Here is a 230,686-nt window from a genome sequence, read left to right on the forward strand (position 1 = left end):
AAACATTTCGGGGAGTACGAGCTATTTCCCAGTTTGATTAGCCTTTCACCCCTACCCACAGATCATCCGGAAACTTTTCAACGTTTATCGGTTCGGTCCTCCAGTACCTGTTACGGCACCTTCAACCTGTCCATGGGTAGATCACAAGGTTTCGCGTCTACCCCCTCTGACTGCACGCCCTATTCAGACTCGCTTTCGCTTCGGCTGCGTGACTTAATCACTTAACCTTGCCAGAGAGGAGTAACTCGTAGGCTCATTATGCAAAAGGCACGCCGTCACGGAACAAGTCCGCTCCGACCGCTTGTAAGTACACGGTTTCAGGTTCTATTTCACTCCCCTGTTCGGGGTTCTTTTCACCTTTCCCTCACGGTACTGGTTCACTATCGGTCTCTCAGGAGTATTTAGCCTTACCGGATGGTGCCGGCAAATTCCCACAAGGCGTCTCCGACCTCGCGGTACTCAGGATACCACTATCCTATTATTACTTACTCTTACGCAGCTCTCATGCTCTATGGCCGGGTTTCCCACCCCGTTCAGATTCATTTTAATATTCATGTTGTGGTCCTATAACCCCCATTATGCCGTAACATAATAGGTTTGGGCTTCTTCCCTTTCGCTCGCCACTACTCAGGAAATCACTGTTGTTTTCTCTTCCTCTGCTTACTTAGATGTTTCAGTTCAGCAGGTTTGCGCATTTATGCAACTATTCTTCAAATAGTTAGGTTTCCCCATTCGGAAATCTGCGGATCAATTCATATTTGCTAATCCCCGCAGCTTATCGCAGCTTATCACGTCCTTCATCGCCTCTGAGAGCCAAGGCATCCCCCGTGTACCCTTTCTTACTTTCTTCTACGATACCGCCTTTTGCTCGGTATGTATGCTTTTTGATTGGATTGCCGTTCTCCAGTATTTTCCAGTTAATATCCAGTACTTAGACTTGCGTTTCCATACTTTTTATTTCACTGTTCCGTACTTTCAAAGCCAACAACCGTCTCTACTGTTGTTTTCTCTTTTATTACTTCTTCCAATATGTCAAAGAACGTTTACCCCGGTCCCCGCATTGCGCGGTCGCCTTTACCAATATCTCACCTTTGTTAAGGTATGAGTGGGAATGTGGAGAATAACGGATTCGAACCGTTGACCCCCTGCGTGCAAGGCAGGTGCTCTAGCCAGCTGAGCTAATCCCCCTAAAGTCAAGTTTTCTTTTTGTTCATTCGTTCACTCGTCATTTGTTCATTGGTATCCTTTTGCAAAGACTAATGAACTACTGAACTGATGAACCATTGAACCAAAAGTGTAGTCCGGAGCAGATTTGAACTGCTGACCCCTACATTATCAGTGTAGTGCTCTAACCAAACTGAGCTACCGGACTCTATTTGTTGTCAGTTGTGAGTTGTCAGTGGTCAGTTTGGGTTAGCCGCTTTTGCTAACTAACTTTTCACTTGCTTCCTTCAACTTTCAACTGCCAGCATTGTCCTGTGCCTTTCGGTTACAGCCACTGTGGCTTGTCTTTTGGGTGTTTTTTTATAAAAAGAAATAGACATGTGCGTAGCGGCATATGCGCCGCTCTTAAAGAGTGAGTATTGATACCTGCTCCAGAAAGGAGGTATTCCAGCCGCACCTTCCGGTACGGCTACCTTGTTACGACTTAGCCCCAGTTACCGGTTTTACCCTAGACGGCTCCTTGCGGTTACCGGCTTCAGGTACCCCCAGCTTCCATGGCTTGACGGGCGGTGTGTACAAGGCCCGGGAACGTATTCACCGCGTCATTGCTGATACGCGATTACTAGCGAATCCAACTTCACGGGGTCGAGTTGCAGACCCCGATCCGAACTGTGATCAGCTTTGTGAGATTGGCATCCTGTTGCCAGGTAGCTGCCCTCTGTACTGACCATTGTAGCACGTGTGTAGCCCCGGACGTAAGGGCCATGATGACTTGACGTCGTCCCCTCCTTCCTCTCTACTTGCGTAGGCAGTCTGTTTAGAGTCCCCACCTTAACGTGCTGGCAACTAAACATAGGGGTTGCGCTCGTTGCGGGACTTAACCCAACACCTCACGGCACGAGCTGACGACAGCCATGCAGCACCTAGTTTCGTGTCCCGAAGGACTGATCCGTCTCTGAATCATTCACTAACTTTCAAGCCCGGGTAAGGTTCCTCGCGTATCATCGAATTAAACCACATGCTCCTCCGCTTGTGCGGGCCCCCGTCAATTCCTTTGAGTTTCACCCTTGCGGGCGTACTCCCCAGGTGGAACACTTAACGCTTTCGCTTAGACGCTAACTGTATATCGCTAACATCGAGTGTTCATCGTTTAGGGCGTGGACTACCAGGGTATCTAATCCTGTTTGATCCCCACGCTTTCGTGCCTCAGCGTCAATTAAACCATAGTAAGCTGCCTTCGCAATTGGTGTTCTGTGACATATCTATGCATTTCACCGCTACTTGTCACATTCCGCCTACCTCTAGTCCATTCAAGCCCATCAGTATCAAAGGCACTGCGATAGTTAAGCTACCGTCTTTCACCCCTGACTTAATAGGCCGCCTACGCACCCTTTAAACCCAATAAATCCGGATAACGCTTGGATCCTCCGTATTACCGCGGCTGCTGGCACGGAGTTAGCCGATCCTTATTCTCAGAGTACATTCAGCTCCGGTCACGACCGGAGGTTTATTCCCCTGCAAAAGCAGTTTACAACCCGTAGGGCCGTCTTCCTGCACGCGGCATGGCTGGTTCAGGCTTCCGCCCATTGACCAATATTCCTTACTGCTGCCTCCCGTAGGAGTCTGGTCCGTGTCTCAGTACCAGTGTGGGGGGTCATCCTCTCAGATCCCCTAGACATCGTCGCCTTGGTGGGCCGTTACCCCGCCAACTAGCTAATGTCCCGCATGCCCATCTTATCCCTATAAATATTTGATTATTAAATAATGCTATTCAATAATGTTATGCGGTGTTAATCTCTCTTTCGAGAGGCTATCCCCCTGGATAAGGTAGGTTACATACGTGTTACGCACCCGTGCGCCACTCTCATTAGGAGCAAGCTCCCAAATCCCGTCCGACTTGCATGTATTAGGCCTGCCGCTAGCGTTCATCCTGAGCCAGGATCAAACTCTCCATTGTAAATGTTAAGTTTTTAATCACTGACTCTACTTTATTTCTATTGTAGAATCTGTATTTGTATATCTTTATACAGTTATCTACTCCTCTTTATTGTTCGTTACATAACTTCGATATTGCTATCTCCGCTACGCATCATGTTACTCCTTTTAAAGAACTTTTCGATCCACCTTCACGGCTTCTCTATATATCTATCTAAGTATTGCACTTAGTAAATCTTCTTGTTTGTGAATCACAAAATCGCTCTGTGATTGTTGAGATTCGCATCTCTTTTTGTTAAGCTTTTCAGCTCCTTTCCCTCTTCTCTCTCACCCACTTCAAGCTTTGTGCCCTCCGCTTTTCCCCAGCTTTCTATCTTTCGATTTTCTCAGCTTTTTCGATCCCTCGTTTTGGGACTGCAAAGGTAACAACCTTTTTCTTTATTTCCAAAAAATATTTGAAATAAATTTGAGAGATTTTTTGTGGTTTTTTAAACAATTTTACCGGCTTTCGCTTTATCTATTGTACACCTAAAAACCTTTAAAGAACATCCGTTATTTCGTTAACGGGCTGCAAAGGTAGAAACCTTTTCTTCTTTTCCAAAAATTATTTTTTATTTTTTTGGAGGCTTTTATTTTCGAACAATCATTCCGGCTTTCGCCTTCAAATTATCCTACTCTCAATCTTTTTAAAGAACTTCCGCTCCTTCGTTTGCGGGGTGCAAAGGTAGCCACAATTGTTAATTATGCAAACCCTGCTCACGAATAATTTTGAAGTTCTGTTTAACCTGCTGCAAATCAGCAACAATAATTTTCGGTTAAAATTTAACGTGGTGTAAAAACTACACGCAAAGCATATTTTAGGATGATGTATATATCCGATCTGTTACCCGGATTTAAATAGCGTTTCTATACTACTATATATAGTATATGCATCATCGGTAAACCAAACCTACCTATACTATATAGTATACTACAATTCCAAATCGCGCGTAAGCGTTAAAAGATGTTAAAAATAAACCCACCGCAAGGTTTATAAAAAGAACCGTTTTAACTTGCACCGAAATAAATAATTGACTGATTTATAATATTGCTATATCTTTGCAAAATGTTTAAAAAACAAATCCCCCTTATAGGGGCCTTATTAATTGTACTAATTATTGCGCTGGCTGGTTGTAAAAGCCAATATGAGAAGCTGAGAGCCAGTAACGACCTTGCTAAAAAATACCGCGAAGGCAAAAGGTATTACAACAAAAAGGACTATGGCCGCGCGCTCGAACTGTTTGAAGACCTCACGCAACACTACCGCGGGCAGGCAGAAGCCGAAGAATTGTTTTACTACTACGCCTATACTAATTACAAGTTAAAGGACTATACATCGGCTCGCTACCACTTTAAAGTGTTTGCCGATACCTATCCTAACAGTACCCGCACCGAAGAGTGCCGTTTTATGTCGGCTTATTGCTACTACCTGGATTCGCCAAATTTTTCGCTCGACCAGGAGAATACGCAAAAGGCGATCGACGCGTTACAGTTGTTTATCAACCTGTACCCTAAAAGCGACCGTACTGCCGAAGCAAGTAAGCTGATACAAAACTTAAGGGATAAACTGGAGCAAAAATCATATGCCAACGCTAAGTTGTATTTAACCATCAGTGATTATCAATCGGCAGTTATTGCTTTTAATAACTCACTGCGCGATTTCCCCGACACTAAATATGCCGAAGAAATGGAGTTTTTAACCATTAAGGCACAATACATGTACGCTAAAAACAGTTTTGAGATCAGGCAGATCGAGCGCTATAATGTAGCCTTGGGTTTTTACCAATCGTTTATTGAGCATTACCCTACAAGCAAATACCGCAAAGATGCCGACCAGTTGAAAGCAAATTGCGAGCAGGGCCTTCAACAAACTAAACGTATATTAGCCGAAGCTGAAACAAACGAAAAGCTTTACAAAAAACTGGAAGAAGAAAAAAAATCACTTCCGCAATTTCAAAAAGATTCAATAGCATTAAAAAAAGCAAAAACGCAGTAATATGAACAATACAAAACCAGCTGTTGCAGGCAGCACCATAACCCGCGATTTGCGCGAGTTAGATATACAAACCGACAACATTTATGAGTCGATTGTGATCATGTCGAAAAGAGCTAACCAGATATCAAATAACGTAAAGGAAGAATTGCACCAAAAGCTTTCTGAATTTGCGTCGTCAAATGATAACCTCGAAGAGGTATTTGAAAACCGTGAGCAGATCGAAATTTCAAAACACTATGAGCGTATGCCTAAAGCATCGCTGGTAGCCGTTCAGGAGTTTTTAGAAAACAAGGTTTACTACCGCAATCCGGCCAAAGAACAATAAGATTTTGAAAGCTCCCAAAACGGGAGCTTTTTTTATGCGCACTTGATACTATAAAAGCATATTTTTGCTTCATGCTCAACGGAAAGAAAATCATTGTAGGTGTTTGTGGAAGTATTGCCGCTTACAAAGCCGCCTTTTTGGTACGCCTGCTTGTTAAAGCCGGCGCCGATGTACAGGTGGTGATGACTGCCGATGCGACCGGTTTTATTACCCCGTTGACACTGTCTACCCTATCCAAAAAACCTGTTTTGGTTGATTATTTTAAACCCAAGACCGGCGAATGGAACAACCATGTTGAACTTGGCCTTTGGGCCGATATGCTGATCATTGCGCCTGCTACGGCCAACACCATAGCTAAAATGGCCAACGGCCTTTGCGATAACCTGCTTACCGCCGTTTACCTGTCGGCCAAATGCGCGGTATACTTTGCCCCGGCAATGGATCTGGATATGTGGAAACACCAGGCTACCGCACACAACATCGATAAACTAAAAGCTTACGGCAATATCTTTATCCCACCCGGCTATGGCGAGTTAGCCAGCGGATTGGTTGGCGAGGGCCGTATGGCTGAGCCGGAAGAGATCATCACTTTTATAAGCGACGATCTTAAAAAAAAACTTCCTTTAGCTAATCAAAAGGTACTGGTTACCGCCGGGCCAACTTACGAAGCGATCGACCCGGTTCGTTTCCTGGGCAACCACTCTTCGGGTAAAATGGGTTTCGCTATTGCGGATGTTATGGCAACGCTTGGCGCGGATGTTACCCTGGTGTCGGGGCCATCAACACAGCAAATCAAAAGCAGATCGATCAAACGCATCAACGTAACATCAGCGGCGCAAATGCTGGATGTTTGCCGGCAGCAGTTTACCCAATCGCGTGTATGCGTAATGAGTGCGGCTGTAGCCGATTATACCCCTGTAACCGTAGCCGAACAAAAGATCAAAAAACAAAACGAAGGTTTTACCATTGAACTGAAAAAGACCATCGATATCCTGAAAACCCTGGGCCAAAGCAAACAACCCGGGCAGATACTGGTTGGCTTTGCACTTGAAACCAACGACGAGGAACAGAACGCGATTGAAAAGCTGCACAAAAAGAATCTCGATTTTATTGTGCTCAACTCACTAAACGATGCCGGAGCCGGTTTTAAAACCGACACCAATAAAATAACCATTATCGATCGCGACCTGCACAAAATTGTTTACGACCTGAAGACCAAAGACGAAGCGGCAGCAGACATCTGCAATAAAATAATTGAACTGATACACGCATGAAGAACGTTGCAATTACTTTCCTGATCATCCTTTTTGGCATTGGTAAACTCAATGCGCAAGATCTGAACGCACGTGTACAGGTGCTGACCCCCAAACTGCAAACCAGCAACAAGCGCATATTTACCGTTTTAGAAACCGCCATGAAGGATTTTCTGAACGCCCATAAATGGAGTGCCGACCAGATACTGCCCAATGAGCGCATCGACTGTAATTTTATTTTAAATGTAACCAGCTGGGATGGCAGCAGCGCTTTTAGCGGCGAACTACAGGTACAATCAACACGGCCTGTCTACGGTTCAACATATACCAGCACCTTGCTAAGCAATAATGATAAGGAGTTTGACTTTACCTACACCGAAGGTCAGCAAATGGATTTTAACGATCAGACCTTTCAAAGTAACTTAACTTCGGTACTGGCTTTTTATGCTTATGTGATCATTGGCCTCGATTACGATTCGTTTTCAAGATTTGGTGGCACGCCTTATTTAAATAAAGCCAAAACCATTGTCAATGTAGCGCAAACCTCATCATACAAAGGCTGGAACGCCTTTGAAAGCAACTTTAACCGCTACTGGCTGGCCGAAAACCTGAACAATAAACGTTACGAGGTGATCCGTGAGTTTCTATATGACTACTCCCGTAACGGCCTTGATCAAATGGCTAACAACCCCACTACCGGACTTAAAATTATTACCGGTTTGCTACCTGCCCTATCGCAGATAGACAGGCAAAGCGTGGGATCAATGCTGCCCCAATTATTCTTTACGGCTAAGTCCGACGAATTTGTTTCAATTTTAAGTGCCGATAGTCCGCAGGAAAAAGTAGCCGCCTACAACATCCTGATGGGCGCCGATCCGTCGAACGGAAATAAATACCAGGCGCTGCAGAAAAACTAACCCTCCAATGTGTAAATAAAGAGAGGTCCGTACTTGGGCCCCTCCATATTCCAGCTTTTAAAAATTTTTCCTGCAATTTGTCCAATAATTAAATCCCGGGTCGTCATCAGTTTTTAAACACTTTAAAACCAATTGACGATGAAAGAGTATTTATTGTTGTTACGTGGTGGCAGGCCAATGACAAGTAAAACAGACGAAGAGAACAAAGCCGAAATGCAGGCATGGGGTGCTTACATGGGTGAACTATCGCAAACCGGACAACTTGCGGGTGGCTTACCCCTGGTAGGCGGTGGAAAAACGGTATCAGCAGCAGGAACTACCGGCGAAGCTGTAACTTCAGCTAAAGAGGGAATTGTAGGTGGCTATCTTATTGTTAGGGCCGATAGTTTGGATACCGCTGCTGCTATCGCAAAAAGATGCCCGCATATTGTCAACGAAGGTAATGTTGAGGTGCGCGAGATAGCACCTATGCCCGCTATGTAAATTATTTCTGATATCTTCCGTTGTCCTCCATGTTTTTGACTGGGGGGCTTTTTTCTTTACGCAGCTTTACCGGCAAAAACCCCTTTTGTCATCACAATATAATTATTGATTTTATTTGGAATGATCATTCCAAATATGATATACCTTTGTGGAACAATCATTCCAAATATAAAAAATAAAAAAATAAGAACATGAAAAAATTAGCAAACAAAGTAGCAGTTATTACAGGTGCTTCAAAAGGCATTGGTGCAGGTATCGCAAAAAGCCTGGCAGCCGCGGGCGCTTCGGTAGTAGTAAATTATGCATCGGCCAAAGCCGGAGCCGATAAAGTGGTAGCGGATATTGTAGCCAACGGCGGTAAAGCCATTGCAGTGCAGGGTGATGTATCTAAAACAGCCGATATTACCCGTCTGTTCGACGAAACCAACAAAGTTTTCGGTGCGGTTGATATCCTGGTAAACAATGCAGGTATCTATAAGTTCGGCGCTATCGAGCAAATTAATGAAGATGATTTTCACAGCCAGTTCAATACCAATGTATTGGGAACGCTGTTGACCACACAAGGCGCGTTAAAAAACTTTAACCCAAATGGCGGCAGTATCATCAATATCGGTTCGGTGGTGAGCAGTATCACACCAGTAGGCAGCGCTATTTACACTGCAACCAAAGGTGCCGTTGATTCTATTACCCACGTGTTATCAAAAGAACTGGGACCGAAAAATATCCGCGTTAACTCGATCAACCCGGGTATGATCGAGACCGAAGGCGCGCATACTGCAGGTTTTATCGGTAGTGAATTTGCCGCCGAAGCTGCCCGTACAGCACCACTTGGCCGTATCGGTCAGCCGGAAGATATTGCACCCTTAGCTGTGTTCCTGGCTTCTGAGGAATCATATTGGTTAACCGGCGAAACATTGCTTGCAGGTGGAGGCATACGATAAACCCGTTTCGGTTTATTAAATTTAATTAATAAATTGAATAGCTTTGCCTTTTAATCAGGCAAAGCTATTTGCAGTTATGGCAAGAACAAAAGATTTTGATGAGAACGAAGTGCTGAACAAAGCAGTTGACCTTTTTTGGCTAAAGGGATATAATGCTACGTCTATGCAAGATCTTGTCGACGGTCTTGGCATAAGCCGTTCAAGCCTGTACGATACCTATGGTGATAAGCATGCGCTGTTCATCAAAGCCCTCGAAAGTTATCAGTGTACCGCTTCTGGTCAGATCTGCCGGATCGCAAACAGCTCGCTTCCTGCCAAAGAAACCATCAAACAATTGCTTCAGTTTGTTGCGAATGGCTTATTAAATGATAAGACCCAGAAAGGGTGCTTTATGGTGAATGCTGAGGTAGAAGTGGCTCCGCATGATGAGCAGGTGAGCAAAATGATCTGTCAGAACGATCAGCAGGTTGAAGAAGCTTTTTATAAAGTGATTAAAAAAGGGCAGGAAAACGGCGAGATCACCAACCTACAGGATGCCCGAGCTTTGGCCCGCTTTACCTTCAACACCGTAAAAGGAATGCGCGTTACTGCCAAATCAACCACTGATAAAGCTGTTTTTGATGATATTATCAAAATGGCAGTTTCTGTGTTGGGATAATTACAGATACAATGCATATTTATGCTATATAGGTTTTCATCGCTGTAACAATGGCCTCATAGTTTCCATCTACGTAACGGGTTTCTAAAGCATTGTAGTTTGTCCTGCCATCGTTTGCAAGAGCCCCTTTTGCTACCCATTCGGTTTCTTCAGTGATAGGTGTGGCAAAGGGTAGTTTAGGTTCGTTTGTGACATAGTGCTGAAAAATATCTAATATCCCTTTTTCTAACACAAAGCCGGCCGCCAGTCCGTTGTGAGCCATAGTTAATACTGCACGAACCAGGTGGCGCTGATCGCCTTTACCAACCTTAAGAAACATCTCTGCAGGATTAAGGCCTGTACGCGTGTGCATTGTCTTAGCCGTCTGCAATATTTTTGCACCATATACCGGTGGTACATTAGGTATTGATTCTATACCCTTTTGTATAAAACTAAGATACTGACCTAATGAGAGCCGCTCATCAACATTTTCGGATGCCATATCGGTGGTAACTTCTTCAAGCTGATCATTAGATACGACTCCTGTGCCGAGTGATAGCGCTTTTGCCGTTTGCTGGGCTTTTTTTGGAAAAAAATTAAGATTATCAATTTCATTTATTTTCCTTTTCCCTAATTCAGTGTTTACGTCGGGCTTTTCTAATGTTGTTTTATCAAGATGCCCAAGTGTTTTTTTCTTTTTTAATTCAAGCATCGCCAGCAGGTGAGCATTTTCAACGGTGAGGTGATGCCCGGCTTCGCGCCGTGTGGTTACGGCCCGGGCTCCTGTGCCCCTCTTTTTATATATGGAGTAACTATGATGTAAAAAAGAGTGTCTGTCCCCGGCAACGTCCTCTACATTCATTTTTACCTTATCAGCATCCGAATCAATATTCGAATGTAGCGTACCAGGTGTTGTTAAATCAATCGTATCTTCATTAACAATGTCCTTAACTTTAGTTCTATTTATGAGCTTACCGTCCCAGGTATGATTAGCTCTTAAAGCGGTTGCAATTTCATCTGTTATTGGTGTTACAGTTGTTCCAACCTTTTTAACGAGGACATCATCTTTAAGCCCTATAAGTGGTGTATCTCCACCACCAAGGTTGGTGTACACCGAAAGTGATATATTAGGAACAAGTTCCTCGTCCCAAACCTTTTTTGCTATTACCCGCTGCACAATACCCGCATCTTGCAACTGTGCAATGAGCTTGCCTTGTAACGGTTCTTCATCCGCAGTATTTTTTTGAAGAACTGCCTGCTGTAAAACAGGCACTGCCGGCATCGCGACACCTTTTCGTTGGGCAGTTGCATTATCGGTAACGGCAGGTTCGCTGCTTTTTCTCTTTACGCCGGTATACATGGTATAAGGTGGTCCAATTGTCAGTTAAATATAACAGTTACAGTTTGTATTTACTATTTAACCAAGCTTTTGTCATGAAATTAAACCGATCTTATGACCATTCCCGGTTTTTTATAGTCTTTAAGCAGCCTACAATAACACTTTAAGGCATTGTCAATTAAATCATGCTAAAATTGTACAATAAAAAGATAAATCACGTCATCGTTGCGGCATCCTGTTAACTGATATTTGTTTAAACAAATGGCTCACCAAGCCACACCGATTGAACAAACCAACGATCATAAGCCGCTGCTTCTAAAAGAGTTTTTTACAACAGGCCTTTACCAGTGATCGCTCATGTCTTTACAACACCAAAGGTTACCGCCGTAGTCCGCGTAATCTTTGACTGTTTCAGGTATCAACCGGTTTGGCTATGGCGCTTAATTTAAGGTTAAACCAATTACTAAATTTTTGTTTATGAACCAAATTCTACAAAGAAAAACGGTCTTGCGCTTGTCCAGGGCCTGTTTGTTGTTAATTTCATTTCTACTCGCATTTTCCGCAGTAGTTAATGCGCAACAGTCGCCGGTAAAGGGTGTTGTGATCGACACTAAAGGCGACCCGGTTCCGGGCGCTACCATTAAAGTTAAAAACACAACCACAGCGGCGGTTGCCAATGTTAATGGTGAGTTTTCGATAGCATTAGCGCCCGGAGAAAACGTGCTGGTCATCAGCTTTGTTGGTTACAAAACACAAGAACTGCCGGTAAAAGGCGGTACCAACGTCAAAATCACTCTTGAAGAAGTAAACTCGGAGCTTAATGAAGTGGTGGTTGTAGGTTTCGGTACTCAGAAAAAACGGGATCTTACCGGCGCTATATCGGTGGTGAAATCTGAGGAGATTGTAGCGAGGCCAGGCCCCGACCCGATAGAATCGTTACAGGGAAGGGTAGCTGGTTTGGATATTACCCGTTCGTCGGGTCAGGCAGGATCAGGCGTTAATATACAATTGCGCGGTAACAGGTCATTGGGTGCCAGCAACGGCAATCCACTCTTCATTATCGATGGTTTGCCCGGCGATTATTCAACCCTGAATGCTAATGATATCGAATCGATCGAAGTATTGAAGGATGCATCGTCTACTGCTGTTTACGGTTCTAATGGCGCCAACGGCGTAATTATTATCACCACCAAACAGGGCAAAACCGGCAAAACAAATATCGATTTCAACTCGTATTATGGTTATAACGGCTGGTCGGTTGTGCCAAAAATGCTTACCGGCGATGCATATCTGAAGGCTAAACGCGATGCTTACAGTTACGTGTGGGATGCTACCAACCTGAAGTGGACAACTACCGGCGCGATATGGCAATCACCAGCCGATGATCCGACCATTTTTGGTTCAGCGCGCTGGGCGTTGTATCAGCAAGGACAGTTTGTTGACTGGCCAAGCGTATTTATGCGGAAAAACCCGGCTACGCAAAACTATAGCCTGGGAGTTTCAGGCGGTACCGACAAAACCAAAGCTTATGTTTCTTTTAACTACCAGAACGAAAACGGCCAGTACACCGGTGATGATTACAAAAACTACTCTACAAACATCCGCGTTGATCACAAGGTAACAAACTGGTTATCAGTCGGCGCCAACCTAAAGGCATCTTATGTAGTGAGAAACCGGGCTACTGATAAACTGGAAAACGCGCTGACCACAGACCCGCTTGTGCAACCTTATAATCCAGATGGCTCTTTAAACACCGTATTGGGCAATAACGTATATAACTTATTGCTGAACTATCAGCCGGGTGTTTACGCCAATACTGATAACAATACGAGAGTGTTTTTAAACCCGTATGTTGAGATCAGACCGATAAAAGGTTTGAGCATTTTATCGCGCGCCGGTGCTCAGATGGATTATTCAAACAATTACCGGTTTGATGGCATCGGGTCGGTAGCTTATGTATATTCAAATGCAAACGTTGCTAAAGCAGCTATCACCCAAAACCGCTACCAGGGTATTCAGTGGGAAAACATTCTGACCTACAACTTTAAAGTAAGGCAGGATCACGAGCTTACCTTCACCGGCGCCAGCACTTATTACTATAATCAAAACACAAACACGCAACAAACCCAGAGCGGCATAACATCAAATAGTTTTGAATGGTATAATATGCAAAGCTCCGACCCCAACACCAGGGCGTCATCGTCTTACACAATGTCAAAAAGCTGGGGTTTGGTTGCCCGTTTAAATTACTCTTACAGAAGCAAATATCTTTTCTCAGCCAGTGTTCGCCACGATGGTGCTTCACAGTTGTATTACACCAACCGCTGGGATACTTTCCCTGGCCTGTCGGCGGGTTGGAGAATATCTCAGGAAAACTTCATGGCCGGAACAAAATCATGGCTTGATGATCTGAAACTTCGTGCAAGCTGGGGTGCCACAGGTGCTTCAAGTATCCCTGCTTACAGTTCTGTTTCTAACCTGCAGTCGCTTAACGAATCATTAGGCGGTACAACACAGGCGATTTACCGTAACACGCAATATCTAACCAACCCTGACCTGCGTTGGGAAAGGTCGACCACCACTGATATTGGTTTAGACGCGTCTGTTTTTAATAGCCGCATTAACATAACGTTGGATTATTATAACACCGGTACCCCAAATGTTATCTACGCCGTTTTGCTGCCAAGTATTTACGGCACCTATACACCGGGCACCAATTATTTAACCAATCTTAATATCGCATCAACCAATAACAAGGGGGTTGAGTTAACGCTGAACACACGTAATATCGTTAAAAAAGACTTTGAGTGGTCGTCGGCAATATCTTACTCTTATAACAGGGAAACGGTTCTGAAGATCACTAATGGCACAAACAACGTAGCCAACACAAGGAGCGGTCAATCAAACGTAAATGATGGCAACTATACATTGATGCTTGGTCAGCCGATCAACTCTTTCCGTGATTACAAACTGGACGGTGTTTGGCAAATTGGCCAGGAGCAAGACGCACTGGCATTTAACAAGCGTCCCGGCGATCTGATGGTTAACGTGCCTGGTTTAGTTCATGTTGGGCCCGGCGTATATTCCAAAACAGATGCCAACGGTTTGATTACTTACTATTATGGCAATCTTACGCTGGCCAAACAATACAACCCTGCTTTAACAGCAGCAACAAACTATTATAACTATAGCGCTAATGATTATCAGCCTGTTGGCCACAACAGCCCAAATTGGTCGTTTGGTTTCCAGAATAATTTCAAATACAAAAACTTCGACCTGGGTATTTATACCTACGTGCGTTGGGGACAAACCATCAGCTACAATATGATGGGCTGGTACCAGCCAAACGGTTTTGCAACCAATGCGAGCCCTTCAAGAACGTTCCCTGCTAACTTTGACTACTGGACTCCAACAAACCCCGCAAATGTTTTCCCGGTGATGAACTACCAATCTTCCAGTTCAACCATGATCGGTTTCTCTGGCCTAAACTATGTTGACGGCTCGTTTATAAAAATTAAAAATATCTCGCTGGGTTATACGCTGCCAACAAACATTGCTAAACGGATAGCTTTACAGAAACTGCGTATTTATGCTACTATGACAAACCCGTTGATCATTACTAAAAGCCCATTATTGAAAGATTACGATCCTGAGATGAACGGTAGTTTAGCCTATCCGTTAACTAAACAAGTGGTGGTGGGCATTAATGTAACACTGTAAATCAATTAAAAATCCGACGATGAAAAATCAATTTATAAAACGAACTTTATTTAAGACAGGCCTGTGTGCGTTGATGTTATCATTAAGCGTATCGTCTTGCAAAAAGCTGGATGAGTTTAATCCGGCCGCCGTATCACCCGAAACTACATTAAATAACTTTGCAGGCTGGAAAGCATTTCAAAGTAACTGCTATACCGGCCTTTGGGGCTCATTGATAGGTTTGCAATATGGTTTAGTATCAGAAGTTGGTACCGACCTGTGGACATTCTCCTACAATAACCATAACCAATACAAGGATATTATGGCCTATGAGGGTTTCACTACCAGCTCGGGTATTATCAAAAACGTTTGGGATTTTGCCTGGGGTTCGGTTAACGACTGTAATGAAACTATCCAGCTCGCACCCACGCTAACAGACGCCGCAGCTAACGCTGCCGATATCAAAGTACTGGTAGCCGAGGCTAAATGCTTAAGGGCTTATTATTACTCGGTAATAGTTGCACAGTTTGGCAGCGTACCATTAATTGTAACCAACGATCCGGTAAAAACCCTGGCTCCGGTGCGTACACCTGTTGCGCAAATTTATGCGCAGATCATAGCCGACCTGACAGCCGCCGCCGCCGACTTGCCGATAGTGCCTTATCAAAACAATGGTGCACGTGTAACTAAAAAAGCAGCACTTGGCTTGCTTGCCCGTGCCTATGCACAAGGCGCAGGTGAAGGCTTAAGCGAAAACGGAAAATCGTACTGGCAGCGTGCCAAAGAAGTTGCCGATGACCTTATTAACAACAAGGCCGCATATAACGCCAATATGTATGCCGATTTTGCCCAGGTTTTTGCCGCAGCTAATAACCGCAACAATACCGAGGCTTTGTTTACTGCTTATGGGCTCAATCCTTACGATCCATCGTACGATGTTTTTACAGGTAACTCTAAACCCAATATCTACCTGCATTATTATCCAAAACTGGATGACGCTTTTGGCACCGCCGACCTGTTTAAAAGAAGTGTAAACTCAAACACATCAAACGGTTATTACGGGCGTTTAAACCAGCAATTTGTGGCCCCTACAAAATATTTGATCAATTGCTTTAACGCCACTTATGATAAACGCTGGGAAAATACCTTTGTAACTGCCTTTGCAAACTACTCGGGTGTACAGGCCATTAACAGCCTTGGCAGCGGCGCACCGGCACCGGCAAGCGTTACTTACGCAGCTGCAAGCGTTACTCTTACCGCTGCAATGTGTACCAAATATGGTATTGATGCTTCGCACGTTGGCCAGATTATTTATCCGTATGCCGATGTAAATGCCAAAAATGCTTCGGCAAATGCTACCTGGCAGTATATCCCTTCAATCTGGCCCAAAGGCGACCATTCGGGTAATGCTGCAAATTTGCAATCTATTCCTAATGCTAACGTACACCCCTATCCATTAGCTGCAGACGACGACAGGTTTTTTGTTTATTTAAGCAAAACCCCACTTACTGCTGCCGATAAAGCAACCCGCAGATATGCTACTATTAATATCGATGATATGTTCGATCCGGCTGACGCGACAGGCAGTACTTATAAAGCGGTTACGGCATCCAACGGGTTACCAAACGGCGGAGCGTTGGCCAACTTGTTCCCTGCCATGATGAAGTTTAACCATAACTTTGATGGCGGATGGTTGGGCGGCAACTTTCAACAAAAACTGGGTAATATCATGATCATGCGCATGGCCGAAGTTTACCTAATCGATGCTGAAGCTACCTTGCGTTCTGGCGGCAGCGGTGCCACAGCAGCTCAATATTTAAATGTATTAAGGCAGCGTGCATGCCGTAACGCGGCCGACTTTAATACTACTACCGGCATGATGCTGACCACAGCTACCATGAACGATGTTTTTGATGAGTATGCCCGTGAACTGTGTGGCGAGTATAGCCGCTGGGCGCTTTTAAAACGCGAAAAAGCATTTGAGACCCGGTTATCGTTATATAATGCTACAGCTGCGGCAAACTTTAATCCGGCTATCCACTATAACCGCCCTATTCCTTTCAGCTTCCTGAGTCAAATTACCAATGGAAGCGATTTTGGTACAAACGGATATTAATTCCGGTTACTATCAACTACAGGGTTGATTGGTTTTACCCCTGTATTTGGTTCATATTTAGCACACCGCCTTGCTGTAAGCAGGGCGGTTTTTTTATGAGATCTTTTTCTCTGCGCCTGGATTGCCTGACATTATCAAAAAATTAAATGCTTAAGGTATCATTACAACACTTAAACAAAAGCCTGATACTTTCGTAACAGGCCTTTGTTTTTCGATCATTTATTTTGCAGAACCACTCTAACTAGTCCGCCGTTCCCTGAACGTTGCACATTACATATTGGCGTACTTTGCGCCGGCCCCAGGGGGAGCGAGGGACAAGGCGCATTGGGTGTGGCCGTACATGTGGTGCAGTTAACCGGGTATACGCCGGGCAAGCCCGCATTTTCCTTTAAACCTTTATTGTATATCGTATCAATAGCTGTGTTATTGGGGCCATATACCCAGCCGCCATTCGCTTGCATAATCATTTTGATAAAGCTGTTAACGCCGTTCACGCAACTGATATCGATAGTCTCATAGCAGCCTTTAGTGGGGTTCAGGGTAAATTCGGCAATACTTGTTCCGTATTGTCCGCGGTTAAAATCGGCACCTTTTACAGGACATTGAGGTTCGATATAAAAACAAATATTACCGCTGAAACATTTGCCTTTCGGATCAAAAACCTGACTGGATTTTGGGCCCAGTTTAAATTTACCCATAAGCGGCTGTACTTTTGTTAAGAAACTGAAATCTGCCACACCTGCCGGTGCAGCACAACAGTTGTTCTTGCTATTTTGAGCTGCAAATGTCACATACACATCCACCCAGGTATTTTTGTCATTCGCCACTACAAGTTTGGTATATGTATGTTTAGCTGTTTGCCCAAAAGCTGCTGTTATTGGTAGCAGGATTAAAAGGAATACGAATATTTTGATTTTCATGATGTTGTTTTTATGTAGTATGGTTTAGTGTTAAAAGTTGCCTTAATTCTCTGTTATATTTATAAATGGATCCCAGCTGTAGTATCCAACCACGCTGCCGCTAATGCAATCAATTACCTGGAACGACCACGAATATTGAACCGTACCCACTTCTAAAACCGAGCTTGTCCAGGCAGAGCACATATAGGCGGCTGCGGATGGCTGGTTATCGGCACTATTGTAATACATAATAGCCGGCTGTGTTACTAAAACGGGCTCGGTAATTGTACCGGTACCCGTACCCGCACTTGCAAAATTGTAGAGTATACAGCTATAAGAATGAGCGGTTTGATCGGTAAGTAACCCTGTTGACGGATCAGCGATCGTCCATCGCAGGCTATCACCGGTCACTGCGTTTACTGTAAGTTCTGATTTTCCCTGATCGGTAGAGGCATATTGCCCATCGCAGATCATAAAGATAAAAGTGTCCGAATCGTTGTAAGATCCAAGGGATGTTGGAGCTTGTAATGTTCCTGGGTTTAAGCCCTTTTGCATTAACCCATTTGTGTCAATTACGCATAGTATATCAATTGTTGCCATGATGTTATTTGTTTCCTACTCTATAGGCTTTTCGGATTTCCGCCTCCGTTTTATCCTGTACGGGCAGGTCGTTTTTTTGGGTGGGTTCTGCTCCACTTTACCAAAAGCTTTTTGATGATGTAAAGGTGGCGCGTATTTAAATAGCAGGTAAGAGGATAAATAACTGATATGTTAAACCCATATTTATAACCTTTTATGCTAAAAAGCATAGGTATAAATACCCGTTTGTGGCACCACAACCGGGCGATGACATTAAGTGATTTGTTTTTTGATTTATCTTAGAATAAAAAATATATTTATTTCAATTTAAACCCTTATCCCCATGAAAAAAACAATTTTATTTATCTTATTAATCAGCTTTATCTTTGTTGTATCGTCTTGCAAAAACACGGTATCGCAGGAAAATGAGAAACAAAAACCTCATCCCGATACCGCGCAAATTATTAAGCTCGACCACTTGGTCCCTTACCCGAAAGCACATTCAGATTCGATAATTTTTAGCGCTGTTTGTCAGAAAGTATTTGGTCAGGTTCCGTTCCGGTACGCAAGAATGCGTACCGAGGACCTGCTTGAATGTATGGGTGTTAGCAATCAGGCCAATATTGATTCTATTGCGAAAAAAAATCTCGGCGTTATACTATTTATGGGATGGGACGGTAAGACTTTGCCCGCCGATTCGGTTCACTATCATCTATACCTTCAGCCGGTACAATTTAATAGTAGTCGGACCCTGATTTTAGAGCGTTTATATTTTAATGCAAAAGGAAAAATAGTTCATCAAAACCATAAAGGTTACCTTGGGGCAGAACATGATGACCCAACGGGTGAATTGAACGTGGCAGATCTTAACAACCCCTGCCCTCCTTTATGTAACCCATAACACCTTCATTTGATTTTAACTATTAGGATATGAATACCACGTTCACCATCATATTTTTTGCTGTAAATATTCCGCCCTGCGTAGCTGCTTTAATAGCTGCTCTCAACTATAAAAAGATAGACCGTAAACTAACTTCACTCAAGTTATATATCTTTTTCGCAGCATTGATGCAGCTTATACAGCTTGTATTGTGGTTTAAAAATATCCATAACTTGTTTTTGTTACATTTTTTTGTGCCGGTAGAATTTATTCTGCTGGCACATTTCTATCAATCGATACTTCAAAATTTAATAAACCGGAGGATAATACTAACAACCACCATACTTTTTGTGATCTTTTCGATCGTCAATACTTTATTCTTCCAAAAAATTTCAACTTTTAATTCCAACGCGCTGGTTACCGAAGATGTTATCATCACAACCATGTCTATTGCTACGTTTATTATATTGTTAAACCGGCGGTCGGGGTTAAATAAACCACCAATAGGCCAGGCTTTAAGTTGGATCAATTCGGGCATATTTATCAATTTCTCAACCACGCTGGTGTTGTTCTATTTTTCAAATTACTTAATAGCACATTTAAGCAATAATGTGTTTTCTTATATCGCGTGGCTGTTTAATGATGCTGCTACCGTTACCATGCATTGCTGCTTTATTGTCGGAATACTGAAAAACATCAAATTAAATGAACAGCGTTGATGCCATTATCCCATTCACCATTATCTTATTTATCATCGCTTTGGGTGTGATATTTTTATATGTAAACTTTCAAAAAAACCTGATCGAGGTTGAGTTGGAAAAGGCCGAATTAAAATCGATACAGCAGGACGAATTGTTACGCAACAGTATTATGATCCAGGAAGAGGAACGGAAACGGATAGCAGGTGATCTGCACGACGAAATAGGCGCTGTAATATCAATTATTAAAATGAACCTGATGCTGATGCGGCAAAAGCAAGGGGCTGTGCAAACCAATAGCGCAACTGCTGAAGGCATTCAAAATCTGATCAATTTATCCGAAACTGCAATTTCAAGTGTCAGAAACATTAGTCACCAGCTTATGCCGCCACAACTGGAAGCATTTGGATTGATCAAAACAGTCGAATCTGTTATCGATCATATCAATCAATCGGGCGAGATCACAGTTAATTTTATAGTTAAGTGTGAGTGGCCCGTAATTGAGTGGCCGGTTGCACTGGGTATTTACAGGATATTGATGGAATTAATTAACAACACAATTAAACATGCAAAAGCGGGTAATATTTTTTTGGAGTTTGATTATTTAAGCGGTGATCTGATCATTAACTTTGAGGATGACGGGCTTGGTTTTCCTGAAGCTATACCAAATCAAAGCGGATTAGGGCTTACCAGTATGGAAGCAAGAGCCAGAGCACTGAACGGCCGGTTTGAATATGGCAACGGAGATGAGCGGGGTACTAAGGCCACAATTACGATACCTATAACTAACCATATCACCTAAACGCATCAGCAATGCAAAACACAATTAAAATAGGTATAGTTGAGGACCAGTTACTGTTTAGAGAAGGTATCAAAGCTATACTGAACAGCTGGGATAATTTTGAAGTGATCTTTGAAAGCGGTGATGGATATTCGGTTATTGAGAAGCTGCAAAACGCTACCGTTGTGCCCGATGTGATGTTGATCGATCTGTCATTACCGGCGCACGATAAAAAGGAATATAGCGGTTTACACCTTACCCTGGCATTAGCCGAAAAATTTCCCGAAATCAAGGTATTGATCCTTTCTGTACATGATGATGAAAATTTCATGGCCGAATTGATTAAAAACGGTGCTCATGGCTATCTGGTTAAAGATTGTGACCCTTTGGAGGTTCAGCAGGCTATTATTACAGTGTTTGAAAAAGGCAGTTACATTAACAGCAGGACATTAAAGGCTATCCAGGGCAGCATGACCAAAACAACAAAGCCAACAAAAAGCCTGCTAACTAACATTTCCCCACGAGAAGAAGAAGTACTTAAATTAACGTGTCAGCAATTTACTGCCGATGAAATTGCCGAAAAACTCTTCATCAGTGTAAAAACTGTTAATGGTCACCGAAATAATTTATTGGCAAAAACCGGATCGCGTAATGTTACCGGCCTGGTCACCTTTGCCATCAGGAACAATATTGTGCAACTGTAAAACCTGTGTTTAAACTTTAGCAGGTAATTCATAACCAAAACAGGAACCGAATCTACCAAAAACAAAAAAGCGGCAAACTGCCGAACTTTCAATTGATTTACGGCAAATCAAAATTACTCTGGTCCTGGATGAGTCATAAAGCGATAGCTTAATCCTTTGTTTTTAATTTACATCAGGCAAATAGTGATTAGTTAAATGCAGGTTCTCATTGCATCCTTGTCCATAAAGGGTGTTCTCGCTGTTCAAACGTCCGAATTAATCCTCCCTGCTATACTATCGCTCTTGTCCGGGTGCTTGATGGAAGCCGTTTAAATTAAATAATTGTTACCTATGCATTAAGATTGAGGAATTGTATTTAGCTTTATGATTAGAATGTTTAATATTGAGAGCTAAATTATTAGGCACCCCATCTCCATGTATTCTCAAACCCCGGCAGCACTACAGGAAGAAAAAGAATTGGTTGTTCTTCTAAACGCAGGTGACACCCGGGCATTCGAAAAATTATATCGGTTGTATAGCGTACGGATATTAAAAAAATTGATCCGCCTGGTGAAGCAGGAAGAAATTGCCGCCGAACTTTTACAGGATATATTTTTAAAACTTTGGGAAAAACGTGAAAGCATTGACCCTGATCAATCCCTACGATCTTACCTGTTTCGGATCGCCGAAAATAAGATCACTGATCTGTTCAGGCGTGCTGCATATGATAAAAAGTTATTGTCGCATCTGGTCAACGTTTCTACCGAGCTGTGTCATGATACAGAAGAAACTATCGATCTAAAGGACGGGCAGTCACTTTTGCAACAAGCTATCAGCACATTGCCGCCTCAGCGCCAAAAAATTTTCATCCTTTGTAAGATTGAGGGTAAAAGTTACGAAGAGACAGCAGCCTTGTTAGGAATATCATCCGGGACAGTAAACGACCATATGGTAAAGGCCGGCCGCACTGTACGAAAGTATTTTAATTCTGCCGACCTGGCGTTGCTCCTTTTTGTGATAGCCACCTTACCCGCCCGTTAAGGCGCTAAAAAAAATATTTTTCATCCGGGCATATGTCGCGCTCGCTTCATTCGTAATAGCGTTAAAAGTATCCATTTGGAAAATTTGCAACTCAAAGAAATCTTTAACCGTTACCTGGCCAATCGTTGCAGCGAAGCTGAGGTGATGGCCCTTATAGCGTATTTTAATACCGATAATGAAATATACTTACGCGAACTTATTATCCACGAACTGGAAAGCCCGGAGCATGAGCCGAACGATGAGTATTTAAATGTGTTAGCGGAAACTGTTTTGGAGAGAATAAGGTATCAAATAAGCAATAACGCCGCAATTGTAGAAACAGCCGATATAAGTATCCCAGAACGGCAGCAAAGAAGAATTTGGCCTCGTATCGCCGTTGCGGCCTCGCTACTGTTCGCTTTAAGCACGATCGCTTACTATGCTCTACAACATAAAACAACCGTACAATCTCATTTTGTTGCCAGGCACCTGCCGCCACATGATATCGCTCCGGGCGGCAATAAAGCGGTACTAACTCTTTCGAGCGGCAAACAAATCAACCTAAGCAATGCTCAGAACGGGCAACTGGCCAAAGAAGCTAACGTAGTGATCAGCAAAACTGCCGATGGTAAACTTGTTTACAAAACTGCCCGGCAAAATAACCCGGTTACAGAAAATGCATACAATACTTTGAAAACTCCGCGCGGAGGCAAATACGATCTTACGCTGGCCGACGGGACACGTGTATGGCTGAACGCAGCTTCATCCATTACCTATCCTTCTGTTTTTAATGGCCGTGAACGTGAAGTAACCATTACGGGCGAAGCTTACTTTGAGGTGGCTCATAATGTTGCCAAACCATTTCGCGTACGTGTAGCCGGCCAAATTATTGAAGACCTTGGCACCCACTTTAACATTAACGCTTACGCAGATGAACCGGTTATAAAAGCAACCCTGCTCGAAGGCAGTATCCGTGTATCCAATGCCACGGGCAACATAACCTTGCAGCCGGGCCAGCAAGCAGTGGTACAGTCAAATCAAACTATCGTTCTTGATCCGGATGCCGATACCGAAGAGGCTATTGCCTGGCACCAGGGATTGTTTAAATTCCAGGATGCCAGCATACAAACAGTGATGAGGCAATTATCACGCTGGTATGATGTAGATGTCAGTTATGAAGGCAACATACCGCAACGCCAGTTCTCCGGAAAGATATACCGCAACACCAGCGCCTTAAAAGTATCCGACATATTAAGCTATAAACAGATCCATTTCAGGCTGGAGGGCCGGAAGATAATTGTAATGCCATAACTAATTAATTAAAAAAGAGCAATATGAAAAGAGATTTACGACAACGGCGCTAAGGCGCAACAGGGTGGCCAAAAAAAACCGCAGAAGCGAGTCGAAGCACTTCTACGGCTATAGTTGGGTTAACCCTTATCCGGTAGCAACCGGAACAAAATAATTGGCGAACTATTTCAAGTCATTAACCCAAACTCCTCAAAAGTAATGAAAATTTATGTTTTTACTAAAGCCATGCCCAAGGTATGGCTGCCTCCCAAATTATTGTTGGTGATGAAACTAACAACCCTGTTGATAATCGTCGCGTTGGTACAGGTAAGTGCCAAAACCTTCAGTCAGCGCATTACGCTGGATGAAAATAACGTGCCGTTAAAAAGAGTTCTGCGATCAATAGAGCAACAATCCGGCTATGTGTTTTTTTACGATTCGAAGGATGTGAAACAAAAGGTAAATATCCACATCAGCAACGCGCCAATAGAAGTTGCCCTGGCCGAATGTTTTAAAAACCTGCCTTTAAGTTATAAAATTGCTGATAAGACCATTCTGTTACAGCAAAAAACTACTCCGGAAATAGCTGCTGCGCCGGTGCCCGCCACAATCACAGTAAAAGGTAAGGTTACCGATAATAAAGGTGCGCCATTGATTGGCGCTACCATTCGCGCAAAAAAGGCAAATAGGGCGGTAGCTGCCGATGTAAACGGTATGTTTGAAATAAAAGATATTGCTGCCGATGAAATATTGGTATTCACTTACACTGGCTACATTTCGAGAGAACTACCAGCTAACGACCCATCAATAGCGAATGTAATATTGGAGGATGATATCCAGCAAATGAATGAGGTTATTGTTGTAGGCTACGGTACACAGAAAAAAGTGAATCTTACCGGAGCAGTTTCACAAATATCGGGCGCGGATATCGGTCTGCATCCTACTCCCAATATGGCTAACTCTTTGCAAGGGTTATTGCCGGGCTTAAACATACAGGCCAATACGGGTAACCCGGGCGATAAACCCGACATCAATATCCGCGGCTTTAACTCTATTAACGGCGGCGCTCCACTGATTTTAATCGATGGTATACAAGGTGATATCGATCGCGTAAACCCTCTTGATGTAGAAACCGTGACTGTTTTAAAGGACGCGGCATCGGCGGCAATCTACGGTGCCCGTGGCTCGTTTGGTGTGATCCTGATTACCACAAAAAAAGGAAAAGCCGGCAATACCGAGGTAAATTACACCAACAATATTGGCTTTACCACGCCTATTGTGCGAACCGATTACATAACCGACCCGTACGAATACGGGAAAATAGTAGATGCTTTTCTATCCGGCTATAACGGAACAAATTATACCAACTTTACAGATGCCGACTATGCCAAAGAACGGCAAGTTGCAGATGGCACTTTAGCACCTTTTAACGAGAAACAGGCCGACGGTACGTACAAGTTTTTTGGCAAAACAAACTGGTACGATCTGCTTTTCAGAAAATGGCAGCCATCGCAAATGCACAACCTTTCTATTTCGGGTGGTAACGATAAGCTGCAGGGCTACCTTTCGGGGCGGTCGTATAAAGTAGGCACCATACAAAGCAATGTAGATGCCAGCCTGGTTAAATACAACATTAAAGGCAATTTGAATTTCAGGGCTAACAAATGGCTCGATCTTTCGGATAATATCCAGGTAAGTACCGCCGACCAAACAGAATATGGTGGTTCAAAAGCTGGTTACGTACCCTCTACCGGGATTTATAACGGCAACACTTATTACTTTTTATTCCCTTTTATGCCAAGCAGTATCGACGGTGTGCCTTATGATTATAACGGCTATGGCGAAATAGCGGCGTTAGGCGACAAAAGCAGCTATCAAAAAACCTATTCGGAGCAGTTTGTAAACACGCTGAGCGCGAGGCTTACCCCGGTTAAAGACCTTGTTTTAAATATCGATTATAGTAACACCGTTAACCATATTGCTGTTACAACACGCGAGAATCCGATCACCTATTTAACTACGCAAAAAGCTAACCTGCAAACAGTGGGTATCAACAGCCTCACCGAAACACGTAATCAAAACTATTATAATGCACTTAATGTGTATGGTACCTATTCTAAAAGTTTGTTTAACGATCAGCATCATTTTAAACTGTTGTTAGGCTACAACCAGGAAGATTTCAGCGCTGATAATATAACGGCGCAGCAGGGTAACCTGTTGGTGAGCAACCTGTCGAGCCTTAACCTGGGTACTAATCTGCTGCAAGCCACCGGCTCAGGGAGCCTTTGGGCCATACGGGGATATTTTAGCCGGTTTAATTACGATTACAAAAACAAGTACCTGTTGGAAGTGAACGGACGGTATGACGGTTCGTCACGCTTCCCGGTAACCAGCCGCTACGGCTTTTTTCCTTCGGTTTCCGCCGGGTGGTATATCAGCCGCGAAAACTTTTTCAAACCTTTAGAAAAGACCATCAGCTCACTCAAATTGAGAAGCTCGTACGGGCAACTGGGTAACCAGAACATCGACTTATATACGTTCTCCCAGATCCTGTCAACCGGGCAAACCGGCTGGCTGGTAAATGGCAGCCGGCTTAATTATGTAGGCGCACCCTCTCCGTTGCCGAGCGTAGTTACCTGGGAAAATTCAAAGACCATCGATTTTGGCGCCGACCTGGGCCTGTTTAACGACCATTTCAATGTATCGTTTGATTGGTACGAAAAAAACATATCAGGCATGTATGTACCCGGCCAGCCATTGCCCGCGGTTTTCGGCGCTTCGGAGCCAAAGGAAAATATTGCCAGCCTGCGTGATCGCGGCTTTGAATTACAGATAGGCTACAACTCAAGTTTTGACGTTGGAGGCTCACCGTTACGCCTCAAAACCACATTGAGCCTTTATAATTTTGTAGGCGTAATTACCAAATACCCTAATCCCAGTGGGTTAATGAGTTCTTTTTATGAGGGCCAGAAACTGGGCGAAATATACGGTTACCATATTGACGGCCAGTTCCAGTCGGACGCGGAAGCTGCGGCATACCAGGCTAAGTTTGTTAACCCGGCAACATCTTTAGGCCAGGTATACAACTATGAAATTAACATCGTACAAAATGCGCAGTGGAAAGGTTTACATGCGGGCGATATTAAATATGTAGATGTTAATGGCGACGGGGCTATCAACAAAGGTAGTAATACCCTGGCCAACCATGGCGATTTGGTTGATATCGGCAACGTAATGCCTAAATTTCCTTTTGGATTTAGCATTGGTGCCGACTGGAAAAATTTTGATTTGATGGTTGCCACTACCGGTGTAATGCACCAGGATTGGTACCCCACCGGTGATATTTACTGGGGGCCATATGAAAGGCCTTATCTTTCTTTTATCCGGAAGGACCTGATCACGAACGCGTGGACACCACAAACACCCGATAATACATACCCGCAGGCCGTACGCGGCTATGCATCCCTGGGAGCTTTACGTTCGTTAGGCGAGATCAACGATTATTATCTTACTAATGTTGGTTATTTAAGGGTAAAAAACTTAACTCTCGGCTATACACTGCCGGTAAGACTTACCAAAAGAGCCAGTATTCAAAAACTTCGCTTATACTTTAGCGGTGAGAACTTGTTTACCTGGAGCTTTGGTCATTTGACAAAATATATCGATCCGGAAACAGCGGGTTCGGGTATTGATTACTCTACCCCAGCCAACGTAACTACGGGTTCGGGGTCGATAGCCCGGGCCGGCGAATCCTATCCGCTGGGTAAGGTATATTCCTTTGGTTTAAGTGTTACCCTATAAACTTGAAAAAAATGAAGAACATATATATAGCGTTAATAGGTTTACTAACCCTAAGCGCAATAGGATGTAAAAAGAACTATCTTGATGTAATCCCCCCTGATAAAATAGACGCACAGGTATTTTTTAATAACGCGACAGACCTGCAAGTGTATACCAATGATTTTTATGACCTGATACCGGTTAATTCGGCAAACATTTATACCGTTTACACGGATGATGCATCGTCCGACAATATTTTGCCGTTATTGGCTACAGACCGGGTTAAGGGCGCTCGCGTAACGCCTGTTGCCCGCGGTACCGGCGGCTGGTCATTTTCCAGCCTGCGTTCTATCAATTACTTTTTGGCCAATTACGGCAAATGCCCCGATGTAGCTGCGAAGCAAAAATATGGCGGTATAGCACGCTATTTCAGAGCGTACTTCTATTACGATAAGGTAAAAACTTTTGGCGATGTGCCGTTATACACACATGTATTAACCGCCGACGACCCCGACCTTTACCGCGCCCGGGACCCACGTACTGTAGTAATGGATACTGTACTGGCGGATATTAACTTTGCTATTGCCAATATCCCTAAAACGGTTCAAATAAATACGATTACCGGCTATACCGCGCTGGCGTTAAAAGCCCGTATTTGTTTATACGAGGGCACGTGGCGCAAATACCACGGCCTTAGCAACTACCAAACCATGTTGAACGAGGCAGCTTCGGCGGCTGATGCTTTAATGAGTTCGGGGGCTTATAAATTGTTTACCACCGGAGGACCTACCACAGCCTATCGCGAACTTTTTGCACGGATCGACCAGGAGCCGACAGAAACTATTTTGGCGCGCGATTTTAACAAAACCTTCCAGGTTAACGGAATCAATTATTTTATGACATCGGCCACAGGCGGTGCCTATGGTATCCCTAAAGATATGATCAACAGTTACCTGATGAAAGACGGTACCCGTTTCACTGATATCCCCAATTATCAAACCAAGCAGTTTTATGATGAAATGCAAAACCGCGATCCGCGCTTAACGCAAACAACTGCCGGGCCCGATTTTGCCGCCTATGGCGAAACAGCCCGCGAGCCTGTTAACTTAAGCATTACGACCACAGGATACCGGGTAATTAAAGCCCTTTCTACCAGAGATCAATGGGTTTCTAACGGAGGATATTCTGATCTGATCTTGTTTAGGTACGCCGAAACGCTTTTAGCATATGCAGAGGCGAAAGCAGAATTGGGTACATTAACCCAGGCCGATCTTGATCGATCGGTTAATTTATTACGCGCCAGGGCAGGTATGCCTAATATGAACATGGCTGCCGCAAATGCCAACCCCGATCCGTATTTAATTGCGCAATACCCTAACGTTGAGAGTGGCGTTAACAGGGGTATTATATTGGAGATCCGTCGTGAAAGGCGCATTGAATTGTTTAATGAGGGCTTTCGCTGGGATGACCTGATGCGCTGGAAAGAAGGAAAAAAGCTGGAGCAACCGATGTTGGGTATCTATTTTCCAAGCCTTGGCTCGTTTGATTTTAACAATGATGGTAAAACCGATGTGTATTTGCACAACGGAAATGCATCCGGCGCACCGGCTGGTACCTCAAGCATCATCAATGTTACCCAAAAGGCGCTTACCAATGGTACATCAGGCAATTTTTATCCTTTAAAAGGTATCACCATAACTTTTGACGAAAACAAGGACTACCTGTACCCTTTACCATCCGAAGACATCACACTAAACCCACAATTGAAACAAAATCCGGGCTGGAAATAAACAACCTGTTGCCATCATGAGCAAACCCGGTATGCTTCATACCCGGTTTGCTCTCTTGTTTGTGATGGCGGGCCAATTTCAATCAAAAAAAATGAGTAAAATATTATCATCACTGATGGGGGCTTCGGCTGCCCTGTTGCTGGCATTTGCTGTTCCCGCAAGGGGCCAATATACACGTGGTACCGACGCTATGCTGGCATCGCGGAATTTCCCGCTTCTAACCGGGTTGAAGGCAGATAGTCGGATGACTCATCGTTTTCAAAAAGACGCCGTGTTACTAAAATTGCAGACTATCCGTTTTAAGCGGCTAAAGCAGGCACTGGCGACATGCCCAACTGTGGGATGTTATACCGATTCGCTAAAGTGGCAGCCTGCGGAAGTTGCAGCGGTTGGCGATGAATTAGTCAAGCTTTACCCTGTTGATAAAACACTGCGGTCGGAAATTTCCAGACTCAAAACAAAGGGTGCTTATGAAACTGTAATTAAGGCTGATACCGCATTACTTAGAAAAGCCTGGAACGATGATGCCGGAGGGATCAATCGTATTCTTGATGTCTATTTCTCAGGGGCAAAGCCTACGTACTCTAAAATAGATTCTATAAGTTTTCAGCCTGGCGACCCTCGGTTTTATAAGCAGGTTAAGGATTTGCTTAAAGGGTTGATAAACGATAAAAAGCACAGGGGTGATTTGTTTTTCGACCTTCCTCTGCATGCCGCTATCGGCGCGCTAAAAATGAACGGGCGCGACGAAGCCGCACGCTACCTGCCATTAAGTGGCGGGCTGAACAAAGGACCTTACTTAAAGATAAAGCGCACCAAATGGACCGCGTACCCCTACAGCGCCATTTTGATTCCGGGTTTGGGGCCGGAAACAGCCGGTGTACCATTGGACCCTGGCGGGGCAAGGCGTTGCGATGACGGTGCCAAACGATTCAGGAAAGGTCTTGCGCCATTCATGATCGTATCAGGCGGCCATGTCCATCCTTTCAAAACCACCTTTAACGAGGCGGTTGAGATGAAAAGGTATTTGGTAACACAGCTGGGTATACCCGCCGGAGCAGTGCTGATAGAACCCCACGCCAGGCACACCACAACCAATTTACGTAATGCCAACCGGATGATCTACCGTTTTAGCATGCCCGTCAATAAACCAATCCTGATCGTAACAGACAGCAGTCAAACCAACTACATGTGTAAAGGCATGGAAAAAGTTGCGCTACGCGACTTAGGATACGTTCCCTACCGTGATCTGAAAAAACTGAACGACAAGGAGACAGCCTACTATCCAAATTGGGCCTCGCTACAGGTAAACTCCAAAGACCCACTCGACCCCTAATCATAAATCTACAGAATATGAAAGCACTTCTTCGGATCACCATCGTTGCCATTGCCCTATTTCAATATGGAGCCTATGCGCAATCTTCAAAGCCAGTTTATACCAAGGCAACTGATCTAACTATCGCCGGTGATATAATGCCTACTAAAAATAGCTATCACCGGGTAGATACCGCCAGTTACCCCGCGATACCCGCAGTGGTAAAACGATTGCTCACGCACTCGGCCGGTAAGGTGGTTTGTTTTACCACCAACAGTAAGCAGCTATGGGCAAAATGGTGTGTAACCAACAGCAAACCTTATCCCAACCTCACCGCTATCGCCAATAAAGGGCTTGACCTTTACATCAAAAAGGATGGTAAATGGCAGTTTGCCGGCGTTGGTCGTCCTGATGGGCTGTGCAACGAAGGTGTTTTGGTAAGCAATATGGCTGAGGGTGAAAAAGAATGCCTGTTATATCTGCCGATTTACGACGAGGTGAGTAATGTGGAGATAGGTATTGATGCAAACGCCAGTATCAGAGCAATGCCGTCGCCATTTCAAAAGCGGATCCTGATATATGGATCAAGCATTGTGCAGGGCGCATCGGCAAGCCGGCCCGGAATGGCCTACCCGGCCAGGTTATCGCGGCTGACCGGTTTGAATTTTATGAACCTGGGGTTAAGCGGCAGCGCCAAAATGGAACCCGCGGTTATAGCCATGATCAACGATATCCAGGCTGATGCGTACGTGTTGGATTGCATCCCAAACTCATCTGATGCAGTAGTGAAAGAACGGGCGCTAAATATGATCGTTGCAATACAAGCTGCGCATCCCGGTAAACCGGTCATCATGATCAACAGCATTACCCGCGAAGCCGGGTTTATTGACGCTAAAGTGGGCAATATGGTCAACGCCCAAAATGCAGCTATAGATAGTATTGCACATGGGCTGCTCAAAAAAGGCACTAAAGACTTTTATTTTATTGACACTAAAGGATTTTTGGGCGACGACCACGAGGGCAGCACAGATGGTATCCACCCGAATGACCTGGGCAGCTTCCGTTTCGTGGAAAAGCTGCAGCCGATACTTGAAAACATCCTGAAAAAATACTTTAAATAACCCTGTCTCCAGGAGGCATGGGGGAGAACTATAATTAGACGCAACAGATCAAATTGTAAATTAAAGAAAGGAGGTATACCCAGCATTTACGATCAGCCGAACAGCAGCCATATGTTTAAACAGCAGCTGTAGGTGCCTTATGTTATCTGTCATTTTTAACAAAAAACTAATTAAAGACTGTATGAAAAATTTTATGCTTTTAGGCCTGGCACTGGGTTTGTTCCTGTGCTCGTGCAAAAAAAATTTAGTTAATGATACTGCTTCATCAGAAACCGGCACCGTTGCCGGCAACATGAAATTAAAAGACATGGGTATTGTAGCCAGCAACGATTCGGCATTTGCCGTATCAACATACGCCGGAAGCGGTACAGCGGGAAGTACGAATGGCACATCGGGTAACCCCTTAACTGCGCAATTTGATGCGCCCGAGGGAATAGTTTTTGACTCCAACGGCAATATGTTTATTGCCGATTACCACAACGAAGTGATCCGCAAAATAACTCCGGGTGGTGTTGTTTCGGTTTTTGCAGGTGCGGTTGGTGTTACCGGCGCCGCTAACGGATCCGCTACCGTTGCCCGGTTTAGCGCGCCATTAAGGCTGGCTATTGATGGCTCTGATAACCTGTACGTTGCTGACCGCGACAATGCGCGGATACGTAAGGTTACTCCTGCAGGTGTGGTTTCAACCATAGCCGGAAGCACGGCCGGGAGCGGCACCACGCAGTTTGACTGGCCCATAGATGTTGCCGTTAGCAGCGATGGTACTAAAATATATGTTGCTGATTCGCATAACAACCGAATTCAAAAGATCATTTTGAGTGGGGGCACTTACACCACCTCCTTACTTGCAGGGCAAACTACATTAGGATATGTCAACGGTACGGGCAGCGCCGCTAAATTTAGCTCTCCTTCGGGCGTAGCCCTCGATAATTCGGGTAACATTATCGTAGCCGATCGTAATAACCATTGTATCCGTAAGGTTACCTCAGCAGGTGTAGTTACATTGCTGGCGGGTGTACCCGGCACTAATTACGACGTTGATGCCCCGGCCCTGCAGGCTACTTTGGGCCAGCCCTTCGGCGTTACCGTAGCCAATGATGGCTGCATTTATATTGCCGATATCGGCTACCACAATATCCGCAGGCTAAGCACTTCAGGATTTTTGGCGACAGTGGCCGGCGATGACAACAGCGGCTTTGCGGATGGCAGCTTCTCCACGCTTTTTAATACGCCTACATCCATCGCCATTGATAATTCAGGCAATTTTTATATAACCGACGCCAACAATAACCGGATACGTAAGTTAACCCCCGAAACGCGGGCAGTACAATATACCGAAGGCTGGGTGGTAACTACCCCTTATACCGGCATCACACGCTATCGTTATACCGGCAACCGGTTTTGGCTGCCATCGCAGTCAACAAATATCGAGCAGAATGTTAATGTGCTGGATATCGACCTTTCGGTAAACCATTTTGATTTTGCACAGGTAGACAGCGCGCACAAAACAACGATCAGCAATATTATCGGGCATCCTACCAGTGTACTGGCGGCGCTGAGCGGCACCTTTGCAACGACATTGGTCTACGCACCGGGTCCGCAACGGCACGAAGCTGCGTGGCTGCGCAATAACGATGTTACCTATTGGTCGTCGGCTATTGATCCGGCAAGCAACTACTGGCATTATCACGACGGTATGTTCTACATTAATTCTGACGGTACAACCGGTATGGAGTTGAGCAATCTTTCGCAAATTCCATTCAGCCCGACGCTGCATAAATACATGATGTCTGGCGGGCCGATGCTGATTAATAACAGCGTGCCTATCGAAATTACCAACCCGGTTGTCTGGGGATCGGGTACACCAAATAATTTGCGGGTGATCATCGCTGCGCGTAGTATAGTAGCATTGCCGATCATCAACAACCACGTGTTGCTGATTTGTATCGACGGTGTTGAAAGGGATGAAAACAACAACCTGATCGGGAGTGGCAGTTGTTATGTTCCGGCATCAACCTTTTATGGCATGACCACCAAAGATGCGACACAATTTATCCAGCAATATTTCCACGCTAAATATGCGTTGAACATGGATGGCGGCGGTTCGGCAAGCATGTATTTGATGGGGGCAGGCGACAACGGCGGCATATCAGGCGGCATCGGGGTTATTAACTTCCCGGATTGGGATTCAACCTGCCCGTCGGATAAAACGGCTTATGGCCAGCAACGAAACTTTATGCGGGATGCGATCACTGTTCTTGCTAATTAGGCAACAGTACTTATGTATATTAGTAGAGGAATCTCTTCGGGGATTCCTCTCTTTACTTTTAACAGCAGTCTAAAATGGATTGTTTAATTTTAATACTACGATGGCAATGGTAAAAAGAGGGTTAGTTATACTGATATTGATGCTGTGGCAAAGCGCTATAGCGCAAATACCCGGTAAAGTAAAAGGTACAGAAAAGGTGTTGCTACCCAATGGCTGGTCGCTAAGCCCGGTCGGCAGGTCTGTACCTTTGGGAGATCTGCCGTTAAATGTACAGGTATCGCATAATAAAAAAACCATTGCGGTAACTAATAATGGCCAGGGTACACAAACCATTCAACTAATAGACACCAGGACGGAAAAAGTAACCGACGAAAAAGTAATCGGCAAAGCCTGGTATGGCCTTCAATTTAATGAAGATGACGACAAGCTATATGCATCGGGTGGCAACGATAATTTTATTTTGATCTACCCGGTTGCTAATCAAAAGCTGCTTCAACCCGACACGATATTTTTAGGCAAACCCTGGCCGGTAAAGATCGGCCCAACCGGCATAGCTGTGGATGATAAACGCGGGTTGTTATACACGGTTACAAAAGAAAATAACAGTTTGTATATCGTAGATCTGCAGACAAAGAAGATCGCGAAACAAGTCGCGTTAACGTCTGAAGCATATGCCTGTGTACTATCGCCTGACGGCATAAGTTTATATATATCGCTTTGGGGGGCTAACAAACTGGCCGTAGTTAATACCCAAACGCAACAAATTACCGCTACTATCGAAACCCAATATGCTCCAAACGAGCTGCTGTTAAACAAAAAAGGAAGTTTATTATATGTAGCTAACGGTGGCGATAATTCTGTATCGGTTATTGATACACGAACCCAAAGGCTTATCGAAATCATTTCGGCGGCTGTACACCCTACCCACCTAACCGGATCAACAACCAACGGCCTGGCATTGTCTGACGATGAAAAGACGCTGTATATCGCTAATGCGGATAACAATTGCCTGGCAGTTTTCAACGTCGCCAAAGCAGGTGAAAGTAAGAGCGAGGGCTTTATTCCCACTGGCTGGTACCCAACCAGTGTTAAATACTGCAATAAACGAATTTGGGTGGCTAACGGTAAAGGTTTTACCAGCATGGCAAATCCTAAAGGCCCGCAACCTTTAGATGAAAGTGATGACAGCGGCCTGCATCAGGGGTCTACGCCAAAAAATGAGGTACAATATATTGCAAGTTTATTTAAAGGGACATTATCAATAATAGATAAACCGGCAGAGGCGGTACAGAGGCAGTTTACGCAGATGGTGTATGATAACACCCCTTTTAATAAAGTGCAAAAGGCCCCTGAACCGGGCAACCCCATACCATTTAAAGCAGGTGAGGTAAGCCCCATCAAATATGTATTTTATATCATCAAAGAGAACCGTACTTACGATCAAATATTAGGGGACGTAAAAAAAGGAAACGGTGACCCTAAACTATGTTTGTTCCCCGAAAAGGTAACACCGAATATCCATGCTTTAGCCAACGAGTTTGTGTTGCTTGATAATTTTTATGTGGATGCGGAAGTGAGTGCCGATGGCCACAACTGGAGCATGGGTGCCTATGCCAACGACTATACCGAAAAAACCTGGCCAAGCAGCTATAGCAAGCGCGGCGGTGGCCCCGACTATGCCGGTGGCCGGAAGATCACCTGGGCAAGGGACGGCTTTATATGGGATTATTGCAAAAGGGCCGGCATAAGTTACCGGAGTTACGGCGAATTTACAGATGGTAAAAAAGCGACGCTGCCATCCTTAAATGAGCATTTTTGCAAGGATTTCCCTTCCTTTAATTTTGAGATAAAAGACACTACCCGATGTAATTTATGGATCAAAGATTTTGATGCGCTATTAGCAAAAAATGAGGTGCCGCATTTTAACACCATCAAGTTCCCGAACGATCATACCAGCGGACAACGGAAAGGTAAGATAACACCAACCGCCGCTATAGCCGATAATGACATGGCCGTGGGGATGTTTGTAGAGCATCTTTCGCATAGTAAGATATGGAAAGAATCCGTTGTCATTATATTGGAAGACGACGCGCAAAACGGCCCGGATCATGTCGACGCGCACCGTTCGCCAATTTTAGTGATCAGCCCTTATGTTAAAAGAGGGCAGGTAAACAGCACCATGTACTCTACAAGCGGGGCTTTACGTACCATCGAATTGATACTGGGCTTGCCGCCGATGAGCCAGTACGACGCGGCTGCCGTGCCTTTTTACAATTGCTTTACCAATACGCCCGACTTAACACCATATACGCATAAAGCCAATCGGGTAAACTTAGATAGTAGGAACGTAGCGGTTAACAATAGTTCGAAAATGTCCGAATCCTTTAATTTCGCTAAAGAGGATGAAGCACCTGATCTGGAACTGAACCAGATTGTATGGAAATCGGTAAAAGGTGAAGACTCCGTAATGCCGGCACCACGAAGAAGTGCTTTCGTTATTGCCGAAAAGAAAAAGAAGGATGACGACTAACCGTACGCAGTTGGAACAGGCAATAAATACCTAAACGGGTCGAACTAAAATGCCCCCATTATGCTTAAACGAAATGGGAGTTAGATAAAAATAAAAATCCTCGTTTCTAAATTAGAAACGAGGATTTTTGGATTCGTACCCAGCGCCGGAGTCGAACCGGCACGGTTTCCCACAGGTGTTTGAGACCAGCGCGTCTACCAATTCCGCCAGCTGGGCATGCTTAACAACTATTGTTGTTTGTTAGCGGGCTGCAAATGTATTTAAACTATCTTTAATTCGCAACAGGTATTTTTGCCGAAAGTAAATATCTTTAATGGCCAGCAGTTCTTTTTGCTTTGTAGCGATATCATCACCCTGATAAGCGGCAACATGTTTGGCCAGCTCATCGTTCAGGTCATTTTCAAAATCGGTTATCTGTACTTTGATGGCAGCCAACTGCTCGTCATCTTCTGCTTCCATCAAAGTTTCATTAATATCCATCATTTCCATTAAAAAGGCGGGGGCAAGCTCGTACTTATCGCCTTCCTGCAAAAGGTTATGCTGCTTTAAAATATATTCCGTGCGTTTTGCAGGGTCGCTCAACACCTGGAATGCTTTATTGTTCAGCGTTGATAGCTCCAGTATCTCCTGCTGTTTAGCGTCATCTTCGTTGGCGTAAAAATCTGGGTGATACTTTTTACTTAATTCGTAAAATTTCTTTTTTAAGGCCACAGCGTCAACCACGAACGATTCGGGCATCTCATAAAACTCAAAATAGTTCATGCTACAAAGTTAATGTTATTAAACAACAAAGCCCCTTTCCGGTGTTGGAAAGAGACTTTGCTTATATCGCGATAATGCAATCTTATTTGTGCATTGTTGCCCTAAAAATATCGGTACCATAAATAAACACCATCAGCGTAATTAAAATTACAAAGCCCACCAATTGTGCACGTTCCATAAATTTATCGCTCAGGGGCCTGCCTTTGATCATCTCAATAATCAGGAACATGGCATGGCCACCATCCAATACCGGGATCGGCAATAAGTTCATCAAGGCTAATGCCATTGATAAAAGCCCCACCAGGCTCCAAAAACGTGTCCAATCAATAACGCCGCCAAACATTTTTGCAATACCAACCGGGCCCGCAAACGCTTTGGTAGCTTTTACCTCGCCTTTAAATACTTTACTTAAACCTTTGGCATTATCAGCAAAAGTACCCCACGCTTTATTGGCCCCAACGGGCAACGAACCAAAAAAGGTAAATGTTACTTTGGTTTCGGGTAATTCTTTTGTTTTATTACCATTGAAACCAATGGTACCATCCGCACCAACCAAAGCACTCAGGTGCTGCAGCGAGTCGCGTCTTTTTATGGTCAGGTCTACATTCTTTTTAGGATTAGCCCTTATTTCGTCTACCACCTGGTCGTAAAATGCAGTAGGTTTATTATTTACAGCCACAATACTGTCGCCAACCTTCAAACCCGCTTTTTGGGCATTGCTGTTAACCAATATCGAGTCAACTTTGAATTTGGTTCGCGGCAAAACAAATTCTCCAATACCATCATCCGATACGTTATTTAAAATATCGGCAGGTACCAGGATCTGTTTGGTTTCGCCATCGCGCAGCACAGTAAGTGTTGAGTTACCCATTAACACTTTTGAGCTTAACAGGTCATCAAACTTTATTAACGGCTTACCGTTAACCGCAGTTATTTTATCGCCGCCTTTAAGGCCGATATGCTTGCCTATTTTGCCGGGTGCAATACCGTATTTAAGGCTATCGTTAGGGATATAGCTTTCGCCATATTTAACGGTAAGCATCCAGAAAATAAAAATACCTAATACAACGTTCACAAAAATACCGCCCATCATTACAATTAAGCGTTGCCAGGCTGGTTTTGATCTAAATTCATCAGGCTTGGGCGGTAAAGCCATTTGCTCAGTATCCATCGACTCATCGATCATACCGGCAATTTTTACATAGCCGCCTAAAGGCAGCCAGCCAATACCGTATTCAACTCCTTTATAGTTAAATTTAACGAGGCTTACACCCCAGGCATCAAAAAACAGGTAGAACTTTTCAACCTTTATTCCAAACGCACGGGCAGCCAAAAAGTGCCCCAACTCATGCAGTATCACCAAAATTGAAAGGCCCAGCAACACCTGGACTACCATTATCACTATCGTCATCTATTCTGTTATCAAATTGTTATTGCCGCCAGCGGCATTTGTTTTATTAAATTTTGCGCTAATATGCGGGTTTCTTTATCAGTATTCAAATAATCATCTAATTGTGGCTTCTTTATGAAACTCATTTTTTGCATACAGGTTTCAATTATCGTGGTCATGGTTAAAAAGCTTAGTCTGTCGGCTAAAAAACCGGCCACAGCAACCTCGTTAGCCGCGTTAATGATGCAAGGCATATTACCGCCCTGGTTAAGCGCCTCGTATGCCAGTGCTAAATTACGGAATGTATCCAGATCGGGTTTTTCAAAACTGAGGTTTGGATACTCCATAAAATCAAAACGCTTAAATGTATTTTTTATGCGCTGCGGATAAGCGAGTGCATATTGGATCGGTAAACGCATATCGGGCAAACCCATTTGCGCCTTGATCGAACCATCTTCAAACTGCACCATCGAGTGGATGATAGATTGCGGGTGTACCACCACGTCAACCTGTGCAACATTTACATCAAATAACCATTTGGCCTCAATTACCTCCAAGCCCTTGTTCATTAACGAGGCTGAGTCGATGGTGATCTTAGCACCCATTACCCAGTTAGGGTGATTTAATGCCTGTGCGCGGGTAACATCTGCTAAAAACTGCAGGTCCTTTCCGCGGAACGGGCCACCCGATGCTGTCAGGATCAGTTTTTCGATGGGATTATTTTCTTCGCCGGCAAGGCACTGAAATATAGCCGAATGCTCAGAGTCGACCGGTAAAATATTGACGTTATGCTGTTTAGCCAGATCGGTAACCAATTCGCCCGCCACTACTAATGTTTCTTTATTAGCCAACGCAATGGTTTTACCTGCTTCGATAGCGGCAATAGTGGGCTCCAAACCCGCAAAGCCCACCAATGCAGTTAACACGGTATCAATTTCGGGATGGGTAACTACTTCGGCAATGGCACCATGACCACTTAGCACCTTAATGGGCAAGTGTGCAAGAGCGGTTTTTACTATAGGATATTTGTCGGTATCGGTAATAATAACATAAGCAGGCAGGTATTGAACAGCCTGTTCGATAAGTAATGTTGAACTACTTTGCGCGGTTAATACATAAGCCCTGAAAAGCTCTGGATTTTTACCTATAACCTGTAAGGCTTGCGTGCCAATACTGCCTGTTGAACCCAGTATGGCTATATTTTTTACTTTGTTATTTTCCTGATGCATCGATTACACGGCGCCGTGGGCGCTTATAAAATTACAATTACAAAAGTATCACTATTAGTTAATATATCAGGTATTTAACTTGATAAATTAGCCTGAAAAAAAGTAATGATCCGGTATTATGATTACCGTCTGGTCGGGATGTTACACCCGGATAAAATTAAAATCTTCGTAATAATTCGGTTACTAAAGCGTAAGGGCGGTCACCTTTGGGGGATGCGCCGCATTAATACTAAAACCATTAAATCTTAAATATCATGAAAACGAAAATTATTTGTTTGGGGACTTGCTTTGCCCTTTTTTTAGCAGCATGCGGTGGTAAAAAAAACTATGAGATAGCTCGTTCTACAGCCGATTCAGCAAGCACTTTAAGTAAAACAGATACCTCGGTAAACACTCCGAAATTGGTTAAAACTGCCAGCATGCATTTTAAGGTAAAAAACGTGCAGCACACCTGCGAGGATGTATCAGTTTTGGCAACAAGTTATAACGGGTTGGTAATGCATCATGCCATGCAATCATCGGTTGTACGCAGTTATAATACTGCTTTAAGCACCGATTCGGTAATGCATGTTTCATCATATACTACTACCGCTGACATGGTAGTTCGTGTCCCGTCAGAAAAAATGGAAGAGTTTATGAACCAGGTGGGTAAAATGGCCGTTTATACTGATACACGCAATATGGATATCCAGGATCTGACATTCGATTATCTATCATCGAATATGAAGGTACAGAGCCGCAGTGAGATCATAGCTCAACAAAAAACAAACAATATTAAGATCAAAAATGCCGAGAGTGTAATGGCGCTAAAGGATGACCTGATAGACCAGCGTATTAGTAATAAGCGCATTGATTATGCAGTGAAATACAGCACTATCGGCTTGAGTTTTTATCAAACCAATACTATTGCCAAAGAAATTGTGATCAATGACGACCCATCAAATTTTCGGGTCCCGTTTTTTGCTCAACTCAAAAACTCAATGGCTGCCGGATGGTCGGGCTTTAATGATGTGATTATCTTTCTGGCTAATTTATGGGTACTGTTTTTGCTTGGCGCGATTGTATGGTATGGATATGTTTTATACAAAAAGAAACAGATGCCTAAAGCAGTTTAAGCGATATAAGCCGTCAGTTCATCGGCAATTTTGCGGTCATTTGCCAAACGGGGGACTTTATTTTGTCCCCCTAATTTACCTTTTGAGCGCATATAGTTGATGAAGGAATCTTTCTGTAAACTTCGCAATTGTAATGGCTGTAATATGTTGCCTTGTATCAGATCGAAGTAATAGATGTTCTTTTTTTGCAATGCTTCGTCAACCTTTAGGCTAAAGGCGGCTATATCCTGGGGTTCGCGGCCAAACTCAACAAACCACTCGTGGTAAGGTAACTGGCCTTGCGGCGGATTGACCTGTGGTGCCACTGTAAATTCTACGATATCGATACCTTCGGCTTTAGCCACGCTTAATAAGGCATGCTCTACTTCTTCACCGATAACATGCTCGCCAAAGGCGCTGATGTAATGTTTAATGCGTCCGCTTACGATAATTTTATACGGATCTTTCGATACAAATTTCACGGTATCGCCAATGCTGTAACCCCACAGCCCGGCGTTGGTATTCAATATCAAGGCATAATTTTTATCCAGTTCCACTTCGCCCAGGCTTAAGCGGGTTGGGTTGGCGTCAAAGTATTCATCAACAGGGATAAACTCGTAAAATATACCCGAATCTGCTAACAGCAATAAACCCTTATCTTTCTGCGAATCCTGGAAAGCAATAAACCCTTCTGATGCCGGGTAAGTTTCAATGGTATCGATAGCAAAGCCGATGCTCTCTTCAATACGAGCGCGGTAAGGTTCGTAATTTACACCGCCATATACAAACAGCTTAAAATTGGGGAAGATATCTTTGATCTTTTTGCCGCCTGCTTTTTCGGATAAACGGTCGAAATACATCTGGCACCAGGGCGGTATACCCGATATCAGCCGCATATCCTCGTTCAGTGTTTCATCAACAATGGCGTCAACCTTTTCTTCCCAGTCTTCAATACAGTTGATTTCATAACTTGGTTTACGATTTTTTTGCAGGTATTGCGGTACATGGTGCGCCACTATCCCCGAAAGGCGACCGGTTGCTATACCATGCTTTTCGGCCAGTACGGGGCTGCCCTGTAAAAATATCATACTGCCGTCAACAAAGTCAGCTTTACCGGTTTCGTGGATGTAGCTCAATAAAGCGTTACGTGCTGCTTTGATATGCTCAGGCATACTCTCTTTACTGATGGGAATATATTTTACGCCCGATGTAGTGCCCGATGTTTTAGACAAATATTGGGGTTTGCCGGGCCAAAGCACATTGGCCTCGCCATTGGTTACCCTATCTATATATGGCCGCAGGTCTTCATAATCACGAATGGGTACCTGCTTTTTAAAATCTTCGTAGTTCTTTATCCCGTTAAAATGGTGATCTGCACCAAAAGCGGTATTGGTTGCCTGAGCTATTAGTTTGGTAAGTGTTTTTTGCTGTAACGCTACCGCATTTTTACGCAGTTTGTTTATCCGGATATTAACAATAGCGGCAAAAGGTTTGCTTAATGCGGCCTTTAGTCCCATAGGTTAAACGGTTTCGGTAACATCGTCGTCAATATCCTGATGGCTGTAAATCAGCTTACGATAGGTTACGATGAGTATAATGTTTACAAAAGGGTATGCGAACAATATAAAAACGGATACCAGCGGCACGTATTGCGAGATCTTGATCGGGATGGCGATCAATAAAACAATGATACCCAAAATTGCCAATACCCTGAGCATATAATCTTTGGTTAAGGCAAAACTTTGTTTTAATGATTCGATGGGACCAGAATCATCGTCAACAACAAAAGTGTTGAAGAACATAAATCTCAATATCAGATATAGCCCGATAATAACGCCCACTACATTAGCTGCGGTAAGCGCAATAACGTTATCCAACAGGTTATCCAGAACTAATATTTTGTAGGTTACCACACAAAAACCAATAATGAATGCAACGGCCAGGTAGCTCAATATCATTTTAATACGGGGCACCACCTGCGAAAATTCAAACTCGTAGTATTCACTGTCTATCAGTGTAAATATCAGTTTGTATAACCCCAATGTGGAGTAGGCCTGTATGAATAACAGGATGAAAGAAGCCAGCATTTCGGTATAAAAATCGCCGGCCGGAATCAATATACCGATCACTATCCCCATGATAAAAATAAGCAGGAACGCGATGATAGAATATACGATAATGGTTATGAAATTCTTTTTAAAAATATTCCACGCAGCTGTGATGGTTTCCGCAATAGAAAATGGATGGTACATGAGCCTACGATTTTTTAATGATTACCCGCTTCCACAAATCTTCCATAAAACCAAGCCCGTAAGCGGTTAATTGAATAAAGGCAGCAATAATACTCAAAAATGCAACTTTTACTGATTTATTCTTCATCCACGAATGAAAAAATATTAACAAAAAGTACAGTACAAAAAAAACGTTTAAAAAGTTAATAAAAGGGCATTTAACGATGTTTAAAAGGATTGTAGCTACTAATCCCAATGTAAACACAGCCGGAAAAAAGTGCACCAGCTTTAATTCGCCCGGAAAAAACTTGTAAATATTGATGCGCGCCCGCCCAAAAAAGTGCAATTGCTTAAAAAAACTTACAAAATTAGTGCGGCGCTTGTGATAAACTATCGCCTTGGGTATGAGCCCGATTTTAAAGCCCATTTTGTGGATGCGGATGCTGAACTCAATGTCTTCGCCTGAACGGGTGATGATGTAACCACCGGTTTTTTCCCATACCTCGCGCGATATGCCCATGTTAAAGCTGCGCGGGTGAAACTGTCCTATACCCTTTTTATTACCACGTATCCCACCCGTGGTAAAAGGCGAGGTCATGCTGTAACTAATGGCGCGCTGTATCGGAGTAAAGGAGGCATGTGCACCATCAGGGCCGCCGTATGCATCCAGGTCGTGCTGGTATAAATAGTTTTTAACCGTATCCAGGTAATTTTCGGGGATGAGGCAATCACTATCAAAAACAATAAAATAATCGCCTTTAGCCTTTGCAAAACCGTAATTACGGGCAAAGCCCTGTCCTTCATTAGGCTTTACAAAATACCTGATGTCGAGTTGATTGGCAAAGCCAGCTACCACACTCTTCGCATCATTTACCGATCCATCCTCAATAACCAAAACCTCAAACTGCGTATAGGTTTGTGCGGTTAAGGTTTGCAGCAGTTCTTTAATTTCCTGCGGGCGATTATATAAGGGTATAATGATGGAGAAAAACATGTTTTATTTAGATATGAGTATTGAGATGTTAGATCTGAGTGTATTATGATCGATAGGTTATTGTCTCAAATCTCACGTCTCAGATCTTATTATATCACCTCATCGATCTGGTACCGATTGCGGTCGCTGCCGTTGCGTGATACCAGTTCGGATACAAAGCCGGTTAAAAACAGCTGGAAACCTACTATTATCGCGACCAACGCAATGTAAAACAATGGGTTTTGTGTAGCATCGCGGTATTGCAGATGTGTATGGTTAACTTCATTTTGATGAATGAGATATTGTTTTTCACAAACTATCCATATAGCGATTACAAACCCGGCCAAAAAACTCAAAACACCCATCGCACCAAAAAAGTGCATAGGGCGTTTGCCAAACTTGCCAACAAAAAATATGGAAAGTAAATCCAAAAAGCCATTCACAAAACGGCTCATGCCAAATTTGGTTTTACCGTATTTACGTGCACGGTGCTCAACAACCTGTTCACCAATTTTGGTAAAGCCCGACCATTTGGCCAGCACCGGTATATAACGGTGCATTTCGCCGTATACCTCGATGTTTTTTACCACAGCTTTACGGTAAGCTTTCAACCCGCAGTTAAAATCGTGCAGGTTGTGTATGCCGCTCATGCTGCGTGTTGCTGCATTAAACAATTTGGTCGGGATGGTTTTAGTCAGCGGATCATGACGTTTGGCCTTCCAGCCAGATACCAGGTCATACTTCTCTTGCGTTATGCGCCGGTAAAGTTCCGGTATCTCGTCCGGACTATCCTGCAGGTCGGCATCCATCGTGATCACCACGTTACCTTCGGCTTTGGCAAAACCCGTATTCAACGCTGCCGATTTACCATAATTCCGGCGAAAGCGTATACCTTTTATATAGGTATTGTTTTCGCTTAGTTTATGGATCATCTCCCACGAGCCGTCATTGCTCCCGTCGTCAACTAAAATAATTTCGTAACTAAAGCGGTTTTCGGTCATTACCGTGCTGATCCAGGAGGTCAGTTCGGGCAACGATTCCACTTCGTTATATAAGGGAACTACAACAGATATATCCATTAAAAAGTTAAAAATTAAAAGTCAAAAACGCAACACCTAACATAAAAGTATAAACTTGACCTATTTTATAAGCCACCAATTACTAATGGTTCACCATTCACTGTTACTTGCTTAGTTCTGCAAAATATTTGTGAAATAAAGGTATGGTTTCAATCCCTTTATAGTAATTAAAAATGTCGTATTTCTCGTTTGGTGAGTGCAGTGCATCACTATCCAGACCAAAACCCATCAGTACAGTTTTAATACCCAATACTTCTTCAAATAAAGCCACAATAGGTATACTTCCTCCTCCCCTTGTGGGGATAGGTTTTTTACCGAATGAAGTTTCGATAGCTTTTTGTGCCGCGCGGAACGCTACACTATCGGTAGGTGTTACCACAGGCTCGCCACCATGGTGTGGCGTTACTTTTACCTTTACATAAGGCGGAGCTATCTTTAAAAAGTGCGCGGTAAATAAATCGCGTATCTTATCAGAGTGCTGGTTAGGTACCAAACGCATCGAAATTTTTGCATTAGCTTTTGACGGCAATACAGTTTTAGCGCCTTCACCGATATAACCGCCCCAAATGCCGTTCACTTCCAAAGTCGGGCGGGTACCGGTACGCTCGAAAGTGGTGTAGCCTTTTTCGCCCCAAAGTTCATTTACGTCAAGGTCGGCTTTGTATTCTGCTTCATCATATGGTGCCGCGTTCAAATCTTTACGCTCCTCTTCAGTCAGGTCAATCACGTCATCGTAAAAACCTGGTATAGCAATTTTATTATTTTCGTCATGCAGCGATGCGATCATTTTAGCCAGTATGGTTGCCGGGTTTGCCACGGCGCCACCGTAAACACCCGAATGCAGATCGCGGTTCGGACCAACAACTTCAACCTCAAGATATGATAAACCACGCAAACCTGTTTCCAGGGATGGGTGCTCCATACTGATCATCGAGGTATCTGAAATTAAAACCACATCGGCCTTTAAACGATCTTTATTGGCTTTTACAAAAACACCCAGATTATCCGATCCCACTTCCTCTTCACCCTCGATCATAAATTTAATATTGCAAGGCAAGGTACCGGTCTGCATCATTAGCTCAAATGCCTTAACATGCATATAAAACTGACCTTTATCATCGCAGGCGCCACGGGCATAAATTTTGCCGTCGCGCACGGTTGGCTCAAACGGAGGTGTTTTCCAAAGTTCCAGCGGATCTGGTGGCTGCACATCGTAATGTCCATAGGTTAAAACTGTAGGCAAGGCGGGGTCGATAATTTTTTCACCGTATACTATAGGATAACCTGCCGTTTGGCAAACCTCCACGTTATCAGCACCGGCATCTTTTAGCTTTTGCGCTACATAGTCGGCAGTTTTAAGTACATGCTCTTTATATTTAGGATCGGCGCTTACCGATGGGAAACGCAATAATTCAAAAAGCTCATTCAGCAGTCTGTCTTTATTAGCTTCTACATAATTTTTTATCGCCTGCATAATTTAAATTTTACCGCAAATATAGAATTTAAACTTTTATTGAATCGTGTGTATCCGATCAGGATATACCCAACACCTTATATATAATTGATAACCGCAAAAATCCCCGGATGTAGAATATACGCTACGTAATTTTTTCGCCATATTTTGCAATTGTGCTGCATGTGATACTTTTTTCACAAACGTGCAATTTATTTATCCAGCACATTAAAGGCGGTTATTGTAAAAAAACAGTTATTTTTTGTATTATTGAAATTGTCAAAATTGATTCATCAGCAAACAAATGGCTGTAAAATAATTTTATGGTTGTATATTTGCATAGTTAGCTACAGATTAGGCTATTAAATGTTAAAACTCAAAATGGGTCATTGTAAAAAAACTTTACTTTTCCTCCTTTTCCTGTGTTTAATATCCCGTACCTGGGCCCAGGCTCCGAGCTGTAGCGTTGCATCAAAATTTTACAGTAAGGATAGCATTATTGTTACCACTTTTGGTGCCAGCACTGTTGCCGGTATAAACGGCTTTTCGTTCCAGCCATATCTGCAACAAAATTTTCAATACTGTTATACCGGTAAATATATATCAATTACCAATTGGGGCGTTTCGGGCGAAACTACCACCCAGGGCCTGGCACGCTTTGATTTGGCAATAGCCGGCCGAACCGGGTTTGTTTGTATTTTAATGGGATTGAATGACGCTTTACTAATTGCCAATACGCCAGGATTGACCACATCAAAAATTAACGCTGCGTTAAAAACCACACAGCAAAACATGCAAGCTATGATTGAGAAATGCCTGAAGAATAATTTGATCCCTATAATAGGTACGTTGCAATTTGTTAATGATAAAGGTAACCCAACGTTAAAAACTACCAACAGCTACGTTACACGCATAAATGCCGGCTATAAAAGCCTGGTTAAGCAAAATCATATTTATCTGGCCGATATTAATGCGGCTATGGGGCGCAATTTTCAGCTTTATCAGGCAGATGGCCTGCATCCAAATGCGCAGGGCGATAAGTTGATTGGTTATGTATGGTTTGACGCTATTAACGCAGCTATCGAGAGTAAGTTGTTACTAGTGGGGCTTAGTCAAAACTTTCCAAACCCGGCCGCAAATACTGCCACAATTGGTTTTAGTTTATCCGAGTCGGGCAAAGTTAATATGCAGCTTTACAGTATGACTGGCGCAGTAGTAAAAAATATTCTGGCCAATGAGTTTTACAACTCAGGCTACCACGAGGTAACAGTAACTTTGAGCGGCTTATCGCCCGGTGTGTATGTGTATGTTATGCAGGTTGCCGGTAGGCAATTGAGTAAGAAGATGATCGTGGCTAAATAATACCACGGAGAAGATTATCCGCAGTATCTGCCGGAGAAAAGCAATCAAACCAATCTCCGGGTATTTTTCAAAAAATATATTTAGTCAGCAGTTGCAATAGCGTCGTTAGCAACATTGTGCCCAGTTGTTGCGGTTTTCCCGATTTTAACTATCTCAGATTTAGCGTTGTTTTCTTTGTTTAAAACGGTGGCAGAAAACACGATTCCTGTTGATAATAAAGCTACTGCAAGTATGATGATCTTTTTCATGGTTGTATGTTCTAATATAAGTTAATTGATAAATGGGGATTTTTATTGATTAATATATTATCTGACAATTAATTGCCGCCTGCGGGAGTTGGGGCTGGAGTTGTAGTTCCGTCACCGCCGGCTGAATCGCCACTGCCTACGTCTGATTTGTCAGCAGCAACTGCCTGTGTTTTTACCGAAGCAGGTTTTACGCTGTTATCTTTTGTGCATGATGATACTAAACCGGTAGTTAATATTGCAAGGGCTATGATGATGATCTTTTTCATTGGGATTGGGTTCTGATAGTTTTATAGAGTAGTTGTTTGTTATTATAATTATTTGTTATGGTAATATTAGTTGCCACCTGTTGGAGCTGGAGTTGTAGTTCCGTCACCGCCGGCTGAATCGCCACTACCTACGTCTGATTTGTCAGCAGCAACTGCCTGTGTCTTTACCGAAGCAGGTTTTACGCTGTTATCTTTTGTGCATGATGATACTAAACCGGTAGTTAATATTGCAAGGGCTATGATGATGATCTTTTTCATTTTAATTGGGTTCTGATAGTTTTATAGAGTAGTTGTTTGTTATTATAATTATTTGTTATAGTAATATTAGTTGCCACCTGTTGTGCTTCCGTCGCCTGAGTCTGTTGAACCACCGCCGGCCGAATCGCCGCTGCCTACGTCTGATTTATCTGAAGCAACTGCTTGTGTTTTAACTGAAGCAGGTTTTACGCTGTTATCTTTTGTGCATGATGATACTAAACCGGTAGTAAATATTGCAACGGCTATGATGATGATCTTTTTCATTTGGGATTGAGTTTAAAGAGTTTTATAGGATTTATGTTGTAATAAGGATCAATTAGTCGCCGCTGCCTACGTCAGATTTATCGGCAGTAGTAGTTTGTGTTTTTACTGAAGCCGGTTTTACACTGTTATCTTTTGTGCATGATGACACTAAGCCGGTAGTTAATATTGCGAAAGCTATGATGATGATCTTTTTCATTTTCTTAAAGTTTTATAGTGTTTAGGTTGATGTAATACTTGTTATGTTTAGTCGCCGCTACCTACATCTGATTTATCAGCAGTAGTAGTTTGTGTTTTAACCGAGGCTGGTTTTACAGTGTTATCTTTTGTGCATGATGACACTAAGCCGGTAGTTAATATTGCAAATGCAACGATGATGATCTTTTTCATTTGGGATTGGGTTTAAAGAGTTTTTATAGGATTTTATGTTGATGTAATACTTGTTATGTTTAGTCGCCGCTGCCTACGTCAGATTTATCAGCAGTGGTAGCTTGTGTTTTAACCGAAGCAGGTTTTACGCTGTTATCTTTTGTGCACGATGATATTAAGCCGGTAGTTAATATTGCAAAAGCAACGATGATAATTTTTTTCATTTTTCTTATGTTTTTTGTTTTTCTACGTTAAGAATTTATCTTTTGTTATATTATTTTAATAAAAAGTTAATCACACTCATCCAAATCGTTAATCGCAACCAATTAATTGCCATTTAGTTTAATTATTTTAAATATTACCTCTATGGCAAGAAATTATATAAATTCCCACTCAAAAAAATGCAGTAAAACAAATTCATAAATACTTAATTAAAAGATAGTTATGAAGATTACCTGTATCTTTTGTTGAGGCAAAACTAAAAATAATTTTCTATCTACCAAAATTTATTTCATAATTTTGCATTTTTTTTCCAAAAATGTCGTTTTCATACTTTACGAAACATTTCTGTTTGCTGTTCCGTATACAACCAATTATTTTTTATTTTGGTTCACCGTTTGAATATACTATTTTTATTTAATGAAAATCAAATTTATTTTCCTGTATCCAATATTGTTTTTTGTACTAAATGTGTCTTTAAACGCAAATGGGGCAGCTTTGGATAGTACGGATGTGATTGCATTAAACAAAAAAGCATATAACAATCGTTTAACAGATCCATCTGAACTAATTAAACAGGCTAATAAAGCATTGGCGCTCGGCACCCAATTAAAATATTATAACGGCATGGCCGAAGCCAACCGGGTATTAGGTATTGGTTATTATTATCAAAATAAGCAGGTTGAGGCCCTTAAATATTATTTAACAGCGCAAAAGTTATACCAAGATGCCAGTAACCAAGACGGTGTTGCCAAAGTTATTAATAATATTGGAAATTTATATCGTGAAAGTGATTATGACGAGGCCATAAAGAACTATGAGACAGCCTTAACCATTGCGAAAAATGTTAAGGATGAGGATTTGATAGCAACTATTTATTTAAATTTTGGCAGTATATATTATCGGAAGAAAAATTTAAATAAAGCCCTGGAATATTATGACATGAGCAACGTGCTGTTTACTAAATTGAATAACCAGGTTAATTTGATACAGTGTCTGCAAAATAAAGGCGTAATCTATTACAATCAGAACAAATTGGATACTGCACTGGTGTTGCTTTTGGATGCCAATGCCCAAGCCAAGGCAAAGGATCTTAACACAGCGGTAGGGAGTATAAATTTAACACTCACTTCAATATTTATCGCTAAAAACCAGTTTGACAAGGCTGAGCACTATTTAGAAGAAGGATTGAACTATGCCAGCCTGGTTAACAGCGGCAAGCTTAAATACGATTATAAACTAACCCGTTTCCAGCTTGAATCAAAGCGTAAAAACTACAAGGTAGCACTATCTGTGTTATATGATATATACAGGACCGACAGTGTAAATAATCATACCGATGTGGCAACGAGCCTTAAACTGCTCAAAGAACAAACCAAACAGGAAGAAAATGCTCACAATAACGAAATGATGCTGGCGCAACGTTCGCGCGACAGGATATTGTTTTGGTCGACGGTTTTGGTTGCCGGCCTGTTGGTGGTTTTGGTTATATTGCTGATCAATAATGTAAACCGTAAAGCTAAAACTAACCAGGACCTAACCAGACTTAACGAGAAAATAACTGAGCAAAAAGAAAACCTGAACCAGATAAATCATCACCTGGAAGAAATTATTGACGACAGGACAAAAGACCTGCAAATAAAAAATAAAAAACTCGCCGATTACTCACTGCATTTATCACACCAGATACGCGGCCCTATTGCTACCTTAAAAGGTTTACTGAACCTGGAAAAAGATAATTTGATAGAGCAGGATGAATGCATCAAACTGATGAATAAATGCGTATCGGAAATTGACGACAATATTATTGATATGAGCGGCATGCTTCATGAAACCAACAAAAAGGTTTAAGGAGCAAATGGTCGCATATAAACCTCATTTACAGCTACAAAAAGCCATAATATTTACTTCCTGGAAAAAAACTATCTAAAAAGGTATTGCTTTTTACAACCATAAAGGTAAAGTTGCGTATAAAGTATTGCCAACAAATACAGGCAATTTAATTGTATCATAATTGATTAAAAAACTTTACACACCACAATGGAGGTATTAGCAAAAAACATTCGCTCGTTAAGGCAGCAGTACGGTTGGAGCCAGGGCGATATTGCCGCTAAATTAGGTATATCTATCCCCGCGTTCTCTAAAATAGAAACCGGTGTCACCGATGTTAATTTATCGCGATTGGAACAAATAGCAGCCGTTTTTTCGGTGCCATTAACCAACTTATTAGCTACTGAAGATGTGCAGGCAAATGTTGATCAGCAAATCGAAGTTGAGGCTGTTATGCAAAAGGTACTGGAGCGCGAAAGCCAGATAAGCGCGTTGCAGAAAAAGGTGATCGTGCTATACGAAGAGCTCCGCAAAAAACAGAACGGGAACTTAAGCTAATTAATGTATTTGCCAGTCGACAGGTTTTTTACCCTGCTTTATAAGATAGTCGTTGGCTTTTGAAAACGGCCTTGAGCCAAAAAAACCGCCCCTGCTCACTGCCAGGGGCGATGGGTGAGTTGACCTGATCACCAGGTGCTTAGTCTCATCGATCAATATACTTTTTGATTGTGCATAATTACCCCATAGGATAAATACCACACCTGTTTTTTCATCAGATATTTTTTTGATCACCGTATCGGTAAACTGCTCCCAACCCTTTTTTTGATGTGAACCGGCGTTGGCCGCCTGCACAGTTAATGTGGCGTTTAACAAGAGCACTCCCTGTTTTGCCCATTCGGTTAGGTTACCGTGATTGGGTATTACAAAGCCTGATATATCTGTTTGCAGCTCTTTGTAGATGTTGCGTAATGATGGCGGTACATCAACGCCCTTTTGCACCGAAAATGATAAACCATGTGCCTGGTGCGGGCCGTGATAGGGATCCTGTCCTAATATCACCACTTTTACCTCGTCAAATGGCGTAGTATTAAATGCATTAAAAATTTCACTGCCTTTTGGGTAAACCACATTGCCGGCAGCCTTTTCGGCCCTTAAAAAATCTTTTAGTTTAAGCATGTACGGCTGATCAAACTCGCCCTTTAAAACATGCAGCCATGAGGCCTCCAGATCAATTGACATAAATATAAAAAGATGTTGGTTAACAGTACAAATAAACAGATATTTGCGGTGTTAAATAACAAAAAATTATGTCAAATATTCTTCGGTTAATTATAGCTTGTGTTGTTTTAGGTGCAGGGGTTACTTTATGCGGTTTTGGTTTTTGGGGATGGGGTATACTGGTTTTTTTGATCGGTGGTTTGATCTTAGGCACTTACTTCCTGAACGAAAAAATGATCATCGCGCAGTACTACCTGCGTAAAGAAAACACCGACAAAGCTGAGCAGTGGCTGATGAAAATAACCGATTATGAAAAGGAGCTCAACAAATCGCAATATGGTTATTATAACCTGCTGGTAGGTTTAAACGAATCGCGTAAAGCGCCTTTAAAATCAGAGAAATACTTTAAAAAAGCCCTTTCGCTGGGCATGAAGATGTCGCACAATATAGCTTTGGCTAAATTAAGCCTTGCCGGTATAGCTATGGCCAAACGTAACAAACGCGAAGCCACACAATATTTACAGGAGGCTGCCAAGGCTGATACCAATAAGATGCTTGCCGAACAGATTAAAATGATGAAAGGCCAGATGGCCCAGATGGATAAGCAACAGGTTATACGCGGCGGTTTTCGCCAGCAGTTTTAAGCAGTAACCCGTAATAGTTATTTTTCGTCAAGATGGCTGTAATAGTCGGCTATAGCCGGAACACTTTCACTTAAAAAGCTTTTATCCGGGATAGCATGATCTTCTGAGGGATTTGATATCTCGACTATGGTTAACAAGTTGCGGATGAACGACAGGTCAAATTTACTACGGCTAAATTTGATGAGATAATCGTTCTCGGTTATTTCTATGCTGGTGTTGATCATGAGGATTGCATTTTTATAGCCCTATAAAATTATACAATCAAAAAGCAGCAAAGGTTTGCATAGTTTTAAACTTTTGTTAAGTTTTTGTAAACCAATAGATAACAAATCAAAAACATTACCTGAGTAAGGTAACCGACCCGCTCTGGGTATTTTTTCTGCCATCAATACTGGTGTAAGTAATTACCCAATAATATGTGCCTGTACTTACGCTGCTTCCTTTATACCGTCCGTCCCAGCCGGGGTAAATGCTGGATGAAGTAAAAACAACCGCTCCGAAACGATCATATATGGTTATGAAATAATTGGTGGCATTGCCATCGTCTGTTGGTTTAAAAACATCATTCACGCCATCGTTATTAGGTGTAAATGTGTTGGGGAAAATTACAGGTTTACAAAGATCATGACCTACAGCAACGGAAAGCGTATCCAAAAAACACCCCTGCCTGCTAAAAACAGAGAAGTTATATTTACCTGCAACAAGGCCCGTAAACACATGCCCGGAGGCGAAGGTTTTACTACCAGAGGATAATTTTACTTTATATGTGGTATCTGTTACACCATTTATGGTGAGCGCTACCTGGCCCGGCAGATCACAAAGCTGGTTTTTGACATGGTACGTGACTGCTGGCCTGTTTATGATGCTATAATCAGGTACAACAAAAGTCGTGTCTTTTGTAAAACCAAAATTTGAAGTAATATTTAATGCATGAGTACCTGGCGAAAGGTTACTAAAGATACCTGTGGTATTGGTTATAGTTTGATCTACCGAATAGGTATAAGTATCGGGATGAGAGGTGCAATAAACCTGCGCGTTGCCTTTCCACAGTTGGCTGCATTCCTGTTTAATAGCTATCGAATCAATTTTAATAACCGGACAGGCATCCAGTTTTAAACCAACATATAGTGTATCAACAATACAGCCGTTTTGATCGAGCGCGGTAAAATGGTATCCGCCTACAGGTAGGCCGGTAAATACATGGCTGATCGGAAACTGGGCCGATACGGTACGGATAGTGGTTACCATATTGTTATTTGAGCTAAATTTTATCACACTGGGATTACCGCACACCGGGTTTGTTTTAGTAACCTGTACAACGGGCTTAGTCAGGCTATAATCGGGCACTATAGCCGTGGTATCTTTGGTGGCCCCGTTTGATGAAGCGATCTTTATAGCATATCTTCCCGGGGCAAGCCTGGTAAACAGCCCCGTAGTGTTACTTGTATTGTTTAAAGTATAAGTTAGAGTCGACCTATCCGTATCGGGCACACAGGTAATCTGGATCTTTCCCTGGTTATACGTGTCACATTGTTGCGTAACGGCAATTTGATCAACAGTAATGGTTTTGACCGTACCCGCTTCGGCAATACTTGCAGCATCATAAACAATATAAGGCAAGGTGCAGGTTATGCCAACAATAGCCTGGTTAGGCATATCCAGCTCTATCAGGTTTGTACTGTTTGTTAAAGTGCCGAATGCGTAAACCTTATAAACATTGTTTACGTTAACGGTTACCAGGCCGTATAGCGACCCGTAAGTTGCGTTAGGAATTGGCAGGTACACCGTACTTGCTGCGGGATTATTCATATCAACCTTAATGATGGCATTACCCGAAGCCATGTACAATTGGTTATTGTAAAAAGTAAGGTCGCCGCCGGATGAGTAAGGCAGCGTACCTAAAAATACCGGTACGGGATTAGCCGGATTAACTTTATAAAGACCAGTACCGCCGGCTACATAATAAACCACACCGTTATTATCAACCGTAAGGGCATTATTGGCAGCGCGCAAATTAGCCACAACACTACAATTTGAAATAATGCCGTTAGTTATATTACCCTTATACAATACACCAAAACCATCGCTGTAGTAAAAATTGTTACCCTGCATAGCGATTGACAAATAAACACCCGTACAGGCATTTACGTTTTGGCTTGAGCATACACCATTGGTAATGGTAACCGACTGTATGTTATAATTTGAATTACATACATAAAATTGCTGTGCACTCACCTTAAGGGAGATCAAGAACAGGGCGATTACTAAACCAATATATTTCATTTGATAGTACTACGTACCAAAGGTGGAAAATGTAACACTGCTACTTACAATTTTGAGTTAAATATAGTATAAGTATATATAAATCAAGTATGTAAAAAATGGGTTTTACACTAAAGCTGCTTGCGGTACACTACAAATTGCTGTTTATCGGCAACCTGATCATAAAGTTGCATTGCTGTAGTATTGGTTTCGTGCATTAACCAGTATACACGCTGGCTGCCGGCAATTTTAGCCTGATTGTATACTTCATTGATCAGCGCCCGAGCTACTCCTTTTCCTCGGGCTGCTTCATCGGTAAACAGATCCTGCAGGTAGCAGGTTGGCCCTATGCTAATACAACTGCGATGAAAGATATAATGCGTGAGGCCCAGCAGTTTCCCTTCGCTTTCGGCTACCAGCGCGTGCATGGGTTCGTACGCATCAAAAAAGCGCGACCACGTCATTTGAGTAATTTCGGGTGCAAGCGCGGTTTCTCCAAAACGGCCGTAAAACTTATTGTACCCTTCCCATAAGGGAAGCCATTGGTCATAATCCGCCCTGGTTGCCGGCCTTACGGTGAAGTTTATTGACATTTATTTAGGGTTTAGGTTTTACCTATGCAAACCATGCCATCACCTCGTCCTTTGTAGGCATGGCAATATCCAGCTTTAACTTTTTGCGCATCCCGCCAAGGTCGTTAAATACTTTATTAGGATTACCTGCTTTCAATTCTTCAACGGTATTAAAACCCATTTTATTTAGTACAGGCACCCACTCAGCAGGTACGCCAATGTTCTCAAAATCTTCAACAGTAGCTACTTTTGCTTTCTTTTCAGGACGCATTTGCGGGAAGAAAAGTACTTCCTGAATGGTGGTTTGGCCGGTCATCAGCATCACCAAACGGTCGATACCGATACCCAGGCCCGATGTTGGCGGCATACCGTATTCCAGCGCGCGTAAAAAGTCTTCGTCCATCACCATGGCTTCTTCATCGCCACGGCCGGCCAATAACAACTGATCTTCAAAACGCTCACGCTGATCGATCGGGTCATTCAGCTCGGTATAAGCATTCGCAATTTCTTTACCCATTACAAACAGCTCAAAACGCTCAACCAGCCCTTCTTTGCTGCGGTGCTTTTTGGCAAGCGGTGTCATCTCGATAGGGTAATCGGTAATATAGGTCGGCTGGATAAGGTTGGCTTCAACTTTGGCGCCGAAGATCTCGTCAACCAGTTTGCCTTTACCCATGGTAGCATCAACCTCAATACCCAGGCTTTTGCAGGTATCGCGCAAAGCTGCCTCATCCATAGCCGATACATCTATACCGGTATATTTCAGGATGCTATCGTGCATGCTCAGTTTTTCGTATGGCCCGGCAAAATTGATCTCGTGCTCACCAAATTTTACCGTCGGAGTGCCATGTACGGCCAAAGCTACTTTTTCCAGGCAGTCTTCAACCATTTTCATCATCCATACATAATCTTTGTAGGCGACATAGATCTCAACCGAAGTAAACTCGGGGTTATGGGTACGGTCCATGCCCTCGTTACGGAACATTTTACCAAACTCATAAACACCATCAAACCCGGCTACGATCAATCGTTTTAAATATAATTCATTGGCTATGCGTAAAAACAAAGGCATATCCAATGTATTGTGATGCGTTTTAAACGGACGGGCCGCCGCGCCGCCGTGCACACTTTGCAGTATAGGTGTTTCCACTTCCATCCATCCCTGGCCATCAAAAAAGTTTTGCATGGTGCGGATCACTTTCGAGCGGTTGATGAAGATCTGTTTGTATTCGGGGTTAACCGTGAGGTCGACATAGCGCTGGCGGTAACGCATTTCAGGATCGGTAAAACCATCGTGAATATTACCATCTTCGTCGCGTTTTACAACCGGTAAGGGCTTTAACGACTTTGACAGGATGATCAATTCTTTAACGTGAATAGATATCTCGCCGGTTTTGGTAATAAACACATAACCTTTAGCGCCAATAAAGTCGCCGATATCCAACAGTTTTTTAAATACGGTATTGTATAGTGTTTTATCCTCGCCGGGGCAAATCTCATCACGGTTAAGGTACAACTGGATACGACCGGTAGAATCCTGCAATTCAACGAACGACGCACTGCCCATAATACGGCGGCTCATGATACGGCCGGCAACAACAACATCCTGGAAAGCGGTGCTGCCTTCGGTGTACTTGTCGGTAATATCCTTGGCGTGGGCATTCACGGGGAATGCTTCGGCAGGGTAAGGGTTGATACCTAAGTCGCGTAAATCTTGTAACGACTTACGTCGTAATATCTCCTGTTCGGATAAACCAATGCTCATATTGAAACTACTTATTAAAAAAGAATGCAAAAATAAGATTTTAGCGGCAGAGTTGCGAGTGTTAAATGAAGAGTTTTAGGATGCCTGCTGTGCCAGTTTCGCTGCTTTTCTTTTTCGCCTCATTACCCTTTCGCGCTTAATGTAATAGGCAATGGTAAATATCAGGGTGATCAATACCGATGTAATGGCGATAAAAGCGAGGCCCCAATATAAAACCAGTGCCTGGGGGGCCTTTTTATCATCAAAATTAAGGGCGGCCGGGTTATCCAGATATTGCGCCCAATACGTAATACCCGCCCCTGCAATCAACGCCAGTATACCCGTTAAAGCAACCGGAATTATGATTTTATGCCGTGCCCTGTAAAAGCTTAGTACCAGTTGTAATACCGGCACAACCAGTATCAGTATAAAAGCCACGTTGCCCATAGTTTTGCTGATGTTTTACATTTATACCGCCGGGCACAAAAGGTAACCCTTGCCGAATTTGTGAATGATGTTACAAGCTAATATAGGCTATTTATAATCAAACTACTTTGCATTTTTTGTTTATTTTAATATTTTAGTATGCTGTGTGATAGCATGTTAAACAACTATTAACAAACAGCAAAACAATCAAACCTTAACCTTATCATGAAAAAAATCCTTAAAGTTTTACTGTTCCTGGCTTTGGCAGTTGTGGTGATGATCACCGCTGCAATTACCTATGTAAAAACCACAAAGCCCAATGTGGGCGCACCACCGGCTTTAAAGGTGCCGTTAACCGCTGCCAATATTGAGCGCGGTAAGTACCTGGTTACCGCTGTAGCGGGATGTATGGATTGCCATTCGCCGCGCGACTTTAGCAAACTCACTATCCCTATCTACACCGATAGCATAGGCGCGGGCGGTTTAAAGTTTGGCCACGAGTTTGGCCTGCCCGGCAGTTTTTACGCGCCTAACATTACGCCCTTCGCGTTGAGCAAATATACCGACGGCGAGCTGTTTAAGGTGATAACCACCGGCGAAACCCGGAACGGCAAACCCCTCTTCCCTATTATGCCCTACCTTACTTTTGGTAAAATGGATAAGGATGACATTTACGCTATTATTGCTTATATACGAACCATCCAGCCGGTTGCCAAAGACAATATTCCCGAAGCCACGCGCGATTTCCCGGTAAGTATCCTGATCAATACCATGCCGCAAAAGGCAGCTTTTACCAAAAAACCCGATCCGGCGGATAGTGTTGCTTACGGCAAATACCTGGTAGCCTTTGCGGGTTGCGCCGATTGCCATACCCCTACCGATGATAAAGGCGCTCCCCTGCCGGGTAAGGATCTTGCCGGCGGCAACTCTTTTTATATGCCTACTGGCGGCGTAGTGCACCCGGCCAATATTACGCCCGATAAAACAACCGGTATTGGCAGTTGGACAAAAGCACAATTCTTTACAGCTATCAAAAAGTACGAAGGTAAAACCCTGGCGACCGTGAATAAAGGTGATTTTAACACCATTATGCCTTACGCCACTTTTTCAAAAATGACCGACAGCGATCTTTCGGCAGTTTACGCATACCTGCGTACCATAAAACCTGTAAACAACCCTGTGGTTAAGTTCGACCCGGCAGCTAAATTACAGTAGCCCTAATCTTTATAAACTAAAAACAGCCGTTATTCTGTGTAGAATAATGGCTGTTTTTGTTAGATATAACACTGTATTTTATCCGTGCCTGCCGTGGCCGCCGCCATGGCCGCCACCACCCATTGGATGACCACCGCCACCTCCGCCGTGAGGCTGACCAAAGCCGCCACGTGGCTGGCCATAACCCGGTGCAACATTACGCTGTTGCTCCGATGCATGTACAGGGCGCTGCATTGGTTGCGGCTGATGTTGTTGCGGCCGATGCATTTGTGGTTGTGCCGGTGTATGCGGTTGCCCAAAGCCACCATGCTGTTGCTGTTGCGGATGATTTTGCTGAGCCGGTACCGCATGCTGCGGCGCATTATGGTTACCAAAACCGGTAGCCTGATGTGGCGCACCGCCGTTAGGTGTACGGTTCTGACGGTCAAATGAACGGTTACTTACCGCTGTAGTGTGCGGCACACCATGATTAGCCGATGCAAATTGGCCCCTGTTATGGCTGGCCGCAGTTTGGTGAGATACCTGCTGACTTGTTGGGTTAATGTGCCGTTCGTTCATGGCTACCCTTTCTTGCGGGCGCGGCCTTGCGTTTATGCCACCCGGGCCATTAAAGCTCGTGCGGTTGGTTGATACATTACGGATAACTTCGCGGTTTACATAGGTATTGTGTATTACGGTGCGGTTTACATTAACCACCGCAGTATTGTACCTAAAATGCCCGCCATACCAGCCGCCGCCAACAAAGCCAACGCCTATATAGCCAAAACCATAGTTAATACCGCCATAATAACCTACGTGCGGGCCCCAGTAACCGGGATGGAAACGATAAAATCCGCCATCATATCCCCAATAGCCAGGCGTCCATAAATAATTGGGCTGGGGTGGTGCTACCCACGCTCCGGGTACCCAGTAATAGCCGTCAACATCGTTATAGGCCCAGTAACCGGGCGTCCACAAATAACCATCTACAGGGCATGGCGGTTGTACATATACCGGCAGCGGCGGCGGGCCAATACGCACCGATAAGCCTACGCTAACCTGTGCAAATGCACCTGCCGTAGTAAACAACAGCACCAAGGCGAATATTGATACCTTAAGGAGATTTTTCATTTTTTACGTGTGTTTATTATAAAAGATATGACAAACCAACACAAAAAAAGTTTAAAGTGGTAGTTATTGGGCGCTATAGTTATTAAGGTTATTGAATTATCAGGTTATGGTTCCATCCTCGGCCTCAATAACCTAATAACAAATAACTCAATAACTACCCCTCATCTCGATTCCCACTTGAAGTTTTTGATACCTATGGCTGCAAATATCACGGCATAGCCAATTGATGCCAGCAGCGCTACGTTATGATCATGCCCCCATTTGGCGGGCTCCATACTGGCTTGCAGCATAATTTTCACACAACCGTATGGCGACCAGTGCGAAAAGTTTGACAGGTAAACACCAAATTGCCCCATATGCCCCAGCTGGGCTATATCGCCAAACATCCCGGTCATGATAAACAAAAAGTAAACCAGGCGGGTAGTTGCATTTACCGTTTCAGGATTTTTAATTAAACCCACAATTAACTGGCCCAGGCCCAGGTAAACTGCACCGCCAATAAAGGCTACCAGGCAGGTTAACAAATAGCCTCCGGCAGTAAGCGTGATCTCGTCAACTTTAAAGCCAACTAAAAAAACCACCACTGTGAGCAGCATGATCATAAAAAGCTGTATCGTGATCCGGCTCATCATAATGGTCCATGTGGGTAGCGGGGCTACCCTTAAACGCTGAAAAATGCCCTTGTCACGGTCGCGCGCTATCGAAATAGAATACCCCATTAAGCCAATAGCCATCAGGCCGATGGTTACTGCCGAAGACAATACGAACGGCCCGCCCATTAGTTTTACCAGGCCTTTCCATGATATCAGTATAATATTGGGCACCAGTAATGCCAGCACTACCGAGCGGCGGTTACGTACCAGCGTAGTAAAATCCGCGCGAAGCAGCGATGCCAGCGCAGTTGATGTTTTAGGTATAGTTGTTTCCATGTTTGTTTTGTTTAAGCGCGTACGGCGCGACCGGTTAATGCGATAAATACATCCTCTAAAGTTACCTTTCCGCGGCGCGATACAGCGATCACTTCCGGGTCGTTCTTATGTTTGTCGATCATGTTTTGTGGCGTATCAATAGCGATGATCTGCCCGTGGTCAACAATGGCGATACGATCGCAAACCGATTCGGCTTCTTCCATGCTGTGGGTGGTTAATAACACGGCGTGGCCCTTGGTGCGGATGGCCTCAATACGCTCCCATAACTGGCGGCGTGCCTGTGGGTCGAGGCCGGTGGTAGGCTCATCCAGCAATACCAAACGCGGGTTATGGATGGTAGCGATAACAAGCGAAACCCGTTGCTGCTGCCCGCCTGATAACTGGCTGAATTTTTTTGACGATGAATCTTCCAGACCGATCTCTTTCAATATCTCATGGATCTGCTCTTTACTCATATCCACACCATAAATACCGGCAAACAGGCGCAGTATTTCCACCACGTTCAGTTCGGGCTGAAAGCTGGTTGATTGCAGTTGTACCCCCATGGCCGCTTTGGCTTGCAAGGGCCTTTCGCGAACGTTTTGCCCGTCCACAATAATACTGCCTGTTTTAAATTTAATGAGGCCCTCTATCGAACTCAGGGTACTGGTTTTACCCGCCCCGTTCGGACCAAGCAACCCAAAAATTTCGCCCTGTAATACATCAAAGCTTACATTTTTTACCGCCTTTACGTTTCCGTACTCTACACTAAGCCCATCTACTTTTAAGATATACTTTTCCTGTGTTTCAGCCATGGTTTATCATTGTTTTTCGGTTTAGATACGGCGACCCCGCTTTTATTACAAGGTATTAAAAAATATGCAAATGATGTTTGCAAGGTTTAAAAGTTGGAACGTTATATCATTTACTTCGCTGCAATTTTACAGGATGGGTATTTATCGGTATTTCCCATCACATCTTCTCCACGCGTCATTGCGAGGGACGAAGCAATCCCCAACTTACAGAGGCGCTATGCAGGTACTGATGATAGGAAACAAGGGGGGAAATTGTAAGAAATTTTTCCATGTTTCAATCACTTATCTTAATTCCTGATTCTTAATTCTTAACTCTATCTAACTCACCATCAGCTACAATATAGTTAAAAAATGTTAATTTTACAAATCTATTTGCTTTTACGAAACTCTTCGTATATATTTGAATTACGAAAATATTCGTATTGCAATTATGGAAATTAAACCAACCGAAAGCGAGTTAGAAATTTTACAGATCCTTTGGCAAAAAGGCAGCTGCACCGTGCGCGATGTGCATGAAGAGCTGGCTGTAAATAAAGATGCCGGGTACACCACTACCTTAAAGCTGATGCAGATCATGGCCGAAAAAGGTTTGGTTGAGCGCGATACTACTAACCGCACACATATCTACAAAGCAGCGGTTAGCCAGGATGAGGCCCAAAAACATTACCTCGATAAAATGATCAATAATGTTTTCAATGGTTCGGCGGCTAACCTGGTAATGCAGGCGCTGGGTAACCACAGATCATCCAGATCAGAAATTGAGGCTATTAAACAATATCTCGACCAGTTAAACAATCCCTTAAAATAAAAGGCTATGGAAACAGTATTTAACCAAATGACCCAGGTACTTGGCACTACGCTGCTCCACTCGTTATGGCAGGCTTTAGTAATGTACGCATTGCTGCGGATATTTCTGGCATGTTTCCCCTCGGCATCATCGGCTAACAAATACAATGCGGGTTTGCTTTCGCTGGCAGGTTCGGTAATATGGCCGGCCGTTACGTTTGTTAATGAAATGGGCAGGCATAATTTCTCGCAACCAATTGCCGATGTTTCCTCTAATATATTACCTTTTATACCGGCACACCACACCTCTATAACTCAGGTTGCCGAAGATGCTGCTAAAGCCATCAATATCGATCTGTACCTGCCCTACCTCGTTACTTTCTGGCTTATTGGTATCGCACTAAATTCGGCACGGCTGTTATGGGGCTGGCGGAGCATCTACCAGGTAAAACACAACACCAGCAACGCTAACGTATTAGCCGGCAGCGTTGAAAAGCTGCGCCGCCTGCTCAAGATCAGAAAGAACGTTGAAGCTTTTGTAAGCGCACATGTTGATGTGCCCTGCATTATCGGGTACTTTAAACCGGTAATTATTTTACCCGCAGCAGTGATTACCCAGTTTTCGGCCGAGCAGATACAATCTATCCTGATACACGAAATGGCGCACATCCGCCGTAACGATTATTTTGTAAACATGCTGCAGCAAATTATTGGCATTGTTTTCTTCTTTAACCCATTCACCCTGCTTATTAACCGTATTATTTACAGCGAACGTGAGCATTGCTGCGATGATTTGGTACTGCACATAACAGGCCAGCCATTGGTATATGCCCAAACCCTGTTACAACTCGAAGAAAGCCGCGAACAAAACTGGCAATTGGCCATAGCCGTCACCGGCAAAAAATATCATTTATTAACCCGTATTAAACGCATTATGGAAACAAAAAAACAAACCGGCAGCTTCCGCCATATCCTGGTTGCGGTATCGTTGCTTACTATGAGTATGGGCACCATAGCCTGGCTTAACCCCGAGATCAAAGATGGCAAACTCAGCATTATCCCCGTCACTATCCCGTCGTTATTAAATAACGATGCCGATACAGTTAAAAAGCATACCCCTGCTAAAAAAAGCACATCGGCCAATAAAAGCACCGGCGCGGGTAAATCAACTTCAAAAGGCAGTTCAACCAGTAACAACAATTTTAGTTATTCGTACAATTACCGCTCAGGCGATCCTAAGCTGGATAAGCTGATGGCCGAAGTTGAGAAACGTAGTGAAGCCATAGGCAAGATTTACGAAAGCGAGGATTATAAAAAGCTCGAAAAGGAAATGGAAAAACACTCGGCTTATATCGATTCGTTTTACAACCGGCCTGAGTTTAAACGCGTGCAGGATTCGCTGGACAGTCAAAGCAAGATCTTCGACAGGATGAACGAAACTCCTGAGATGAAGGATCTGGAGAAACGGATGGAGGCCATGGGTAAAGACATGGATAAATACTACAAATCCGACCAGTATAAAAAGCTGGAGAAAGCCCTGGAGTTACAAAGCAAACTACTATCCGAGCATACCGCCAATAAAGCCGACTATGACAAACAGCGCGAAACTTACAACCAAATAGCCGAGCAAATGAAGGCTTACAATAACAGTCCCGAGATCAAAAAGCAGCAGGACGATATCCGCGCGATGAGTAAAAAAATGCACGACTTTTATACCAGCGATGACTACAAAGCCCAACGCGAAGAAATAAACCGGTTGAGTACCGAGATACGCAAAATGTCGCAATCGCAGATAGTAAAAGAGCAAAATGCCGAGATACGTAAGCTGAGCGAGCAAATGAGAGTCTACCAGAAAAGTCCTGAATTTTTAAAACAAAAGGCCGAATTGAAACAGGCGCAAGATGCTTTAAAAGCTTACCGCAATACCCCCGAGTTTAAAAAACACCAGGAAAAAATACAGGCCGAAGTGGATAAACTAATGAAAGACATGAAATACACCAAGGCAGATACTACATCTTCGGGTAAATAAGGTCAGTTAATTAAGCGCGAATTTGTAATTTAGTATCCTCAATAACGGGGATACTTTTTTTATGCTCAAAAAGCTCAGTATTAGTAATTATGCTTTAATTGATAACCTGGAAATTAGCTTTGCAGGTGGCTTAAATATCTTAACCGGCGAAACCGGTGCAGGCAAATCCATTATTTTAGGTGCGCTTTCGCTGATATTAGGGCAGCGCGCCGAAAGCAAATATTTTTTTAACCAGCAAAAAAAATGCGTTATCGAGGGCGCCTTTGCGATAGGCGAATTTCATATCAAAGCATTTTTTGAAGAAAACGACCTCGACCACGAAGACGAAACGGTGCTGCGCCGCGAGATCTCGGCCGATGGTAAATCGCGCGCTTTTGTAAACGATACGCCGGTTAATTTGACCGTACTGAAACAACTGGGCGAAATGCTGATCGATATCCATTCGCAGCATGCCACACTCGAAATTAACGACCCGATATTCCAACTGTTGGTTGTCGACTCGGTAGCGAAGCATAACCCGCTGCTTGATGAATATCGCACCAAATACAAAGCGCATAAAAAAAACCTAAGCCACCTGCAGCAATTGATCAGCGAAAGCGACAAAGCCAAAGCCGAATTGGATTATCAGCAATTTCAGTACGATGAGCTGGAAAAGGCTAACCTGCTTTCAGCTGAGCAGCCCGAACTGGAACTGGAACTGGCCACCCTGAACAACGCCGAAGAGATCAAACGCAACCTGCTGGGCGCTTACCATTTAATGAACGAGGGCGAAATATCGGCGCTTATCCAGTTAAAAGAAGCCGGGCACCAGCTGTCATCGCTCGAAAAGTTCAATCCTTTTATTACCGAATTGCATCAGCGGCTTAACAGTACCATTATTGAGTTGAAAGATATTGCTGCCGAGATAGACGACCTGGAGCAACGCACCAATATTGATGAGGAACGCGCCCTGGAGATCAATAACCGGTTGAACCTGATCTATAGCCTGCAAAAAAAGCATCGCGTAAGCAGCAACGACGAATTACTGGAGATACAACGGCAGCTATCTGCTCAAATACAACAGGCCCTTTTTGGGGACGAAGAAATAGCGGCTCTGCAAAAACAGATCGCAACCGGTAAAGAAGAATTAAATCAGCTGGCAGCAAAAATTTCTAAAGAGCGTATTGCGGCCATTCCATCCATCGAAAAACAAGTGCAGGCTACCCTCGCCGGCATGGGAATGGAGCATGCCGTTTTAAAGATTGAGAATAATGTTGCCGATGATTTCGACCAGAACGGCATCGATCATATCCGTTTCCTGTTCTCGGCAAACAAGGGGCATACCCTGGCCGAGATGAGCAAAGTGGCTTCGGGCGGTGAGCTTTCGCGCTTGATGCTGTCTATCAAATCGCTCATTGCAAGCTATACGGCACTGCCAACCATTATTTTTGATGAGATCGACACCGGCGTTTCGGGCGAGGTAGCCCATAAAGTTGGCCAGGTAATGGAGCAGCTATCACAAAACTTACAGGTAATTACCATTACCCACCTGCCGCAAATTGCCAGCAAGGGCCAAAGCCATTACTTTGTTTATAAAGATAACCAGGGCGATACCACCTATACCCGCATTAAACAACTCGACCAAAGCGAACGCATTTTAGAAATTGCCAAAATGCTCAGCGGCGATAACCCGGGTGAAAGCGCGCTGCAGAATGCACGGGAGTTGTTAGCCGTATAAAACTACGCGTCATTGCGAACGATAGTGAAGCAATCTCTACATAGGACAGTCGATGCATTAAATCGGACCTGTAAAACGTAGAGATTGCTTCGTTCCTCGCAATGACGCGTTGGATAAAGGCAACATCTTCATTATGCACATCAAACTACTCCCCCATCTGCCCGTTGATCTCTTCCAGTTTTTTAATAACCGCGCCCCAGCCCTTACGTTGTTTATTGATCATCTTAGGGTGTATGTATACCCAGTTAAAGATCATCCAGCCTAAAGTAAGTCCGTAGGTTGTAACGCGGAAAACAACACCACCCCTGCCAGCGTATTCAATTAAGTATAAGCACAGGCCTGCCGTTAACAGGGTAAAGTAAATGGTGGTCATGGTGGTGTTTAAACGCTCCTGCTTTTGTTTGATCTGCAACAGGTGGTTGAGATAATCGGATGTGTTTTCATCCACGTTACTTTTATACAACAGGTTAATGTAGCCCAGGGTATTGACCATGTAAAACAGGATCGCCCCGATAATGAGCCCAAGCCCGATCTTGGTAGTCAGCATTTCAGGTTTAAAATGAATCCCTACCCAGCTTATTAAAATAATGGTTGCTACAAGCATCACATTGGTGAGCAGTAAATGGATGCGGGTTGCACGTTGCAACGTGGCTCCTCTTTTAAATATTTCTGATGCATCCGGAACGGGGCCTTTGCTCCCGTTATCCCACAATGCCTTAAAATCGATGTTATTGCTCATATCGCTTAAATTTTTGAGTCAGCTTTTCTTTAATCCTGAATATTTTTACCCGCACGTTCGATTCGGACAAGCCCGTGATCTTGGCTATCTCAGCCTGTTTGATATCTTCCAGCTCAAGCGAAATAACAATACGGTCGGTTTCGGGCAGTTCGGCAATGCATTGGTATAAAAATTTGGTTTGCGCTTTAATATCCGGTCGTATTTGATCTTCAATTTCGGCTGGCATCTCGCTTTTTGGCATGCGGTTATCGCGCTCAATTTGCCGCAGGCAGTTGTTTGCAGCGATCCGGTATATCCAGGTACCTATCGCCGCTTCGTTTCTGAAAGTGGGCAGTTTCTTCCAGATGGTCACAAAGGTATCCTGCGCAATATCAGTGGCCCAGGCATGGTCGTTAACATAACCCATACAAATGCGGAATACCTTGTTCCAGTAGTCGCGGTAAATATCTTCGAATACCATATTACGCTCTTGTTGTACAGGTTGCTCCAAATCGGTTAACACTAATGTCGTTAAAATAATGTTCATCCCTTTTTAGGTTTGATTTCGGTTGTTAGATACGGGGTATTTTAAAATGCTACATGGCGTACAAATTATTTACCCCTAAGGGGAGCAATAAGAGTAAAATGAAATCACTCAAGGTTTAAAAAATATAGCGTAACAAATTCGAAATTGAAAATTCGAAATTCGAAATTATCCCCATACTTACTAATTTGCACATAGTATATAATCCCGATAATTAATTTTATTTTTACGCCCGCTAATCAAACTTATAAAAATGGCATACAACTTATTAAAAGGTAAAAAAGGGATCATCTTTGGCGCATTGGACGAAAACTCCATCGCCTGGAAAACCGCACTGGCATGTCATGCCGAAGGTGCCGAACTGGTATTGACCAATGCACCCATTGCTTTACGCATGGGCACTATTAATAAACTGGCCGAAATTACCGGCGCTCCGGTTATCCCTGCCGATGTAACCAGCAACGAAGATGTTGAGAACCTGTTCACCAAAAGCATGGAGCACTTTGGCGGCGGTGTCGATTTTATTTTACACTCCATAGGCATGAGCATCAATGTGCGTAAAGGCATCCACTATACCGAAAGCAATTACGATTTTACCCATAAGGGATTAGATATATCGGCCCTGAGCCTGCACCGCGTTCTCGCGACAGCGATGAAACTGGATGCCATTAACGAGTGGGGCAGCGTTGTGGCGTTAAGCTACATAGCAGCACAGCGTATATTCCCTGATTATAACGACATGGCCGATAACAAGGCTTACCTGGAAAGCATTGCCCGTAACTTTGGGTACCAATATGGCATAAAAAAACACGTACGTGTAAACACCGTATCGCAATCGCCAACCCGCACTACTGCCGGCAGCGGCGTTAAAGGTTTCGACGGCTTTATCAGCTATGCCGAAAAAATGAGCCCGCTGGGTAATGCCGATGCCGATCAATGCGCTAACTACTGCGTAACCCTGTTCAGCGACTTAACTAAAATGGTAACTATGCAGAACCTGTTCCATGATGGTGGCTTCTCGTTCACCGGAGTTAGCCAGGCTGTGATTGAGCAGATGGAGAAGTAAAATTGATTACGAATTTGCACTAATGAATGCAAATTACACACGAAAAACAAAAGCCTTGCGGAGTACCGCAAGGCTTTTGTTTTTATAAAACTTTGTTAAAATCATCTACAATGTAACGATCCGGCTTTTTCGAATCGTAAATGATAGATACCTTATCCCCTACTTTAAAAACCTTAGGTTTAAAACTAACATGATATTGTTTTGTCAGATGCTCCCAGTGATGTGTGGTATAGCGTATAACAGGATAATAAGTTATGGTATCAACAAAGTTATTCCTCACATCACCTTTAGTAACATTTTCAACCAATTCAACTATCACAGCCTCTGCTTTTATCCCTCGCATTTTAACCCATCGTTTTTGTAGTAATATTTTAGTAACCGCGAAAACTACAAATAAAGTGACGCCTGCAATTTTGGCTAGGTTGAGAAGCAGTTCCGGATCCATATCAAGGCAATTTACAAAATAAAAACCGATACCAGATTGCAGGCACAAAATCTCGCAAATGTTGTATATTAGTTAAAAACCTCAGTTATGACCAAACATTACCCCAAGCTTTTATTGCTGGTATTGATCGCAGCATTTTGCGCCTGCAAACAGTCGTCAAATCAAAGCAACACTGCTTTGACAGATTATTTTAAGGATACCAGCGCCATACCCCGCACCGGCGGCATACAGGTTATCCCGATCAACACGCCAAAGGGTAAATTCAACATCTGGACCAAAAAGATTGGCAATAACCCTAAAATAAAACTGCTGCTGCTAAACGGCGGCCCGGGTGCAACGCACGAGTACTTCGAGTGCATGGAAAGCTTTCTGCCTGCCGAAGGTATAGAGTTGATCTATTACGACCAGTTAGGTTGTGGCAATTCGGATAATCCCAAGGATACTACCATGTGGAGCTTGCCTCGATTTGTAGAAGAAGTTGAACAGGTACGCCAGGCACTCAAACTGGATAGCACTAATTTCTATCTGCTGGGCCATTCCTGGGGTGGCATACTGGCAATGGAGTACGCGCTGAAATATCAGAAAAATTTAAAAGGACTCATTATATCGAACATGATGTCGAGCTGCCCGGATTATGGTAAATACGGCGAAGAGGTACTGGCCAAGCAATTTGATCCGAAAGTTTTAGCTCGCATTCGCGAAATAGAAGCGAAAAAGGATTTCGATAATCCTGAATATATGCAGCTACTGATGCCGAATTTTTATGCTAAACACATCTGCCGTTTCCCGGTAGATCAATGGCCCGAGCCGGTGAACCGCTCGCTGGGTAAGTTAAACCATTCGTTATACGTAACCATGCAGGGCCCAAGCGAGTTCGGCATCGGCGGCAACCTCACCAATTGGGACCGTAAAGCGCAACTAAAAAATATTACTGTACCAGCGCTAAGCATCGGCGCCCAATACGATACCATGGACCCTAAACACATGCAATGGATGGCCACCCAGTTTAAAAACGGCAGCTACCTGTATTGCCCCAACGGCAGCCACATGGCCATGTATGATGACCAGTTGACGTATATGAACGGCCTTATTAAGTTTATTAAAGCTGTTGATGCAGGCCAGAAGAGTGTGAAGTTGTGAGTCAATAAGTATTTACTTAATGATATACGAACTTGTATCAGCGGGATCGTACAAAACACGTACCTTATCGCCAACATGGTACCGCGATGGGTTATGACCTGTATCGTATTTTTTTATGATCTCGTCTTTCTCAGCCAGATACTTAACTACTGGTGTGTAAGTAATCCGCGGAAAGTTACTAACACTGTTATTATTTGAGGAGACATCCGTAATAATCTCTACCACCACTCCCTCCGTTTCGATGCCTACCTGGCGCAGGTGTTTACGTTTTAAATAACGCCTGATGATGATGATGGCAATGAGAATAAGAAAAGCAGATAACAAAACAATTTGCAGATGTTGCATATCTGTTACATTGGTAGGTAGTTGAGCAATCACGGTTGATTTTTTATATGACAGCAATTTACAAATTGCACGCAGTTAAACAAAAAGCCTCCCTGTAAAATTTTCGGGAGGCTTTCTATTCGTGTAAATTCGCATCATTCGCGAAATTAGTGCATTATTACTTTCCGTCCGCTCAGGGTCTCTCGGAGAGGACCCTGAGATGCAAACGCGAGTTACGTTCAAAACGCAGGGTCCCTTACCAGGAGACCCTGCGACGACCGAAAACTAAGATATCAGATCAACTACCTTCAAATAAAAAAAGCCCTGCGAAATCCGCAGGGCTCTCAAATATTCAAAAAGCTTTTAGCTTTATCCTTTCAGCTCAACAGCTTACTTTTTAGCGTATTTAAAGTTCTTACCTATAAATTTCGCGTTAGCGCCCAATTCTTCTTCAATACGCAACAACTGGTTGTATTTAGCGATCCTGTCCGAACGTGAGGCCGAACCGGTTTTGATCTGGCCGCAATTTAAGGCAACAGCTAAGTCGGCAATGGTCGCATCTTCAGTCTCGCCCGAGCGGTGGCTCATTACCGAAGTATAGCCATTGGTTTGCGCCAAAGTTACCGCGTCGATCGTTTCGGTTAAGCTACCGATCTGGTTTACTTTAACCAGGATAGAGTTGGCAGTATCTTCGTCGATGCCTTTTTGTAAACGTTTTACGTTGGTTACAAATAAGTCATCACCAACCAATTGCACCTTATCACCAATTTTCTCAGTTAATAATTTCCAGCCTGCCCAATCATCTTCAGCCATACCGTCCTCGATCGAGATCACCGGGTATTTGGCAACCAGCGAAGCCAGGTAATCAGCCTGCTCAGCGCTGCTGCGGATAGCGCCTTTATCGCCTTCAAATTTGGTATAGTCGTATTTGCCATCTTTGTAAAACTCAGATGCGGCGCAATCAAATGCGATGTAAATATCAACGCCAGGTTTGTAACCGGCTTTTTCGATTGCTTTTAAAATAGTTTCAACACCATCTTCGGTGCCTTCAAAGGTAGGCGCAAAACCACCTTCGTCGCCAACAGCGGTTGATAAACCACGGTCGTGTAAGATCTTTTTCAGGTTGTGGAACACTTCGGTACCCCACCGCAGCGCTTCACTGAACGATGGCGCGCCAACCGGCATGATCATAAACTCCTGGAACGCGATAGGCGCATCAGAGTGCGAACCACCGTTCACGATGTTCATCATCGGGATAGGTAAAGTGTTGGCATTAACACCGCCAATGTAACGGTATAAAGGCTGGCGGCTTTCCTGAGCAGCAGCTTTCGCAACAGCCAGTGACACGCCTAAAATGGCGTTAGCACCCAGTTTGCCTTTATTTTCTGATCCGTCAAGCTCTATCATCAGTTTATCGATGGCATTTTGCTCAAACACATCCAGGCCTTTCAGTTCTTTAGCAATTACATCGTTTACGTTAGCAACGGCCTTTAAAACACCTTTACCCATGTAAACAGCTTTGTCGTTATCACGCAGCTCAACCGCCTCGTGCACACCTGTTGACGCACCCGATGGTACAGCAGCACGGCCTAAGGCGCCGTTTTCGGTTAAAACTTCAACTTCAATGGTCGGGTTGCCTCTCGAGTCCAGTATCTGGCGGGCGTGAACGTCAATTATAATGCTCATGGATGTGGTTATTGATGATTTAGTTATTGTGTTATTAAGTTATTTTAGGTCAATCCCAGACAAGGCTCGACTAAAACACGGCTAAATTAGCAAAATTTAGCAACCAATCCACTAAAAACCTAAATGATAACAATTTTTTTGTGTACAAATTACACTAAGAGAGTTTTGAGTAAATATTTAATGTTGGGTCCTTATTTCGGATTTCGAATTTTCGATTTCGGATTTTATTCCTTGCATGGTCTCGCCCTACTCTAACTGGCATTTTCCACGCTTAATTGCGCTAAATCAAAAAAAGTAAATTCGAAATTGAACATTCGAAATTCGACATTAAATAAATCCGAAATCCTTTTACTCCCACTTAAACGTTTTCACCGCCACAGCATATATCGCCACGAACCAAATACCCAATATGAGTAATTGATGGGTAACATCGCCAAGTCCGGCACCTTCAAAGGCCACCTCGCGCATGGCATCGTTTAAATAAGTTAAAGGCAGTATTTTACTGACATTTTGTAACCAACCCGGGAAAGCCGTAATTGAAAAAAAGGTACCCGACAATAAAAATTGCGGCATGGTAATAATATTGGATATCGGCGGTATGCTGCTTTCGTTTTTAGCGACGCCCGATATCACAAAACCAAAACCCATAAATATGATCAACCCAATGGCGGCCAGAACCAGCATATTGAGTACCGTAACCACACCATGTATCAGCGTAAAGCCAAAGGCATAGTGCCCTACCAATATAATAAACACGGCGCCCAGTAACGAAAATACTAACCGCGCCAGCATCTCACCTAAAACAATGCTGTACCTTTTAACCGGGGTGGCAAAAAAGCGTTTAATAACCAAGGTTAACCGCAAGCTTAAAAACACGAAAGCTGTACCAAACACGCCGCTGCTCAGCAACGAAAAGCCCAGCATACCCGGCAGTAAAAAGTCGATGTATTTGTATTTGCGGCCGGTAATGGTGGTTTCGCTTACCGAAACCACTTGCGGCGCTTTATTACCATAACTATTGATCTGGTATAAAACGTTATTTAAGATCGATTTAAAAATGCCGCCTTTTTGTGCCGAAGAGTTGGAGTATTTCACATCAACAGTGAAAGGTGATTGCGGCTGGCCAGGTATGATCCGCTCATTACTATTGACCTTCACATCAATGATCGCAGCAATATCGCCCCGCGAAAGGCTGGTATTCATCTGTGCAGTTGTTTCATTGGTGATCAGGTTTACCATACCCGATTTTTTTAACGCCTTAAATACGATACTTGTTGTATCGCTGCCTTTAACCACGGCTACATCAACAGAGCCGCCGCCACCGCCAAGGTTGGCAAAAACAACAATAAATATGAGCGGGAAGGCCAGGCTGAATACCACCGCCGAAGGGCTGCGTAATATAGCACGGAAACTCGCCTTGGCAATAGCCATGGTGACATTAAAATTACTATAGGGTTGTTGTTGGTTCATTCGTTTTTTATGTAGTCCGGAAGTCGGTAAGACCGAAAGTCCGGAATTGTTCTCTTGTTTGTTTAGTTTTATCTGCTTTAGTTCTTTTTCTTACGGTCTTGCGGACTTTCCTACTTCGGACTTAAGACTCCGCCCTCAGGTCTTTTCCTGTTTTAGCAATAAACACATCTTCAAGATTGGCCAGTTTAACTTCTTTTTTACGCTCAAAACCCGAAGCTACCAATTCGTCAATAAAAGCATCAGGAGTGTTGAGGCCAATGATGTTTCCGCCGTCTACAAAAGCCACGCGGTCGCAAAGCACTTCGGCTTCGTCCATATAGTGAGTGGTAATTACTACGGTAGTACCATTATCGCGTATCTCGCGTATCAAATCCCATAAATTACGGCGCGCCTGCGGGTCAAGGCCGGTTGTGGGCTCATCCAAAAAAACAATCCGCGGATTGTTGATCAGTGTGGTAGTTATCGAAAAGCGTTGCTTTTGCCCACCCGATAGGTCTTTGTATTTGGCTTTGGCCTTATCATTCAAACCCACTTTTTTAAGCATATCGGCAGCGCTCACTTTTATTCCGTAAAGGCCGCTAAACAGTTCGATCAGTTCGGTAAGATTTAAATTAGGATAATATCCCGCAGCCTGCAATTGTACTCCGATGCGCTTTTTTACACTATCGGCATCGGTATCGATATTAAAACCATCCACCGTTACCTCGCCCGATGTTTTGTCGCGCAGGGTTTCAATAATTTCGAGCGTGGTGGTTTTGCCTGCGCCGTTGGGCCCGAGCAGACCAAAGATCTCGCCTTCGTAAACTTCGAAGCTAATGCCGTTAACGGCTGTAAAATCATCGTACTTTTTAACCAGGTTTTTTACCGTGATAATGGGTTTGTTTGCCATGTTGTAAACATCGTATACTTTGCGCAAATATCCATCAATTTTTCGGTGAACGGCAGCTTTTTTTAGGTAAAAGGTTTGCGATTAAAGGCGAAAGGTAAAAGACTAAAGGTAATAGTTTATCTTTTTACAATTTGACAAACAAATGCTCTTACCTTTCAGCTTTCCGCCTTTTACCTTTCGCCTAACTTAAAACAATTTATCGTTTTCAGCATTATACTATTATGAACAAAGCTATCGGAGTTGCATTGATCGTTCTTGGAACCATGATGCTGATATGGACCGGTTTTACCTACACCAAAAAAGAAAAGGTAATTGATGCCGGCCCGATACAGGTATCGGCCGACAGGCAAAAAACAGTAGCCTGGCCGCCGTATGTTGGCGGATTGCTGCTTGCAGGCGGTATTATTATTGTTGTGGCATCGCGCAAGCAAAGCTGATAGAATATATATATATAGCAATAATTAGTATATTTACTCCATTGTATTTAAAACAATATATACTCCCCTACTTAATGGTGTAATCTATTATGTTCTCTATTTCGCATAATAAAGAGCATTTAGGCGCTTAAGCCTGGTCAAAATCTTTTACCCTGTTTTCTGTATTAATATGAATAAAATTATCGGTGCGGTACTGATCACTGCCGGAATAATACTTATGCTGTGGATGGGTTTTACCTACCACCAAAAAGATCAAGCAACAAAAGCAATACAGGCATTTGAAGATGCCGATAAAACCCCTAATTGGCCGTTATATACCGGGGGCTTCTTTTTAGCCGGGGGCATCACTATTATGGTGATGTCGAAAAAGGAAGATAAACTCTGGTAAGCAGTATCTGCTATTAACGCTCAGCTACTCAGGCAACAATTTCAATTCATCAGGGCTAATACTTAACTAACCGGTTTTGAGTAGCCCACAGGTCCGTTTGCTCCGGTGGTGGTATTTTGCACCACTGCAGGTTAAAATTATTTATTTAAGCTGTACAAGTATAAATCATTATCTTTAACCTGTTAACCTAATTAACAACGATTAAACCCGGATATCACTGAATGGAAATGCTTCCGCATGCGCTTAACTGGTTTGAAATACCGGTTACCGATTTTGACCGCGCCAAAAAATTTTACAGCGCAATTTACGACTATGAAATGCCTGAGCAACAATTTGGCCCAAACCGTATGGGCTTTTTGTTATTTGACCGCGACAAGGCCGGCATTGGCGGCGCTATTGTGAAAGGCGAAAACTACATCCCCTCGGCCAGCGGAGCCCGTATTTACCTTGCCGGCGGTAATGATCTGAGTACTGTGCTGGACCGTGTTGAAAACAACGGCGGCAAAATTGTGTTCCCTAAAATATTAATAGGCCCGGGTTTGGGTTATATGGCGTATATAAACGATACCGAAGGCAACATGCTGGGTTTGTTTTCGCCGCATTAATTATTTCTGTAACCTTATTTAAAATATCGCGTCTAGTAATTAAAACGCAAACAACATGAAAAACCAATTCACTAAATTTTTGGCTGTTATACTCGTGGTAACTGCCAGTGTACAGGTGGCTTTTAGTAAGGCTTTCGCCGATCAAACCCGTCCCGTTTCGGGCTTCACCGCTATCGCTTCTTCGGGCTCGTTCCATGTATATGTAAAAATTGACGGTACCGAAAGCTTAAAGATCAGCGCTGATGATGCCATTATCGACAAAATTGAAACTGTAGTTGAAGGCACTACCTTAAAGATCCGCTTTAAAAAGGAATCTGGCTGGAACGATCACGGTAATAAAAAGGCCGACATTTATGTTTCGGCAAAATCATTGTCATCACTGGTAAACAGCGGATCGGGCACTATCCAGGTAGAAAACGCGATCAACGCTTCAAACTTTAAAGTAGTATTAAGCGGCTCGGGCAGCATTACAACCGGCGCCGTAAAAGCAACAAAGATCGACGGCGTGATCAGCGGTTCGGGTAATATCAACCTTAATGGTGGAAGTGCCGCAGACGCCAGCATCTCTATTAGTGGTTCGGGCAGTTTTGATGCCAAAAGCTTAAAAACAGAGTCGACCAAGGTAAGCATTTCGGGTTCAGGCAATGTTATGATCAACGCCGAAAAAGAATTATCGGCCAGCCTGATGGGCTCGGGTTCGGTAAGGTATACCGGCAATGCTTCGGTGCACACTTCAAAAATGGGCTCAGGCTCGGTTAGTAAAGAAAGCTATTAAATAAGATACAAGAGTCAAGAATCAGGAATCAAGACTGTAGCCCTTAAACAAGATAAAATTACGATCTTGTTTAAGGGTTTTATTATTTACAACATTTGCGAACAGGCGAAACAAAAAGTCATATTCTTGACTCTTGCTTCTTAATTCTTGACTCTTATCTATTGTAATAACAATTTCAGGCTAAAGCCAAAGTTAGCGAACGATGTTTCAAACGCCTGTGAAGTATAAGGCTTGGTGATGGTTGAATCGTAAAACAAGCGCATGGTAAACCGTTTGCTCAACGCGTAATCAACCGAGGGCCTTACGGCGATATTGTTTGAACCCGACGATACCTCTGCTCCCGTTACATCGGCGCGATAGATGAGCGTTTTGGTATCGTTGATGGAGAAATCGAGCTTAAAGTTCATATCGTTATTCAACTGCAAATTTTGGAACATCCCAAACGGGAACCTGAAATGCGTGGTATGGTAACCAAAGCCAAACACCAGGTTACTTTCGTTTTGCAACCCTAACTGGCTGTTTGATAAGCTAAGGCTGATGCTGCGGCTTTGCCTGTACTCGATATTGGCCGACATGGTATTATGGAAACGCATATCCACCCCAATCAACGGCACAAACTGCTCAAATATGGCTATCTGCGAAAACTGGTAGAACGGTAAAAAGTCTTTATTTACATCGCGCGAGTTAACTGCGCCGTTTACCTCGCTGTATTGCTGCAGCGTATTAAAGCCGTTAACGTTATAGCTCGAGCGATAGCCGTGCCTTAATTCAAAGGCATCAAAAATATCGGCCAGGAACGGCAAATGACTCAGGCCACGGTAGCTGATATCCCAGTTAGGAATAGGAATATTAGGGAAACCGCTTAACGATGAACTGCCCGGGTTTTTACCGGTATAAGCCGATAAAAATGAAGCTACCAATACATCCTGCGAATTAGGCCCGTAGCCATCGGCATAACCGTTTGTTATGGCACCTGTTGAGTTAGGGTTGCCCTTACCCAACCGCTGCGATATTGTAGGACGGTTATCTAAAAACTTTTGGAAGGTAGCCGAAATATTGTTGATACCTGTCGGTTTTTGAAACGCCGTAGCCAGCGTAAGGTACGATATGGTATAATCGCCGGTGGTTAACGGACTTAAGTTTTCAAAACTATTACTGCTACTTAAATATTTAAAGTTTGTTTGGTAATTCATATTGCGGGTTTTAGTAGCCAGCAACGTGATCTGCAGATCGCGGAAAGGTTCAACCGTGGCTTTAAAATCCATGTGCTCCGTTAACGAGGTGATGTACAATTGATTTTGCAGCGTATCCCTGGTTATCCACCCGCCTTCTAAAGCTTTCGCGCGTATATCAGCCTGGCTGCCTAATAAAAAGCCTATGCCCGGCGCATTGTAATTAGGATCGGCACCGAAAAAATTGGTCGTAGGCAGGTAGCCGGGTAAAAATGTACTTTCGGTACGGGTATAGGTACCGTTAACATTTTTAACGCTGGTTAACAAGCCCAGTAAAAAGTCGCCCGCTCCGCCGCCGCTGTTAGGGTCGTTGGCTTTACGTAAAAACTTAAACTTATTATACAGCGAAACCATGTTCAAACTTGGGTTAAGTTGTATGGTACGGGAGTTTTGTATACTGTTACCTATGTTAAATGCCGGGTCGGTCAAGGCAAACTCTGGTGCGGTTTTCCATTCAAAACGGGCGCTGTAACGCGATGTAAGCGCTACCCAATCCATGCCGGGGATCTTATTCAACGGCACGTTATAGGTTAAATTTAAATTATGCCCGTAATCAACAGTGCGGCCCAAGGATTTCAGATTGCTCCACAGCGTGTCCTTTTTCAAGCCATTGATACGTCCGGCCGGCTCGTCAACCACCGAAAGGTTGCTCGCGTCAATATCCAGTGTAAGAGATTTGGATAAATTCCAGCTGATACCGTAAACCCGGGTAATTAAAAAGTTTTTATTGTATGATGTAAGCGGGTTGCTGCCATCGGGGTTTAACGGGATAGAGTTATTGGGATCATTATTCCGTAACGTATTTTCTGAATAAAACCTGTTTAAATTAATACTGAAGTTGATACGCGATGGCAGCAGGCTGTAGTTAAAATCGCGAAACAGCGCCAGCATATTACTCTTAATAATTTTTTGGAACGGCGAATAATACTTAGGCTGGTTGCTGTAGTTATAAGCCAGGGTAAAATTATAGGTTTTTTGCAAAGCGTCGGCCACGGTATAGTCGTGATGATCAACTTCGGTATAGGCGTAACTGGCACTCAGATTCTCCACATCCCAAACATGGGGTTTTGCCGCCGGATCTGTTTTTGATTTGTGTACATTGGTGAGGTTGATGCTCTTGCGGGTAGTTAAGTCTACCGCTTTTGATTGTAGTGTAGCAACCGAATCGCGGGCGGTTTTGGTAGTGGCGCCGGCAAGTTCATCCGTTAGTTTCAGGTCGGGCGCCGATGGGTCGTAAACCGGTGTGCTCGATTGCGATGACACATCAATATATAGCGGGATATGTAAACCTGTTTTAGCCGGGAAGAACTTACCCAACTCCATATTGGTGGCAATATCATAATTGTGACTTTCTGTTAAACTTTGGTTGCTCACTGTTTGATCAAGCGAACCAAACCCCGCGGTAGTTTTACTGCCCGATACCGTTACATCGGCAAAGTCGGCAAGCTTGGCGTTAAACCTTGCCGTAGCTGCCCATCCGCCGCTTTGGTCAAAATCGGTTAAGCGTAATTCATCAAACCAAACTATCGCGCCTTTATCGGTAGCAGCGGTAGTTATCGGGTTACGTATACCCAGCATAATATCAGCTAACTGGCTAATATCCGGCTGGCCCTTAATGGTTACCCCATTATAGGTAAACGGCATAGTTATTGGCCATGGCTTGCCGTTATACAAAGCGTTATTGCGCCTTATTTTGGCATCGGTAAACCGCGACAGATCAATATCCAGGTTATTTTGGCTGGGCCATATCCCTGCCGCATCGGTGGTGCCGGCTGTGGTTACCTTTAGCGGGATAACATACTCGTAATAGTTATCTACATAATCAACACCCAGCCTGATGAAGGCGCTCACATCGTTATCTTTTAATATCTGGCCGGGCAATGCTTCGGCATGGATAAACATCTGAATGTGTTTGTATTTGCGCAAATCATTATTAAAGATCTTAAAAGCCGCGCGCGAATAGCCGCTGCGCAGGGTATTTACCGTTACCGATAACGACTGCTCGTTCAACTGCGTATTGGTGGCCAGGTTATTATAATCTTTTTGCCTTTGTATGCCCGGCGGCAGTACATAAGGTATTGGGGTACGGTTACCGTTTTGCTCAATATTTACAGTTGCAACGTTAACTGTAGAATTATCCAGCGGCGGGTTAGGTATCGATGGATCGGCGATGACGTTTAGCGGGTTATTTTCGGCATTAAATACACGCCAGTCGCCACGCACCAGTTGTATGGTAGCAAAACGCAGCACGGTGGTATCGGCAAAATTGGTTAAAAACATGCGCATAAAGCCGATGGATTTAAAATCCTGTATGTTACCGGTTTTTGACTGATAACCGTTAATAGGGATGCGGAACTGGTACCAGTTCACATTTTGCGTGGTTCCGTTAGCCAGCTTAACCGAAGCGGTGAGTTTATCCGAAATAAAGTTTTGCCCAACAACCATGTCGGCCTGGCGGATAGATACTTTGTATTGAAAATACTCATCGGCAACGCTCATGGTATTATCATGGCTCAGGTCTTCACCATCGGGTGTTGAGGTTGACGCTGAGGTTTGGATACCTAATTCCGCTTGTGATTGTTCTGATGTTTTTGAGTTGCCGTCGGTACCGTTATACCGGCTGTAACGCTCCAATATACCTGCCTTAACCGCATCTAAAGCAGGTGTGCGGTAATATTGAAAATCATCACCCGATGGATCAGCAGCAAAAACATTACCAGCCTGTGGGCTTAAAGTAGCTTTTACCTGGGCTATAATGGCTGCGTACTGCACACGTTCGTCGGCATCGTTAAGGCCGTCCAAACCAATGTCCTGTAACTCGCGTGCGGTTGGATCATTATCAAACGATGCAACTACCGGCTGCAGTTTGGGTACACGCCCCCATACCGTATTGTCAACTTTAGTCAGATCGCCGTCAACAGGCAAGCCATTTTCCAGGCTCTTGCGTCCGTCCTTCAATATATCTTCGGATATACTGCCCAGGTTAAAATACAGATCGCCGCCGGCAGTGGGGGTGTTATTGTAGATAAACGGATCCATTACCCAAAACTCAATGTATTGCACATTGAGCGCTTCAAAGTTGTTGGTGTTCAAGCTTCTGAATATCCCGCCCCAGCGGCTGCGCGGATTTTGCAAAGTGCCATTGGTATTAAGCCCCGTAGTAGTAAAGTTGTACGGCCCACGCACATTTGGATAAAAAGCCAGATCGAGCGTTGGTAAAGGCAGCGGCGAACCGGTTATTGATTGCTTATACGGAAAAACCTCCTGCTCAAATACCTGCCTTACATAATGGTTAGATAGCTCGGTTGATGCATTGTTTAGCGGCGGTGGACTGCCGTTATAAAATATCGGGTCGATATTGTAAAAGGCCAGCCTTGCCCGGTTATAGCCATAACTCAGATCGTTATTTAGTTGCGACTCGGGGAACAATTGCGGCGTGCCCGAAATTTGCCAGGTAGTGGCGCTTTTAACATCGATAATAGAACTGGTGTTCTCAAAATCGTCAAGATATGATGTACCGTTGGCGCCTGCAAAGTTGAGGGCGCTTGGGTGGCCGGGCACCAGTTTGGCAAACTCGGCATTAAACGTTACCGACGATGGCGCTTTAGTGGTAATGAACGGGATCTTATCTACCAGCCTGGTCAACATCCGCGAATTGGCGTGGTAGTTAATATCAAACCCATAAATTGTATTGGATACCGGCTCATCGCCAAGGCTGATGTTTTGAGTGAGCGGCTGCTCGGATAGGTGCATAATGGTTGCACCCAGTTGCAGCTGATCGCTTACCCGGTAATCAAACCTTGAACCCATCAGTGATTTTTGCTGTACGCCAAATAAAGCGTTGTTCTCCACATTAATGGTAATGGGTTGCCCCGATGCCAGCAAGGCGGAGTTTAAGATGCGGATACGGCCCGCATTGTAATCGACAGTAAAATCCACACCTTCAACCAGTTTAAGGTTACCCGATGTAGCGATAACCGAACCTGCCGGGATGTTTACCGCATTAAGCTGATACTCTGACCCCGACTGCGAAGTATAGGTACCTTTGATGACAAAACGGTTAAATTGCGGAAAGTACTGCTGCGCCGATGTTTTGATAGAATCGTACAAAGGCTGATAAACGTAGGTTTTAGCTATGGTAGCCTGTTCGGCCGGTGTAAACCTGGCATTCAGGTCGGAGCCGAAAGGTTCAAGCACCGGGAACATGATACGCCCGTTTTGCGAATCGATAGTGATACCTTCCAAAAAGTCGAAATAACCATCGGGCTGTTTCTGATTTTGCTGATTAAGGTTATCCAAACCCGTAACCTGCAGCCATAACTTGCCTTTAATGTTCTGCCCTTCATCCATTAAAGGCTTCTCAATACCGGTGGCATTATCAAGGCGGGTAATACTGAGGTTAAAGTTATTCGGACTGATACCGAATGCACCCAGGGTATAGATGTTTTTCATCATCAGCTTCCATGTAGGCAGGCGGGGCTTCAGTATCTCATTCTTTAACAATTTGGTGTATAAAACCTTGGCGTTTGCCGGGTCGACAGGTATATCCGATGCAAACTCACCAACCTGGTATTGTACACCGTTATAGTTATATTGGTAAGCAACAGACAGTACTTCGTTATTGTTTAACGGGTAGTTTAACGAGATATAGCCCAGCTGCGGGTGCAGGGTATACTCTTTGTTTGTGAGTTTACGCGCGTAAGTTAGCTTGGCGTAGTTATCTGTGGCGCCAGTGCCCTGGAAATACGCTGCAACGGCGGTCGAATTGGTTTGCCTCGCTGCCGCCGGCAGGTTTGCCAGCAAGTTGTTTGATTGTTGCGTAAACGTACCCGGCGCACCGTTAAAGCCTGCAGGCAAACCCGAAAAACCGGCACCACCTTGTATCAGGGTGGTGTTGTAGGGCTTATTTTCGCCCAGATCCATCAAAGCCAGGATATCGCGCGAATCGGTAGTGCTATTACTGGTATTGGTTACCCACACCTCAATTTTGGTGATATTGATATTGGAACTGATGATGGGAATATTAGCCAGCGCCTTGTTGTAGTTATCGCGAAAGTACTGCGATAAAAAATAGTGTTTATTAGCCTCATAATCCGACGCCTGTAATTTGAACGGCCCCGTTTGCGATTGGTTGGTAATGGTGATCTGCTGCGATTGCGAACGTTGTTGCGACAGGATGCTCGTCCACTCCAGTTTACCGAATTTGAGTTTGGTTTTTACCCCAAATAAAGCCTGGCTTCCGCGGATGAGCGTGGTGTTTAAAGGCATACTCACCGTACCGGCCTCTATCTTCTGGATGATCTCGTCGGGTTTACCCGTATAATCCAATTTTACCTGGTTCTCAAACTGAAACTGCGCATCAGTATTGTAATTGGTATTGATCTTTAGCTTATCGCCGATGTTACCTGTTAAGTTCATCTGGATATGCTGATCGAAATTAAAGTTATACTGCGTACGCTGCGTGGTGTTGAACAGCGGGTTTTGATTTTTATTGATCTGCCCTGCAAAAACCATTTCGGCCGAGCCCTGCGGGCGGATATCGATCACATCGCTGCCAAAGATCCTTTCGAAGGTGCGGCTTTTTACCTTGATCTGCGGGATAAAACCCGGTTGTTGCGAAGCATAGGCATAATTATCAGCCAGTTTTTTCCAGTAGGCGGTTTGATCTTCGCGCTGCTTTAGTTCCAGGTATTGCGAAAAGGTGAGATATTGTACCGGGCGATATAACAGATCACCAACCTTTTCGGTGATGACGTAACGGTTGGTGGCAACATCGTATTCGATCGTCCGCACCAGGTTTGGCGGGTCAGGCTGAAATAAACCTTCGCGCGCCTTATTGTTATTCGAACGTTTAAGATCGACCGGGTATTTTACCGTTGAGGTATCTTTATGCAAAACGGAGCCCGCTTGCGCAAAAAGCTTTGCGCCACTGCACACCATTGCAATAAGTACTATGCTGAAAGCGACCTTTGGGGTAAAGATATTGATCAACTGCTTTGGTAAATATTATTCCGTAATTATAAGCTTTTAAGCGCAACTTTTATTAGTTGCTCAACAGTTAAACTATCATTTGACGACTTTATTGCCTGATCAATAACCTTCTCTGCATTATTTTTAACAAAGCCCAGCATAACCAATGCGGCCAGTGCTTCGTCTTTAACGGTGTGGATAACCGGCATAGCAGTTAAGGTATCAGGGCCATCTTTTTTAAGCTTATCCTGCAACTCTAAAACCATACGTTGGGCCGATTTGGGGCCGATCCCTTTGATACGTTGTATCAGCGGAACATCGCCTTTGATAATGGCTGTTTGAATTTCGGATGGAGTGATGGAAGACAAGATCATGCGGCCAGTATTCGGACCGATACCCGATACAGAAACCAGGTGCAAAAATAGCCTGCGCTCACCCTCATCAATAAATCCATATAACGTATGCGCATCCTCTTTTACGTGCATCCACGTATAAAGTTTACAATTTTCTTTATCGCCAATACCCGAGTAGGTATTTAATGATATATTGATATGATAGCCAACACCACCGGCATCAATCACCACATAAGTTGGGCATTTAAATACCAGTTTACCATTAATATACGCGTACATATTTGTTATTGAGCTACTTAGATGTTATGATAGTTATTACTAACGCACCTGTAAATTACACAGAATAACTTAATAACCCGATAACCAAAATGTTAAATTTTAATGGCTTGTTTTTAGATGAAAATGTCCTCCGTTAATCAGGATTACAGATCCCGACCAACGTGGCAAATGGTCTTATATCTTGACTATTTACCATTGATTTGTTTTTCAATTGAGTAAATGAGCTCGCTACCGCTCGGTTCTTGCGTCTATTTTACAGCTATCGCTTCCTTTTCCTGAGCGTCGACCACCGCGATGGTAACCATGTTCACAATTTCGCGCACCGAACTGCCCAATTGCAGGATATGCACCGATTTCTTCATCCCTAAAAGTATCGGGCCAACCGCCTCTGCTCCACCCAGTTCCTGTAACAGCTTGTAAGCAATATTACCCGACTCTAACGTTGGGAAGATCAGCGTATTGGCCGGCTCGCCTGCTAAGGTTGAGAACGGGTAGTTGTCCTGCAACAGGTCAGGATTAATGGCAAAGTTGGCCTGCATATCACCATCCACCACAATATCAGGGCATTGACTATGTAAGATGCTCACTGTTTCGCGGGTCATTTCTGGTATCGCGCCCTCATTCGAGCCAAAGTTTGAATAGGATAATATCGCTATACGTGGTTTGATGTTAAACTTACGTACCGATTTATCCATCAATACGGTAATATCAACCAGATCCTGTGCGGTTGGGTTTACATTAACCGTGGTATCGCCAAAAAACACCGGGCCTTTTTTGGTGATCATCATATACATACCGGCAACCTTTTTAACTCCCGGCTCCGTGCCTATAACCTGCAGGGCTGGCTTTACGGTCGACACATAGTTTTTGGTTAAACCCGATATTAAGGCGTCGGCATCGCCAAACTGCACCATACAGGCGCCGTAATAGTTACGGTCGCGCATCAGTTTTTTAGCCTCGAACAGGGTTATCCCCTTACGCTGACGTTTGTTATATAAATGGTCGGCGTATTTGCAGGCGCGTTCGCCGGTATCCTGGCGCGGGTCGATGATCGTTACATCGCCTAATTGCAGGTCGTTTTCGAGCATGATCTGTTTGATCCTGTCTACGTTCCCCAGCAATATCGGGATAGCGATCCCTTCATCGATCACGATCTGTGCCGATTTCAGTATCTTATAATTATCCGCCTCAGCAAAAACCACACGCTTCATGTTCGATTTTGCCTTATTGGCAATGTTTCTCAATATCTTGTTATCCGTACCTAAACGGGCTTTTAGCTCATCCGCGTAAGCATCCCAATCGGTGATTTGCTTGCGGGCCACGCCGCTTTCCATAGCCGCTTTGGCTACCGCCGATGACACTTCGGTTATCAGCCTGTTGTCCATCGGTTTAGGGATGATATAATCCTTATCAAAGTGCAGGTTTTTGGCGTTATAGGCCAGGTTAACCTCTTCGGGTACCGTTTTTTTGGCAATGCTGGCTATAGCATGTACCGCCGCCAGTTTCATCGCTTCGTTAATGGTTGTTGCCCTTACATCAAGCGCCCCGCGGAAGATATACGGGAAACCTAAAACGTTATTCACCTGGTTTGGGTAATCGCTGCGGCCCGTTGCCATAATAATGTCCTTACGTGCTTCAACCGCTACATCGTAAGCTACTTCGGGGTTAGGGTTCGCCATGGCAAAAACTATCGGGTTTTTCGCCATCGTTTTGAGCATTTGCGGGGTAACCACATTACCTGCCGAAAGGCCGATAAACACATCGGCATCTTTCATGGCATCGGCCAGGTTATGTACATCGGTACGTTTGGTGGCAAACATCATCCTGATCTCGTCAAGGTCGGTACGCTCCGGATTAATCACACCGTTGATGTCCAGCATCACGATATTTTCGAGTTTAACACCCAGGCTCAGGTACATCTTGGTACATGATACCGCTGCGGCACCCGCACCGTTAACCACCATTTTGATCTTGTCGAGTTTCTTTTTCTGCAGCTCACAGGCGTTGATCAACGCTGCCGATGAAATGATGGCCGTGCCGTGCTGATCATCGTGCATTACGGGGATATTCATCTCGGCTTTTAACCTGCGCTCAATTTCAAAGCAGGTTGGCGCGCTGATATCTTCCAGGTTGATCCCACCAAAAGTTGGCTCAAGAGCCTTTACGATATTCACAAACTCGTCTACATTGGTCGTATTAACCTCCAAATCGAAAACATCGATATCGGCATATATTTTAAAGAGCAAGCCCTTACCTTCCATTACCGGTTTACTGGCTTCGGGGCCAATGTTGCCCAAACCTAAAACAGCGGTTCCGTTACTGATAACGCCCACTAAATTACCTTTAGCGGTGTATTTATAAACATCATCCACATTGGCGGCAATGCGCAAACATGGCTCGGCAACGCCGGGCGAATAGGCTAACGAAAGGTCGCGTTGAGTATTGGTTGGCTTGGTTGGTATTACCTGTATTTTACCCGGGCGCCCTTTCGAATGGTATTCGAGCGCATCGAGTTTACGATTGGTCTTGTTCATTTTTTTTCAGAGCTCAGTTAAAGCGTACAAAAGTACAATTCTTTTTGAGCCGAAGTATAAAATAAGTTACCCGCCCGCCGGGCATTATCATTTTCGCAATCAAAAATCAAAGCAGGGGGGAAATTGTCGGTATTTTTCGATAAGTCTTCGGCACTCAATTATCAAATTCGCAATAACCTATAGCAACGATGCTAACACATCCTTAACCACAATCACTTAAAGATAATCATTTTCTTTCAGTTTTAAAAAGAAAATCCGCCATAATTGTTATACTTACCCTACAATTACAGCCGATGAAAAACCAGTTATTTGCCATCCTATTAACCTTATTTACCACGCTTTGCTACGCCCAAAACCCCAATATCACCAAACTCGAAAACAATAATTACAAGGTTCGCATTCTGCCCGCAAATTTTCGTTACGAAAGAATGAGCCAATCAGGCGATCTGCCTGATAACGCGCGATATTGGGCGGCCTGCCTGAGCATGATCATCAACTATAACGGCTTAAGCGTTTCGCAGGCAGATGCGGCTACTTTAGGTACCGGGGTTTTAAACGCAGCTACGCCAAACAGTTGGGGCAGGGCTGCACATATTTTTTGCGATGAACTTACCCTCGATGAGGACGCCCTTTTTGATCAGTTATCAGCAAACCGCCCGCTGATCGTAACGCTGCGGTCGGCCGATGGCGAGGGCAGAGCCAATATTATTGCCGCCATGACCTACACTATAAAATTCAATAGCCAGGGGGAGCAAACCGGCATCACGCCTACTACGGTAACCTTAGTCGACCCCGGTACTTCATCACAATCGCAAAGAGTAGTCAACTGGACTGATTTCATTATCAGTGTCAATACCCTTTACAGCGTAAAAATTTCTTTTAAGTAAACCCTACATATAGTACTGATTGAGCTAAGTTACGCTACACATAAACCTGGACCAGTAATCAGTACAATTAAGATGCATTGTTAATGCCGGCTGTTTGCTGATGGTAAATTGCTTCTAACGCCTCTGTGTGCTTAATCAATAGATCCAATTGTTCTTCGTCATAAGTCGAAAGCAGCGCCTGCACCTCCATCGCCAGGGCTGTATAATGGATTTTGGCGTTGGTATGTTTTTCGGGAAGAAAACTAACGATCACCTTCCTGCGGTCAACCGGGTCATGGCTCCTTTTTACAAACCCGGCTTTTTCAAGCCGGTCAATCACATTGGTTATTGCCCCGGTGGTCAGTCCTGTAGCTTTTGCCAGGTTGCCCGCGGTGGAAGGGCCCATTTCCTGCAAAAAATCGATGCATTCGGCGTCGGTTACGTTCAAACCTATGCTTTTGGCTACAAGGTGTTGAAATAATAAGGTGGTACGGGTATACTTTCGTATAGCCCACATCAGTTGGTAAATAGATTCGGGGTGGTCAGTTGACGGCATGTATTTTTTTAGACTTTTTATGCAAAATAATCAGCAGGGATACAACCAATACAATGAGCACCATCTGCCCATAATGATCCTGCTTGTTGGCTAATGTTTGGTTGTATCCAAATACCAGTTCGGCGCAAAGCAAACCGGTAACAACCGCAAATCTATCAATATTGTTCCTGATCGCCATCAGCTTCCATTTATTAATGAGGGTAAAATAAATAATAACGATAACAAGGCCCGCCGGAACGGAGATCCATAAACTAACCTTATCTTTCACAAATACTGATGCTATTCCTAAAAACCACAACACCCCTGCGGCAAATGTGATAAAAGCGATCAGCCAGAATGAATATACAGGCTTGACTACGTTATTTTTTTCTGCATCAACCTGCTTTTGTGGTAATTTTAAAGCCAGAGTAATAAGTAATATCACAATGACTAAGCAAATCACAACCAGGTTTAACGCCGCCTGGAAAACAAGCAGTTTTACAAATAAAGCATGAAAGGCAACACAGATCAATAGGTAAATACATCCAACAACCCAAAGTACCGGCAAACTAACCCAGGGCTTGTCGCGATCTGCGGAATAGATCTCTTCGCAAAGCAATATCGCGCCGGTCATACCCCAAAAACAATGGAAGCCGGTTAAATACTCGGCCCACACCCAGTTAACGCCCCATGCACTTCCATAAGAAATATTCAGATTAAGAAAGTGCGGGTTAAATATGGACTGCAGCGCAAGGCCTTCTTCTATAATACCGTATGCCAGGCCCAATAAAATGATCGTTGTCCATCCCAATCCCATCCTGCGGGTGATCTCTCGCACCAAAATAACCCCTGACCCATAAAAAAGAAATTGCGGCAGCAATTGTCCGATCCGGCTTAACGGTGTCGATCCAATTAATAACTCTGCCATCACAGTTGCGGCAACAACCAGCGTAAATAACTTTAGCCAGCTTGTTTTAATTTTTTCTTCAAACATATGCTTAGGTTTCATTTATCTTAATAATAAAGTATCTTAATAATCAAGATAAATCAAAGTTATGCATATTTTTTACATTCCAAACTTGTTTCAGCTTTTTTATACGTGGGAATGGGAATGTTTACAGGCAACAAAACGGAATGGTTTCGCTGTACTGGTCTAAGTTAGGCTGCGTTAAACTTAAATCAGTATCGGACTTGCGCTATGATTAGTAGAAAAATAAGAAAATCCGAAATCGAAATTCCGAAATCCGAAATCACTTATCCCTTCGTGATCTTCAGCGTCATCCCTGGTTGCAAATGTTCGCCTTTCAGGTTGTTGATGGATTTGATCTTTTCGATGGTGAGGCCGTCAAACTTTTCGGCTATGGCCGATAATGTATCGCCCTGGCGCACTTTATAAGTAATAAAGTTGCGGCCCGTTTTTTTCGAGACGATCGAAGCGGCTCTTTCTTCCGAAGCCGGCGGAGCGGTTAAACGCAGTTCGGTGCCGGTAGCTACTTTGCTTTGGCTCAAATGGTTCCAGGCTTTTAGCTCACTTACTTCCATGCCAAATTTATCGGCTATCGAGGCCAGGGTTTCGCCTCTTTTTACCCGGTGCGAAGTTGGTATCTCCGGTGTCGATTCCTGTAATTTCCTTTTGGCAGGTGTTTCGTTAATGCTGGCGCGTACCGGCTGAAACTGATCGGAAGTAATGTTCGGATCGTTCAGTGCATCATATAATAAAGCAAAACTGGCTTTATTGATCTGCGGGATAACCAAACGTTTTGGCGCAGCATCCGTTCCGTTAACGATCTGCATTTTGTATTGCGGGTTCAGCGCGGTTATCTGCCTGGTGTCCATATTCAGCACCTTCGAAATATTGGCCAGCGATACAAATTTGTTCACCAGCACAGTATCGGTTTTAACAGGCATATCGCAGGTGCGTGGCATAATACCATGCCTGTTGTAATTGTTCATTACATAAGCTATCGCAATGTAAGCAGGTACATAGTTACGTGTTTCGGCAGGTAGGTATGGGCGTATCGACCAAAAATCACTTGCGCCGGCTTTTTCAATAGCACGGGTAATAGCACCCTTACCGCAATTGTACGACGCTATGGCTACCAGCCAGTCGCCAAAATCAAGGTAGGCATCTTTAATATAGGCGGCAGCAGCATAGCTGGCCTGTATCGGGTCGCGGCGCTCATCAACATAGTTGTCAATGGCAAGGCCGTATAACTTTCCGGTGGCAAACATAAACTGCCACGGACCGGTTGCGCCTACGCGCGATACGGCATAAGGATCGAGCGCTGATTCAACTACCGATAAATATTTGATCTCTTCGGGGATACCCGCGTCGCGAAAAGCTTTTTCGTATATCGGGAAATAGTATTTTGCCAGACCCAATACACGGCTCATTTCGTCCTTACGGGATGTGTAGATATCGATATAACTTTGTACGTATGCGTTGTAATCAAGCGGAATTTCTTTTTGAATAGAATCCAGGCGATGCTTAAACGTAACACTCTGAAATGATGAACCAATAGTTACCACAGGTAAAATAGTGGTGTCGCGATGGTTGCTGATCAGTGCCGATGAATCGGCTTTGTGTTTTAGTGAGGTGGTATTTAAAAGGTCGGCTTTTGCAACGTGGATGATCACCAGGCAGATGATAAAAGTCGATAATTTCTTCATGCTTTAATTTTTCGAGTTTTTACGGCCAAAGCCACACTTTAGTTACCAAATACTAAGATACTAATTTTTAGCAAGTTCCAACACATATTTGGAAAAACTGAATAAACCACTTTCGTTAAACGATTTGGTTATTAACTGTAAAGCTAACGGCAAACCTTTGCTGTTATTGCCTAAGGGTATCGAAATTGCCGGTATACCTGCTAAAGATGCTTGTACCGTAAAAATGTCTTCAAGATACATTACTATCGGGTCTTTTATAATTTCGGCAATGCCAAAGGCGGGTGTAGGCACTGTTGGGGCCAGTATAAAATCGTATTCCTTTAAAATTTCGAGGGTTTTCTCCTGTATCAGGCGCCTTGTTTTTTGTGCTTTGGCGTAGTAGGCATCATAATATCCCGAGCTTAAAATAAATGTGCCCAGCATAATACGGCGCTTTACTTCTTTACCAAAACCTTCAGAGCGCGATTTTTTGTAGGTCGACTCCAGCGTAGTGGCATTGTGGCTGCGGTAGCCGTAGTGCACACCGTCATACCGGGCCAGGTTTGATGAGGCTTCGGCCATGGTTAAAATGTAATAGGTTGGTACTACATAATCCATGTATTTAAACGAAACCGGTTCAACTATGTGCCCGTCGGCCTGCAGTTTTTCAATGTATTGCGATAACAAGGTTTTGATCTCGGGATCCACCCCGGGACTTGTAAGCGCTTCGCTGATATAGGCAATTTTCTTTTTGCCGGTATCGCTTAATTGTTGCGTATAAGCCGGAACAGGCACGTTTGCCGATGTGGCATCATAATCATCGGCACCGGCCATTATTTCCATCAGCAGGGCCGCGTCGTCAATAGATTGTGTCATCGGGCCAACCTGGTCAAACGACGAGGCATAGGCGATAATGCCATAGCGCGATACCCGGCCATAAGTAGGTTTTAAACCAACGATACCGCAAAACGCAGCAGGCTGCCTAACCGAACCACCGGTATCTGTACCGATAGCCGCATGGCACATACCGGCCTGCACCGCAACGGCTGCACCACCCGATGAACCTCCGGGAACTTTGGTGTGATCGGCAAAGTTTTTAACCGGGCCAAAGTACGAGGTTTCGTTCGAGCCGCCCATGGCAAACTCGTCGCAATTGGTGCGGCCTATAATAATGGCGTCTTCGGCCAGCAGGCGTTCAATAATGGTAGCCGAATAAACAGATCTAAACCCATCCAGTATTTTAGATGAAGCGGTAACCTGGTGATCCTTGTAACAGATATTATCTTTTATGGCCAGCACAATGCCGGCTAACCGGCCAGCTGTACCTTGTTTGATCTTTTCGTCTATAGCATGCGCGTAAACCAACGCCTCGTCATCGTAAACTTCGTTAAAAGCATTTAAATGCTCGTTTAACTTAATGTTGTGCAAGTATCCTTCAACCAGGGCAGCAACAGTAATTTTACCTTGTTGCAGATCTGATTGTATGGCCGACAAAGTGGGATATGATATTGTCATGCAGCGAAAATAAAAAAACTTATGGTAGTACAACTATAAAAACGCCCGCAAGATAGGTTTTATACTACAAAAGCAATAGGATAAGTAGATGCGTGTGAAAAACATGCCCCTATGCTGCCTGCTGCCGCAAGCGCCCCGCTTGCCAGGTACCCAATGAGTTACCGCCCTTACATTTTCAACTTAACAGCAGGGTTAAATCTGACTGCTCTTATAATCTGCAGACAAACGGTAATGCCAACTATCACAATTGAAACGACCAGCGCTATGATAAAAGGCACAAAAGAAATATTGACCCGGTAAGCAAAAGTTTCGAGCCATTGCGTGGCGACTACAAAGGCAACCGGCCAGGCTACTACATTGGCAATTAAAACGATATAAAAAAATGGTTTGCCCAATGTTACCATCAACTGCTGGCCCTGTGCCCCAAACACTTTCCTGATCGCAATTTCCTTCATACGCAACCGGATAGCTTGCGCAGCCGAGGCAAAAAAACCAAGCGATGCAATAAATAGGGCTAATGCCGAAAAGCAGGTCAGCACGGCTTGCAATTGCTCCTGTTTTATAAAAAGCTGGCCGTACAGTTCGTCCAGAAAATGATAATTAAAATTATCTCCGTCAAGCTTATTAATATCGCGCCAATCATGATTTAAGGCAGTCAGCATGGCGGGTATGGCGTTACTCTCGGCGCTAATCATAATTTGTGTTTTGGTTAAACCATCGCCATCGTTCATTAAATAAATTGCGGGCTGGATGTTCGCTTCAAATCCGTTTGCTTTTACATCTTTAACTACACCAATTATCCGGTAATTACCACCGCGCCCTTTTACTGTTGTACCAATAGGATCTTTTAAGTTCATCGCTTTTGCAGCTGTTTCGTTAATTACGGCATTTGCAGAATCGGCTGCGAACTTTGGAGAAAAAAAGCGGCCTTCTTTTAACCCAACATTTAAAGTTTCAAAATATGCATAACCTACAGCAATCGTCTGCATGGTATATGCCTTACTTTCAACAGTATATTCGAAAGATGCGGGGATAATACCCCCTGGTACGTTAGAAGCCACAGTAACATTCTTTACACCGGGTATCGCTTTTATACGGTTACTCACCGATTCGAATTTCTTCGGACTATTATAAATACCGAGATTATCAATGTACACTACCTGTTTGGCGGTAAAGCCGGGATTATCCGATTTCATGAAACTTACTTGCTGGTTAATCACCACAAGTGTTATTACAAAAGCAATCGCGAAAGCAAATTGCAGTATGGTTATCGAATTCCGTATCCATGCAAAGGTGTCCCGGTTAGCAAACTGGTTGCCCCTTAATACTTCAACCGGTTTAAACCCGGCCATAACCAACGCAGGGTAAATGCCGGCCAGTAGCGTGAGGGATATTAAAGTAACAAATAGCTGGGCAATTATTTTTAGGTTTACGCCCGAAATTAACAGGTTAACACCTAATAGCTGGTTAAAATAAGGCAAACCTGTAACCACAATTACAGAAGCGACAAGCAATGCACACAGGCATTGAAAAAATATCTCTGTTAAAAATTGAAGTGTGATCTGTTTTTTAACGATGCCGTTAACCTTTTTAACCCCTACCTCTTTCGATCGTTTGTTAGCCTGCGAAATATAAAGGTTGGTAAAATTCACGCCGGTTACAACCAGAATAATAAGGGCCAGTATGACCAATCCGTTTACAATCTGATTATTTACCGAAGAACCATAATGCGGTTTTAAATGCAGGTTGGCCAATGGATCTAAATAAATAGCCGGTTTGGTCTGACTTAACGCTTCTTTTGCTACCCGACTGGTATCAGCCAATGCAGCTTCCTTGTATATTTGGTCTATCTTTTTTGAAAGCAAATTAATATCGGCGTTGGGCTTTACCAGCAAATAGGTCTGGTAGATCTGGTTGGCATAACTCTGGTCTTTTCCCTGGGTAATGTCGCCGCTAAATCCAATACAGTCAAAACTTAAATTGGTGTTACCAGGTGAATCTTCAGTCACACCTGCAATAGTTATGGGCATTCCCGAGCGCGACAGCATGTTCACTGTTTTATTATGAACAGCGCTATCGCCGGGAAAAAGTGCATTGGCAGTTCGTTTTGAAAACAAAACAGTAGGCGTGGCGCTGTTTGGATTAAGGTTAAACCCTTTAGCTTTGATGCCTAATATCTTCGCAATAGCATAATCGGCGCCAACCCATTTCTTTACCAAAAACCTTCCCGATGGTGTATAGAACGGCAGCTGAAATAAAGCAGTATTCATTCGCCCGGCTTCTTCAACTTCGGGGCACCGGCTTTTTATTGTCGCTGCCAGCTTACCTGGCGTATAGGCCGACGGGCCGTTAGGCATTTCCCTTTCCACCAAAAAAACACGATCAATGTTTTTGTTCCAACGGTCGTAGCTTGTCTCATTATCAACATACAGGGTAACAAAAATAAATGCCGCCAAACCCAGGGCCAGCCCGGCAATATTTAAAAAGTTATACCACTTACCTTTCAGAAAGGTGCGAAATGCGATTTTTAAGTCAAGATTATTCATTGGCCGTTATTAAACTAAATACAGGGATGATGATAACAAATATCAGCGTTCACTATCACATTTTGAGCCAACCAGTTAAACTATTAATCTTCAATAACTTATTGCCGCAGCACATGTAACGATAACGAACATTAATGTTCGTTATCGTTACAGTTTAGGTACGATGAAAATATTGAATATGTTTTGGGGCCGTTTATTTAGGCGCCAGCCACGAAGTCGGGTTCTGATAATTTTCACCTTTTAAAACCTCAAACACCACCTCATAATCACCCGTGGTCGGTTCGGTAGCAGGTGCGCCAACAGCTTGCTTGTAGCTTACTTTTTGCCCCTTACTTACCGATGCGGTGCGCAGGTTGGAGTATACGGTAAAATAACCGCCGTGCCTTACCACTACGGTATAAGTACCGGCCACATCGGCAACCATTACTACGTCGCCATCAAATACGGCGCGTACCGTGGCATCTTTTGATGTTTTAATGTTAATACCGTTGTTCTCATCTTTAATACCGTCGGTATAAAAAGCACCAAAATTTTGCGTGATCACCCCGGCAGCAACCGGCCACGGCAAACGGCCTTTATTACCCAAAAAGTCGTTTGATGCTTTGGCTGCTTCGGGCGTTGCTTCTAACGATTCGGAGGTTGTTTTAACAGGACGTTTAGGTGTAACCACAACCGGTGCAGGCCTGTTTTCGGCGCGGGCTTTGTCGGCAGCGGCTTTTTGAGCTGCAGCTTGTTGCGCGGCAAGTTTGCGTCTTTCATCTTCAGCTTCGCGGCGGATGGTCAGGATCAACTGCCTGTCGAGCGCTCTGGCAATGCGTTGCTTTTCGGCTATTTGCTGTTTGAGTTGCTTCTGGTTTTTCGATAGGTCAGTCAGCACCTGGTCCTGGTCTTTCTTCTCTTTGCCTAAAGTAGCTTTTTGTTTTTCCTGGTCAACCAGCAAAGTGCTCTTTTCTTTTTTGTTCTTATCCAGTTCAACTATTTTATTGTTGAGGTTTTTTTGCGTGCCGGTAATATAATGCGCCTGCCGCTCGCGGTAAGCGCCAATTTGCTGCATATATTTAAGGCGCTTGTAGGCCTGGTTAAAATCTTTGGCAACAAAAACAAACATCAGCTTATTGTAGGCGCTTTTATTGCGAAACGCAAACAGTACCATAGCCGCATATTCTTTTTTTAGCTGATTGAGCTGATTTTGTAAGCTATGTACCGTATTGGTATTGTCGGATATCTGGTTATCCAGCAACCGGATCTGCGAGTTCATGTTTTTGATCTCTTCTTCGCGTAAAGCAATTTTAGCTTTAATGAGATTAAGCTCTCTTAAGGTAGATTTTTTATTATTTGAAGTTTCCTGCAAGTCGTGGTTCAGTTTTTCGAGCTGCTGGTTTAACTGTTCACGCTGCCTTTTCAGGTCATCGCTACTTTGGGCAAACGTTTTTACCGTTCCGAGTAAAATGAATAAAATTACAAACGCTTTAAAAAACTTCATCAAACAAATATATTAGTTTACCACCGAATATCGCGCCGGAACTGAAAAAGGAAATTCGGGATTGTTATTAAAATCGGCTTTAGTATACGTTAAACCAATATTTATTTTTGATCTTACGGATGTGGCGTTGATGTTGATCTGCGCCGGCAGCACTTTATCGGCAGTTTGCAAGGCGCCGCTATAATCAACCTGCAGATCGCGGGCCACAATACCGCGGCTGTACATACTGGTTTGCGCCAGGCGCATATCGGTGCCTATTAACAATTTGTAAATCATATCCTGCATGGCCCCGTTAATGGTTATGGTGCCATTATCATTGTGCACATCACTGGTATCGGTAACTAAGCCAGGCCAGGCATTGCCCACTATCAAAGCCTCCAGCGCCTGGTAATTAACCTGGCTGCCCGCGTACTGATTGATATAATTGAATGGCTTTTTAGTGTAAGTTGCATCCAGCCGGTTAATGATCTTGATACTGTCCGGAGTGATCAACGCACGGGCACCTTCCAAACCCAAAAGCGCGGTAACCGATATCCAAATCTCCTGCCCTTTTTTGATCCGGATATTCAGGGTAACATCATTACTGCTACCGTCAATGTTCATTTTGGCTTTGGCTTTCGCCGAAAAGGTCATAAAATCTATTTGCTTCGCGCTGATGGCATTTAACTGATCGGGAGTAAGGTGGATCGGGGCGGGTTTAACGCCAGTACCGGCAACTACCGCAGTATCGGCCTTTTTTACCGTGGTATCCGGTTGATGTACGGTAACCAGCTGTTTTTTTGCCGTACAGCCAACCATTGTCAGTAAAGCTACCAGGGGGAGTATCTTACTCGATATATTTCTTTTCATTAATCTTGCGGTCTAACGCGGGGCTTTGTGCGCCCAGTTGTTTTGCTTTTTTCCAGTTTTGTACAGCGCCGTCGGTATCGTTTAAATAGAACAGGATATCGCCGTAATGTTCTATCTGCGTAGCATCCTTGCCTTTATCGCTGGCAATGGCTTTCTCTATCCATTCTTTTGCTTCGGTATATTTTTTTTGTTTAAACAGCACCCAGGCATAAGTATCCTGAAAAGATGAGCTGCCAGGCTGCAGTTCGTTGGCATGTTTAGCCATCTGTGCTGCTTTGTCTAACTGTTCGCCACGGAGGCTGAGATAATAGGCAAAGTTATTTAAGGTGTACATGTTATCCGGATTGTATTCTATCGATTTAGAGTAGGCCTCATCCGATTTTTTATACTCCTTCATGCTGTGGTAGCAATCGCCCATTACCGAGTAGGTTTGCGAAAGCAGGCCGTTGTCCTGTGTTTCGAGCGAGGGTACATTGCTGGCATAGCTCAATGCTTTGTTGTAATCCTTTTTTTGCGCCCAGGCCACCCCTACCAGGTAATTCATCCAGGCCTGATTCGGAAATATCGACAGCGATTCCTCACCATCTTTAATGGCCGCGTCAATATCATTATTGGTCAGGTCAACGCGTATTAGTTGTTCCCAAACACCATACACCTGGTTATTTAAGCTGATCGATTTTTTGTATGCCTCCTGCGCCTCTTTGTAACTATCGTTTTGCTGCAGCATATCGCCGTAGGCAGCATAAGCTTTAGAATTGTTGGGGTAAGTAACCGTTAATATCTTACTCAGTTCGAGCGCGCTGGCCTTGGCATTAGGATCAGGGAATTTTGGCAGGTACCCCGAAATGATATGCAGTTTTTGATCGATATCGCCATCCGGTAATGCAAAAGCCCTTTTGATCTGATCGTAACTGGTTTTGTAATCTTTTTTATCGCTGTAAATATCGGCCAAAGCTAAATGCACCAACTCGTTATTGGGGTTGATCTTTTCGGCGCGAAGCAAAACGCTCTGGGCCTTATCATTCATGTTATTGGAGTTGTACAGCTCGGCAAGCAACAGGTAATACCGCATCTGTTCAGGATGCACCTTGATCATTTCCTCCAGTTCGCCGGTAGCCTGGTCAATTTTCCCCTGCTTTAAGTAGATCTTCTGGCGGTTAATGATCAGCCCGTCGTTTAACCCGGTTAATTCTTCCAGCCGTTTGTACACATCGAGTGCCTGGTCGTATTTTTTTTCGGTATACAACGTATTGGCTTTATCAAACAAATATTGCGGGTTGTTCGGGTCGATGCGCACCAGCTCATCAAAAACGTTTTCCAGTTTGGGTATGTCGTTTATCTTCTCGTAACTTTCGGCAAGCGCCATCCAGTAGTACTGATTATCGGGCTGCAAGGCGGTAGCTTTTTCAAACAGGCCCCGCGCGGTTGTTTCGTCCTTTTGTAAGCGTTTGATACGGCCCAACTCATACAGCGAGGCATCATTCAGCGGGTCCACCTGTAAAACATGGGTAAACAGTTCGGCAGCTTCGGGATAGCGTTCGCTGGTTTTTTCGCACAAGGCGGCAAAAAACATCTGGCGCACCATATTACTGTCGGCACCGGTAAGTGGTTTGTTGATTGCCCTGGCAGGTTTTTTATCCTGCGCAAAGCTACCCACTACCGTAAGCTGAAACAATAAGATCAATATGGCACTGCCCTTTTTCATCCTAAAAAATTAAACCCCTGTATGGCCATAACCACCGTGCCCGCGCAATGTTTCACTCAAATCATCAACCTGATCCCAAACCACGGTTTCGTGTTTGGCTACTATCATTTGCGCAATACGTTCGCCATGGTTGATCACAAAGGGCTCGGTTGATAAATTAACCAGCAGCACTTTAATCTCGCCACGGTAATCGGCGTCAATGGTGCCCGGCGAATTAACGATACCTATCCCAAACTTAAATGCCAGTCCGCTGCGCGGCCTTATTTGTGCCTCATATCCTACGGGCAGTTCAATATGCAAGCCGGTTGGTACCAGTTTACGTTCCATCGGGTTTAAGGTTACGGCAGTTTCCAGGTCGGCACGCAGGTCCATACCTGCGGCATGGGCGGTTTCGTAGGCCGGTAAAGCGTTTTTTGATTTGTTGATTACGCGTATGTTCATTTTCTTTTTAATATCTGCATGAGCTCTTTACGCTCGGCCGCAAAAGTAATTAACGCAAAAATCAGCAAAAGCGCATTGCCAACAAAAATATTACGTTTAAATACATAAAACGACAGAACGACAGTTACAATTGAGGCGATAATATACGCCAAATTCTTTTTCAAATTATAGGGTATGGGGTAGTTTTTTTGTCCCCAAATGTACGAAAGTACCATCATCACCGAATAGGAGGCAAACGATGCCCATGCCGATGCCATGTAACTAAATTTGGGAATAAACACGATGTTTAACACAATGGTAAGGATAGCACCTATACCCGAGATGTATAAACCATAACGGGTTTGATCGGATAATTTATACCATATGGATAAGTTCATGTAGATACCTAAACTTACATAACCGAAAAGCAGCGGAGGAACAGCGGGCAAACCAACCCAATAACTTGCGCCTATAAAATACTTTAGCACCTGGATGTTTGCTGTTATGGCCAAAAAACCCAGGCTTACGGCAATAACAAAGTAATTCATGATACGGGCGTAGGTATTACCCGAGTTTTTATTTTTAGCGTGACTGAAAAAGAACGGCTCGGCACCAAGCCTGAACGCCTGTACAAACAAATTTAAAAAGATGGATATTTTAGCACAGGCCGCATAAATGCCCAACTGCTCGCTGCTCACGTTTTTAGGCAGCAACTTTGCCAGCAGCATTTTATCTAAATTTTCGTTAATGATGAACGAAAAATTAGCCACTAAAATGGGAAGGCTGTAAATGATCATACTGCGCCCCATGGTCGCATCAAGCTCAAAACGCAGTTTAAATACTTCGGGAAGCAGCAGCACAAACGTGAGTGCACTCGCCGCAAGGTTAGACAGAAATATGTACCCAAGCCATCCTTTTTTAAACCAGGATGCCATCCAAACGGCACCGGGGTATTGATGGCTTATCATATAAGGAATGACGTACATAAATATCAGGTTGAGGCTGATAAAAATTCCTACATTGGCCAATTTAATAAAGCCATAGCGTCCCGGCCTGCCCGCAGCCCGTACTTTTGCGAACGGTACTACGCACCAGGCATCTATCACTAAAAAGCAGGCGAAATAAATAACGTATAAGCGGTAATCGTGAAAAGGTGTAGTATTTTCAATTGCCACCCAACCGGCTATTGTATTTAAACACGGAATAACGACCAGCAAAAACAGAACCGAGATAAATATTATCGTAGTGAAAGCGTTATTGTAAACCTGGGGCTTTTTATCTTCATGCTTGTTGAGGTACCTGAAAAAAGTAGTTTCCATGCCAAAAGCCAGCAAAGCCTGCAGCATAGAAGCGTACGAGAACATATTTGAAAAAATACCATAAATGCTTTTGCTGTATGTGCGGGTATAAGCGGAGGTAAGAAAGAAATTCAGCATCCGCGATGCGATGGTACTTAACCCGTATATGGCAGTTTGCCCGGCAAATTTTTTAGCTGTTGACAATGGTTATCCCTGGAGTAAATTAATAATTGAACTATTGTTATACGCTGCGCTTAACAATCTCAAAATTACGATAGTTTTTCAGTTCGGCTTCATTGGTTTCAACCGAATTTACCACGGCGCCGGTAGGGCCCTCGTTGCACCAGTCTAAAAACAGCTGCATGTTCCAGTCGTCGGCCTCTGCTTCAATATATACGCTACCATCGGGCTGGTTATTGATGATGCCGCGTACGCCTAACTGATCGGCAACGGCTTTGGTGGTATAGCGGAATGATACGCCCTGAACCTTGCCGTGTATGGTGATATTCAAATGCTTTTTTTGCATGCGGCAAATATACGTAAGCTGTAAACAGAAAAAATAAACCGATGGAGAAAGATATTTCCCCATCGGTGTTAAAGATAGCAGATAATTAAAATAAACCCCGCAGGCTTGCCAGGCAAGGCAAACTTTGTTATAATCAAATATTGGCTCTTATAATGACACCTCTGCGGAAATCCAGCTGGTACTAAACCCTCAATTTCATTACCTTAGAGCCGATGATATTTGATTTCAGGTTAAAGGTGTTTTATACGGTTGCTCAAAGGCTAAGCTTTACCAAAGCCGCTGCCGAACTGTTTATTACCCAGCCTGCAGTAACCAAACACATCAAAGAGCTGGAGCATCAGCTAAATGCACAACTCTTCAGGCGCGACGGGAATAGCATTAGCCTAACTTCTGCCGGGAAGATATTGGTTATATACGCCGAAAAAATATTTCAAAACTATACCGAACTGGAAACAGAGCTGGCGCAGTTAAATACATTGGAAGCCGGCACCGTTCATATTGGCGCAAGTACCACAGTTGCACAAACCATATTGCCTAAAATATTGGCTTTATTTAAAAAGACCTACCCTGCCGTAAATTTTACCTTTACCCAGGGCAATACCGACGTTATTACACAGATGGTGTTGAACGAAAAAGTCGACATTGCTATTGTTGAAGGGGCCGGTCATTATCCCCAGATCGCATACGCCCCATTTATTAAAGATGAAATTGTATTGGTTACCAAAGCCAATAATCAGTTATCCAAAAAAACAGAAATAACGCCCAGGCAGTTGTTAAACATCCCACTGATATTACGTGAAGCCGGCTCAGGCACATTGGATATCATTTTCAACGCATTAAATGGTGCAGGCATCAACCCTAAAGATCTGCACGTAGAGATAAGGCTCGAAAGCAGCATCGCCATAAAACAATATCTTTTGTATTCAGAAACCGCTACTTTTCTTTCTATTCAATCGGTTATAAGCGAGCTGAAATATAATGAACTAAGCATCATTGATATTAAGGGGCTCGAAATATTCCGTACATTTCAGTTTATCCAGCTACACGGAAAAAACTCAAAACTAATTGATCTTTTTAAAAGATTTTGCCTTTCAAGCCATAACTTAAAGTAATCACTCATTACTATTCATCATTTGTTATAAGTTATAACAAGCTTCACTTTTGTTATTATTTCATTTCAAAAAATTATGGAACTAATAACTACTGATATTTGCATTATAGGCGCCGGCCCGGTTGGATTATTCGCAGTTTTTGAAGCGGGTCTGCTAAAAATGCGCTGCCATTTGGTTGATGTACTACCTCAGGTTGGCGGGCAGCTTTCTGAAATTTATCCGCAAAAACCAATTTATGATATCCCCGGTTTTCCAACCATTAACGCGCAGGCTTTGGTTGACGGTTTAATGGAACAAATAGCGCCTTTTAAACCTACGTTCTCATTAGGCGAACGCGTTAACGAATTGCAGCAACTGCCTAACGGATCATTCATTACCCAAACAAGCGATGGCACCGAGATACATAGCAAAGTAGTTGTAATAGCCGGTGGCCTTGGCTGTTTTGAACCGCGCAAGCCGGCTATTGACAGGCTGGAAGATTTTGAAGGTAAGGGTGTTGCTTATATGATAAAAAATCCGGAAGCCTACCGCGGGCGCAAAGTTGTACTGGCCGGCGGTGGGGACTCTGCTTTAGACTGGACCATTTTTTTGGCAGATGTTGCAGATGAAGTTACTTTAATACATCGCGGCGATACCTTCCGCGGCGCACCTGATTCTGCCGAAAAGGTATTTGAGCTGGCTAACGAAGGCCGCATTAACCTGATCCTACAGGCGCATATCAGAGGTATAAATGGTACAGGGCACTTGCAGGAGGTAGAGATTGTTGATATCAATAATAAAATATCAGTAATTGAAGCGGATCATTTAATTCCGCTGTTTGGCCTTAGTCCAAAATTGGGGCCTATTGCCGACTGGGGCTTAAATGTAGACAAATCGGCCATTATGGTTGATACATTTGATTACAGCACCAATGTAAAAGGCGTATACGCCATTGGCGATATCAATATTTATCCGGGTAAATTAAAGCTGATACTCTGCGGTTTTCACGAGGCCGCGCTGATGGCCCAAAGTGCTTTTAAACAGGTTTATCCTGATCAAAAATTAAGTTTTAAATATACCACTGTTTACGGCGTAACTGCCTTTTAACGATGATACACCTGACCATTGAAGACAGGGACGGCCAGCGCCGCCCCATTGAAGTGCCCGAAGAAATAAGCCTTAGCCTGATGGAGGTTTTAAAAGCCACCGACCATCATATACTTGCAACCTGCGGCGGCATGGCCCTTTGTGCCACCTGCCATGTACAGGTACTTGAAGGGCCCGAAAAATATTTCCGCCCGACAGATATAGAGCTTGATCTATTAGATACCCTGCCCGATGCAGGGCATGATAGCCGCCTGGCGTGCCAGTTGAGAATTAGCGAGGATATGGAAGGTATGGTTTTTAAGTTAAGAGGGGAAGAATAAGTTTCCGGCTATTGAACTTGTATCTATCCATTTGAATAAGATACAAAGCCCTGGTTCTGCTTAGAACCGGGCTTTGCTACAGTGTGCCCAACTGTGCGTTTTTCGAATCATTCTGTGGCTGATCTGCTACGAGTGGCGTGTAAAATAGCGCTCAAACAGCTTCTGCTAACAGCGTTGTTTTGGAGTGGAGTTCATATGTATCAGGCGATGATTTCGAAAGTGTAGTCACAATTTGCTTATGGTTTTCTCTCAATTGATAAAGCATCATTCCATACATCAACGCTAAGGAGAGATGGCTTCGTTTGTTTTTATATGTCCACAGCAAAAGATCCCGGTAATACTTACCGTCTTTATCAAACACAGCCAGTTTTATAATAGCTTTTATAATATGATATAATTGCGAAAGGCTATATTTTTCTTTCGTTTTAACACCCCCATTTTTAGGAAATTCATGCATCGTTAGAAATGTTTTAACCCTTTTATAAGAATGTTCAGGAGGATAAATACTGGAAACCACCTCTAAAAATCCATTTTTTAAACGTTCTGCCCCCATCATAGGAATAATGTTTGTTTCTCCTTCAGAAAAGGTAAAATGCCGCGAAAGCCTGTTTTCGCGTTTCATCCTATCAAACAGCGCTGTACCCGGCGGAGCCTTTAATACATTCACAATCGGAATAGGGATCCCGCTTTCCTGTATAAAATCAACTATATTTTTAAAGCTATTATCCTTATCAGTATCAAAGCCAACTATAAACCCGCCCATAATGGTAAAACCTTCCTGATGCAGCTTATGGATGTTACCTAATATGTCCCGCTTCAGGTTTTGATTTTTAAGTGAAGCTTTTAAGCTATCTGCTTCCGGGGTTTCAATTCCGATAAATACGTTTCTGAACTTCGCCTCAAGCAACAGCCGCATCATTTCATCGTCATCTGCCAGGTTGATAGTTAGCTGTGTTATAAAATATAAACCCGGGTTGGTTTTGTATTGCCAATCGATCAATGCCGGAAGCAACTCAGATTTTAGTATCTTTTTATTTCCGATAAGGTTATCGTCGGCAAACAGCACGTTCTGGGTTTCGCCTGCTTTATTGATCAACTCCAACTCCGCAATAACTTGCTCTGCAGACTTGGTACGGGGCTTACGCCCGTATAGGGTTGTCACATCACAAAAATCGCATAGGTAAGGACAGCCGCGTGAAAACTGTATAATAGCATACAGGTAATCTTTCATATTGATCAGTTCCATTTGCGGAAGCGGAGTTTGACTTACATCGGCAAACTCAGATGTTTTATAGATCGGCTTAGCCTGACCAAATTCCAGATCAGCAAGAAATAGCGGGAGCGTAATTTCAGCCTCATTCAAAACAAAATGAGCAATGCCCTCAAAGCGCTCATGCTCGTGTGTAAAAAGCGGGCCGCCTGCAACTATAGTGGCATTTTTTCTTTTGCATTGTTCGATAATTTTCCGCACCGACTCTTCCTGTACATTCATAGCTGAAAGGAAAATCATATCAGCCCATTCAATATCCGAATCAGATAATGGTTTTACATTTAAATCAACAAGTTTTCGTTCCCAGTTTTGCGGCAACATGGCAGCTACGGTTAATAACCCCAACGGAGGAAAAGCCGCCTTTTTACCTACTAAAGCAGCGAGATGCCTGAAAGCATAAAACGAATCATACATTTCAGGGTATACCAATAGAATTTTCATTGGATCCAGGTGTCTTAAAATTGATCTTCACGTACTAAATAAGAATTCCCTGCCTCAGGCCGGAAATTTAATTTTCTAAGATATTGTTTTTCGGTAATAATTCATAGTTATACGCAGGGACAATTATGCCTATAGATCACATTTACAGAACCATAGCCTATCATATATTAGATAGTCATCTTTTTTCTGAATAAGCGATAGGAGCTGGCAGGTATTGATCAAATTGATTATTTTTGAATAATGCCGTCAATACTTGTATGAAGTGCTTAGCCATTAAGATCTTGTTATTAGTTTGCCTGCAACATATGGCAATGGCTGCTGATACTGTAAAGATTAAACCTGTATCGGCACAGCAACTTAACCAATGGCGCATTGAAGCGCGAAAAGCTTTGTTCATTCCTTCGCCCGCGCCTGCTGCTAAACCGCATGTTTTTGATAGTTTTTCGGTGATGCCGGGTGTTAGGGTACAGCATGTTACCTATGGTACGCTGTACAACATGCGGGTGCCGGCCATAGTTTACGCGCCGCAAAACCCCAAAGGCAAAGTGCCGGCAGTTATTGTGGTAGCAGGCCATGGCGGCGATAAAGCCACCTGGTATGAGATTTATGCCGGCTTGTTATATGCTAAGGCCGGTGCGGTGGTAATTACCTACGACCCGATAGGCGAAAACGAACGCAGCAGCCTACATCAATCTAACGCGCGCGAACACGACATTGCGTTACCCGGCGCACAGTCGCCCGCACGCATGGGCGGACTGATGGTTGGCGATGTAATGCAGGCGGTAAGTTATGCGCTCGGCCGGCCGGATGTCGACCCGAAGCGTATTGCCGTGCTCGGCTATTCGATGGGTAGTTTTCACGCCGCTTTGGCCGCCGCGCTCGACCCTCGCATCCACGCGCTGGTGCTTTCAGGCGGCGGTGATCTGGATGGCAACGGCGGCGCCTGGGATTTGAGCACCAAGGTGATGTGCCAGGGCGGGCCATACCGGGCGCTAAGTTTTTTGCCCGACAAAGCCGCCATCCTTTACGCCCTGCATCAGCACAGCGGAACAACATTAATTTTAAATGGATCGGAAGATGGTTTGATCACCAAACCGCATCACCTTGATACTTTTTTTATTGATCTGCGTAAGCGTGTCAGCGCTTTGACCGGCCCCGGCGCGCCTTTGTTGGATCATCGTTTTTACGCGGGCATAGCGCATCGGCCCAGTTGGCTAAATACCGATGCTTTTAGCTGGCTGCATGCCCAATTCCATTTTGCCAACGGGGATGCACTGCTTGCTATGGGCACTACGCACATCGCAGAGTGGGCCGCAGCAACCGGGGCACATATCAATAAGGGCTACGAGGTTGAAGAACGCGAAGGAGGTATCCGTGCAGTTGGTGCAGGATTTCCGGCCCTTTCGCCCAGCCAGCTACAAACGGTATCTACAGCCCAATGGCAGGCTCACCGGGATAATTACATCTGGTCGTCATCGGCGAAAAAAATATTACAGGCGCAGGGTTTACCGGCAACACTTCTCCCACAGCCTAATAATGTGAAGCATTAATCGTGGTTTGGAGGCGCAGGCAGTCGTTTCAAGGTGGTATGTGTAGACCGGGCGCCTACATGCAGGCTTATTGAATCGCCATCGGCATAGTACCGCCCTTTGTTTTTGATCTTCATGGTGTTGATGTTAGCGGTAAAGGATATGCTGTCGCCTTTCACCACGCCATCCGAAATATCGAAGCTGCCTATCGATGAGGTTACAGTGCCCGTAAGTGTTGTGCCCGAGGTTTTAAAAGTATAGTTTATCGGAAATTCGTTACCGTCGGGCCCTTTCAGCATGGCGGTCCACTTGCCGTCAATACCGGCAAAATATGCAAATGCTCCACCGGATGCAGCAAGCAAAATAACTGATGTGAGTATCTTTATTTTCATGATAAACGGATTAAATTAATCTTCTAACTTTAGTTTCATTGGTAATGGTAAACCCGTCCAGATCGGTAAGCAGGTTTAACCCTGGGGTTTTACCGGCTTCTATCGAACCTTTATCTTCATCGATCCCTAAAAACTTAGCGCCGTTTAGGGTGCCCCATTGCAAAAGCTGTTGCAGTGTAATCTCAGGGAAGTTTTTTTGCAGCACATGCATTTCGCTCAGCAGGCACAATTTTTGGTTCGATGCCAGGCTGTCTGTTCCCAGGGTAATGTTAAAACCTTTATCCAAAAAAAGGTCAACCTTGGGTAAACGGCCCTCGATATACAAATTAGCATTAGGGCAAAAGCACCAGTTAATTTTACGATCGAAACGTTTAACAAAGTAAATATCTTTTAAATTGGTAAAGGTATTATGCACCAGCAGTATGTTTTGCTTATTGGTAAGCTGTGGTACCGTGGTTTGTATAGAGTTACGCGCTTGCGGTTTAAAAAAGCTGATATCGATATTAAAAAACTTGTACAGATCCAGAAAACCGCCCATTTTATAGCGGTAAAGCTTATTTTCTTCTTCGGTTTCCTGGTTGTGGATGCTGATCAGGTTGGGTTGTTTATCGCAAAGGCGGTAAATCAGTTTAAACAACTCCTTACTTACCGAATACGGCGCGTGCGGTGTAACTGATGATGACAGTTGTTTATATTGTTCGCGCAGCGATACCGCGCTATCAAATATCTCTTGTGCCTTATCCGGCCTAAAGCCAAATACTTCGATAAAGCTGTGATAGTATATTTTACTTTTTCGCTTTACCGGTATGGCGGCCGCAGTATTGGCAATATCGCCAACGGCTACAATACCGTTATTGTACATCTCTTCGTCGGCGGCTGTAGCAGCGGCTAAAACGGTATTTTCATCAGCATTACGGTGGGTCTGCACATCTTTAATAAAACTGATCAAACCACCCTGGGGAGCTATCTTGTTTTTAAGGTGCGACAATTCAACGTGACAATGGGTGTTTACAAAACCCGGACAAATAATACCTTTTAAATTTTCAACATCTTTATCGGCCTGGCTAAGCCCGTCATCAAGGGCTAATATTTTACCAGTATCATCAACTGTTACAATTCCATTTTTTATCGGTTCAGCATTAACAGGAAAAACGTAATCGGCTCTAAATTTTCTCATTAAATTGTAATTGATGCTTTTACCAAAACATCAACTTTTACCTAAAGTTTTTTAACTCAAAGTAATTTTTGATGTAATTTCAATAAAAACAAGCATTAGTAAAAGGTACATTTTTTTATTTAAGTAACTTTGCATCAATAATGCAAAGCAACAAAATTGATATCCGCAGTTTAAACCCCGAGGCGCTAAAAAAACACTTCGAAGAATTAGGGGAAAAAAGCTTCAGGGCAGCTCAGGTTTATGAGTGGCTTTGGAAGAAATCATGTTCGTCTTTTGGCGAAATGAGCAATCTTTCAAAAGAACTTCGTCAAAAACTGGAAGAGCTGTTTGTAATCAACAATGTTAAAATAAATACTTCGCAATATAGTGCTGATAAAACTATAAAAAATTCTTTTATTTTACACGATAATCATTTAATTGAGGGTGTTTTAATACCCGCCGACGACCGGATGACGGCCTGTGTATCGTCTCAGGTGGGTTGCAGCCTCACCTGTAAATTTTGTGCTACAGGATATATGGAGCGCAAACGCAACCTTAATCCCGATGAAATTTACGACCAGGTAGTGCTCATTGATCGCCAGGCGCGCGAAAATTACAATCACCAGCTCACCAATATTGTATACATGGGCATGGGCGAGCCCTTGCTTAATTATGCCAATGTTTTAAAATCGATAGAGCGAATTACTGCCGAAGATGGTTTGAACATGGCCGCCAAACGCATCACGGTATCAACCGCGGGCATAGCTAAAATGATCAAAAAACTGGGCGAAGACGGCGTTAAGTTTAACCTGGCCCTATCCCTGCATGCCGCAAACGACAAAAAGCGTAACGAGATTATGCCCATTAACGAGCAAAACACGTTGAAGGCTTTAGCCGAAGCATTAAAATATTACTACGCCAAAACTAAAAACCCGGTTACTTACGAATACATTGTTTTTAACGATTTTAATGATGAAATACAAGATGCCATGGAACTGGCTAAATTTTGCAAACATGTGCCTTGTAAAGTAAATATTATCGAATATAATCCCATCTCGTTCGCGGCCTATACCAATGCCGATGTAGATAAAATTGAGGCTTTTGCCGATTACCTGCGCAAACAGGATATTATTACCAACGTTCGCCGCAGCCGCGGTAAAGATATTGATGCCGCTTGTGGGCAATTGGCGATAAAGGAGAAAGCGTAAAATTTAGTAGTGCGTATTGCGACCTTCTTTGTTAGTTCGCTATCTCATTACGCAATACGCATATCGCAATACTATAATTAAAATTCCTCTACCGTTTTCTTCCCGGTCAACTGATCGATCATGTTCAGCACCAGGTAGTTCCAGTTCTGGAAACCTTTGTTCATGATAGGCGCACCGGTATCCGGGTCGTAATACTCGTGTAAGGCGCCTTCTTTTTTAAAGTCATCGCCAAATAACCTGATGGTTTTGTAAGCTAATTCTGTAGCTTCTTTTTGATATCCGTATTTAAGCAAACCGCGATAAGTTATGTAATTGGAGATACCCCATATCGGCCCCAGCCAGTTGGATGGATTGCTGCTGGCTTTAAGGCTGTACATTTTTTCGAGTTTAGATAAAGTGCGGATGCCGTATTTAGCATTAAATGTGCGCGTATCTAAATAATTTTCGGCAACCATCCTTTTAGCCTGTTCGGGTGTAGCAATACCTGCCCACATGGTCATAAAGCCCGACCATACGCCAAACCGCTGGATCAAACCGGCGTAAGTACGCGGCATGCCTTTATGCAATACAAAAGGTTTCCCGAAAACTATCGACGGCTCATTGGTAATTGGGCGCAGGTTTAAATCAACAGAATAATAAAACCCATCTTTTTCATCCCAGCAGTTTTTTTGAACGGCGATTTTCAGCGCTTCGGCATCTTCTTCATACTGTGCGCTTGCTTCTTTCATCTTTAGGCGGTCGCTTAAATAAGCCATCGCTTTCAGTTCCTTATACATCAGGCAATTTAAATAAATGGATGCCGAACTGCGTTTAGGGCGAAAAAAGGTAGACGGATCGTTATCAACGCCAATTGCCAGGTCATCCTGCCAAAAAAACAAGCCGGTTTCGGCACTGCGGTGATGCGTTTGGTAGTTTTTGATGAATGCCTGCATCAGGCCAAATTTTTCGCGAAGCCATTCGGCATTACCACCATCCATTTTGGTTAAAAACGCGGCGTGCTGGGCAATAACCGGTTTGTGCATATTGGTGCTGTAAATATCGGCCGGTTTTATTTTAGCCGGGTCGGATTCTTTGTCTACCACCATCGGCATATATCCGTCGGCGCCGGTGTAGGCCAGGTAATTTAACACACAGCCTTGCTCGTAAGGTAGGGCTACATGTTTATCAGCTTCAGTTCCCTGGTCTTGCAGTATTTGTGCAAGTGCGATATTGCTCAGCCACGAGTCCCAATCCCACAAAACAGTAGCATATGATTTGCTGCCGGGTGTGATATACGGATAAAGCAAAGCGCCTGTAGGCTGCTTCAGCATTTGCTTATAATCCTGAAAAACATACTTTTTGATCACGGCAATGTCGCTGGCAATACTATCGGGCAGCTGGGCAAATAATGGCCTAACGGAAAATATCAGGGCAAAAAACAACAGGCTTTTTTTCATAACAGGTTACAATCGGTTGGGTGATATCAAATGTAATCATAACGTTTTAATCGGCGTTATGCATTACCGGTGCTAAATATTTTAAATACCCCCGCAGGTTTTTTATCCGCCTGACATCTAATGTTATAAATATCCCTTCACCAAAATAATTTTAACATGAAAAATAAACTAATGGGAGTTATGGCAAGTGCCATAGTTTTGGCAATCCTAACCGCGGCCTGCAAAAAAGCGTCAAACACTAACGATAGCACAACTACCACCGCAACAGTTATAGGCGCGGGTGTGCCCGATGTTTATAAAAAGATATATGGCGCCACCAGCATCACCATCGAAGGCAGCTATGTTGTGATCAAAGCCACCAGCCTGCCCGACCATAAATCGCCATACTATCAAAACACACAATGGTCGGCCAAATACGAGGCTTATAACGGCACCAATAGCCAGTGGAACCAAAACCCCAATACCATTGCCGAAAGTGATTGTACTTATAAAATACCGCTTAACCCGGCTGTGGCAAATACACACGCCACAACTCCTCTGGGGCCAATGGGTGTAGCCATAAATGGTGTACCTATTTTTAACCAGTACGCCGCAGGCGGGGCTGCTTTAACCGGCGAGATCAACAGTTTTGACCAATATGATGGGCATCCGCAGCAACAGGGGCAGTATCATTACCATGCCGAACCTTACTATTTAACTACCAATAAAGGTAAAGATGCACTGGTTGGCTTTTTACTGGACGGATTCCCGGTTTACGGCCCGACCGAGAACGGCAAAACCATCAGCAACAGCGACCTTGATACTTACCACGGGCATTTTGCTGTAACTGCCGATTACCCTAACGGGATTTATCATTACCACACCACCGCAGCAGCACCTTACATTAACGGAAGCGGATTTTATGGCACAGCCGGTACAGTATCTAACTAAGTTTTGCGGTATGGCATTATTGCTGTTATGTGGTTGCACGCAACAACGCGGTACATTAAAAGTAACCATGAGCGATACCGGTTTTAGCAGGCATGGCGACCTGTTACTTTACCATCACCAATTATTCAGTGGGGTAAGTTTCAGCCTGTACCCTTCCGGAGATACTGCCCGCAGGGTTGAATATGTTAACGGCAAACAGGATGGTTGGTTACGCTGGTGGTACCCCAACAAACAGTTGGACCAGTGCCGTTTATTTGTTGATGGTAAAAAGCAGGGCATTCATCGTGGCTGGTGGCCAAACGGACAGACCAAATTTGAGTATCATTTTACTGATGATGAGCATAACGGCGAGTTAAAGGAATGGGGAGCCAACGGTAAAATGTTCAGGTTTTTTCATTATAAAATGGGGCACGAAGAAGGCAGCGAAAAAATGTGGTGGGAAGATGGCAGGGTACGCGCCAATTACGTGATCATTAACGGTGAAAAGTTTGGCTTGTTTGGCCAAAAGTTATGTGTGAATGTGTTAAAGAAAGACCAGGATGAAAAAAGATAGAAAAAACAATGGCCAGTGCGATTCCCCTCTTGAGAGAGGTGCAGGGGTGTGTTCTGTGCGCTTGAATAACACACCCCTGCCTACGCACATCCCATACGCGCCCCCTCTCAAGAGGGGAACTGGTACATTGATAATTATATCATTATTCCTTTTTATTATATCCGGCTGCAGCCAAAACAACAAAGATCAGTTACAAGAGCTCCCCTACTTCAACACGCCCGATTTTACCCCTACCTGGCCCGATAAAAATACAGATGCCTATCAAAAACTGCATACCATACCTGCTTTTAACTTTACCGATCAGTTTGGAAAAACGATCAATAACCAAACGGTAAAAGGCAAAATTTACGTGGCCGATTTCTTTTTTACGCGCTGCGGAAGCATATGCCCCAAAATGACGGATAACATGGGTGTGGTGGCTAAAACTTTTATGCATAATGATACGGTGATGATCCTCTCGCACTCGGTAACGCCCGGGCTGGATAATGTGCAGGTTTTAAAAACCTATGCCGGACATAAAAACATTACCAACCCCAACTGGCATTTACTTACGGGCGATAAGGATCAGATCTACAACATTGCGCGCCGCGGGTATTTTGCCGATGATGCCGTGGGTTATAATAAAGATGTATCGCAGTTTTTGCATACCGAAAACTTTATTCTGGTTGATAAGCATGGCCGCATACGCGGGGTGTACAACGGCACCATCATGTTCGAGGTGGAGAACCTGATCAGGCATATTAAAATTTTGGAGCGCGAAAGCTGATAGTTGAGTTTGAATCGCTACATTCAAACTATGAAATTGCGGGCCACTTATATTACCGATTTTATTGCGCTTGTTTTTCCGCAATTGTGCCAGGCCTGCGGCAAAACTTTGATCACTAACGAAAAGCTGATCTGTACCGAATGCCAGTATGATCTGCCTTATACCAACTTCCATCAACAGCCCGATAATGTAGTAGCCCGACAGTTTTGGGGGCGGATAGAGTTAAAGGCCGCCTATGTATTGCTCTATTTTTCAAAAGGCGGCAAGGTGCAAAATATGATGCACCAGTTAAAGTATCGCAATACGCCGAAAATAGGCAACAAACTGGGCGAAATTGCCGGTAAACAATTATTAACAAGTGAGGCTTACCGCGATATCGACCTGATCATCCCGGTTCCGCTGCATCCCCGAAAGCTAAAACAACGGGGTTATAACCAAAGCCAGCAATTTGCCGAGGGCCTGGCCGAAAAGTTCGATAGACCTGTGGATACGGTTAACCTCATCAGGCTAAAGCATACCGATACTCAAACTAAGAAGTCGCGCTTTTCGCGATACGAGAATATGAAGGATGTATTTGGCGTGCGCGATGCTGAACAATTGGCCGGCAAGCATATTTTATTGGTCGATGATATTATCACCACCGGCTCAACACTCGAAGCCTGCGGGTTGGAACTATTAAAAATACCCGGAGTGAAAATAAGCGTGGCAGCAATAGCTTACGCAGAGTAAATTTGCTTTACCGTTTATTGATTCCGATATTAGCTGTACCATGTCAAATATCATCCAAAATAATTTAGCACAAATAAAGCAACTCATGTTGAGTTATGGTGTTCAAAGTGCTTATGCTTTTGGTAGTGCTGTTAAAAACACCATGCATCCGGATAGCGATATTGATTTTGTAATCAGTTTTCCTAATGATATGGACTACAGTACTTACGGCGACAATTATTTTGAGCTTTTGTATGCATTACAAGACCTTCTAAAAACAGATGTCGATCTTGTTGCCGAAGAAACAATTACAAATCCCTATTTACGCCAAAGCATTGATAATAATAGGATTCAAGTGTTATGAGTATTGAGGAGAAAAAATTACTCACTGATATTCTGGATTCTATTGCCTCTATCGATGAACATTTGGAAGGCCGACGGATATTCGAAGAATATAAATCCAATAAAACTAAACGCAGAGCGGTTGAAAGGGAATTGGAAATTATTGGTGAAGCTGTGAGCAAATTATTAAAGATATCACCGCTCACCCAAATATCTTATGCCAGGCAGATAGTTGATCTGCGTAACAAAGTGATACATGCTTACGATAATGTGAACAACACGGTAATATGGAATGTTATTATGAACCATATACCTGTTCTGCAAAATGAAGCTGAAACTTTGATAAATAATAACGAAGAATAATAACTATTCCTTCGAAAACTTGCTGATCTTATCGTACAGGTCTTTGGGGTTAAACGGTTTCAGGATGTAATCGTTCATACCGGCTTCGCCAATCATGCCCATCTGGTTGTTGAGCATGGAGGCCGTAAGGGCAATAATAGGTAATTGCTGGCTGTAGGTATCGGCTTTGGCGCGCAGTACTTTTGTGGCCTCCAGTCCGCCCATTTCGGGCATGTGGATATCCATCAAAACAACATCATAATTGCCTTTGCTTTCAATTTTATTGAGCGCCTGTATACCGTTTTCGGCAAAGTCGGCAGCAATACCCCATTTTTTTAATACTTTATCAATTAACAGGCGATTGATCTGGTTATCGTCAACCACCAGTATATTTAATTTCAACCCAATTTCCACAGTTTCTGTTTTTGTTTTTAATGTATCGTTGCTCTTGTTAAAAGTGATGGTAAACCAAAACTTAGAGCCCTGCCCGTAAGTGCTTTCTACATTGATCCGCGAATCGTGCAGTTCAACCAAACGTTTGGTAATGGCCAGGCCCAGCCCGGTGCCGCCGTATAAGCGGGTAATATTGGCATCGGCCTGTTTAAACGATTCGAATATGGTGTTAATTTTGTCGGCAGCAATACCGATACCGGTGTCCGAAACCTCAAAGCGGATACGCACTTCGTTGCTGGTTTGCTCGATAATTTTCAGATCGATAGTAACGCCGCCTTTATCGGTAAACTTAACTGAGTTACCTACCAGGTTCAACAATATCTGGCAAAGCCGGGTTTTATCGCCAATGATATTTTGAGGCAGGTTATTGTCAACCGAAGCCTTGAGGTATATATTTTTACCCTTGGTTTTAAACTGCATGGAGTTAACCACGCTTTCAACCAGTTCGCGCAGATCGACAGGGATCTTTTCGAGTTCGATATTGCCGGTTTCGATCTTGGTAAAATCGAGCACATCGTTGATCAGCGTCATTAAATTATCAGCCGAAAACTTCAATATCTTCAGGTTCTCCTTTTGTGAGTCGTTAGGGTTATCATCCATCAGCAGATCAGAGATACCGATAACCGCGTTTAACGGCGTACGTATCTCATGACTCATTACCGAGATAAACATATCCTTGGCCCGGTTAAGCTGTACAGCTTCTTCTTTGGCGGAGATCAATTCGTGCTCAGCTTTCTTTTTAGCTGTGATATCGATGATCACCTCAACATATTTATCAATGTTGCCCAACTGATCGAGAATGATGGAGTTGATCACCGATATCCAGATAGGTTGTCCATCTTTACGATACATCAGCAGGTCAACCTCGAACGATTGTTTATTTTTTGACAGCTCGCGCGCCTTGTGAATAATGGATACATCCGTTAACTCACCTTTGATCACATCGCCGAGCGCGTTATCCTTTACATCATCCAACTGGTAGCCGGTGATCTTTTCAAAAGCATCATTAACCCAAACCACATTGTTATCGGCATCGCTTATCACTACGCCATTGCTTACCTTGCTTGCCACTAACGATAGTTGCTCCAGCTCGGCAACAACCTTTTTCTGGAAGGTAATATCACGACCGCTGGCATACCAGTTATTGCCTTTGGCAATAACCGACCAGCTTAGCCACTTGATCTCGCCGGTACGGGTAACAATACGTGTTTCCAGGTCGTACGATTTTTTTTTGTTGCGCAGGCCGTCCTCAACTATGGTAAGCAGCGACTCTCTGTCGCCTTTCGGGAAAAAATACCATATAGGATGACCAATGGCTTCCTGCGGCGTATAACCCAGGATACGGGTTACCGAGTTATTGATCAGTTCGATACGGGTACTTCTATCCATTACACAATGGACCTCGGGCGAGTTGTTAAACAAATTAAAAAACTCGTTGTGTAATTTAATGCTTTCTTCGAGCTCCTTTTTCTGCTTGCGCAGGGTAAGGTGCGAAACCACTTCGCGGGCTAACGTTGCTAAAGCATCCTTTTGCTCGGCGGTCAAATTGCGGGGCACCGTATCAACTACGCAAATGGTGCCCAGTTTGTAACCATCATTGTCGATAATAGGGGTACTGGCATAAAAGCGAACCCCGCCATCAACAACGGCAGGGTGATCTGCAAATAATTCGTTTTGCGTGGCATCGGGCACTTCCATCAATTCGTTGCCCATAATGGTGTACCGGCAAAAGCTTTCTGATCGGGCTATCTCATTGTTCGGTAAACCGATATTAGCTTTGTACCATTGCCTGTCGGCATCGATAAAAGTGATCAGCGAGATGGGCGTTTGACAAATGTATGCTACCAAACGGTTAATGGCATCGTAATCCTTTTCGGGTAAAGTATCCAGTATATCATAAGAATTGAGCGCATTAATGCGCTCAGTCTCATCAACCGGAACCGGATTACGGGTTAATACCATTTACTTTGATCAACAATTATTTATACAGGGGGAACTTTTCAACTAACTCGTTCACCTTATTACGTATCTTCTTCAAATTATGTTCACTTTCAGGATCTTTAATTACAGAATCGATCAGTTCTACAATTTTTTCCATCTGTTTTTCTTTTAAACCACGTGTGGTAATTGCAGCAGTACCCACCCGGATACCCGATGTTACGAACGGCGACTTATCATCATAAGGCACCATGTTTTTGTTTACGGTGATATCGGCTTTAACCAAAGCATTTTCGGCATCTTTACCGGTAATACCTTTGTTGCGTAAATCTAATAAAATCAGGTGATTATCTGTACCTCCCGAAACTATATTATAACCCAGGTCAATAAAAGCTTTGGCCATAGCTTCGGCATTCTTTTTAACCTGTACAATGTATTTCATATAATCTTCGCTCAGCGCTTCGCCAAAGGCAACAGCTTTTGCAGCGATAATATGCTCTAACGGGCCGCCTTGTGTGCCAGGGAACACGGCCGAATCAAGCAATGCCGACATCATGCGCACTTCGCCTTTAGGTGTTTTGAGGCCCCATGGGTTTTCAAAATCTTTACCTAAAAGTATCATGCCGCCACGCGGGCCGCGCAGGGTTTTATGTGTGGTAGTAGTTACAATGTGGCAATGCGGCAGCGGATCGGTTAACAAACCGCGGGCAATTAAACCTGCCGGGTGCGAAATATCAGCCAGTACCAAAGCGCCAACTTCGTCGGCCACTTTACGGATAAACTCGTAATCCCAATCGCGCGAGTAAGCCGAAGCACCGCAAATGATCATTTTAGGTTTTTCCTTTAAGGCCACTTTACGCAGCTGATCGTAATCGATCAAGCCGGTTTCTTTTTTTACACCGTAAAAATGAGGAACATATAATTTACCCGAAAAATTTACCGGCGAGCCGTGGGTTAAGTGACCGCCATGCGACAGATCAAAACCTAAAATTTTATCGCCGGGCTGTAAGCAGGCCAGCATAACGGCAGCATTAGCCTGTGCGCCCGAGTGCGGCTGCACGTTTGCCCATTCGGCGTTGAAAAGTTGTTTTGCACGCTCAATAGCAATGGTTTCGATCTCATCAACTATCTGGCAACCGCCGTAATAGCGTTTTCCGGGCAGGCCTTCGGCATATTTATTGGTTGCTACAGAGCCTGCGGCTTCCATTACCTGTTTGCTGACAAAATTTTCAGAAGCTATCAGCTCCAATCCTTCTTCCTGGCGCTGTAGTTCTTCGTCCAGTAAATTAAAAATTAGTTTATCTCGTTTCATTGTGCTGTTTAAAGGGCGCTAAGTTAGGAAAATAGATTTGAGATGTGAGATTTGAGACGTGAGATTTAGGCAGTTATGCCACATAAAAACAAATAACGACGGCCATTACGATGAAAGTTGCTAAAAAAATCCATATTAGTGTTACGGTCATGGCGAAAACTAAACAGACATTTGGAAAAATTGAAGATCTGAAACAAAAGTTTCGGCATTTGGAGACCGAAGTTATTGCGCGAAGGTTGACAAGTTTCAGTAGATCGAACGATATTTCTGTTGCCTATAAGGAAATTCTCAAGGAAAGGGGCATTAATGATTACCTCTCTATCCTATAAACTCATTCGCCATTACGCTTATTCGAAAAGCAGTTACTGCTCCCCTCTCGCTGCTATCCAAAAGTTATTGAAACCGACCCCTACCTGTATGGAAATAAGTTCCTGCTGCAGCATTTCGAGCAGTGCCAAAAAATTGTAAACAAAATGCACTTTGTTGGTGCTGTTTTTTTTGATCTCGCTAAAATCAAGGCGTTTGTTGATCTCGATCAGCTTCGCTATGGCTTCCTTTTGCTTTTCGATGGTGTAAGGGTATTGTACCACCGTATGCTTTACCACCTTACTGGCTGTTTTGTAACGCGCCATTACCCTACTGTAAACCAGCATCAGTTTATACAGGTTAAAGCTCTCGAGCTCTTCGCCCGGTGTGGCCAGCCCGGCAACGGCTTCCATATCCATGTGGATATTGCCCCGCTTTTCGCGTTTAAAACGTTCGTCTTCCAGCGGTTTGAGTTCTTCGCAGATGAGCTTGTATCTTTTGTATTCGATGAGTTTGCGGATCAGATCGGCCTTCAAATCCACTTCGTTGCCATCTTCATCAACCTCGTATCGCGGCAGCAGCATTTTTGCCTTAATGCGCATCAGGGTAGCGGCCACATAAATAAACTCGCTGGCCAGTTCCATATTAAGCTGCTGCATGTGGTGCAGATAGTCCAGAAAGTCGTCGGTTATTTTAGCGATCGAAATTTCGTGTATATCCAGCTCATCCCGCTCAATAAAGAACAGTAACAGATCGAACGGACCTTCAAACTGCGGAAGTTTGATCTCGAAATTCTCTTCAGTCATAGCTTAACGGACCAAAAATAATGATGTTATTTCGAATGTCGAATGTTCAATTTCGAATTTTGCTATGTGAATTCCTTTAGTCAGATGCGCTAAAGTAATGTCACTAAGTTACCAGTTACTTAATACCTATTTTAATACTTGTTATTATCAATATATTCATTTAGTTTTATACCCACCCATTATAAGCAAAAATCCGCTTTACATTTAATTAACTACAACAATATCAGCACACTTACCCATCCCCAAGATAAGGCTGTGTGATTGCGCGTATATTTTTTAATTAAATATTTTTTTTACATCCATACTATTAAAGCATTAAGGCGTAAACCGAAAAGCCTGAACAGAGTAGGTAATCAAAATCTAAACTTAAATCCGATTATTATGGCAAGTCCGATCAAAAATGTCGCTGCTGGCGACGAGCAACACCTGTTATTTTTATTTGTGCCTCTTAAAAAAGGAAAATCAGCCACAGCGGCAAAAGAAATTGAGCATTTACAAGGTACAATTAAAGCGCATGCCGCATCGGTTGACCCACGGGCGGCTACCGGCGTTCACTTTTTTATGATCTATCACCAGGCCGACGGGCAGGCAACTCCAGGCATCCCGGTACCGGGCTTCCAGTCGTTTCCCGGTAAGGACGTATTGGTGGTCATGTCGCTTTATGATAATGATTTTGCGCCGTACATCAGCGCGTTTTTTACGCTGCCACCAGTTGTGGCGGGTTTAACTGCCCTTTTACAAAATATGGACGAAAGCGGTATACCCGGCCTTGACCCTAAAGATCCAAGCACGGCGGCAAATATTCTTAAAAACGGTGGAGTTGTGAAAAATCCGAGCGCGTTTTATTGCCTGCTGATGCGTTATAATTTTGCCGACCCAACCTTAGCGGCAGGCGCGGCACCAGGCAAATACACTTTAGGCGCAACTTTCCCGGGGCTAACCGTAGGTAAAATTTTGAACAGCTATCCCGATGCAAAAGAACTTTGGCCTTTTCCGCCAGTGGCCATTAATTTCCAGAAATCGGTTGCACCAAAATGCGGGAAATAGGCGGCGGTATACTTTAGTTTAATTTTTAACTTATTTATTTCCAGGATCTATGAGTACAAACGAATTCATCCACATGGATGATGTACAGGGGCTGATCGTTCGCGGCTATAATTACGATTTCGTGAGGTACATTATTTTAAGCATTACCAACAATCCCGAAGCCATAAAAAAAGCACAGGATTTTTGTGCCGATATGATACCTGGCAGCAAAGCACCCGGTTTAAAAATTACCGATGCAACGCCCTGGGTTAACGGCAAACCACCGTATTGCCTTAACATTGGTTTTACTATTGCCGGATTAGAACTATTGATTGGCAATGATAACTGTACAACGCTTAATAATACAAGCAACCAGGTTTTTAGCTCTTTTAGCGGAGGTGCTGTAAGTGATGCCGAATTTGTAGGTGATACCGGTACCAGCGATCCGCAATACTGGTGGACACGCTCCGGAGGGTGGTTGCCGGGCCCAGCCCCTGCGGCCGATGGCAGCGACCTGCACATACAACTCACGTTGTATACCCGCAACCCCAAAGACAGGGGGGATTATTATGACCAATTGGTAGCGATGATACCCAAAACCAAAGGCGGGAGCTTATGTGCCAAACCAGTGTTCTTTAAAGATTCGGACCCGATAGTTGTTGACGGCGACCCAACTTATATTCATTTTGGTTATAAGGATAGCCTGTCGCAGCCGCGCATTGACCATTCGCCATGGAATATACTGGAGGTAATTGACAACGTGGATGATGACCGGCCAAAGGTACCGGCCGATAGGTTCATTATCAGCACTAATGCTTCGGATTACCAGGCGCACCCTTTTTTAAAGAATGGCACATTTGGCGCATTCAGGTTATTATACCAGGACGTGGCCTCGTTTGAGGAATTTATCACGTCGGACCCCGACGTTGCGCCCGAGCTGATGGCCGCGAAGATGTGCGGGCGCTGGCGCGACGGCACGCCGCTGGTTGTATCGCCGGATAAAATGGACCCGAACCTGAAAGGATTTGATTATACCAATTTTGATTATCATGCGCGAAGCAAGCATCAAATAGGCGATATGATCAATGATGACGATGGGTTAAGATGCCCGTATGCGGCACATATCCGCAGGGCAAACCCGCGCGATGATATAGCGGTAGCAGGCAATATGAATTTGAATACCGGCGTGCCGTTATATGCTGTAAAGCATCGCATATTGCGCAGGGCGTCCCCTTATGGCCCGCCGTACAAACCTACGGAGCCAAAAACCCCGCAAATACAAAGAGGATTGGTGGGTTTGTTTATCGGCGCTGTAATGGATTTCCAGTTCAGGTTTATTATGCATAGCTGGCTCGAAGCGGGTTCGTTCCGCAATCCGGATAATTCGCCCAACAGCAGTGGCGTCGATCCGCTTTTTGGCCCGCGTACGGATGATACCTATCCACCCGACCTGCAATTCGCATTTGCCGAGCCTAATACATCGCAGGTAGCACAAGCACCGGTTGAATATCACACAGTACCGCAAAACATGCAGCGTTATGTGCGTACCGATGGCAGTTTGTATGTGTTTATGCCGGGTATAACGGGATTGAAGTGGATATCGGAAGGAAAATTGCCGCCGGTTACTGCACAATAGTTAACAATTATACAATCAATATGCCGGCTTTTTACAGCCGGCATATTTTGTTTAATGTTGTTTTGGTGGGAAAAATTGCGTATATTGTATAAAGCGCGAAGCTAAAACAATTACGAATTTGATAATGAAAGCTTGAAAAGTAATTGAAAATACCGATAAATACCCACCTGTTTATGACGAATACGTTAGGGTGCGTTATGAAAATGATAATTTTTAATGAAACGGAAATTTCGCGGCAGGCATAGAAACGGATACCGGACCTGTGGCTAATGCCAGTACCGTATGAGTGGATAGCCCGGGCTGTAGGCAACACACTAAAAAGGAATCAAGAGATAAAACAAAACAAGTTGAGAATACCCATAAATACCCATGTGTTTGAGTTGTTGTTGGTGATAACACCAACAGCGGCGGGGTGACAGCACCAACAACGGCCGGGGCCGAACCGCTGATTTAATGTTGGACATGATCACGCTGATGATCAAAAATCCGAAATTGAACATCCGAAATCCGAAATAAAAACATCTTTATTTCGGGTTAAATAACTTACTTTGTACCTTTACAATAGTGGACAATTTTTAAATGAAAGTACAGGCGGGAGAACTATTACAAAAAATCAACTATCCTTCTGATTTAAAACAACTTAGAGAGGAAGACCTTAAACAGCTGAGCCAGGAACTACGTCAGTATATTATTGATATCGTTTCGGTTAACGGCGGGCACTTTGGCGCCAGTTTAGGTGTGGTTGAATTGACCGTTGCCCTGCACTACGTTTTAAATACCCCTTACGATCAACTGGTTTGGGATGTTGGCCACCAGGCTTACGGCCACAAAATACTCACCGGCCGCCGCGATGTTTTTGATACCAACCGCCTGTTTGGCGGTATCAGCGGTTTCCCGAAACGGAGCGAAAGCGAATACGATACCTTTGGTGTTGGCCACTCTTCAACCTCTATATCAGCAGCGCTGGGCATGGCTGTGGCATCGCACTATAAAGGCGAAACCGACAGGCAGCACGTAGCCGTTATAGGCGATGGATCGATGACCGCGGGTTTGGCTTTTGAGGCTCTGAACCATGCCGGGATAGAGAACAGTAACCTGCTGGTTATTCTGAACGACAACAATATGGCTATTGACCCTAATGTTGGCGCGTTGAAAGAATATCTTACAGATATATCCACTTCAAAGCATTATAACCGTTTCCGGGATGATATTGCCAAGGTTTTGGCTAAGATATCGGAAATTGGCCCCGATGCTTATAAATTGGCCCAAAAGTTTGAGAAGAGCATCAAGGGCACTTTGCTAAAACGCAGTAACTTTTTTGAGGCGCTTAAATTCAGGTATTTTGGTCCGATTGACGGGCACGACGTAGAGCATTTGGCACGAGTGCTGAAGGATCTGCGTGATATACCGGGCCCTAAACTACTGCACTGTATCACTGTAAAGGGTAAAGGTTACTCGCTTGCCGAAAAGGACCAGACCAAATGGCATGCGCCCGGTTTGTTTGATAAGATAACCGGCGAGATCAAAAAGACCGTTTACGAAAAGCCACAACCGCCGAAATATCAGGACGTGTTTGGCCATACCATTATAGAGCTTGCCGAAGTGAACCCTAAAATTATGGGTATTACCCCGGCTATGCCAAGCGGCTCATCGTTAAACCTGATGATGAAAGCCATGCCTAACCGTGCATTTGATGTGGGCATTGCCGAGCAACACGCGGTAACGTTTTCGGCTGGCCTGGCTACACAAGGCTTGTTGCCGTTTTGTAATATTTACAGCAGCTTTATGCAACGGGGCTATGACCAGGTGATACACGATGTGGCCATCCAAAACCTGAATGTTGTTTTTTGCCTGGACAGGGCCGGTATTGCCGGCGCCGACGGCCCGACGCACCATGGGGCTTACGATCTGGCTTATATGCGCTGCATACCGAACATGACGGTATCGGCACCAATGAACGAAGAAGAACTGCGCAACCTGATGTTTACCGCGCAGCAAGACAATATGGGTCCGTTTTCTATCCGCTACCCACGGGGCAACGGTGTGATGGTAGACTGGCAACGGCCGATGAAGGCAATTGAAGTTGGCAAGGGCCGTAAGGTTTGCGATGGTGAAGATGTGGCGATATTATCTATCGGTACTGTTGGTAACGAAGTTGTAAAAGCCTGCGATGCACTTAACGCTGATGGTTATAACCCTGCGCATTACGATATGCGTTTTGTAAAACCGCTGGATGAAGAGCTGCTGCACGAAGTGTTTGCGAAATTTAACAAGGTGATAACGGTTGAGGACGGCTGCATACAAGGCGGCATGGGCAGCGCAGTTTTAGAGTTTATGGCCGACCATAACTATAAAGCGCAGGTGGTACGTTTGGGTATACCCGACGAGGTTGTTGAGCACGGCGAGCAGCCCGAACTTTGGGCCGAATGCGGTTACGATGCCAAGAGCATTGCCGCCCAGGTTAAGCTTATTGGCCTGTCGCGGACTATGCGGACTATAGCGTCGTAAAACAAAAACAAGTTCTTATAAGTCTGTTTACTCCACCTTATATCTAAACACCTGCCTGCCTATATTGCCCTCGGCATCAATACCTTCAATAACAGCTTTGTAGGTACCTTTTCCATCAGAGTTGAAGAATGATAATGACGCGGTGCCTGTTTTATCTGTAATGATATTTGGCTGCCAGTATATGGTTGTACGTAAATCGGCAACGCGGGTGTTGGTTTTGGGGTCATCGTACTTAGGTGCATAAAATTCGCGGGCTTTATAGTAACCTTTGGGGTGATAGGTCATGATACCGGGCGCATAGTTGCGGTATCCGCTATCTTCGCCGCCGCGTTTGGTAGTAATAACCAATACGCCACCACTTGCCCGCGAGCCATATATGGCGGTATAACCAATGGTTCGTAACACTTCAACACTCGCTACATCGGTGGGCGATAGCATATCCAGGTCAAAATCTTCCATGGGCATGCCATCTAAAACTACCAGCATAGGTATATTGAGGCTACGCGTTGAATAAGCCATACCATTGCGAAAGTTGACAAAGTTGGCCTTACCCAGCAAACACATGGTTAAAGTGGCACAAGCTTCTAACTTATCGCTGGTAATTACCTGGTCGGCGTTACCCGCCCCGTTCAGGTTATCTGAATTGGGTGCTACCGATTTCTTTTTATCGGATATGGTAACCCCCTTCAGCATAATTGTTTTATTGACCATGCCGTATTTCAAAAAGTCATCGTATTGGGTTTTGCTGTTTAACAGGTATGGCATCAGGGTAGTGTTCACGTTTACCTCCACATCGGCGGCGTTTTTGTTGGCGGTCACAATTTGCGGCGGAACATTATCCAGTTCGATCTCTACATTTTTGCCATTTTTTGCAGTACGCGCCTGGATAACAAATTTTACGCTGTCGCGAAATACCAGGTCTTTGAATGCAAAGGCGCCTTGTTCATCGGTAACGGTATCTAACAAAAACATACCCCCTGCAGTACTAAAAATGGATACTTTACCTTTTACTACAGGCTTACCACCCAGTGTTTTTACATGCCCCGTAATGTCCAGCGATCTTTCGGGCTTAAAGGCGAGGGGCGCAAAACCATCGCTCATCAATTGCTTCCACAAAAAGCGGCGGTAACCTTGTGTCATCATCAGTATATCAAGCTCGGCGCGGGTTTTATCGCTCACGTTTGTAAAATAATAGTTAGGCTGTTCAATATAACCTTTAATGTCTGATGACAACAACAGGTTTGACAGGATGGTGCTTTCGGCAGCCTCGTTAACGGGCACTTTGCTCTCGTTGGTAACAGCTACCGAAAAGGTACCTATTACCGGCTGGCCGCTTTTATCTTTAGCATTAATGTCCAGCTTTACTTTTTCACGCGGGGCGTAGGTTGATTTTGTGGTGTTTAACGCGATGTTAAGCAAGTCGGGATTTTGTATCAAGGCAATACGCTCGTTCAAAGGGGCGCCGGTTGCCGAAAACAGCGTAAACTGAGCTATCCCTGAAGGAAAACGGGTTTTGGCAATTTTGGTTGCAAATACCGGGCCGGTCAATTTAGTTTTAGCAGTGTAAATAAGGTTACCACCCGAGTGCACCAGCAAATTTATTTCGCTGTTTTGGTTGGCCTGAAAGGTAGCATCGTTTGTGAATATCTTAACGAGCACATTTTCAGGATCGGAGGTGTTGTTAACACTTAATACATAACCCTGGTCGGCAGGTTTGGGCAGCACAATCGCGCCTTCGGACCCATCGGGGTACGTAAGTTTGGCGGTATAGGTTTTACCTGTTTCGGGCGTAATAAAAAATGTGCCCATACCCAGGTGCTGTGTGGTTATATTGGCGATGGTTTGATCGTCGCTATTCACTATCGTACCTTTAACATCCACACCCAAACCATCGGCACCTATGGCTTTAAAGGCTACTTTGTTACGGATGCCGCTAACCAGGCTGCCGCTTTCGGGAAAAAATTGAACGTCCGTTTTTTCGGAGGATGCTTTGATCGGGATAACCTTTACATAGCTTTGCTTAGGATCGAGTTTAACTGTGGTGGTAATATGCCCGCTTTTTAGCAACGCCGGCATATTATTGTTAAAATGGATATCGAGGTTACCTTCGCTATCGGTTACCCCCTTGCCTTTGGCTACCTGCCTGAAACTTAGTTCGACCGTGTAATTCACCTCAGTGTTTTCAAGCGGTTTACCTTCCAGGTCAGTGTAGTTGATCACGGCATCTACTCTTTGCTGCTTGTTTTGTGTGCTATAGGTATAGCTAACCCTGGTAAAGATGTTATTGGATATGGCGTTGCCAATTTGTACTGTTTTATCAAAAAAGTAATCCTCGCCGGCATTACGCATCCAGTCGGTATAGGCTCTGATGCGGTAATTACCCTCACTTAGCGAGTCGGTTAATTTAAAATCGCCCCAGGCAACACCCGAAGTTAAAGGTAGTTTAATGGCTTTTTTGATCGAATCCTTATCACTTATCAGCTCTACATTTAAAATACCGCTTGTTGCCGAAAGCAGGTGTTTGCCGCCTATGGTTACATAAGCCTTAAACCAGATATCGTCGCCAATGGCATAATAGGGTTTATCTAAATGCAGGTATACTTTTTCGGGCGCCCGTTCGGCCGACCATTTGGTTAACTGGGTTACCGCCTTTTGCAGGATATCATCATCCAAACCGGTAAATGCTACCAAACCAACAAAAATTACTGATACGGCGGCAATGACAAATACGCTTAGTTTTTTCACAGGTATATTCTATAGTTTATAAACAAAAAAGACTGCGTTATCTGCCAGGTGATCAGGGCGTAAAGGCGAGATAAAGCGATCAGAAACTATTCTTCCACATCATACTTTCAACGGGTTTTGTGGTTTTGTTATTGTATTTTGCGTTGTTTTTGGTATTGTACATTACCTCTACATCGCCTTCCACAACAAAGTAGATCAGCTGGCCAACGGGCATACCGGCATAAATACGTACCGGCTGTGCTACCGATATTTCGAGCGTCCAGGTGTTACAAAAACCTACATCGCCTTTGCCTGCGGTAGCATGTATGTCAATACCCAAACGCCCGGTGCTTGATTTACCTTCCAAAAAAGGCACGTGCGCATGCGTTTCTGTATACTCCATGGTTACACCCAGGTACAACACATTGGGTTGCAGTACAAAGCCCTCTTTAGGGATCTCAAAGTGCTCTATCTCATTGTGTGTTTTGGCATCAAGTACACGGCTTTTATAATTGGCCAGGTATTTGCCTAAATGTACATCGTATGAGTTTGTGCCGAGGCACTTACGGTCAAACGGTTCAATGATAATGTTACCCTTTTCAATTTCCTCTAAAATGCGCTTATCCGATAAAATCATATACTTAGATCAATACATCTAAATTAAAATTATTTGATATAATTTTGCACGCTTTTACAATTTTACTTTATGGCTATTGCGTTTAGGTTACAGGTTGATGAGGATACTGAATTTGCTCTATGGAAAATAGAAGAGGAAGCCGAAAGCCTGTATAATCAGCTACAGCTTAACGACGCCGAAAAAGCCTATGTAGAGTCGATAGGTAATGGTAAGCGCCATTTGCACTGGTTAGGTACAAGGGTACTTTTACGCACCATGCTTAACACCTCCGAATATATTGACTGTAAGGTTGACGAGCATGGCAAACCCTACCTGGTTGATATGCCGTACCAGATATCGCTGAGCCACTCGTTTGATTACGCTGCGGTAATGATCAGTAAAAGCAAACCTGTGGGTATTGATATTGAACTGATAAGCCCGAAAGTTGAACGGATAGCGCATAAGTTTTTGAATAAACAAGAGCTCTCAGCCCTCAGGCCCGAACACCGTGTTGAACAATTGTACGTAGCCTGGTGCGCCAAAGAGGCAGTATACAAATGCCACGGCCAAAAGGTGATCTCGTTTTTAGATCATATTTTTTTAGAGCCGTTTGAGGAGCACCAAAAAGGCATTGTACACGCCCAAATTTTAAAGAGGGACTTTAAACAGGATTTTGTGGTACACTACCTGCGCTTTGAGGATTATATGATAGGTTACGTTAAAGGGGGAAGCAATGAAAAATAAAAAAGTGATGTTGCAGGATTGGGGCCTTATTGATTACAAGCAAGGCTGGGACAGGCAGGAAGCCTTGTTTGCCGATACAGTGAAGCAAAAGATCGATATCAGGAACAAAGACCTGGTTATGGCATCAGGCGAGGCTGCTAACCATACTTACGATGATTGTGTGGCTGATGAAACCCTGAACTACCTAGTGTTTTGTGAGCACCCGCACGTATATACTTTAGGCAAAAGCGGCAAGCCCGAACATTTGCTTTTGGATGAAGAGGGTTTGAAAGAAAAACAAGCCACCTACTACCCTATCAACCGAGGGGGCGATATTACTTACCACGGGCCCGGCCAGATTGTGGTTTACCCGATACTTGACCTGGATAACTTTTTTACCGATATCCATTTATACCTGCGCACACTTGAAGAGGCCGTTATTTTAACTATGGCCGACTATGGTTTAAAAGGCGACCGTTACCCGGGATATACCGGCGTTTGGCTCGACCCGGAGATCCCTGAAAAGGCACGTAAAATTTGCGCCATGGGTGTGCGTTGCAGCCGCTGGGTAACCATGCACGGTTTGGCGTTTAACGTAAATACCGATCTGAATTATTTTAAAAATATAGTTCCCTGCGGTATTGATGATAAGGCCGTAACATCAATGGAGGCCGAACTTGGTAAACAATTGAATATAAACGAAGTTAAAAAAAACCTACTGCACCATATTTCCGTATTGTTTGATATGGATGTGGCGCTATGAAAATTGCCTTTTTAATTTTGTTTGGGATGAGCGGCTTGTTTGGCTGTTCAAAAACTTCGCCGCAAGGGCAGCAACCATTTATACAAGTTACCGATACAACCAAAGTGACCAATAAAAACACCTTGCAATACCTGGCCCTGGGCGACTCGTACACCATTGGCGAATCGGTCGACCTGGCGCAATCGTTTCCTTACCAGCTTAAAAACAGCTTAGCTACGCAGGGTTATCCTGTAGCCGACCCAAAGATCATTGCCGTTACCGGATGGACGACGACCAATCTGATTGATGCTATTGCTCAAGCCAAACTAACACAGAAATACGATCTTGTAACACTGCTGATCGGCGTGAATAACCAATATCAGGGCAAAAGCCAGGCGCAATACCGCACCGAGTTTGTACAATTGCTCAATACTGCCATCGCGTTTGCTAACGGAAATAAAAAGCATGTGTTTGTTTTGTCGATACCCGATTACAGCGTAACGCCTTTTGCGCAAAACTCCGACAGGGCTAAAATAGCAGCAGAGATAGACCAGTTTAACGACATTAATTTGTACGAGAGCACTAACGCAGGCGTTAACTATCTTAACATTACCGGTATATCGCGGCAAGCAACAACCGACCCTGCTTTAATAGCTCCCGACGGGCTGCACCCATCCGCAAAAATGTATCAACTTTGGATAAATGGGCTTGCGCCGATGGTTTTGAATAATTTGAAATAAATTTTGAAATTCGGACAAATGTCGTTATTTTTATGACAAATTACACAAGAGCGAAATGAAAGAGCAAAAGAAATATCCGATACTCACCGATGCTGAGCCTGAAGAGCTGGTGAATATTGTGCGTGATGGCATTGCTTTCCCATATTTTGTAAAACTCAGCAACAAACTTCATTTTACTTTCGAGGAATGGTCGTCGTACCTACATCTCTCCGAACGCACCATCCAACGTTATAAAAAAGAAGAGAAAACTTTCGATCCCATTTACTCTGAGCGTATTATCCAGATAGAGTTGTTGTACAAACGCGGCGCCGAGGTTTTTGATAGCGAAGCCAATTTTAATACCTGGATGGAATCAAATATTGTTGCCCTGGGTAATATCAAGCCTAAAGAGTTATTGGATACTTCGTTTGGCATTCAAGCCCTGATGGACGAGCTTGGCCGTATTGAACACGGCGTTTTTGCATGATCCTTTATCGCTTAAGCAAACAGCAATATATAAACGATCTGTCGGGCCGCGGTGCCGAATTAACCGGAGGCCGCTGGAACAGCAAAGGAATACCGGTTTTGTATACTGCCGAGTCGCGCGCGCTGGCTGCTATTGAAATTGCGGTGCATATCCCGCTGGGTATCATCCCATCAAACTATTACCTGGCTGCTATTGAGTTACCCGGACCTGACAGGATTGCCAGGATAGAAATTGCTGATCTGCCCGCACGTTGGGACAGCCACCCGTTCATTAAGATAACGCAACGGGCTGGCGACATTTTTATTAAAGAAAATAAACATCTGGCTTTACAGGTGCCTTCGGCTACGGTAAAAGGCGACCATAATTACCTGATCAATCCCAATCACGTTGATTTTAAAAAAGTAAAGGTCATCAGTACCGAGCCTTTTGAGTTTGACAGCCGTTTATTTAAAAAATAAGCTTAGCATTCGGGCAAGCTTAACGGAATATTAACCGCCAGGCCGCCATCAGATGTTTCTTTGTATTTTGAGTTCATATCCAGCGCTGTTTGCCACATGGTTTTAACCACGGCATCTAAACTTACCTTAGCATTATCCGGGTTAGTTTGCAGCGCCAGTTGCGATGCCGTGATGGCCTTAATAGCGCCCATGGTATTCCGCTCAATGCAGGGTATCTGCACCAGGCCACCAATAGGATCGCAGGTTAGCCCCAGGTGATGCTCCATGGCAATTTCGGCAGCCATCAGTACCTGCCTTTGCGAGCCGCCCAGGCATTCGGTTAATGCTGCCGCAGCCATTGCCGATGATACACCAATTTCGGCCTGGCAACCGCCCATAGCCGCAGATAAGGTGGCCCCTTTTTTAAATATGCTGCCTATTTCGGAGGCTGTAGATATAAACTGAACGATCCTATCTTCTTTAAAGCCATCGCAAAAAACAATATAGTACTGCAATACGGCCGGCACCACGCCTGCTGCCCCGTTGGTTGGCGCGGTAACCACACGGCCAAAAGAGGCATTTTCTTCGTTCACGGCGAGAGCAAAACAGCTTACCCAATCCAGGGTGTATTTAAACCCGTTACCACCTTCGCGGATAGCTTTGATCCAGCTTTCGTAATCGGTATAAATGGCGCCGTTAAGTAGTTTTTTATTGAGTTTATCGGCCCTGCGGGCAACATTTAAGCCACCCGGTAAACTACCTTTGGTGTGGCAGCCCTTGTAAATACATTCGTTTATTACCCGGAATATATTGAGGATACCATCGCGGGTTTCTTTTTCGCTGCGCCAGGCCAGTTCATTTTCCATCACCACGTCCGACACCTTTAGCCCGGTCTTAATACACCAATGCAGCAGGTCGTTAGCTTTTTCAATCGGGAATGGCAGATCGACCTCGGCTTTCGCCGATTTGTTTTCGCCCTCTTTTACCACAAAGCCGCCGCCAATGGAATAAAAGGTTTCGGATACGGCTTTGCCCGTATTTAAAAACGCCTGAAAGGTTACCGCATTGGGATGAAAAGGCAGGCTTTCATTAAACAGGAAGATCATGTCATCATCCCTGTTAAAAGTTATCTGCTGCAAAGCGCCAAGGTTTAACTGCTTATTGCTGATGATACCGGCTATTTTACTGTCGATCTGGTTAACATCAAACGTAACCGGGTCATCGCCGCTTAAGCCTAACAGGATAGCGATATCGGTACCGTGCCCTTTGCCGGTTTTGGCTAACGAGCCGTAAAGTAAGATCTTAACCTGCTCAACCTGCGTTAAAACCTGCTGCTCTGTTAATATCTGAACAAATTGCTGTGCTGCCCGCCATGGTCCCAGCGTATGAGAACTGGAGGGGCCAATGCCAATTTTAAAAATATCGAAAACAGAAATTTGCTCCCTTTGCATAAAATACAAAGTTAATATTGCTCACACAGCAAACGAATAAAACATTACCCGATCTGCGGATTCATATTAACGGTAAAATGGTTATAATCTTTCAGGATGGTTTTCAGAAATTTGTAATTATTCAACTCACCAGTATCGGTTATGCTCAAAAAAGCTTTTACCCTCCGGGCCATATTATCAACCAGAGTAACGTCGCCGGTTTTATAAAAGTGATTGATCACTTCGTGTATCAGCGCAATATCTTTATCTGATAAGTTGGTGGCATCGAAAAAAACAGGCTGGTAGGATTCATCAACTTCCAGGTTATCCAGTTCTTCAAAACCTGTGCGCCTTTTGGTTTTTATTAAAGTTGTATTGGCCACAATATCGCCTATACGCTGCCTGTTGTCGGTTATGGCTACCGATACAATTGCCGCTACACCGAAGGTTATGCCAAAATCAACCAACCGGAAAACATAGCGTAATAAATACTGGCCAACGCGCGGCCGCGCACCATCCAGGCTGATCACTCTTATTTTCATGATGTATTTACCCAGGCTTTGCCCGTTAAAAATCAACTCGGCAACCACATCGTAAAAGCCATAAAAGATAAAAAACAGGATCTGCGGAAGGGTAAAATTATACAAAACAGCATGCGAGGTAACGTTGCGAAAAATAAGCAGATACAGCAGAATAATAGCCAGGTATAGCGAATAATCAATAATCCGGGCGATGATACGCTCGCCAAGTCCTGCTACTTCGTAATCGATATCAATATTCTGCGCTGTTTTTATCCCAATAGTTTGCATACCTAACAAATATAAGTTCGAAATATGATATATTTAATGGTCAATTAATTTTTTGTTACTATTTTAAGCAAAAATTATAAGCGTTAAAATACTAAATGAGAGAAGCCTTATTTATTAAACAAGGTACCGAAAAGTGGAGTGAGTTTGAAAAAAATCCAAACACCGACCCGGATATATTAGCCGAGCAATTTATTATTATTACCGACGACCTGGCGTATGCCAAAACGTTTTACCCAAAATCAAAAACAACTGTTTACTTAAATGGCCTGGCGGCCCGCTTTCACCAATCGATCTATAAAAACAAAAAAGAGAGCAATAAGCGCTTTGCCAGATTTTGGAAAATAGAAATACCCCTGCTTTTTGCCGAATACCGTAAACAATTGCTGTACTCGTTTATCTTCTTTTTTATTTTTTGCCTGATGGGCGCCCTGTCAGCCAAGTACGATAACACATTTTTACGGCTGATATTGGGCGACGGTTATGTGAATATGACCAATGATAACATTGCCAAAGGCGATCCTTTTGGAGTATACAAAAAAGAAGAGCCTATTTTAATGTTCTTTATGATAGCCAAAAACAATATTATGGTTACGGCCAGCACATTTGTAATTGGTATCTTTTTTTCGGTGGGCACGCTTTACCTTTTAATGTATAACGGCATTATGCTGGGCTCGTTTCAATACTACTTTATCAGTAAAGGGTTGGGGATACAATCTGTACTTACCATTTTTATACATGGCACTTTAGAGATATCGTGCATTATTATAGCGGGCGGCGCAGGCCTTATTTTAGGCAACAGTTTAATTTTCCCGAAAACCTACAGCCGGCTTGAATCGGTAAAAAAAGGGGCCAAAGATGGTATGAAAATCATGCTGGGTATTTTACCTATTGTTGCCGTGGCGGCATTTTTAGAAAGCTTTGTTACCCGGCATACCGAAATGCCTGTATGGCTGAGCTGCGCTATACTTATTGCTTCGTTTTTATTTATTTTAGTGTACGTAGTTATTTACCCGGCAATTTTATCGCGAAGATTAAACACAACAACCAATGAAAGCAAAAATTGAATTAAGGCAGGTGCGCGATTTTGGCGAGATCATCAGCGACAGCATTTTATTTATCCGCCAGAACTGGAAAGCATTACTCAAAACATACTTTGTTTTTTGTGGCTTTTTTATCGCGGCAAACATCATTTTTACAATCCTGTTTCAACTAAAGGTTGTAAACCTGCATAAAGAGCAAGTTTATGGCAACACACCGGCATCGGCCGCAACGATATTTAGCTGGGAATATTTTCTGCTGCTCATATTTAGTTTTGCCAATCTTATTTCGCTGCTGCTTACCACGTTGAGCTTTGTTACGCTTTACAACGAAAAAAATAATGAGGCGCCAAACATTGAAGAAGTTTGGGCCTATTATAAATACTATTTTCTGAGGGCCACCGGGTCGTTCCTTTTGTTGTGCCTCATATTTATCGGCGCAGGAATTGTACTTCTGCTACCGGGAGGATTGGCAGTATTTGCCGCGGGGCCATTAATTGGGGGCTTTATCACTTTTTTTGTGATCGTGTTGCCGATCATCTATTTCGTAACCGTATTATCTTTATTTTACCCCATCATGATCATGGAAAACGGGGGCTTCGGGTTTGCCTTTGGTAAATGTTTTAAATTGATCAAAGGCCGCTGGTGGAACACTTTCGGGGTATTATTTATTAATGCCATTTTGGTATATGCGGCTATGCTATTGGTGATGATCCCTTTCGCGCTGTTATCCGGCGGCAGCATTACCTTCCTGGCGTATAATGTGCCCATAGTGATCACCATACTTTATACCATTATGCTGGCTATTATGCAGATCATTAACATTTTACCCATAATTTCTATATCGGTAACGTATTTTAGCTATGCCGAAGAAAAAGAAAGTGTTGGTTTAATGGAGCGGATAGATGAGATAGGCCTTGGCAGCGATGATCTTGACCCGATTTCGGATGAGTATTGACAGATAGTTATGCACAGATACTTATCCGCGTTTTTTCTTTTTTGCTTAATGATATTGGCCTTACCGGCTACGGACTTTGCCGCTGCTAAACCGGTGGTAAAAAAAATACCCGCAGTTATTAAAACAGATACGGCGCGCGTGCAAACGCGTAGCTTTAATAACCATAAGGTACAAGGCTATTTGCAGGACAAAGATTTTAGGTATAACAAAGCCGATGTGCAGGGCGAATCCTTATGGGACCGCTTTTGGCATTGGTTTTGGAACTGGCTTTACGGCAAGGTATTCTCCACATCCGAATCACAAAACCTTTTTTATTACTTACTGGTAGGTTTTGGCGCCATATTTTTGATTTTTTTAATGCTCAGAATAAGCGGACTGAGCGCCATACAGATATTGAGGGGGGAGGCTAAAAAACTCGACCTGCCTTATGCCGAATCGCTCGAAAATATACACGAGATCAATTTTGATAACGAGATTGAGAACGCTATTGCCCAGCGCAATTACAAGCTTGCTGTACGCCTGTTGTATTTGCGTAGCCTTAAACAGCTAAGCGATGCGCAATTGATACACTGGCAAATTGAAAAAACCAATACCGCCTACCTTGAAGAACTGACCAATAGTGAACAGCGTCAATCCTTCGGCTTATTGACCAGGCAATTTGAATATGTTTGGTACGGTGATTTTTTTGTCGACGGTCAATCATTTCAAAATATTAACACTTTGTTCCAGGATTTTAAAAAGACGATGCAATGAAGGATTTTAAGATCTACATTTTTATTGCATCTATACTGGTCACCATTTACCTGGTTGCCCAGTACAAACGTCCCAAACCTATCGACTGGACATCGTCGTTTTTAAAAACCGACAAAATACCTTTCGGGACATATATTTTATACAATCAACTGCACGATATTTTTCCGGGCGCCGCCATACAGAACTACCGCGAACCGGTTTATAACGTGCTAAGCGATCACGATATCAAACAGGCGACCTATCTGATCATCAGCAACAGCGTTAACCTGACAGAATACGACCTTAATAAATTAACCGCCTTTGTTAAACAGGGTAATGATGTTTTTATAGCTGCAGCTGATTTTGGTGATGCCGTACAGAAAAAACTAAAAGTTGAAACCGACCGCAATTACGATTTAAGTCAAACCGACGATAGTATCCGTTTTGTAAATAAGGCGCTTAATCCACAGCACTTTTTCAAATTAAGTAAAGAGCTAAGGGAAAACTATTTCAGCGCGTTTGACACCACAAAGGCCGTAGTTTTGGCCCGAAATGCAAGTGGTAAAAGCACGTTTATCAGGTTTGCCATTGGTAAAGGGGCGTTATATCTTAACACCAACCCGCATTTGTTTACCAATTACAGTTTGTTAAACCCCGACGATGAGGATTATGCAGGCAAGGCTTTATCCTACCTAAAAAACAGCAAAACACTGTTGTGGGATGAGTATTACGTTCTGGGCCGTGAAGGCGAAACATCACTGATGCGGGTATTTTTTCAGAAACCGCCCTTAAAATGGGCCTATTGCATTACCCTGGCGAGCCTGGTTTTGTATGTGCTTTACCAGTTGAAACGCCGGCAGCGTATTATCCCCGTTATTGAGCCCCTGCGTAACAGCAGCATTGATTTTGTAAAAACGGTTGGCCAGGTTTATTATGAGCGGCGCAATAATGCGAACATCGCACAAAAAAAGGCGACTTACTTTTTAGAGTATATCCGCACCAATTACCATCTAAAAACAGGCTTGCTTAACGAAGAACTGACCGCCACCCTTTCGCAAAAGAGCGGTGTTGATGTTTCTTTTTTACACAGGCTTTTTAACCAGATCAATATTATACGATCGGGAGCTAACATAAGCGACCGCGACCTGATCGCATTTAACCAAAACATAGAACAATTTTATATTCAATCCAGGTAATCAATATGGAAGAGGAATTTTTTGAACAACGCACCGACCTGAGCAAACTGAGCCAGGCAGTTACCCAGATCAAGGAAACTTTGGGAAAGGTGATTGTAGGCCAGCAGGACGCCATTGACTTGCTTATTGCGGGTATTTTAGCCGACGGGCATATCCTGATAGAGGGAGTGCCAGGCATAGCCAAAACCTTAACGGCAAAATTGATGGCGAAAAGCATAGACGCCCGGTTTTCGCGCATACAATTTACGCCCGATCTGATGCCGAGCGATGTGTTGGGCACATCGGTATTTAACCCCAAAACAACTGATTTTGAGTATAAACGCGGCCCGATATTCGGTAATATCATATTGATCGATGAGATCAACCGCGCACCGGCCAAAACACAATCGGCATTGTTTGAAGCTATGGAAGAGCGCCAGGTAACCATTGACGGTATAACCTACAAAATGGATGAACCGTTTATTGTGCTGGCTACCCAAAACCCGGTTGAGCAGGAAGGCACCTACCGCCTGCCTGAAGCGCAGCTTGACCGCTTTTTATTTAAGATAGAGATTAAATACCCTTCGCTTGAGCAGGAGATAGCCATCATTACCCAGCAGCACCAGCAAACTACTACTGCCCAGTTAGCCGATATACAACCGGTGCTGAGCGTTGCCGATATTATAGCCTTACGGGAGCAGGTGCGGAGCCTGCACGTTGAGCCTAAGCTGCTGGAGTTTGTGGCTAAGATCGTTCACGAAACGCGCAGCAATAAATCGCTGTTTTTAGGTGGATCGCCGCGTGCCTCATTAGCAATTGTTAACAGCGCCAAAGCTTTGGCCGCCATGAAAGGCCGCGATTTTATTACACCCGAAGACATTATATGGGTTGCGCCGGCAGTGTTAAGGCACCGCCTGATGCTCACTCCCGACAAGGAAATGGAAGGTGTAACACCTGATGATGTGGTTGCTCAAATTATACAGAAAATAGAAATACCGCGGTAAGTGAAATCAATTTTCGGCCTGTTTTATAAAAACCTGTTCCTCACCAGCCGCTTATTTATATGTATCGGCCTGGTAGTGGTATTGTTTTTATTGTCGTTCTTTTTCACCTGGCTGGGCGATATCCCGGTGGTTTTATTTGCCGCCGTTGTACTGGCATTTGTACTGGATAACTTAATGCTTTACCGGTTACCTAAAGGAGTGTTTGCCCGCCGGCACGCACCCGAGCGTTTAAGTAATGGCGATGACAATGAGATAGGTATTTATGTTGAGAATTTTTATTCGTTCAATATCAGCATCGGCATTATTGATGAGATACCGCACCAATTTCAAAAACGCGACGTGCTGTTCAACACCGACCTCAAATCGCGGCAGCATAAATTACTCACCTATCAGCTGCGCCCTATCAAACGCGGCGAATATGAGTTTGGCGAACTACGCGTTTTTGTACAATCGCCTGTTGGGTTAATTAACCGCCGGTATAATTTCGGTGAGTTTGAGACCCTGCCTGTATACCCATCGTTTTTGCAGATGCGCAAGTACGAGCTGATGGCCATATCAAACCGGCTAAACGAATACGGCATCAAAAAAATACGCCGCATTGGACATAGTATGGAGTTTGAACAGATCAAAAGCTATGTGCCGGGTGATGATTACCGTACCCTTAACTGGAAGGCCACAGCACGCCGCGGCGAGTTGATGATCAATAATTACACCGACGAGAAATCGCAGCATGTGTATTGTGTTATCGATAAATCGCGCAGTATGAAGATGCCTTTTGACGGTTTGAGTTTGCTGGATTATTCGATAAACGCGAGCCTGGTGTTATCGAGCGTCGCGCTCATCAAAGAAGATAAAGCGGGACTGATCACGATATCCGAGCGGAAAGGGGCCGTTATACCCGCCGAGCGCCGGCCAACGCAGCTGAATAAGATAATGGAGGTTTTGTATAAGGAGAAGACCCGTTACCTGGAAACCAATATGGAGCTGCTGTACAATGTGGTGCGCAGTACCCTTAAACAGCGAAGCCTGGTGGTGTTTTTTACCAACTTTGAAAGCATGAGCGCCATGGAAAGGCAGTTGCCGTTTTTAAAACGGATAGCTAAGTTTCACCTGCTGGTGATGGTATTTTTTGAAAATTCGGAATTAAAGACGCTGAGTGAAGCACCGGCCACCGATGTTGAAGGAATTTATATTAAAACCATTGCTGAGAAATTTGCTTACGAAAAGAAATTGATTGTGAAGGAATTGGCCAGGCACGGCATACAATCGATATTAACCGCACCCCAAAACCTGACTGTTAATACCGTTAATAAGTATCTGGAATTAAAGGCTAAGCAGAAGATATAGTTGGACGTTAATGTCGGTGAGGACACCGACATTGGGATGAGATATAATCCGACGTTTAATGCCGGTGGGGACACCGACATTGGGGTGAGAAGACATAAGTTGCTTATAGGATACTCCTCCGGAGTAAAAGACTTGGTGGCGACATCTATAAACACGTAACTCCTCCGGAGTTAACTACAGATACTACATTCCCGGCAGCTTGATACCCGCTGCTTTGATGTCTTTTACAATATTATCGTGCAGGGTGAATTTAATTGGCGTAAACCGATTAGTTGGTACCCAAACACGTACACTTACGCGAAATCCGTCGGCTTCCAGCAAAATAAGGCCGATCTTAGGTTCGTGATCGGTTAGTATTTCCGGAGTTTTTTTAACAGCGCCGGCTATAATACCCATTACCTGGTCGGTATCAACCGCGTAACTGAATTTGAGTTCCAGGTCGAGCCTTTGCTTACCTTCGCGGGTTACGTTGATGATGATCTCGTTAAATAGTTTACCGTTGGGGATAATTACGGCCTTGTTATCATGCGTAAGCACCTCGGTGTAAAAAACCTCTATCGCGGTAACGTAACCATCAACACCCTGGGCTATAATATTATCATCAAGCGTGAAAGGTTTTAACAGCAGGATGAGGACACCGCCCGCAAAATTTTGCAGCGTACCCGAAAGCGCCAAACCTGCCGCTACCGATGCAGCGCCGATGATGGCCGTAAAGAACGTGAGTTGTATACCGATGATGGCAAATACCAAAACAACCAACGCGACATATAACGCGGAGATGGCAAGGCTTAAGAAGAATGGCTGAAGGGAAGAATGTACTTGTTTTTTGGACATTTGTCCGCGGATGCGTTTTTTGAGGAAACGGATAACCCATAATCCTGCAAAAAATATGACGATCCCGAAGATGAGCCTGGGCCCGTTGAGAAGTATCCAGTTGTAAGCAGCATCGTACAGATCCTGCGGCGTCATTCGTTTAGGCGGCGTTACTATCGCAATCATCCCCTAAAGGTACGCTTATCTGAAAAAAGTCACAAACAGTTGTGGCCCCTCTATGATTGCCCAACCTATAATGAGGTTCGACACTTGTTTTGTTTTTTCACTTATCGCTTTCATACCTGTAAAATATCAAACGGTGTGCCTTTTTTAAGAAATAGACCAGATACGTTTAATAAGCGAGGCAGAATTTAAAAAATGATATATTATTGTTACATAACTGCTTATAAATTGCCATTTTATCAATGCTCAACTTGTATAAAAAACAAAACCCTGTATGTAATTACATACAGGGTTTTTATATAGTATTATTTTTTGGACGATGGTGCTGATTACATCATGCCGCCCATACCGCCGCCCATGCCACCACCATGTGAGTGACCGCCTGCAGGCTCTTCGCTTGCTTCGTCAGCCAAAACAACTTCGGTAGTTAACAACATAGCTGCAATTGAAGCTGCGTTTTGTAAAGCTACACGACCTACTTTAGTTGGGTCGATCACACCGGCGCCGATCAGGTTTTCGTATTTATCGGTACGTGCGTTGTAACCAAAGTCGGCTTTACCTTCTTTAACTTTTTGCACTACGATAGAACCTTCGATACCTGCGTTTTCGCAGATCTGGCGCAAAGGCTCTTCGATAGCGCGACGGATGATCTGGATACCAGTGTTCTCGTCTTCGTTTTCACCTTTAAGATCTTTCAACGATTCAACCGCACGGATGAAAGCAACACCACCACCAGCTACGATGCCTTCTTCAACCGCTGCTCGGGTTGCATGTAAAGCATCGTCAACACGGTCTTTTTTCTCTTTCATTTCAACTTCAGATGCAGCACCTACATAAAGTACCGCAACACCACCCGATAACTTAGCTAAACGCTCTTGCAGTTTTTCTTTGTCGTAATCGGATGTAGTTGATTCGATCTGTGATTTGATCTGGTTAACACGGGCTTTGATATCATCACTGCTACCGGCACCGTTAATAACGGTAGTGTTGTCTTTATCAACAACAATTTTCTCGGCAGTACCTAAGTAGGTCAGATCAGCATTCTCTAATTTGTAACCTCTTTCTTCAGATATTACGGTACCACCGGTTAAGATGGCAATATCCTCTAACATTGCTTTACGACGATCGCCAAAGCCAGGAGCTTTAACAGCGGCAACTTTCAGTGAACCGCGGATCTTGTTTACTACCAAAGTTGCTAATGCTTCACCATCAAGGTCTTCGGCAATGATCAGCAATGGTTTGCCTGTTTGTACTTGTTTTTCCAAAATAGGCAATAACTCTTTCATCGAAGAGATCTTTTTATCGTAGATCAGGATGTAAGGGTTTTCCAACTCTACTTCCATTTTATCGGCGTTGGTTACAAAGTACGGCGAAAGGTAACCACGGTCAAACTGCATACCTTCAACAGTTTTAACTTCGGTTTCGGTACCTTTTGCTTCTTCAACGGTAATTACACCGTCTTTACCAACTTTAGCCATTGCTTCGGCAATTAACGAACCGATAACCTCGTCGTTATTAGCCGAGATAGAAGCAACTTGTTTAATTTTGTTATTGTCTTCGCCAACAGTTTGCGATTGAGCCTGCAGGTTTTTAACAACGGCCTCAACAGCTTTGTCGATACCGCGTTTTAAATCCATTGGGTTAGCGCCTGCAGCTACGTTTTTAATACCTGCGGTTACTATAGCCTGAGCTAATACGGTTGCAGTAGTAGTACCATCGCCGGCAATATCAGCAGTTTTTGAAGCTACTTCTTTTACCATTTGGGCACCCATGTTTTCTAAAGCGTCTTTCAATTCGATCTCTTTAGCTACGGTTACACCATCTTTAGTGATAGCCGGTGAGCCGAATTTTTTATCGATAATTACGTTACGACCTTTAGGGCCTAAGGTTACTTTAACTGCGTTTGCTAAAATATCAACGCCACGTTTCAGGGCGTCGCGCGCTTCAACATTGTATTTAACTTGTTTTGCCATTTTGACTTTTTAATTTTTGATTAAATGATTTATTGAATTATTTGATTCTTGCAAATTGGATAATCGATCAATCAATCATCCAATAACTCAATAATTGATTACAGAACCGCGTAAACGTCGGATTCGCGCATAATTAAGTACTCTTTACCTTCGTAGGTAATTTCGGTACCGGCGTACTTGCCGTATAAGATCTGGTCGCCTACTTTAACGGTTAAAGGCTCATCTTTTTTTCCATCGCCAACAGCAACAATAGTTCCACGCTGAGGTTTTTCTTTGGCAGTGTCTGGGATAATGATACCAGAAGCGGTCTTTTCTTCGGCAGCGGCAGCTTCAACTACTACCCTGTCTCCAATAGGTTTAATGTTTAACGACATAGTTATTTTTATTTGTGTGTATGTATGATTTATAATTCAACAACTGTGATTGAACATCAATTATGCCAAGGGTTGCTAATTGTACATATTGACGGTTATTTGTCAAAATTTCATTAAGAATCAAAATAGCTTAACTTAATATTAACAGTACCGTGCCAACGTGTCAGTTGCCTTTTAAAGCAAAAAAGACTTAAGTAGGGTCTTAAGTCTTTTTTGATATGCTATGATATGTATCTTACTTGCCAGGGGTCGGAGCTGGTAACTGCGAACCTGGCAGCGGTGCTGTTTTAGCTGGTGTTGTAGCTGGAGCAGGAGTGTATGATTTATTGATCTGCTGCTGGTTTGAGTTTTCGATTTTAGCAGTGCCGCTTTTGCCGATCACGTTGATGGCTAACGACAGTACCATTAAGCTGATCGCCAGGATCCAGGTACCTTTTTCTAAAATATCGCCGGTTTTTTGTACACCCAATAATTGTGATGAGCTTGAAAAATTTGATGACAAGCCACCACCTTTAGGATTTTGTATTAAAACGATTGCGCCTAACAACACACATACAATAACTGCAAGGAATAATAAAAAATACATTTTTTGTTTTATTTAGTTGATTTCTTTTCTAATAATTCGATCTGGGCCACAAAGTAACTGCTTTTTTCCGGAAATTTCAATATTAATTTTTTGTAAGTAGATATGGCCTTGTGATATAGCATTTGGTCGATATAAATATGAGCCAGTGTTTCTGTTACCAGGGCATCTTCGTCTTCGGAGCTTTTGCGGGCTTTGTTTTCGTTGTCGATCTTATCCAGGCTCGGGGGTTTCATCTGCGGCTCTTCCTGTATAAAGCGATTGATAATGTCATCTTCTTTATGTTTTACCTCGGGCGCATGAACCGGTTTAAGGGTATTTTTGTCCAGGTCTTCGATAGTAGTGAGATGGAAAATGTTCTCGTAATACTGCTGCTGCAATTTATCGGAAACATTAACCTGGGTTGGCTTAGGCATTGGTGGTACCTTGTACGCAGCGTAGGGCTGGTAGGTATCGGCATGCTCCTGCCGGGTTTTATCGAGCCACCATAAAAAGCTGTAGGGCATGGTTTCGTCGTTATACATGGCTACCGTTGCAGGCTCTTCCTGCGGCGGTGCAGCCGGACGTGGTGGCGGTGGTGGGGTAAGCGTAACCGTAGCCTGGCGCACAGCCGGTGTTTCGGTAACAGGCGCCGGGGTGTGTTGTGGTTGTGGCAATGGCGGAGCAGGCTCTTCGGTAATACCGGTGGCGCCGAGCTGTTCGGCCATAGCAGCGGCCATGCTGTCGCCAAAGTTATTATCGATGAGGTAATGCGGTTCATCCTCTATATATTCTGATGTTACCGAGGCAGCAGCAATTTTTGCATCGCCATATTCGGCTTCGGCCAAAGTGCTTTCTTCAACTACCGGTGATTCATCTTCAATATCAGCGGCTGCATAGGCGTGCGCCGGCTCGTCAACCTGTGCTTCGGGACGCGTAGTATGTTCTTCTGCAGATTGTTGCTCCGCATTTTCTTCGATGTGGAAAGAACCGCTTACCAGCGCTTCTTCTTTAGCCTCTTCGTTTCCTGCATCGGCAACGGCCTCGGCAGCCTGGGCGCCAAAATCAAACCGGATGAGCGATTCGGGGTTTTGCACCGGCGTTACGATCTGTATATCATCAATACCGGTGATCTCATCAAACACCTCATCATCGATCTCGGCCGAAAACTTGTATTCGCCAGCTTGCTCATCCCCGGGTTCGGTGCTGATAGCTGCCGCTGATGTTTCTTCGGGCTGATGGAAGTAGTTAATGGTATCTTCCTGTTCCTCGCCAAGATATTCTTCCTCGTCAAAATTTTCGAGATCGTCATCGGGCAGATCAACCGGTGCGTGTGCCGGCGTTTTCAGTTCGTTAACTACTTCTTCAGCTAAAGCTGATCCTTCATTATCCGGGAGATGCGGTGCTTTGTGCTCATCGGCAACAGCCAATGTTTCATCAGGGATATATTCGGACCTTGAATTTTGAACAGATTTAGCGTAGGCAATACCGGCAAAACTGCCCCCTATTTGTTGCGCCCTGGCCGGGGTAAGGGCCTCGGGGGTATTGACTATTTTATACAGTACAGGGCGCTCGGGCACGTAGGCTGCCGCCGATTTTAGCTTTGGCTCAAAGTTTTCGTGATCGCCTTTGCTGGCGCGTGCAAGCATAGCGCGCAGCAAACCCGCGTGCGGAAAGATATTGATGAGGCCCTCGAGCGCATCAATATCCAGTTCCTTAACACTGCCAGGATTTGTTACAATGCCAGAAAAAAAATCTTTTTGCCCGTTGTTTACTCTGCTTTCCACGTGGTTGAAAATACGGCTTTGCCTACCAATTTGCAAAGGCTTTGTTAAATATATCTTCTGTAAGCTGTTTATTAATGTCGGCTATAAGGGCCTGCTCCTGTGTAGAAAGGTCGCCGGCGTAATCTTTAAACCGTACAAACGAGGTTTCGTAACTGTAGCCTTTTGCCGCCGGGTCTTTTAAATTAACCACATACTTAACACTTACCGTGATGGACAAACGCGTTAAAGTAGCCTGGGGTGGCGCATTACCTACGGGCGCCTGTACCGCTGCCGGAGCAATACTGTAGCCCGTAATACTACCCGATAAAACGGCGTCGGCATCTTCGGTACGTACAATTCTGAGCTTGGTTTCTGATCGGATCTTATTTTTCAGTGCTTCGGTAAAATTCTGACTCAGGTTATTAACCACCAGCGGCGCGTTGTTATCAAAAAACTCCACATCGATGGTTTTCATTTCGAGCGGTATGGATGAGCCGGTTAGTTTTATTGAGCAGGACTGGCTAAACAGTAACAGAACAATAACAGACGAATAAAAGATATACTTCATTTATTATAAGTTTAGTTCCTTTATCTTACGATACAGGGTACGCTCGGAGATCCCCAGTTCCTGCGCGGCAAGTTTGCGTTTACCTCTATGTTTTTTCAAAGCCTTGCGAATCAGGTCGGATTCTTTTTCGATCAGTGATAACGATTCTTCCACCTCTTCGGCTTCGTGGGTGATGTTAAAGTTATCGTTTTTAGCATGAACGGGCGTTTGCAAAGTAAATTGTTGCTCGGCATTACTATTAGGCAATTCAATATCGCGGTAAAGCTGACTGATGGTTTGCTGATTATTACCTGCAAAAGCGGGCGCGGCACCGCCTCCATGCTCAATAATATCGGCAACCAGTTTTTTCAGGTCGACCATATCGCGCTTCATGTCAAAAAGCACTTTATACAAAATATCCCTTTCGGAAAGGTCTTCCTTGCCGGGATGCTCGATGCGCATGGGCAGATTGCGGCTGCCCTGCTCGTGCGGAACGTACGTTAATAATGTTTGTGCGGTAATGGTACGATCGCGCTCAAGCACAGCCAATTGCTCGGCTATGTTTTTTAACTGGCGCACATTACCCGGCCACGAATAATTGATCAATACCTGCTGCGCAGCATCGTCCAATTGAATAGGTGGGCTACGGTATTTGGCGGTAAAATCGGATGTGAATTTACGGAAGATCAAATAAATATCTTCTTTTCTATCCCGTAAAGGCGGTATACGCAAAGGCACGGTGTTTAAGCGGTAGTACAGGTCCTCGCGGAATTTGCCGTTCTTAACGGCCTCATATACATCAACATTGGTTGCGGCTATTACGCGCACATTGGTTTTTTCGACCTTTGACGAACCTACTTTGATGTATTGCCCCGACTCCAACACGCGCAGTAAACGGGCCTGGGTACCTAAAGGCATTTCGGCAATCTCATCTAAAAATATAGTACCGCCGTTAACGGTTTCAAAGTAACCTTTACGCTCGCCAACGGCACCGGTATAGGCACCTTTTTCGTGGCCAAATAATTCCGAATCGATAGTGCCCTCGGGTATGGCGCCGCAGTTTACCGCAATGAACGGCCCGTGCTTGCGCGGGCTCATCTGGTGAATAATGTGCGAGAACACTTCTTTACCGCTGCCGCTTTCGCCGGTTATTAAAACCGAGATATCGGTAGGCGCTACCTGGTTAGCTATGTTTATTGCCCTGTTCAGTAACGGCGAGTTACCGATAATGCCAAAGCGTTGTTTAATTTCCTGGATCTCCATAGACAAGAATCAAGAATTAAGAATCAAGAATTAAGACATCCTGACCGTTAATTCAACCTTTATTTTATTATTTCGGGTCGGGATTGTCGTCGCCTAAAATATATTCTCTAAATGAAAATATCATTCTCTGGACTTCGCTCACCAACTCCAAGCATTGATTTAGTATTTCTTTGTCGCCATATTTTCTACGTTCGCATATCAACAACTGCGTTTCCGCTTCGTAAGATGATGTCAAAGCGGTTGACAAGAATTCGGCGAAATGTATGTTAGTTCGCTTACCTGAACCTTCGGCGATATTGGAAGGTATAGAGCACGAATTTCTGTTTAATTGATCAATCAAATTGTATCTTTCTTCAATAGGCAAGCCTTTGCAATAATCGTAAGTCAAATCAGTGAAATCCATCGATTTGAGCCAGATTTTCATATTCTTGAAGTTATGCCTTGCCATCTTGGTTCTTGACTCTTAATTCTTGATTCTACTCAACTATTCTTCCCATCAACGTTGCCGTTGTGCACCTTTCGGCCAATACGTTTACATACTGACCTGGTTTAAATTTATCGTCTTTCGGGAACACCACCATCGCGTTCTGATCGCTGCGGCCGCAGTAATCCTGGTCGGATTTTTTTGATGTCCCTTCGATCAGTACTTTTTGTACCTTACCTATCTGCGCCTGTAACCGCACCAGCGAATATTGCTGTTGTTTGGCAACTATTTCCTGCAAACGTGCTTTCTTTACCTCTTCGGGGATATCATCGGCGTAGCGTTTAGCGGCCAACGTTCCCGGGCGCTCCGAATACATGAACATGTAGGCAAAATCGTATTTCACATAATCCATCATGCTTACGGTGTCCTGGTGTTCTTCGTCGGTTTCGGTACAAAAACCGGTGATCACATCGGTAGAGATAGCGCAATCGCCAATGATCCTGCGGATAGCATCGATGCGATCGATATACCACTCGCGGGTGTAGGTACGGTTCATCATATCTAATACCCGGCTGTTGCCCGATTGTACCGGCAGGTGGATATAGTTACAAATGTTATCGTATTTGGCAATGGTGTATAAAACCTCGTCGGTAATATCTTTTGGGTGCGATGTTGAAAAGCGTACACGCAGTTCGGGGCTAACCAAAGCTGTCAGCTCGAGCAAGCGGGCAAAGTTAACATGCTCATTAGTGGCTTCGTCGGTCCATTTGTACGAATCGACGTTCTGACCAAGTAAGGTCACTTCGCGGTAGCCTTCGTTAAACAGGTCGGTACATTCCTGAATAATGGAATGTGCATCGCGGCTGCGCTCGCGGCCGCGGGTAAACGGTACTACGCAAAACGAGCACATGTTGTCGCAGCCACGCATAATTGAAACGAAGGCGTTGATACCGTTGCTGTTTAAACGCACCGGGCTAATATCGGCATAGGTTTCCTCGCGCGAAAGCAGCACATTTACTGCACGCTGGCCGCTATCAACCTGATCGATCAGATTCGGCAGATCGCGATAAGCATCGGGGCCAACCACTACATCAACCAGTTTTTCTTCTTCTAAAAATTTAGATTTGAGGCGCTCGGCCATGCAGCCGAGCACGCCAACCACCATACCGGGGTTTTTGCTTTTGGCACCTTTAAACTCTTTTAAACGATTGCGCACGCGCACCTCGGCATTTTCGCGAATGGAGCAGGTGTTGATGAAGATCACATCGGCATCTTTAAAGTCGTTGGTGGTTTCAAAACCTTTCTCCAATAAAATAGAAGCGACTATTTCACTGTCGGAAAAGTTCATTGCGCAGCCATAGCTTTCAATATATAGTTTACGCCCATTCTTGTTTTCGGGAGTTGCTTCTAACATTAAAGCTTCGCCTTGCCTGCTCTCATCGTGCGTTTTAACCGGAATATCTAACTCGATCATTTTAAAAATTGAAGTGCAAAAATACAAAATTTATTACACCGGGTGACATATTGTCAGCATATAAATGTAATTTTTCATAGCATATACGTTAATCAGTAGCGATATCTGCAAACTAATCTGCTTAAAAAACGTAATAAAGTATCCCTATAAATCGATATATTGCAGGGGCACAACTAACCTATGGCATTTAAATTTTTAAAACAGCGCTGGCAAAGAGTATTATTAAGAGTATTAATAGGCATAGCGGCATTTGTGCTCATTGCCGGTATTGCCGTCAACTTTTATTTTTCGCCAAAACTGGATAGCAAATTAAAAAACGTCATTTTAACCAGCACGGATAGTTTATACTCGCTCGATTTTTCGAAAGCCAACCTGCATGTACTGCAGGGAAAAATTGTAGTAAACAACCTGGTTCTGCAACCCAACCTTGAGGTATATAACCGGCGAAAAAAACTAAGCCTGGCCCCCAACAGCCTGTACGAGGTTAAAATACGGCGGCTGGTGATCAACCATATCCATCCGTTTACGCTGTACTTTAAAAAGAAACTGGATATTGACCAGCTGGAAATAACCGAGCCGGAAATATTGCTGAACTACGAGCAAAACCGCGACCAGGATACGGTGATCAGGGATAAAAAGACGCCATACCAATTGATATCGAAGGTTTTGAAATCGGTACACATCCAAAGCATTTTATTGAACGATGTTAAACTGAAATATGTGAACCACAACGGCGCCAAGGCCGACTCGATGGCGTTTAAGGAACTTAACCTGGTTGCTACCGATTTTTTGCTCGATTCGGTATCGCAGTTTAGCAAAACCCGGTTTTTGTTTTGTGACGATGTAAGCGCCGAGTTGAATAATTATGCCGGGACGAGTTATGACAAGCGGTACGCCTATAAGGTGAAGAAGGTGAAGTTTTCGACCCGCTCGTCTGAACTGAACATTAGCGGGATGAGCTTTTTACCGACAGAATCGGCAGGCCGGTTTTTTAAAGGCAGCCGGACGGATTATTACACCATTAAGCTTGATTCGCTAAAGCTGGATAAGTTTGATTTTAAAACCTACAGCAAATATCATAAGCTTTTTGCCAAAAATCTTACCCTTACCGATGGCCGCGTGCAACTGTTTTCGAACCCGGTACCGGGCGACTCGACCATCGACAACAGCGTAAATTATCCGCAAATGCTGTTAAAAAAGCTAAACATTGATTTGAAGATAGATACCATACACACCAAAAAGATATCGATATTTTATACGGAGCTAAGCCAAAAATCGGGGCAAAGCGGCACCGTGATATTTGCCAATACCAGCGGCGATCTGTATAACATCACCAACAACAAAGCAGCTTTACAGCAAAATAGCCTTGCTACCGCCAGGCTACATACTTATTTTATGAATGTTGCACAGTTAAATGTTGACTTTAACTTTAAACTGGGCGACGACAATGTACCTTTTAGCTTTAAAGGTGATCTAAGCAGCATTGATCTGAAAAAGGTGAACCCGATCGCTGTTCCGCTGGGGATGGTGAAGATATCATCGGGCAAAGTAAAGCGGTTGAGTTTTAGCTATCTTGCCAACAAGCAACAGGCAAGGGGCAAGCTTTTAATATTGTATAACGATTTGAGGGTGGCCCTGCTAAAGCGCGACAGCAGCGACAACAGGGTTCATCTTAAAAAGATGAGCATCATGTCGTTATTTGCCAACGCGCTGGTTATTAAACGCGATAACCCGGCGGGCAACTCGCCTGCCCGGGAAGCCAATGTAGTTGTACCGCGGTTGCCCCGATGGTCGATATTTACTTTTATGTGGAAAAGCTTATGGACCGGCCTGAAAGATTGCGGCGGGTACGACAAGCAGACCGAGCAAACCGTAAAACAAAAAATAGGTGAGTTTAAGCAAAACCAGTTAACCAAAGCCACACGTAAAGCACTACGCCAGCAACGCCGGGCAGAGCGCCGCGCCAAACGGGCGTTGAAAAAGCAGCAAAAGGAAGCGGAGAAAGCGATGGCGGAGATTGCACCGGAGGATGAAAAATAAAAGGTTGAGTCGGTGGTTGGTGATAGCACCGAGCACGGGCCTCGAGCATGGGCTGAAAGACACACCCCTCCACCCCTCTCAAGAGGGGAATCGCACCAACCCAGCCCTTTTAGAACCTTTAAACACTTAAAGAGCGACCAACAACGGTGCATTTTTCTTTCTTTTCTGCCTAAAAATGCGTATATTGATACCTTCTTCAGGCGAGCTGAAGATTACGAATTTGATAATTAAATGTCGCAAATATTTAAAAAATACCGACAAATACCCACCTGTTTATAACGTATTCGTCAGGATGCGTTGCGAAAATGGCAACGGTTGACTGATCATGAGAGATCCCGAAACAAGTTCGGGATGACTTTTGGGGTTTACCAGATCTCAATAAGCGTCGGGCAGTTTGCGGGTATTGGTAAAAGCAAAGGTATAGGCAGCTCCCCATTTTTCGTAGTCCACATCTTTGGCTTTGGTCGCCTCCACATTGATCAAACGGAGCAGGTAACTGCCTTCGAGGCTGAGCTTAAAGGTGATATTGCCCGAAGCATCGCTTACCAGGCGTTCGGTATGAATTTTACCAGTAGCGGTTTGTATTACCAGGTCGACATGCGCGTTGGCCAGCGGTGCCCCCTTAAATTTGATCAAAGCCGTTTCATCATCGCCATAGCCCAATTTGTAAGGGTTTTCGAGCAGCATGATCTCTAAGATTTGGCCGAGTTCTTTATTGTATACGTTACTGTTGGGCTTATCAACAGTAAACAGCGTTTTAAGGTAAGTGGTGTATTTTTCGCGGATATCCTGCTGAAAGGTGGCGCTTGCCTTTTCGGATAGTTTAACCAGTTGTTCCTGATCAAGTTCTTTGATAAACGTCTGCCGGTCGAGCTCTACTACCGGGTAAACCTGGCTCATCTCTATCAGATGCAAGCCTGTGTTTTCGAGCTTGTAAGATGACAGTAAGGTAGAATCTGTTTCTTTGGCGATGCCTTTCAGGTCGATGCCGTTCTTTGAGCCTATGTGCAGTAAAAACTTATCGGTGGCTGCTGCCTGATATTTAACTTCTTTTACGTTTTCAAAATAGTCGCCTATCAGCAAACGCAAAACCAGCTTTTCGCCTTTATGGAAAAAAAAGGTATTGGGCAGTAAAAAATAATCGCTTGATCGGGCCACTAAACCAATAACAAGCAACAGGCACAGGGGCAACAGATATCTAATTTTCATTATTATGTGGAATAGAGATAGCCAAAAATAGGAAGTTTTTAAAACTTATGTAGTTTTACTTTATGATTTTTGACCGCAGGCAATTAACCGATTATACGCTGATCAGCTTTTACAAAAATTTGCTGTGGCCCCGCCTTGTTGAAGAAAAGATGCTTATCCTGCTGCGCCAGGGCCGTATTGGTAAATGGTTTTCGGGCATTGGGCAGGAAGCCATTGCTGTGGGCAGTACCTTAGCCATGCATACCGGCGAATATATTTTGCCTATGCACCGCAACTTAGGTGTGTTTACCACGCGTAATATCCCGCTTTCGCGATTGATGGCGCAGTGGCAGGGCAAGGCAAGCGGTTTTACCAAAGGCCGCGATCGTTCATTTCACTTTGGTACGCAGGAATATAAGATCATCGGTATGATATCGCACCTTGGGCCGCAGCTGGCTTTAGCCGATGGTATTGCCTTAGCCGATGTGCTGAACCAAAACCCGCACGCCACCCTGGTTTTTACCGGCGAGGGCGCCACCAGCGAAGGCGATTTTCACGAAGCGCTGAATGTTGCCGCTGTTTGGGATCTGCCGGTTATTTTCCTGATCGAGAATAATGGTTACGGGTTATCAACTCCGTTAAACGAACAATTCCGCTGCAAAAATTTAGTGGACAGGGCCATAGGTTATGGTATGGAAGGCAGGCAGATAGATGGCAATAACATACTGGAAGTTTACCATACCATTAGTGAGATTGCCGAAGACATCCGCGTAAAGCCACGCCCCGTTTTGGTTGAGTGTATGACCTTCAGGATGCGGGGGCACGAGGAAGCATCGGGTACCAAATACGTACCGCAGCAACTGATGGACGAGTGGACCTTAAAGGACCCAATAGCCAATTACGAAGAGTACCTGCTGGATGAGAATGTGCTTACGCCGGTTATGATACAACAGATACGCGCCGAGTTTAAGCAACAGATAGAGCACGAGATAGAACAAGTTTTTACCGAGGCCGATATTGTGCCCGACCTGTTCAGGGAGTTGAAGGATATGTATAAACCTTCGGGCTTTAAAGCTGTAAAACCTGCACCAAGCACTCAAACAGAAACGCGCTACCTGGATGCGATTAGCGCTGGTTTACGTTTGGCGATGCGCAAGTTTGATAACCTGGTGATCATGGGGCAGGATATTGCCGAATACGGCGGCGCCTTTAAAATAACACAAGGTTTTGTTGAAGAGTTTGGCCGCGGGCGGGTGCGCAACACGCCTATCTGTGAGTCGGCCATAGTGGGTGCGGCCATGGGTTTATCCATTAACGGCTACAAGGCGGTAATGGAAATGCAGTTTGCCGATTTTGCCACCTGCGGTTTTAACCAGATCGTTAACAACCTGGCTAAAACCTATTACCGCTGGGGTGAGGGTGTAGATGTGGTTATCCGGATGCCTACGGGTGCGGGTACCGGCGCTGGGCCGTTCCATTCGCAAAGCAACGAGGCCTGGTTCACTAAAACACCGGGGCTAAAAATTGTGTGCCCGGCTTTTCCGGCTGATGCCAAAGGCTTGTTGCTTGCCGCTATAGAGGACCCTAACCCGGTGCTGTATTTTGAGCATAAATACTTATACCGCAGCCTGAGCGAACCGGTGCCTGATGATTATTATACGATGGAGATCGGCAAGGCTAAAATCATCCGCGAAGGAAAACAGGCCAGCATAATTACCTACGGACTTGGTGTGCACTGGGCCATTGAGTATGCGGATGAACACCCGGGACTATCTGTGGAGATCATTGACCTGCGCAGCCTGCAGCCCTGGGATAAGGAAGCCGTTGAGGCCAGTGTAAAAAAGACCGGCCGGGTTTTAATACTGCACGAAGACACCCTGACCAGCGGCTTTGGCGGTGAAATAGCGGCACATTTAGCCGAGCATTGTTTTGGTTACCTGGATGCGCCAATTATGCGCTGCGCCAGTTTAGATACCGCCATCCCGATGAATAAGGAGCTGGAAGAACAGTTTTTGGCGAAGGCGCGGTTGGCACAGACGATGGAGAAGTTGTTAGCGTATTGAGGATTAATTTTGTAACTTTATAGTATGACAACCCTGGAAGAAATATACGCCGAAGACCCAACCCAACGCATTATTGACGAAGGTGCAGGCTGGGGTGCGCAGGAAATGCTTAAAGCGGGTGTACCTATTTTTTATCGGGATGAAAAATACCCGGAAACGATGGAAGGTGATCTGTTTGTGAAGGAATATCCTAATGGGGTAAAGATGCTTGTAAGAAAAATACTGACCGAGGACTATCGGCTTTTGGAAGAACGGATCAAACCCTTAGAAATATAATCTTGCCTTCACTTGTTGTCATAGGCGGGCCTAATGGTTCAGGTAAAACAACCTTAACAAAATATCTCTTTCAAAAAGGTCGAATCAAGTCAGAAGTCATCAATCCCGATGAAATAGCCCTGAAAGAATTAGGCAGCTACCAGCATCAGTTTGGTGCGGCAAGAATAGCATTGAACAGACGAAAAAATGCTATAGCACAAAATAAAGATACCGCCTTTGAAACCACATTCTCGGGCCAGTCGGAAATCGGTGAAGTCATATCAGCAAAAGCAAGCGGTTACCAGACTACCTTGTACTATATCGCTCTTCAATCAATTTTGGATAATATCATTCGCGTCGAAGAAAGGGAATCGAATAAAGGACACAATGTTGTTAAACCCCAAACACAAACAGCACCCGTTTTTTAAAGACCTGTTTTAAAAACCCCGTTTGCATCTATCGTTAACATGCTATCGTTTTACCCGGTATTTGGCAGTATGTTAGTTATTGTTACCAAATAATTGCCTGAAAGTATATTTCATCAATTGTTTTTATATTTTTAAGGCTACAAGCCTTATCCTTTTATGCTGCTTCAAAAAACACTCCCCTATTTATCCCGCAAAAGCGGCTTAGCTAAACGTTATGTTACTGCCTTACTTTTATTTTTCACCTCGCTAAATTGCTTTGCACAGCAAAAAGGCGGGTATAATTTACTTTGGAAGATAAGCGGCAACGGCCTTACCAAGCCATCGTACCTGTTTGGTACCATGCACGTAAAAGATCGTAAAGCCTTCCGGTTCAGCGATTCGGTTATGGTGTCTATCCAAAAATGCAGCGGGTTTGCGCTGGAAGTTCATCCCGACACCATGATGAAGGCTATATTTTCAAACATGGAGCAATACGATTCGACACGTGTACTTAAAAACCTGCTAACTAAAGAGAAGTATGAAAAGCTGGCCAAACATTTTGCAGACAAGCATGGTTTTTCGATAGAGCAGGTTAACCCGTTTTCGGTTGAAGCGATGTTAAAACCCGAAAGCAAAAAAGCTGATGATAAAAAAACCTTTGTAGATGCTTATTTATATGGAATAGCCCGCACCTTGAATAAAAAAATAAGCGGACTTGAAGATGCCAACGAACAGGTTAATCAGCTATATGGATCGACCAATGAGCTAAAAGAAAAACTTGAAAACCTGCTGGACGCAGATTATAATACCGCTAAAGAAAGTTACGAAGAGCGGATGGTTGATATTTACAATGCCGGTAACCTGGATGCCGTACTCGAATTTATCAATAATGATAAGAACATCGATGATGACCTGATAAGCCGCAACCGGGTAATGGTTAGCAGCATACTTAAGCTAATGGCCGGTCAAAATATGTTTGTGGCTGTTGGCGTGGCTCATTTACCCGGCGAAAAAGGTTTGATCAACCTGTTAAAAAAAGAAGGCTATACCCTCACCCCTGTTAATGCCAGCTTTACCGGGGTTGCCGATCAATATAGCATTGATTACTTAAAGATGAACTGGGAAACCTATACTGATAATGAGAATGGTTTTTCAATTGAAACGCCAGGCATGGCTATCAAAACCGAAGTAATGAATGGCTTACAAACTGTTATCTGTCCTGATTTGGCCAACGATATTTATTACGGTATTTATGCTATACAAAAAGGCACTGCCGATAATCCGGTAAGTACTGATGAATTAATTAAAAAAGTACTGAACAATTACAAGCAAAACCCGGTAAATAAAATAATCAGCACCAAGAGATCTATTCAAAATACATTGCCGGTAACCGATGTCATCATGCAAAACGGTTCGGGATATTTGCGTTTACAACTGATTGTTAAGAACGATTTTTTGTATTGCCTGTATATTGGTAATAAGCTTGAAAATTTAAACCAACCGTACTCTAATCGTTTCTTTAATTCGTTTAAAGCCTTTAAGCCCGCTATTGCGGATGCAAAGTGGGTAGAATATAAAAATACCGCGGGAGCATTTAAAATTAGCTACCCTGTGGAGCCACAGCCCATTACCCAAAGCATCCCAAATCCAAAAGACAGTACCAAAACCTTAACTATTACCATGTATGCAGCGCAGGATAAAGCCAAAATGGCTAACTACATTGTACGGTATCATGATTACCCCGAAGGTAGTTACCTGAGCGACAGAACCGAAGCCTTAGAAGCTTTGGTAAAGGATTTTTCAACTAAAGGAAAAGTTTTTGGTAAAGCGGTACCTGTTTGGAAAGATGGTTACGAGGGGCGTGAGGTTAAAATGATGATACAGGATAAATACTATTCGGAAGTGAGGGTATATGTAAGAGGTAACCGGATGTATTTTTTACTGAAGCAAAATACAATTGAAGGCTCAACTACCCCCATCAAAGACGACTTTTTTAATACCTTTAGTTTTTTGCCTTATCAGCAACCTGCTGAGCATGTTACTTTTGCCCCCGAGGGCGAGGGTATCAGCATCCAATTCCCATCCAAACCCCAAATAAGGCGCGATAGCGTTATCAAAAACAATTCGTACGTACGTAATACGGTTATAGCTTTGTGTACCAATCCTAACTCGGGCGGCGTGTATTATTTTGATTTTTCGCGCATTAGCAACTATTTCAGAACAAGCAGCCTCGATTCGCTGTACAGCAAATGCATACGTAACCTGGTTGGTTATCGCGACTCGCTCATTAGCAGCGATACAGTGAACATGAGCGGCGTCAAAGGCCGGGAAATAATATCGCAAAATAAAACAACCGGCGACAAACACCGCAGAAGATTGCTGATAGATAATGGCTATATGTACATTTTAAGCTGCTACCTGGCCAACGAAGATATCAATAGCCCTACAACGGATGCTTTTTTCAAATCGCTTACCATAAACAGGCCTAAAGTTGATTTTGATATCTATTCCTCAAAATCCGAAAAAATAGCCCGCGATCTCTCCTCGGCCGATACTTCTGTGTTTAACGAAGCCAAAGGCGCGCTTAGCTATTACGAATTTACCAAACCGGAGCTGCCTGTGTTATACCAAATTATGCAAAAGAACTTTCCTGATGACAGCTTACAATATGGCGTGCGGGATAAGCTTGTTAGGCAACTGGTAAACGTTAACGATGAGCAATCGGTTAAAAATCTGCAAAATGTTTTTGAAAACCCGGCCACCAAGGCAGAGCTTAGGGCCACTATACTAAGCTCGATACCCGACATCGACAAGAAAGATGGATACAACACCTATTTTAAGTTATTAACTGCTTCGGCACCTATAAAAGTAGAATATGGGTACAAAATATTTAGGCCATTGTACGATTCGCTGGAATACGCTTCGGCTAATTTCAAACAATTACTTCCCCTTCTAAAAGTCCCCGAATACCGCAAAAATATATTATCGCTGTCGTCGTCCATGTTATACAACAAAGACAAAAAATATACCGACCTGATTAAAGCCAACTTTACCGCACTCACCCAATACGCGGCTACCGACCTGGATAATTATCTGGCCATTAAAGACAGTTTGGTAGCCAAATGGAATTCGCCGGTTGATAGCTATTTAAACCTGATGCAGGAAGTTAAGGGCCAGCAAATAACCGGCAGCTTTACATCGAGGCTGCTAAAAGACGACCCTAAAGGAGATAAGATCTCCGACGCCTGTATTGCCCGCATCAAAAATCACCTGCCGGTTGACCAGCGGGTGTTAAACAAGCTGATGGATAGCATCAGCACCCGCTATAGCATTATGAAACCTTTGTACGAGGAAAAAATGACTGCCAAAATACTGCCGAAGTATAAAAAGCAAGACGAGTTTGCTAAATTATGCTTATATCAAAATGCCAGCGACGATGAAGATGAACACCCGGATAAAATTACGCTTTTAGGTACCGTGAGCGACAAAGGCTCGGTGTATTATGCCTTTAAATTTACAACGCCCAACGCTGAGGAACAAACCAACTACATCGGCATAGCCGGGCCGTTTAAATTAGGATCGAGCCAATTGTATTTTGATGAAAAACATGCTTACACTGCGTGGGAGGCAAAGAAAACAAACTGGCAGCTGCAGGCTAAAAAACTGATACCCAAACTTAAAAAAGCAGCTGAGGCTACAGAAGATTAGCTCGTTAAAGCCTCCATAATTCAGGGCTTTCGCGATAGTAGATGATCTTTTCAATCGCTTCGTGTACCTCTAGTTATCGGTCGTGAATCGGTATCCGGCACAACCGTTAAGGACTTTTTGTTATCAACTGAAAAGAATAGTGGTTTCGTTATATATCCTTATCCAGAGACTAATAACAATAAGGCTTTGTTTTATTCTTCTATCAACTGTACCTCGGCCACCGGGCTAAACAGGTAAATACGGCTGCTGCTTACCTCAATACATTTGTAGCGCTTACGCACCCGCTCCTGCTTGCGGAATATGCGGCCATCCTTTATTTTGAATAAGGCATGCGCGGGTAGTTTTTCAACCGTGAGGTGATCGGGTTTTGGCGCATCGTACAGGCGCAGGGAGCGGTACAGGTTAAGATCGGAACAGCTTGACGCGGCCGGGTTGTTCAGGTAACTTACAATGGCGTGCTTTACATCGGGCGGAAAAACTTCCATCTCAAAAAAAGGCTGCATCATACGCTTAAAGTTGGCCTTCCACTCGGCGCCGTGGGGTTTAACTTTATGTTTATGCTGGTTCCAGGTGTGCAGGTGCGCAAACTCGTGTACGGTGGTTACCAAAAACGCGTATGGGTTTAAATCGTAATTTACGGATATGCGGTGCCCTTGCCCGCCAAATGGGTGACGATAATCGCCGAATTTTGAGTTGCGGTTACGCGATACTTTAAATTCGCATACAAAATAATCTATCCAGCGGCTTATTAACGGAGCTGCCTTAGCCGGCAGATAGGTTTCCAGAATTTTTACTTTATCCAATTTTACCTCTTGATCAAATGTCGGCATTTGGGGGTTATTCCGCAAAGATTGCCAATTATTTTACACAGATACTATAGTTCATAACATGCCCTGATATTATTGAATGTGAAAAAATATTGTGGGTCATTATTGTTATTTTCCACCTTATTTGTAAATTCCGTCATGAAAACCTTACACAAAACCTATCTCACTATTATTTTTTTACTGGCGGCCATAAATGTGATGGCGCAAACTTCGCAGGAGAAGGCAAAAGCCCTGGTAAAAGAAGGTATTACCCTGCACGATGCCGGTAAATACACCGAAGCTATTGAAAAATACGACCAGGCTATTAAGCTTGCCCCCGATTACGATAACGCATACTACGAAAAAGGCTATACCTTATATTCAAGCGATAAACAGAAAGAGGCCATCCCTGTGATGGAAAAGGTAATAGAGCTAAACCCAAAAGCCGGGGGTGCTTATGATATTTTGGGTTCGATCTATGACGATGATAAGCAAACCGACAGGGCCATTGAATACTATACAAGAGGCATTAAGGCCGACCCTAACTACCAGCGGTTGCATTTTAATTTAGGCATAACATATTACCGCTTAGGGAAATACCCTGAAGCAGAAGCCTGCGCTATAGATGCTATAAGGCTGGACCCGAAACATGCCAGCAGTATGCGCACCTACGCCCTGGCAACATACAAGCAGCAAAAAAATGATTGCTCGTTATTGGGCTGGTGTAGTTTTATTTTACTGGAATTGGAAGGCGACCGCTCGAAGACCGCCTATACATACATTAAAGATATTTTGAACAAAGGCATTAAAAAGACCGGCGGAAAGTCGGTAACGATAGAGGTATCGGATAAAGGCCTTGCATCAGGCAGCATGGCGATGCAGATAGCTGTTCTGGCTGCTACTGAAGGTAAAAAGGGACTATCGGCTACCGATTCGTTAGCATTACAGTTAAAGTCGGTGTTCCAGGTACTTGATGAAACCTCTGCAAAAAGCCCGGATGCTTTTTACACTAACTATTTCGCCCATTATTTTGGCAAGTTGGCAAAAACAGATAATATGCCCGCCTTTGCCCGGTTAGTTACCTACGCCACTTATAATGTCGATAGCGTGGCCTGGTTCAAAGAGCATAAAAGCGAACTGACCGCTATTGATAAATGGGTGAAAGACACAACGCGAGGCCTTTAGTGTTTAAAACTAACAATCTTTACCGATCATCATACGCAAATGCGTAAGTGTTTGTGGATCTCAATTGTCACGAAGGCAAAAGACATGAAGTTGCTTGGTACTCATCATGAGACCGGCACTGGAATATTATTAAATGAGAAATACAAAAAACTTGAAATACCCATCCTCTCTACATCATAGTACTATATCATGAAAACCTTTTACAAAACCTATCTCACTTCAATTTTTTTATTAGTGGTCATGGCCGCCGTGGCGCAAACTTCACAAGAAAAGGCAAAGACCCTGGTAAAAGATGGTGTTGCGTTACACAATGCCGGTAAATTTACTGAGGCTATTGAAAAATACGACCAGGCTATCAAAGTTGCCCCTGGTTACGATACTGCTTATTTCGAAAAGGGCTTTACCTTATCAACAGGAGGCGGTAAACCCAAAGAGGCCGTACGAGTTCTGGAAAAGTTATTGAAGATAAACCCCCAATATGGCGAAGCTTATGATCTGTTGGGGACAATTTATGCTGAAGATAAGCAAACAGATAAAGCCATTGAATATTATACTAAAGGCATTGAGGCAGCCCCCAAAAACAAAGACCTGCATTTTGGTTTGGGCAAGCTTTATATTGATCAGAAAAAATTCGCAGAAGCTGAAGCCTGCCTCATCAATGCGATTAAGATCGATCCCAAAGATGCCGACAGTATGCTTTACTATGCCCTTGTAACCTATCAACAGCAAAAAAATGACCGCTCGTTACTGGCCTGGTGCAGCTTTATTTTGCTTGAGTTCAGAACCGACCGTGCCAAGAACGCCTGTGTATATGTTAAAGATATTTTGAACAATGGCATTAAAAAGAACGGAGGAAAAGCGGAGGGATCAGGGGGCCAACTTATGCCAACGGCTGTGTTGCCTGCTACCCAAGGTAACAAGGGCTTTACCATTACCGACTCGTTATCCGTGCAGTTAAAGTCGGCGTTCCAGGTACTTGCCCAAAACTCCGCAAAAAGTCAGGATGCTCTTTACACTAATTATTTCGCTCGTTATTTTGGCGAGTTGGCAAAAACAAACCACATGCCCGCCTTTGCCCGGTTAATTACCTATGCTACTTATAAAACTGATAGCCAGGCCTGGTTCAAAGACAACCGTCAGGCCATGCTTGATCTTCAGGCATGGATGAAAAATACCAAACGGGAACTTTGAATTATTTAAGGATGTGATAAGTAATAAAACTTACCAGGTAGGCTAATACCGTCATGTAGGCAAATTGGGCTGCCGGCCAGCGCCAATCCTTAGTTTCGCGGTAAACTACGGCCACGGTACTGGCGCACTGCATGGCGAAAGCGTAGAACATCATTAAACTCATAGCCACGGCCAGGGTAAATACGGGCTGGCCCGTTTGGGTATTTTTAGCGCTATGCATTTTTTGCTGCACCGACTCGAGCTTTTCGGCATCACCGTCAACACTGTAAATAGTTGCCATGGTGCCTACAAATACCTCGCGGGCGGCAAATGAGGTAATGAGCGCTATACCTATTTTCCAATCGAAACCCAGCGGCTTGATAACAGGCTCAATAACATGGCCCAGCATACCGGCGTAAGAGTTTTCGAGCTTGTCGGAAGCGATCATCCGGCTAACGCTATCGGGCGCGGTTTTTTGCAGGGCGGCAAATTGTGGTTGTTTATATTTTTGATCGATGTTATCCATGCGCTTACCCGGGCCGTACGATGCCAATACCCACAGGATAACCGATACAGCAATGATCACTTTACCCGCCTGTATCACAAAGGTTTTTGATCGGTCGTACATGGTATGGAGTACGTTGTTCCATCGCGGCATACGATATACGGGCAGTTCCATAATGAAATAACCACGTTCGCGCGAGCGTAAAATGTATTTCATTACCCAGGCCACTAATACCGCCGATACCAGGCTGAACAGGTACATCCCCGTAAGGGCCAAACCCTGCATATTGAATATCCACCAAACATTTTTGTTGGGCACTACCAGCGATATCAGCAAGGTATAAACCGGCAAACGTGCGGAGCAGGTTACCAGCGGTGTAACCATAATGGTGATCATGCGATCCTTCCAGTTTTCGATGGTGCGGGTACTCATAATAGAGGGCACGGCACAGGCAAAACCGCCAATAAGCGGCACTACCGATTTACCGTTCAGGCCCACCTTGCGCATGATCTTGTCCATCATAAAGGTAACACGGCTCATGTACCCGGTGTCTTCCAGTATCGAGATCAGGGAAAACAGAATAGCTATCTGCGGGATGAATACCATTACGCCGCTTAGCCCGGCAATCACACCGTCAACCAGTAAATTGGTGAGCGGACCGGCGGGCAGGTGATGGTGCAGCCAGTCTTGTGCCAGCACAAAACCGTCGGATATCAGCTCCATCGGGTATTTTGACCAGGCAAAAATAGACTGGAACATAAATAGCAGGATGCCTAAAAATATAACAAAGCCAAATATTTTATGCGTTAGCACCTTATCTATCCGGTTGCTTAGCGTTTCATCTTCGGCAGTTATCTTTTGGGTAACGGTATCGTAAAGCAGATCGTTTATAAAATTATAGCGGGCAATGGTTTCGGCGCCCTGTGCTTTTTGCGAATGGAATGAATATTCTTTTTCCAGTTCTTCGATGTGCGCGCTTTGCTCTTTGGTTAAAAAAGCCAGGGTTTCGTGTTGGTGGGCCAGCTGCAGCGCAAAGTAGCTGTTATCGATATTGATATCCTGCTTAATGCGACTAATCAATTGCGGCGCTATTACTTCAACATCGATGCTATCCTGCTGTAAAGCTATTTTGTTGGCAAAGCAAACGGCTTGCTTAAGCTTATCGATCCCTTCATTTTTACGGGCCGAAATAGGTACAACCGGTACGCCAAGCTTGGCGGCAAAGGCGTCAACGTTAATTTCGATATCGGCTTTTTTAGCCATATCCATCATATTGAGCGCCACAATCACGGGGATCTTCAGATCGGCAACCTGGGTATAGAGCAATAAATTGCGTTTCAGGTTGGTGGCGTCCAATATCACTACAACCAGGTCGGGACTCAAATTATTGCTCCTGTCGGCCAGTACCGAAAACACAATAGATTCGTCGCGGCTTTTGGGATAAAGACTGTAAGTACCGGGCAGGTCGATAATTTCGGCTGTACGGCCATCGGGCAGGGTGCTATAGCCTACTTTTTTATCAACTGTAACACCCGGAAAATTTCCTATTTTTTGGTTAAGGCCTGTAAGTACGTTAAAAAGCGTTGATTTACCGGTATTGGGATTACCTACAAGTGCAACTCTGATGTCAGCCTTCACCTTATTGATCTAAAACACTACTGCAAAACAATGGTTGAGGCTTCGCGTTTACGCAGGCTTAACTGGTACCCGGCAACATTAACCGCAATCGGGTCGCCCATGGGGGCTATACGTTCAACTTTAATCTCTTCGCCGGGTAAACAACCCATTTCCATCAATTTAACCGACATTTCCAGATCTGTAAATTCTTTAACGGTTCCTTTTTCGCCTACTTTAAGTTGTGATAGCCTCATTTTGTTGTTTGGTATAACACAACAAATGTATTGCTTATTTAAAACAAATCCAAATAAGCAATACCTTGTATTAAATTATTACCGCATAATGATTATGGGCGAGCCCTGGGCATTGGTTTTTCCACCCACCTTATTGATCTTGTAGGTTAGTTTGAGATAAAAATATTGGCCGAGGGTATTGGTTTGCATATTTTGTATAACGCCACTGGTGCTGATGGAACGTTGTATACCCGAGTTTTGGTTAAGCAGATCGAACGCGTTGAACGAAAGCGTTAAGGTTTGATCTTTAAAAAAATAATGCTCGGCGCCGGCGTTCCATAAATAGTAGGATATGTTTGCCCCTGCCTGTTGCCCGCGATACAGGTTTTGGTTAATGTTAGTAAATATACGCCAGCTTTTAACCGGCAGCACACTGGCAGTTAAATTGTTGTTAACGGTAAAATAATGCTGATCGGCAAGGTGCTGGTATGAATTGCTGGCATTACTGTAGCCACCACCCAAACGCAAACCAAACTGAAATTTATCCCTGTCGAAATTGCTGCCTATGTTTGCATTGGGGGTTAATCGCACCACTTCGTTACGGTTACCGCCTATAAAGTTAATATTGCGGTTTACTGATCCGTACGAGCCCAGGCTATATCGCAGGCCCTTAACTTTTGTTGGTTTACTAAAATTAAAACCAACGTTTACGTTATAATTACCATCAACATTTATTGGTTTTGAGGTAGTGATGCCGTTGTTAATGGTACTGGTTGTTGCAAAACCGTTCCAAATGGTGTTAAAATTGGCGTAAAAGTTAGTATAGCTGTTGTTTTTGGTATCAAAGATGTTGTAATTAAAGCTGCCATTAAGTGACCGTGATTGCTGCAGATCGGCATTACCCTGCCTTATATAAAGCGGATTTGTGTTATTAAATACCGTTTGCAGATCGGTAGCTGATGGTAACTGCACGTTGCTGCTTACGTTAAAATAGATAGATGGCCCGTTTTTTTTGCGATAGTTAAAGTATGCACTGGGCACCAGTGCCCAGGTATCGCGGCTTACATCATTAAGCAGGTTGTTGCTAAATGATGTGCCATGCAGGCCAAGTTCGGCAAGTGTGGCGGTAATACCAAAATTCAACTCATCGCTGCTTTTGCTTATGCCTGCGGATGTTGCATAACGATGGTTACGGTTATCTGAATTACCGCTGTATAACGGATTGAGCACCTCATACAGTCCGGTAACCGCATTATAATCAACTGTGTACTGATTGGCATCTTGCTTACGGACATCAAAAGACTGGCTGATGTTGAGATTTATTTTTTTTGCCCGGTTAAGCTGCCGTACAAATGATGCCGTACCGGTAATAAAACTGGCATCATTATCCTGCGAAGCTTGCTGGTTGACATTGCTGTTGGCGGCCCCGCCTATGTAAAAACGGGTGAGCGCCTGGTTATTATAATCAGCATTGTTTGCCGAATAATTGCCATTGGTAAAAAAGTTTAACGAACCACGGCCATTATGAAAACGGTGGTTCACTGAAAACTGCCCGCCAACAGCAGGGCTATGTGAGCTTTGGTCCAGCATCTGGCGGATGCTGTTTACGCTGTCGGCCAGTTGATTTAACGTTCCGGATGTTGAGGCCGAGTAATTCTTTTTATAAGTCATTGATGCATTAGGCTTAAAGCCGATGCTGTTTAAACTATCAATTTTGTAATCAAAATTCATACTGAGGCGATAACTGCTGCTGGTATTATTGCCGTCGTTTAACTGCGTGGTGAACAAGCTGTTCGGGATATCCTGCAGATCGGATGAGCGGTTGACCGTATTACGCGATATCACCGTTAAAAAGTTAGTATTGAATTTTAATTGCCCGGTTTTTCCAAACTCGTCGGTATAATTTACACCTGCTGTATGACTGGTGATCAACCCGCCGCTAACTCCGCTAAATGCGCCATTGATGTCGGCACGGCCGTTTGAATTGATGTTAATGCTCACTGAACCGTCCGACGAGCCAAAAGTGTTAAAAACGTTACCCCCGGCAAAGTTGTTCAGATCTTCGTAAGAAAAACCTACCTCGTTAATATTGTTGCTCAACGACAGGAAAGCGATCTGTTTCTTTTTATCGAAATCGTTCATGTTAAACTGCGCCAGGTAACGGTCTTCAGATCCGCCGGCTAAAGACATATTACCAAACCAGCCGTGCTTTTTATCCTCCTTTAGTGTAACATTGATCACTTTTTCGCGTGTACCATCGTCAATGCCGGTTTTTTTTGCACTCTCGGTTTTATCGTCTATCACCTGCACTTTAGCTATGGCATCGGCAGGCAGGTTTTTGGTTACAGCTTTGGGGTCGTTGCCAAAAAATTCCTTGCCATCAACCAATACTTTGTTTACCTCTTTGCCCTGCGAGGTAATTTTACCATCCTTATCTACATCAACACCGGGCAGTTTTTTCAGCAGCTCTTCAACGTTATCGTTTTTTTGTGTTTTGTACGATGAGGCATTAAACTCAACAGTATCTTTTTTAATGGTTACCGGCGCTTTTTCTTCGTTAATGCTTACCTCCTTAAGATTGTGCACACTGGGCTCCATCATAATATCGCCTAACTGGGCATAGGGCGTCGCTGTATTTAGGGTAAAGGGTAGCTTTATGGGTTTAAGCCCCATTTGATAAACGTTGAGGCGGTAGCTGCCTAGGGCCAGGCCCGTAAACTCAACTATACCGGTTTTATCGGTTAAGGCATTGCGTATAATGGTCGAATCTTTAACGATGGCGATGGATACGTTAGCCAGTTCGACAGGTTGTTTGGTGGTGGCGTCAATTAAACGGGCCTTAATTGTACCATGCTTTAATTGTGCAAAGGCAGACATCGCCGTAAAGGCAATAAAAATTAATAGAAGATGAGTACGTAACAGGTAAGGTTTGGCCATAAAAATAAATAGATAGTTTGCTAAAAGACGCAGCAAAAGATACAATGTTGCACACGACTAAAATTAAACTAACAACTTAGTTTTATGAAAAGTAAACTGAAATATTGCGGTTACACAATAGGAGTTTTAGCTGATGGTGTTGGGGCCTTGCTAAAATGAGGGCAGTTACAACTTTTATGAAAAAGGCCGCACGAGCTTAACACAGCACTGAGTAAGCCTGCTATTAAAAGGTATTTAACTTTGTTTTTCATACTTCTGCGACCACATGGTTAATATTACACAAAACATTGCCATACCGGCACCTACTGTATCAGCAAACAGATCATCCCATTCGCCGCTACGCCAGGTAAATATATAGAATTGTAAAAGTTCAATTATCCCACCAAATACTACGGGGATCAAAAAACTTAAAAACTGTTGTAAGGCAGTTAGGTTATGCCTGGTATTGGCCCTAACTATTCCGCTGCTCATTAGCGCTGCCAATACAAAAAACAGCCCGCAATGCACCAGTTTGTCAAAACCTGCAAAAAATAAAGGCGAGTGGCTAACTCCCCCCATTTTAATATTACACAGTATAAAAATAAACAAGGCCCAAAATAATGTAGGGCCCTGGTATTTAAAGATATATCGCATTATACCCCGATCAGTTTTTTATATTGGTCGGCAGTAAGCAGGGTATCCAATTGTGCCGGATCGATCACTTCTGCTTTTATTATCCAGCCCTGTCCGTAAGGGTCGGTATTAACCAACTCAGGTTGCGCGTTTAATACCGGGTTAAGTTGGATTACAACACCGGTAACAGGCATAAACAGATCCGAAACCGTTTTTACTGCTTCAATGGTGCCAAACACAGCCTCACGTGCAACCTCATCGCCTACATTATTTACCTCAATGTAAACAATATCGCCTAACTCGCCCTGGGCAAAATCGGTTATTCCTACCGTTATAACGTTTCCTTCAACGCTAACCCACTCATGATCTTTAGTATACTTTAACTCAGCCGGAAAATTCATGTCAATAATTTTATACCATCAAAAATAGCAAAACTTTAAGTTACGGCAATAGGGGGCACATTATATTTAAAGTACAGGGTTTACTAAACATCGCAAGCATTATTAACGATAAAATAAAACTATAAGTATATTTTTTTGTTTATCGATTAACAAACCCATAAAAAAATCTACCTATATGAAAAAGTTAAGTTTTGTAATGATCGCTGCAGCAGCTGTGTTTTGTATGCAGGCCTGCCACAGCAACACCGACAGTAAATCGGCTGCCGACAGCATGAACAATGCGCACGATACCACTAAAATGGATTCGGTAAAAAAAGACACCACATCAACCGTGATGACCACTAATGCTGATGATGCTAAATTTGCCGTAAATGCTGCCGACGGTGGCATGGCCGAAGTAATGCTGGGTAAACTGGCGCAGGAAAAAAGCAGCAATGCCCAAATTAAAGAGTTTGGCGGTATGATGGTTACCGACCATAGTAAAGCTAACGATGAGCTAAAAGCATTGGCGAAAAGTAAAAATATTGCACTACCGCTTGTTGTTAGTGCTGATAAGCAAAAAGCTTATGATGACCTGAACAAAAAAACAGGCGCCGATTTTGACAAAGCTTATGTAAGCGCGATGATAGATGGCCACAAATCAACAGAAAAATTGATGAAAGATGAAAGTAAAAATGGTAAGGACCCTGACCTTGAGGCTTTCGCAGCTAAAGTATTACCTACCGTACAGGCACATCTGGCAAAAATTAACGCTATTGATAAAAACATGAAAAAGTAAGGCGTTTTATAATATTAAAATGTTATTAAAAGCCGGGTAGTTATGTAACTATCCGGCTTTTTGCTTTTATCCGTGTTAAATATCCACAGCTCAACAAAACATTACAAAACAACCTATTACATAAAAATACAAAACACCTATTACCACCGCTTTGCCCATTTTGCCCGCATTTAATAAATAATTATTAAATACTAATACATTATATCATATAAATATTTAATTTTATATCAGAAAGCATTTGTGAATGAGGATATACTGATTTGCCAAACACCTGTTATTGGATATACAACAATCATTTTATCATACTTATTTATTAACCTAAATTTTCACAGTCAACACAAATGAAAAACCTATTTAAAATTGCGGCCGGCGTTAGCCTGCTCGGTGTGGTATTATGGGGGTGTTCGCCCAAGCCTGCACCTGCAACCTCCACAGTAAGCAAAGTTGCACTTCCACAGGATGTGTGCAAATCGTGCGTGGTAAGTAAAGATACTTTTAACAGCTGGTTTAAAAATGATACGGCAAAAGCCGGCGGCTTTGTATTACCGGCCAACAGCGTAACATTTACACCTAATAACAATTGTGATTTTTACCGCTGGTCTGAACAAATGTTTTTGTGGATCACCTCGCCGGATAACGTACCGACCGCAGGAGGTAAAATAATATTGGAGGCGCCTCTTTTCTATAATGTTTCGCCACCCGACCCGGTTACTAAAAAACGTACGCTTACCCCGCATACGCCCGATAGCTTATTCCGTATGGCGGGGCATATCCGTAAACTTGGCCCTAACAGGCTGCCTGCATTTATGGATAAAACCGGCAAGCTGTTTGAGATAGAAGAAGCTAAACCGGTGGTAAAAGATGCAACCGGCAAACAGGTTGAAGTGGCCCAGATAAAAGCCAATGCTAATGGCCCGGCCCAGCTATTGGATAAAACGGGGAAAGCCATAGTACATCCGATGGGCATTATCCAGCACAAGATCAACGCGAAGTTTATTGTACAGCGTGTTAAAATTGGTAAGGCCTTTGTGTTTTTAGATGGCACCGGCAAACAGGTACAGGCCGAACAGGCACAGGCAACGGATGATATCCTGATGTCGCAGGGAAAATCGCTGGTGTATTATCTTAGTTTGGTAAACGATGTTTACGCTTACTACATGACAGGCGTTCACAATCATAACCCAACCATTGACAGCAACAGTTTCCCTACAACGGCAGCAGCACGTGATGCTATTTGTGCACTGGCACGTAAAAATCATGTTGTACTGCCCGATTCGAATGCCTTGGCTATCGAGATCAAATCATCATGGGTGGAAGCAAGCACGTTACCTAACCCGGAGGATTATGTAACCGTTAACGCCATCATCCCTACCTATGACATGTCTGACAGTACAAACTGGAAACCCAACGGTGAGAAAAAGGCAAAAATGGCTTTGGTTGGGATACACATTGTAGGCAGCGTGGCAGGCCACCCCGAAATGGTATGGGCCACGTTTGAGCACGAAAGCAATACGCCGAATGCCAAGTACCAGTACATTGATTCGACTGCAGCCAAAACTGTAAAAACTGTTCCGCAAGATAGCGGTACCGGGTGGTTATTCAGCAACAATAAAGATACCACCATCAGCACCTACAATAATTCGCACATGACGGATACTACGGCAACGGGCGCTGCTACGGATAACATTATAGCTACCACAGGCAATAGTGTAAGCCCAAGCAATACCCTGCAGACATTGCCATGGGGCAGCGCGTGGGGACAGCCTACCAACCAGGAAGATAAAAGTTCGGCAGCATCAAACAGCGAAATTATTTCGATCAATAATACCATCCGGAACTTATTGCCGGGAAACGATGTAAGGAAACATTATCTTTTTGTAGGCGCTATCTGGACGTTTAAAGGCAGCGCACCTACCGGCGCCGGCTATGACCAAAACCCGGTTAACCCGCCCGCTAGCGGCACTACCATAGGCACGAGCGTACTGGCCAATACCACTATGGAAACTTATTTCCAGTCGACCCAGTTCTCATGCTTTACCTGCCATTCAGATAGTCCGGCTTCGTTTGCTCCAAGGGCCATAAGCCATATATTTAACCATCTGGAACCATTATACACTTTGCACGATTCGTTAAATAAAAAGAAAAAATAATTACTGACCTTATATTAATAATGAAACCCTTCGGAGATCTCTGAAGGGTTTTTTGTTTGCCCTATGGCCTTAAAAAGGGTATTTTTAGTTGTAAAAATGAGTATTTATGCGTATATTGGATGGAGCGCGAGGCTGTTTGGTTATTGAATTATTGGTTATTGGGTTATTAAGTAAATTGGCCAGGAAAGTATGGAAAAGCCGAAAAATTTCTTACAATTTCCCCCCTCCTGTTAATGATTGAAGGATTGAGTTTTGAATGATTGAATGGAAAAGGAGATCGAAAAATTTCTTACAATTTCCCCCCTTGAGATAATGATTGAATGATTGAGTTTTGAATGATTGAAATAAAAAAGGGATCGAAAAATTTCTTACAATTTCCCCCTCTTGAGATAATGATTGAATGATTGAGTTTTGAATGATTGAAATAAAAAGGAGATCGAAAATTTCTTACAATTTCCCCCTTGAGATAATGATTGAATGATTGAGTTTTGAATGATTGAATGGGAAAGGAGATCGAAAAAATTCTTACAATTTCCCCCCTGTAAATTCTTGGCTGCTGATCCTTAATTCTTGCATCTAAATATCTATACTTGTGTATGTCAAAACCTATAGTTGCAGGCATTATGTCGTACGGTATGTCGGGCAGGATATTCCAGGCACCGTTTTTATCAGCGCACCCGGGCTTTAAACTCAAAGCCGTTACCGAAAGGAGCCGTAAAGCTGCTGCTGAACGTTATCCGGATATTATCAGTTATGATAGCATAGAGGAGCTATTGAATGATACCGAGATAGAACTCATCGCGGTAAACACACCTGGCGAAACACATTACGAACTTGCCAAACGTGCCCTACAGGCGGGCAAACATGTATTGATAGAAAAACCGGCCGCGGCAACAGCTACCGAGGTTAAAGAGTTGTTTGCCATTGCCCACGCGCAAAACAAACAGGTATTTATTTACCAGAACCGCCGCTGGGACAGCGATTTCCAATCGGTAAAACAGGTTATTGAAAGCGGCAAGCTGGGTAAACTGATAGAGGTTACCTTACGGTTTGACAGGTATAACCCCAAGTTAAGTCCGAAAGCATTTAAAGAGGCCGGCGGAGCAAGGGCCAACGGCCTGGTATATGACCTGGGGCCGCACGTGCTCGACCAGGTGATCAGCCTGTTTGGCAAGCCACTGCGTTTTACCAAGGTAACCGGCAAAAACCGGGAGCATTCGTTGGTAGACGATTATTTTTTCTTCCAGTTAAGTTACCCCGACCAGTTAAACGTACTGGTGGCAAGCAGTTTGCTAACCGCCCAGCCAATGCCCGCTTTTACAGTGCATGGCACATTGGGCAGTTATATAAAGGACAGGGTTGACGTGCAAGAAGCACAACTGGACAAAAACATGCTGCCTACCGATGCTGCTTATGGCATTGAACCTGCAGGAACAGAAGGCAAATTAGTTACCTTTGCCGATGATGGAACGAAGCATACCGAAATTGTACCATCATTAAAAGGGGATTACATGGGATTATTTGAGGCTGTTTATCAAAGCATAGTAAATAATAAGCCCTACCCTGTTACCAAAGAAAATATTTTAGCACAAATGGAGTTATTGGAAGGTCAATCTTCCTGATACATCAAAAACAAAACATCCCTCAATGAAACGCATTTTATTATTGCTCACTTTAGTTTTTGGCCTTACTACCTTAAAAGCTCAAAACACGGCCAATATTACCAATATTCCTCCATTTAAAATTTTGAGTAAGGATAGCGCCTTTATTACTCCTGCCAATTTAAAAAAAGGCAAACCGGTAATGATCGTTTACTTTGCGCCCGATTGTACCCATTGCCAGCATTTTACCGAAGAGCTGAAAAGCGAAATGGACGGCGAGAAAAAGAAAGGCATAAACACCCTTCGCAATACCCAGATCGTGATGGTTACGTTTACCGCGGTATTGAACATGAAGCTTTTTTACATCAATTATGAGCTGGCCAAATATCCAAACATTATGATGGGTACCGAAGGCACAACCTATACGGTATTGCGTTATTATAATGTTAAAAACACGCCATACATAGCTGTTTATGGCAAAAACGGCAAGCTGGTAAAAGGTTTTGAAAAGATACCTAAAATGGACGATCTGGAGGCAACGATCAAAAAAGGATAACGTTGATGTAAAAATTTTATTCGTTTAGCAACAAAGTTACAGAGCTTATGAGGTAATGAATTTGTAAAAAACAGATTTTTGCCGCATGATTTTTTTAAGGCCTAAACTGACCGTTACTTTACTGTTTACATTATTTATTTTCGCTGCAAAAGCACAGCAAACCGCAGCCTCCAAACCAACCTCACCTGCCGATGGCCACATCAGCGGTAAGGTTATTGACGGCACCAACGCCGAACCTGTAGCCTTCGCTACGGTAGCATTGATCAAAAAAGCCGATAACCAGATAGCCAAAGCCATACAAACCGATATACAGGGTGGCTTTAAGCTGGATAATGTGGCTTACGGCCGGTATTTACTGCGCATTACTTTTGTTGGTTATGCAACTGTTATTAAGGATAGCATCGCGGTAAACGCTAACCATAAAACCGTAAACTTTGGTGTTTTAAAAATGCATGCCGGTAAGGCTGCCCTGCTTAATGAGGTTAGTGTACGATCGAAAAAAAGCAGCATCCAATTGGGTATCGACCGTAAGGTATTCACGGTTGACCAGAGCCTGGTGAGCGAGGGCGGATCGGCTACTGATCTGCTGGCCAATGTACCATCGGTACAGGTGGATGTGGACGGAAATGTAAACCTGCGCGGGTCGAGCAATGTCCGGATCCTGATCGACGGTAAGCCCTCGTTGATAGCCGGCGGTACGGTTACCGATATCCTGCAATCTATCCCGGCAAGCGCTATCGAAACTATTGAACTGATCACCAATCCATCTTCAAAGTACGATCCGGAGGGGCAATCGGGCATTATCAATATCGTGCTTAAAAAGAACAAATCGTTAGGTTTTACCGGCAGTGCTTCGGCAAGCCTGGGTACGCTAAATGCTTTTAACAGTAACATCAGCCTGGCGTACCAGCACAAAAAGATCAATATTTATGGCAATTACAGTCATCGGCAAAACAACCGTTCGGCAGCAGGCTACAGCTATCGAACCCGCGATATTGTACCAGCCGATTTGACAACACCGTTTCAATACAATCAAAACCAGCTCAATACAGGTGGCAATAATGGCAACCAGATCAAAGCCGGCATTGATTACAACCTGACGAATAAAACCACGGTAAGCTTTTCGAGTAATATCAACATCCGCGATAACCGCCGCATACAAAACAGCACCACCAACGGGCTTAATATAGCACAAGCTTTAGTTGAGCAATATACAACTGATAACCATAGCAATAACCATGGCAACAACCATGATTTTAACGTAGATTTTTCGCAGAAATTTAAAAAGCCCAAAGAAGAGCTTACCGCTAATTTCGGCTTAGCCAAGGGGAACGAAAACAATGTGGATAACCTGAATACCAATTACTATTTGGTTAGCACACCACCATCAAAGCAGTTTAATACCAATTTGGGTAATGAGCGTAACTGGAACCTGCAGGTTGATTATACCGACCCTATAGGCAAAAATGGCAAGCTTGAATTGGGCTACCGCACCACGCTGAGCCGCGCCGATAATAACTTTGTGGCCGACACGATTGATTTTGCTACTAACCAGTTTGTTTTAGATCCAAGCATATCTACCCGCTTTATTTACGACGAAAAGGTGCACGCTGTTTATGGCAACTACCAGCAGCAGTTTGGTAAGTTTGGGTTACAGGCCGGTGCACGGTTTGAAAAAACCATCATCAACACCAACCTGGTAAATTTTGATACATCGCACGTGCAAAACTATTTCAGGGTTTACCCGAGTATCTTCCTTTCGGAGAAGTTGAGCGAAACGCAAACTTTGCAACTGAGCTATACGCGCCGTATCAACCGCCCGCGCGACAGAGAGATCATTCCGTTTTTAGACAAAAGCGACCCGCTGGCTTACCGCATTGGTAATGCCGATCTGAAACCGGAGGATGTACACTCGTTCGAACTAAGCTATGCCAAATACTGGAAATCGACTACGCTGACCTCATCGGTATATTATCGCCGCACAAACGATATTGTACAGTTTATCCGGGTACCGTATGATACCACGGGCATAACCATCACCAAATTTGCCAATTTTAGTTATGGCACCACAGCAGGTTTTGAGTTTATTGCCCGTACAGATATCACCAATAAGTGGAACATTACTGCCAACCTTAACTTATACCAAAACACGGTAAAAGGCAGTTCGGCCCTGGGTATACCCGATAATAACGGCTTTGCATGGAACGGTAACTTAACCACCAACCTTACCCTGCCCTACAGCCTGAGCTTACAGCTTCGCGGCGATTACCAGGCGCCCCAGGCAATTGCGCAAGGCCGCAGCAAGGCAAACTCGGGCCTGGATGCCGCATTGAAGTATGATTTTTACAAGCATAAGGCAAGTCTGAGCCTCAATGGGCGCGACCTGTTTGACACGCGTAAATTTGGTTTTACAACCGATGATGGCGTATATCATAACAACGTAGATCGCCGTTTTCAGAGCCGCATGTTTTTGATGACATTGTCATACCGCTTTGGCCGTGGCGGTGATTCGCCGGGTAAAGGCAAGGATAAAAAAGACAAACAGCCAGACGGCAACAATCCACCTGACGACGGTGGAGGCGGTGGCCCTCAATAACAAATAAATACAGGGGCCACAGTTGGGTGTGGCCCTTATTTTTTTGGCGTTTCGTGGAGCTTTTTTAGCTTCTCGTTGAGGTTATTTACCCAAAGTTCCAATCCATTGTAGGTCCAGTGCGTATCGGTAAACTGGTAGATCTGTGTTGTAGCCTTATTTTTCTCAAACAGGCCATAAGTATCAATAAATGGCATTTTCAAATCAGGGTCGTTCTGTATCCTGGTTATAATATTATTGTATTTACCCAGTTCAGGAAAAAGTATGGATACCGAGTTTGGCATAATTGACAGGTACACTTCGGTAAAACCTTTCGACCTGTAGTATAAATACGCCCTGTTTAGCGTATTAACGATCTGTTTAACTTCGGCATCGCTCACCGTTACAAAAGCACTGTTGTAAGATGAATCGACAGTTTGGCTATAAAGCAGGTATTTTTTATCCGGAGATATAACTACATCCGGGTTTATCCTGTCAAAAAACCGGTGATTGATGTAAGCCTTTAGCTCTTTAAAGGGTGTAAATATTTTATAGTCGAATAAGTTAAACTCTAAATTATCATTGGTGCCCGGGTTAAATACAAAACTCCGTATTTGGGTGCCTTTACCGGGACTTGCCTGCACCTTGCTTTGACCATGCGGTGCACCGATAGATAATTTGTTAAACACATAGTTACTATCGGTAAAATTCCTGATCAGCCGCTCGACATGCTCAATTATCAAAACATTTTTTTGCGTGGTATCAATTGTTAATACCCTGTCTTTATCATATATAAAACGCGAGTGCCAATAGCTTTTTGCAGCATATAAGATCGAATCGGAATAGATAAAACTTTCCAGGTAACTATCGCAAATCGCATAAATATTGAGATCCCTTTTTACGGTATCATTTACTTTTAAGCGCTTTCCGGCGACACTTTTATCCCTGAACTCAGGGAGGTAGCACATTCCAAACAGGTCGCCATGCTGATATTTATCGCTACCTATAAATGATGAATTACGATCGTATCTGAACTTAGCCCATCTTTTCATCCACGCATCCGATTTGCTGAGGCAATATATTGCGCTAAAAAAAAGAGTTATGATAATTAATGTAGCTTTTTTCATCAGAATTGGAAATAAATAAACTGCTTATTATCAAACACACCAAACAGAAAACAAAGGAAGGGGATAACAACAATGAGCAAGGTAAATACCACGTTATTTTCTGTTTTTATCTTGAGGAAAAATTTCTCCTTGAGCATAAGGATCACGATGAGTAAAAAAGAAAAAATAAGCTCTACATTATTCAGTTTTAAATTGACCTGATCGGTAAGGCTGAAATGAAAGATCCGGTTCAGTATAAAGAGCGACTGGTGAATATTAGCTGCCCTAAAAAGTACCCATGCTAACGACACCAATATAAAAGTGAAACTCATCTTGAAAATATTGACCGCTCGCCTTGCGGTGCCCTCAATATTTAAGCCGTGCTTAACCTTGTTCATCCACCTGTTGATCACGATCATTACACCATGGATAGCACCCCAGGCAATAAACGTCCAGTTAGCGCCATGCCACAGGCCGCTAACCATAAAAACAACAAACAAGTTAAAGTAAACACGGGCGCTTGATACCCGGTTACCGCCTAACGAGATATACAGATAATCTTTAAACCAGGTAGACAACGATATATGCCACCGTTTCCAAAACTCGGCAATTGATTTTGAGAAGTAGGGCGCGTTAAAGTTGGTCATTAGTTTAAAGCCCATAATGCGTGCCGCTCCTATTGCTATATCAGAGTAGCCCGAAAAATCGCAGTAAATTTCAAAGGCGTAAAAAAAAGTCGCGATAAGCAAACTTAACCCGGTTTGATCCTGGTAATGTCCGTAGCTATGATCTACGATCACCGAAAGCCTGTCGGCAATAACCACCTTTTTAAAAAAACCAAAAGCCATTTGTACCAAACCGCTTTTCATTTCTTCAAAATCAAAATGGTGTTCTTCCCAAAACTGGTGCAATAAATTTTGTGGCCGTTCAATAGGGCCGGCAACCAGTTGCGGGTAAAACATTACGTATAACGAATATATACCGAAATGCTTTTCTGCTTTTTGATTACCCCGGTATACTTCAATAGTATAGCTCATGGCCTGAAACGTATGGAAAGAAAGGCCGATAGGCAAAAGGATTTTGAGCAGCGGCAAATGCGTGCCAACGTGTTCATTTAGATTAAGGGTAAAAAAGTTATAGTATTTAAATATGGCCAATACCCCAACGTTAGCCAAAATGCTCAATGTTAAATACAATTTCCGTTTATGACCTTTTGCATCCTGGATCAATATCCCTGCAAAATAATCAACAACAATAGTAAAGCCCAGTATAACGATATATTTGGGCACAAAGCACATGTAAAAATAACAGCTGGCTATTAAAAGCAACCCCCACCGGTACCTGTGGCTAAGTGTAAAATAAAGTAGGGTGACAATGATAAAGAAAACTAAAAAATTCAGGGAGTTAAAAACCATATACTGTTGATTTCTGCAGTTGCTTCATGTATTGCAATAATATCGAAAAATTATGAATATTTTAAGACACATGATAGTTTATTGCAAATGCGACATTTGATATCCGTAATTTAACAAAAAACTCATATAACAATGGTCGGCTCCAAACCTGGTTGCGGCTCCGGCAATAGTTACAGATCGATACTCAATTCGGCAACAAAAACATGCTCGCCTTTGGAGATATAAAGACTATGGCAGCTGGGATAAAGCAGTTCGAGGCGGCGGCGCACATTGGTGAGGCCAATGCCTGATTGTCGTCAATAAAACTGACTTTAAATTGAACTGCTATTTTATTGAAAAAGCGATCAGTGTAGTTTTACTGGTTGTAAGGATTATTCCACCAAACGAAATTACAGCATCCCCCTCTATCAAACCTACGCCTTTGGCCAGGTAATAATCGTAAGTACCACTGGTTTCATAGCCCATGCCATAATCATACTGTACTTGCAAAGTTGTATGCACCACGCTTTTATAGGTAGTGCCCTCAACCGTTTTGGTGATATTTTTTTCGGTGATAGCACCTAAGAGCCGCCCCGGCACGCCATTCACGGTACCATTATCTGTTATGGGCGCTGTCCAGGTGGCCCCCACGCCAACATTATCAACAAGATATTGCAATTCAATAGTGGTACCCGATACTATCGTGTTGGCACGCTCGGTATACACATGGTTAATATTTGAGAAATACCCTACCGAGTTACCATAGGTAACCGAACTTATATTGCACACGCTATACAATTTGCCATTTATGGTGGTGGTGTTACCTGTCATGGTATTTGTTGAAGTATCTGCCGACGAACCCGTAACACTTTTGTATTTGGTATAAGAACCTGCTGTAGTTGGCATATAACCTTTGGTAGTATCTATCGTGCCGGATGTACCACCGCCCGTACCACCTGTCGATCCGGAACCGCCCGTAGAACCCGACCCACCCGAACCCGGCACAATTTGATGCCCCGGAATTTTTTGACAACTGTACAGTGCGACCGAAATGATGACCACGACCAGGAAAGTAAATCTTTTATTCATAACAACATATTGATTACCATAAAATTATATATTATCAAACACAATTCAAATAGCAGATCCAAATCCGCGCCTTTTTATACAATCAAGAGCTATAAAGCGGTGGTATACATCAATGATCCATCAACCCGAAAATATAAAAAGAGCTAATTATCAGCACGATAAAACCGATATTAAAAAAAATCAAAATAAATTTTGACAAAACAGCTTACACTTCTATATTTGCAGTCCCAAAACGAACAAGAGGGAGTTTAGCTCAGCTGGTTCAGAGCATCTGCCTTACAAGCAGAGGGTCACTGGTTCGAACCCAGTAACTCCCACCAAAAGGGATACTTTAATTCCCAAAACCCTGTAAATTATATGATTTACAGGGTTTTTTGTTTTCAGACCACTCAATTTAACGCATACTTTCTTAATGTTTCCGGTACCAAAGTGAGTACCAAAATGTGATTGCTACATTTGTGGTACTCTAAAACGTTGTAATTAATTGTTTTTCATTTTATTAACTCTGAAAAATTTCATTAAAAATGACCTGTTTTGAGCCTGTTTGACACGGTATTTCCAGCGGTTGGGAGTACCAAAATATCAAACCATTTTAAAATCTATTAAAACAGATTAATTATGAAAGCAACAAACAGATTCAACATCCACTTCAAAATCAGGACAGAAAGGATGAAAGACGGCTTTGCGCCGGTTTTTTTAGGTATTGTGGTCGACGGGCAGAAAAGCTATATGTCCCTTAAAAACTTCCAGGCCGATGCTGAGCATTGGGACCGGGTCAAGGGATTTGGCCGCAAAGACACCAAACAAGGACGTGCGATCAATGAATACCTGGACGAAGTACGTATGACCATCAAAAGTCATTACCGGGACTTGGAATTAAACGGAACCCGTATTACCTGCGAAGCCTTAAAAGACGCTTTTCTTGGGAATGTCTACGAGGATAGCCCTATCATGTTTTCCGAATTGGTGGCATTCCACAACGAACAGGCAATGGCTTTATTAAGTATCGGCACGATGAGGCATTATTATGTAACGCAGCGTTATCTTGTCAAATTCTTCAAGTTGAAATACAAGAAGGAGGATATTCCTCTTTCCCTCCTCAATTACAAATTCATCGCTGACTTCGAAATTTTCTTATACAATCACAAACCAGCCGATCATCAGAAGCCAATGGATACCAATGGTGTACTCAAACACCTCGTCAGATTAAAAAAAATGGTAAACCTGGCAATAAGCCTCAGCTGGCTGGATAAGGACCCTTTTAAAGGGTTTAAAATGAAAAAGAAAAAGGTTGAAAAGGATTTTCTTAATGAATGGGAGCTGAACTCCATTGAAAAGAAAACTTTTGATATAGAACGTCTCACAATGGTCAGGGACATGTTCGTGTTTTGCTGTTATACTGGACTATCTTACGTTGACCTTATGAATTTAAAACCGGAGCATATCGTTAAGGGTATTGATGCTGAACCGTGGATCAAAACTTTTCGTCAGAAGACATCCATTCCGGTCAACACCCCATTACTGGGACAGGCACAAGAAATTCTTAATGATTATAAAGACAATCTTCGGTCGAAAGCAAAAGGTACCGTATTTCCAGTCATCAGCAATCAAAAAGTAAATAGCTATTTAAAGGAAATAGCAGACGTTTGCGGCATTAAAAAGAATCTGACCTTCCATATTGCCCGTCACACATTTGCGACTACCATAACGCTTTCTAATGGCGTTCCTATTGAAACCGTAAGCAAGATGCTGGGGCACACAAAAATTGCGACCACACAAATCTATGCTCGGGTGCTGGAGCAGAAAGTAAGCGATGATATGACTCTATTACGTAAAAAGTTAGATAAGGCATAAATAGTTAGTAATCTTTGTCGATACAGACAAAAATAAATGTGTCATAAGCTAGTCTCGCCCCTTTTGGTTATTGTGGGGATAAGCCCTGCACATGTGTACTTTTTTGATTTTTGTATATATTAATTTAAATTAGGTAAAGAATGAATCGATGCAGATCCTAGGCTATAGGGAGAATGCAGATACATCTTTTAGTTACATTTCATAGGATTTTAAATTGATTTATTGAGCATTGATTTGTAATAACTATTTAATAAATTTATTACAGATTCATACGCCAAATATTATTATAATTGATAGAAAATCAGATAATAACAAGGCAATTAAGTATAGCCTCGGACTGATGCTTCCGCCACTCCACTATCATATAACTTAAAAGTAGCAAACCCGACTACTATCGTTCAGAACGATGTGGTTATTCTTTGGGAAAGTGTGTATTGGCCGGGTAGTGTTGACCTAACAGCCGAGCCTATCGGGAGTAGTCCATATCAATTTAATCACATTGATTAAATTTACCTATTACCTTTACTTTAATAATGAAAGATATATGCAAAGTTCATTATTACATATGACCGTTTTACACCTTAAGATTAGATTGCCATAGTATGCTTGATCACGAAAGGATATACCAGTTATTAATGAGTGCAGATTGGGAAAATCTCATCAAACTTATCTATAAACACCGAGACGAAATAAAAAAAGATAATATCTTAACTTATGCGACGGGCGTTTTTGAAACTGAGTTTTTAAGAACAGTAAGCGATTTACCCATAACCAACATAGCAATTTGCGATCAGTTGGAAAACTTGTTTATGCTGCACCGGGGAGATTTTTATAAACTTAAATCAGAAAATTATAAAATATTGTTATCGGAAATGGCCAATCGAAACGTCGGCAATGACGGTCCGTCTTATTCCAGAGAATTAAAATTGCTTGAAAAAGAGGAATCGGTGAAAGATAGTCAGAGTACCTCCCCTGCACCAATTCCCGCCAACGGTAAACAACAAAGAAAATTTTATAATGGTAGAGAGTGGTTTGAAATATACAATCGCCTTTTTGACATTATTAACGTTAAGGGCGATCCTGCAACCTATTTCTCAGGACCAAGATTCATCGGTGTAGTTCAGGAATTTAAGCCTTTCTTTCCTGACTATTCACAATATTGCGATCTCCGGAAACAGGAAGGTCTGAGTTTACTTAGAAAAGAATATTACTATGATATACTCAAGGAACTGGATCCTAACATACGTGATGCAGTCATCACAAGGATATTGGGAATGGTTAGGCCTTTTGCACAAGCAGATATAGCAGAATTAGATGAGTTGTTAGGGATCGATCCAATTATTGGAATTACGGATAGTAGCGATACAAAAAGACCGGTAGTATTTATTTCCTATACATGGGATTCTGAGGTACACAAAGAATGGGTGTTGAATTTGGCCAACAGGCTAATAAAGGATGGAATTGTTGTACTCCTTGATGTATTTGAACTTAAACCGGGACGAAACATGCCGCATTTTATGGAGCGGGCGATTGCAAAGGCAGATAAAGTGCTGGTCATATTTACACCCGGATATAAAGAAAAAGCGGATAACCGAAAAGGCGGCGCGGGTTATGAATATTCCATTATGAATACGGAACTTTATCAAAATCAAACCAATAATGAAAAGATCATTCCTATCTTACGGGATGGGGATCAATTTAACAGCATACCGACCTTCATGCGGCAGTTCATTCACCTAAATATGTGTGAAAGCCAAGATTTTCTTTCACGGTATGCGGAACTTAAAGCTGTAATTTGTGATCAACCGACTGTATCTAAACCTGAACTAGGACCTAATCCCATAGTCTTATAGTAGTATTTATGTTAATTGAAAGACGCATACTCTATAGATAAGCTGATAGGGAAGTCGCTCAAAGACATTTTTACCTCCTTAATTGTGATTGATGGTTTCAATTCTTCGATAATGGCAGGGTACCGCATTTGTTCTTCAAAACGGGCATTAAATTCATCTTCATCCGCGTAAAGCATTTTTGCGTGTACCAGTTCAGATCCTAATTTACCACCTAAAGCCACAGCGTCGTAACCAATTAGGTAACTGTGCCTGCAAAAACTTTCCAACCAGTGAAAGTCTACTACTGGGATATCGTTGATGGCGGTACCTGCGAAGATCGGGTAATTAGTAATAATTAGACGGACTACTTTTTTGCCTTCAATCGATTTAGTGATTGATTCAAATTCACTGGCATTTTTCACAAAAAAAGATGCTTTTCGACTTAATTGAATAGCCCCCTTTTTTAAACGTTCATAATTATTGTAGTAATCGCGAATCTCCATAGGATACCGGATGCATTTAACTTCCGCAATAACAACAATAGACTGTAGATTAATGATCAGATCAATTTCTTCCTGTTCTCCTCCTACCCGAAATCGCTGTGTTTCAGGTATACAATGTTTGAAGGCTTTAATAGTTAAAGCTTCACGAAGTCTCAATTTAACATGGCTTTCTAACATTTTTCCTCTTTTTTCAAGATCAAAGCCGCCTTGTTCCAACCAACGATCCAGCAAATAAAAATAATTCGCTGTAGTTATTGGCAACATTGGAAATAATAAGTCATCATTTAGTTCAGCAAACGGGCAGTTCCAAAAATTATAATAGTCTCCTTCTGGATTCACTATTAAGGTCAGAAAACTATCGACAGTCGAATGATCATAGGTACTCCGCTTCAATAAATACAGTCTCAATGCTTCTTTATTAATTTTATACGGGTGGCTAAACATGGTTTTAAGATCAGGTATCTTTTCCGCATATTCGGTAGTTTCTGCTACTTTGCGAAATAAACCGGTCGTGAGTTGATAAAGTGAGATGATGTCACTAATTTTCAAAGGAGCGAGTGCGGGTAACAACTCATTTCCCAAGTAAGGATAAAAGGTTTCCAACGCTGCAAAAAAGCTAAATGTGTCGTCAAGTTCTTTACTATCTACGCCATTTTCTAATTCATATAAAATCGAACCATCATCTGTTTTTACGGTTTTAATACGAACATCCTTAATGATAGCCGGGTCAAAACCATAATGCATTTCCTCTTTAGCGGCTAGTATTTGCTGAAGCTTAATATCCATGGCCAGGCTATCCATTTGAAGTCGGAAGCGTCCAATGTCTTCTAAAATTAACCGGTCATGGTCGGAAAAGGTGGCCAGGTAGTCATTTTCACCACGTTTTCTGATGTATCCACCATTCCAGACAGCAGCTTCATAAGTTGTTTTAAAACCAAATAATACATTTGCCTCTTTGACCAAGTTTTCGATATAATGAATTACAGCAAAGTCAGGCAAAGCTTCAGCTCTCCTATTAATTTCAGGGCTATCTTTAACAAAATTGAGAGCGATCTGTAATGTGTCTACAAGGGTAGCAAGGCTTCCACCAGTGTTTATGTCACCTACACCCGGATCTCGCGAACGGGTACGGTGTCCAAATATTTTTGTTAAATCAAGATTTTTCTTACCAACAAATGAACTTCTGAATTGACCGATTACCCATAAATGAGACGCGTTAGATTGCGCAAGAAGAAGATGAATAATGTCGTTGTTATTTACTCCTGTACGCCGGATGATTTCGACGATCTTTTTTGAAATCTCCAAATAGATAAAGTTGAACATTGGAAGAACACTGCACGTCTCATGCAGTGCTTTGATATCTTCTGATTTCTCGTTTACCGTCAGTTCAAGTCGTTCTAACCATGTAGCCTTCAAATAAGCGATATCAAATCGAGGGTTGAATGGATTCATCTTAACATCTGTCCGCAATAAATCTCTAAATGTTTTCATAATATTGCTAATCGCCCATAGTTATGCCCAACACTGCATATTTCATCGGGTCCCGTATTTGGCCATCGGTAAAATGCAAGACCTCCCAAATGTCACTTCTTGGAATGCGTGCATACAAAAAGCCACTATGTATGGGATCTGCTGGTAACACCAGCCATTCTGCATCATTATGCGCAAATTTAATGTGCTTATCTAACGACGGGTCGCGTTGGTTGCGCAGGTATTGTTCACTATTGACTAGAAGTAACTGGTGATCAACCATACCGCCCCTGCAAACTTCGCAGCCACGCGCGATACTGGCTGCCGTAGCTATAGCAGTCATCATATCTGGCGCATCCGGCTGCCGTAGCCGGGGGTTGCAACGGTATGTATAGGAATAAATTCCACCGCCCCAATGCTCTGCTTTCGCCATGTCAACTTCAAGCATAAAAAGATAGCTCGTTTCTGAGTAAGATACTACAGCAGGCTCAAGTGTAAGCGTGCCGCGACTACTTAGCCAATATAAAGCGCGGTCGCGGCTTTCACTAAAGGATATAAAGTCAGTGGTGTTATAATAAGCCAGGTCTGTAGGTAAGCTTCGGTTAGGGCGAACATGCTTTCGAATAGCGCTGATTAACCCTTCACGCTGAATATATGCGGGATCACCTTTGCCAAAAGTTTTGCTCCGGATACCTTCTGTGCGATACTGGCCAGGCAGAGTTTTGTCATTAAATATACTATCGCCCCGATATAAAATCATTTGTAACAAAAGGTATTAAGTGAAAGGTTACCGATTAAATTAACAATTTTTCTTCAATTTAAGGTTTTTCCAGAACTGATTATAGTGTCCCAGTCTGAAATTTAACTTAGTTGATTATTACTTTCAATTTTAGATGTATCACGTCGCAGGGATTCTTTCAAAGGAGTCGTTAAATTGGAAATAAGGTGTTAGCCGGGTTTCTAATTTATCAGTTTTATCGCGGCGTTTAGAAAATACGGTAAGACATAATGAGCGGAATGTTTTAAGTTTGATAATCATAAAGATGAATGCAGACGCCAAAGGAAAATCGGGAGAAGATTTTGTAAATCATATCGCCTTTAGAACATTTATAAAATATTGGTGCTTCCCCGGTCCGCTGGATATTACAGGAGACAATAAAGAAATTTGTGACTTGCTGGTTGTCTTCGATCATATCTGCATGATTATCTCAGTTAAGAACTACACCTTTAAAGGCGACTACGGGCGATATTTTAAAAAGACGGTAAGCAAAGCGATCCGGCAAATCGATGGCGCCGAGCGTAAGCTTTTTCGCGATGTGCCTTTACTTTTAAAACATCCCGACCGCGATGTGGAACTTTTTGAAAAAGATAAAATAACGGAGATATATAGAGTGATTATTAACCTAAATGAGGATGTAAAGTATTATCAGACATCGCACTTTGATCACGGAAAAAATTATACTATTATGGATGCGGCGGCGTGGTACACCGCAATGGAAGAACTTGATACCCTGCCCGACATTACTGCATATCTTACAGCCCGGTGTAAGCTGTTTAATCGCTATCCGGCGTTTATGTTCCCACGCGCAGAATACGACTTTTCTACCAATGACAAAATTAGTGCACAAGCGGAAATAGAAGAAGTCGCTCTGTCAGGTGGAAAAGTTACTATAGTGCTTGGATCGGAACTTGATTTGATCGCTCAATATATACTTCATGCTTTTAAATTCCCTGACACTTTAAATCACAATGAAGTAGATAGTTTGCTGCTTAAACTGGATGGGGAATGGGATAAATTTATGAAGTCAAAAATAGCAGGTCAAAAAGACAACTATGAAAAAGAGAGTTATTTTATCGATAGGCTGGTTAAAGAATTTCTTATCTATACACAGAATGGAAATCATTTAGCTGCCATGTTTTTTAGTCTTAACCGCATACAACGAGCAGAGTTTGCACGGGCATTTTTAGATTATCACGAGGGTTATGCTATGGGTGACGTAAATATCAAACTCAACCGTAGTCATGTGGTACTTCCTTTTATTAATATGGTTTTTATCTACCATGATGATGATTATCCAAGAAACAAGTTAACTGAAATCGTGGATATGAGCCTCCATCACCACCACTTCTTGCATAATTTCAAATGTAAAGAGGTTGGCGCTCTTGGTATGTCACAAACAACCGAAGCATTCACATTCGGGTATTCCATGCTTGTGGAGCCATATACAACAGATGAAATCCGTGAGATGAAAGAAGCTTTCGCGGCCTTTGGCTGGCAGACTAAACAATTACCTGGCTGAGTGAAGCTAATCGCTAACGATGCGAAAACCAATATTGATAAACTTAATCGGAATGTTTTCATTTCAAGAGTGAAGTAGATATTTTCTATGGTGAAATAAAGACGAGCGTTGCATATACATACCAAGAGGATATATTTTCTTTATAAAATACAAGTATTGCTTGTATTTTATAAAATTAACTGTACATTTGTATTGGCAAATGACCATCAATATGGAGGAGTACCAACTAAACATACAAACAACGGGTCTACGAGCGAAGCAAGTAGCCAATCGCATGGTGATAACAACCAGCTCATTAATAAATTTATTACGTGGTTTAGGTTTTACTGTAGAGCAGAAGGGCAACTTTGAATTGAATCATGAGCATTTGCATGCTTTGGCTCAAAACTATATTCGCGGTATTCATCAAATCTCACTTAAAACTAAAAGAAGAATTGCCAAGGGTAGATTACATGAGCAAGATTATCTTCGTATCTTTTATTTTTTCCTGAAAGATCATTCGCCTGAGTATCTGAGTTTATCAAATTCAGAACAATGGGAACTCGATCATGAAAAAATGGAAAGTTTCTTTTATCGACTCATTTTTTCACCCCGTACGCGAACTGATAAAGGCAGTAAATTCTTCAACAAAATCATCCGGTACATGCAAGCCCGTTTAGCTGCGCCGTTACTGGATATCAAATCACTATTACTCTCTAAAATTTCACCCACATTATTCTTTAATTATCCAAATGAAGAAGACCACCACGTTTCAGCAGGCTATCAGTCTGGCTTTAGCGTGGCAAAAATTTGTTTCACGCTTGAAGCCTTAGTAAATCAATTTAACACTTACAAAAGGAACGTGAGACATGAAAAAAACAACACATTTAATACAGAAAATACAAGGATGCAATTTGTCTGCTGAAGACAAATCAATACTTATTGAGGCACTGAATGATAATTCAGGCCATTTTATAAAGTTTGTTACTGAATTTTTAAAGATCATCGGCATAAGCAAAGAGGTATTTGACCTTTTTGGCATAGACATCGGTGACTGGATAGATAAATTTTTTTGATATGAATATCGGAACCGCCATAAAATTAATTAGAAAAGAGAAGGGATTGTCGCAGAAGGAACTGGCCGAACAATGCGGCATTTCAGTTAATGCATTAAGCCAGATAGAGCTTAATGCAGCGTTTCCGCAAAAGAACACTATAAATAGCCTATGTACTGCATTGGATGTACCCGTCGCTTATTTACTTTTCTTTTCCATTAACGAAGATGATGTACCACAAGAAAAACGGAAAACATTTAATGTGCTCAATAACGCTATCAAAGAGTTATTACTTGACTCTCAGGAACAATAGACCAAAGCCCGCTTAAGCGGGCTTTTTATCAAATTATTGCATATCCGCTTGTTAAGGTTTTCCAAATATAGTTAACGCTACTTGATCCAAGGAATTGATCTAAATATTCGATCCGTTTTGCTTAAAAAGTTCTCGCATATCATTCCGAAGCAACTTGTAAACCCAGTTTCTGAGTACGCAAAAATCATCGACTTTACTTGTATTGATCTTATCGATCGTTTTCACGTGGCTATGGTAGTCACTACGTAGGATTTTATCTAACGAAAACGCTTGCAGCGTTTGCACATCTTCAAACGCCTTCTCCCAAGGGACTGGTTCTTTGTAATAAAACATTGTTTGCCCATCCGCAGACGGACGATAACCCAATGAGCCCCATTTTAAAATGTCTGAATCTTTCATGTAAAAGAAATAGTCATGCGGCATGGATTTGTAAAAAGAAAAACCGTCTTTTAATGTCGGAAACAAATATTCGACAAAGTCCTTGTAAGACGATTCTAAGGACTTGAAAAAGCACTCAATATAAAGTCGGGCCTGTTCGGGACTATACTGATTAGTCCTCATTTGGTCCACATCTCTCATGCCGTTCTCATCAGTAGCTCTTCTGACTTCATTAATGGCGATATCCGGCAATGGTAAATGATGTTTTTCAATTTTCTCATAACCCTTTTCCTGTAAGATCGCCACGATCTTAGAAAGTTCCTCCACGGGCGCGATGTCACCGGAAATATTTAGTTTGGGTATGTCGATGTTGTTTTTCAAGGCTTCCTCGACCAATGAACTTACTGATCCATAAGGAACGTTGCTGTCGCGATAATAACGGACTGCTCTGAAACGACGTATCCGGTACTGCAGATCGCTTAAATCTATCGGATAAATTTGATCGAACCGGGGTAAATAAAGATCGACCGGTTTGATATCATAATAAAGGTCTTTAAGGTAATAATAAACGATCAGCGACACCTGTTCTAATAGTAATATCTCTGAGTTGTAGGCACTTAACCGGCCTTTCTGGATGATGTCTTGTAATTGCTCAAATACTTGTTTTCCAACAAGTTTGTCCTGGTCCGGCTCGAGCAAAGAGATGTGACTTCCGTGAACACTTTGAACCCCGATCTTATATAACTGGCTTTCAAAGTAATTTCCCTCAAATGGATTACGCAGATCTTCGTAAATGATCTTGCCTGGTAATTCAGGCGTTATCCGATATAGTGCATAACCATCGTGTTTGATGATGTCGGGTGGTAGCACGATCCCGATTTCACCTTTGGTACCCGGCTTGAACAGTTGTTTAAATGTTCCAAAATTTTCATCAAGATAGGCATTATAACTTGTTACATAATTCAGGGCTTTGCCCGTTTTAAATTCACGGAATACCTGTTGATGGCTTTCCGAAGCGTTGCTGATGTAAAAAGCAATTGCGCTCTTTCCAATGTAATTTTGGTAAAAATCTCCAACGATGTTTGCAAACGCAGTATAATCAAGCCGATGCAATTTATAGGTGTGAAAACTGATGATGTAGTCCCGAATCTTTGAATAGTAAAAAGATATGTGGTAAGAGTCTTCCTTACTGGATTTGGTCAATATGTTCCTTGCGAATAGGTCTTCTGGCAATCCTTTATCCAACGGAAAATTCAGAGCTTCCAGCAGTCCTTCGATCTCTACGCCCTCGTCGTCAAATGCTTCCCGGTCAGAATATTGGTAATTGATCAATATCCTGCCGATCTCTGAAAGCGTTCTTAGACCTGACTCAATACCTATATTCGTTTTGCCAAGTGATTGCTTTAAATAAGCATAAATTAAATGTTTATCGTCAATTTCCTGTGGAACGTCCTTGTTGCTATAAACCTCACTAAATATTCTTAGAAAAAAGCCGTTTTTCAACTCCGTCAATAACTGATCGGAGATATTGCCCCTGAAACCAAACGCGCGTTTATAGATTGGGATAATCTCTTTTAGTTCTTCATCACTGAAGTCATCCAATAGATAACCCGGACGATTATTCAGCCGTGGTGCCCTTGTTCTAAACTTTAGTAATTCTTCATACAAATGAGTCAAGTTGCTGTTCATTTCAAGGACACTTTCCCAAATACTATCCTTACAGCTCACGCAAAGTTTGATGTAGTCCAGGTTTCTTATGGCGAGCGCGATCTCGCTAAGTTCAATAGCCAGCGCTGAACTGATAGTTTCGTCTATGCCATCGATAAATATTAATATCTTTTTGCCAATAAATCTCCCCAATTCATCCAGCTTTTTTAAAACAAGTTCACTTTCACTTTTACTGGAAAAGATACCATTCAGATCATAGGCAATATGCTCCAGCGGCGATTTGTTAATAATGGCGGCATTGTAAAAGAATACAAATTTGTCATCCAGGCACTGTAACGCAAGTGAACACATCGCGTTTGTTTTTCCCACGCCGGCGCTACCCACGATCGCAAAGGCCGATGCCTCAGAATCGACAAATTCTGCAAACACGGATCGCAGGTCGTTTCTCGGCACGAAAAGTTCTTTAACAAATTTAGCGCTTGGAGAATCTAAATCGCCAACAATGGTCCCCATCCTCTCCTGAACCTGGTTTTTGCAAAATGCTTGTAAGTTTTCATCAGAAAACGAAACAAACTTTTTAAGCGCCTCATATCTGATCCTTAGATCAACGTCCGTTGCGAGTGTACAGCCATTTTTCCAAAAGTCTGATGCTTCAGATATCTGTTTGCCAGTAAGGTCTTGTTTGGTTATCGTATCAAAGATCTTTGTGGTCTTGCCATTGGTAACGATGGTAAACGGTGCGATCTCATCAAGTGCCCTGGAATAGGAAATACCCTGGTCGATGTCATTCTGTGAAATGACGTGCTGGTCATTTTTTAACTCGATAATAAAAAGGTTTTTATCATGTCTTTTACATAGGATATCTGCCCTGCCCTTGATCGTTTGGCGGAGTTTTCCAAGCCTGATCGTAAATGATCTCTCCAAGGATACCTCGGAAACGTTGAATCCCAAATCATTTAAATACGGTAATAATAGTTTCCCTCTAATTTCTTCTTCGTTCATTTGGTTAATCCGTTTATTTAAGGTTTAAACTACCGTGCCAATCTATTCTTCGGGCGGGCGTTGAAAAACGAGTGCCTTTTTCTCTAGTAAATCTTTAAAATCCGCTGTTCCTTGTAGGCAAAGTTCGCTGACTGTTGCTGGGCTAACGTCTGCGAAATAGCGGGCTGCAGTCGTGAAGTCTGAATCTTCAACACAAAACAGTTCGAACGCTTCGCCTGTAGAAATGCGGAAAAACAAGTAATGGCCAAGGGCCCAGGAGGTGTCAGGTCCCCGGTGGTTCAAATGAAATGTATTGTATTGATAGGCTGCTTCACTTTCACCTTCCAGGCCAGTCTCCCAGCTTTCCATATCATCCCAAAATCCACTACCGCCCAAATAATCATAATTATTGCGGTACTGGTCAAATAACGTGATAGTAGTAGTACCAGCTAACTCTCTAAGCCTTGCGTAAAACGGCTTCATCACTTTTGGATCGAAGTCCCCGTAATAATCGTTGCGATCTGCTAAGTAGTTATATTGACTATAAAGGCCGGTAAACAAAAAACCTAGGTCGTTAAGTGTTAAACGGGCCGGATTAAGATGCTGCGATAATGCATATAGCAAATCATAACTGAGCGCGATTCGGTACTCGCTATTATGTCTGCGCGCATCCAATAGTAACTGCTCATAACGGTTTGCCGCAAAATGTTGCTCAATCAATGCCGGGAAACGAAGGAGAAGATTTTTCAGCTCCTGTCCCTCGATGACTTGGATACGATAATGCTTTTGTGCCCTTATTTGCTCTAGCCAGGTACGGGCATTATTTGTCAGGTAAGAAGAAATAAGAATTACTAAACAAGCTGGCTGCTCGGCATCTGCCCAGGCGATCTTCGCGTTAAGTTGTTCGGGGGGAACGCCGGCTGTATAATGTTTACATTCGAAAAACCAACGGCAGTCTTCCCGACTCAACGGCGTCTCTACTGTCCAAATGCCCTCGATATCCCGCCCATTATCAGCTCCACCCTGTCGCCAGATTAGCTGACGGAACCCGAGTTTTAATAATAATTCAAAGCATAACCGTTCGAATTCAGTAGGGCTAAGTTGTTCGAAATGGATGTCGTCAGCGGCGTAGAGCATATTTACTGAAAGTAGGTGAACAAAGATAATTTATATGGTCGTAAAAAGATGCTGTTCAATATACAGTATAAGGGTCTTACCGATGGATTGGTATTGTAGCGCCATAGTGTCATTCTTTCCTTTTTGTTGCCACTTCCTTTAAATGGTTTAGCCCCCCAGTGAGGTAATAGGCAAAGCAATTCCAAGTCCAGTATTTTCCATTTTTTTTAACATATTGTTTAGCTATACCTGCTTAATCTGTTTGAATTGTGAACGCACTGCGTTCACAATTCAAACAGACTTCTATCAGCTACTGACAAAAATACGCTACGTGATAATTTTTAATTTAGCCACAAGGTCATGGAAATACTTAGGAGACCATATATCCAGCGCTTTAGGGTCTTTAATAAAACGCCTTATGTCGTTTATTACATAGTCCATTTTTACAGTATCTATCTTCTGTTTCAATAACTCCCGAAATTCCGATTCAGTAATTTCTTCTTTATTCCAGTCACCGCTATCTGTTGCCCGGATAACGAAGTGCGCTAAATTCAGCGGTATCCCTTTTCTGATATACCATTCCATATCATACCAATCTCTGCCTTTTACATTTGTACCCCACTTTCGGAATAATAAAGCATGCATCTTACCAGCAAAAAGGTTAGGAAGTGTAAAGCATTTGACGTAAAAAGATACTGGTCTCAGTAATAGTTTTTCTTCCGTGTCAAATCCCATAGGGGGTTCGCGGTCAACTTCGATTTTGATCGTGATATTGGCTACCTGATTCAGGCCACTTTGGGGAATAATACTTTCCAGTACCAATTCCTTCCAAATCGTCTCTGACTTTAAAAAGGCAGAATCTATATTGGTATCCTTCGATTTTTGTTTTTCTTTGACAACTACCTGCATTCCTAAAGAACTGAACTCATTTATAATCGCATCCTGATATTTACCTAATGAAAACTCAGGCTCCACCTCTAAAAGAGAAAAATCAAGATCTTCCGAAAACCGGTCAAGGCCATAAAATATTCTCAAAGCGGTACCGCCATAAAAGGCAGCCTTTTCAAAAAAACCGGCACGGGATAATCCTGCCAGTGCAATTTCCTGCATCACTTCTCTAAGGGCATCTTTTGCTTCTTGCTGGTTGGCAGGCTTATATTCTTCGATCCATTCCTTTATCATAAGTTCTCGACGGTTTTTATTAGCGTTTCCAAGCTCTCCTTTTTTGGGGCATCAGTAATCCAGCTGTAAATATTTTTAAGATCCAATCTTTTGAGAGATGATTCCTCGATCCTCAAGTCTTCCAATAAGTAGGCCTTTGCCTGGGCTGTACCTCTTAGCAATACTCCTGATGTACTAACAATCTTGTCACATAATGCCTTTTCTGGTGATGCAATGATTGCGCCCTGATCCGATGAAAGCTTTACCAAGTTTAATCCGAATGCATAATAAGGCAAGGGTAGATGCGTATAAGTAAATAAACCGGCAGGAGTATTAAATTCTTTACTAGTCTTCGTGGTCATCGAAGCTGTTTCATATACACGTTCAGGAATAAGACCATGGTAAGATAAAGCAGTTTCCAGTGACACATAGCTTGGGCCATATATTTGATTTGCCAGTAAAGCGTTTTCCGGTTTTGATGAGCTAATTTTGGGACCTGCGATATATAATCCTTTTTTGATAGATACAATTACGCCTTCAGCTTTAAGCGCCTTTAATTTATCGTTTGGACGTTTATAGTCCTTCAAAAAAGACATCAATAGTTGATGCGTCAAAGGGTGTGATGAATACTTTTGGATCGTTTGATTTAAGTCCATATTCAAATGTAATTTTTTAATGTGATAATCGGAAATATTTCGATTATCTATTTATTAATTTACATAACGCAACTTATATATGCGAATAAATATACACATAAACGATTTTTACTCGATTATCCATTTAAAATTTAACAACTTAAATTCTAATTAAGTTTCAGGTCAATGACACTTGCTAATGAATAACGCCATGATTAATTTCCTTCGTGTCCGACTCGGATAAACTCGGAGTCAATTCCAAGTCCCTTAACTCATTTTTGTATAAAAACACCTACCTCGTACATGAGGTGTGAATTTTATTTAGATCATGTGAGCACTTTTGTGCTTAACGAACATGACTATGATAAAATGTAGCAGAAAAAAAATACCCCAAGGTGTGCGCGAGTTGTGAGCTTTTGTTGAATGAAGGGTACAACTTTGTTAGAAGGGTACAACATAAAGTTGTACTTGTGGCACATTTGAAAGGAGATTAGATTTGATTATTTAACATCAGTAAATGAATAATTATGGCAGCAGAGATCATCACGAAAGAAGACTTGCAGGAGTTCGGAGAACGACTGCTTGGTCAAATGAAGGCGCTGATAAGCGGCGGTTCTATAGAAGAGCCAAGGAAGTTTTTAAAGAGTTACCAAGTTAAGAACCTGCTAAAAATTTCCAACAACACCTTGCAAACGCTTAGGGATAACGGCACCATTCCGTTCACCAAAATCGGCGGTATCCTGTATTACAGTTACGAGGACATTATGAAAGTCTTAAAGGGGGAAGTTAAAAGCAAACGGATCAGTTTCATTAAATAGATATGTGTTCAGCCTTCAGGAGCAAGCCATGTTTTCGCTACGCTTAAACGGCTTGCTCCTTCGGAGGTAAGCATGATTTTGCACTTCGTTTAAAATCAAAGATCATGGGAAGACCGGCATTACAGGAAGAAGATAAAAGGATCATACAGGTCAATATCCGGCTCACAAAAGAAGAGAATGAGATCGTTTGCAATTATGCCCAGGCATCCGCAATAACACCAGCTAACTGGATAAGACAGAAAGCTTTTACCGGCAGGTTCCCTGCCATCAAACTGTCACCAATTAATGCGGCTCTTTATCGGGAGTTGCACAAAATTGGCGTTAACCTGAACCAGGCGGTTAGGCAGGTTCATGGAGGCAAGCTGTCACCGGCTTATCTAACGATCTTGACTGCCTTGATGCAAACGCAAAAGGATATACTTAACTGTTTATTAAAATGACAGCGGACCAGGTAAAAGGAAAAGGTTTCAGGGGAGCGTTAAGATATAACCTGCAAAAGGTAGATCAGGGCGTTGCTAAAATTCTCGATATGACTTTTACATCGGGCAAAGAGGATTCTATCATGCAGGAAGTGGCTTTGGTCAGAATGTTAAGGCCAAACCTGCAAAAATACTTTTACCATACCTCGCTGAACTTTCCGCCAAGTGAGAACCTCGTCGATGAACAAATGAACATTATTGCAAATGAATATTTGAACAATATGGGCTTTGACCAGCACCAGTATGCCATCTTCCGGCATTTTGATGCAGATCATCCGCATCTCCATCTACTGGTCAACCGAATTGGCTACGACGGCAAAGTAGTATCCGACAGTAAAGACTACCAGCGGAGCGAACAGGTGCTGAGAAGGTTGGAAAAGCAGCATGGATTGACTCAGGTCATTTCCAGCAGGCAGGCACAGGAAAGAGCCATGACGAAGAATGAACTGGAGATGATGAAGCGCACGGATGAACCATCTGTTAAAATGAAGCTACAGGTAGTTATTAAGAATGTACTCAGTCAAAAACCTGATGCAGCACAGTTCATTCAGCAATTAGAAGCACAGGGTATTAATGTATTGTTTAACCAGGCCAGCACCGGCTTTGTAAGCGGTGTATCTTACGGTTACGAAGGTATGCCGTTCAAAGGCGCTCATTTAGGTAATGCCTATAAATGGCAGGCCGTTAGAAATAGTATCAGTTATGAACAAGAAAGAGATCGCACAGCAATTTACCAGGCAAATGTTAGGACAAGAGAACGACAGTCAGCAAGAGCCGGACAATCAGCCACAAGAGGAACAGCAGCCGGAATTAACGCAGATCCAAAAGTTACTGCCGGAAATAGAAAGGATGTACAGCAGGGCGCTGGAAAACTACAGGATCAGATCGGAAAAGCAGATCGAAAATACAAGCAGGCGGCTGGAGCTAATGGACAGCAAGGCAACCAATCTGGCGTTCCAGATACAAAGGATAGTCGCCAGCGCGGAACAAATTTACAAGGCCAACAACCAAGTCGGCAGCAGGTGGGTCATCAGGCTATACTTGATAGCGATCTTATCGGGAGTTTGCTCGGCATTGATCACCATGCTGGTGATATGGATCAAACTGCGTTGAATGAGTTTAAACGTAAACGGAAGAAGAGAAAAGGCCAAAGGCTGGGTTAGCATAAAGAAAAGGTCAATTACTCATGTACTGGGACAATCAAACAGTTTCTTTATGTGAAATATTAAGTTTTTCTTATAATCTGCTTTTTCTGATAATCATAGTTACGTGCAATCCACTTTTCAATGGCCAATCTGTTATAAGTTCCTGCACTTTCAGCACAGGCTCTATAGTGACTTACGCTTAATCCCGTTTCATTTGCAGCATACTCGACGGCCTCCGAACTTTTCATGTCAACACTTTCACTCATTTTGTAATCATGATTTGCCATATGCATAAGGATATTTGATTGTACAATGTGATTTAAATATAATGTATAGATATAGAAAACTAGATTTCTACATTTATAGAAATGAATATTTCTGTAAATGTAGAAACTTAGAAATGCATATGCATTTCTAATACTTGAACCATGCTGGTCAGACTATAACCGACAAAAGCCCCTTAAGGGGCTTCGTGTTATTTTGAATTCTTTATGATGTCAATTTTCTCTCGTTCGCTTTGAAGTAGGCGCTCATACAATTCAATTACTTTTTCAAGTGGATTGATTGTACACATATAATTATTGTTGTTCGAACTACTATCCTGGAACGTATTTGAAATGATATTAAATACCGCTTCTTCGGTGAATGCTTTTACAGCTTCAGGCGTTAACCCTAAAACATTGGCAATCTTTGCCAACGCATCCTCCTCTACTTCGGCACTTTGCTCGATTTTGGAAATAGCTTGTTGACTAATACCTAATTCTGTTGCAAGGGTTTCCTGTTTCATTCCCCGTAATTCACGGAGTTTGCTGATCTTTCTTCCAATGTGTAAAGTCTCTGCCATGGTGTAAATGTATCAATAATTGTAAATGTACGAAACAACGTCTTTATTGTAAAGTACAACTTGTTATGGTTCGCTACGGTGATGTTTTGCTATTCTTTTGTTTTGCCGGTTAATGGAGGCCGGTATAAAAGAGCATTATGTATAACGGAACTTATGCACCATGGGAACATTACCCTAAAACCCTTCGCCATTACGAAGTGGAAAATCCAATGTCTGTAGTAGTCGATTTTTTTAGTGCTGACTCAGTAAAAGGTCATGGCAGGCGATTAAAAGAATGGCGCTATTATGTAGTGAACGACGAGCATTATGATGAAAAACGTCATGGCCCCGGCACCCTGCTTTTTATTTATGATCTTAATTTAAGGATTTTAGAGGCTATGTACCTGCTATTGCTCAATTACAAGAACTTTTCTTACCAGCGGAAACAGGCTACAGAAGAGCAATTGGAGGAAGAGAAGGAACAATGGGAATACTACCCTAAGAACCTTTCCTTAAAAGAACAGCTTGAACCCTACAAAGCCGTTAAAAAAGTCTTTAAGAAGATTAAGCCGCAGGAATATCGCGATCAATTGCATGAGTGGTCACACGTAGCGCTTTACAATAATGCAGATGACGAGGCTTTATATGCAGGTGAGGTGATTACCGTTTATGAAAACCTAATTAAGCTTTATTCAGCAGCGTGGTTGATCTGCCAGCGTGAAGGTGGTCGTCCACTACTAAAGCGGAACAAGCTTGAAAATAGTTTAGCCGGAACGGCCGCCGAACCAATTGTGCTAAGAGCAATAAATCCCGAACCAACAGCAGCTGAAAAACTGGCATTAGAAGAGATTAAAACCCTGATTTTAAAACGCTGCCCAGAAGTTCAAATGATTATTCATTTAGGAACACATCCCAAGCCATTTACATTTTACCTGCTTTTCCTGATAGGTGATGATGAAAAAACACCGGAGCATCAGATCAGCAACAAGATAGAAGACAATTGCCAATACCTTGCTCACGTACATGCCATAGTACATAAAGCCAACAGCGCAAAAGAAGCACTTATCAAAGGCAGACGTTTTTGGTCAACAGTTGTGGACAAGGGAAATGTTCTGTATCAATCCCCCGAATTAACATTACCTGCTTATTCAGAGATAACCAAGGGAATATTACTAGCAAGGGCACAGTTCAATTGGGAACGATGGGGTAAACAGGGGAATGAATTTTTAAGGGGCGCAGAGTTATACAGGGCGGATAACAATTTCAGGCTGGCAGCATTTCTTCTGCATCAATCCGTTGAAAGCGTTTTAAAAGCTATCATACAAGTCATTATAGGCTATCGGGTGCAGATGCATAATTTATCGAGATTGTTAAGGCTCACTTTGTTGTTTACGGATGAATTAAAAGACGTATTTGAACTCAATACAATCGAGGGGGCACAATTATATCAATTGCTGCAAAACGCCTATTCACAATCACGGTATAGTAGTTTATTTGATCCCGATGAAGATTCGGTAAGAATATTATCAAAACAAGTAACAAGGTTTAATCAGGTAGCAGAAAGGGTTTACCAACAGTACATAAAAAATATTAATGAATAACAGCCTTAACGTATTGGTAGGTGGAGGCAAGCCCTCGCCCTCCGTTTTAAAAAGCTATTATATAAAAATAGTACTGCCAGGACCCAAACAAGTCGGGCGGTTGATCTAATCGCCCGACCTTGCTGCTAAATTTAAAAACAACCTAATATTCGAAATCCCACAGCTGCGGCAGGCAGCTTCATTACACCACGCGCTGTCGCGCTGGGTTTTATTACGCCGTCAGCCTCGCTGCCGCTGGCCGGAGTGCTATTCGTTCCTCATAACACACCGGCCAATTCCCATCACTCAAATATTATAATCCCAGTTCACCGCGTCCGGCAAAGTTACCGACCGACGGGTGAAAAGTAAAGGCTATACAAGCGAAGCATATTGATTTGTTTTTTAGGTGTGCTTCGGCCTTGACATTTCACCCGCCTTGCGCTTTTGGTGCCTAAGCGTTAAAAATGGGATGGTGTATGAATGGCAACACCCAAAGAATACGAAGTCGCAAATTATCTAAATCATAGCCGGTTATGGCTTGTTTTCTTTTATGGAGAAGATTACTTTTCCTATTACTCTGTTAATTCCTATCGCTATTTTCCATAAGCAGCGGACTTAACCTCTGAATAGGTTCCCCTGTTCATCATTAAAGACAAGTAGTAGCTCCCCATAAGCTAACTAGGTAATCTCATCAAATGTCACGATCGCTTGTTTGAATTCGGATTTCAAAACATCCGGAGTATAATCCAATATCTGTTTATTATTGATAAAAAAGTAATTAACCAGGTAAAGTAAGTTGTCGACAGTGAAAGGGAGTGCTAATGACTGGTTTAATAGAAAATCGATCAGCAATGCCCGGTCGAGCTTAAAGAATTCTTTTATAAAGGCGCCTTCTTGACTAATCCGTTCACTAAGACCCTCACTTAATGAATGATCCTCGGTCCTTATTCGCAAATGCATTCGGATCATAGCGCTATAGTTGGCAGCTTTATAATGGGAGTAGCTGAGCTCTTCAAACATTTTTATCATACTCCATTCGTGGGTTTCTAACGCAGCGAGCATTCCGTTAAAGGTTCGAGACAGGGCCGTGTGGTTGTTCCAATCGTCCGGACATTTATAACGGAAATCGTGTTCTACTTCATGCCAGCCTTCTGAAAACACTGTACGAAGCTGCAATTCAAAAGTAGCATCGACCCTGGGATCACCAACTATTGTCCTGAACTCTTGTTGTAACTCCTGTGGCAACCTGAAGATCATATTTAGGCGAGCTGGCTTGAACTCGGTATCCGTGTGTATGTCGACGGCCTCTTCTAAGAACAAATCTTTGAATCTTTTTTTTAAATATTTAAGCAGAATGCGCTGGTCGTCAACAAAGTACAGATTAATACGAATGCCGATCAGGTCCCTTAGTAATTTTGTGGAACCATCGTATTTTTGATTGCCATCATCGTCAACTTTGTTGATCTTCTTCTTAAGTGATTTTGGGGATTTAGCGCGTGAGTAGATACGGTGGAACATGCCGGAAGCGTCCAAATCTTTCTGTATCAATTGGACAAGGTTTTTTATCACCCGACTTAAATCTGACGGTTGATAATTCATGCGTTTAAAATTTCTTTAATGCGATTGGTCTGGTTAATCGCAAAATAAACATGTATGCCCCGCACTTGTAGAAAGCCCTTTTCTTCGAGTTGCTTAAGCGAATGGTTCAGTTTTCGGCGATTCGTATTTTTAAAGCAATCGTACAACTTGACTAGGTGATGGCCTTTTGTATGAGATATTTCCCATAACTGTTTGAGAATATTCTTTTCAATTTCGCTTACTACTTCCACTTCCTGTGAGTAAACGGGTTTGTCCGGTTGATGCAGGATATTACAATTTTCTTGGCGGCAGGTTATCATCGTTACTGCATTCTCTTTATCCAGGTAAGGCTGACCGATGACTGTGCAATTGGAAAACAAGCAGGAAACGAAGCTAACGGCTTTAAATATTTCAGGATCGAAAGTACAATTCTTAAAAAAACAGTTTAGAAAAATAGAGGAGGCAATCTCATTGCAGTCGAAGGTGACCGTAAAGAAAGATTCGTCATGAATGGTAATCTCGTGATAATTTCGAACCAGTCGTTCTTTCAAATTGATATCGAAAAGAAATACTTGTTCATTCGAAAACTTTTCGTTAACCGGCTGAATCTTGTCCCACAGACTTTCTTTAACTGGCAAGCTTTGGACTCGGAATGCCGTTACAGCCAGCTCGATCATGTAGGACGAATACTTTTTCTCAGCTAACGGTTCGGGCATACTGTTAATAATCTCCCCAATGAAGGTGCCGAAAACAAAATCATTGATAAAACCGATCTGATTTTGATCCCTGCCTTTACGATCCAGCAAGGCATGACCGGAAAGCGTATCGACCAGGTTATCGACGGTCCGTTTGCTCGTACTTGGGTATAATAGCCGAGTTTCTTCGAGCAATTTTTTATTGTCTTCGAGGATAATCATCTTGAAAAACTCCTTGTCCTCCACGGTCGAATCCATAGCAAGCAACTGACGGGCGACGTTCCGGAAAAGCAATAATTGATTTTCCACATTGATGAGGAGGTCTTGCCTGCCTTTTTCCCGCGTCAACATCTTCTCAAAATACTCCCCGATTAGCAGATCGGGGTGACCAATTAAATTATCAAATTCCGCCTCCGGCAGGTTCTTCAAAAAGGTTAGCAGTACTGGGTTCGCCAAGTTCTGGATCGGTACATTTTTATCTTTTACCTGCTGGTAGCGCTCTTCTCCTATCCAGTCTTTGATCCTTGGTTCTTTTAGCGCGATCCGACTGATATGGAATCGGTCACTCCATTTATCTAACCATTTTTCAAATTCAAGTCCAGTAAAGATCGCAGTACGACGAGTGGTCAGGATAATCTTGGCTCTGTGCTCCAGAAGTTTTCCAATCGTATCCAGCATTGATTCGACCTCTTCAAACGAATTATCGGCAAGTTGTTCGGCATTTACCTTTTCTAGCAACTCATCGAAACCATCGATGATCAATGGAATTCGACCGTTCTTGATCTCTTTAATAACCAGTTCTGAACTTAATGATGGGAACTCAAGGTCGATCTCATCTAGTAAGATGTACCGGAAAATATTGGCGCCCCGGTTGCGGGATAGCTCTGTAAATATCGGCAGTTGATTTGACTGCCTTTCAACGATTTTGTGTAGTACTTCAAAGGCAGTGCACGTTTTCCCATAACCGGCGGCTGCTTCGACGATAATTAATTCGGGCTTGTCACTTTGAAGCCGCTTTTCAATCGTCTCGAAAATACGCTTATCCTCTTCGTCTAAAGCATGGTTATGTAGCTCGAATGGTGAATCGATATATTCATAAGGGTAGCCGATGAGGCTGTTCATTTGTTTGTCAGTAAACTCCAGATATTTTCTTTTAACCCTCTGTATGCTGGAGTCATAGGCAAAAAAGCTTTTGAATAATTCTAGCTCCGCCTCTTCGACTGTTTGTAAATCTTTGACGTTCGCGGCAAAGCCGGCTTTAGAATAATCATCCTTCACTTTGGCTGCTACTACCAGGGTGTCCTTATCATAATCCAGCGGAACAATGTCTACACCAAAATAGCGGCTCTTTTTATAGACGAAAACCGATATCCCATTAAAAGCCGTTTCCACGGTCTCGAACCCGTAAGAGGAATATAATTTCTTTAATGCCGTTGCGTCTAACATATTTATAATTAAGGGACTTAAAGATACGGTAAAGTGTAGGGGTACTCTAATTTTAATCTTTGACTAGTGCTTTAACTTTTCAACATATTCACATTTGTGATGGCGGTAAAGGGAAGATTACTAATTGTACCTTCTGATAAGGGCCGGAAACCAAGGTTAAAACTTGGCCAGGATTGCTTAAGGCATTAAAGCCTTTTTCAGGTTAGGCGAAATACGCTGCCATTGCCCTCGGAAATCGTTTAAACGGCACTGGTTTAAACGGCCTATCACATGATGATCCAGGCCTATTAAGTTCGGTTTCATCATTTCTCCCATATCCATAACACCGAAAGTTAACCGAACAGCCCGCATGAATAAGATAGCGCAGCTTTCGGTTCCATAACAGCGCGGAGACGCCTATATTTGATTAAAAAGAAAACTCATGGAGACCTTCGCCTTCGGTAACAAGTTTGAGCAGATCATAGAGCGCATGCTGCGTTCCTTCAATTTCAAAGTTGAGCCGGAAGTTCGACAAACGTCCGCTTTAAAAAGGTTCGTCATCGATCTGCTCGTCGAGCGCAACCAAAGCACCACGCTCATTGAGGTCAAGTTTTATCGCAGCAAGAAAGGCGTGGCAAACGCAGTACGTAATGCTGCAGAACAGTTGAAGCGGTTGCTCACCGCTTATAAGAAGCCTGCAAGTGGTTTATTAATCATTGCCGCTTATTCATCGCAGGAATTACGTGATGAACTCGCCAATGCCGGCATTTTGCTTTGGGATCGCAGTGACATTTACAACCTGATCAAGTTCGGCTTGGCCGACGCGCGCCTGTTGGAGAATTTTGAGCAATTGCTGAATGAAGCCAAACAAGGGCTAGACACTGAAGAAGTATTTGCCGACGTCATTCTCACCCAACGGTCGCCGGACACCTATTTCGCCGGTTTGGAGACGCCTTTTCGTCCGGGATACAGTTTACCACCTCCACCTGGAAGAGATTACTGTGGGGAACTGAATGCGATACCTCCCGGACAACCAGGATGGCGGGACTATGAACTCAAATGCATTGAGATCCTGAGGTATCTGTTCGAGGATGATCTGAACAACTGGCACACGCAGACAACAACCGATGATGCCATGAGCAGGTTCGACATGATTTGCCGGATCGTGTCGGCTAACGATTTCTGGAGAAGCCTGATCCAATCGTTTCAGTCCCGCTACGTCTTGTTTGAATTTAAAAACTATGTAGAGCCGATAGGCCAGGACCAGATCTACACGACAGAACGCTATCTTTATCTTCGCGGTCTGCGGTCAGTCGCCTTCATCATTACCCGAAATGGTGGCAGCGAACGGGCTGTCAATGCGGCTAAAGGCGCTTTGCGGGAACACGGCAAGCTCATACTTATCCTAGCCAATAAAGACCTGTGCGAGATGCTGCGAATGAAAGCGGAAGGCAAAGTACCGACTGATTATCTCTCAGATAAGTTGGATGATTTTTTAATCACCTTGTCACGGTAATTTCATGTGACATCAAAAAAAAGCTTGCTACGAGCTTGAATCGGCAAAACGTCAAAAAAAATTCATTGAACCGGAATATCTATTTTATAAGTATTATATATATTGCGTCATATGACAGCAATAGAATCGCTCTTAAAAGAGCATGGACCAATGATTTCCAGCGAGCTCGCACGGAAGCTTGCTAAGGCAGAAGGTGTCAGCGTGAACACGGCCAGTCAGCGTGTATCGAGGGCTGAAGGGATCGAACGTGTAGAAGGATTTTTCAAAAGCAATCAATCCCTCGTGTTTTTGCCAAACCAGCAACAGGGGAAAGATGTACTGAAGCTATTGGCCCGGCAAATGGAACTGCACGGCAAAAAGTACTGGTTTACACTGAATGCCCTGCGATACCATGCTGGTGCGATCAGTCGTGAGTTTTTGGAAACCTATTCCTTCTATCCGATAGAGCCGGTGTTATCTCACCTAACCTTTGAAGAAGTGATGCAACGGTTCGTAAAGGAGGGAATTCTGGTCTACGGTCCCGGAACCTATTCCTTCGCACCACGCTTGCGTTACAACGCTCTCAACGCCTTTCTGAGTCAAACGCTGGAGACGATTAAGATGAATGTGCTGGACAACTTTAAAGAGCTTGCCCGCAATATCGGCTGGGTTTCCTATGATTCGTTTGAACAGTTTGGGAACTATGGTAATTTCAAATGGGCCTTTATGGGCGTATCGCCGATAAGAGGCCTAAAGACAAAAACCGATTTTGGGTTTGTCATCGGTGACATTTTGCTGGGTCGGCCAACGTATAAAAAGGATGTGGAGTTCTTCATCCGCAAGATAGAAACCGTACAATCCTATAAAGGCGCTTCCCGGATTATGCCAGTGTTGTTAGTCGACAATGTTGACAAAGAAGCGTTTCAATACCTAAAAGAAAAAGGCGTGATCATCGGGGTTATTAAGGAGTTATTTGGCGAAAAATATGCCAAGACGCTCAATGACCTGATCACCATCCTGACAAACGCTGCGGCGAGCCTCGCAAAGAATCCGAATCAATACCTTCAATTGATCAACGAACTGCGTAAATATAATGACGGCTTGCTAAAGAACATTAAAGGGGCTTTATTTGAATACGTTGCGGGCCACTATTACCTTTTCAAGAGCGGCTCCATAGACATGGGCTGGGAGATCGTAGAGAACGGCGCAGAACACGAAATGGACGTGCGCGCGACCTTTGGTGACCGGGTGATCATCGCGGAATGCAAAGGGAGGATATCGCCAACACCCATAGAAGACATCAATAAATTTGTCCGGGTGAAGATGCCGGCCTTCCGTTCCTGGCTGGAAAGGAATGAGACGCACAAAAACAAGCCCATTGAGTTTGAATACTGGTCGTCCGCCGGCTATACCGACGATGCCATGCTCAAAATTGAAGAGCTGAACCACGAATATAAGCGGAACACCCTCACCTTTCTCGGTCCAAAAGAGATCATGGCCCGGGCTAAAGAAATGAAGAACAAAAAGTTACAGAAGGAACTCGACACGTTCTTCTTTAAATCCAATGTATAAAGCGGACGAGCGCCCCTTTTGTCCAAACGGACTTATCGGAAATCGGAAACTATTCAGCCTTAGTAGCCGCCTTAGAAAAGCTAAGAAAAAATCCGTTACCCTTAATAATCATTTTTTCGGTCAAGGGTACTTTCATTGTGAAGTAAAATCGGCAGGGATACCAATACATGGGTAATCAAACCTAATACGATAAATTCACAAAGCAAAGCATATGAACTTGTGGGTAAAAAAATGTAGAGCGTTGCCGGAAGGACGATACCGAAGGTCAAAATTAGAATAAAAAGCAGCAAAAAGTATTGCATGTGGCGAGGGAGCCCGGCCTCGTTCAGCCGGGTAAGGCGGTAGAGTCGAGGAATAATATCATATTGAAAATTCAACGAAACCGTGCTTAACAGATCCCGGGTCAGGGTATCGCCTTCAACATTTTTGTCAATATGCTTAATCTCCTTCATGATCTCGTTATGATAATACCCCGGAGGAAATTGTTCTGGAAAATACTTTTCATCGCAGCAATACCAAATGTGGTTGGCATCATGCATGGTGATGTACTCATCAATTTCTGAGAACGAATAAATATGATCGGCCGGGTACGCCGTATAGGCTAGTCCTGAACGGCTGAATTCTTCACCGGCAAACATATGAAGTTGTAGAACCATATTGATAATCGGTCCGGAATAATTCTCATTGGACAATGCACGGTACTTTGCGTACTCTTCACGATCACTGTAATCGGGATAAAAGAACTCCTCCGAGCTGATTCTGGTTTTAATGCCATTTGCATAATCAAAACTGCTCTTGTAGGGATTATCCTTATTCCAGTATTCATAGAAATGCTGGAAATTATAGCAAAGTTTCCTGAAGTAAGTCAACTTGTTGGAAAGGGTCTTAATCTCGGCTGTACGTGCAAGCTTTTCCTGACGGATGTTGACCGCTTTAGTAGTCAAATAGGCTAGACTCAGCGAACCAATAATGCTACTGGCGATATTCGTATAGTCAAAAGCTTTCTGTATGGCGGGTGCATAAGTGTTGAATTTGATCACAGCCAGGAGAAGCAGCGGCAGGTAAACTAAGGTAATCAGCACCGCGTTTCGCAGCATAACGTTATTCCAAAAGTCGAGCGCCCGGATGGCAAAGACGGAGCGCATTTCGCTTTCCTCACCTGCGTTATTTTGGTAGTAATAAGGCGGCAGGTGTAACAATACGATACTCTTGGAAAGGTTCTGCTTCACACCATCACTATCAGGTCTTAAGTATTCGACGACGATGTGAGCTAACGCCAGGTAATTGGTAAGTACGCCATGATTTTTTTGCATCCACGTTACTAGGTATTGGATTAACTGCTTATTGAGTTCGTCGACCTTGTCGACGAAGGTCGAGCCATCCAGATTGATGCTAAAATAATTGACAGTCTTCTTCCGGCTATAGTTGACCGTGCCAGCCATATTGATGGTTCCGGCATAGTTTACCAGAAACAGCTCAATCGCATCGCGCATGATTTCATTGTCAGTTATTTTCGCCATTGATCCGAGACTTTTAACAGCTAAGGTAAACAATTAAAGGCAGTTAGGCCGGCGTAGCTTAAAATTCAAGGGACATTTCCTCGTCGCCATCGGCAAACTTGTTTAAGGAGATGCGGTTGGAAAATTTGCAGTATAACTTAGTTTATTAAGGATCAATAGCCCCAAGCAGTAAAGGCAAAGATGCCGTTTCTCAACCTCATAATTCATTGGGTTTATTAAATTTATTATATTTACATCGTCATTCAGGCAGAGTACCAAAGTGAGTACCGTTGAAATTGAGCGACTTCTAACTTATTGTAAATCAAACTAAAAAATACCAGGGTTCGGGGACAGTAACTCCCACCAAAAGCCTAACAGAAATGTTAGGCTTTTTTGTTATCAGCCCCATCCTATCTATTGTATTAGCCATGTGCAAAGGCACCCCATAAAATAACTTGCAAAACAGCGGGTATTACCTCCTGATTCTCGTTTCCTGATTCTTGATCCGTTTCTATACCTACCGCGGCATTACCATTTTCATAATCAATCCTGACGCAAACGTCATAAACAGGTGGGTATTTGTCGGTATTTTCAATTACTTTTTAAACTTTCATTATCAAATTCGTAATTGTTTTAGCTTCGCGCTTTATACAATATACGAAATTTTAAGGATATAAAAAAGCCTGGCATTAAATATTGAACATTGCACACGAGGCACGCGTGCGCCAGCGGAGGGGTCTCCGGGTATGCCGCGCGAGGTAAACTTCTCATCGCCTTATGGTTGATCGTTTTACAACTAAAAATCGATATGTTTACGCTATGAAAAGAAACACCCTATTTGTTGTCCTGGCGTTGCTGGTTTGCATGGCCGGTCCATTGGTTAGTTTTAGCCCTGCTCGTACCATTGTCAACCACAGTGTTAAAAACATCAACCATGCTTTGCAAAGCAAGGTGCAGCCATTTTGTAAGCTTACTTTTGTCGACCATCGCGGCCACAGCATTAAGCTGAGCACAAGCATCACGCATGCCTCATCAAAGAGCCTGACATTTATTTTCGACGGCGGCGAGAAGCTGATCATCAACTTTACAACCATCAGGGCAGGCCATTTTGTTGCCGAATCCGCCCGCTCCAAAGACCCGCAGATCATATTTTATCCCGCGCCCGGCAGCCCCCCGGTGCCCATGGTAGGCGCGATCATGATAACCACGGCCAAACCCGCATCCGGTAATTTCAGCCACCTCATCAGCGATAATGATGATGAGCATATTACTTTAGTTGCAGGGACGTTTAGTATGTAGTAGCGACGATCGATCTTGCACGGTATTGACAAAGACCCTGGCCATTGCACACGCGGCACGCGTGCGCCAGCGGGGGAGCGGTAACGTTAGGCGTTGGTTGTTAGCTATTTACATAAATACCAACTACTTTGATACGTTACCTGCCCGCATCACTCGGGAGAAACAACACCAAAAAGTTTAGTATAGTTTACATCGGTAAAAATAGCATATCTTCGATTCTCCGTCTCTACTCCCGTCATGGCTAATTTCAAATCATCGGGCTCATTTTCAAGCCCTTCTAACAGCTTGGCAAAGCTTTCGTTATATTTCCCTTGCTCTATCAAAAAATCAAGTCTTGAATAATATACGGCCCAAATATGGTCCTTGGTTATCATTCCCGATCCTTTATTTATATACACTGTTCCATTCTCTAACAATTCCTTTAATTCGTCTTTTATGCTTTTTGAATTTCTCACAGTTTCTTTGAATCTGTTTAAATTCAATTGAATTTCCGTTTCCATGACAACAAATATTTTTTCACTTTAGTTAGATGGCTTTTTAGGTGTTTCAGGTATGCCCGTTACCATAATAGCTGTTAGCATGACACGTTATAAAAATACCAAAGGCCATGCAAAACTGCACAGCCTTATATTATTTTGTTAGGGATTAAGCGTTAAGTTTACCACCAGTCGCCGGCAAGTATACCGGTTACTGTAGCAGAAGTTACTGTTATCGGATCTGTCTCGTCATCTTTTTTAACATTTTTAACTTGCTGATAATTGTAAACTGATTTTACCTTTGGAATGCTTAGCTTGGCGTTTGATTTTTTCATGATTTCAATAGTTTAATTTTTTATTAAACTTACTACGACTTACAAGGCGTATGAAATTAATTACACCAACGCATAGTTGATAACGACAAAGTTTGACTTACTAACTCAATAACCCATGAGATCCACTCAATTAGGTCATCAACACATTGTTACGTTTAAGTGGCATTTGATATTTTGGTTCTTTTTCATCATATACGAAGTAACCCTGGCATACTCTATGAGTGGTCACTTCTCGTCAATTATCGATTACCTTACTTTTTACGTATTAAATATTGGTTTGTTTTATGCGCATGCTACCGTTGTATTTAAAAATGCTGCTAATGGTAAGCCCAACTATGCCCTTATTGCTGTTTATTCAGTATTAGAAATAGCGATCTATCTTTTCATTAAATACATAGTAATTTCAGCATATATAGCCACGGGTATTTATAAAGCCACTGCTGCTAAACCCATTGTTATTTTTATACATGACGGGGTGTGGAGGGCGGTTTATTTTATTGGTCTGTCAACCGCTTTTGCATTTATTAAGATCACCCTTTTTTCATGGAAAAGGATAAGTGACCTTGATAAACAATCTCTTCAAAACCGTTTGGAGCAGGAAACACTGCAAAAAGATCTGCTTGCGTCGCAATACGCATTTTTAAAGGCCCAGGTAAACCCGCACTTTTTATTCAATATGCTGAGCTTTCTGCATAGCAACGTATACAAATATTCTGAACAATTAGGGGATCAGATCATTCACCTGGCCGACCTGATGCGTTATGCTTTTACCGAACCCGAAAGCGATGGAAAGGTATATCTGGCATCAGAAATAGCTCACGTCGAAAACTATTTATCATTAAACAAGATCAGGTTTAAAAATAAACTTCACCTAAACCTCACAGCTACCGGTGATATCGATAGTGTGCGGATCATTCCGCTTGTTTTAATAACCATTATCGAAAACATATTTAAATACGGCGATCTTTCCGATCCTGAACACCCGGCGGCAATTGATATCAAAGTTACTGATGATCAGTTACATTTGCACATTAGTAATCGTAAAATCAAACGTAGTCACGCTTTTTCGTCGGGGATTGGTATGGTTAATGTACAAAAAAGACTGGATCAGGCCTATCCCGGAGATTATGAAATAAAAATAAATCAAGATGAACTGAACTATCAATTAGATTTACTGATAAAAGTCCCCGAAAATAATGAAATGTTTTATAATTGATGATGAACAACATGCTGTAGATTTACTAAGTAATTATATTGCAAAAGTACCCGGACTAAAGTTAGTCGGGGCAACCACCGACCCGATGAACGGAATATTACAATTAAAAACCGATCCGTCTGTCGATGTGGTTTTTTTAGATATCGATATGCCCGTTATATCCGGAATAGAAGCCATTGAGCTGCTGCCCGACAAAATACCCATTATATTTACTACCGCCTTTACCAACTATGCTGTTGACGCGTTTGAGCACAATGCCGTAGATTTTTTGCTTAAACCCATTTCGTTTTCAAAGTTTTTAAAGGGGGTTGAAAAACTGGAGCGTTTTATCATCAATAAAAGTAAGGATGTGGTGTTAAATGATCAATCGTCGATGTTTATCAATCCCGGTGTAAGAGGCAAGGTTATCCAGATACATTTTTCTGAGATACTATACATTGAGGGGTTAAAAAACTATGTGATAATTTATACCGACAAGGGTGGTAAATACATTACCTATTTAACCATGAGCGAGATGATCTTAGCGCTGCCCGAAATCAAATTTATCCGGATTCATAAATCATACATTGTTAGTGTAAGCAAAATACAATCTGTTGAAGGCAATACTATTCACTTACCGGCTCATATACAATTACCGTTAGGTTACCGGTACAAAGAAGAGTTTATGGCGCTTATTGATAATATAACCGTTAAAAGCGGGCGTAAATAGCCTGCTTACACTTTTGCCGACCGGGCAATTACAGTTTGCAGGTGCTTATACAGGCAATGATAAATGATCAGCTCCTGGTAACGTTGCTCATCCGGAAAAAGCCTGTTTAAATGCATATGTATAATATCGGCAGCCAATTGTGCTTTACGTTCGGGGGTAAAATTACCGCTCATATCAATAATAGCACCTATACTTTCCTTCAGTTTTAAGTTTAGGGCTGTTAGCTTAAGTTTTTTGTAGTAAGCTTCCTGGTTGTTCAATAGTTGGGTTATCTCATCTTTCAGACTACGATATTTTTTATCCAGCGAAAACTTCAGCACTTTTAGATCATTATGTTCAAGCGAAAAGGAATGCGCAACATGTTGCGTAAAACTCAGTTGAGCGGTTACCTCCGGAAAAAACAAACCAACAATCTCGGCAACGGTAACCATTGCCAGGCTGTGATAGGTAAAACTAAAAGCCGGTGCCATGGTCCGGTTTAAATAGGTGATCACTAAATCGCTGCTGTATTCAAATACCTTTTCCACATCGGCCATAATATCCGCACCATAGCGCTCCAATTCTCTTCTGTAAATATCGGCCTTGTACTCTTGTATTAATTGATAACGAACATCAACAGCCAGCCTGGCCTTTAGCGCTACCAGTATATCACCCAGAAATTCCTCTTTCACGTTGATACGTAAGCGGATATGCGGGCCCGTATCAACATACCTGATAAAAAACCACGATTCAATTTTCCCATCTGTTTTAACTGCCTGTAACACGGGTAGTATTTTTTTTACCAAAAGCTGATTGGCGCGTGCCGCGGCGCAATAAATTTTAAAATAGATCCATTTACTACCTGTTATAAACTCCCTTGCCTGTTTTACACCCGTTGTAGTTATAGTGCGTGGCAATGGCCGGTACGCCTTGTTTGCCGAAAGTATAATACCGATAAACTGATTGACCAATGGTTTTCCCTCTTTATTGGTTACATCCCTGGTATATGGCATCAGTTGCTCGGTGATCTTAACATCTGATTCGGATCGGATACAATCCAAAAAAAACAAGGTCTCTGTTTTATCTTCAAGGTTAAATGCCAGTTGCTGATCTGAGTGGCCCAGGGCAATATATTGTGGCCACAATTTTTCTGCTTTAAACTGTTGTACCTTTTGTAATGATTCTTCTGCACCTGTCTGTGTAAGGTACTTCACTTCCTTTTCAGAAAGGTACCATTTGGCCAGGCATAAAATAGTTTTATCGTAGGTTACACGCGGGTAAAACGCCATTCCCGGAAACATTCCTTCCAGGTCTATCGTCATACTTGTATGGATACCCTGGTGTTGCAGATCGCCCAGGAAACGAAAAAGATTGAGTTGGTGATTTTGATGATTATAAGCCGAACTTAAACGCGGAATAACTCGCTTTTTCATCGTTACCGACTCTAATATCAGTTCATCATTAACTACCGATAACACCAGGTCGCCGGCATGTATTTGTTTGTCTTCGCTCAACGAGGGTGGCGTGTTTATAGCAAGTTCATAATCATATACCGCTAAACGGCGATTAACGTTGTCAACATGATTGTCTGACAGTAGGCTGATCTCCGCAAACATCATATCCGGGTTACTGTCCTGTTCGTGCCGGGCAGCTTTACCGGCAATTGCTTTTACAGCCGGACTTAAAAGCGTAAAACGACCTATCAAAGCTGTAGCCGATGCACCGCCGGCAGCATCTATAACGATATTATCTTCATAAATTCTAAACATAACCGATGTTGAAGGTGGCAGTGGGAGCTTTAAAACATCTTCCAGGTTCACCAGGTCTTGTTCGTCTATAACAATTTCCTTACGGGGACTGGCTGACGAGTTCCATTTGCTGAAAAGCAGTTTATGTGCCGAAAACCACTTCACATGATCGGCCTTGTTATTCCTCTGGTTAAAATGCATATCCTGTAGCAACACATTAGCAACATCCGGCGCCCCTGATGCTCCATAAGCTATACCCGTTTCAGGATCCAGCGCCTGTAATAAAGGCACTTTTTGCAAATCGAAACGTAACTTAAACTTCCTGATAAAATCAGCCATCATTTTGGGCTGATTATCTGCCGTGAGTATCTGTATACATCGTAATGCGTTTTTTAGCTGCTGCTGGTACTCAACATCAACCCAACCTGTAGCCGGGCGTTCAAGGTTAGCATAAAACAGTTGTTTGGGTATGGTAAGCCCGGTTTTGGCAAATAGATTGGCAAAATCCTTTACCAACTGCTCTACCCCCGGCAGGTTGGGAAATTTTATACCTGGCATGCGGCTTAACAGGTTGCATAATGCAGGTTTTATTGGTGAGTTTAAAAACGGGATACCGGCTAATTGACTTAAATGATCATCGCCCAATAGGGTTACCTCATGTTTGGATAATACAATTTGCGCAGTTATTAAAAAATTGAAATATTCAGTAGCTTCATTATCGCTGCAACCGGTATTGGTTTGTATATAAGTAATAATATCGCGGTAAGTTATGGCGCTTTGCTTTAAAAACAACAACAGTTTTTTAGTGAACCGGTTTGCTTCGAACGATTCCAACAGGTACGATGCCTTACCCGAATCGGGGTTTTTTATAGTTTTGATATACCTGAACTCTTTATTGGTTCGGTATAGCGTTGGATTACCAAAAAAAGGGGTTTGATCGGTAACCTCATTATTCAGCACTTTAGAAAACGTTTCGGCAACCGCCTGATCAACGAGCAACTTTAATCGCGACTCGGGATACGGGGATAGTTGCACATTGGTTAAGCCTTCGGCCCAGGTTAATGTACTAAATGATGAGAATACACCAAATGGAATTGGCCTAAAACTCATCCGGTTATAATATTTTAATAGGGTAACCTTCTCTTTAGGTAACAATAATTTACCCGAAAAATTATTAAGTGCGAGCCGCTGATAAAAATCGGGGCTGGCCAGGTAAATAGCCAGTTTAAACCACTCGTTTTGCAACAAGGCGTCCAGGTTGTCGGGTTGATATTCCTGGTAGCTCAGTAACGGAGAGCGCAATATCAGTTCATCAAGCAAATTGAAAGGGGAAGCCATAAGTTGAAAATCGGTTTTATAAAAATAAGGCTTAATTATTCTTATTTTATATACTGTTATATTATTTTAGTAAGGTGAGCGCCAACTTAAACCAAAACGATATCTTATTGTATGCGCTTAAATAAACGCTTTTGGCTAATTTATGCATTACTGATGGCTTGCGGCATTTGGTATGCCGTATATGCTATTACCAAACAGGAGGAAATAATACTGCCTTACAACAACCCCGAGGATATCGCCACCTATAACCGAATAGACACGATGAAGAATCTCTCTGCTCATCAAAAATTAGTTTATAAGCAAAAGAGCGTCACCATCCGTAAAAAGTTTGAGAAATGGACCAGGATATGGGCCAGGCAACTTAATCTTGAATTTAAATTTCACCAAACGGCCGAAAATATTGTATCGCTGGCAACCAAAAATATGCCCGATGAGATCATTAAATGCGACCTAAATAAGCCAGCGGTTTACAGCAACACCTTTTCGGCCGATATAGCCGAATTTTCGCGGCGTGTCGGTAGTCTCTCGTCGGATCCAAAATCGCTTGTATACAAAACAATCATGATCGATTCAAACAAGATCTTGTATAAATATTACTATTGCAGGCACCAGGATGGGATCGATAAACCCGCTGGGCAGATCAATATGCTGTTTGACGTATGCATATCCACATCCATGTGCACCAATATTAAAATATTTGATAAGCTCGAAATGGACCAGGTGTATATTAAACCCCGCAGTTTGGAAGATGATCTTAACAATTAGCGCGTTATACCCTTCCCCTCGTCATTAATAAGTTTAAATGCTCGGTGAGTATTTGCCCCATGGTTTGGCAGTGGTCAAATGCGGCGCTTTTATGGTGCTCCGATAGTTCGGAAACCAATTGCGTAACTTTTTCCTGCGGTGATATATCCTGTATCCGCATTACCGCCAGCACATCATTCAACCGTACATTAGCCATCCGCATCCGGTGCGATACCAGGCTCCGCTCTTCTTCCTGGTATTGCTTCATGGTGGTTTCGTTAATGTATTTCATACCCAGGTTTACCAGTACATTGTTTTCTTTAAAAAAATGCGGCAAATAAAACTTGCGCCTGCCCTCGTAACTTTGCTGGTCAAAATCTATCGCACGGATACGGTATTGGTTACCCTCGATATCGGGGGTAATATCCACCACAAAATTGTACGAGCGCATATCGCCCAGCAGCCGCACAAAACAGCGTTCGTTAAACTTTACAAACTCCTTGCAGATACGGATCTGGTTAAACTTGGTGGTATGCAGGCGATGATCGATAAAGATGTCGCCGGGCAAGCCGGGTATATGTTCTTCGATCAGTGTATTACCATTGCTGATATAGGTTATCCGGTTTGGCGACAGGATATGCTCGAGTTCCAGCCCGTACACCCGCGATGCATCGGCCACCTTCACATAAAAATGGTCGTAATTATCATTCAGCCGGTTAATGATCCGGATACGGAACGGTTTTGAATTGCCAAAGGTGCAATAATCTATCCGGGCAACCGATAAATGTTCCATCACCTGTACATCGCCATCGGTATGCAGCAAAGCATAAATATAGGTCAGACTCGGAAAAAGATCCTTCATCTCACTTTCATCGTAATATACCGTTTGCCAAAGGGTATCGGTACCGTCTTTATTCAGCAACGAGGTATGAAAGTTAAAGCGCAGCAGGTCGCTGTATTGTACGGGCAGCTTAACCTCACGGTCGTACTTGATCAAATAGTCGCGCAGCGGGTCGATTATCGGGTAAAAATACTTTTTACGTGAGGGTACATCTTCGCGCGGTTGATCGGACATGGATTAAAGATAGTTTTCTTTACTGAATATTAATTACTGTATTCGTTAATTATATTTGATTGTCAATCTGGAACCATGTTATCAAAAAAAGAAATCTATAAACAACAATTCACCCAAGAAGATTTTCCGGGTTTAGAAGCCATTAACAAAAGGCAGAAAGAAATATACGGCGATCAGGAACCTACCCACTGGGCTACGATTGTACCTTATGAATTAGGCGGCAAAGATCCTTTATGGGCCACTGAATGTTATGATAGTGATAAACAAAAAAGACATTTTCATCATATGTCGCTTGGCTTTACCAATTTATATTACGATGATGAATATGCCGAAGATGAAATAAATGGCTTTGGTTTTGAACTTACCTTCAGACATCTGCCTGTTCCTGAAGATCCTGATAAACCCGTATGGCCCTCAAACCTGTTACAAAATATCGCCAGATACGTTTTTGACTCGAAAAAGGTATTTGACGACTATCATTTTATGTCTGCAAACGGGCCGCTTAGAATGGATACCCAAACTGATATTACCGCAATGGTTTTTGTTACCGACCCTGAGATGGGCGAGATAGAGACCCCACACGGCCATATGAAATTTTTACAAATCTACGGCATCACATCACGCGAATATCAGGACTTAAAAGAAAAAAATATACTTGTCGCAGCTTGATTGAAAAGCACCAGATTGATAATCCATTACTGATCACCGATCTATCCAGAAAAGATAAAAAGTCCTTTTTCTCATGGATAAAAAAATAGCGAAGGGCTTAACGCTCTTCGCTATTTTATACAATCGTTACTTTATCTCAAACACCGCCCTGATCTGAAAATTAAGCTTGATCTTTTTAAAATCGATATCGCTATCTGTAGGAGCCTGATCGGCAGCAACCAAAGTATTAGCTTTAAAAGCAAAGTTGCGCATCATCGGTGGGGGGTTGCTATCCTCTACTTCGGTGATCTCGATGGCCCCACCTATTTTTTCGCCGATGCCCTCTAACAAGTAAGTAGCCTTTTCTTTAGCCGCCATCAAGGCCTTTAGTTTCAGCTCCTTTTTCAGCTGGATCATTTTACTATAGTCGTAGCTCTCAATATAGGTCGACTCGATACCTTTGGGATCCACACTGCCCAGGATCTGATTGATCTTATTCAGATCGTGAAATTTAATGCGGTATTGTTTACTTGCCAAAAAGTTAGGGTCTTTCTTTTTTTGATAAGTTGTGTACCCGCTGATGTTGTTGATGGTAAAATCTTCCTTAGGGATACCGGCCGTGGTTAATGCCTTTTCGAGCTGACCTTCTAAAACATCAATACTTACCCGGTTGCGGCCATCCATATACTCTTTTAACGAGATGTTAAAGTAAATGATATCGGGCGTTACTTCGGCTTCGGCGGTGCCGGTAACTTCAATTTTTCTTCTCAGGTCGACTGTTTGTGCGTTGGCAGCTACGGTAAATAATACAAGCGCTGCAAAAATTAATCGTTTCATAGTATTTTATGTTTGTGTACTATCAGGATGCACCCAAATGTAGCAATCCATAAGCTATACTGTAACTAAACTGATACGATAAGGTTTGCCCTCTCACCCCTTAAAGAGGGAATTATATGCAAATACTTTATAAAACTGGAAAAGGCAAGCCACATCAAACAAAAAGGAGTCCAAATTACTTGAACTCCTTTTTTTACATTGTTATATCTTCAATTCCCCTTTAGGGGCTGGGAGGCTATTCTTCCACCACTTCACTATTAATGCTCGTTTCTTCGACGCTTTCGTGTTTAAAATAGTGTTTTTGATAGATCAGTATCAGGATAACGCCAACCGAGATAGCCGAATCGGCGAGGTTAAATATCGGGCGAAAGAAGACAAAATCGTCATTTGGTGTACCACCCCAGATAGGAAACCATTGCGGAAAATGCCCCTGTATGAGGGGGAAATAAAACATATCAACCACCTGGCCGTGAAATAGTTTACCGTTTTGGAACCAGATACCGTAGAAGGTTGAATCAATGATATTGCCCATAGCACCGGCAAATATCAACGCCACGTTCATAATAAGCCCGCGGTGGTATTTGTGTTTGATCAGATAGACCAGTCCATAACCTATCGCGATAACGGCAAAAATACGGAATAGTGTAAGCACCAATTTCCCGGCATCGCCGCCGAGCTCAAGCCCCCACGCCATACCGTTATTTAGGGTATATTGCAACATACCCCTATCGCCCAAAAATTTAATTGGGGCACCAAATATCATGTGCTTTAAAACCCAGATCTTGATTACCTGATCGGCAATGATAATTAAAGCAGCAGTCAAGAAAGGTTTTAAGTACGATCCTTTCATTCTGCCTATTGTTTCAATTTAGCTTCCATACTTAAAGTTGTATGCGGTACGGCGCGTAAACGCTCTTTTTGGATCAGTTTACCGGTTTCGCGGCAAATGCCATAGGTTTTGTTTTCAATACGCACCAGTGCGGCTTCTAATTGTTCAATAAACTTTTTCTGACGGGCAGCCAACTGGTTGATCTGCTCTTTCTCTAATGTGGCCGAGCCATCTTCCAGGGTTTTATAAGTGCCGGCAGTATCATCGGTACCATTGCTATTTGGGTTACTTAATGACGAAGCCAGGTTGTTCAGCTCTTCTTTGGCCATACGTAATTTATCTAATAGCAATCCTTTAAACTCTTGTAACTCTGAGTCGGAATAGCGGGTTTTTTCGTTTTCTGTTTTCATTTACATTTTACTTATAGAAATCAATATTTCATTTTCATAGATAAGGGCAATATCGCCTTCATTCAACTCTGCATCAAGCACTAAGCTATCTGCTAAAATTTCGGCGCAAATATAGGATAAATTATTTTTTACGGCTTCGGCTATATACGGGTGTTCCTTTATACGAACGTTGATCTTATCTGTTACCTCAAAGCCTTTGTCTTTACGCAGATTCTGTATGCGGTTGATCAACTCGCGCGATATACCTTCCTGTTTTAATGCTTCGGATATATTAACATCTAAAGCCACGGTTAGTTTGCCTAAATTTGCAACCTGCCAGCCGGGTACGTCTTCTGCAATGATCTCAACATCCGAAAGTAGTATTGAGTATTGAGATTGGAGTATTGAGATCTCTCCTTTACTTTCAAGCTCACTGATATCTTCGGCCGAAAAATTAGTGATCACTTCGGCTACCATCTTCATATCCTTACCCACCTTTGCCCCTAAAGCCTTAAAGTTTGGTTTTATCTTCTTTTTGATAAACCCAGCTGTATCGGTTATATATTCAACATTTTTGATGTTGGTTTCCGATAGGATCAGTTCTTTAACCAGCTCCACCTGGTGTTTAAAGTTTTTATCCAACACCGGCAGCAATACCCTGCCCAAAGGCTGCCTTACGTTAATGCTAACCTTTTTACGCAGCGATAAAATAAGCGAGCAGATATCCTGGGCCAGTTGCATCCGCTCTTCCAACGCTTTATCAACCAAAGCCTCGTTGTATACCGGGAAGTTGGCCAGGTGAACCGATTCAACCTGTTCTTTTTTGGTTACGCTGTTCAGGTCGCCAAACAGGCGCTCTGCAAAAAACGGCGCCACCGGCGACATTAATTTAGCAATAGTAGTTAAACAAGTATATAACGTTTGGTAAGCCGAAAGCTTATCTTCAGTACTATCCGAACGCCAGAAACGGCGGCGGCTTAACCTTACATACCAGTTGCTTAAATGTGCATCCACAAAGTTTTGGATGGCACGGGTAGCTTTGGTAGGCTCAAAGTCGGCGTAGAAATCGTCAACCTCTTTAGTTAGGGTATTTAGTAACGAGATGATCCAGCGGTCGATCTCCGGGCGGTTTTCAATAGCTATCTCAGCTTCACCGTATTTAAACCCGTCGATATTGGCGTAAAGCACAAAAAACGAATAGGTATTGTACAGGGTACCAAAAAATTTGCGGCGAACTTCGTCAACACCTTCGATATTAAATTTCAGGTTATCCCACGGTGATGCATTGCTGATCATGTACCAGCGGGCTGCATCGGCGCCAAATTGTTCGATAGTCTCAAACGGGTCGACAGCGTTACCTAAACGCTTGCTCATTTTGTTGCCGTTTTTATCGAGTACCAAACCGTTGCTTACCACGTTTTTAAAGGCTACGCCTTTATTGCCAACGCGCGTGTTTACAGCCTTAACCTCGTCGCTGGCTTCGCTTAGCATTACCGCTATAGCGTGCAGAGTAAAGAACCAGCCACGGGTTTGATCCACGCCCTCGGCGATGAAATCGGCCGGATAGGCGTTTTCAAAACCTTCTTTATTTTCGAACGGGAAATGCCATTGCGCATAAGGCATAGCACCGCTGTCAAACCAAACGTCGATCAGGTCGGGCTCGCGGAACATTTTTTTGCCTGTAGGCGATACCAGTATTACATCGTCCACATAAGGCCTGTGCATATCCGGCAGGTTAAAACCTTCGGGCAAAAAGCCAGCCTTAACCGACTTGGCGATCTCTTCATTCAGTTGCGCTATCGAACCGATGCAGATCTCCTCCCCGCTTTCGCTGCGCCATATCGGCAACGGTGTACCCCAATAACGCGAGCGCGACAGGTTCCAATCCACTAAATTTTCCAGCCAGTTACCAAAACGGCCTGTCCCGGTGCTTTCCGGCTTCCAGTTGATGGTTTTGTTCAGTTCAACCAGTTTATCTTTTACAGCGGTTGTTTTAATGAACCAGCTATCCAGCGGATAGTATAATATCGGTTCATCGGTACGCCAGCTGTGCGGATAGCTGTGCTCGTATTTCTTAACGTCGAAAGCTTTGTTATCGGTCTTTAATTTGATGGATATCAGCACATCGGTCGGCTTAAAGCCCGGCGCCTCGCGCTCTTCTTTGCTGTAGTATTCTTCTTTCACATAAAAACCTGCAAAATCGGTCACCTCGTCAACAAACTTACCTTGCTTGTTTACCAAAGGCACTTCTTTGCCGGTTTCATCCAGCACCATTACACTTGGCACGCCCTGCTCTTTACAGGCCCTAAAGTCATCCGCACCAAAAACCGACGCGGTGTGTACTATACCGGTACCATCTTCGGTGGTCACAAAATCGGCAGGTATCACGCGGAAAGCGTTTGCTTCCAGATCGGCATTGGTAACATACGGCATCAATTGATGATAACGCAGGCCAATCAGGTCGGTACCTTTAAAGCGGGCTTTAACCGTCCACGGGATAATTTTATCACCGTCTTTATAATCCTCAAAGCTGGCGTTTTCGCCTTCGGCTTTAAAGTATTTATTCACCAAAGCACTGGCCAAAACCACGCTTACAGGCTTAAAAGTATACTGGTTAAAAGTAGCTATTTTAACATAGTCGATATTTTCGCCAACGGCCAGCGCACAGTTTGATGGCAACGTCCATGGCGTGGTCGTCCAGGCTAAAATTACCGTATCCTCGTCAGGCTCGCTAAACAGGGTGGGTAAAAGTGGGTGTTTTTGATCATTTTTTAGATGAAACTCCGCCACAATGGTGGTATCTTTCACCATTTTGTAAGTACCCGGCTGGTTAAGCTCGTGCGAACTTAAACCCGTGCCCGATTTTGGCGAGTACGGCTGCACGGTATAACCCTTGTACAGCCAGCCTTTTTTATACAATTCGCCCAGTATCCACCAAAGCGACTCGATATATTCGTTTTTGTAAGTGATGTACGGATCATTCAGGTCTACCCAATAACCCATCTTTTCGGTCAGGTCATTCCAGATGTCGGTATAACGCATTACCTCCTTACGGCAGGCGTCGTTATAATCCTCGATAGATATCTTTTTGCCGATATCGTCCTTGGTGATGCCTAAAGATTTTTCAACTGCCAGCTCAATAGGCAGGCCGTGGGTATCCCAACCGCCTTTACGTTTAACCTGGTAGCCTTTCAGGGTTTTGTAACGGCAAAAAATATCTTTAATAGAACGCGCCATCACATGGTGAATACCCGGCATACCGTTAGCGCTCGGCGGCCCTTCATAAAAGGTGTAGGGCTTGCTTTCCGGACGGCTGCTGATACTTTTTTCGAAGATGCTGTGCTCTTTCCAGAACGCCAAAACATCTTTTCCTATTTTCGACAGATCAAGTTGCTTATATTCCTTGTACATCAATACGTTTACCTCAATTTTTAAGAGGTGCAAATTTAAGGAATTTTATGCGAAAACTTAATTGTTTTATTATATTGCATCAATACAAATCTGCCGTTTTACATATTATTAAAATTAAATTGAATGGGTACGAAAGAGCAATTCGAACATTTGCAAAATAAGATACGAAGCTCTATCGATTCATTTTCTATCCGAAGAGGAAATAATAAAACAAAAACGTTTATTTTAAAGTTTGCCGTCACCCTATTATCCTCCATATCTACTGTTATTTTAGGTTTAAATTTAAGTGGATGGAATACCCCCGAAAATAAATATGTAATCAAAAATATTGCATTGGCAATTAGCGCAATTATTACAGTAATAAGCTGGATGGATGCCTTTTACAACCACAAACAATTATGGGTATCTTTTAATAACACGGTGAATGCATTAAGAGAGCTGGAACTAAAAAACGAGATGAGGCTGTTACAGGAAAAAGAAATAACTGAGGAGGAGGTTGAACAATTAAGGGTCGACTATCAAAAGATCTTAGATCATGTAAATGATAGCTGGACTAAACTACGCACAGATAAATAAGCAGCCAATGGGCGTCCCCCTGCCGGGTCGCGTCATCCGCTTATACTGCACAAGGCATTAGCCACGGCCTGTCCTAAGCCCACCGAAGGGCCGGTATCCGCTGCTACCGCTAACGCAAACATTTCGGTGAAATCAAAAAAACAATCGGTGGAGTCTAAAGATAAATCCGAAATCGAACATCCGAAATTCGAAATCAAAAAAACTATCTTTGCCCCATGAATCCCAAATACCGCAACCCCGTTATCCTGTTTTTAGCCAGTTTTTTATTGATTGGTTTAGGCATAGTGAGCCGGGTTAACCACTGGCCCGGTGCGGATATTACTTTTGGCGCGGGTATGCTGGTACAGATGTTTTCGGTATTGTGGCTGATCGTGGTGATTATTAAACCGGGGAAGAAGGGTTAAAGTTTATACGAAAGGTTTGAACATATCTGGAAAAAAGTAAAGCATAATATTCCCGATGGTGATCAAAACAAGGATATAAAAAATTAACATTCCTGTCTTTTTGGTTTTTAATTGAAAGCTCTCGAAAAAAGCAATTATTGTATAACAAGCAGTGGTGCTGAGTGTCCCAATTAAAAAATGATAAAACCGATCAGAGTCATATGTAAATGCCCTAACAATCTGAAAAGCAAATTCTGAAAAAAAGGCGATCAGCGCTCCTGCCAAAGTTAGTTTAGCAACACTTGATGAAGGCGATATTTTTAAAAATTCCTTCCCTGCATTTAGTAAGATCACCATGAGCGCCCCAACTATTAATAGTCCGCTGGTTCGAAGGTTGGTATTAGGAACAGTTTCAGGAATTTTCCAACCAGAATAGTCAAACAGCCACAATTGTATAAGCAGCACCACAAAAAAAAATGCGGCAAACTTCAAAATTGTTGGCAAAAATTGTTTCATATCGCCAATATACCAATTTGATGTTTTTCTTCAAAACAAACAAACGCACGTCACTAAAATTCGTATTCCAACCGTATCAAGGCCATAGGCAACCTAACACGACCAAAATGGGAAAGTAAAATCCGAAATCAAAAATCCGAAATCCGAAATCAAAAAATCCCCCTGTTCGCTCCCCCATCAATCTGTATTGTAGTCCCGGTAATATAAGCTGCAGGTTCGGAAGCTAAAAAGGCTACCAGCGCGGCCAGCTCTTCAGGTTTGCCAATGCGACGCAACGGGATCGTTTGGCTTTTTTCTTTTAACGCTGCTTCAAAATTATTGCCCTTGGGCATGGTTTCTTTGATGCGTCCGGTCAAGATCAGGCCGGGAGCTACGTTGTTTACGGTAATGTTATCGGGGCCAAGTTCATCGGCTAATAACTTGGCCATGCCTACAACACCCATACGCATACTGGTTGAAAGTACCGAGTTGGCCATCACATACTTCACCGAAGCGCTGATGATATTGACGATGCGCCCGCCGCCTGCCTGGCGCATATGTGGCACTACCAACCGGCTGGCACGTACAAAGCTCATCAGGTTTTGATCGAATGCTGCCTGCCACTGCTCATCGCTAAAGGTTTCGAATTTATTGAAAGGCGGGCCGCCGGCGTTGTTCACTAAAATATCTAACCGGCCAAAGGTTTTAACGGTTTGAGCGATGATATTTTCGAGTTGTTCAGGGTGGTTAACGTCCACAGCAATGGCAATAACTTTACCTTTCGCCGTTTGGCGGATCTCTTCGGCTGTAGCCTCAAGCTCCTGCTGGTTACGCGAACCTATCACTACATCAGCGCCTTCGGCTGCCAGCATCGTGGCGACGGCCTTGCCTAAACCTTTACTTGCAGCCAGCACCAGGGCTACCTTGTTTTGAATTTTTAAATCCATGGTGCAAGGTAAAGAATTATCCTTTCAATTGTTATTGCGCAGAAAGAACCACCGCGAGATGTTCTACCGTAGACAAGCATGGAGCAGAAGATTTTTTCGCTCGCTCCGGCCAAACTCTATCCCGCTCAAGAGATAGTTCTCACTATCGTTCGAGATGACAATTTAAATAAACGTTGGGTTTGCGTTAGCGATTGGCGCGGATACCGGCCCCGTGGCTAAGGCCTGTGTAGTATGAGCAGAAAGCGCGGCCGCAGGCAACGCCCTAATAAAGAGAACCAAGAGGTAAGAATCAGGAGGCAAGATAGGACTGCCACTCTATTTCCTCGATTTCGCAGATAGCCTTCTCTACAAGAAGTAGTTTTTTGTCTTGATTCCTGACTCTTGCTTCTTGACTCTAATTTGCCACCAGCTTACTGGTACTGCGGTAAACATACTCGGTAAAAATATGCCTGCGGGCAAAGCGGCCCGGCGAATCGGCATTAACCAGTTTGATGTATACGTTACGTGGCACATCAAAATACTCGTACTCGGCGCCGTCAAAAAACTTAATGGTGAGTACCTGCTTCTGGTAATCAAAATCCAATATGTTTGATGTGGTGGTAGTTGCAGTATAATCTGTTAAAGTTTGCTCACGGGTTTCGGGAGCTATACTTACCAAAAAATGGTAAGCCTCAATAATGGTTTTGCTTTTTTCCTCAGCCTCCAGTTTCGCTTCCTCGTTATCGGTAAACCTGTCGGGATGCCAGGTTTTCATCAAACTTTTATAAACCGAGCGTAATTCGTTTAAAGTGCTTACTTCGGTTGTACCTAAAAGTTTGCGATAATCTACTATTTTCTTCATTTGCCGCAAAGGTAGGGTTTTTACCCGTAAATAGCTAACCATCTGGATTAATGGTTATTGTGTTATTGGTTATTAAGTTATTTAAACCCCAACTAAACCGGCCAAATAACGTAATAACCCAGTAACGTAATAACTAATTGACAAAAACTTAATGTTAACTCGTGCTTTCAAGGTTAACAAAATGTTAATTAACCGTTACAAAATTATTACTATACTTTTGCAACGTGACGAAAAATACCATCCCTACCTACGCAATTGTTGAATTATTAATACGCCTGGAGCAGATCGATCCGCACATTGGCGACTATAAGGACCATGCTATTTATACCGATGCCGTTATTGTAAAAACCACATTGGGGCATATCACTTTCCCTAAAACGCTTATCGCGCAACAATTTAACCAGCCCGAACTGATCAGCATAACAGAGCTTAAAGATGCCGCACTAAGCTTTAAACCGTTAAACAAGGCCAATAAAATTTAAGGACGCTAAAATAGCATAACATACAAAAGTCCCTGGGGATTGGGAAAAGCCCTGTACAGAGCTTAAAGAATTACCCTACAGCCTAAAGCTGCAGGGTAAGTATGTGTTTTACCGGACAACTGCCGGGGGTATGTGAAGATTTAAAAAAAGGCAAGCATTAAAACTGTTCCCTTTGTTAAACTTACAGGCTAAATAAAGGGGGAACAACTATCTTTTGTAGCCACCGCCGCCGTAACCGCCACCGCTGTTACCACCACGATTGTAACCGCCACCGCCCGAAGGACGATTGCCGCCGCGGAAACCGCCGCCGCCACTGCGTTCTTTCTTCTCTTCTGCTTCGTTTACTACAATTGTTCTTCCGTAAAGTTCAGCGCCATTTGCTTCTGCAATAGCTTTTCTTGCCGACTCTTCGTCAGGCATCTCAATAAAACCAAAACCTTTACTGCGGCCAGTTTCCCTGTCGGTAATAATTTTTACCGAAGTAACTTCACCAAATTCTTCAAATACTTCCTTTAATTCACTTTCTTCAACTTTAAAAGGAAGACTACCTACAAAAATGTTCATGCTTGCTATTAATTAATTTTTAATGTTTTGGCAAAAGTATATTAAATAAACTGAGTTGCACAATATTGACACACTAAATGACAATTATTATGAAAAATAAAAGGCTGTTTTGTAAAAATTTCGTACAATTTTGGCATATCCAATCCATCTTGCCGTGTAATGCTAATAACTTTTACGCCCAATAAATTGTTTTAGTTGCCTTAAAATATTTTGCAGAACCTAATTAACTGGTAACTAAACACTTTGTTTAACACCTTGTTTTTTGTAAAAATTATCAATTGTTGGTACATTAGTATAGCCTTAATTTTAAACCAAACTGCTAAACCATATTACAATGAACTGGAAATTGAGCTTTCAACTGTCAATGTTCGGCCTTATTATGGCTTTCGGAACCATCTCATTAATTCCCTATAAAATTGAACCGGTATTCTGGCTGGTGATCTTTTTGGGCTGTGCTTACATTATTGCCAAGGTTTGTAAGCAAAAATATTTTATGCAGGGCTTTTGGGTAAGCATGTTTAACAGCTTATGGATAACCATTGCACATTTTATATTTTTTACCACCTATGCCAGTAACCATGCCGATATGGTTGGACATTGGCATCCACGTTTGCTAATGCTCATTATGGGCCCGGTTATTGGCGCCGCTTGCGGGTTGATACAGGGTTTGTTTGCGGTTATAGCCTCAAAGCTGGTAAAGCCAAACGCTGTTGCCTGATCTGTCTATTTTATAGCCTCGTATATTTTTTTGGCCAATAATGCCGAGCCTTCTTTATTGGGATGCACTCCATCAAACACCAGGTTAGCCTGTCCCGCAAAAGTGTGATACAGGTCGATGGTTTTCACTTTCTCTTTACTGATGATGGTCTTCAGGTCGGGCAGCATTTCATTGGTCAGGATACTGTCGCGGATGTTAAATTTGTTCGGAAATATCGGGAACGGCGTACAAACGTAGATCTTAGGATGCGATGGTAGGGTTTTAAATGATTCGATAAAGTCCTCATAATCCTGCACAAAGTCTTCCTTGTGTGCCCAGTTTTGCGGCTTGGTATCGTTGGTACCTAATTTAATGATCACGATATCGGGATTAAGGGCCAATACTTCTTTGTATTTGGCTTCATTCCAATAGGGATGATCGCCTTTGCGAAGCAGTGTTCGCGCGCTGATGCCGTAATTACTTACCTCGTATTGATCGCCAAGCAACTGTTGCAAAATAGTTGGGTAGGCCTCGCCGGGTTTTAAACCGTAGCCAAAGGTGATGCTGTTGCCCACACAGGCTACTTTAATTTTGCTTTGCGCGAGGGTAATAGTGATGAATAAGCTGAGGCAGAGGGATAGGAATAAATGGCGGGTTATGGTTTGTTTCATGACGAATAGTTGGTTGATCAAAAGTAACAAATCAAAATGGGGTGTCATAGTAACACTGTATCGGTAGCTTTCTCAAAAGAATATTCAATAAATCAATTACTATACAAATGTTGTATATTTATTCTTGCATGTTTCTAACAACCCTTAAATCAATAGCTGAATCCAATACTTTTTTGAATATACTTATTGGCGTTTGTCCGCTTGGCATTTTTCTACTCCAATCTTTTGCTAAAAAGAAACTGGTTGACTGGCGGCATCCTTTTAAAGAAAGAATTAGATGGCAAGTTTATGCAATTATCCTTTTATTTATAATTAGCATTTGGGCGCTTAACGAAAAAGATACTATAACGGATAATGATAAGCTATTAGCAAATAATTTGCGTGATAAAGACATTAAAAAAGCTCAGAATGATAAGGCTGATATACTAATGGCTATAAAAGAGAAGAATTTAACCTATGATCCTATCACTAAGAAACTAGTTGATTCATTAACGAAACTCTATAATTCGCAATCCAAATTGCTCGCAAGAGCAAAGTCATCAAACCAGAGTGCTGATAAAGCGATTCTTCAAATTGAAAATTCTCTCATCAGTGCTTTTGAAGTAGGTAAACCAATTAAAATAAGATCAACTTTAGAGAATATAAATAATGTCGCAACAAAAATTTTAAAATCACAATATGCTATCTCAATAGATGACACGACGTATAGATTAAAATCCTTTGATAATGTTTCAAAAAAAATATTTAACATTAATACTTACACTAACTTAGGTCATAAAATCCCACAAATTGAGTCGACAGATGATGGAAGAAATTTGGATGAAGACAATTACAAAGCTATCTTAGAGAATCGATCCTTTATTATATATTCTGGTTATATTGAATATGAGAATTTAGTTACACATCAAAAGAAAGCATATAAATTTATGCAAAAACTTAATTCAATCGGTTTAGTAGAAAATCTATTGAATGAAAATATTGATATTCAATAATTACCCATTATTCTCTCCCAATTTTCAATTCATATCCAACCAAAAAACCCTCCCACCCGAAGGCGAAAGGGTCCACATAGATTAACAGGTTATAAAAGAAAAAAGGTTAAAGGCATAAAGGTTAAAGGCGAAAGATAAAATCGATCTTGAAACCGATTTTCGCCTTTCCGACTTTTGCCTTTTACCT

Annotated in this window: 198 protein-coding genes, 4 tRNA genes and 2 rRNA genes (1 of these 204 cut by a window edge); 96 read left to right on the plus strand and 108 right to left on the minus strand. The window is 43.1% G+C overall.

All coding sequences use genetic code 11. From position 1 onward, the window contains the following. From ACFGVR_RS01455 to ACFGVR_RS01470, 4 genes are all read right to left on the minus strand, one after another. Window positions 1-849, minus strand: a 23S ribosomal RNA gene (locus ACFGVR_RS01455); it reaches 2,029 nt to the left of the window's first position. Between the two features lie 265 nt (window positions 850-1,114). Then, a tRNA-Ala gene (locus ACFGVR_RS01460) sits at window positions 1,115-1,188 on the minus strand. Between the two features lie 109 nt (window positions 1,189-1,297). After that, window positions 1,298-1,372: transfer RNA gene (locus ACFGVR_RS01465), tRNA-Ile, on the minus strand. A 227-nt stretch (window positions 1,373-1,599) separates the two neighbouring features. Continuing rightward, window positions 1,600-3,121 (minus strand): 16S ribosomal RNA (locus tag ACFGVR_RS01470). Together the 16S and 23S rRNA genes with 2 tRNA genes alongside form the textbook arrangement of a ribosomal RNA operon. A 1,083-nt stretch (window positions 3,122-4,204) precedes the next feature. On the opposite strand from ACFGVR_RS01470, the gene ACFGVR_RS01475 reads away from it, so the two are divergent. The 7 genes from ACFGVR_RS01475 (at window position 4,205) to ACFGVR_RS01505 (ending at window position 9,711) form a co-directional block, all read left to right on the plus strand. After that, the gene (locus tag ACFGVR_RS01475) at window positions 4,205-5,134 is read left to right on the plus strand and encodes an outer membrane protein assembly factor BamD (RefSeq protein WP_448700637.1); all 930 of its coding nucleotides are present in this window, start codon (window positions 4,205-4,207) and stop codon (window positions 5,132-5,134) included. A gap of 1 nt (window position 5,135) precedes the next feature. Next, window positions 5,136-5,459 carry a DNA-directed RNA polymerase subunit omega gene (locus tag ACFGVR_RS01480; protein ID WP_448700639.1) on the plus strand — a complete coding sequence of 108 codons (324 nt, stop codon included), beginning with the start codon at window positions 5,136-5,138 and terminating at the stop codon, window positions 5,457-5,459. Between the two features lie 71 nt (window positions 5,460-5,530). Next, window positions 5,531-6,733 (plus strand): bifunctional phosphopantothenoylcysteine decarboxylase/phosphopantothenate--cysteine ligase CoaBC, encoded by a 1,203-nt coding sequence (coaBC, locus tag ACFGVR_RS01485; RefSeq protein WP_448700641.1) that lies wholly within the window; start codon window positions 5,531-5,533, stop codon window positions 6,731-6,733. Beyond that, the gene (porD, locus tag ACFGVR_RS01490) at window positions 6,730-7,629 is read left to right on the plus strand and encodes a type IX secretion system protein PorD (RefSeq protein WP_448700643.1); all 900 of its coding nucleotides are present in this window, start codon (window positions 6,730-6,732) and stop codon (window positions 7,627-7,629) included. Before coaBC ends, porD begins: the two co-directional genes overlap by 4 nt. Window positions 7,630-7,767: 138 nt before the next feature. Beyond that, entirely contained in the window at window positions 7,768-8,112 is a 345-nt protein-coding gene (locus ACFGVR_RS01495; protein WP_448700645.1) for a YciI family protein, read from the plus strand. Between the two features lie 191 nt (window positions 8,113-8,303). Continuing rightward, the gene (locus ACFGVR_RS01500) at window positions 8,304-9,053 is read left to right on the plus strand and encodes an SDR family NAD(P)-dependent oxidoreductase (RefSeq protein WP_448700647.1); all 750 of its coding nucleotides are present in this window, start codon (window positions 8,304-8,306) and stop codon (window positions 9,051-9,053) included. A gap of 76 nt (window positions 9,054-9,129) precedes the next feature. Next, on the plus strand, window positions 9,130-9,711 hold the full coding sequence (locus ACFGVR_RS01505; RefSeq protein WP_448700648.1) for a TetR/AcrR family transcriptional regulator: 582 nt from the start codon (window positions 9,130-9,132) through the stop codon (window positions 9,709-9,711). A 19-nt stretch (window positions 9,712-9,730) separates the two neighbouring features. On the opposite strand, the gene ACFGVR_RS01510 is transcribed toward ACFGVR_RS01505, so the two are convergent. Further along, window positions 9,731-11,050, minus strand: coding sequence for a hypothetical protein (locus ACFGVR_RS01510; RefSeq protein ID WP_448700649.1), 1,320 nt, complete (start codon window positions 11,048-11,050; stop codon window positions 9,731-9,733). Window positions 11,051-11,506: 456 nt separating this feature from the next. Between ACFGVR_RS01510 and ACFGVR_RS01515 the strand changes: the two genes are divergently transcribed. After that, on the plus strand, window positions 11,507-14,749 hold the full coding sequence (locus tag ACFGVR_RS01515; protein WP_448700650.1) for a SusC/RagA family TonB-linked outer membrane protein: 3,243 nt from the start codon (window positions 11,507-11,509) through the stop codon (window positions 14,747-14,749). Window positions 14,750-14,768: 19 nt separating this feature from the next. Beyond that, a complete protein-coding gene (locus tag ACFGVR_RS01520) occupies window positions 14,769-16,844 on the plus strand; it encodes a RagB/SusD family nutrient uptake outer membrane protein (RefSeq protein ID WP_448700652.1) in 2,076 nt (691 codons plus the stop codon). Window positions 16,845-17,059: 215 nt separating this feature from the next. Here the strand turns inward: ACFGVR_RS01520 and ACFGVR_RS01525 are convergent, their stop codons facing one another. Both ACFGVR_RS01525 and ACFGVR_RS01530 read right to left on the minus strand, forming a co-directional pair. Further along, window positions 17,060-17,764, minus strand: coding sequence for a hypothetical protein (locus ACFGVR_RS01525; protein ID WP_448700653.1), 705 nt, complete (start codon window positions 17,762-17,764; stop codon window positions 17,060-17,062). A 42-nt stretch (window positions 17,765-17,806) separates the two neighbouring features. Next, window positions 17,807-18,343 carry an AidA/PixA family protein gene (locus ACFGVR_RS01530; protein WP_448700655.1) on the minus strand — a complete coding sequence of 179 codons (537 nt, stop codon included), beginning with the start codon at window positions 18,341-18,343 and terminating at the stop codon, window positions 17,807-17,809. Between the two features lie 322 nt (window positions 18,344-18,665). Between ACFGVR_RS01530 and ACFGVR_RS01535 the strand changes: the two genes are divergently transcribed. From ACFGVR_RS01535 to ACFGVR_RS01590, 12 genes are all read left to right on the plus strand, one after another. Continuing rightward, complete coding sequence (locus ACFGVR_RS01535; RefSeq protein ID WP_448700657.1) at window positions 18,666-19,223, plus strand: hypothetical protein; 558 nt, start codon at window positions 18,666-18,668, stop codon at window positions 19,221-19,223. A gap of 29 nt (window positions 19,224-19,252) precedes the next feature. After that, complete coding sequence (locus tag ACFGVR_RS01540) at window positions 19,253-19,921, plus strand: hypothetical protein (protein ID WP_448700658.1); 669 nt, start codon at window positions 19,253-19,255, stop codon at window positions 19,919-19,921. Continuing rightward, complete coding sequence (locus ACFGVR_RS01545; protein ID WP_448700659.1) at window positions 19,908-20,702, plus strand: sensor histidine kinase; 795 nt, start codon at window positions 19,908-19,910, stop codon at window positions 20,700-20,702. The genes ACFGVR_RS01540 and ACFGVR_RS01545 overlap by 14 nt, the downstream gene beginning before the upstream one ends. A gap of 11 nt (window positions 20,703-20,713) precedes the next feature. Further along, window positions 20,714-21,385: a response regulator transcription factor gene (locus ACFGVR_RS01550; RefSeq protein ID WP_448700660.1), complete on the plus strand. Its 672-nt coding sequence runs from the start codon at window positions 20,714-20,716 to the stop codon at window positions 21,383-21,385. A 414-nt stretch (window positions 21,386-21,799) separates the two neighbouring features. After that, window positions 21,800-22,405 (plus strand): RNA polymerase sigma factor, encoded by a 606-nt coding sequence (locus ACFGVR_RS01555; RefSeq protein ID WP_448700661.1) that lies wholly within the window; start codon window positions 21,800-21,802, stop codon window positions 22,403-22,405. Window positions 22,406-22,480: 75 nt separating this feature from the next. Then, window positions 22,481-23,695 carry a FecR family protein gene (locus tag ACFGVR_RS01560; RefSeq protein WP_448700662.1) on the plus strand — a complete coding sequence of 405 codons (1,215 nt, stop codon included), beginning with the start codon at window positions 22,481-22,483 and terminating at the stop codon, window positions 23,693-23,695. Window positions 23,696-23,893: 198 nt separating this feature from the next. Continuing rightward, a complete protein-coding gene (locus tag ACFGVR_RS01565; protein WP_448700663.1) occupies window positions 23,894-27,475 on the plus strand; it encodes a TonB-dependent receptor in 3,582 nt (1,193 codons plus the stop codon). Between the two features lie 11 nt (window positions 27,476-27,486). After that, entirely contained in the window at window positions 27,487-29,244 is a 1,758-nt protein-coding gene (locus tag ACFGVR_RS01570; protein WP_448700664.1) for a RagB/SusD family nutrient uptake outer membrane protein, read from the plus strand. A 91-nt stretch (window positions 29,245-29,335) separates the two neighbouring features. Continuing rightward, window positions 29,336-30,580 carry a YdcF family protein gene (locus ACFGVR_RS01575; protein WP_448700665.1) on the plus strand — a complete coding sequence of 415 codons (1,245 nt, stop codon included), beginning with the start codon at window positions 29,336-29,338 and terminating at the stop codon, window positions 30,578-30,580. 17 nt (window positions 30,581-30,597) lie between these two features. Further along, on the plus strand, window positions 30,598-31,680 hold the full coding sequence (locus ACFGVR_RS01580) for an SGNH/GDSL hydrolase family protein (RefSeq protein ID WP_448700666.1): 1,083 nt from the start codon (window positions 30,598-30,600) through the stop codon (window positions 31,678-31,680). A gap of 181 nt (window positions 31,681-31,861) precedes the next feature. Beyond that, window positions 31,862-33,949 carry a phosphodiester glycosidase family protein gene (locus ACFGVR_RS01585; RefSeq protein ID WP_448700668.1) on the plus strand — a complete coding sequence of 696 codons (2,088 nt, stop codon included), beginning with the start codon at window positions 31,862-31,864 and terminating at the stop codon, window positions 33,947-33,949. 106 nt (window positions 33,950-34,055) lie between these two features. After that, on the plus strand, window positions 34,056-36,479 hold the full coding sequence (locus ACFGVR_RS01590) for an alkaline phosphatase family protein (protein ID WP_448700669.1): 2,424 nt from the start codon (window positions 34,056-34,058) through the stop codon (window positions 36,477-36,479). Window positions 36,480-36,615: 136 nt separating this feature from the next. Here the strand turns inward: ACFGVR_RS01590 and ACFGVR_RS01595 are convergent. From ACFGVR_RS01595 to ACFGVR_RS01610, 4 genes are all read right to left on the minus strand, one after another. After that, window positions 36,616-36,695: transfer RNA gene (locus tag ACFGVR_RS01595), tRNA-Leu, on the minus strand. A 24-nt stretch (window positions 36,696-36,719) separates the two neighbouring features. Next, a complete protein-coding gene (gene hscB, locus ACFGVR_RS01600; protein WP_448700670.1) occupies window positions 36,720-37,241 on the minus strand; it encodes a Fe-S protein assembly co-chaperone HscB in 522 nt (173 codons plus the stop codon). Window positions 37,242-37,323: 82 nt separating this feature from the next. Beyond that, window positions 37,324-38,652 carry an RIP metalloprotease RseP gene (gene rseP, locus ACFGVR_RS01605; protein ID WP_448700671.1) on the minus strand — a complete coding sequence of 443 codons (1,329 nt, stop codon included), beginning with the start codon at window positions 38,650-38,652 and terminating at the stop codon, window positions 37,324-37,326. An 11-nt stretch (window positions 38,653-38,663) separates the two neighbouring features. Beyond that, window positions 38,664-39,860 carry a 1-deoxy-D-xylulose-5-phosphate reductoisomerase gene (locus tag ACFGVR_RS01610; RefSeq protein WP_448700672.1) on the minus strand — a complete coding sequence of 399 codons (1,197 nt, stop codon included), beginning with the start codon at window positions 39,858-39,860 and terminating at the stop codon, window positions 38,664-38,666. Between the two features lie 254 nt (window positions 39,861-40,114). On the opposite strand from ACFGVR_RS01610, the gene ACFGVR_RS01615 reads away from it, so the two are divergent. Continuing rightward, window positions 40,115-40,975, plus strand: a complete 861-nt coding sequence (locus ACFGVR_RS01615; RefSeq protein WP_448700673.1) for a DUF4349 domain-containing protein — start codon at window positions 40,115-40,117, stop codon at window positions 40,973-40,975. Here ACFGVR_RS01615 and ACFGVR_RS01620 read toward each other — a convergent pair. The 5 genes from ACFGVR_RS01620 to ACFGVR_RS01640 form a co-directional block, all read right to left on the minus strand. Further along, a complete protein-coding gene (locus ACFGVR_RS01620; protein ID WP_448700674.1) occupies window positions 40,972-42,471 on the minus strand; it encodes a GH3 auxin-responsive promoter family protein in 1,500 nt (499 codons plus the stop codon). The two genes, ACFGVR_RS01615 and ACFGVR_RS01620, sit on opposite strands and share 4 nt — an antisense overlap. 3 nt (window positions 42,472-42,474) lie before the next feature. Further along, on the minus strand, window positions 42,475-43,206 hold the full coding sequence (locus tag ACFGVR_RS01625) for a hypothetical protein (RefSeq protein WP_448700675.1): 732 nt from the start codon (window positions 43,204-43,206) through the stop codon (window positions 42,475-42,477). A gap of 4 nt (window positions 43,207-43,210) precedes the next feature. After that, entirely contained in the window at window positions 43,211-44,179 is a 969-nt protein-coding gene (locus ACFGVR_RS01630; RefSeq protein ID WP_448700677.1) for a glycosyltransferase, read from the minus strand. An 89-nt stretch (window positions 44,180-44,268) separates the two neighbouring features. After that, window positions 44,269-45,237, minus strand: a complete 969-nt coding sequence (locus ACFGVR_RS01635; RefSeq protein ID WP_448700678.1) for a glycosyltransferase family 2 protein — start codon at window positions 45,235-45,237, stop codon at window positions 44,269-44,271. Window positions 45,238-45,340: 103 nt separating this feature from the next. Next, window positions 45,341-46,711: a dipeptidase gene (locus ACFGVR_RS01640; protein WP_448700679.1), complete on the minus strand. Its 1,371-nt coding sequence runs from the start codon at window positions 46,709-46,711 to the stop codon at window positions 45,341-45,343. Window positions 46,712-47,056: 345 nt separating this feature from the next. Here ACFGVR_RS01640 and ACFGVR_RS01645 point away from each other — a divergent pair, with 345 nt between their 5' ends. After that, window positions 47,057-48,052, plus strand: a complete 996-nt coding sequence (locus ACFGVR_RS01645; protein WP_448700680.1) for a GDSL-type esterase/lipase family protein — start codon at window positions 47,057-47,059, stop codon at window positions 48,050-48,052. Window positions 48,053-48,132: 80 nt separating this feature from the next. Here ACFGVR_RS01645 and ACFGVR_RS01650 read toward each other — a convergent pair whose 3' ends face one another. The 7 genes from ACFGVR_RS01650 to ACFGVR_RS01680 form a co-directional block, all read right to left on the minus strand. Continuing rightward, window positions 48,133-48,300: a hypothetical protein gene (locus tag ACFGVR_RS01650; RefSeq protein ID WP_448700682.1), complete on the minus strand. Its 168-nt coding sequence runs from the start codon at window positions 48,298-48,300 to the stop codon at window positions 48,133-48,135. Between the two features lie 68 nt (window positions 48,301-48,368). Next, window positions 48,369-48,566: a hypothetical protein gene (locus tag ACFGVR_RS01655; RefSeq protein ID WP_448700684.1), complete on the minus strand. Its 198-nt coding sequence runs from the start codon at window positions 48,564-48,566 to the stop codon at window positions 48,369-48,371. 66 nt (window positions 48,567-48,632) lie between these two features. Then, window positions 48,633-48,824 carry a hypothetical protein gene (locus ACFGVR_RS01660; RefSeq protein WP_448700685.1) on the minus strand — a complete coding sequence of 64 codons (192 nt, stop codon included), beginning with the start codon at window positions 48,822-48,824 and terminating at the stop codon, window positions 48,633-48,635. Between the two features lie 66 nt (window positions 48,825-48,890). Beyond that, the gene (locus tag ACFGVR_RS01665; RefSeq protein ID WP_448700686.1) at window positions 48,891-49,088 is read right to left on the minus strand and encodes a hypothetical protein; all 198 of its coding nucleotides are present in this window, start codon (window positions 49,086-49,088) and stop codon (window positions 48,891-48,893) included. A 52-nt stretch (window positions 49,089-49,140) separates the two neighbouring features. After that, window positions 49,141-49,284, minus strand: a complete 144-nt coding sequence (locus tag ACFGVR_RS01670; RefSeq protein WP_448700687.1) for a hypothetical protein — start codon at window positions 49,282-49,284, stop codon at window positions 49,141-49,143. A gap of 47 nt (window positions 49,285-49,331) precedes the next feature. Beyond that, complete coding sequence (locus ACFGVR_RS01675; RefSeq protein ID WP_448700688.1) at window positions 49,332-49,475, minus strand: hypothetical protein; 144 nt, start codon at window positions 49,473-49,475, stop codon at window positions 49,332-49,334. 59 nt (window positions 49,476-49,534) lie between these two features. Then, window positions 49,535-49,678 carry a hypothetical protein gene (locus ACFGVR_RS01680; RefSeq protein WP_448700689.1) on the minus strand — a complete coding sequence of 48 codons (144 nt, stop codon included), beginning with the start codon at window positions 49,676-49,678 and terminating at the stop codon, window positions 49,535-49,537. Between the two features lie 415 nt (window positions 49,679-50,093). Here ACFGVR_RS01680 and ACFGVR_RS01685 point away from each other — a divergent pair, with 415 nt between their 5' ends. Both ACFGVR_RS01685 and ACFGVR_RS01690 read left to right on the plus strand, forming a co-directional pair. After that, window positions 50,094-51,524 (plus strand): tetratricopeptide repeat protein, encoded by a 1,431-nt coding sequence (locus ACFGVR_RS01685; protein WP_448700690.1) that lies wholly within the window; start codon window positions 50,094-50,096, stop codon window positions 51,522-51,524. A gap of 189 nt (window positions 51,525-51,713) precedes the next feature. Next, window positions 51,714-52,061 (plus strand): helix-turn-helix domain-containing protein, encoded by a 348-nt coding sequence (locus ACFGVR_RS01690; protein WP_448700691.1) that lies wholly within the window; start codon window positions 51,714-51,716, stop codon window positions 52,059-52,061. On the opposite strand, the gene ung is transcribed toward ACFGVR_RS01690, so the two are convergent. Beyond that, on the minus strand, window positions 52,062-52,742 hold the full coding sequence (gene ung / locus ACFGVR_RS01695; protein WP_448700692.1) for a uracil-DNA glycosylase: 681 nt from the start codon (window positions 52,740-52,742) through the stop codon (window positions 52,062-52,064). 68 nt (window positions 52,743-52,810) lie between these two features. On the opposite strand from ung, the gene ACFGVR_RS01700 reads away from it, so the two are divergent. Beyond that, window positions 52,811-53,365: a tetratricopeptide repeat protein gene (locus ACFGVR_RS01700; protein ID WP_448700693.1), complete on the plus strand. Its 555-nt coding sequence runs from the start codon at window positions 52,811-52,813 to the stop codon at window positions 53,363-53,365. Between the two features lie 17 nt (window positions 53,366-53,382). Here ACFGVR_RS01700 and ACFGVR_RS01705 read toward each other — a convergent pair whose 3' ends face one another. The 5 genes from ACFGVR_RS01705 to ACFGVR_RS01725 all read right to left on the minus strand — a co-directional run bounded on the left by ACFGVR_RS01705 (window position 53,383) and on the right by ACFGVR_RS01725 (window position 58,390). Then, the gene (locus ACFGVR_RS01705) at window positions 53,383-53,589 is read right to left on the minus strand and encodes a hypothetical protein (RefSeq protein ID WP_448700694.1); all 207 of its coding nucleotides are present in this window, start codon (window positions 53,587-53,589) and stop codon (window positions 53,383-53,385) included. Window positions 53,590-53,704: 115 nt separating this feature from the next. After that, the gene (locus ACFGVR_RS01710; protein ID WP_448700695.1) at window positions 53,705-55,648 is read right to left on the minus strand and encodes a gliding motility-associated C-terminal domain-containing protein; all 1,944 of its coding nucleotides are present in this window, start codon (window positions 55,646-55,648) and stop codon (window positions 53,705-53,707) included. Window positions 55,649-55,758: 110 nt separating this feature from the next. Beyond that, on the minus strand, window positions 55,759-56,220 hold the full coding sequence (locus tag ACFGVR_RS01715; RefSeq protein ID WP_448700696.1) for an N-acetyltransferase family protein: 462 nt from the start codon (window positions 56,218-56,220) through the stop codon (window positions 55,759-55,761). 22 nt (window positions 56,221-56,242) lie between these two features. Further along, window positions 56,243-57,964: a lysine--tRNA ligase gene (gene lysS / locus ACFGVR_RS01720; protein ID WP_448700697.1), complete on the minus strand. Its 1,722-nt coding sequence runs from the start codon at window positions 57,962-57,964 to the stop codon at window positions 56,243-56,245. A gap of 75 nt (window positions 57,965-58,039) precedes the next feature. Beyond that, a complete protein-coding gene (locus ACFGVR_RS01725) occupies window positions 58,040-58,390 on the minus strand; it encodes a hypothetical protein (protein ID WP_448700698.1) in 351 nt (116 codons plus the stop codon). 204 nt (window positions 58,391-58,594) lie between these two features. Between ACFGVR_RS01725 and ACFGVR_RS01730 the strand changes: the two genes are divergently transcribed. Then, a complete protein-coding gene (locus tag ACFGVR_RS01730) occupies window positions 58,595-59,584 on the plus strand; it encodes a cytochrome c (protein ID WP_448700699.1) in 990 nt (329 codons plus the stop codon). Window positions 59,585-59,662: 78 nt separating this feature from the next. On the opposite strand, the gene ACFGVR_RS01735 is transcribed toward ACFGVR_RS01730, so the two are convergent. From ACFGVR_RS01735 to ACFGVR_RS01745, 3 genes are all read right to left on the minus strand, one after another. Continuing rightward, a complete protein-coding gene (locus ACFGVR_RS01735) occupies window positions 59,663-60,694 on the minus strand; it encodes a YXWGXW repeat-containing protein (protein WP_448700700.1) in 1,032 nt (343 codons plus the stop codon). Between the two features lie 161 nt (window positions 60,695-60,855). Further along, complete coding sequence (locus ACFGVR_RS01740) at window positions 60,856-61,623, minus strand: ABC transporter permease (protein WP_448700701.1); 768 nt, start codon at window positions 61,621-61,623, stop codon at window positions 60,856-60,858. 11 nt (window positions 61,624-61,634) lie between these two features. After that, the gene (locus ACFGVR_RS01745) at window positions 61,635-62,417 is read right to left on the minus strand and encodes an ABC transporter ATP-binding protein (RefSeq protein WP_448700703.1); all 783 of its coding nucleotides are present in this window, start codon (window positions 62,415-62,417) and stop codon (window positions 61,635-61,637) included. Window positions 62,418-62,847: 430 nt separating this feature from the next. On the opposite strand from ACFGVR_RS01745, the gene ACFGVR_RS01750 reads away from it, so the two are divergent. From ACFGVR_RS01750 to recN, 3 genes are all read left to right on the plus strand, one after another. Next, window positions 62,848-63,225, plus strand: a complete 378-nt coding sequence (locus ACFGVR_RS01750; protein WP_448700705.1) for a BlaI/MecI/CopY family transcriptional regulator — start codon at window positions 62,848-62,850, stop codon at window positions 63,223-63,225. Window positions 63,226-63,231: 6 nt separating this feature from the next. Next, complete coding sequence (locus ACFGVR_RS01755) at window positions 63,232-65,232, plus strand: M56 family metallopeptidase (RefSeq protein ID WP_448700706.1); 2,001 nt, start codon at window positions 63,232-63,234, stop codon at window positions 65,230-65,232. Window positions 65,233-65,293: 61 nt separating this feature from the next. Continuing rightward, entirely contained in the window at window positions 65,294-66,949 is a 1,656-nt protein-coding gene (gene recN / locus ACFGVR_RS01760; protein ID WP_448700707.1) for a DNA repair protein RecN, read from the plus strand. 145 nt (window positions 66,950-67,094) lie between these two features. Here the strand turns inward: recN and ACFGVR_RS01765 are convergent, their stop codons facing one another. Together ACFGVR_RS01765 and ACFGVR_RS01770 are read right to left on the minus strand one after the other, a co-directional pair. Continuing rightward, window positions 67,095-67,688, minus strand: coding sequence for a hypothetical protein (locus tag ACFGVR_RS01765; RefSeq protein ID WP_448700708.1), 594 nt, complete (start codon window positions 67,686-67,688; stop codon window positions 67,095-67,097). Beyond that, a complete protein-coding gene (locus ACFGVR_RS01770; protein ID WP_448700710.1) occupies window positions 67,678-68,214 on the minus strand; it encodes an RNA polymerase sigma factor in 537 nt (178 codons plus the stop codon). The genes ACFGVR_RS01765 and ACFGVR_RS01770 overlap by 11 nt, the downstream gene beginning before the upstream one ends. Before the next feature lie 250 nt (window positions 68,215-68,464). Between ACFGVR_RS01770 and ACFGVR_RS01775 the strand changes: the two genes are divergently transcribed. Next, on the plus strand, window positions 68,465-69,277 hold the full coding sequence (locus tag ACFGVR_RS01775) for an enoyl-ACP reductase FabI (protein WP_448700711.1): 813 nt from the start codon (window positions 68,465-68,467) through the stop codon (window positions 69,275-69,277). An 82-nt stretch (window positions 69,278-69,359) separates the two neighbouring features. On the opposite strand, the gene ACFGVR_RS01780 is transcribed toward ACFGVR_RS01775, so the two are convergent. Further along, on the minus strand, window positions 69,360-69,722 hold the full coding sequence (locus ACFGVR_RS01780; protein WP_448700712.1) for a DUF3592 domain-containing protein: 363 nt from the start codon (window positions 69,720-69,722) through the stop codon (window positions 69,360-69,362). Between the two features lie 87 nt (window positions 69,723-69,809). On the opposite strand from ACFGVR_RS01780, the gene ACFGVR_RS01785 reads away from it, so the two are divergent. Further along, window positions 69,810-70,862: a proline iminopeptidase-family hydrolase gene (locus ACFGVR_RS01785; RefSeq protein ID WP_448700714.1), complete on the plus strand. Its 1,053-nt coding sequence runs from the start codon at window positions 69,810-69,812 to the stop codon at window positions 70,860-70,862. A 12-nt stretch (window positions 70,863-70,874) separates the two neighbouring features. On the opposite strand, the gene ACFGVR_RS01790 is transcribed toward ACFGVR_RS01785, so the two are convergent. From ACFGVR_RS01790 to ACFGVR_RS01805, 4 genes are all read right to left on the minus strand, one after another. After that, the gene (locus ACFGVR_RS01790; protein ID WP_448700716.1) at window positions 70,875-71,240 is read right to left on the minus strand and encodes a DUF3592 domain-containing protein; all 366 of its coding nucleotides are present in this window, start codon (window positions 71,238-71,240) and stop codon (window positions 70,875-70,877) included. A gap of 336 nt (window positions 71,241-71,576) precedes the next feature. Beyond that, window positions 71,577-72,872: a phosphopyruvate hydratase gene (eno, locus tag ACFGVR_RS01795; RefSeq protein WP_448700718.1), complete on the minus strand. Its 1,296-nt coding sequence runs from the start codon at window positions 72,870-72,872 to the stop codon at window positions 71,577-71,579. A 348-nt stretch (window positions 72,873-73,220) separates the two neighbouring features. Continuing rightward, window positions 73,221-74,342 (minus strand): ABC transporter permease, encoded by a 1,122-nt coding sequence (locus ACFGVR_RS01800; protein WP_448700719.1) that lies wholly within the window; start codon window positions 74,340-74,342, stop codon window positions 73,221-73,223. A gap of 121 nt (window positions 74,343-74,463) precedes the next feature. After that, window positions 74,464-75,231: an ABC transporter ATP-binding protein gene (locus ACFGVR_RS01805; RefSeq protein WP_448700721.1), complete on the minus strand. Its 768-nt coding sequence runs from the start codon at window positions 75,229-75,231 to the stop codon at window positions 74,464-74,466. 221 nt (window positions 75,232-75,452) lie between these two features. On the opposite strand from ACFGVR_RS01805, the gene ACFGVR_RS01810 reads away from it, so the two are divergent. From ACFGVR_RS01810 to ACFGVR_RS01825, 4 genes are all read left to right on the plus strand, one after another. Next, complete coding sequence (locus tag ACFGVR_RS01810; protein ID WP_448700722.1) at window positions 75,453-75,668, plus strand: hypothetical protein; 216 nt, start codon at window positions 75,453-75,455, stop codon at window positions 75,666-75,668. A 169-nt stretch (window positions 75,669-75,837) separates the two neighbouring features. Then, window positions 75,838-76,056 (plus strand): hypothetical protein, encoded by a 219-nt coding sequence (locus ACFGVR_RS01815; RefSeq protein ID WP_448700724.1) that lies wholly within the window; start codon window positions 75,838-75,840, stop codon window positions 76,054-76,056. A gap of 221 nt (window positions 76,057-76,277) precedes the next feature. Continuing rightward, a complete protein-coding gene (locus ACFGVR_RS01820) occupies window positions 76,278-76,661 on the plus strand; it encodes a VOC family protein (protein ID WP_448700726.1) in 384 nt (127 codons plus the stop codon). Window positions 76,662-76,716: 55 nt separating this feature from the next. Beyond that, entirely contained in the window at window positions 76,717-77,436 is a 720-nt protein-coding gene (locus tag ACFGVR_RS01825; protein ID WP_448700728.1) for a head GIN domain-containing protein, read from the plus strand. Between the two features lie 158 nt (window positions 77,437-77,594). Here ACFGVR_RS01825 and sov read toward each other — a convergent pair whose 3' ends face one another. From sov to ACFGVR_RS01840, 3 genes are all read right to left on the minus strand, one after another. Next, the gene (gene sov, locus ACFGVR_RS01830) at window positions 77,595-84,659 is read right to left on the minus strand and encodes a T9SS outer membrane translocon Sov/SprA (RefSeq protein WP_448700730.1); all 7,065 of its coding nucleotides are present in this window, start codon (window positions 84,657-84,659) and stop codon (window positions 77,595-77,597) included. A 26-nt stretch (window positions 84,660-84,685) separates the two neighbouring features. Continuing rightward, window positions 84,686-85,270: a Holliday junction branch migration protein RuvA gene (gene ruvA / locus ACFGVR_RS01835; RefSeq protein ID WP_448700731.1), complete on the minus strand. Its 585-nt coding sequence runs from the start codon at window positions 85,268-85,270 to the stop codon at window positions 84,686-84,688. 248 nt (window positions 85,271-85,518) lie between these two features. Then, on the minus strand, window positions 85,519-87,804 hold the full coding sequence (locus tag ACFGVR_RS01840) for an NADP-dependent malic enzyme (protein ID WP_448700733.1): 2,286 nt from the start codon (window positions 87,802-87,804) through the stop codon (window positions 85,519-85,521). A 293-nt stretch (window positions 87,805-88,097) separates the two neighbouring features. On the opposite strand from ACFGVR_RS01840, the gene ACFGVR_RS01845 reads away from it, so the two are divergent. Continuing rightward, window positions 88,098-88,691 carry a hypothetical protein gene (locus tag ACFGVR_RS01845; RefSeq protein ID WP_448700735.1) on the plus strand — a complete coding sequence of 198 codons (594 nt, stop codon included), beginning with the start codon at window positions 88,098-88,100 and terminating at the stop codon, window positions 88,689-88,691. 67 nt (window positions 88,692-88,758) lie between these two features. On the opposite strand, the gene ACFGVR_RS01850 is transcribed toward ACFGVR_RS01845, so the two are convergent. The 11 genes from ACFGVR_RS01850 to ACFGVR_RS01900 form a co-directional block, all read right to left on the minus strand. Next, window positions 88,759-89,226, minus strand: coding sequence for a MarR family winged helix-turn-helix transcriptional regulator (locus ACFGVR_RS01850; RefSeq protein WP_448700737.1), 468 nt, complete (start codon window positions 89,224-89,226; stop codon window positions 88,759-88,761). Continuing rightward, a complete protein-coding gene (locus ACFGVR_RS01855) occupies window positions 89,213-90,214 on the minus strand; it encodes a hypothetical protein (protein ID WP_448700739.1) in 1,002 nt (333 codons plus the stop codon). The genes ACFGVR_RS01850 and ACFGVR_RS01855 overlap by 14 nt, the downstream gene beginning before the upstream one ends. Before the next feature lie 245 nt (window positions 90,215-90,459). After that, window positions 90,460-91,875, minus strand: a complete 1,416-nt coding sequence (locus tag ACFGVR_RS01860) for a LysM peptidoglycan-binding domain-containing protein (RefSeq protein ID WP_448700741.1) — start codon at window positions 91,873-91,875, stop codon at window positions 90,460-90,462. A 60-nt stretch (window positions 91,876-91,935) separates the two neighbouring features. After that, window positions 91,936-93,369, minus strand: coding sequence for an Asp-tRNA(Asn)/Glu-tRNA(Gln) amidotransferase subunit GatA (gene gatA / locus ACFGVR_RS01865; protein WP_448700743.1), 1,434 nt, complete (start codon window positions 93,367-93,369; stop codon window positions 91,936-91,938). Between the two features lie 167 nt (window positions 93,370-93,536). Next, window positions 93,537-95,915: an ABC transporter permease gene (locus ACFGVR_RS01870; protein ID WP_448700745.1), complete on the minus strand. Its 2,379-nt coding sequence runs from the start codon at window positions 95,913-95,915 to the stop codon at window positions 93,537-93,539. 193 nt (window positions 95,916-96,108) lie between these two features. Further along, window positions 96,109-97,398, minus strand: a complete 1,290-nt coding sequence (locus ACFGVR_RS01875) for a murein hydrolase activator EnvC family protein (protein ID WP_448700747.1) — start codon at window positions 97,396-97,398, stop codon at window positions 96,109-96,111. 12 nt (window positions 97,399-97,410) lie between these two features. Next, window positions 97,411-98,247, minus strand: a complete 837-nt coding sequence (locus ACFGVR_RS01880) for a DUF4292 domain-containing protein (RefSeq protein ID WP_448700748.1) — start codon at window positions 98,245-98,247, stop codon at window positions 97,411-97,413. Next, entirely contained in the window at window positions 98,225-99,952 is a 1,728-nt protein-coding gene (locus ACFGVR_RS01885) for a tetratricopeptide repeat protein (RefSeq protein WP_448700750.1), read from the minus strand. The genes ACFGVR_RS01880 and ACFGVR_RS01885 overlap by 23 nt, the downstream gene beginning before the upstream one ends. Before the next feature lie 9 nt (window positions 99,953-99,961). Beyond that, complete coding sequence (gene dut / locus ACFGVR_RS01890) at window positions 99,962-100,393, minus strand: dUTP diphosphatase (RefSeq protein WP_448700752.1); 432 nt, start codon at window positions 100,391-100,393, stop codon at window positions 99,962-99,964. After that, the gene (locus tag ACFGVR_RS01895) at window positions 100,390-101,874 is read right to left on the minus strand and encodes a polysaccharide biosynthesis protein (RefSeq protein WP_448700754.1); all 1,485 of its coding nucleotides are present in this window, start codon (window positions 101,872-101,874) and stop codon (window positions 100,390-100,392) included. The genes dut and ACFGVR_RS01895 overlap by 4 nt, the downstream gene beginning before the upstream one ends. Window positions 101,875-101,911: 37 nt before the next feature. After that, window positions 101,912-102,196: an acylphosphatase gene (locus ACFGVR_RS01900; RefSeq protein WP_448700756.1), complete on the minus strand. Its 285-nt coding sequence runs from the start codon at window positions 102,194-102,196 to the stop codon at window positions 101,912-101,914. Window positions 102,197-102,408: 212 nt separating this feature from the next. Here ACFGVR_RS01900 and ACFGVR_RS01905 point away from each other — a divergent pair, with 212 nt between their 5' ends. The 3 genes from ACFGVR_RS01905 to ACFGVR_RS01915 all read left to right on the plus strand — a co-directional run bounded on the left by ACFGVR_RS01905 (window position 102,409) and on the right by ACFGVR_RS01915 (window position 104,714). Beyond that, entirely contained in the window at window positions 102,409-103,308 is a 900-nt protein-coding gene (locus tag ACFGVR_RS01905) for a LysR substrate-binding domain-containing protein (protein WP_448700758.1), read from the plus strand. Window positions 103,309-103,383: 75 nt separating this feature from the next. After that, window positions 103,384-104,394 carry an NAD(P)/FAD-dependent oxidoreductase gene (locus ACFGVR_RS01910; RefSeq protein WP_448700760.1) on the plus strand — a complete coding sequence of 337 codons (1,011 nt, stop codon included), beginning with the start codon at window positions 103,384-103,386 and terminating at the stop codon, window positions 104,392-104,394. Between the two features lie 2 nt (window positions 104,395-104,396). Next, window positions 104,397-104,714 (plus strand): 2Fe-2S iron-sulfur cluster-binding protein, encoded by a 318-nt coding sequence (locus ACFGVR_RS01915; protein WP_448700761.1) that lies wholly within the window; start codon window positions 104,397-104,399, stop codon window positions 104,712-104,714. A gap of 151 nt (window positions 104,715-104,865) precedes the next feature. Here ACFGVR_RS01915 and ACFGVR_RS01920 read toward each other — a convergent pair whose 3' ends face one another. Then, window positions 104,866-106,425 (minus strand): B12-binding domain-containing radical SAM protein, encoded by a 1,560-nt coding sequence (locus tag ACFGVR_RS01920; protein ID WP_448700763.1) that lies wholly within the window; start codon window positions 106,423-106,425, stop codon window positions 104,866-104,868. A gap of 257 nt (window positions 106,426-106,682) precedes the next feature. Between ACFGVR_RS01920 and ACFGVR_RS01925 the strand changes: the two genes are divergently transcribed. After that, window positions 106,683-107,975 (plus strand): alpha/beta hydrolase, encoded by a 1,293-nt coding sequence (locus ACFGVR_RS01925; RefSeq protein ID WP_448700765.1) that lies wholly within the window; start codon window positions 106,683-106,685, stop codon window positions 107,973-107,975. Here the strand turns inward: ACFGVR_RS01925 and ACFGVR_RS01930 are convergent. After that, a complete protein-coding gene (locus ACFGVR_RS01930; protein WP_448700767.1) occupies window positions 107,972-108,346 on the minus strand; it encodes a hypothetical protein in 375 nt (124 codons plus the stop codon). The two genes, ACFGVR_RS01925 and ACFGVR_RS01930, sit on opposite strands and share 4 nt — an antisense overlap. A gap of 10 nt (window positions 108,347-108,356) precedes the next feature. Beyond that, entirely contained in the window at window positions 108,357-109,523 is a 1,167-nt protein-coding gene (locus ACFGVR_RS01935) for an amidohydrolase family protein (protein ID WP_448700769.1), read from the minus strand. A gap of 140 nt (window positions 109,524-109,663) precedes the next feature. Between ACFGVR_RS01935 and rlmN the strand changes: the two genes are divergently transcribed. Further along, on the plus strand, window positions 109,664-110,710 hold the full coding sequence (rlmN, locus tag ACFGVR_RS01940; RefSeq protein WP_448700771.1) for a 23S rRNA (adenine(2503)-C(2))-methyltransferase RlmN: 1,047 nt from the start codon (window positions 109,664-109,666) through the stop codon (window positions 110,708-110,710). A gap of 77 nt (window positions 110,711-110,787) precedes the next feature. Here the strand turns inward: rlmN and ACFGVR_RS01945 are convergent, their stop codons facing one another. Next, on the minus strand, window positions 110,788-112,146 hold the full coding sequence (locus tag ACFGVR_RS01945) for an MGH1-like glycoside hydrolase domain-containing protein (protein ID WP_448700773.1): 1,359 nt from the start codon (window positions 112,144-112,146) through the stop codon (window positions 110,788-110,790). Between the two features lie 156 nt (window positions 112,147-112,302). Between ACFGVR_RS01945 and ACFGVR_RS01950 the strand changes: the two genes are divergently transcribed. The 6 genes from ACFGVR_RS01950 to ACFGVR_RS01975 are packed head-to-tail and all read left to right on the plus strand — an operon-like array spanning window position 112,303 to window position 115,808. After that, on the plus strand, window positions 112,303-113,076 hold the full coding sequence (locus ACFGVR_RS01950) for a YHYH protein (RefSeq protein WP_448700775.1): 774 nt from the start codon (window positions 112,303-112,305) through the stop codon (window positions 113,074-113,076). Window positions 113,077-113,086: 10 nt separating this feature from the next. Then, window positions 113,087-113,629 (plus strand): toxin-antitoxin system YwqK family antitoxin, encoded by a 543-nt coding sequence (locus ACFGVR_RS01955; protein WP_448700777.1) that lies wholly within the window; start codon window positions 113,087-113,089, stop codon window positions 113,627-113,629. Next, a complete protein-coding gene (locus ACFGVR_RS01960) occupies window positions 113,616-114,395 on the plus strand; it encodes an SCO family protein (protein ID WP_448700779.1) in 780 nt (259 codons plus the stop codon). Before ACFGVR_RS01955 ends, ACFGVR_RS01960 begins: the two co-directional genes overlap by 14 nt. A gap of 30 nt (window positions 114,396-114,425) precedes the next feature. Next, entirely contained in the window at window positions 114,426-115,124 is a 699-nt protein-coding gene (locus tag ACFGVR_RS01965; protein ID WP_448700781.1) for a ComF family protein, read from the plus strand. Between the two features lie 40 nt (window positions 115,125-115,164). Then, window positions 115,165-115,467, plus strand: a complete 303-nt coding sequence (locus tag ACFGVR_RS01970; RefSeq protein WP_448700783.1) for a nucleotidyltransferase family protein — start codon at window positions 115,165-115,167, stop codon at window positions 115,465-115,467. After that, window positions 115,464-115,808 (plus strand): HepT-like ribonuclease domain-containing protein, encoded by a 345-nt coding sequence (locus tag ACFGVR_RS01975; protein WP_448700785.1) that lies wholly within the window; start codon window positions 115,464-115,466, stop codon window positions 115,806-115,808. The genes ACFGVR_RS01970 and ACFGVR_RS01975 overlap by 4 nt, the downstream gene beginning before the upstream one ends. Before the next feature lie 3 nt (window positions 115,809-115,811). Here the strand turns inward: ACFGVR_RS01975 and ACFGVR_RS01980 are convergent, their stop codons facing one another. From ACFGVR_RS01980 to ACFGVR_RS01990, 3 genes are all read right to left on the minus strand, one after another. Continuing rightward, window positions 115,812-118,202 (minus strand): PAS domain S-box protein, encoded by a 2,391-nt coding sequence (locus ACFGVR_RS01980; RefSeq protein WP_448700787.1) that lies wholly within the window; start codon window positions 118,200-118,202, stop codon window positions 115,812-115,814. 16 nt (window positions 118,203-118,218) lie between these two features. Beyond that, window positions 118,219-119,490: a serine hydroxymethyltransferase gene (locus tag ACFGVR_RS01985; RefSeq protein WP_448700789.1), complete on the minus strand. Its 1,272-nt coding sequence runs from the start codon at window positions 119,488-119,490 to the stop codon at window positions 118,219-118,221. A 362-nt stretch (window positions 119,491-119,852) separates the two neighbouring features. Beyond that, on the minus strand, window positions 119,853-120,602 hold the full coding sequence (locus ACFGVR_RS01990; protein WP_448700791.1) for a segregation and condensation protein A: 750 nt from the start codon (window positions 120,600-120,602) through the stop codon (window positions 119,853-119,855). Between the two features lie 381 nt (window positions 120,603-120,983). Here ACFGVR_RS01990 and ACFGVR_RS01995 point away from each other — a divergent pair, with 381 nt between their 5' ends. The 3 genes from ACFGVR_RS01995 (at window position 120,984) to dxs (ending at window position 125,772) form a co-directional block, all read left to right on the plus strand. Then, a complete protein-coding gene (locus ACFGVR_RS01995) occupies window positions 120,984-121,649 on the plus strand; it encodes a hypothetical protein (RefSeq protein ID WP_448700793.1) in 666 nt (221 codons plus the stop codon). A 49-nt stretch (window positions 121,650-121,698) separates the two neighbouring features. After that, a complete protein-coding gene (locus ACFGVR_RS02000; RefSeq protein WP_448700795.1) occupies window positions 121,699-123,264 on the plus strand; it encodes a hypothetical protein in 1,566 nt (521 codons plus the stop codon). Window positions 123,265-123,843: 579 nt separating this feature from the next. Beyond that, window positions 123,844-125,772 carry a 1-deoxy-D-xylulose-5-phosphate synthase gene (gene dxs, locus ACFGVR_RS02005; RefSeq protein ID WP_448700797.1) on the plus strand — a complete coding sequence of 643 codons (1,929 nt, stop codon included), beginning with the start codon at window positions 123,844-123,846 and terminating at the stop codon, window positions 125,770-125,772. Window positions 125,773-125,799: 27 nt separating this feature from the next. Here dxs and ACFGVR_RS02010 read toward each other — a convergent pair whose 3' ends face one another. Then, on the minus strand, window positions 125,800-128,517 hold the full coding sequence (locus ACFGVR_RS02010) for a TonB-dependent receptor (protein WP_448700799.1): 2,718 nt from the start codon (window positions 128,515-128,517) through the stop codon (window positions 125,800-125,802). Window positions 128,518-128,596: 79 nt separating this feature from the next. Then, window positions 128,597-129,133, minus strand: coding sequence for a dCTP deaminase (gene dcd, locus ACFGVR_RS02015; protein ID WP_448700801.1), 537 nt, complete (start codon window positions 129,131-129,133; stop codon window positions 128,597-128,599). A gap of 69 nt (window positions 129,134-129,202) precedes the next feature. On the opposite strand from dcd, the gene ACFGVR_RS02020 reads away from it, so the two are divergent. The 5 genes from ACFGVR_RS02020 to ACFGVR_RS02040 are packed head-to-tail and all read left to right on the plus strand — an operon-like array spanning window position 129,203 to window position 132,241. Beyond that, complete coding sequence (locus ACFGVR_RS02020) at window positions 129,203-129,856, plus strand: 4'-phosphopantetheinyl transferase family protein (RefSeq protein ID WP_448700803.1); 654 nt, start codon at window positions 129,203-129,205, stop codon at window positions 129,854-129,856. Further along, complete coding sequence (gene lipB, locus ACFGVR_RS02025) at window positions 129,846-130,598, plus strand: lipoyl(octanoyl) transferase LipB (RefSeq protein ID WP_448700804.1); 753 nt, start codon at window positions 129,846-129,848, stop codon at window positions 130,596-130,598. The genes ACFGVR_RS02020 and lipB overlap by 11 nt, the downstream gene beginning before the upstream one ends. Further along, a complete protein-coding gene (locus ACFGVR_RS02030) occupies window positions 130,595-131,317 on the plus strand; it encodes an SGNH/GDSL hydrolase family protein (protein WP_448700806.1) in 723 nt (240 codons plus the stop codon). The genes lipB and ACFGVR_RS02030 overlap by 4 nt, the downstream gene beginning before the upstream one ends. Window positions 131,318-131,372: 55 nt before the next feature. Continuing rightward, entirely contained in the window at window positions 131,373-131,783 is a 411-nt protein-coding gene (gene parS, locus ACFGVR_RS02035; protein ID WP_448700807.1) for a type II RES/Xre toxin-antitoxin system antitoxin, read from the plus strand. Next, window positions 131,780-132,241 carry an RES family NAD+ phosphorylase gene (locus ACFGVR_RS02040; protein WP_448700808.1) on the plus strand — a complete coding sequence of 154 codons (462 nt, stop codon included), beginning with the start codon at window positions 131,780-131,782 and terminating at the stop codon, window positions 132,239-132,241. Before parS ends, ACFGVR_RS02040 begins: the two co-directional genes overlap by 4 nt. Window positions 132,242-132,243: 2 nt before the next feature. Here the strand turns inward: ACFGVR_RS02040 and ACFGVR_RS02045 are convergent, their stop codons facing one another. Both ACFGVR_RS02045 and ACFGVR_RS02050 read right to left on the minus strand, forming a co-directional pair. Beyond that, window positions 132,244-133,671 (minus strand): L-serine ammonia-lyase, encoded by a 1,428-nt coding sequence (locus ACFGVR_RS02045; protein WP_448700809.1) that lies wholly within the window; start codon window positions 133,669-133,671, stop codon window positions 132,244-132,246. 44 nt (window positions 133,672-133,715) lie between these two features. Further along, window positions 133,716-134,459 carry an RDD family protein gene (locus ACFGVR_RS02050; RefSeq protein WP_448700811.1) on the minus strand — a complete coding sequence of 248 codons (744 nt, stop codon included), beginning with the start codon at window positions 134,457-134,459 and terminating at the stop codon, window positions 133,716-133,718. Between the two features lie 95 nt (window positions 134,460-134,554). On the opposite strand from ACFGVR_RS02050, the gene ACFGVR_RS02055 reads away from it, so the two are divergent. Genes ACFGVR_RS02055 through ACFGVR_RS02080 form a run of 6 tightly spaced genes read left to right on the plus strand, consistent with a single transcriptional unit; the run spans window position 134,555 to window position 140,712 of the window. After that, window positions 134,555-135,523 (plus strand): stage II sporulation protein M, encoded by a 969-nt coding sequence (locus ACFGVR_RS02055; protein WP_448700812.1) that lies wholly within the window; start codon window positions 134,555-134,557, stop codon window positions 135,521-135,523. Further along, complete coding sequence (locus ACFGVR_RS02060; RefSeq protein ID WP_448700814.1) at window positions 135,507-136,454, plus strand: hypothetical protein; 948 nt, start codon at window positions 135,507-135,509, stop codon at window positions 136,452-136,454. The genes ACFGVR_RS02055 and ACFGVR_RS02060 overlap by 17 nt, the downstream gene beginning before the upstream one ends. A gap of 48 nt (window positions 136,455-136,502) precedes the next feature. After that, entirely contained in the window at window positions 136,503-137,207 is a 705-nt protein-coding gene (locus ACFGVR_RS02065; RefSeq protein ID WP_448700815.1) for a DUF4129 domain-containing protein, read from the plus strand. Continuing rightward, complete coding sequence (locus ACFGVR_RS02070; protein WP_448700816.1) at window positions 137,204-138,382, plus strand: DUF4350 domain-containing protein; 1,179 nt, start codon at window positions 137,204-137,206, stop codon at window positions 138,380-138,382. Before ACFGVR_RS02065 ends, ACFGVR_RS02070 begins: the two co-directional genes overlap by 4 nt. 5 nt (window positions 138,383-138,387) lie before the next feature. Then, window positions 138,388-139,365: an AAA family ATPase gene (locus ACFGVR_RS02075; RefSeq protein WP_448700817.1), complete on the plus strand. Its 978-nt coding sequence runs from the start codon at window positions 138,388-138,390 to the stop codon at window positions 139,363-139,365. Beyond that, the gene (locus tag ACFGVR_RS02080; protein WP_448700818.1) at window positions 139,366-140,712 is read left to right on the plus strand and encodes a DUF58 domain-containing protein; all 1,347 of its coding nucleotides are present in this window, start codon (window positions 139,366-139,368) and stop codon (window positions 140,710-140,712) included. It begins immediately after the preceding gene. A 183-nt stretch (window positions 140,713-140,895) separates the two neighbouring features. Here the strand turns inward: ACFGVR_RS02080 and ACFGVR_RS02085 are convergent, their stop codons facing one another. The 9 genes from ACFGVR_RS02085 to miaB all read right to left on the minus strand — a co-directional run bounded on the left by ACFGVR_RS02085 (window position 140,896) and on the right by miaB (window position 150,091). Next, window positions 140,896-141,711, minus strand: coding sequence for a mechanosensitive ion channel family protein (locus ACFGVR_RS02085; protein WP_448700819.1), 816 nt, complete (start codon window positions 141,709-141,711; stop codon window positions 140,896-140,898). A 326-nt stretch (window positions 141,712-142,037) separates the two neighbouring features. After that, a complete protein-coding gene (groL, locus tag ACFGVR_RS02090) occupies window positions 142,038-143,681 on the minus strand; it encodes a chaperonin GroEL (protein WP_448700820.1) in 1,644 nt (547 codons plus the stop codon). A 98-nt stretch (window positions 143,682-143,779) separates the two neighbouring features. After that, the gene (locus ACFGVR_RS02095; protein ID WP_448700821.1) at window positions 143,780-144,055 is read right to left on the minus strand and encodes a co-chaperone GroES; all 276 of its coding nucleotides are present in this window, start codon (window positions 144,053-144,055) and stop codon (window positions 143,780-143,782) included. 235 nt (window positions 144,056-144,290) lie between these two features. Beyond that, complete coding sequence (gene secG / locus ACFGVR_RS02100) at window positions 144,291-144,641, minus strand: preprotein translocase subunit SecG (protein WP_448700823.1); 351 nt, start codon at window positions 144,639-144,641, stop codon at window positions 144,291-144,293. 8 nt (window positions 144,642-144,649) lie between these two features. After that, window positions 144,650-146,404: a hypothetical protein gene (locus tag ACFGVR_RS02105; protein WP_448700824.1), complete on the minus strand. Its 1,755-nt coding sequence runs from the start codon at window positions 146,402-146,404 to the stop codon at window positions 144,650-144,652. A 22-nt stretch (window positions 146,405-146,426) separates the two neighbouring features. Beyond that, entirely contained in the window at window positions 146,427-146,951 is a 525-nt protein-coding gene (locus ACFGVR_RS02110; RefSeq protein ID WP_448700825.1) for an LptE family protein, read from the minus strand. A 3-nt stretch (window positions 146,952-146,954) separates the two neighbouring features. Continuing rightward, a complete protein-coding gene (locus tag ACFGVR_RS02115) occupies window positions 146,955-148,193 on the minus strand; it encodes a sigma-54 interaction domain-containing protein (RefSeq protein WP_448700826.1) in 1,239 nt (412 codons plus the stop codon). Between the two features lie 67 nt (window positions 148,194-148,260). Beyond that, complete coding sequence (locus ACFGVR_RS02120; protein ID WP_448700827.1) at window positions 148,261-148,617, minus strand: four helix bundle protein; 357 nt, start codon at window positions 148,615-148,617, stop codon at window positions 148,261-148,263. A gap of 52 nt (window positions 148,618-148,669) precedes the next feature. Next, complete coding sequence (gene miaB, locus ACFGVR_RS02125) at window positions 148,670-150,091, minus strand: tRNA (N6-isopentenyl adenosine(37)-C2)-methylthiotransferase MiaB (protein WP_448700828.1); 1,422 nt, start codon at window positions 150,089-150,091, stop codon at window positions 148,670-148,672. Between the two features lie 180 nt (window positions 150,092-150,271). On the opposite strand from miaB, the gene ACFGVR_RS02130 reads away from it, so the two are divergent. Next, complete coding sequence (locus ACFGVR_RS02130; RefSeq protein ID WP_448700829.1) at window positions 150,272-152,131, plus strand: hypothetical protein; 1,860 nt, start codon at window positions 150,272-150,274, stop codon at window positions 152,129-152,131. A gap of 375 nt (window positions 152,132-152,506) precedes the next feature. Here ACFGVR_RS02130 and ACFGVR_RS02135 read toward each other — a convergent pair whose 3' ends face one another. Continuing rightward, the gene (locus tag ACFGVR_RS02135; protein ID WP_448700832.1) at window positions 152,507-153,340 is read right to left on the minus strand and encodes a DUF4198 domain-containing protein; all 834 of its coding nucleotides are present in this window, start codon (window positions 153,338-153,340) and stop codon (window positions 152,507-152,509) included. A 62-nt stretch (window positions 153,341-153,402) separates the two neighbouring features. Between ACFGVR_RS02135 and ACFGVR_RS02140 the strand changes: the two genes are divergently transcribed. The 4 genes from ACFGVR_RS02140 to ACFGVR_RS02155 all read left to right on the plus strand — a co-directional run bounded on the left by ACFGVR_RS02140 (window position 153,403) and on the right by ACFGVR_RS02155 (window position 159,752). Continuing rightward, a complete protein-coding gene (locus tag ACFGVR_RS02140; protein ID WP_448700834.1) occupies window positions 153,403-155,382 on the plus strand; it encodes an alpha-ketoacid dehydrogenase subunit alpha/beta in 1,980 nt (659 codons plus the stop codon). A 24-nt stretch (window positions 155,383-155,406) separates the two neighbouring features. Then, entirely contained in the window at window positions 155,407-155,658 is a 252-nt protein-coding gene (locus tag ACFGVR_RS02145; RefSeq protein WP_448700836.1) for a hypothetical protein, read from the plus strand. 2 nt (window positions 155,659-155,660) lie between these two features. After that, on the plus strand, window positions 155,661-156,065 hold the full coding sequence (locus ACFGVR_RS02150) for a zeta toxin family protein (RefSeq protein ID WP_448700838.1): 405 nt from the start codon (window positions 155,661-155,663) through the stop codon (window positions 156,063-156,065). A gap of 156 nt (window positions 156,066-156,221) precedes the next feature. Beyond that, entirely contained in the window at window positions 156,222-159,752 is a 3,531-nt protein-coding gene (locus ACFGVR_RS02155; RefSeq protein WP_448700839.1) for a TraB/GumN family protein, read from the plus strand. 191 nt (window positions 159,753-159,943) lie between these two features. Here the strand turns inward: ACFGVR_RS02155 and ACFGVR_RS02160 are convergent, their stop codons facing one another. Further along, on the minus strand, window positions 159,944-160,582 hold the full coding sequence (locus ACFGVR_RS02160; protein WP_448700840.1) for a SprT-like domain-containing protein: 639 nt from the start codon (window positions 160,580-160,582) through the stop codon (window positions 159,944-159,946). A 135-nt stretch (window positions 160,583-160,717) separates the two neighbouring features. Here ACFGVR_RS02160 and ACFGVR_RS02165 point away from each other — a divergent pair, with 135 nt between their 5' ends. Further along, window positions 160,718-161,743, plus strand: a complete 1,026-nt coding sequence (locus tag ACFGVR_RS02165) for a tetratricopeptide repeat protein (RefSeq protein WP_448700842.1) — start codon at window positions 160,718-160,720, stop codon at window positions 161,741-161,743. Window positions 161,744-161,932: 189 nt separating this feature from the next. Beyond that, a complete protein-coding gene (locus tag ACFGVR_RS02170) occupies window positions 161,933-162,934 on the plus strand; it encodes a tetratricopeptide repeat protein (protein WP_448700844.1) in 1,002 nt (333 codons plus the stop codon). 1 nt (window position 162,935) lies between these two features. Here ACFGVR_RS02170 and feoB read toward each other — a convergent pair whose 3' ends face one another. The 5 genes from feoB to gcvH all read right to left on the minus strand — a co-directional run bounded on the left by feoB (window position 162,936) and on the right by gcvH (window position 169,218). After that, window positions 162,936-165,056, minus strand: coding sequence for a ferrous iron transport protein B (gene feoB, locus ACFGVR_RS02175; protein WP_448700845.1), 2,121 nt, complete (start codon window positions 165,054-165,056; stop codon window positions 162,936-162,938). Between the two features lie 17 nt (window positions 165,057-165,073). Beyond that, a complete protein-coding gene (locus ACFGVR_RS02180) occupies window positions 165,074-165,289 on the minus strand; it encodes a FeoA family protein (protein WP_448700847.1) in 216 nt (71 codons plus the stop codon). A 78-nt stretch (window positions 165,290-165,367) separates the two neighbouring features. After that, complete coding sequence (locus tag ACFGVR_RS02185; RefSeq protein ID WP_448700849.1) at window positions 165,368-168,205, minus strand: outer membrane beta-barrel protein; 2,838 nt, start codon at window positions 168,203-168,205, stop codon at window positions 165,368-165,370. A 234-nt stretch (window positions 168,206-168,439) separates the two neighbouring features. Next, complete coding sequence (locus tag ACFGVR_RS02190) at window positions 168,440-168,838, minus strand: VanZ family protein (RefSeq protein ID WP_448700851.1); 399 nt, start codon at window positions 168,836-168,838, stop codon at window positions 168,440-168,442. Next, window positions 168,838-169,218 (minus strand): glycine cleavage system protein GcvH, encoded by a 381-nt coding sequence (gene gcvH, locus ACFGVR_RS02195; protein ID WP_448700852.1) that lies wholly within the window; start codon window positions 169,216-169,218, stop codon window positions 168,838-168,840. The genes ACFGVR_RS02190 and gcvH overlap by 1 nt, the downstream gene beginning before the upstream one ends. A gap of 175 nt (window positions 169,219-169,393) precedes the next feature. Between gcvH and ACFGVR_RS02200 the strand changes: the two genes are divergently transcribed. The 5 genes from ACFGVR_RS02200 to ACFGVR_RS02220 all read left to right on the plus strand — a co-directional run bounded on the left by ACFGVR_RS02200 (window position 169,394) and on the right by ACFGVR_RS02220 (window position 176,899). Beyond that, window positions 169,394-169,996: a DUF4142 domain-containing protein gene (locus tag ACFGVR_RS02200; protein ID WP_448700853.1), complete on the plus strand. Its 603-nt coding sequence runs from the start codon at window positions 169,394-169,396 to the stop codon at window positions 169,994-169,996. 341 nt (window positions 169,997-170,337) lie between these two features. Continuing rightward, entirely contained in the window at window positions 170,338-172,146 is a 1,809-nt protein-coding gene (locus ACFGVR_RS02205; RefSeq protein WP_448700854.1) for a hypothetical protein, read from the plus strand. Window positions 172,147-172,742: 596 nt separating this feature from the next. After that, window positions 172,743-173,768: a Gfo/Idh/MocA family oxidoreductase gene (locus tag ACFGVR_RS02210; RefSeq protein WP_448700856.1), complete on the plus strand. Its 1,026-nt coding sequence runs from the start codon at window positions 172,743-172,745 to the stop codon at window positions 173,766-173,768. A 25-nt stretch (window positions 173,769-173,793) separates the two neighbouring features. Beyond that, complete coding sequence (locus ACFGVR_RS02215) at window positions 173,794-174,303, plus strand: TlpA family protein disulfide reductase (protein ID WP_448700857.1); 510 nt, start codon at window positions 173,794-173,796, stop codon at window positions 174,301-174,303. An 85-nt stretch (window positions 174,304-174,388) separates the two neighbouring features. Next, on the plus strand, window positions 174,389-176,899 hold the full coding sequence (locus tag ACFGVR_RS02220) for a TonB-dependent receptor domain-containing protein (protein ID WP_448700858.1): 2,511 nt from the start codon (window positions 174,389-174,391) through the stop codon (window positions 176,897-176,899). A 35-nt stretch (window positions 176,900-176,934) separates the two neighbouring features. Here ACFGVR_RS02220 and ACFGVR_RS02225 read toward each other — a convergent pair whose 3' ends face one another. The 3 genes from ACFGVR_RS02225 to ACFGVR_RS02235 all read right to left on the minus strand — a co-directional run bounded on the left by ACFGVR_RS02225 (window position 176,935) and on the right by ACFGVR_RS02235 (window position 180,464). Further along, window positions 176,935-177,927, minus strand: coding sequence for a hypothetical protein (locus ACFGVR_RS02225; protein ID WP_448700859.1), 993 nt, complete (start codon window positions 177,925-177,927; stop codon window positions 176,935-176,937). Between the two features lie 74 nt (window positions 177,928-178,001). After that, on the minus strand, window positions 178,002-179,279 hold the full coding sequence (locus ACFGVR_RS02230) for an MBOAT family O-acyltransferase (RefSeq protein WP_448700860.1): 1,278 nt from the start codon (window positions 179,277-179,279) through the stop codon (window positions 178,002-178,004). 441 nt (window positions 179,280-179,720) lie between these two features. Next, complete coding sequence (locus ACFGVR_RS02235) at window positions 179,721-180,464, minus strand: hypothetical protein (RefSeq protein ID WP_448700861.1); 744 nt, start codon at window positions 180,462-180,464, stop codon at window positions 179,721-179,723. Between the two features lie 242 nt (window positions 180,465-180,706). On the opposite strand from ACFGVR_RS02235, the gene ACFGVR_RS02240 reads away from it, so the two are divergent. The 3 genes from ACFGVR_RS02240 (at window position 180,707) to ACFGVR_RS02250 (ending at window position 184,171) form a co-directional block, all read left to right on the plus strand. Beyond that, window positions 180,707-180,784: transfer RNA gene (locus ACFGVR_RS02240), tRNA-Val, on the plus strand. Window positions 180,785-181,082: 298 nt separating this feature from the next. Beyond that, window positions 181,083-182,318, plus strand: coding sequence for a site-specific integrase (locus ACFGVR_RS02245; RefSeq protein WP_448700862.1), 1,236 nt, complete (start codon window positions 181,083-181,085; stop codon window positions 182,316-182,318). A 635-nt stretch (window positions 182,319-182,953) separates the two neighbouring features. Then, window positions 182,954-184,171 (plus strand): toll/interleukin-1 receptor domain-containing protein, encoded by a 1,218-nt coding sequence (locus ACFGVR_RS02250; protein WP_448700863.1) that lies wholly within the window; start codon window positions 182,954-182,956, stop codon window positions 184,169-184,171. Between the two features lie 11 nt (window positions 184,172-184,182). Here ACFGVR_RS02250 and ACFGVR_RS02255 read toward each other — a convergent pair whose 3' ends face one another. Continuing rightward, the gene (locus tag ACFGVR_RS02255) at window positions 184,183-186,144 is read right to left on the minus strand and encodes a hypothetical protein (RefSeq protein WP_448700864.1); all 1,962 of its coding nucleotides are present in this window, start codon (window positions 186,142-186,144) and stop codon (window positions 184,183-184,185) included. 7 nt (window positions 186,145-186,151) lie between these two features. Continuing rightward, window positions 186,152-186,883: a hypothetical protein gene (locus tag ACFGVR_RS02260; RefSeq protein ID WP_448700865.1), complete on the minus strand. Its 732-nt coding sequence runs from the start codon at window positions 186,881-186,883 to the stop codon at window positions 186,152-186,154. A gap of 283 nt (window positions 186,884-187,166) precedes the next feature. On the opposite strand from ACFGVR_RS02260, the gene ACFGVR_RS02265 reads away from it, so the two are divergent. The 3 genes from ACFGVR_RS02265 (at window position 187,167) to ACFGVR_RS02275 (ending at window position 189,770) form a co-directional block, all read left to right on the plus strand. Further along, complete coding sequence (locus ACFGVR_RS02265) at window positions 187,167-188,423, plus strand: hypothetical protein (protein WP_448700866.1); 1,257 nt, start codon at window positions 187,167-187,169, stop codon at window positions 188,421-188,423. 199 nt (window positions 188,424-188,622) lie between these two features. Beyond that, window positions 188,623-189,327 (plus strand): hypothetical protein, encoded by a 705-nt coding sequence (locus ACFGVR_RS02270; protein WP_448700868.1) that lies wholly within the window; start codon window positions 188,623-188,625, stop codon window positions 189,325-189,327. A gap of 152 nt (window positions 189,328-189,479) precedes the next feature. After that, window positions 189,480-189,770, plus strand: a complete 291-nt coding sequence (locus tag ACFGVR_RS02275; protein ID WP_448700869.1) for a helix-turn-helix domain-containing protein — start codon at window positions 189,480-189,482, stop codon at window positions 189,768-189,770. A gap of 99 nt (window positions 189,771-189,869) precedes the next feature. Here the strand turns inward: ACFGVR_RS02275 and ACFGVR_RS02280 are convergent, their stop codons facing one another. The 4 genes from ACFGVR_RS02280 to ACFGVR_RS02295 form a co-directional block, all read right to left on the minus strand. Further along, a complete protein-coding gene (locus tag ACFGVR_RS02280) occupies window positions 189,870-192,818 on the minus strand; it encodes a type I restriction enzyme HsdR N-terminal domain-containing protein (RefSeq protein WP_448700870.1) in 2,949 nt (982 codons plus the stop codon). 42 nt (window positions 192,819-192,860) lie between these two features. Further along, the gene (locus tag ACFGVR_RS02285; RefSeq protein WP_448700871.1) at window positions 192,861-193,934 is read right to left on the minus strand and encodes a restriction endonuclease; all 1,074 of its coding nucleotides are present in this window, start codon (window positions 193,932-193,934) and stop codon (window positions 192,861-192,863) included. Between the two features lie 306 nt (window positions 193,935-194,240). Then, window positions 194,241-195,095 (minus strand): nucleotidyl transferase AbiEii/AbiGii toxin family protein, encoded by an 855-nt coding sequence (locus ACFGVR_RS02290; protein ID WP_448700872.1) that lies wholly within the window; start codon window positions 195,093-195,095, stop codon window positions 194,241-194,243. Beyond that, window positions 195,092-195,730: a type IV toxin-antitoxin system AbiEi family antitoxin domain-containing protein gene (locus ACFGVR_RS02295; RefSeq protein ID WP_448700873.1), complete on the minus strand. Its 639-nt coding sequence runs from the start codon at window positions 195,728-195,730 to the stop codon at window positions 195,092-195,094. The genes ACFGVR_RS02290 and ACFGVR_RS02295 overlap by 4 nt, the downstream gene beginning before the upstream one ends. Before the next feature lie 506 nt (window positions 195,731-196,236). Here ACFGVR_RS02295 and ACFGVR_RS02300 point away from each other — a divergent pair. The 3 genes from ACFGVR_RS02300 (at window position 196,237) to ACFGVR_RS02310 (ending at window position 198,169) form a co-directional block, all read left to right on the plus strand. Then, window positions 196,237-196,527 carry a helix-turn-helix domain-containing protein gene (locus ACFGVR_RS02300; RefSeq protein WP_448700874.1) on the plus strand — a complete coding sequence of 97 codons (291 nt, stop codon included), beginning with the start codon at window positions 196,237-196,239 and terminating at the stop codon, window positions 196,525-196,527. A 104-nt stretch (window positions 196,528-196,631) separates the two neighbouring features. After that, window positions 196,632-196,967 carry a plasmid mobilization protein gene (locus tag ACFGVR_RS02305; RefSeq protein ID WP_448700875.1) on the plus strand — a complete coding sequence of 112 codons (336 nt, stop codon included), beginning with the start codon at window positions 196,632-196,634 and terminating at the stop codon, window positions 196,965-196,967. Continuing rightward, complete coding sequence (locus ACFGVR_RS02310; protein WP_448700876.1) at window positions 196,964-198,169, plus strand: relaxase/mobilization nuclease domain-containing protein; 1,206 nt, start codon at window positions 196,964-196,966, stop codon at window positions 198,167-198,169. Before ACFGVR_RS02305 ends, ACFGVR_RS02310 begins: the two co-directional genes overlap by 4 nt. Window positions 198,170-198,231: 62 nt before the next feature. Here the strand turns inward: ACFGVR_RS02310 and ACFGVR_RS02315 are convergent, their stop codons facing one another. Together ACFGVR_RS02315 and ACFGVR_RS02320 are read right to left on the minus strand one after the other, a co-directional pair. Then, window positions 198,232-198,438: a hypothetical protein gene (locus ACFGVR_RS02315; protein WP_448700877.1), complete on the minus strand. Its 207-nt coding sequence runs from the start codon at window positions 198,436-198,438 to the stop codon at window positions 198,232-198,234. 188 nt (window positions 198,439-198,626) lie between these two features. After that, on the minus strand, window positions 198,627-198,995 hold the full coding sequence (locus tag ACFGVR_RS02320; RefSeq protein WP_448700878.1) for a helix-turn-helix domain-containing protein: 369 nt from the start codon (window positions 198,993-198,995) through the stop codon (window positions 198,627-198,629). 137 nt (window positions 198,996-199,132) lie between these two features. Here ACFGVR_RS02320 and ACFGVR_RS02325 point away from each other — a divergent pair, with 137 nt between their 5' ends. Next, on the plus strand, window positions 199,133-200,575 hold the full coding sequence (locus ACFGVR_RS02325) for a HEPN domain-containing protein (RefSeq protein ID WP_448700879.1): 1,443 nt from the start codon (window positions 199,133-199,135) through the stop codon (window positions 200,573-200,575). Window positions 200,576-201,232: 657 nt separating this feature from the next. On the opposite strand, the gene ACFGVR_RS02330 is transcribed toward ACFGVR_RS02325, so the two are convergent. The 3 genes from ACFGVR_RS02330 to ACFGVR_RS02340 all read right to left on the minus strand — a co-directional run bounded on the left by ACFGVR_RS02330 (window position 201,233) and on the right by ACFGVR_RS02340 (window position 204,594). Continuing rightward, window positions 201,233-202,153, minus strand: a complete 921-nt coding sequence (locus tag ACFGVR_RS02330; RefSeq protein WP_448700880.1) for a hypothetical protein — start codon at window positions 202,151-202,153, stop codon at window positions 201,233-201,235. Beyond that, the gene (locus ACFGVR_RS02335; RefSeq protein WP_448700881.1) at window positions 202,150-204,273 is read right to left on the minus strand and encodes a hypothetical protein; all 2,124 of its coding nucleotides are present in this window, start codon (window positions 204,271-204,273) and stop codon (window positions 202,150-202,152) included. The genes ACFGVR_RS02330 and ACFGVR_RS02335 overlap by 4 nt, the downstream gene beginning before the upstream one ends. Before the next feature lie 177 nt (window positions 204,274-204,450). Further along, window positions 204,451-204,594 carry a hypothetical protein gene (locus tag ACFGVR_RS02340; protein WP_448700882.1) on the minus strand — a complete coding sequence of 48 codons (144 nt, stop codon included), beginning with the start codon at window positions 204,592-204,594 and terminating at the stop codon, window positions 204,451-204,453. 100 nt (window positions 204,595-204,694) lie between these two features. Between ACFGVR_RS02340 and ACFGVR_RS02345 the strand changes: the two genes are divergently transcribed. Together ACFGVR_RS02345 and ACFGVR_RS02350 are read left to right on the plus strand one after the other, a co-directional pair. Further along, window positions 204,695-205,768 carry a restriction endonuclease gene (locus ACFGVR_RS02345; RefSeq protein ID WP_448700883.1) on the plus strand — a complete coding sequence of 358 codons (1,074 nt, stop codon included), beginning with the start codon at window positions 204,695-204,697 and terminating at the stop codon, window positions 205,766-205,768. Window positions 205,769-205,879: 111 nt separating this feature from the next. Beyond that, the gene (locus tag ACFGVR_RS02350; protein ID WP_448700884.1) at window positions 205,880-207,319 is read left to right on the plus strand and encodes a hypothetical protein; all 1,440 of its coding nucleotides are present in this window, start codon (window positions 205,880-205,882) and stop codon (window positions 207,317-207,319) included. Window positions 207,320-207,420: 101 nt separating this feature from the next. Here the strand turns inward: ACFGVR_RS02350 and ACFGVR_RS02355 are convergent, their stop codons facing one another. Continuing rightward, a complete protein-coding gene (locus ACFGVR_RS02355; protein WP_448700885.1) occupies window positions 207,421-208,839 on the minus strand; it encodes a hypothetical protein in 1,419 nt (472 codons plus the stop codon). A 798-nt stretch (window positions 208,840-209,637) separates the two neighbouring features. Here ACFGVR_RS02355 and ACFGVR_RS02360 point away from each other — a divergent pair. Then, complete coding sequence (locus tag ACFGVR_RS02360; protein WP_448700886.1) at window positions 209,638-210,117, plus strand: hypothetical protein; 480 nt, start codon at window positions 209,638-209,640, stop codon at window positions 210,115-210,117. A gap of 149 nt (window positions 210,118-210,266) precedes the next feature. Here the strand turns inward: ACFGVR_RS02360 and ACFGVR_RS02365 are convergent, their stop codons facing one another. Both ACFGVR_RS02365 and ACFGVR_RS02370 read right to left on the minus strand, forming a co-directional pair. Then, complete coding sequence (locus tag ACFGVR_RS02365; RefSeq protein ID WP_448700887.1) at window positions 210,267-210,617, minus strand: hypothetical protein; 351 nt, start codon at window positions 210,615-210,617, stop codon at window positions 210,267-210,269. Between the two features lie 158 nt (window positions 210,618-210,775). Continuing rightward, a complete protein-coding gene (locus ACFGVR_RS02370) occupies window positions 210,776-210,928 on the minus strand; it encodes a hypothetical protein (RefSeq protein ID WP_448700888.1) in 153 nt (50 codons plus the stop codon). Window positions 210,929-211,043: 115 nt separating this feature from the next. Between ACFGVR_RS02370 and ACFGVR_RS02375 the strand changes: the two genes are divergently transcribed. After that, window positions 211,044-212,144 (plus strand): sensor histidine kinase, encoded by a 1,101-nt coding sequence (locus ACFGVR_RS02375; RefSeq protein WP_448700889.1) that lies wholly within the window; start codon window positions 211,044-211,046, stop codon window positions 212,142-212,144. Further along, window positions 212,125-212,853: a LytR/AlgR family response regulator transcription factor gene (locus ACFGVR_RS02380; protein WP_448700890.1), complete on the plus strand. Its 729-nt coding sequence runs from the start codon at window positions 212,125-212,127 to the stop codon at window positions 212,851-212,853. Before ACFGVR_RS02375 ends, ACFGVR_RS02380 begins: the two co-directional genes overlap by 20 nt. 5 nt (window positions 212,854-212,858) lie before the next feature. Here ACFGVR_RS02380 and ACFGVR_RS02385 read toward each other — a convergent pair whose 3' ends face one another. Next, window positions 212,859-215,918: a lantibiotic dehydratase gene (locus ACFGVR_RS02385; RefSeq protein ID WP_448700891.1), complete on the minus strand. Its 3,060-nt coding sequence runs from the start codon at window positions 215,916-215,918 to the stop codon at window positions 212,859-212,861. A gap of 111 nt (window positions 215,919-216,029) precedes the next feature. Here ACFGVR_RS02385 and ACFGVR_RS02390 point away from each other — a divergent pair, with 111 nt between their 5' ends. Then, complete coding sequence (locus tag ACFGVR_RS02390) at window positions 216,030-216,683, plus strand: hypothetical protein (protein ID WP_448700892.1); 654 nt, start codon at window positions 216,030-216,032, stop codon at window positions 216,681-216,683. 4 nt (window positions 216,684-216,687) lie between these two features. On the opposite strand, the gene ACFGVR_RS02395 is transcribed toward ACFGVR_RS02390, so the two are convergent. Then, on the minus strand, window positions 216,688-217,737 hold the full coding sequence (locus ACFGVR_RS02395; RefSeq protein ID WP_448700893.1) for a hypothetical protein: 1,050 nt from the start codon (window positions 217,735-217,737) through the stop codon (window positions 216,688-216,690). A gap of 75 nt (window positions 217,738-217,812) precedes the next feature. Between ACFGVR_RS02395 and ACFGVR_RS02400 the strand changes: the two genes are divergently transcribed. Beyond that, a complete protein-coding gene (locus ACFGVR_RS02400) occupies window positions 217,813-218,406 on the plus strand; it encodes a suppressor of fused domain protein (RefSeq protein WP_448700894.1) in 594 nt (197 codons plus the stop codon). Between the two features lie 126 nt (window positions 218,407-218,532). Here ACFGVR_RS02400 and ACFGVR_RS02405 read toward each other — a convergent pair whose 3' ends face one another. The 4 genes from ACFGVR_RS02405 to ileS form a co-directional block, all read right to left on the minus strand. Continuing rightward, the gene (locus ACFGVR_RS02405) at window positions 218,533-219,222 is read right to left on the minus strand and encodes an SIMPL domain-containing protein (protein WP_448700895.1); all 690 of its coding nucleotides are present in this window, start codon (window positions 219,220-219,222) and stop codon (window positions 218,533-218,535) included. Between the two features lie 235 nt (window positions 219,223-219,457). Beyond that, the gene (locus tag ACFGVR_RS02410) at window positions 219,458-220,072 is read right to left on the minus strand and encodes a lipoprotein signal peptidase (RefSeq protein ID WP_448700896.1); all 615 of its coding nucleotides are present in this window, start codon (window positions 220,070-220,072) and stop codon (window positions 219,458-219,460) included. A 5-nt stretch (window positions 220,073-220,077) separates the two neighbouring features. Next, window positions 220,078-220,461 carry a TraR/DksA family transcriptional regulator gene (locus ACFGVR_RS02415; RefSeq protein WP_448700897.1) on the minus strand — a complete coding sequence of 128 codons (384 nt, stop codon included), beginning with the start codon at window positions 220,459-220,461 and terminating at the stop codon, window positions 220,078-220,080. After that, entirely contained in the window at window positions 220,462-223,851 is a 3,390-nt protein-coding gene (gene ileS / locus ACFGVR_RS02420; RefSeq protein ID WP_448703026.1) for an isoleucine--tRNA ligase, read from the minus strand. 123 nt (window positions 223,852-223,974) lie between these two features. Here ileS and ACFGVR_RS02425 point away from each other — a divergent pair, with 123 nt between their 5' ends. Then, complete coding sequence (locus ACFGVR_RS02425; protein WP_448700898.1) at window positions 223,975-224,427, plus strand: SLATT domain-containing protein; 453 nt, start codon at window positions 223,975-223,977, stop codon at window positions 224,425-224,427. 215 nt (window positions 224,428-224,642) lie between these two features. Next, a complete protein-coding gene (locus ACFGVR_RS02430; RefSeq protein ID WP_448700899.1) occupies window positions 224,643-224,831 on the plus strand; it encodes a hypothetical protein in 189 nt (62 codons plus the stop codon). Window positions 224,832-224,834: 3 nt separating this feature from the next. On the opposite strand, the gene ACFGVR_RS02435 is transcribed toward ACFGVR_RS02430, so the two are convergent. The 3 genes from ACFGVR_RS02435 to ACFGVR_RS02445 all read right to left on the minus strand — a co-directional run bounded on the left by ACFGVR_RS02435 (window position 224,835) and on the right by ACFGVR_RS02445 (window position 227,093). Then, on the minus strand, window positions 224,835-225,326 hold the full coding sequence (locus ACFGVR_RS02435; RefSeq protein ID WP_448700900.1) for a hypothetical protein: 492 nt from the start codon (window positions 225,324-225,326) through the stop codon (window positions 224,835-224,837). 149 nt (window positions 225,327-225,475) lie between these two features. Then, complete coding sequence (locus ACFGVR_RS02440; RefSeq protein ID WP_448700901.1) at window positions 225,476-226,252, minus strand: SDR family oxidoreductase; 777 nt, start codon at window positions 226,250-226,252, stop codon at window positions 225,476-225,478. Between the two features lie 394 nt (window positions 226,253-226,646). Further along, window positions 226,647-227,093: a KTSC domain-containing protein gene (locus ACFGVR_RS02445; RefSeq protein WP_448700902.1), complete on the minus strand. Its 447-nt coding sequence runs from the start codon at window positions 227,091-227,093 to the stop codon at window positions 226,647-226,649. 224 nt (window positions 227,094-227,317) lie between these two features. Between ACFGVR_RS02445 and ACFGVR_RS02450 the strand changes: the two genes are divergently transcribed. Beyond that, window positions 227,318-227,575 (plus strand): hypothetical protein, encoded by a 258-nt coding sequence (locus ACFGVR_RS02450; protein WP_448700903.1) that lies wholly within the window; start codon window positions 227,318-227,320, stop codon window positions 227,573-227,575. Window positions 227,576-227,782: 207 nt separating this feature from the next. Here the strand turns inward: ACFGVR_RS02450 and ACFGVR_RS02455 are convergent, their stop codons facing one another. Next, entirely contained in the window at window positions 227,783-228,139 is a 357-nt protein-coding gene (locus ACFGVR_RS02455; RefSeq protein WP_448700904.1) for an RNA recognition motif domain-containing protein, read from the minus strand. Between the two features lie 334 nt (window positions 228,140-228,473). On the opposite strand from ACFGVR_RS02455, the gene ACFGVR_RS02460 reads away from it, so the two are divergent. Beyond that, window positions 228,474-228,857, plus strand: coding sequence for a hypothetical protein (locus tag ACFGVR_RS02460; protein WP_448700905.1), 384 nt, complete (start codon window positions 228,474-228,476; stop codon window positions 228,855-228,857). Window positions 228,858-228,862: 5 nt separating this feature from the next. Here ACFGVR_RS02460 and ACFGVR_RS02465 read toward each other — a convergent pair whose 3' ends face one another. Continuing rightward, the gene (locus ACFGVR_RS02465; protein ID WP_448700906.1) at window positions 228,863-229,507 is read right to left on the minus strand and encodes a GDSL-type esterase/lipase family protein; all 645 of its coding nucleotides are present in this window, start codon (window positions 229,505-229,507) and stop codon (window positions 228,863-228,865) included. Between the two features lie 128 nt (window positions 229,508-229,635). Here ACFGVR_RS02465 and ACFGVR_RS02470 point away from each other — a divergent pair, with 128 nt between their 5' ends. Then, window positions 229,636-230,499 carry a hypothetical protein gene (locus ACFGVR_RS02470; protein ID WP_448700907.1) on the plus strand — a complete coding sequence of 288 codons (864 nt, stop codon included), beginning with the start codon at window positions 229,636-229,638 and terminating at the stop codon, window positions 230,497-230,499. Window positions 230,500-230,686: the final 187 nt, after the last annotated feature.

The organism is Mucilaginibacter aureus, from assembly GCF_053514885.1.

Bases quoted from the DNA above. Each gene is read 5' to 3' on its own strand.
- ACFGVR_RS01925 (WP_448700765.1), top strand. From the start codon at position 106,683: ATGAAGTGCTTAGCCATTAAGATCTTGTTATTAGTTTGCCTGCAACAT.
- ACFGVR_RS02115 (WP_448700826.1), bottom strand. From the start codon at position 148,193: ATGGAGATCCAGGAAATTAAACAACGCTTTGGCATTATCGGTAACTCG.
- gatA (WP_448700743.1), bottom strand. From the start codon at position 93,369: ATGACAATATCATATCCCACTTTGTCGGCCATACAATCAGATCTGCAA.
- ACFGVR_RS01810 (WP_448700722.1), top strand. From the start codon at position 75,453: ATGAACAAAGCTATCGGAGTTGCATTGATCGTTCTTGGAACCATGATG.
- groL (WP_448700820.1), bottom strand. From the start codon at position 143,681: ATGGCAAAACAAGTTAAATACAATGTTGAAGCGCGCGACGCCCTGAAA.
- ACFGVR_RS02435 (WP_448700900.1), bottom strand. From the start codon at position 225,326: ATGAAACAATTTTTGCCAACAATTTTGAAGTTTGCCGCATTTTTTTTT.
- ACFGVR_RS02135 (WP_448700832.1), bottom strand. From the start codon at position 153,340: ATGAAAATTAGATATCTGTTGCCCCTGTGCCTGTTGCTTGTTATTGGT.
- ACFGVR_RS01475 (WP_448700637.1), top strand. From the start codon at position 4,205: ATGTTTAAAAAACAAATCCCCCTTATAGGGGCCTTATTAATTGTACTA.
- recN (WP_448700707.1), top strand. From the start codon at position 65,294: ATGCTCAAAAAGCTCAGTATTAGTAATTATGCTTTAATTGATAACCTG.
- ACFGVR_RS01705 (WP_448700694.1), bottom strand. From the start codon at position 53,589: ATGATCAACACCAGCATAGAAATAACCGAGAACGATTATCTCATCAAA.
- ACFGVR_RS01855 (WP_448700739.1), bottom strand. From the start codon at position 90,214: ATGAAACCTAAGCATATGTTTGAAGAAAAAATTAAAACAAGCTGGCTA.
- ACFGVR_RS02225 (WP_448700859.1), bottom strand. From the start codon at position 177,927: ATGAAAAGATGGGCTAAGTTCAGATACGATCGTAATTCATCATTTATA.
- ACFGVR_RS02260 (WP_448700865.1), bottom strand. From the start codon at position 186,883: ATGATTTTATATCGGGGCGATAGTATATTTAATGACAAAACTCTGCCT.
- ACFGVR_RS01945 (WP_448700773.1), bottom strand. From the start codon at position 112,146: ATGAAAAAAAGCCTGTTGTTTTTTGCCCTGATATTTTCCGTTAGGCCA.
- ACFGVR_RS02255 (WP_448700864.1), bottom strand. From the start codon at position 186,144: ATGAAAACATTTAGAGATTTATTGCGGACAGATGTTAAGATGAATCCA.
- ACFGVR_RS02020 (WP_448700803.1), top strand. From the start codon at position 129,203: ATGGCTATTGCGTTTAGGTTACAGGTTGATGAGGATACTGAATTTGCT.
- ACFGVR_RS02345 (WP_448700883.1), top strand. From the start codon at position 204,695: ATGGAGACCTTCGCCTTCGGTAACAAGTTTGAGCAGATCATAGAGCGC.
- ruvA (WP_448700731.1), bottom strand. From the start codon at position 85,270: ATGTACGCGTATATTAATGGTAAACTGGTATTTAAATGCCCAACTTAT.
- ACFGVR_RS02070 (WP_448700816.1), top strand. From the start codon at position 137,204: ATGAAGGATTTTAAGATCTACATTTTTATTGCATCTATACTGGTCACC.
- ACFGVR_RS02425 (WP_448700898.1), top strand. From the start codon at position 223,975: ATGGGTACGAAAGAGCAATTCGAACATTTGCAAAATAAGATACGAAGC.
- ACFGVR_RS02405 (WP_448700895.1), bottom strand. From the start codon at position 219,222: ATGAAACGATTAATTTTTGCAGCGCTTGTATTATTTACCGTAGCTGCC.
- ACFGVR_RS02300 (WP_448700874.1), top strand. From the start codon at position 196,237: ATGGCAGCAGAGATCATCACGAAAGAAGACTTGCAGGAGTTCGGAGAA.
- ACFGVR_RS02145 (WP_448700836.1), top strand. From the start codon at position 155,407: ATGACAACCCTGGAAGAAATATACGCCGAAGACCCAACCCAACGCATT.
- ACFGVR_RS02330 (WP_448700880.1), bottom strand. From the start codon at position 202,153: ATGAATTATCAACCGTCAGATTTAAGTCGGGTGATAAAAAACCTTGTC.
- ACFGVR_RS02285 (WP_448700871.1), bottom strand. From the start codon at position 193,934: ATGCTCTACGCCGCTGACGACATCCATTTCGAACAACTTAGCCCTACT.
- ACFGVR_RS01585 (WP_448700668.1), top strand. From the start codon at position 31,862: ATGAAAAATTTTATGCTTTTAGGCCTGGCACTGGGTTTGTTCCTGTGC.
- coaBC (WP_448700641.1), top strand. From the start codon at position 5,531: ATGCTCAACGGAAAGAAAATCATTGTAGGTGTTTGTGGAAGTATTGCC.
- ACFGVR_RS02120 (WP_448700827.1), bottom strand. From the start codon at position 148,617: ATGAAAATCTGGCTCAAATCGATGGATTTCACTGATTTGACTTACGAT.
- ACFGVR_RS02030 (WP_448700806.1), top strand. From the start codon at position 130,595: ATGAAAATTGCCTTTTTAATTTTGTTTGGGATGAGCGGCTTGTTTGGC.
- ACFGVR_RS01975 (WP_448700785.1), top strand. From the start codon at position 115,464: ATGAGTATTGAGGAGAAAAAATTACTCACTGATATTCTGGATTCTATT.
- ACFGVR_RS01680 (WP_448700689.1), bottom strand. From the start codon at position 49,678: ATGAAAAAAATTATCATCGTTGCTTTTGCAATATTAACTACCGGCTTA.
- ACFGVR_RS01955 (WP_448700777.1), top strand. From the start codon at position 113,087: ATGGCATTATTGCTGTTATGTGGTTGCACGCAACAACGCGGTACATTA.
- dut (WP_448700752.1), bottom strand. From the start codon at position 100,393: ATGAACATACGCGTAATCAACAAATCAAAAAACGCTTTACCGGCCTAC.
- ileS (WP_448703026.1), bottom strand. From the start codon at position 223,851: ATGTACAAGGAATATAAGCAACTTGATCTGTCGAAAATAGGAAAAGAT.
- hscB (WP_448700670.1), bottom strand. From the start codon at position 37,241: ATGAACTATTTTGAGTTTTATGAGATGCCCGAATCGTTCGTGGTTGAC.
- ACFGVR_RS01550 (WP_448700660.1), top strand. From the start codon at position 20,714: ATGCAAAACACAATTAAAATAGGTATAGTTGAGGACCAGTTACTGTTT.
- ACFGVR_RS01880 (WP_448700748.1), bottom strand. From the start codon at position 98,247: ATGAAAAGAAATATATCGAGTAAGATACTCCCCCTGGTAGCTTTACTG.
- ACFGVR_RS01920 (WP_448700763.1), bottom strand. From the start codon at position 106,425: ATGAAAATTCTATTGGTATACCCTGAAATGTATGATTCGTTTTATGCT.
- ACFGVR_RS01725 (WP_448700698.1), bottom strand. From the start codon at position 58,390: ATGGGCAACGTGGCTTTTATACTGATACTGGTTGTGCCGGTATTACAA.
- lysS (WP_448700697.1), bottom strand. From the start codon at position 57,964: ATGAGCATTGGTTTATCCGAACAGGAGATATTACGACGTAAGTCGTTA.
- ACFGVR_RS02060 (WP_448700814.1), top strand. From the start codon at position 135,507: ATGAAAGCAAAAATTGAATTAAGGCAGGTGCGCGATTTTGGCGAGATC.
- ACFGVR_RS02400 (WP_448700894.1), top strand. From the start codon at position 217,813: ATGTTATCAAAAAAAGAAATCTATAAACAACAATTCACCCAAGAAGAT.
- ACFGVR_RS01675 (WP_448700688.1), bottom strand. From the start codon at position 49,475: ATGAAAAAGATCATCATCGTTGCATTTGCAATATTAACTACCGGCTTA.
- ACFGVR_RS02465 (WP_448700906.1), bottom strand. From the start codon at position 229,507: ATGAAACAAACCATAACCCGCCATTTATTCCTATCCCTCTGCCTCAGC.
- ACFGVR_RS01655 (WP_448700684.1), bottom strand. From the start codon at position 48,566: ATGAAAAAGATCATCATCATAGCCCTTGCAATATTAACTACCGGTTTA.
- ACFGVR_RS01820 (WP_448700726.1), top strand. From the start codon at position 76,278: ATGGAAATGCTTCCGCATGCGCTTAACTGGTTTGAAATACCGGTTACC.
- ACFGVR_RS02320 (WP_448700878.1), bottom strand. From the start codon at position 198,995: ATGGCAGAGACTTTACACATTGGAAGAAAGATCAGCAAACTCCGTGAA.
- ACFGVR_RS01965 (WP_448700781.1), top strand. From the start codon at position 114,426: ATGAAATTGCGGGCCACTTATATTACCGATTTTATTGCGCTTGTTTTT.
- ACFGVR_RS02280 (WP_448700870.1), bottom strand. From the start codon at position 192,818: ATGAACGAAGAAGAAATTAGAGGGAAACTATTATTACCGTATTTAAAT.
- ACFGVR_RS01525 (WP_448700653.1), bottom strand. From the start codon at position 17,764: ATGAAAATCAAAATATTCGTATTCCTTTTAATCCTGCTACCAATAACA.
- ACFGVR_RS01515 (WP_448700650.1), top strand. From the start codon at position 11,507: ATGAACCAAATTCTACAAAGAAAAACGGTCTTGCGCTTGTCCAGGGCC.
- ACFGVR_RS01875 (WP_448700747.1), bottom strand. From the start codon at position 97,398: ATGAAGTTTTTTAAAGCGTTTGTAATTTTATTCATTTTACTCGGAACG.
- ACFGVR_RS02265 (WP_448700866.1), top strand. From the start codon at position 187,167: ATGAATGCAGACGCCAAAGGAAAATCGGGAGAAGATTTTGTAAATCAT.
- ACFGVR_RS02335 (WP_448700881.1), bottom strand. From the start codon at position 204,273: ATGTTAGACGCAACGGCATTAAAGAAATTATATTCCTCTTACGGGTTC.
- eno (WP_448700718.1), bottom strand. From the start codon at position 72,872: ATGAGCATTATAATTGACGTTCACGCCCGCCAGATACTGGACTCGAGA.
- ACFGVR_RS01775 (WP_448700711.1), top strand. From the start codon at position 68,465: ATGGCATACAACTTATTAAAAGGTAAAAAAGGGATCATCTTTGGCGCA.
- ACFGVR_RS01535 (WP_448700657.1), top strand. From the start codon at position 18,666: ATGAAAAAAACAATTTTATTTATCTTATTAATCAGCTTTATCTTTGTT.
- ACFGVR_RS01650 (WP_448700682.1), bottom strand. From the start codon at position 48,300: ATGAAAAAGATCATCATACTTGCAGTAGCTTTATTATCAACAGGAATC.
- ACFGVR_RS01995 (WP_448700793.1), top strand. From the start codon at position 120,984: ATGGCAAGTCCGATCAAAAATGTCGCTGCTGGCGACGAGCAACACCTG.
- ACFGVR_RS01480 (WP_448700639.1), top strand. From the start codon at position 5,136: ATGAACAATACAAAACCAGCTGTTGCAGGCAGCACCATAACCCGCGAT.
- ACFGVR_RS02165 (WP_448700842.1), top strand. From the start codon at position 160,718: ATGAAAACCTTACACAAAACCTATCTCACTATTATTTTTTTACTGGCG.
- ACFGVR_RS01800 (WP_448700719.1), bottom strand. From the start codon at position 74,342: ATGAACCAACAACAACCCTATAGTAATTTTAATGTCACCATGGCTATT.
- ACFGVR_RS01635 (WP_448700678.1), bottom strand. From the start codon at position 45,237: ATGGATATATCTGTTGTAGTTCCCTTATATAACGAAGTGGAATCGTTG.
- ACFGVR_RS02215 (WP_448700857.1), top strand. From the start codon at position 173,794: ATGAAACGCATTTTATTATTGCTCACTTTAGTTTTTGGCCTTACTACC.
- ACFGVR_RS02370 (WP_448700888.1), bottom strand. From the start codon at position 210,928: ATGAAAAAATCAAACGCCAAGCTAAGCATTCCAAAGGTAAAATCAGTT.
- ACFGVR_RS01520 (WP_448700652.1), top strand. From the start codon at position 14,769: ATGAAAAATCAATTTATAAAACGAACTTTATTTAAGACAGGCCTGTGT.
- ACFGVR_RS01960 (WP_448700779.1), top strand. From the start codon at position 113,616: ATGAAAAAAGATAGAAAAAACAATGGCCAGTGCGATTCCCCTCTTGAG.
- ACFGVR_RS02155 (WP_448700839.1), top strand. From the start codon at position 156,222: ATGCTGCTTCAAAAAACACTCCCCTATTTATCCCGCAAAAGCGGCTTA.
- ACFGVR_RS01530 (WP_448700655.1), bottom strand. From the start codon at position 18,343: ATGGCAACAATTGATATACTATGCGTAATTGACACAAATGGGTTAATG.
- ACFGVR_RS02290 (WP_448700872.1), bottom strand. From the start codon at position 195,095: ATGATAAAGGAATGGATCGAAGAATATAAGCCTGCCAACCAGCAAGAA.
- ACFGVR_RS02250 (WP_448700863.1), top strand. From the start codon at position 182,954: ATGAGTGCAGATTGGGAAAATCTCATCAAACTTATCTATAAACACCGA.
- ACFGVR_RS01930 (WP_448700767.1), bottom strand. From the start codon at position 108,346: ATGAAAATAAAGATACTCACATCAGTTATTTTGCTTGCTGCATCCGGT.
- ACFGVR_RS01700 (WP_448700693.1), top strand. From the start codon at position 52,811: ATGTCAAATATTCTTCGGTTAATTATAGCTTGTGTTGTTTTAGGTGCA.
- ACFGVR_RS02205 (WP_448700854.1), top strand. From the start codon at position 170,338: ATGAAAAACCTATTTAAAATTGCGGCCGGCGTTAGCCTGCTCGGTGTG.
- ACFGVR_RS02415 (WP_448700897.1), bottom strand. From the start codon at position 220,461: ATGAAAACAGAAAACGAAAAAACCCGCTATTCCGACTCAGAGTTACAA.
- lipB (WP_448700804.1), top strand. From the start codon at position 129,846: ATGAAAAATAAAAAAGTGATGTTGCAGGATTGGGGCCTTATTGATTAC.
- ACFGVR_RS02170 (WP_448700844.1), top strand. From the start codon at position 161,933: ATGAAAACCTTTTACAAAACCTATCTCACTTCAATTTTTTTATTAGTG.
- ACFGVR_RS01990 (WP_448700791.1), bottom strand. From the start codon at position 120,602: ATGACTGAAGAGAATTTCGAGATCAAACTTCCGCAGTTTGAAGGTCCG.
- ACFGVR_RS01905 (WP_448700758.1), top strand. From the start codon at position 102,409: ATGATATTTGATTTCAGGTTAAAGGTGTTTTATACGGTTGCTCAAAGG.
- gcvH (WP_448700852.1), bottom strand. From the start codon at position 169,218: ATGAATTTTCCGGCTGAGTTAAAGTATACTAAAGATCATGAGTGGGTT.
- ACFGVR_RS02385 (WP_448700891.1), bottom strand. From the start codon at position 215,918: ATGGCTTCCCCTTTCAATTTGCTTGATGAACTGATATTGCGCTCTCCG.
- ACFGVR_RS01630 (WP_448700677.1), bottom strand. From the start codon at position 44,179: ATGTTTTTCTCCATCATTATACCCTTATATAATCGCCCGCAGGAAATT.
- ACFGVR_RS02460 (WP_448700905.1), top strand. From the start codon at position 228,474: ATGAACTGGAAATTGAGCTTTCAACTGTCAATGTTCGGCCTTATTATG.
- ACFGVR_RS02235 (WP_448700861.1), bottom strand. From the start codon at position 180,464: ATGAATAAAAGATTTACTTTCCTGGTCGTGGTCATCATTTCGGTCGCA.
- ACFGVR_RS01590 (WP_448700669.1), top strand. From the start codon at position 34,056: ATGGTAAAAAGAGGGTTAGTTATACTGATATTGATGCTGTGGCAAAGC.
- ACFGVR_RS02295 (WP_448700873.1), bottom strand. From the start codon at position 195,730: ATGGACTTAAATCAAACGATCCAAAAGTATTCATCACACCCTTTGACG.
- ACFGVR_RS02270 (WP_448700868.1), top strand. From the start codon at position 188,623: ATGACCATCAATATGGAGGAGTACCAACTAAACATACAAACAACGGGT.
- miaB (WP_448700828.1), bottom strand. From the start codon at position 150,091: ATGATCGAGTTAGATATTCCGGTTAAAACGCACGATGAGAGCAGGCAA.
- ACFGVR_RS02325 (WP_448700879.1), top strand. From the start codon at position 199,133: ATGTATAACGGAACTTATGCACCATGGGAACATTACCCTAAAACCCTT.
- secG (WP_448700823.1), bottom strand. From the start codon at position 144,641: ATGTATTTTTTATTATTCCTTGCAGTTATTGTATGTGTGTTGTTAGGC.
- ung (WP_448700692.1), bottom strand. From the start codon at position 52,742: ATGTCAATTGATCTGGAGGCCTCATGGCTGCATGTTTTAAAGGGCGAG.
- ACFGVR_RS02200 (WP_448700853.1), top strand. From the start codon at position 169,394: ATGAAAAAGTTAAGTTTTGTAATGATCGCTGCAGCAGCTGTGTTTTGT.
- ACFGVR_RS02085 (WP_448700819.1), bottom strand. From the start codon at position 141,711: ATGATTGCGATAGTAACGCCGCCTAAACGAATGACGCCGCAGGATCTG.
- ACFGVR_RS01660 (WP_448700685.1), bottom strand. From the start codon at position 48,824: ATGAAAAAGATCATCATCATAGCCCTTGCAATATTAACTACCGGTTTA.
- ACFGVR_RS01765 (WP_448700708.1), bottom strand. From the start codon at position 67,688: ATGAGCAATAACATCGATTTTAAGGCATTGTGGGATAACGGGAGCAAA.
- ACFGVR_RS02430 (WP_448700899.1), top strand. From the start codon at position 224,643: ATGAATCCCAAATACCGCAACCCCGTTATCCTGTTTTTAGCCAGTTTT.
- ACFGVR_RS01850 (WP_448700737.1), bottom strand. From the start codon at position 89,226: ATGCCGTCAACTGACCACCCCGAATCTATTTACCAACTGATGTGGGCT.
- ACFGVR_RS02380 (WP_448700890.1), top strand. From the start codon at position 212,125: ATGAAATGTTTTATAATTGATGATGAACAACATGCTGTAGATTTACTA.
- ACFGVR_RS02440 (WP_448700901.1), bottom strand. From the start codon at position 226,252: ATGGATTTAAAAATTCAAAACAAGGTAGCCCTGGTGCTGGCTGCAAGT.
- ACFGVR_RS01985 (WP_448700789.1), bottom strand. From the start codon at position 119,490: ATGAAACGAGATAAACTAATTTTTAATTTACTGGACGAAGAACTACAG.
- ACFGVR_RS01645 (WP_448700680.1), top strand. From the start codon at position 47,057: ATGTTAAAACTCAAAATGGGTCATTGTAAAAAAACTTTACTTTTCCTC.
- ACFGVR_RS02275 (WP_448700869.1), top strand. From the start codon at position 189,480: ATGAATATCGGAACCGCCATAAAATTAATTAGAAAAGAGAAGGGATTG.
- ACFGVR_RS01870 (WP_448700745.1), bottom strand. From the start codon at position 95,915: ATGAATAATCTTGACTTAAAAATCGCATTTCGCACCTTTCTGAAAGGT.
- ACFGVR_RS02190 (WP_448700851.1), bottom strand. From the start codon at position 168,838: ATGCGATATATCTTTAAATACCAGGGCCCTACATTATTTTGGGCCTTG.
- ACFGVR_RS01885 (WP_448700750.1), bottom strand. From the start codon at position 99,952: ATGAAAAAGGGCAGTGCCATATTGATCTTATTGTTTCAGCTTACGGTA.
- parS (WP_448700807.1), top strand. From the start codon at position 131,373: ATGAAAGAGCAAAAGAAATATCCGATACTCACCGATGCTGAGCCTGAA.
- ACFGVR_RS01750 (WP_448700705.1), top strand. From the start codon at position 62,848: ATGGAAATTAAACCAACCGAAAGCGAGTTAGAAATTTTACAGATCCTT.
- ACFGVR_RS01555 (WP_448700661.1), top strand. From the start codon at position 21,800: ATGTATTCTCAAACCCCGGCAGCACTACAGGAAGAAAAAGAATTGGTT.
- ACFGVR_RS02140 (WP_448700834.1), top strand. From the start codon at position 153,403: ATGATTTTTGACCGCAGGCAATTAACCGATTATACGCTGATCAGCTTT.
- ACFGVR_RS02045 (WP_448700809.1), bottom strand. From the start codon at position 133,671: ATGCAAAGGGAGCAAATTTCTGTTTTCGATATTTTTAAAATTGGCATT.
- ACFGVR_RS02470 (WP_448700907.1), top strand. From the start codon at position 229,636: ATGTTTCTAACAACCCTTAAATCAATAGCTGAATCCAATACTTTTTTG.
- ACFGVR_RS02095 (WP_448700821.1), bottom strand. From the start codon at position 144,055: ATGTCGTTAAACATTAAACCTATTGGAGACAGGGTAGTAGTTGAAGCT.
- ACFGVR_RS02050 (WP_448700811.1), bottom strand. From the start codon at position 134,459: ATGCAAACTATTGGGATAAAAACAGCGCAGAATATTGATATCGATTAC.
- ACFGVR_RS02180 (WP_448700847.1), bottom strand. From the start codon at position 165,289: ATGAGGCTATCACAACTTAAAGTAGGCGAAAAAGGAACCGTTAAAGAA.
- ACFGVR_RS01860 (WP_448700741.1), bottom strand. From the start codon at position 91,875: ATGAAGAAATTATCGACTTTTATCATCTGCCTGGTGATCATCCACGTT.
- ACFGVR_RS01495 (WP_448700645.1), top strand. From the start codon at position 7,768: ATGAAAGAGTATTTATTGTTGTTACGTGGTGGCAGGCCAATGACAAGT.
- ACFGVR_RS01745 (WP_448700703.1), bottom strand. From the start codon at position 62,417: ATGGCTGAAACACAGGAAAAGTATATCTTAAAAGTAGATGGGCTTAGT.
- ACFGVR_RS01910 (WP_448700760.1), top strand. From the start codon at position 103,384: ATGGAACTAATAACTACTGATATTTGCATTATAGGCGCCGGCCCGGTT.
- ACFGVR_RS01670 (WP_448700687.1), bottom strand. From the start codon at position 49,284: ATGAAAAAGATCATCATCATAGCTTTCGCAATATTAACTACCGGCTTA.
- rseP (WP_448700671.1), bottom strand. From the start codon at position 38,652: ATGACGATAGTGATAATGGTAGTCCAGGTGTTGCTGGGCCTTTCAATT.
- ACFGVR_RS01740 (WP_448700701.1), bottom strand. From the start codon at position 61,623: ATGGAAACAACTATACCTAAAACATCAACTGCGCTGGCATCGCTGCTT.
- ACFGVR_RS01540 (WP_448700658.1), top strand. From the start codon at position 19,253: ATGAATACCACGTTCACCATCATATTTTTTGCTGTAAATATTCCGCCC.
- ACFGVR_RS02350 (WP_448700884.1), top strand. From the start codon at position 205,880: ATGACAGCAATAGAATCGCTCTTAAAAGAGCATGGACCAATGATTTCC.
- ACFGVR_RS01610 (WP_448700672.1), bottom strand. From the start codon at position 39,860: ATGCATCAGGAAAATAACAAAGTAAAAAATATAGCCATACTGGGTTCA.
- ACFGVR_RS01840 (WP_448700733.1), bottom strand. From the start codon at position 87,804: ATGAACAAGACCAATCGTAAACTCGATGCGCTCGAATACCATTCGAAA.
- ACFGVR_RS02210 (WP_448700856.1), top strand. From the start codon at position 172,743: ATGTCAAAACCTATAGTTGCAGGCATTATGTCGTACGGTATGTCGGGC.
- ACFGVR_RS01640 (WP_448700679.1), bottom strand. From the start codon at position 46,711: ATGCAGGCGATAAAAAATTATGTAGAAGCTAATAAAGACAGACTGCTG.
- ACFGVR_RS01730 (WP_448700699.1), top strand. From the start codon at position 58,595: ATGAAAAAAATCCTTAAAGTTTTACTGTTCCTGGCTTTGGCAGTTGTG.
- rlmN (WP_448700771.1), top strand. From the start codon at position 109,664: ATGCAAAGCAACAAAATTGATATCCGCAGTTTAAACCCCGAGGCGCTA.
- ACFGVR_RS01950 (WP_448700775.1), top strand. From the start codon at position 112,303: ATGAAAAATAAACTAATGGGAGTTATGGCAAGTGCCATAGTTTTGGCA.
- ACFGVR_RS02395 (WP_448700893.1), bottom strand. From the start codon at position 217,737: ATGTCCGATCAACCGCGCGAAGATGTACCCTCACGTAAAAAGTATTTT.
- ACFGVR_RS01620 (WP_448700674.1), bottom strand. From the start codon at position 42,471: ATGGGACTAAAGGCCGCATTAAGCAAACCTTTTGCCGCTATTGTTAAT.
- ACFGVR_RS01915 (WP_448700761.1), top strand. From the start codon at position 104,397: ATGATACACCTGACCATTGAAGACAGGGACGGCCAGCGCCGCCCCATT.
- ACFGVR_RS01665 (WP_448700686.1), bottom strand. From the start codon at position 49,088: ATGAAAAAGATCATCATCATAGCCGTTGCAATATTTACTACCGGTTTA.
- ACFGVR_RS02375 (WP_448700889.1), top strand. From the start codon at position 211,044: ATGAGATCCACTCAATTAGGTCATCAACACATTGTTACGTTTAAGTGG.
- ACFGVR_RS02315 (WP_448700877.1), bottom strand. From the start codon at position 198,438: ATGGCAAATCATGATTACAAAATGAGTGAAAGTGTTGACATGAAAAGT.
- ACFGVR_RS01900 (WP_448700756.1), bottom strand. From the start codon at position 102,196: ATGCAAAAAAAGCATTTGAATATCACCATACACGGCAAGGTTCAGGGC.
- ACFGVR_RS02000 (WP_448700795.1), top strand. From the start codon at position 121,699: ATGAGTACAAACGAATTCATCCACATGGATGATGTACAGGGGCTGATC.
- ACFGVR_RS02040 (WP_448700808.1), top strand. From the start codon at position 131,780: ATGATCCTTTATCGCTTAAGCAAACAGCAATATATAAACGATCTGTCG.
- ACFGVR_RS02365 (WP_448700887.1), bottom strand. From the start codon at position 210,617: ATGGAAACGGAAATTCAATTGAATTTAAACAGATTCAAAGAAACTGTG.
- ACFGVR_RS02220 (WP_448700858.1), top strand. From the start codon at position 174,389: ATGATTTTTTTAAGGCCTAAACTGACCGTTACTTTACTGTTTACATTA.
- ACFGVR_RS02360 (WP_448700886.1), top strand. From the start codon at position 209,638: ATGAAAAGAAACACCCTATTTGTTGTCCTGGCGTTGCTGGTTTGCATG.
- ACFGVR_RS02445 (WP_448700902.1), bottom strand. From the start codon at position 227,093: ATGAAGAAAATAGTAGATTATCGCAAACTTTTAGGTACAACCGAAGTA.
- ACFGVR_RS02340 (WP_448700882.1), bottom strand. From the start codon at position 204,594: ATGGATATGGGAGAAATGATGAAACCGAACTTAATAGGCCTGGATCAT.
- ACFGVR_RS02130 (WP_448700829.1), top strand. From the start codon at position 150,272: ATGGCATTTAAATTTTTAAAACAGCGCTGGCAAAGAGTATTATTAAGA.
- ACFGVR_RS01845 (WP_448700735.1), top strand. From the start codon at position 88,098: ATGAAAAACCAGTTATTTGCCATCCTATTAACCTTATTTACCACGCTT.
- ACFGVR_RS01505 (WP_448700648.1), top strand. From the start codon at position 9,130: ATGGCAAGAACAAAAGATTTTGATGAGAACGAAGTGCTGAACAAAGCA.
- ACFGVR_RS02355 (WP_448700885.1), bottom strand. From the start codon at position 208,839: ATGGCGAAAATAACTGACAATGAAATCATGCGCGATGCGATTGAGCTG.
- dxs (WP_448700797.1), top strand. From the start codon at position 123,844: ATGAAAGTACAGGCGGGAGAACTATTACAAAAAATCAACTATCCTTCT.
- ACFGVR_RS02110 (WP_448700825.1), bottom strand. From the start codon at position 146,951: ATGAAGTATATCTTTTATTCGTCTGTTATTGTTCTGTTACTGTTTAGC.
- ACFGVR_RS01685 (WP_448700690.1), top strand. From the start codon at position 50,094: ATGAAAATCAAATTTATTTTCCTGTATCCAATATTGTTTTTTGTACTA.
- porD (WP_448700643.1), top strand. From the start codon at position 6,730: ATGAAGAACGTTGCAATTACTTTCCTGATCATCCTTTTTGGCATTGGT.
- ACFGVR_RS02245 (WP_448700862.1), top strand. From the start codon at position 181,083: ATGAAAGCAACAAACAGATTCAACATCCACTTCAAAATCAGGACAGAA.
- ACFGVR_RS01805 (WP_448700721.1), bottom strand. From the start codon at position 75,231: ATGGCAAACAAACCCATTATCACGGTAAAAAACCTGGTTAAAAAGTAC.
- ACFGVR_RS01545 (WP_448700659.1), top strand. From the start codon at position 19,908: ATGAACAGCGTTGATGCCATTATCCCATTCACCATTATCTTATTTATC.
- ACFGVR_RS02065 (WP_448700815.1), top strand. From the start codon at position 136,503: ATGATATTGGCCTTACCGGCTACGGACTTTGCCGCTGCTAAACCGGTG.
- ACFGVR_RS01580 (WP_448700666.1), top strand. From the start codon at position 30,598: ATGAAAGCACTTCTTCGGATCACCATCGTTGCCATTGCCCTATTTCAA.
- ACFGVR_RS01500 (WP_448700647.1), top strand. From the start codon at position 8,304: ATGAAAAAATTAGCAAACAAAGTAGCAGTTATTACAGGTGCTTCAAAA.
- ACFGVR_RS01755 (WP_448700706.1), top strand. From the start codon at position 63,232: ATGGAAACAGTATTTAACCAAATGACCCAGGTACTTGGCACTACGCTG.
- ACFGVR_RS02310 (WP_448700876.1), top strand. From the start codon at position 196,964: ATGACAGCGGACCAGGTAAAAGGAAAAGGTTTCAGGGGAGCGTTAAGA.
- ACFGVR_RS02390 (WP_448700892.1), top strand. From the start codon at position 216,030: ATGCGCTTAAATAAACGCTTTTGGCTAATTTATGCATTACTGATGGCT.
- ACFGVR_RS01980 (WP_448700787.1), bottom strand. From the start codon at position 118,202: ATGGTATTAACCCGTAATCCGGTTCCGGTTGATGAGACTGAGCGCATT.
- ACFGVR_RS02055 (WP_448700812.1), top strand. From the start codon at position 134,555: ATGAGAGAAGCCTTATTTATTAAACAAGGTACCGAAAAGTGGAGTGAG.
- ACFGVR_RS01690 (WP_448700691.1), top strand. From the start codon at position 51,714: ATGGAGGTATTAGCAAAAAACATTCGCTCGTTAAGGCAGCAGTACGGT.
- ACFGVR_RS01770 (WP_448700710.1), bottom strand. From the start codon at position 68,214: ATGAACATTATTTTAACGACATTAGTGTTAACCGATTTGGAGCAACCT.
- ACFGVR_RS02305 (WP_448700875.1), top strand. From the start codon at position 196,632: ATGGGAAGACCGGCATTACAGGAAGAAGATAAAAGGATCATACAGGTC.
- dcd (WP_448700801.1), bottom strand. From the start codon at position 129,133: ATGATTTTATCGGATAAGCGCATTTTAGAGGAAATTGAAAAGGGTAAC.
- ACFGVR_RS01780 (WP_448700712.1), bottom strand. From the start codon at position 69,722: ATGGATCCGGAACTGCTTCTCAACCTAGCCAAAATTGCAGGCGTCACT.
- ACFGVR_RS01715 (WP_448700696.1), bottom strand. From the start codon at position 56,220: ATGTCAATAAACTTCACCGTAAGGCCGGCAACCAGGGCGGATTATGAC.
- ACFGVR_RS01625 (WP_448700675.1), bottom strand. From the start codon at position 43,206: ATGTACCATCCATTTTCTATTGCGGAAACCATCACAGCTGCGTGGAAT.
- ACFGVR_RS02185 (WP_448700849.1), bottom strand. From the start codon at position 168,205: ATGGCCAAACCTTACCTGTTACGTACTCATCTTCTATTAATTTTTATT.
- ACFGVR_RS01565 (WP_448700663.1), top strand. From the start codon at position 23,894: ATGAAAATTTATGTTTTTACTAAAGCCATGCCCAAGGTATGGCTGCCT.
- ACFGVR_RS01935 (WP_448700769.1), bottom strand. From the start codon at position 109,523: ATGAGAAAATTTAGAGCCGATTACGTTTTTCCTGTTAATGCTGAACCG.
- ACFGVR_RS01615 (WP_448700673.1), top strand. From the start codon at position 40,115: ATGAAAACGAAAATTATTTGTTTGGGGACTTGCTTTGCCCTTTTTTTA.
- ACFGVR_RS01575 (WP_448700665.1), top strand. From the start codon at position 29,336: ATGAGTAAAATATTATCATCACTGATGGGGGCTTCGGCTGCCCTGTTG.
- ACFGVR_RS01570 (WP_448700664.1), top strand. From the start codon at position 27,487: ATGAAGAACATATATATAGCGTTAATAGGTTTACTAACCCTAAGCGCA.
- ACFGVR_RS02160 (WP_448700840.1), bottom strand. From the start codon at position 160,582: ATGCCGACATTTGATCAAGAGGTAAAATTGGATAAAGTAAAAATTCTG.
- ACFGVR_RS02410 (WP_448700896.1), bottom strand. From the start codon at position 220,072: ATGAAAGGATCGTACTTAAAACCTTTCTTGACTGCTGCTTTAATTATC.
- ACFGVR_RS01815 (WP_448700724.1), top strand. From the start codon at position 75,838: ATGAATAAAATTATCGGTGCGGTACTGATCACTGCCGGAATAATACTT.
- ACFGVR_RS01825 (WP_448700728.1), top strand. From the start codon at position 76,717: ATGAAAAACCAATTCACTAAATTTTTGGCTGTTATACTCGTGGTAACT.
- ACFGVR_RS02230 (WP_448700860.1), bottom strand. From the start codon at position 179,279: ATGTGCTTTGTGCCCAAATATATCGTTATACTGGGCTTTACTATTGTT.
- ACFGVR_RS01510 (WP_448700649.1), bottom strand. From the start codon at position 11,050: ATGTATACCGGCGTAAAGAGAAAAAGCAGCGAACCTGCCGTTACCGAT.
- ACFGVR_RS01735 (WP_448700700.1), bottom strand. From the start codon at position 60,694: ATGAAAAATCTCCTTAAGGTATCAATATTCGCCTTGGTGCTGTTGTTT.
- ACFGVR_RS01710 (WP_448700695.1), bottom strand. From the start codon at position 55,648: ATGAAATATATTGGTTTAGTAATCGCCCTGTTCTTGATCTCCCTTAAG.
- ACFGVR_RS01785 (WP_448700714.1), top strand. From the start codon at position 69,810: ATGACCAAACATTACCCCAAGCTTTTATTGCTGGTATTGATCGCAGCA.
- ACFGVR_RS02455 (WP_448700904.1), bottom strand. From the start codon at position 228,139: ATGAACATTTTTGTAGGTAGTCTTCCTTTTAAAGTTGAAGAAAGTGAA.
- ACFGVR_RS01970 (WP_448700783.1), top strand. From the start codon at position 115,165: ATGTCAAATATCATCCAAAATAATTTAGCACAAATAAAGCAACTCATG.
- ACFGVR_RS02075 (WP_448700817.1), top strand. From the start codon at position 138,388: ATGGAAGAGGAATTTTTTGAACAACGCACCGACCTGAGCAAACTGAGC.